Source organism: Vibrio pomeroyi, from assembly GCA_041879425.1.
Lineage (GTDB): Bacteria > Pseudomonadota > Gammaproteobacteria > Enterobacterales > Vibrionaceae > Vibrio > Vibrio pomeroyi_A.
Genome location: CP090854.1, coordinates 1,557,129 through 1,787,814, shown reverse-complemented (window position 1 = coordinate 1,787,814; position 230,686 = coordinate 1,557,129). Strand labels below are relative to the sequence as shown.

218 protein-coding genes, 2 tRNA genes and 5 pseudogenes (2 of these 225 only partly in view) are annotated in these 230,686 nt (G+C 43.6%); 80 read left to right on the top strand and 145 right to left on the bottom strand.

Features of this window, described 5'->3' with window-relative positions; all coding sequences use genetic code 11:
* From L0992_08115 to artP, 6 genes are all read right to left on the bottom strand, one after another.
* Window positions 1-492: the 5' portion of a hypothetical protein gene (locus tag L0992_08115; protein XGB68634.1), read on the bottom strand. The gene continues 30 nt to the left of window position 1, outside the view; 492 of the gene's 522 nt are visible here — the first part of the coding sequence; its start codon is at window positions 490-492; its stop codon lies off the left edge, out of view.
* A 149-nt stretch (window positions 493-641) separates the two neighbouring features.
* Complete coding sequence (locus L0992_08110; GenBank protein ID XGB68633.1) at window positions 642-1,112, bottom strand: GIY-YIG nuclease family protein; 471 nt, start codon at window positions 1,110-1,112, stop codon at window positions 642-644.
* 309 nt (window positions 1,113-1,421) lie between these two features.
* On the bottom strand, window positions 1,422-2,090 hold the full coding sequence (gene artM / locus L0992_08105; protein XGB68632.1) for an arginine ABC transporter permease ArtM: 669 nt from the start codon (window positions 2,088-2,090) through the stop codon (window positions 1,422-1,424).
* Entirely contained in the window at window positions 2,087-2,773 is a 687-nt protein-coding gene (gene artQ / locus L0992_08100) for an arginine ABC transporter permease ArtQ (protein ID XGB68631.1), read from the bottom strand. Before artQ ends, artM begins: the two co-directional genes overlap by 4 nt.
* A 1-nt stretch (window position 2,774) precedes the next feature.
* Entirely contained in the window at window positions 2,775-3,506 is a 732-nt protein-coding gene (locus L0992_08095; GenBank protein ID XGB68630.1) for an arginine ABC transporter substrate-binding protein, read from the bottom strand.
* Between the two features lie 132 nt (window positions 3,507-3,638).
* Window positions 3,639-4,367 carry an arginine ABC transporter ATP-binding protein ArtP gene (gene artP, locus L0992_08090; GenBank protein XGB68629.1) on the bottom strand — a complete coding sequence of 243 codons (729 nt, stop codon included), beginning with the start codon at window positions 4,365-4,367 and terminating at the stop codon, window positions 3,639-3,641.
* Between the two features lie 524 nt (window positions 4,368-4,891).
* Here artP and L0992_08085 point away from each other — a divergent pair.
* Both L0992_08085 and L0992_08080 read left to right on the top strand, forming a co-directional pair.
* On the top strand, window positions 4,892-6,727 hold the full coding sequence (locus tag L0992_08085) for an ABC transporter ATP-binding protein/permease (GenBank protein XGB68628.1): 1,836 nt from the start codon (window positions 4,892-4,894) through the stop codon (window positions 6,725-6,727).
* Window positions 6,728-6,889: 162 nt separating this feature from the next.
* Window positions 6,890-7,354, top strand: coding sequence for an acyl-CoA thioesterase (locus L0992_08080; protein ID XGB68627.1), 465 nt, complete (start codon window positions 6,890-6,892; stop codon window positions 7,352-7,354).
* A gap of 106 nt (window positions 7,355-7,460) precedes the next feature.
* Here the strand turns inward: L0992_08080 and L0992_08075 are convergent, their stop codons facing one another.
* Window positions 7,461-9,716 (bottom strand): U32 family peptidase, encoded by a 2,256-nt coding sequence (locus L0992_08075; protein ID XGB68626.1) that lies wholly within the window; start codon window positions 9,714-9,716, stop codon window positions 7,461-7,463.
* A 104-nt stretch (window positions 9,717-9,820) separates the two neighbouring features.
* On the opposite strand from L0992_08075, the gene L0992_08070 reads away from it, so the two are divergent.
* Window positions 9,821-10,483, top strand: a complete 663-nt coding sequence (locus tag L0992_08070; GenBank protein ID XGB68625.1) for a glutathione S-transferase — start codon at window positions 9,821-9,823, stop codon at window positions 10,481-10,483.
* A 152-nt stretch (window positions 10,484-10,635) separates the two neighbouring features.
* On the opposite strand, the gene L0992_08065 is transcribed toward L0992_08070, so the two are convergent.
* From L0992_08065 to L0992_08055, 3 genes are read right to left on the bottom strand one after another with little or no spacing between them, the layout of a single operon-like run.
* Window positions 10,636-11,085 (bottom strand): GyrI-like domain-containing protein, encoded by a 450-nt coding sequence (locus tag L0992_08065; protein XGB68624.1) that lies wholly within the window; start codon window positions 11,083-11,085, stop codon window positions 10,636-10,638.
* A gap of 47 nt (window positions 11,086-11,132) precedes the next feature.
* Window positions 11,133-11,366: a hypothetical protein gene (locus tag L0992_08060; GenBank protein ID XGB68623.1), complete on the bottom strand. Its 234-nt coding sequence runs from the start codon at window positions 11,364-11,366 to the stop codon at window positions 11,133-11,135.
* 8 nt (window positions 11,367-11,374) lie between these two features.
* Complete coding sequence (locus L0992_08055) at window positions 11,375-11,626, bottom strand: Rho-binding antiterminator (protein ID XGB68622.1); 252 nt, start codon at window positions 11,624-11,626, stop codon at window positions 11,375-11,377.
* Between the two features lie 212 nt (window positions 11,627-11,838).
* Here L0992_08055 and L0992_08050 point away from each other — a divergent pair, with 212 nt between their 5' ends.
* On the top strand, window positions 11,839-12,204 hold the full coding sequence (locus tag L0992_08050) for a cytochrome c (GenBank protein ID XGB68621.1): 366 nt from the start codon (window positions 11,839-11,841) through the stop codon (window positions 12,202-12,204).
* Window positions 12,205-12,322: 118 nt separating this feature from the next.
* Window positions 12,323-13,501: a BamA/TamA family outer membrane protein gene (locus tag L0992_08045; protein XGB68620.1), complete on the top strand. Its 1,179-nt coding sequence runs from the start codon at window positions 12,323-12,325 to the stop codon at window positions 13,499-13,501.
* 34 nt (window positions 13,502-13,535) lie between these two features.
* On the opposite strand, the gene catB is transcribed toward L0992_08045, so the two are convergent.
* The 4 genes from catB to L0992_08025 all read right to left on the bottom strand — a co-directional run bounded on the left by catB (window position 13,536) and on the right by L0992_08025 (window position 16,222).
* Window positions 13,536-14,162, bottom strand: coding sequence for a type B chloramphenicol O-acetyltransferase (gene catB / locus L0992_08040; protein XGB68619.1), 627 nt, complete (start codon window positions 14,160-14,162; stop codon window positions 13,536-13,538).
* A 93-nt stretch (window positions 14,163-14,255) separates the two neighbouring features.
* Entirely contained in the window at window positions 14,256-14,987 is a 732-nt protein-coding gene (locus L0992_08035) for an SDR family oxidoreductase (protein ID XGB68618.1), read from the bottom strand.
* Between the two features lie 98 nt (window positions 14,988-15,085).
* Window positions 15,086-15,469 (bottom strand): nuclear transport factor 2 family protein, encoded by a 384-nt coding sequence (locus tag L0992_08030; protein ID XGB68617.1) that lies wholly within the window; start codon window positions 15,467-15,469, stop codon window positions 15,086-15,088.
* A 36-nt stretch (window positions 15,470-15,505) separates the two neighbouring features.
* Window positions 15,506-16,222: a haloacid dehalogenase-like hydrolase gene (locus tag L0992_08025; protein XGB68616.1), complete on the bottom strand. Its 717-nt coding sequence runs from the start codon at window positions 16,220-16,222 to the stop codon at window positions 15,506-15,508.
* A 266-nt stretch (window positions 16,223-16,488) separates the two neighbouring features.
* Here L0992_08025 and L0992_08020 point away from each other — a divergent pair, with 266 nt between their 5' ends.
* On the top strand, window positions 16,489-16,821 hold the full coding sequence (locus L0992_08020; protein ID XGB68615.1) for an SEC-C domain-containing protein: 333 nt from the start codon (window positions 16,489-16,491) through the stop codon (window positions 16,819-16,821).
* Between the two features lie 97 nt (window positions 16,822-16,918).
* On the opposite strand, the gene L0992_08015 is transcribed toward L0992_08020, so the two are convergent.
* Both L0992_08015 and L0992_08010 read right to left on the bottom strand, forming a co-directional pair.
* Window positions 16,919-17,143, bottom strand: a complete 225-nt coding sequence (locus L0992_08015) for a hypothetical protein (protein XGB68614.1) — start codon at window positions 17,141-17,143, stop codon at window positions 16,919-16,921.
* Between the two features lie 132 nt (window positions 17,144-17,275).
* Window positions 17,276-17,791, bottom strand: a complete 516-nt coding sequence (locus tag L0992_08010) for an adenylate kinase (protein ID XGB68613.1) — start codon at window positions 17,789-17,791, stop codon at window positions 17,276-17,278.
* Between the two features lie 261 nt (window positions 17,792-18,052).
* Here L0992_08010 and L0992_08005 point away from each other — a divergent pair, with 261 nt between their 5' ends.
* The gene (locus L0992_08005; GenBank protein ID XGB68612.1) at window positions 18,053-18,226 is read left to right on the top strand and encodes a hypothetical protein; all 174 of its coding nucleotides are present in this window, start codon (window positions 18,053-18,055) and stop codon (window positions 18,224-18,226) included.
* Window positions 18,227-18,339: 113 nt separating this feature from the next.
* Here L0992_08005 and L0992_08000 read toward each other — a convergent pair whose 3' ends face one another.
* The 31 genes and pseudogenes from L0992_08000 to L0992_07850 all read right to left on the bottom strand — a co-directional run bounded on the left by L0992_08000 (window position 18,340) and on the right by L0992_07850 (window position 36,095).
* Window positions 18,340-18,837: a hypothetical protein gene (locus tag L0992_08000; protein XGB68611.1), complete on the bottom strand. Its 498-nt coding sequence runs from the start codon at window positions 18,835-18,837 to the stop codon at window positions 18,340-18,342.
* A 29-nt stretch (window positions 18,838-18,866) separates the two neighbouring features.
* Window positions 18,867-19,322 carry a DUF302 domain-containing protein gene (locus tag L0992_07995; GenBank protein ID XGB68610.1) on the bottom strand — a complete coding sequence of 152 codons (456 nt, stop codon included), beginning with the start codon at window positions 19,320-19,322 and terminating at the stop codon, window positions 18,867-18,869.
* Window positions 19,323-19,465: 143 nt separating this feature from the next.
* Window positions 19,466-19,986 (bottom strand): annotated as a pseudogene (locus L0992_07990) (GNAT family N-acetyltransferase).
* Between the two features lie 69 nt (window positions 19,987-20,055).
* Window positions 20,056-20,313: a hypothetical protein gene (locus tag L0992_07985; protein XGB68609.1), complete on the bottom strand. Its 258-nt coding sequence runs from the start codon at window positions 20,311-20,313 to the stop codon at window positions 20,056-20,058.
* Between the two features lie 230 nt (window positions 20,314-20,543).
* Window positions 20,544-20,978 carry an IS200/IS605 family transposase gene (tnpA, locus tag L0992_07980; GenBank protein ID XGB68608.1) on the bottom strand — a complete coding sequence of 145 codons (435 nt, stop codon included), beginning with the start codon at window positions 20,976-20,978 and terminating at the stop codon, window positions 20,544-20,546.
* Between the two features lie 149 nt (window positions 20,979-21,127).
* Complete coding sequence (locus L0992_07975; protein ID XGB68607.1) at window positions 21,128-21,514, bottom strand: hypothetical protein; 387 nt, start codon at window positions 21,512-21,514, stop codon at window positions 21,128-21,130.
* 122 nt (window positions 21,515-21,636) lie between these two features.
* On the bottom strand, window positions 21,637-22,218 hold the full coding sequence (locus L0992_07970) for an HD domain-containing protein (protein ID XGB68606.1): 582 nt from the start codon (window positions 22,216-22,218) through the stop codon (window positions 21,637-21,639).
* Window positions 22,219-22,303: 85 nt separating this feature from the next.
* Complete coding sequence (locus tag L0992_07965) at window positions 22,304-22,714, bottom strand: GNAT family N-acetyltransferase (protein ID XGB68605.1); 411 nt, start codon at window positions 22,712-22,714, stop codon at window positions 22,304-22,306.
* Window positions 22,715-22,812: 98 nt separating this feature from the next.
* Entirely contained in the window at window positions 22,813-23,427 is a 615-nt protein-coding gene (locus tag L0992_07960) for a LysE family translocator (GenBank protein ID XGB68604.1), read from the bottom strand.
* Window positions 23,428-23,493: 66 nt separating this feature from the next.
* Window positions 23,494-23,838 (bottom strand): hydroxylase, encoded by a 345-nt coding sequence (locus L0992_07955; protein ID XGB68603.1) that lies wholly within the window; start codon window positions 23,836-23,838, stop codon window positions 23,494-23,496.
* Window positions 23,839-23,890: 52 nt separating this feature from the next.
* Window positions 23,891-24,367 (bottom strand): GNAT family N-acetyltransferase, encoded by a 477-nt coding sequence (locus L0992_07950; GenBank protein ID XGB68602.1) that lies wholly within the window; start codon window positions 24,365-24,367, stop codon window positions 23,891-23,893.
* A 118-nt stretch (window positions 24,368-24,485) separates the two neighbouring features.
* A complete protein-coding gene (locus L0992_07945; GenBank protein XGB68601.1) occupies window positions 24,486-24,839 on the bottom strand; it encodes a hypothetical protein in 354 nt (117 codons plus the stop codon).
* Between the two features lie 181 nt (window positions 24,840-25,020).
* Window positions 25,021-25,377 (bottom strand): hypothetical protein, encoded by a 357-nt coding sequence (locus L0992_07940; protein XGB68600.1) that lies wholly within the window; start codon window positions 25,375-25,377, stop codon window positions 25,021-25,023.
* Between the two features lie 295 nt (window positions 25,378-25,672).
* Window positions 25,673-26,110: an IS200/IS605 family transposase gene (tnpA, locus tag L0992_07935; protein XGB68707.1), complete on the bottom strand. Its 438-nt coding sequence runs from the start codon at window positions 26,108-26,110 to the stop codon at window positions 25,673-25,675.
* Window positions 26,111-26,226: 116 nt separating this feature from the next.
* A pseudogene (locus tag L0992_07930) lies at window positions 26,227-26,400 on the bottom strand (5-carboxymethyl-2-hydroxymuconate isomerase).
* Between the two features lie 26 nt (window positions 26,401-26,426).
* Entirely contained in the window at window positions 26,427-26,846 is a 420-nt protein-coding gene (locus L0992_07925; protein ID XGB68599.1) for a GNAT family N-acetyltransferase, read from the bottom strand.
* A 45-nt stretch (window positions 26,847-26,891) separates the two neighbouring features.
* The gene (locus L0992_07920; protein ID XGB68598.1) at window positions 26,892-27,323 is read right to left on the bottom strand and encodes a DUF2000 domain-containing protein; all 432 of its coding nucleotides are present in this window, start codon (window positions 27,321-27,323) and stop codon (window positions 26,892-26,894) included.
* Window positions 27,324-27,397: 74 nt separating this feature from the next.
* Window positions 27,398-27,855 (bottom strand): annotated as a pseudogene (locus L0992_07915) (DUF3291 domain-containing protein).
* An 89-nt stretch (window positions 27,856-27,944) separates the two neighbouring features.
* On the bottom strand, window positions 27,945-28,298 hold the full coding sequence (locus L0992_07910) for a tRNA-binding protein (protein XGB68597.1): 354 nt from the start codon (window positions 28,296-28,298) through the stop codon (window positions 27,945-27,947).
* A gap of 166 nt (window positions 28,299-28,464) precedes the next feature.
* On the bottom strand, window positions 28,465-28,869 hold the full coding sequence (locus L0992_07905; GenBank protein ID XGB68596.1) for a DUF1801 domain-containing protein: 405 nt from the start codon (window positions 28,867-28,869) through the stop codon (window positions 28,465-28,467).
* A gap of 76 nt (window positions 28,870-28,945) precedes the next feature.
* The gene (locus tag L0992_07900; GenBank protein XGB68595.1) at window positions 28,946-29,434 is read right to left on the bottom strand and encodes an ATP-binding protein; all 489 of its coding nucleotides are present in this window, start codon (window positions 29,432-29,434) and stop codon (window positions 28,946-28,948) included.
* Window positions 29,435-29,455: 21 nt separating this feature from the next.
* Entirely contained in the window at window positions 29,456-30,034 is a 579-nt protein-coding gene (locus L0992_07895) for an HD domain-containing protein (GenBank protein XGB68594.1), read from the bottom strand.
* 73 nt (window positions 30,035-30,107) lie between these two features.
* Entirely contained in the window at window positions 30,108-30,530 is a 423-nt protein-coding gene (locus L0992_07890; GenBank protein ID XGB68593.1) for a GNAT family N-acetyltransferase, read from the bottom strand.
* A gap of 140 nt (window positions 30,531-30,670) precedes the next feature.
* Entirely contained in the window at window positions 30,671-31,009 is a 339-nt protein-coding gene (locus L0992_07885; protein XGB68592.1) for an aldehyde-activating protein, read from the bottom strand.
* Between the two features lie 17 nt (window positions 31,010-31,026).
* On the bottom strand, window positions 31,027-31,143 hold the full coding sequence (locus L0992_07880) for a DUF3265 domain-containing protein (protein ID XGB68591.1): 117 nt from the start codon (window positions 31,141-31,143) through the stop codon (window positions 31,027-31,029).
* Window positions 31,144-31,278: 135 nt separating this feature from the next.
* Window positions 31,279-33,348 (bottom strand): pentapeptide repeat-containing protein, encoded by a 2,070-nt coding sequence (locus L0992_07875; protein XGB68590.1) that lies wholly within the window; start codon window positions 33,346-33,348, stop codon window positions 31,279-31,281.
* A 186-nt stretch (window positions 33,349-33,534) separates the two neighbouring features.
* Window positions 33,535-33,879: a hypothetical protein gene (locus tag L0992_07870; protein XGB68589.1), complete on the bottom strand. Its 345-nt coding sequence runs from the start codon at window positions 33,877-33,879 to the stop codon at window positions 33,535-33,537.
* 218 nt (window positions 33,880-34,097) lie between these two features.
* On the bottom strand, window positions 34,098-34,706 hold the full coding sequence (locus L0992_07865; protein ID XGB68588.1) for a sugar O-acetyltransferase: 609 nt from the start codon (window positions 34,704-34,706) through the stop codon (window positions 34,098-34,100).
* Window positions 34,707-34,801: 95 nt separating this feature from the next.
* A complete protein-coding gene (locus L0992_07860; protein XGB68587.1) occupies window positions 34,802-35,176 on the bottom strand; it encodes a VOC family protein in 375 nt (124 codons plus the stop codon).
* 68 nt (window positions 35,177-35,244) lie between these two features.
* Window positions 35,245-35,952, bottom strand: coding sequence for a pseudouridine synthase (locus L0992_07855; GenBank protein ID XGB68586.1), 708 nt, complete (start codon window positions 35,950-35,952; stop codon window positions 35,245-35,247).
* Entirely contained in the window at window positions 35,934-36,095 is a 162-nt protein-coding gene (locus L0992_07850; GenBank protein ID XGB68585.1) for a hypothetical protein, read from the bottom strand. The genes L0992_07855 and L0992_07850 overlap by 19 nt, the downstream gene beginning before the upstream one ends.
* Window positions 36,096-36,278: 183 nt before the next feature.
* On the opposite strand from L0992_07850, the gene L0992_07845 reads away from it, so the two are divergent.
* Window positions 36,279-36,680 (top strand): YkgJ family cysteine cluster protein, encoded by a 402-nt coding sequence (locus L0992_07845; protein XGB68584.1) that lies wholly within the window; start codon window positions 36,279-36,281, stop codon window positions 36,678-36,680.
* Window positions 36,681-36,710: 30 nt separating this feature from the next.
* On the opposite strand, the gene L0992_07840 is transcribed toward L0992_07845, so the two are convergent.
* From L0992_07840 to glpT, 7 genes are all read right to left on the bottom strand, one after another.
* On the bottom strand, window positions 36,711-37,112 hold the full coding sequence (locus L0992_07840; GenBank protein ID XGB68583.1) for an NUDIX domain-containing protein: 402 nt from the start codon (window positions 37,110-37,112) through the stop codon (window positions 36,711-36,713).
* Window positions 37,113-37,303: 191 nt separating this feature from the next.
* Window positions 37,304-37,684: an STAS/SEC14 domain-containing protein gene (locus tag L0992_07835; GenBank protein XGB68582.1), complete on the bottom strand. Its 381-nt coding sequence runs from the start codon at window positions 37,682-37,684 to the stop codon at window positions 37,304-37,306.
* Window positions 37,685-37,795: 111 nt separating this feature from the next.
* Window positions 37,796-38,317 (bottom strand): HAD family hydrolase, encoded by a 522-nt coding sequence (locus L0992_07830; protein XGB68581.1) that lies wholly within the window; start codon window positions 38,315-38,317, stop codon window positions 37,796-37,798.
* The gene (locus tag L0992_07825) at window positions 38,317-39,273 is read right to left on the bottom strand and encodes a D-2-hydroxyacid dehydrogenase family protein (GenBank protein XGB68580.1); all 957 of its coding nucleotides are present in this window, start codon (window positions 39,271-39,273) and stop codon (window positions 38,317-38,319) included. The genes L0992_07830 and L0992_07825 overlap by 1 nt, the downstream gene beginning before the upstream one ends.
* A gap of 96 nt (window positions 39,274-39,369) precedes the next feature.
* On the bottom strand, window positions 39,370-39,834 hold the full coding sequence (locus L0992_07820) for an ASCH domain-containing protein (GenBank protein XGB68579.1): 465 nt from the start codon (window positions 39,832-39,834) through the stop codon (window positions 39,370-39,372).
* Between the two features lie 219 nt (window positions 39,835-40,053).
* Window positions 40,054-41,109, bottom strand: a complete 1,056-nt coding sequence (gene glpQ, locus L0992_07815) for a glycerophosphodiester phosphodiesterase (protein ID XGB68578.1) — start codon at window positions 41,107-41,109, stop codon at window positions 40,054-40,056.
* Between the two features lie 108 nt (window positions 41,110-41,217).
* Complete coding sequence (gene glpT, locus L0992_07810; protein XGB68577.1) at window positions 41,218-42,588, bottom strand: glycerol-3-phosphate transporter; 1,371 nt, start codon at window positions 42,586-42,588, stop codon at window positions 41,218-41,220.
* A gap of 598 nt (window positions 42,589-43,186) precedes the next feature.
* On the opposite strand from glpT, the gene L0992_07805 reads away from it, so the two are divergent.
* Together L0992_07805 and L0992_07800 are read left to right on the top strand one after the other, a co-directional pair.
* Window positions 43,187-43,897: a membrane lipoprotein lipid attachment site-containing protein gene (locus L0992_07805; protein ID XGB68576.1), complete on the top strand. Its 711-nt coding sequence runs from the start codon at window positions 43,187-43,189 to the stop codon at window positions 43,895-43,897.
* Window positions 43,898-44,085: 188 nt separating this feature from the next.
* Window positions 44,086-44,586, top strand: a complete 501-nt coding sequence (locus L0992_07800; protein ID XGB68575.1) for a hypothetical protein — start codon at window positions 44,086-44,088, stop codon at window positions 44,584-44,586.
* Between the two features lie 88 nt (window positions 44,587-44,674).
* Here L0992_07800 and L0992_07795 read toward each other — a convergent pair whose 3' ends face one another.
* The 11 genes from L0992_07795 to L0992_07745 form a co-directional block, all read right to left on the bottom strand.
* Window positions 44,675-44,929: a DUF3297 family protein gene (locus tag L0992_07795; protein XGB68574.1), complete on the bottom strand. Its 255-nt coding sequence runs from the start codon at window positions 44,927-44,929 to the stop codon at window positions 44,675-44,677.
* 347 nt (window positions 44,930-45,276) lie between these two features.
* Window positions 45,277-46,566, bottom strand: a complete 1,290-nt coding sequence (locus tag L0992_07790) for a lysine N(6)-hydroxylase/L-ornithine N(5)-oxygenase family protein (protein ID XGB68573.1) — start codon at window positions 46,564-46,566, stop codon at window positions 45,277-45,279.
* A gap of 74 nt (window positions 46,567-46,640) precedes the next feature.
* Entirely contained in the window at window positions 46,641-47,618 is a 978-nt protein-coding gene (locus L0992_07785; protein ID XGB68572.1) for an acetyltransferase, read from the bottom strand.
* A complete protein-coding gene (locus tag L0992_07780) occupies window positions 47,608-49,818 on the bottom strand; it encodes a TonB-dependent receptor (GenBank protein ID XGB68706.1) in 2,211 nt (736 codons plus the stop codon). The genes L0992_07785 and L0992_07780 overlap by 11 nt, the downstream gene beginning before the upstream one ends.
* Window positions 49,819-49,978: 160 nt before the next feature.
* Window positions 49,979-55,558, bottom strand: a complete 5,580-nt coding sequence (locus tag L0992_07775; protein XGB68571.1) for an amino acid adenylation domain-containing protein — start codon at window positions 55,556-55,558, stop codon at window positions 49,979-49,981.
* Complete coding sequence (locus L0992_07770; GenBank protein XGB68570.1) at window positions 55,555-66,543, bottom strand: amino acid adenylation domain-containing protein; 10,989 nt, start codon at window positions 66,541-66,543, stop codon at window positions 55,555-55,557. The genes L0992_07775 and L0992_07770 overlap by 4 nt, the downstream gene beginning before the upstream one ends.
* 92 nt (window positions 66,544-66,635) lie before the next feature.
* Entirely contained in the window at window positions 66,636-66,848 is a 213-nt protein-coding gene (locus L0992_07765; protein ID XGB68569.1) for an MbtH family NRPS accessory protein, read from the bottom strand.
* 59 nt (window positions 66,849-66,907) lie between these two features.
* Entirely contained in the window at window positions 66,908-68,563 is a 1,656-nt protein-coding gene (locus L0992_07760; protein XGB68568.1) for a multidrug ABC transporter permease/ATP-binding protein, read from the bottom strand.
* A 168-nt stretch (window positions 68,564-68,731) separates the two neighbouring features.
* Complete coding sequence (gene fhuB / locus L0992_07755; protein ID XGB68567.1) at window positions 68,732-70,708, bottom strand: Fe(3+)-hydroxamate ABC transporter permease FhuB; 1,977 nt, start codon at window positions 70,706-70,708, stop codon at window positions 68,732-68,734.
* Window positions 70,705-71,643: an ABC transporter substrate-binding protein gene (locus L0992_07750; protein XGB68566.1), complete on the bottom strand. Its 939-nt coding sequence runs from the start codon at window positions 71,641-71,643 to the stop codon at window positions 70,705-70,707. Before L0992_07750 ends, fhuB begins: the two co-directional genes overlap by 4 nt.
* Window positions 71,640-72,419 carry an ABC transporter ATP-binding protein gene (locus L0992_07745; protein ID XGB68565.1) on the bottom strand — a complete coding sequence of 260 codons (780 nt, stop codon included), beginning with the start codon at window positions 72,417-72,419 and terminating at the stop codon, window positions 71,640-71,642. Before L0992_07745 ends, L0992_07750 begins: the two co-directional genes overlap by 4 nt.
* A 239-nt stretch (window positions 72,420-72,658) precedes the next feature.
* Here L0992_07745 and L0992_07740 point away from each other — a divergent pair, with 239 nt between their 5' ends.
* Window positions 72,659-73,444 carry a 4'-phosphopantetheinyl transferase superfamily protein gene (locus tag L0992_07740; protein ID XGB68564.1) on the top strand — a complete coding sequence of 262 codons (786 nt, stop codon included), beginning with the start codon at window positions 72,659-72,661 and terminating at the stop codon, window positions 73,442-73,444.
* Between the two features lie 21 nt (window positions 73,445-73,465).
* Here the strand turns inward: L0992_07740 and L0992_07735 are convergent, their stop codons facing one another.
* The 3 genes from L0992_07735 to L0992_07725 form a co-directional block, all read right to left on the bottom strand.
* Entirely contained in the window at window positions 73,466-73,933 is a 468-nt protein-coding gene (locus L0992_07735; GenBank protein ID XGB68563.1) for a GNAT family N-acetyltransferase, read from the bottom strand.
* A 78-nt stretch (window positions 73,934-74,011) separates the two neighbouring features.
* Window positions 74,012-74,149: a hypothetical protein gene (locus L0992_07730; GenBank protein ID XGB68562.1), complete on the bottom strand. Its 138-nt coding sequence runs from the start codon at window positions 74,147-74,149 to the stop codon at window positions 74,012-74,014.
* Window positions 74,150-74,200: 51 nt separating this feature from the next.
* The gene (locus tag L0992_07725; GenBank protein ID XGB68561.1) at window positions 74,201-75,337 is read right to left on the bottom strand and encodes a PcfJ domain-containing protein; all 1,137 of its coding nucleotides are present in this window, start codon (window positions 75,335-75,337) and stop codon (window positions 74,201-74,203) included.
* 235 nt (window positions 75,338-75,572) lie between these two features.
* Here L0992_07725 and L0992_07720 point away from each other — a divergent pair, with 235 nt between their 5' ends.
* The 4 genes from L0992_07720 (at window position 75,573) to L0992_07705 (ending at window position 79,846) form a co-directional block, all read left to right on the top strand.
* Window positions 75,573-75,995 (top strand): universal stress protein, encoded by a 423-nt coding sequence (locus L0992_07720; protein XGB68560.1) that lies wholly within the window; start codon window positions 75,573-75,575, stop codon window positions 75,993-75,995.
* Between the two features lie 193 nt (window positions 75,996-76,188).
* On the top strand, window positions 76,189-77,550 hold the full coding sequence (locus L0992_07715) for a DASH family cryptochrome (GenBank protein ID XGB68559.1): 1,362 nt from the start codon (window positions 76,189-76,191) through the stop codon (window positions 77,548-77,550).
* Window positions 77,547-79,106 (top strand): cryptochrome/photolyase family protein, encoded by a 1,560-nt coding sequence (locus tag L0992_07710; GenBank protein XGB68558.1) that lies wholly within the window; start codon window positions 77,547-77,549, stop codon window positions 79,104-79,106. Before L0992_07715 ends, L0992_07710 begins: the two co-directional genes overlap by 4 nt.
* Window positions 79,106-79,846, top strand: coding sequence for an SDR family oxidoreductase (locus L0992_07705; GenBank protein XGB68557.1), 741 nt, complete (start codon window positions 79,106-79,108; stop codon window positions 79,844-79,846). Before L0992_07710 ends, L0992_07705 begins: the two co-directional genes overlap by 1 nt.
* 93 nt (window positions 79,847-79,939) lie before the next feature.
* Here the strand turns inward: L0992_07705 and L0992_07700 are convergent, their stop codons facing one another.
* The 8 genes from L0992_07700 to L0992_07665 all read right to left on the bottom strand — a co-directional run bounded on the left by L0992_07700 (window position 79,940) and on the right by L0992_07665 (window position 89,545).
* Complete coding sequence (locus tag L0992_07700; protein ID XGB68556.1) at window positions 79,940-80,842, bottom strand: serine protein kinase RIO; 903 nt, start codon at window positions 80,840-80,842, stop codon at window positions 79,940-79,942.
* Window positions 80,843-80,960: 118 nt separating this feature from the next.
* Entirely contained in the window at window positions 80,961-81,119 is a 159-nt protein-coding gene (locus L0992_07695) for a DUF2256 domain-containing protein (GenBank protein ID XGB68555.1), read from the bottom strand.
* Window positions 81,120-81,382: 263 nt separating this feature from the next.
* The gene (locus tag L0992_07690) at window positions 81,383-85,099 is read right to left on the bottom strand and encodes an AAA family ATPase (GenBank protein XGB68554.1); all 3,717 of its coding nucleotides are present in this window, start codon (window positions 85,097-85,099) and stop codon (window positions 81,383-81,385) included.
* Window positions 85,100-85,104: 5 nt separating this feature from the next.
* Window positions 85,105-86,358, bottom strand: coding sequence for an exonuclease subunit SbcD (sbcD, locus tag L0992_07685; GenBank protein ID XGB68553.1), 1,254 nt, complete (start codon window positions 86,356-86,358; stop codon window positions 85,105-85,107).
* A gap of 197 nt (window positions 86,359-86,555) precedes the next feature.
* Window positions 86,556-86,969 (bottom strand): VOC family protein, encoded by a 414-nt coding sequence (locus L0992_07680; protein ID XGB68552.1) that lies wholly within the window; start codon window positions 86,967-86,969, stop codon window positions 86,556-86,558.
* A gap of 132 nt (window positions 86,970-87,101) precedes the next feature.
* Entirely contained in the window at window positions 87,102-87,674 is a 573-nt protein-coding gene (locus L0992_07675; protein ID XGB68551.1) for a porin family protein, read from the bottom strand.
* Between the two features lie 485 nt (window positions 87,675-88,159).
* Window positions 88,160-88,816 carry a glutathione S-transferase family protein gene (locus L0992_07670; GenBank protein ID XGB68550.1) on the bottom strand — a complete coding sequence of 219 codons (657 nt, stop codon included), beginning with the start codon at window positions 88,814-88,816 and terminating at the stop codon, window positions 88,160-88,162.
* A 132-nt stretch (window positions 88,817-88,948) separates the two neighbouring features.
* Window positions 88,949-89,545, bottom strand: a complete 597-nt coding sequence (locus L0992_07665; GenBank protein ID XGB68549.1) for a LysE/ArgO family amino acid transporter — start codon at window positions 89,543-89,545, stop codon at window positions 88,949-88,951.
* 513 nt (window positions 89,546-90,058) lie between these two features.
* Here L0992_07665 and L0992_07660 point away from each other — a divergent pair.
* Window positions 90,059-91,777 carry a S8 family peptidase gene (locus tag L0992_07660; protein ID XGB68548.1) on the top strand — a complete coding sequence of 573 codons (1,719 nt, stop codon included), beginning with the start codon at window positions 90,059-90,061 and terminating at the stop codon, window positions 91,775-91,777.
* 86 nt (window positions 91,778-91,863) lie between these two features.
* Here the strand turns inward: L0992_07660 and L0992_07655 are convergent, their stop codons facing one another.
* Window positions 91,864-92,322: a GNAT family N-acetyltransferase gene (locus L0992_07655; GenBank protein ID XGB68547.1), complete on the bottom strand. Its 459-nt coding sequence runs from the start codon at window positions 92,320-92,322 to the stop codon at window positions 91,864-91,866.
* Window positions 92,323-92,556: 234 nt separating this feature from the next.
* Between L0992_07655 and L0992_07650 the strand changes: the two genes are divergently transcribed.
* On the top strand, window positions 92,557-93,882 hold the full coding sequence (locus L0992_07650; protein XGB68546.1) for a sensor domain-containing diguanylate cyclase: 1,326 nt from the start codon (window positions 92,557-92,559) through the stop codon (window positions 93,880-93,882).
* A 125-nt stretch (window positions 93,883-94,007) separates the two neighbouring features.
* Entirely contained in the window at window positions 94,008-94,751 is a 744-nt protein-coding gene (locus tag L0992_07645; GenBank protein ID XGB68545.1) for a class I SAM-dependent methyltransferase, read from the top strand.
* Window positions 94,752-94,868: 117 nt separating this feature from the next.
* Here L0992_07645 and L0992_07640 read toward each other — a convergent pair whose 3' ends face one another.
* From L0992_07640 to L0992_07625, 4 genes are all read right to left on the bottom strand, one after another.
* Window positions 94,869-96,899: a TonB-dependent receptor gene (locus L0992_07640; GenBank protein XGB68544.1), complete on the bottom strand. Its 2,031-nt coding sequence runs from the start codon at window positions 96,897-96,899 to the stop codon at window positions 94,869-94,871.
* A gap of 181 nt (window positions 96,900-97,080) precedes the next feature.
* Entirely contained in the window at window positions 97,081-98,001 is a 921-nt protein-coding gene (locus L0992_07635) for a LysR family transcriptional regulator (protein XGB68543.1), read from the bottom strand.
* A 262-nt stretch (window positions 98,002-98,263) separates the two neighbouring features.
* The gene (locus tag L0992_07630) at window positions 98,264-100,453 is read right to left on the bottom strand and encodes a glycosyl hydrolase family 18 protein (protein XGB68542.1); all 2,190 of its coding nucleotides are present in this window, start codon (window positions 100,451-100,453) and stop codon (window positions 98,264-98,266) included.
* Between the two features lie 490 nt (window positions 100,454-100,943).
* Window positions 100,944-101,939 (bottom strand): DHH family phosphoesterase, encoded by a 996-nt coding sequence (locus L0992_07625; protein XGB68541.1) that lies wholly within the window; start codon window positions 101,937-101,939, stop codon window positions 100,944-100,946.
* Window positions 101,940-102,204: 265 nt separating this feature from the next.
* On the opposite strand from L0992_07625, the gene L0992_07620 reads away from it, so the two are divergent.
* On the top strand, window positions 102,205-102,444 hold the full coding sequence (locus L0992_07620) for a PAS factor family protein (GenBank protein XGB68540.1): 240 nt from the start codon (window positions 102,205-102,207) through the stop codon (window positions 102,442-102,444).
* Window positions 102,445-102,677: 233 nt separating this feature from the next.
* Here the strand turns inward: L0992_07620 and L0992_07615 are convergent, their stop codons facing one another.
* The 5 genes from L0992_07615 to L0992_07595 form a co-directional block, all read right to left on the bottom strand.
* Window positions 102,678-104,387, bottom strand: coding sequence for a methyl-accepting chemotaxis protein (locus L0992_07615; protein ID XGB68705.1), 1,710 nt, complete (start codon window positions 104,385-104,387; stop codon window positions 102,678-102,680).
* 570 nt (window positions 104,388-104,957) lie between these two features.
* Window positions 104,958-106,367 (bottom strand): hypothetical protein, encoded by a 1,410-nt coding sequence (locus L0992_07610; GenBank protein XGB68539.1) that lies wholly within the window; start codon window positions 106,365-106,367, stop codon window positions 104,958-104,960.
* 674 nt (window positions 106,368-107,041) lie between these two features.
* The gene (locus L0992_07605; GenBank protein XGB68538.1) at window positions 107,042-107,458 is read right to left on the bottom strand and encodes a MarR family transcriptional regulator; all 417 of its coding nucleotides are present in this window, start codon (window positions 107,456-107,458) and stop codon (window positions 107,042-107,044) included.
* The gene (gene dmeF, locus L0992_07600) at window positions 107,436-108,410 is read right to left on the bottom strand and encodes a CDF family Co(II)/Ni(II) efflux transporter DmeF (protein XGB68537.1); all 975 of its coding nucleotides are present in this window, start codon (window positions 108,408-108,410) and stop codon (window positions 107,436-107,438) included. The genes L0992_07605 and dmeF overlap by 23 nt, the downstream gene beginning before the upstream one ends.
* A 221-nt stretch (window positions 108,411-108,631) precedes the next feature.
* The gene (locus tag L0992_07595; GenBank protein XGB68536.1) at window positions 108,632-109,549 is read right to left on the bottom strand and encodes a LysR family transcriptional regulator; all 918 of its coding nucleotides are present in this window, start codon (window positions 109,547-109,549) and stop codon (window positions 108,632-108,634) included.
* A 384-nt stretch (window positions 109,550-109,933) separates the two neighbouring features.
* Between L0992_07595 and L0992_07590 the strand changes: the two genes are divergently transcribed.
* Window positions 109,934-111,193, top strand: a complete 1,260-nt coding sequence (locus tag L0992_07590; protein XGB68535.1) for an adenylosuccinate synthase — start codon at window positions 109,934-109,936, stop codon at window positions 111,191-111,193.
* Window positions 111,194-111,681: 488 nt separating this feature from the next.
* On the opposite strand, the gene L0992_07585 is transcribed toward L0992_07590, so the two are convergent.
* The 3 genes from L0992_07585 to L0992_07575 are packed head-to-tail and all read right to left on the bottom strand — an operon-like array spanning window position 111,682 to window position 117,298.
* On the bottom strand, window positions 111,682-113,745 hold the full coding sequence (locus tag L0992_07585) for a hypothetical protein (GenBank protein ID XGB68534.1): 2,064 nt from the start codon (window positions 113,743-113,745) through the stop codon (window positions 111,682-111,684).
* Complete coding sequence (locus tag L0992_07580; protein XGB68533.1) at window positions 113,727-116,042, bottom strand: hypothetical protein; 2,316 nt, start codon at window positions 116,040-116,042, stop codon at window positions 113,727-113,729. Before L0992_07580 ends, L0992_07585 begins: the two co-directional genes overlap by 19 nt.
* Before the next feature lie 50 nt (window positions 116,043-116,092).
* Complete coding sequence (locus L0992_07575) at window positions 116,093-117,298, bottom strand: hypothetical protein (GenBank protein ID XGB68532.1); 1,206 nt, start codon at window positions 117,296-117,298, stop codon at window positions 116,093-116,095.
* A 117-nt stretch (window positions 117,299-117,415) separates the two neighbouring features.
* Here L0992_07575 and L0992_07570 point away from each other — a divergent pair, with 117 nt between their 5' ends.
* Window positions 117,416-118,276, top strand: a complete 861-nt coding sequence (locus tag L0992_07570) for a WYL domain-containing protein (protein XGB68531.1) — start codon at window positions 117,416-117,418, stop codon at window positions 118,274-118,276.
* Between the two features lie 29 nt (window positions 118,277-118,305).
* On the opposite strand, the pseudogene L0992_07565 reads toward L0992_07570, so the two are convergent.
* The 4 genes and pseudogenes from L0992_07565 to L0992_07550 form a co-directional block, all read right to left on the bottom strand.
* Window positions 118,306-118,451, bottom strand: a pseudogene (locus L0992_07565) (HNH endonuclease).
* A gap of 223 nt (window positions 118,452-118,674) precedes the next feature.
* Window positions 118,675-118,751, bottom strand: a tRNA-Val gene (locus L0992_07560).
* Window positions 118,752-118,821: 70 nt separating this feature from the next.
* Window positions 118,822-118,898: transfer RNA gene (locus tag L0992_07555), tRNA-Val, on the bottom strand.
* A 168-nt stretch (window positions 118,899-119,066) separates the two neighbouring features.
* The gene (locus L0992_07550; protein ID XGB68530.1) at window positions 119,067-119,729 is read right to left on the bottom strand and encodes a DUF2726 domain-containing protein; all 663 of its coding nucleotides are present in this window, start codon (window positions 119,727-119,729) and stop codon (window positions 119,067-119,069) included.
* Between the two features lie 283 nt (window positions 119,730-120,012).
* Between L0992_07550 and L0992_07545 the strand changes: the two genes are divergently transcribed.
* On the top strand, window positions 120,013-120,198 hold the full coding sequence (locus L0992_07545; GenBank protein XGB68529.1) for a hypothetical protein: 186 nt from the start codon (window positions 120,013-120,015) through the stop codon (window positions 120,196-120,198).
* A gap of 337 nt (window positions 120,199-120,535) precedes the next feature.
* Window positions 120,536-121,039: a TetR/AcrR family transcriptional regulator gene (locus L0992_07540; protein ID XGB68528.1), complete on the top strand. Its 504-nt coding sequence runs from the start codon at window positions 120,536-120,538 to the stop codon at window positions 121,037-121,039.
* Window positions 121,040-121,138: 99 nt separating this feature from the next.
* Here the strand turns inward: L0992_07540 and L0992_07535 are convergent, their stop codons facing one another.
* Complete coding sequence (locus L0992_07535; GenBank protein XGB68527.1) at window positions 121,139-123,103, bottom strand: diguanylate cyclase; 1,965 nt, start codon at window positions 123,101-123,103, stop codon at window positions 121,139-121,141.
* Window positions 123,104-123,363: 260 nt separating this feature from the next.
* On the opposite strand from L0992_07535, the gene L0992_07530 reads away from it, so the two are divergent.
* Window positions 123,364-124,470, top strand: coding sequence for a M20/M25/M40 family metallo-hydrolase (locus L0992_07530; GenBank protein XGB68526.1), 1,107 nt, complete (start codon window positions 123,364-123,366; stop codon window positions 124,468-124,470).
* Window positions 124,471-124,575: 105 nt separating this feature from the next.
* On the opposite strand, the gene L0992_07525 is transcribed toward L0992_07530, so the two are convergent.
* Window positions 124,576-124,998 (bottom strand): DUF3859 domain-containing protein, encoded by a 423-nt coding sequence (locus tag L0992_07525; protein ID XGB68525.1) that lies wholly within the window; start codon window positions 124,996-124,998, stop codon window positions 124,576-124,578.
* Between the two features lie 68 nt (window positions 124,999-125,066).
* Window positions 125,067-125,435: an ATP-binding protein gene (locus L0992_07520; protein XGB68524.1), complete on the bottom strand. Its 369-nt coding sequence runs from the start codon at window positions 125,433-125,435 to the stop codon at window positions 125,067-125,069.
* Window positions 125,436-125,708: 273 nt separating this feature from the next.
* On the opposite strand from L0992_07520, the gene metA reads away from it, so the two are divergent.
* Window positions 125,709-126,650, top strand: coding sequence for a homoserine O-succinyltransferase (gene metA / locus L0992_07515; GenBank protein ID XGB68523.1), 942 nt, complete (start codon window positions 125,709-125,711; stop codon window positions 126,648-126,650).
* 179 nt (window positions 126,651-126,829) lie between these two features.
* Window positions 126,830-127,579, top strand: a complete 750-nt coding sequence (gene pilW / locus L0992_07510; protein XGB68522.1) for a type IV pilus biogenesis/stability protein PilW — start codon at window positions 126,830-126,832, stop codon at window positions 127,577-127,579.
* An 89-nt stretch (window positions 127,580-127,668) separates the two neighbouring features.
* Here pilW and rlmF read toward each other — a convergent pair whose 3' ends face one another.
* Together rlmF and L0992_07500 are read right to left on the bottom strand one after the other, a co-directional pair.
* Window positions 127,669-128,970, bottom strand: a complete 1,302-nt coding sequence (gene rlmF / locus L0992_07505) for a 23S rRNA (adenine(1618)-N(6))-methyltransferase RlmF (GenBank protein ID XGB68521.1) — start codon at window positions 128,968-128,970, stop codon at window positions 127,669-127,671.
* A gap of 4 nt (window positions 128,971-128,974) precedes the next feature.
* Entirely contained in the window at window positions 128,975-129,472 is a 498-nt protein-coding gene (locus L0992_07500) for a M48 family metallopeptidase (protein ID XGB68520.1), read from the bottom strand.
* A gap of 137 nt (window positions 129,473-129,609) precedes the next feature.
* On the opposite strand from L0992_07500, the gene L0992_07495 reads away from it, so the two are divergent.
* Window positions 129,610-129,846, top strand: coding sequence for a glutaredoxin family protein (locus L0992_07495; GenBank protein ID XGB68519.1), 237 nt, complete (start codon window positions 129,610-129,612; stop codon window positions 129,844-129,846).
* Window positions 129,847-130,527: 681 nt separating this feature from the next.
* On the opposite strand, the gene L0992_07490 is transcribed toward L0992_07495, so the two are convergent.
* Window positions 130,528-131,400, bottom strand: a complete 873-nt coding sequence (locus L0992_07490; protein ID XGB68518.1) for a LysR substrate-binding domain-containing protein — start codon at window positions 131,398-131,400, stop codon at window positions 130,528-130,530.
* A 110-nt stretch (window positions 131,401-131,510) separates the two neighbouring features.
* Between L0992_07490 and L0992_07485 the strand changes: the two genes are divergently transcribed.
* Both L0992_07485 and L0992_07480 read left to right on the top strand, forming a co-directional pair.
* Window positions 131,511-132,710, top strand: coding sequence for an MFS transporter (locus L0992_07485; protein ID XGB68517.1), 1,200 nt, complete (start codon window positions 131,511-131,513; stop codon window positions 132,708-132,710).
* Window positions 132,711-132,795: 85 nt separating this feature from the next.
* A complete protein-coding gene (locus tag L0992_07480) occupies window positions 132,796-133,362 on the top strand; it encodes a DUF1415 domain-containing protein (GenBank protein XGB68516.1) in 567 nt (188 codons plus the stop codon).
* Between the two features lie 38 nt (window positions 133,363-133,400).
* On the opposite strand, the gene L0992_07475 is transcribed toward L0992_07480, so the two are convergent.
* Window positions 133,401-134,471, bottom strand: coding sequence for a sensor domain-containing diguanylate cyclase (locus tag L0992_07475; GenBank protein ID XGB68515.1), 1,071 nt, complete (start codon window positions 134,469-134,471; stop codon window positions 133,401-133,403).
* Between the two features lie 213 nt (window positions 134,472-134,684).
* On the opposite strand from L0992_07475, the gene L0992_07470 reads away from it, so the two are divergent.
* Entirely contained in the window at window positions 134,685-135,260 is a 576-nt protein-coding gene (locus L0992_07470) for a nucleoside triphosphate pyrophosphohydrolase family protein (protein ID XGB68514.1), read from the top strand.
* 136 nt (window positions 135,261-135,396) lie between these two features.
* Here the strand turns inward: L0992_07470 and L0992_07465 are convergent, their stop codons facing one another.
* On the bottom strand, window positions 135,397-135,885 hold the full coding sequence (locus tag L0992_07465; GenBank protein XGB68513.1) for a GNAT family N-acetyltransferase: 489 nt from the start codon (window positions 135,883-135,885) through the stop codon (window positions 135,397-135,399).
* Window positions 135,886-136,155: 270 nt separating this feature from the next.
* On the opposite strand from L0992_07465, the gene L0992_07460 reads away from it, so the two are divergent.
* Together L0992_07460 and L0992_07455 are read left to right on the top strand one after the other, a co-directional pair.
* Window positions 136,156-136,806 carry a TetR/AcrR family transcriptional regulator gene (locus tag L0992_07460; GenBank protein XGB68512.1) on the top strand — a complete coding sequence of 217 codons (651 nt, stop codon included), beginning with the start codon at window positions 136,156-136,158 and terminating at the stop codon, window positions 136,804-136,806.
* 8 nt (window positions 136,807-136,814) lie between these two features.
* Window positions 136,815-137,129: a DUF1992 domain-containing protein gene (locus L0992_07455; protein XGB68511.1), complete on the top strand. Its 315-nt coding sequence runs from the start codon at window positions 136,815-136,817 to the stop codon at window positions 137,127-137,129.
* A 59-nt stretch (window positions 137,130-137,188) separates the two neighbouring features.
* Here L0992_07455 and L0992_07450 read toward each other — a convergent pair whose 3' ends face one another.
* From L0992_07450 to L0992_07435, 4 genes are all read right to left on the bottom strand, one after another.
* Complete coding sequence (locus L0992_07450) at window positions 137,189-137,368, bottom strand: hypothetical protein (protein XGB68510.1); 180 nt, start codon at window positions 137,366-137,368, stop codon at window positions 137,189-137,191.
* A gap of 170 nt (window positions 137,369-137,538) precedes the next feature.
* The gene (locus L0992_07445; GenBank protein XGB68509.1) at window positions 137,539-138,048 is read right to left on the bottom strand and encodes a hypothetical protein; all 510 of its coding nucleotides are present in this window, start codon (window positions 138,046-138,048) and stop codon (window positions 137,539-137,541) included.
* A 178-nt stretch (window positions 138,049-138,226) separates the two neighbouring features.
* Window positions 138,227-138,742: a hypothetical protein gene (locus L0992_07440; protein XGB68508.1), complete on the bottom strand. Its 516-nt coding sequence runs from the start codon at window positions 138,740-138,742 to the stop codon at window positions 138,227-138,229.
* A 123-nt stretch (window positions 138,743-138,865) separates the two neighbouring features.
* Window positions 138,866-140,491 (bottom strand): MBL fold metallo-hydrolase, encoded by a 1,626-nt coding sequence (locus L0992_07435; protein ID XGB68507.1) that lies wholly within the window; start codon window positions 140,489-140,491, stop codon window positions 138,866-138,868.
* 193 nt (window positions 140,492-140,684) lie between these two features.
* Between L0992_07435 and L0992_07430 the strand changes: the two genes are divergently transcribed.
* The 3 genes from L0992_07430 to L0992_07420 all read left to right on the top strand — a co-directional run bounded on the left by L0992_07430 (window position 140,685) and on the right by L0992_07420 (window position 142,635).
* Entirely contained in the window at window positions 140,685-141,524 is an 840-nt protein-coding gene (locus L0992_07430; GenBank protein ID XGB68506.1) for a LysR family transcriptional regulator, read from the top strand.
* 98 nt (window positions 141,525-141,622) lie between these two features.
* On the top strand, window positions 141,623-142,342 hold the full coding sequence (locus tag L0992_07425; GenBank protein XGB68505.1) for a hypothetical protein: 720 nt from the start codon (window positions 141,623-141,625) through the stop codon (window positions 142,340-142,342).
* 59 nt (window positions 142,343-142,401) lie between these two features.
* Window positions 142,402-142,635: a hypothetical protein gene (locus tag L0992_07420; GenBank protein XGB68504.1), complete on the top strand. Its 234-nt coding sequence runs from the start codon at window positions 142,402-142,404 to the stop codon at window positions 142,633-142,635.
* A 257-nt stretch (window positions 142,636-142,892) separates the two neighbouring features.
* On the opposite strand, the gene L0992_07415 is transcribed toward L0992_07420, so the two are convergent.
* The 11 genes and pseudogenes from L0992_07415 to L0992_07365 form a co-directional block, all read right to left on the bottom strand.
* Window positions 142,893-144,347, bottom strand: a complete 1,455-nt coding sequence (locus L0992_07415; protein XGB68704.1) for a lytic polysaccharide monooxygenase — start codon at window positions 144,345-144,347, stop codon at window positions 142,893-142,895.
* Window positions 144,348-144,745: 398 nt separating this feature from the next.
* Complete coding sequence (locus L0992_07410; GenBank protein ID XGB68503.1) at window positions 144,746-145,105, bottom strand: hypothetical protein; 360 nt, start codon at window positions 145,103-145,105, stop codon at window positions 144,746-144,748.
* Window positions 145,106-145,163: 58 nt separating this feature from the next.
* Window positions 145,164-145,922 (bottom strand): vitamin B12 ABC transporter ATP-binding protein BtuD, encoded by a 759-nt coding sequence (btuD, locus tag L0992_07405; protein ID XGB68502.1) that lies wholly within the window; start codon window positions 145,920-145,922, stop codon window positions 145,164-145,166.
* Window positions 145,909-146,904 carry a vitamin B12 ABC transporter permease BtuC gene (gene btuC, locus L0992_07400; protein XGB68501.1) on the bottom strand — a complete coding sequence of 332 codons (996 nt, stop codon included), beginning with the start codon at window positions 146,902-146,904 and terminating at the stop codon, window positions 145,909-145,911. The genes btuD and btuC overlap by 14 nt, the downstream gene beginning before the upstream one ends.
* A gap of 133 nt (window positions 146,905-147,037) precedes the next feature.
* The gene (locus L0992_07395) at window positions 147,038-148,066 is read right to left on the bottom strand and encodes a succinylglutamate desuccinylase (GenBank protein XGB68500.1); all 1,029 of its coding nucleotides are present in this window, start codon (window positions 148,064-148,066) and stop codon (window positions 147,038-147,040) included.
* A 278-nt stretch (window positions 148,067-148,344) separates the two neighbouring features.
* Entirely contained in the window at window positions 148,345-150,141 is a 1,797-nt protein-coding gene (locus tag L0992_07390) for a M3 family oligoendopeptidase (protein XGB68499.1), read from the bottom strand.
* A 142-nt stretch (window positions 150,142-150,283) separates the two neighbouring features.
* Window positions 150,284-150,901: an alpha-ribazole phosphatase family protein gene (locus L0992_07385; protein ID XGB68498.1), complete on the bottom strand. Its 618-nt coding sequence runs from the start codon at window positions 150,899-150,901 to the stop codon at window positions 150,284-150,286.
* A 9-nt stretch (window positions 150,902-150,910) separates the two neighbouring features.
* Window positions 150,911-151,504, bottom strand: a complete 594-nt coding sequence (gene cobU / locus L0992_07380) for a bifunctional adenosylcobinamide kinase/adenosylcobinamide-phosphate guanylyltransferase (protein XGB68497.1) — start codon at window positions 151,502-151,504, stop codon at window positions 150,911-150,913.
* 24 nt (window positions 151,505-151,528) lie between these two features.
* The gene (locus L0992_07375; GenBank protein XGB68496.1) at window positions 151,529-152,335 is read right to left on the bottom strand and encodes an adenosylcobinamide-GDP ribazoletransferase; all 807 of its coding nucleotides are present in this window, start codon (window positions 152,333-152,335) and stop codon (window positions 151,529-151,531) included.
* Window positions 152,335-153,363 carry a nicotinate-nucleotide--dimethylbenzimidazole phosphoribosyltransferase gene (cobT, locus tag L0992_07370; protein ID XGB68495.1) on the bottom strand — a complete coding sequence of 343 codons (1,029 nt, stop codon included), beginning with the start codon at window positions 153,361-153,363 and terminating at the stop codon, window positions 152,335-152,337. The genes L0992_07375 and cobT overlap by 1 nt, the downstream gene beginning before the upstream one ends.
* Window positions 153,364-153,433: 70 nt before the next feature.
* A pseudogene (locus L0992_07365) lies at window positions 153,434-154,045 on the bottom strand (flavin reductase family protein).
* Window positions 154,046-154,850: 805 nt separating this feature from the next.
* On the opposite strand from L0992_07365, the gene L0992_07360 reads away from it, so the two are divergent.
* From L0992_07360 to L0992_07350, 3 genes are all read left to right on the top strand, one after another.
* Entirely contained in the window at window positions 154,851-155,336 is a 486-nt protein-coding gene (locus tag L0992_07360) for a type II secretion system protein (protein ID XGB68494.1), read from the top strand.
* A 225-nt stretch (window positions 155,337-155,561) separates the two neighbouring features.
* Window positions 155,562-156,257: an NAD(P)H-binding protein gene (locus L0992_07355; GenBank protein ID XGB68493.1), complete on the top strand. Its 696-nt coding sequence runs from the start codon at window positions 155,562-155,564 to the stop codon at window positions 156,255-156,257.
* A gap of 185 nt (window positions 156,258-156,442) precedes the next feature.
* Window positions 156,443-157,816: an L-cystine transporter gene (locus tag L0992_07350; GenBank protein ID XGB68492.1), complete on the top strand. Its 1,374-nt coding sequence runs from the start codon at window positions 156,443-156,445 to the stop codon at window positions 157,814-157,816.
* A gap of 98 nt (window positions 157,817-157,914) precedes the next feature.
* On the opposite strand, the gene L0992_07345 is transcribed toward L0992_07350, so the two are convergent.
* Window positions 157,915-158,307 (bottom strand): heme-binding protein, encoded by a 393-nt coding sequence (locus tag L0992_07345; GenBank protein XGB68491.1) that lies wholly within the window; start codon window positions 158,305-158,307, stop codon window positions 157,915-157,917.
* 9 nt (window positions 158,308-158,316) lie between these two features.
* Window positions 158,317-159,327: an aldo/keto reductase gene (locus L0992_07340; GenBank protein ID XGB68490.1), complete on the bottom strand. Its 1,011-nt coding sequence runs from the start codon at window positions 159,325-159,327 to the stop codon at window positions 158,317-158,319.
* 142 nt (window positions 159,328-159,469) lie between these two features.
* On the opposite strand from L0992_07340, the gene L0992_07335 reads away from it, so the two are divergent.
* From L0992_07335 to L0992_07320, 4 genes are all read left to right on the top strand, one after another.
* On the top strand, window positions 159,470-160,354 hold the full coding sequence (locus L0992_07335; GenBank protein ID XGB68489.1) for a LysR family transcriptional regulator: 885 nt from the start codon (window positions 159,470-159,472) through the stop codon (window positions 160,352-160,354).
* Between the two features lie 264 nt (window positions 160,355-160,618).
* Window positions 160,619-161,374 (top strand): YdcF family protein, encoded by a 756-nt coding sequence (locus tag L0992_07330; GenBank protein XGB68488.1) that lies wholly within the window; start codon window positions 160,619-160,621, stop codon window positions 161,372-161,374.
* 485 nt (window positions 161,375-161,859) lie between these two features.
* The gene (locus L0992_07325) at window positions 161,860-163,332 is read left to right on the top strand and encodes an aerolysin family beta-barrel pore-forming toxin (GenBank protein ID XGB68487.1); all 1,473 of its coding nucleotides are present in this window, start codon (window positions 161,860-161,862) and stop codon (window positions 163,330-163,332) included.
* Window positions 163,333-163,497: 165 nt separating this feature from the next.
* On the top strand, window positions 163,498-163,680 hold the full coding sequence (locus L0992_07320; GenBank protein XGB68486.1) for a hypothetical protein: 183 nt from the start codon (window positions 163,498-163,500) through the stop codon (window positions 163,678-163,680).
* Window positions 163,681-163,842: 162 nt separating this feature from the next.
* On the opposite strand, the gene L0992_07315 is transcribed toward L0992_07320, so the two are convergent.
* A complete protein-coding gene (locus tag L0992_07315) occupies window positions 163,843-164,364 on the bottom strand; it encodes a DUF2058 domain-containing protein (GenBank protein ID XGB68485.1) in 522 nt (173 codons plus the stop codon).
* A 401-nt stretch (window positions 164,365-164,765) separates the two neighbouring features.
* On the opposite strand from L0992_07315, the gene L0992_07310 reads away from it, so the two are divergent.
* Both L0992_07310 and L0992_07305 read left to right on the top strand, forming a co-directional pair.
* On the top strand, window positions 164,766-166,100 hold the full coding sequence (locus L0992_07310; GenBank protein ID XGB68484.1) for a sphingomyelin phosphodiesterase: 1,335 nt from the start codon (window positions 164,766-164,768) through the stop codon (window positions 166,098-166,100).
* A gap of 39 nt (window positions 166,101-166,139) precedes the next feature.
* Window positions 166,140-167,087: a chromosome partitioning protein ParA gene (locus tag L0992_07305; GenBank protein ID XGB68703.1), complete on the top strand. Its 948-nt coding sequence runs from the start codon at window positions 166,140-166,142 to the stop codon at window positions 167,085-167,087.
* Window positions 167,088-167,112: 25 nt separating this feature from the next.
* On the opposite strand, the gene L0992_07300 is transcribed toward L0992_07305, so the two are convergent.
* Entirely contained in the window at window positions 167,113-168,147 is a 1,035-nt protein-coding gene (locus L0992_07300; GenBank protein ID XGB68483.1) for an AraC family transcriptional regulator, read from the bottom strand.
* A gap of 170 nt (window positions 168,148-168,317) precedes the next feature.
* On the opposite strand from L0992_07300, the gene L0992_07295 reads away from it, so the two are divergent.
* Window positions 168,318-169,331, top strand: coding sequence for a DUF2804 domain-containing protein (locus L0992_07295; GenBank protein ID XGB68482.1), 1,014 nt, complete (start codon window positions 168,318-168,320; stop codon window positions 169,329-169,331).
* 102 nt (window positions 169,332-169,433) lie between these two features.
* A complete protein-coding gene (locus L0992_07290; GenBank protein ID XGB68481.1) occupies window positions 169,434-170,282 on the top strand; it encodes a sterol desaturase family protein in 849 nt (282 codons plus the stop codon).
* 29 nt (window positions 170,283-170,311) lie between these two features.
* On the opposite strand, the gene L0992_07285 is transcribed toward L0992_07290, so the two are convergent.
* Genes L0992_07285 through L0992_07270 form a run of 4 tightly spaced genes read right to left on the bottom strand, consistent with a single transcriptional unit; the run spans window position 170,312 to window position 174,466 of the window.
* Window positions 170,312-172,780 (bottom strand): carboxypeptidase-like regulatory domain-containing protein, encoded by a 2,469-nt coding sequence (locus tag L0992_07285; protein XGB68480.1) that lies wholly within the window; start codon window positions 172,778-172,780, stop codon window positions 170,312-170,314.
* Window positions 172,781-172,834: 54 nt separating this feature from the next.
* The gene (locus L0992_07280) at window positions 172,835-173,545 is read right to left on the bottom strand and encodes a DUF4832 domain-containing protein (GenBank protein XGB68479.1); all 711 of its coding nucleotides are present in this window, start codon (window positions 173,543-173,545) and stop codon (window positions 172,835-172,837) included.
* Window positions 173,542-173,979, bottom strand: coding sequence for a DUF4402 domain-containing protein (locus tag L0992_07275; protein XGB68478.1), 438 nt, complete (start codon window positions 173,977-173,979; stop codon window positions 173,542-173,544). Before L0992_07275 ends, L0992_07280 begins: the two co-directional genes overlap by 4 nt.
* A gap of 52 nt (window positions 173,980-174,031) precedes the next feature.
* Window positions 174,032-174,466 carry a DUF4402 domain-containing protein gene (locus L0992_07270; protein XGB68477.1) on the bottom strand — a complete coding sequence of 145 codons (435 nt, stop codon included), beginning with the start codon at window positions 174,464-174,466 and terminating at the stop codon, window positions 174,032-174,034.
* Window positions 174,467-175,366: 900 nt separating this feature from the next.
* On the opposite strand from L0992_07270, the gene sbcB reads away from it, so the two are divergent.
* The 5 genes from sbcB to purT all read left to right on the top strand — a co-directional run bounded on the left by sbcB (window position 175,367) and on the right by purT (window position 180,384).
* Entirely contained in the window at window positions 175,367-176,791 is a 1,425-nt protein-coding gene (gene sbcB, locus L0992_07265) for an exodeoxyribonuclease I (protein XGB68476.1), read from the top strand.
* 24 nt (window positions 176,792-176,815) lie between these two features.
* On the top strand, window positions 176,816-177,187 hold the full coding sequence (locus L0992_07260; protein ID XGB68475.1) for a CidA/LrgA family protein: 372 nt from the start codon (window positions 176,816-176,818) through the stop codon (window positions 177,185-177,187).
* 2 nt (window positions 177,188-177,189) lie between these two features.
* Window positions 177,190-177,867, top strand: coding sequence for an LrgB family protein (locus tag L0992_07255; GenBank protein XGB68474.1), 678 nt, complete (start codon window positions 177,190-177,192; stop codon window positions 177,865-177,867).
* Between the two features lie 286 nt (window positions 177,868-178,153).
* Window positions 178,154-179,041, top strand: a complete 888-nt coding sequence (gene cdd, locus L0992_07250; protein XGB68473.1) for a cytidine deaminase — start codon at window positions 178,154-178,156, stop codon at window positions 179,039-179,041.
* 167 nt (window positions 179,042-179,208) lie between these two features.
* A complete protein-coding gene (gene purT / locus L0992_07245; GenBank protein ID XGB68472.1) occupies window positions 179,209-180,384 on the top strand; it encodes a formate-dependent phosphoribosylglycinamide formyltransferase in 1,176 nt (391 codons plus the stop codon).
* Between the two features lie 138 nt (window positions 180,385-180,522).
* Here purT and L0992_07240 read toward each other — a convergent pair whose 3' ends face one another.
* Window positions 180,523-181,176, bottom strand: coding sequence for a thiopurine S-methyltransferase (locus L0992_07240; protein XGB68471.1), 654 nt, complete (start codon window positions 181,174-181,176; stop codon window positions 180,523-180,525).
* Between the two features lie 323 nt (window positions 181,177-181,499).
* Here L0992_07240 and L0992_07235 point away from each other — a divergent pair, with 323 nt between their 5' ends.
* Entirely contained in the window at window positions 181,500-182,279 is a 780-nt protein-coding gene (locus tag L0992_07235) for a RelA/SpoT domain-containing protein (GenBank protein XGB68470.1), read from the top strand.
* A 276-nt stretch (window positions 182,280-182,555) separates the two neighbouring features.
* Here the strand turns inward: L0992_07235 and ihfA are convergent, their stop codons facing one another.
* The gene (ihfA, locus tag L0992_07230; protein ID XGB68469.1) at window positions 182,556-182,852 is read right to left on the bottom strand and encodes an integration host factor subunit alpha; all 297 of its coding nucleotides are present in this window, start codon (window positions 182,850-182,852) and stop codon (window positions 182,556-182,558) included.
* 639 nt (window positions 182,853-183,491) lie between these two features.
* Here ihfA and L0992_07225 point away from each other — a divergent pair.
* The 4 genes from L0992_07225 (at window position 183,492) to L0992_07210 (ending at window position 186,999) form a co-directional block, all read left to right on the top strand.
* The gene (locus tag L0992_07225; GenBank protein XGB68468.1) at window positions 183,492-183,968 is read left to right on the top strand and encodes a transcriptional repressor; all 477 of its coding nucleotides are present in this window, start codon (window positions 183,492-183,494) and stop codon (window positions 183,966-183,968) included.
* Between the two features lie 65 nt (window positions 183,969-184,033).
* Window positions 184,034-185,404: a dihydroorotase gene (locus tag L0992_07220; GenBank protein XGB68467.1), complete on the top strand. Its 1,371-nt coding sequence runs from the start codon at window positions 184,034-184,036 to the stop codon at window positions 185,402-185,404.
* 37 nt (window positions 185,405-185,441) lie between these two features.
* On the top strand, window positions 185,442-186,002 hold the full coding sequence (locus L0992_07215; GenBank protein XGB68466.1) for a carbonate dehydratase: 561 nt from the start codon (window positions 185,442-185,444) through the stop codon (window positions 186,000-186,002).
* Entirely contained in the window at window positions 185,992-186,999 is a 1,008-nt protein-coding gene (locus tag L0992_07210) for a GTP-binding protein (protein ID XGB68465.1), read from the top strand. The genes L0992_07215 and L0992_07210 overlap by 11 nt, the downstream gene beginning before the upstream one ends.
* Before the next feature lie 96 nt (window positions 187,000-187,095).
* Here the strand turns inward: L0992_07210 and L0992_07205 are convergent, their stop codons facing one another.
* Together L0992_07205 and L0992_07200 are read right to left on the bottom strand one after the other, a co-directional pair.
* Window positions 187,096-187,968, bottom strand: coding sequence for an aspartoacylase (locus L0992_07205; GenBank protein XGB68464.1), 873 nt, complete (start codon window positions 187,966-187,968; stop codon window positions 187,096-187,098).
* A gap of 263 nt (window positions 187,969-188,231) precedes the next feature.
* A complete protein-coding gene (locus tag L0992_07200; GenBank protein XGB68463.1) occupies window positions 188,232-189,146 on the bottom strand; it encodes an EamA family transporter in 915 nt (304 codons plus the stop codon).
* 103 nt (window positions 189,147-189,249) lie between these two features.
* Between L0992_07200 and L0992_07195 the strand changes: the two genes are divergently transcribed.
* On the top strand, window positions 189,250-190,638 hold the full coding sequence (locus L0992_07195) for a PLP-dependent aminotransferase family protein (protein XGB68462.1): 1,389 nt from the start codon (window positions 189,250-189,252) through the stop codon (window positions 190,636-190,638).
* Window positions 190,639-190,896: 258 nt separating this feature from the next.
* Window positions 190,897-192,078: a quorum-sensing autoinducer CAI-1 synthase gene (cqsA, locus tag L0992_07190; GenBank protein XGB68461.1), complete on the top strand. Its 1,182-nt coding sequence runs from the start codon at window positions 190,897-190,899 to the stop codon at window positions 192,076-192,078.
* Between the two features lie 151 nt (window positions 192,079-192,229).
* Here cqsA and L0992_07185 read toward each other — a convergent pair whose 3' ends face one another.
* From L0992_07185 to L0992_07165, 5 genes are all read right to left on the bottom strand, one after another.
* Window positions 192,230-194,278: a response regulator gene (locus tag L0992_07185; GenBank protein XGB68460.1), complete on the bottom strand. Its 2,049-nt coding sequence runs from the start codon at window positions 194,276-194,278 to the stop codon at window positions 192,230-192,232.
* A gap of 291 nt (window positions 194,279-194,569) precedes the next feature.
* Window positions 194,570-196,336, bottom strand: a complete 1,767-nt coding sequence (locus L0992_07180) for an ATP-binding cassette domain-containing protein (protein ID XGB68459.1) — start codon at window positions 196,334-196,336, stop codon at window positions 194,570-194,572.
* A 323-nt stretch (window positions 196,337-196,659) separates the two neighbouring features.
* Window positions 196,660-197,475: a TauD/TfdA family dioxygenase gene (locus tag L0992_07175; GenBank protein XGB68458.1), complete on the bottom strand. Its 816-nt coding sequence runs from the start codon at window positions 197,473-197,475 to the stop codon at window positions 196,660-196,662.
* 411 nt (window positions 197,476-197,886) lie between these two features.
* Window positions 197,887-198,114: a transposase domain-containing protein gene (locus L0992_07170; GenBank protein ID XGB68457.1), complete on the bottom strand. Its 228-nt coding sequence runs from the start codon at window positions 198,112-198,114 to the stop codon at window positions 197,887-197,889.
* 264 nt (window positions 198,115-198,378) lie between these two features.
* Window positions 198,379-199,281, bottom strand: a complete 903-nt coding sequence (locus tag L0992_07165) for a Vmh family MBL fold metallo-hydrolase (GenBank protein ID XGB68456.1) — start codon at window positions 199,279-199,281, stop codon at window positions 198,379-198,381.
* Window positions 199,282-199,458: 177 nt separating this feature from the next.
* Here L0992_07165 and L0992_07160 point away from each other — a divergent pair, with 177 nt between their 5' ends.
* Together L0992_07160 and L0992_07155 are read left to right on the top strand one after the other, a co-directional pair.
* A complete protein-coding gene (locus L0992_07160; protein ID XGB68455.1) occupies window positions 199,459-200,352 on the top strand; it encodes a LysR family transcriptional regulator in 894 nt (297 codons plus the stop codon).
* A 128-nt stretch (window positions 200,353-200,480) separates the two neighbouring features.
* Entirely contained in the window at window positions 200,481-200,882 is a 402-nt protein-coding gene (locus L0992_07155) for an ACT domain-containing protein (GenBank protein ID XGB68454.1), read from the top strand.
* Between the two features lie 5 nt (window positions 200,883-200,887).
* Here the strand turns inward: L0992_07155 and L0992_07150 are convergent, their stop codons facing one another.
* Window positions 200,888-201,775 (bottom strand): LysR family transcriptional regulator, encoded by an 888-nt coding sequence (locus L0992_07150; protein XGB68453.1) that lies wholly within the window; start codon window positions 201,773-201,775, stop codon window positions 200,888-200,890.
* Between the two features lie 98 nt (window positions 201,776-201,873).
* On the opposite strand from L0992_07150, the gene L0992_07145 reads away from it, so the two are divergent.
* Window positions 201,874-202,722, top strand: a complete 849-nt coding sequence (locus L0992_07145; GenBank protein XGB68452.1) for an alpha/beta hydrolase — start codon at window positions 201,874-201,876, stop codon at window positions 202,720-202,722.
* A 120-nt stretch (window positions 202,723-202,842) separates the two neighbouring features.
* On the opposite strand, the gene L0992_07140 is transcribed toward L0992_07145, so the two are convergent.
* Entirely contained in the window at window positions 202,843-204,729 is a 1,887-nt protein-coding gene (locus L0992_07140) for a methyl-accepting chemotaxis protein (GenBank protein ID XGB68451.1), read from the bottom strand.
* A 304-nt stretch (window positions 204,730-205,033) separates the two neighbouring features.
* On the opposite strand from L0992_07140, the gene L0992_07135 reads away from it, so the two are divergent.
* On the top strand, window positions 205,034-205,735 hold the full coding sequence (locus L0992_07135; protein XGB68450.1) for a YafY family transcriptional regulator: 702 nt from the start codon (window positions 205,034-205,036) through the stop codon (window positions 205,733-205,735).
* A 133-nt stretch (window positions 205,736-205,868) separates the two neighbouring features.
* Window positions 205,869-206,228: a VOC family protein gene (locus tag L0992_07130; protein XGB68449.1), complete on the top strand. Its 360-nt coding sequence runs from the start codon at window positions 205,869-205,871 to the stop codon at window positions 206,226-206,228.
* Window positions 206,229-206,285: 57 nt separating this feature from the next.
* Here the strand turns inward: L0992_07130 and L0992_07125 are convergent, their stop codons facing one another.
* Window positions 206,286-207,002 (bottom strand): DUF1826 domain-containing protein, encoded by a 717-nt coding sequence (locus tag L0992_07125; GenBank protein XGB68702.1) that lies wholly within the window; start codon window positions 207,000-207,002, stop codon window positions 206,286-206,288.
* A 232-nt stretch (window positions 207,003-207,234) separates the two neighbouring features.
* On the opposite strand from L0992_07125, the gene L0992_07120 reads away from it, so the two are divergent.
* From L0992_07120 to L0992_07095, 6 genes are all read left to right on the top strand, one after another.
* Window positions 207,235-207,807 carry a YceI family protein gene (locus L0992_07120; protein XGB68448.1) on the top strand — a complete coding sequence of 191 codons (573 nt, stop codon included), beginning with the start codon at window positions 207,235-207,237 and terminating at the stop codon, window positions 207,805-207,807.
* A 207-nt stretch (window positions 207,808-208,014) separates the two neighbouring features.
* A complete protein-coding gene (locus L0992_07115; protein XGB68447.1) occupies window positions 208,015-209,259 on the top strand; it encodes an NADH:flavin oxidoreductase/NADH oxidase family protein in 1,245 nt (414 codons plus the stop codon).
* Between the two features lie 154 nt (window positions 209,260-209,413).
* On the top strand, window positions 209,414-210,109 hold the full coding sequence (locus L0992_07110) for an MFS transporter (GenBank protein ID XGB68446.1): 696 nt from the start codon (window positions 209,414-209,416) through the stop codon (window positions 210,107-210,109).
* A gap of 352 nt (window positions 210,110-210,461) precedes the next feature.
* Window positions 210,462-210,737: an HU family DNA-binding protein gene (locus L0992_07105; protein XGB68445.1), complete on the top strand. Its 276-nt coding sequence runs from the start codon at window positions 210,462-210,464 to the stop codon at window positions 210,735-210,737.
* A gap of 27 nt (window positions 210,738-210,764) precedes the next feature.
* Entirely contained in the window at window positions 210,765-210,911 is a 147-nt protein-coding gene (locus L0992_07100) for a hypothetical protein (protein ID XGB68444.1), read from the top strand.
* 322 nt (window positions 210,912-211,233) lie between these two features.
* A complete protein-coding gene (locus L0992_07095) occupies window positions 211,234-212,148 on the top strand; it encodes a VirK/YbjX family protein (GenBank protein XGB68443.1) in 915 nt (304 codons plus the stop codon).
* A 45-nt stretch (window positions 212,149-212,193) separates the two neighbouring features.
* Here L0992_07095 and L0992_07090 read toward each other — a convergent pair whose 3' ends face one another.
* The 3 genes from L0992_07090 to pnuC form a co-directional block, all read right to left on the bottom strand.
* Window positions 212,194-212,874 carry a Crp/Fnr family transcriptional regulator gene (locus tag L0992_07090; protein XGB68442.1) on the bottom strand — a complete coding sequence of 227 codons (681 nt, stop codon included), beginning with the start codon at window positions 212,872-212,874 and terminating at the stop codon, window positions 212,194-212,196.
* 127 nt (window positions 212,875-213,001) lie between these two features.
* The gene (locus tag L0992_07085) at window positions 213,002-213,730 is read right to left on the bottom strand and encodes a nucleoside phosphorylase (GenBank protein XGB68441.1); all 729 of its coding nucleotides are present in this window, start codon (window positions 213,728-213,730) and stop codon (window positions 213,002-213,004) included.
* Window positions 213,731-213,738: 8 nt separating this feature from the next.
* Window positions 213,739-214,473, bottom strand: a complete 735-nt coding sequence (gene pnuC, locus L0992_07080; protein XGB68440.1) for a nicotinamide riboside transporter PnuC — start codon at window positions 214,471-214,473, stop codon at window positions 213,739-213,741.
* 367 nt (window positions 214,474-214,840) lie between these two features.
* On the opposite strand from pnuC, the gene L0992_07075 reads away from it, so the two are divergent.
* Window positions 214,841-215,044: a hypothetical protein gene (locus L0992_07075; GenBank protein XGB68439.1), complete on the top strand. Its 204-nt coding sequence runs from the start codon at window positions 214,841-214,843 to the stop codon at window positions 215,042-215,044.
* Window positions 215,045-215,085: 41 nt separating this feature from the next.
* On the opposite strand, the gene L0992_07070 is transcribed toward L0992_07075, so the two are convergent.
* The gene (locus L0992_07070; GenBank protein ID XGB68438.1) at window positions 215,086-216,177 is read right to left on the bottom strand and encodes a transporter substrate-binding domain-containing protein; all 1,092 of its coding nucleotides are present in this window, start codon (window positions 216,175-216,177) and stop codon (window positions 215,086-215,088) included.
* Between the two features lie 185 nt (window positions 216,178-216,362).
* Window positions 216,363-216,812 carry a PaaI family thioesterase gene (locus L0992_07065; GenBank protein XGB68437.1) on the bottom strand — a complete coding sequence of 150 codons (450 nt, stop codon included), beginning with the start codon at window positions 216,810-216,812 and terminating at the stop codon, window positions 216,363-216,365.
* A 44-nt stretch (window positions 216,813-216,856) separates the two neighbouring features.
* On the opposite strand from L0992_07065, the gene L0992_07060 reads away from it, so the two are divergent.
* A complete protein-coding gene (locus tag L0992_07060) occupies window positions 216,857-217,135 on the top strand; it encodes a DUF134 domain-containing protein (GenBank protein XGB68436.1) in 279 nt (92 codons plus the stop codon).
* A 43-nt stretch (window positions 217,136-217,178) separates the two neighbouring features.
* On the opposite strand, the gene nqrM is transcribed toward L0992_07060, so the two are convergent.
* Both nqrM and L0992_07050 read right to left on the bottom strand, forming a co-directional pair.
* Window positions 217,179-217,376, bottom strand: coding sequence for a (Na+)-NQR maturation NqrM (gene nqrM / locus L0992_07055; protein ID XGB68435.1), 198 nt, complete (start codon window positions 217,374-217,376; stop codon window positions 217,179-217,181).
* The gene (locus L0992_07050) at window positions 217,373-217,819 is read right to left on the bottom strand and encodes a hypothetical protein (GenBank protein ID XGB68434.1); all 447 of its coding nucleotides are present in this window, start codon (window positions 217,817-217,819) and stop codon (window positions 217,373-217,375) included. The genes nqrM and L0992_07050 overlap by 4 nt, the downstream gene beginning before the upstream one ends.
* A gap of 239 nt (window positions 217,820-218,058) precedes the next feature.
* Between L0992_07050 and L0992_07045 the strand changes: the two genes are divergently transcribed.
* A complete protein-coding gene (locus tag L0992_07045) occupies window positions 218,059-218,883 on the top strand; it encodes a DMT family transporter (GenBank protein ID XGB68433.1) in 825 nt (274 codons plus the stop codon).
* A gap of 32 nt (window positions 218,884-218,915) precedes the next feature.
* On the opposite strand, the gene L0992_07040 is transcribed toward L0992_07045, so the two are convergent.
* Window positions 218,916-220,319 carry a HAMP domain-containing histidine kinase gene (locus tag L0992_07040; protein ID XGB68432.1) on the bottom strand — a complete coding sequence of 468 codons (1,404 nt, stop codon included), beginning with the start codon at window positions 220,317-220,319 and terminating at the stop codon, window positions 218,916-218,918.
* Window positions 220,303-220,977: a response regulator transcription factor gene (locus L0992_07035; GenBank protein XGB68431.1), complete on the bottom strand. Its 675-nt coding sequence runs from the start codon at window positions 220,975-220,977 to the stop codon at window positions 220,303-220,305. Before L0992_07035 ends, L0992_07040 begins: the two co-directional genes overlap by 17 nt.
* 178 nt (window positions 220,978-221,155) lie before the next feature.
* Here L0992_07035 and L0992_07030 point away from each other — a divergent pair, with 178 nt between their 5' ends.
* From L0992_07030 to L0992_06995, 8 genes are all read left to right on the top strand, one after another.
* The gene (locus L0992_07030) at window positions 221,156-221,653 is read left to right on the top strand and encodes a heme-binding protein (GenBank protein ID XGB68430.1); all 498 of its coding nucleotides are present in this window, start codon (window positions 221,156-221,158) and stop codon (window positions 221,651-221,653) included.
* 180 nt (window positions 221,654-221,833) lie between these two features.
* Complete coding sequence (locus L0992_07025) at window positions 221,834-222,556, top strand: DUF1007 family protein (protein ID XGB68429.1); 723 nt, start codon at window positions 221,834-221,836, stop codon at window positions 222,554-222,556.
* Between the two features lie 94 nt (window positions 222,557-222,650).
* Window positions 222,651-223,748, top strand: a complete 1,098-nt coding sequence (locus L0992_07020) for a nickel/cobalt transporter (GenBank protein ID XGB68428.1) — start codon at window positions 222,651-222,653, stop codon at window positions 223,746-223,748.
* Window positions 223,749-224,237: 489 nt separating this feature from the next.
* Window positions 224,238-225,755, top strand: a complete 1,518-nt coding sequence (locus tag L0992_07015) for an alpha/beta hydrolase (protein XGB68427.1) — start codon at window positions 224,238-224,240, stop codon at window positions 225,753-225,755.
* A gap of 12 nt (window positions 225,756-225,767) precedes the next feature.
* Entirely contained in the window at window positions 225,768-227,762 is a 1,995-nt protein-coding gene (locus L0992_07010) for a proprotein convertase P (GenBank protein ID XGB68426.1), read from the top strand.
* A 468-nt stretch (window positions 227,763-228,230) separates the two neighbouring features.
* Window positions 228,231-228,734 (top strand): YcxB family protein, encoded by a 504-nt coding sequence (locus L0992_07005; GenBank protein XGB68425.1) that lies wholly within the window; start codon window positions 228,231-228,233, stop codon window positions 228,732-228,734.
* Window positions 228,735-228,811: 77 nt separating this feature from the next.
* Complete coding sequence (locus tag L0992_07000) at window positions 228,812-229,537, top strand: metallophosphoesterase (protein XGB68424.1); 726 nt, start codon at window positions 228,812-228,814, stop codon at window positions 229,535-229,537.
* Window positions 229,538-229,662: 125 nt separating this feature from the next.
* Window positions 229,663-230,686 carry the 5' portion of an FUSC family protein gene (locus tag L0992_06995; protein ID XGB68423.1) on the top strand. Its footprint extends 1,019 nt past the window's final position, so only the first 1,024 of its 2,043 coding nucleotides appear in the window; its start codon is at window positions 229,663-229,665; the stop codon falls past the right edge of the window.

The window sequence follows — 230,686 nt, the reverse complement described above, 5'->3', positions numbered from 1 at the left end:
AGATTTCGAAACCCGCGAAAACTTCCCTAAACTTCTCTCCTTTGAACTAGCAATATCTTGACGGCTATCATTCTGAATTCGTGTGTTGTCACAGTGATCATCATACCTAAACTGGGCCTTCATAACTAAACCAGAAGCTAATAGGCTTGCTCCAAGGCCACTTCCAAAAACCGTAACAACCTGCTTAAATATTTCAAAATAACTGTTGATTGCTAAAAGCAAGGCTTGATTAATATCTTTAAGGTTGGCATTTTTAGGATCGATCATTTCTTTATTAAGCTCACCGATCACTTCACTCTGTAAAGAAAATGTAAACGCTAAAAATAAGGCAGTAGCACCGCCAATAATAAAACCAGAAATAGAAAGTCTGGAATGTAATACCGAACGGTTTTTATTTTTCGAAAATAAAACAAACTTTATAGTGATAAACAAGCAGATAAGCCAAAAAACCACATACACTACTGCTTCACTCATATAATCATTAGTAATCAATTAGTTAACCTTTACATTTATAAAATATAACGCCGCGTTAAGTAATGAGCAACACTACCACCTTACTAAACCATTACACCGTAAACACAAAACTCATTTAAATTAAAAGCGCCGAGTGTTGCGAATCTGTCTTAAACGCTTTGTTAGGGCTACGATGGTATAGTGAACCCACATTCTAAACACCGTTCACCACCGTAGTTTTCATTGTAGCTAAGCCCTAGACCACTTCCGCAATCAGGGCAAAATTCAGATATATCTAGCGATGTCCATTCCCAAGCGTCAACATACTCTGGTATACCATCTCTATCATGACCGAGCAGTTCACCAGCACTAGTTTGTTTGGCTATGTAGCTACTGTAGCTGTGCTCTTTTAGTAATTCTAAAACTATCTCGTGATTTATTTCGAACCACTCACCAATAACATTAAGATCGCTGTATTTCTCGTGAAATTCTTTTTCTAGTTTTCGATCATTATTACTGTTGATCCACCCCATTAGAGCTAATCTTCGGGAATTGCCTGTTTGAAGATTTTTAAGGCGCTGTGTTGGATTTTTACTAATGCCGATCTTAATTCTTTGGTTCATCAAGTCTTCATTTTCTATGATAAAGTAGAGTGCCATATATCTCCTTGTAGCCCTAACAGCTATTAGGCAGAAAATTCTGCATTCAAATACAGAATTATTTTATCTAGTTTCATATGGGCGAAACTCTACCATAATTAAATTCATAATTTCAGTGACTTAAAACACAGATAAGTACGCTAAATGGCAGGGTTAGTGGCATTCACATAATGCATAGTTCTGACAAAAATCGTCCTGAGCTATATAACCACTGTTCATCTATACATATCCCAAACACAAAAAAGCCTGCCATCTATGCGAACATAAATGGCAGGCTTTATACGTTGATTAAGCTTACGAGTGGCTAGATCACGCGGCTTCAAATGCGAGGGCTTTCTTCTCTACTTGGCGGAAGATCAGCGTTAAAATACCGTTTACTGCTAGGTAGAATGCGCCAGCAATACCGAACACAGTCAGTGTGTCGTAGGTTTGGCCGTTGATACGCTGAGCGTAGCCCATCAAATCCATAATGGTGATGGTGCTTGCCAGTGAAGTGCCTTTGAATACTAGAATCACTTCATTTGAATAAGCTGGAACCGCGCGGCGCAATGCGTACGGTAGTAACACTTTAAGTGTTGCGATTTTATCCATACCTAGTGCGCGACATGCTTCCCACTGCCCTGCTGGAATTGCGTTGAATGCCCCTCTGAACAGTAGCGTGCTGTATGCAGCAGTGTTCAAAGCCAATGCTAGCATTGCACAGAACCAAGGTTGGCTCAGCCACGTCCACATGAAGCTTTCACGAATCCAATCGAACTGACCCGGGCCGTAATACACCAAGAAGATTTGAACCAATAACGGTGTGCCAGTAAACAAGGTGATGATGCCGCGTGTTACCCAGTGAATCGCAGGTAATCTTAGGATCAGTGTTACCGTCATCAGCAGAGACAAGATACAACCAACAAGCAGTGAAGCGCCGGTCAGTTGAAGACTAGTGGCTAGGCCTTCAAGCATTTGAGAGAGGTATTGTTGATTCATGCCATTGCCCCTTTATTACCCAAACCTTGAATAGAGAACTTACCATCAATCACTTTTACTGCTCTTTGCGTAATCAATGTGATGATTAGATAAATAGCTGCCGCCGTTGCGTACCAAGTAAATGCTTCGTGCGTTGCGGCTGATGTTAACTGCGCTTGCTTCAATAGATCGGTTACGCCAATCAGTGAAACCAGTGCGGTGTCTTTTAATAGAACCAACCATTGGTTCGTTAAACCTGGCAGTGCGTGTCTTACTGCTTGTGGCAATACGATTCTGAAAAATGCGCGTGATTGAGGAATACCCAATGCACTCGCCGCTTCTCTCTGTCCTTTGCTTACTGCTTTCAATGCACCACGAATGGTTTGTGAAGCGTAAGAAGCGAAGATAAGTGACAACGCAACAACACCAGATAAGAACGGGCTAACTTCAATAAAATCACCAGTGATCATGAAGAGCACTTGTGTTGAACCAAAGTAGATAAACAAAACTACCAAGATTTCTGGTAGACCACGTACGATTGTCACGAACGCGGTTGTCGGCCATTTGATTGCAATGCGACGAGACATTTCACCGCCAGCAAACAATACCGCTAAAACTAATCCAACCAATAGGCTTACGAATGCAAGCTGAATAGTCATCCAGCTTGCCTCGACGAGCCCTAAAGAGTAACCCGTTAACTGCATATTACTTACCGAAGTACTTGTTGAAGATCTTGTCGTATTCGCCGTTCGCTTTCACTGCAGCAAGTGCTGTATTCAGCTGTGCAACTAGCTCTGGGTTGCTCTTGTTTACTGCGATGCCGAAACCGTTACCGAAGTATTCTTGGTTTGTTACTTGCTCGCCAACGTACGTCAGGTTGTCTTCTTTCTTAAACCATTCCGCTACTACCGCTGTGTCACCGAATACAGAATCGATACGACCGTTTTTCATGTCGATGAAAGCATCTTGGTAGCTTGAGTAAGGTACAGCTGTCACACCTGGCAGTTGCTCAAGTAGGTAGCTTTGGTGAGTAGAACCGTTTTGAACACCGATACGCTTGCCTTCAAGTGCTGCTTGGTCTGCTACTTTGCCTTCAATAGAGATGAATGCTGCAGAGTTGTCGTAGTAAGCATCAGAGAAGTTTACTTGTTGAAGACGTGCTTCAGTGATGTCCATTGCCGAGATAGCTGCATCGTAACGTTTGAATTTAAGAGCAGGGATCAGGCTATCGAACGCTTGGTTGTGGAAAGTACATGTCGCTTTCATCTCTTCACAAAGTGCGTTTGCTAGGTCTACGTCAAAACCTTGGATTTGGTTGTTCTCGTCCATGTATTCGAACGGTGCGTAAGTTGCTTCCATTGCGAATTTGATTTCTTCTTGAGCCGCTGCATTGAAAGAAGCAAGACCGATAAGTGAAGCTAGTAGAATCTTTTTCATTTTGTTACTCCGAATACATTGTGATAGTGGCCTGTGGCCATTCTTATAATTTGATTGTTTTAATCGATGTTGTGTTTAGGTAAATCTAGTCAGTGACTTAGTGAGTCAGCTTAGGTTTAATGAGCGACTTACTTAGTGAGTCAAATATTCAGCAAACTCTGGAGTCTGTGGATTAATAAATGCGTCGCTGGTGCCGTGTTCCACAATGTAACCCTTCTCAAGGTAAAGAACATGGCTTGCAATCTTCTTGGCGAAATCAACTTCGTGAGTCACCACAACCTGAGTGATCCCTGTGTCGCTTAGCTCTTTAATGATGCTAACGACTTGGTTGGTGATCTCTGGGTCGAGTGCTGCCGTTGGTTCGTCAAACAGTAATACATCTGGCTTCATCATAAGAGCACGAGCAATCGCAACACGTTGTTGCTGACCACCAGACAGTTGCAATGGCCAAGCGTCTGCTTTGTCTGCTAGCTGTAACGTCGTTAATACCGTTTGTGCTTGCTTAATCGCTTCTTCTTTATCTAAGCCAGCTACTTTGGTTGGTGCTTCAATCAAGTTTTCCATTACCGTCATGTGTGGCCACAAGTTGTATTGCTGAAAAACCATGCCGACTTTACGACGAAGTTTAAGCCCCTGCTTCTCTTGGATCTGGCTTGAAAAGTCGAATTGCTCATCCGCAATGTCTAATTCGCCGTTGTCCGCGATTTCTAGCAGATTCAAAACACGCAGTAGTGAACTCTTACCAGCGCCGCTCGGCCCAAGCAGTACCAAGGTTTCGCCACTCTCACAGTTAAAACTGATGTCGTGAAGAACTTGGATATCGCCATATGATTTGTTGATGCTCTTTACTTGAATACTCATGCCAGATTACTGCATTAATTGTCATTTGTTGGTTATTCTATTTAAACTGAACTTTTATGCAAGAAAAATGTATAAAAAATTAATTTGTTGAATTTTTGTAACAAATACTGCACAAAAAACAGTCTCAATGACTGGTCTAACATCTATAAAATACAAGTCATTGATAAAGCTAGTTTCTAGATAAAAGGCAAACGTTTCACCATTGATTTGTAAATCAATAAGTACAAAGGTAACTATGAACGCACTTCCCTATTATCGCCGATTTACTTGCATAAAAATAAGGGTTAAATAATCCAATAGTCTTTCAAATTACTAAGATCAGAATGACTAATTTTCCTTTTAGCCAACCTTGTATGATTCATTTCTCCTTAATGAAATTTTGGAAATTGAGCTTCCATAGGAGCGTCCTCCTGTAATAAATGCTTTAATGGGTTCTATTCTCAACAAGTGCTTCCCAGTGAACAACACGCACTACAAGCAACAAGCCATCTATTTTTAAAGCGACAACACATTAAGGCAGTAATATGCAAAACGATGTCTCTTCTACGCTCGACTCCACTCAGCGACAGACTCAGCGATCAACTCAACAAGCACCAGAACCTAAACCTGAGAAGAAAAGCCTCAGTATTTTGCTTGAGCTGAGTAAATTTATTCAGCCCTATAAAGGCCGTGTGATAGCAGCATTGATTGCGCTGATCTTCACCGCGAGCTTAACGCTTTCGGTTGGACACGGTATCCGCCTTCTTATCGACCAAGGCTTCAGCCAACAATCACTATCAGACTTAGGCAGCGCGATTCAATTCATCATGGTCGTGGTCGTGTTGATCTCGATTGGTACCTTCTTCCGCTTCTACTTGGTCTCTTCTGTTGGAGAACGTGTCAGCGCGGATATTCGTTTATCGGTATTCAATCACGTTGTGACACTTCACCCGAGTTACTTTGAAACCAATGGCAGTGGCGACATCATGTCGCGCATCACAACAGACACAACTCTGCTCCAAAGCATCATAGGTTCTTCGTTCTCTATGGCGATGCGCAGCGCGCTGATGTGTGCTGGTGCAATCATCATGTTGTTTGCGACCAACATTAAGCTAACGCTGATCGTGTTGGCCTCTGTTCCGTTTATCTTGATTCCGATTTTGGTATACGGAGGTCGAGTGAGAGCGCTCTCTCGTCAAAGCCAAGATTCAATGTCTGATGTCGGTTCCTATGCGGGCGAAGCGATTGAACACATCAAAACCGTACAAAGCTACAGCCGAGAAGCACAAGAGAAAGCGTCGTTCGCGATTGAAGTGGAAAAGGCTTATGAGATTGGTCGTCAACGTGTAAAACAGCGCGCGATCCTTATTTCTGGCGTGATTGTTATCGTGTTCAGTGCGATTGCAGGCATGCTTTGGGTTGGCGGGAGCGATGTGATTAACGGCACGATGTCGGCGGGCGATTTAGCAGCGTTTGTCTTCTACGCGATTATGGTCGCTTCATCGCTAGGCACGATTTCTGAAGTGATGGGTGAACTCCAACGTGCGGCAGGTGCAACCGAACGATTGATCGAGATTCTGCAAGTTGAAAGCCACATTGTCGCGCCTGTAGAAAACCCAACATCGCTAGATAACTTAACACCAGAAGTCGCTTTTGATGATGTGACCTTCTGTTACCCATCAAGACCAGACCAGCCAGCAACAAGCAACCTCTCTTTAACTGCACATGAAGGTAAAGTGTTGGCGTTGGTTGGCCCGTCTGGAGCAGGTAAAACCACTCTATTCGAACTGCTGCAACGTTTCTATGACCCTCAAGTAGGTAAAGTAACGTTAGGCGGTGTTGAGCTGAATCAGTTTGATCCGAACGAGCTCAGAAAGCAAATGGCACTTGTACCTCAGCAACCTGCGCTGTTCAGTAACGATGTGTTCCATAACATTCGCTATGGCAATCCAGATGCGACCGACGAACAAGTTATCGAAGCGGCTAAGAAAGCGCATGCACATGAATTCATTCAAAATCTACCAGACGGTTATCATAGCTTTCTTGGTGAACGTGGTGTGAGGTTGTCTGGAGGTCAACGTCAGCGCATTGCAATCGCACGTGCCATCTTAAAAGATCCAAACATTCTCTTGTTGGATGAAGCAACCAGTGCGCTAGACAGTGAAAGTGAGCATCATGTTCAACAAGCATTGGAAGAATTAATGCGCGGCAGAACGACGATCATTATCGCCCACCGTTTATCAACAATTAAACACGCCGACCAAATTGCGGTACTTGATAAAGGACAGCTGGTAGACATCGGCGACCACCAGTCGCTCATCAATAGCTGTGAATTGTACCAACGCTTGGTTGAGCTGCAATTCAAACACCTCAATTCCTAACCATTGCGTGCATGTGTAACTAAGTGTCTGACATTGTGTGATTTCGAGCTTCAAAAACTTGAATCACACGTGTTGCAGTTTTGTTAATTTGGCGGTAGGGTTTTTATTCCAATAACAACTTATTCCGATGAAGGATAAGCAAATAACAATAAGAGAGTTCGCATGGAAGCATTATTATCTGACTACCCGGTAGTAACAGAAATCCCTGTCGCTTGGGGAGAAATGGACGCACTTAATCACGTTAACAACGCGGTGTATTTTCGTTATTTCGAAACGGCTCGCTTAGACTTTTTCAAGCATGTCGAACTGATGGAAGAGATGGCTATGACCAAAGTTGGCCCTGTTCTTGGCGACACTTATTGTAAATACTTCCGACCTGTAACCTACCCTGATACTTTGATGGTGGGTTCACGCGTCACTGATATTCAAGACGATCGTTTTACTATGGAATACGCAATCGTCAGTAAAGCTCAACAGAAGCTGACAACGGTTGGCACAGCAACCATCGTGATGTTTGATTTTGCTTCAAACCAAAAAGCACTGCTTTCGCTGCGTTTAACAAACGAAATCGAAAAGATGAACACGTTGAAAAGCCCATGCTTCAAACAAGAAGCTGTGACGGAATAACGTATTCTCTGACTAGAAACTACTCAGTAAGTTTCAGACACTAAAAAGCCACTCGATTGAGTGGCTTTTTGTTTATTGGTTCACAATGTTTATCAGCGGTTAAGGCTTATAGGCCTTGAACGTACTGTGCGTTAGTACGAATCTCAACCATCTGCTCTAGGTTCTGTTGAGAACCTTCAACGCCGTTCAATAGCGCTTCGAAGTGCTTGATAAGCTCTACTTTGTCTTGTACTTCTTTCGAACCCGCACCGATGTTGGTTAGGTCGATGAAGAACTCGTCAAACAAGCCTGAGAAATCCGTTACAGCATCATGGTTCAGGAACTGCTCGTGGTTGTAAATGCTTGGGTAGCCACCCTTCTGTTTATCAACCGCGAAAGAGATGCCTTTAACGTTAGTAATCGTTGTCGCTTTCTCACACTTCAGCATACAACCCGCTTCAATGCTTGGCTTGTTACAACCTACCGTTCTTTGGAAGAAACACTGACGGCTGGTCATCATCAAGATTGGGTGGTAGATGCTGTAGAACAGTTTGAAGTTCTCTGGGCGGCGAATATGACGAATCTGACCTTTGTTGATCTCGTTCGAAATGAATGCACCGGCACAGTTAAGCTCTTCTTTGAGCGTCACTAATGCGTGAGAGTTGGTTGTGTTCATGAATGGACCTGCGACCCACTCAATACCCAGTTCGTAAGCCTTGTACGCAATACCCGTGTTGTTAGTCACGATGCGCGCAGGTTTGATCTCTTCAAGGATACGAACCGCTTCGTCGTAATCTTTGCCGATCAATACCGCTGGGAACCAAGGAATCAAACGTGGGTTTGCAGCCAAGATGTCGATGTACTTGTTGCAACGCTTCTTGAAGCTTTCAGGCAGTTTGAAGTAAACATCAGCATCAGTGACGTCACACAGGTGCAAGTCTTCCACATCAGCAATCAGCATCGACATGGTTGGCTTCTCATTTACTTTAGGGTGTTGTGGCAGTGCAGGCACTTCAACGTGCTTAATCACTTCAATAGAGCCGTTCAGAATGAAGTCGATCTCGTCTTTAAGGTCAGACACTTCCTTCAATGGAATCACAAGGCCAGCGTCAACTTCTCTGAAGTCATGGCTTTCTAGTGTATGAACCGCACTCTTCACGTTCTTGAAACGTTTCTCAAGTAGCTCTTGAGTGATCGCTTTCTCTTCAACCGCCACAAGTAGTGATTTAGATTGAAGGGTGAAGTTCTCTTTCGATGTGTTCACTGTCACCGTAAATGGCTGACCTTCTTTCGCGCTGAAAGACAGAGCAACTGGCGTTTTACGAATATCAAGGAACTCGATCTTTTCACGCATCTCGTTGCCAAGAACGTCTTTCGCTTGGTGAAGTTCGTTGGTCACTTCTTGAATCTGTACTACCGAGATTTCGTTGTTCTGCTCCGTCGCTTTCTCAACAGCGTAGTTCATGCTGTTGTCGCGCGGGTTATCAATGAACATGTCTTTCGTCAAGTTGCCCTTTAGAAAAGAGTTGGTGAAATCACGGTTGAATACTTTGTGCAGGTTCGAATCATCTTCGATCAACAAACCGCTCTCTACAAAGCTATCAATCTGTTTACGCCACGTGTCTACTACTGTGTAAACGTAGTGTGCGCCTTTAATACGACCTTCGACTTTCAATGAGTCAACTTTCGCGTCAACCAATTCAGGTAGGTCGTAGTAAGCTGAATTATCTTTTAAGTTCAGTGGGAACTTGTTGCCCGCGTTGGTGATTTCGTATTCATCACGACACGCTTGGCTACAACGGCCACGGTTACCCGAGTTACCCACACTTACAGAGCTTGAGTAACATTGACCAGAGAATGCGATACACAGAGCGCCGTGTACGAAGACTTCTGTCAGTACATCATGGTCGTGCGCCACTTCTGTCAGCATCTTAATTTCTGGAAGGTTTAGCTCACGCGACAAGTTAACGCGAGTTGCGCCGATCTTAGACAAGAACTTAATCTGGCCTTCGTTGTGCGTTGTTAACTGAGTTGATGCGTGAACATCCAGTGATGGGAAGTGCTTCTTCACTAGGTTGAACAAACCCAAATCTTGAACGATGATGCCATCGACTTTGGTGTTCACTAGTTGGTTTAGTAGCTTAGTGATGCTCTTCGTTTCGTGCTCAAGCAGTACAACGTTAAGAGTCAGGAACACTTCACAGCCGTATTCATGAGCAAGGCGAATTACACCGTTCAATTCATCTAACGATAGGTTAGAAGCTCTGTTACGAGCATTGAAGGTGTCTAAACCACAATAAACCGCATTGGCACCAGCTACGATGGCTGCTTTTATCGCTTCTACATCGCCACCTGGGGCTAATAACTCAATTTTTCTGCTCATTTTTGAAGTCGCTCACTTACTTATAATTTTTAAGCCGCGTATTCTACCCACATCACGATCTCTTTACCACCGTACAACACTTTTCAAACTAAATGACCTCAATAATGCCGAACGAATCCGACCTACCTATCCTCTACTCTCTGCGCCGCTGCCCTTATGCAATGCGCGGAAGAATGGGCATCGCACTATCAGAGCAAAAAGTGTTACTTCGAGAAATCGTCACCAAAGACAAGCCTAGCGAACTATTAGCCAGCTCGCCGAAAGGAACAGTACCGGTACTGGTGTTGCCACAAGGTAAGATTATAGAACAAAGCATAGAAGTGATGATTTGGGCGTTAGAACAAAACGATCCTCAAAATCTCATGCGCTCAAGCGAACCAGAACTAAACCAAGAGATTCTTGAGTTGATTGCTCGTAACGACAATGAGTTTATTGGCCACCTAGAAAAGTATCGTGCGTCTGTTCGCTACCGAAACGTTGATACTGAACAACGCAGAAAAGCGTGCGAAGGGTTTATCTCAGAACTGGAAAGTAAACTCGCTCAACACGAGTACCTGTTTGGCGATACACCTAGCGTAGCCGACTTTGCTGTTATGCCGTTTGTTAGCCAGTTCGTACGAGTCGAAAAGAAATGGTTTGTGCAATCTGAATATCAAAACGTAGGACGTTGGTTAAGAGCACACCTCGACAGCAAGCTCTACACCCAAGTAATGAAACAATACCCTTTGTGGAATGAAACTAAGCAAGATTGTATTTTTGGTGGATAAGGGTAATTCAAGGATAGAGACAGCGTGGCAACCAAGGTAATTACGTGACACTGTATCTTCTTTATAATTTACTGGTATTCAAAGGCTTAACTAACCCATCTCTTAGTTAGACAGCACGTTCTAAGTTAAGCCTTTTGTTCATTTTAAACCAATCACTCAATCGCTATCGAAATCTCGACTGCCGTTTCACCTTTGTAAAACTCGAAATCAGTTGTGTAAGTTCGCGTATGTGGACAATCTGGTGCGTTGAAATAAGCCCACACTTCGCCCCATAAATCGATAACCGCTTGTGGCAGTTCACCTTCAGCTGAGAATGTTAGGTACTTACCTGCTTCGATACTGGTTTCAACTAGGTTATCTAGATTGTTATCGGTAAGCGCATTGGTACACGCGATCACATCAAATTCGCCCGTAAAATCTGACTCGTAGTTGGTGTAGACGCCATACACCTTTGAATCTGGTGTCAGCTTGGGAAAAGCTTGATCGAAAAACCCTTGCCATAATTGGCCTATCTTCGCCTTTGCTGGGTCAACTTCGTTAGTGTTAGTCGTTCTTACTGAAAAGCCGTACGCCTTTACGGCTTCAATCGTTTCTACTTTCATTTGTTTCATTCCTTAACCAATGCCGCTGTCATCACGTTGGATCAATTCTAATCTTGTATCTCTTTATGGCCACACTTTTCACACACAAGGTGGCGAGAAAACTCATCCATTGACGCGATAAATGGACCAAGAAACCAGCCTTTTACTACTCCCGCCCAGAACTCACGTCGCTTTTGGTTCGGTTTGTTTGCAAACGCACTTTCCTTGCGCACCAATATAACGACGTGTTGTGTCTCTTCACGGCATTCGGTGCAGTAGCATTGCTCAGTTGTGTGGTTCATATAGGCACCTATGACTTTTTAAAGGAGATATGTTGAAAATGAGGATTATCAACACAAACTTCGAGTTCTGAAATTTCAGTTAACACGACAAGCTCTTCTCGACCTTCCACACCAACTTTAATGCACTCTTCTTTTGCGTCGTTACGTTTTGTATCTAATGCGACACACGTCAACGACTCACCAGATCTCATCGTGAGTTTGATTGGGTATCGGTGCATACACACAATCTCAATATAATCGTAATCATTGCAACTAATCATAATAACCCTCCCATTCATCCATCACGCTAATGCGAGATGCTGTACTATGCAAACTGTTTATAATCAATCGTTTACTCTAATCACATTGATGACATTTTCTTAAGGTAAACCCGCTTTTAATCATCAGCTTAAACGCGCTTTATCCATTCACGTTTCTTCTACGAGTACCTACTTATTCTTTAGCTGTTGGATAACAATAAGAGAATAGAACAATGAAAAATATGAACGATTTACACTTTTTAGCTGCCTTGGGTTTAATCGCGTCGATGATGACATTCAGCGCAAACTCAGCGTCAACTGAAGATGCAAGTCACTTCGCGAATGGCAAAGCCAAGTATCAGACCCTTTGTATGGTATGTCATGGTGATAAGGGGTTAGGTGACGGACCGACTGCGGCCTCTTTACCACACAAACCTGCCAATATTCCGAATAAACTTGGACAGCTATTCACGACTAAAAACTCGTTGGTTGATGACATCTTGGAAGGCGATGTAGAAGAAGGAATGCCTGCATGGCAAGGTATTATCACAAGGCAAGATGCACTCGACATTTTGACTTACGTAGAGTCCATTCAATAGTAAACGCTGTTCCATTCGCCTTTTGAGCAGAGATCTTACTTAATCGTATCCGTTTTATTGCGCTATCTATTTCATTGATTACACTGAATTTAATGGATAGTGAATAATATGGAATGTTATGACTCTCAAATCTTTAGCGGCAAGCGCCCTTATGCTTGTTTCTGCTACCACACACGCCGTTAGCTTTATCGATCAAATCGACGGTCACTTAGATATGGGCGAATATCTCGCTGAAAATGCCTATGGATTTTTGCCCGTTCCAATACTGATAACAGAGCCTGCAGTCGGATACGGTGGTGGCTTCACAGGTATCTTTCTTCATGAATCTGAAGACCAGAAAAACACACGTAAAGAGCTAGCCGAAAAATCAATTGACGGTGGCGCTCAACTATTGACGCCTGCGATTACCGCGGTGGGCGGCTTTGCGACAGAAAATGGCACATGGATGGCGTTTGTTGGTCATAAACGTAGTTGGAAAGAAGACTCTATCCGTTACTTGGGTGGCTTAGGTTATGGCGATATTAACATGACCTTCTATCGTCAGAGTTCTTCCAACGCCCTAGCGCCTCTCGACCCAAACGAAGGGATTGAATTAGGTTTGAAAGGTATGGGTGGAATCCAAAAGCTCCAGTTCAGAGTCCCTGATACCCATTGGTTATTGGGTTTCTCGCAACAGTTCTTTGCACCAACTCTTTCCGTGAACAATCATCCAAAAGCACAAGAGATTCTTAGTAATATCGGCAACTCGTCACCGACCTCTTCCGGCTTGGGTTTAATCGCTGAGTACGACAGCAAGAACAGCTTCCTTAACCCAACTCAAGGTTACAACTACGTTGCTGAATACCTTTGGTTTGGGGACGCTATTGGCAGTGATTACACCTATCAAACGTTTAACCTTGAAGGGCTCAACTATTGGGAATTGAACAAAGAGTGGAATCTCGCGTTACGCGGCCAATACAAATCTTTGTCGACTAACGAACGTGTGCTTTCGCCTCAGTATTATCCAGACATTGACCTCAGAGGCATCGCCCGTAATCGCTATCAAGGTGAGCATACCTTTGCAGCTGAAGTTCAGGTGACAAAACAATGGACACCGCGTTGGTCAACAGGCGTATTTACTGGCATCGGTTATGCAGGAGACAGTGATAACGACATGTTCGACCAAAGCTCACACTCTGCATACGGCGTTGGTTTCCGTTATCTCATCGCAAGGCGTTATGGTCTGATTTCAGGTATTGATCTGGCGTTCAGTGAAGAAGATACCGCTCTCTACTTCCAAGTCGGAGCCGGTATCTAGCTAAATTACGATTCAATGTACCGAGCAGAAAGTATTAGGCGAAGGTCTTCCAATACTGGTACAAGCCTTCGATATCTGAAGAGCACATCAAGGTCATAGCACCTTTGATTTGCTCTTCGCTCCACTCCCACCATTTCATTTCTAATAACTGTGTAATCTCAGCTTCGCTAAAACGGTAACGAATGTGGCGCGCAGGGTTCGAACCGACAATCGAATATGGTGCGACATCTTTGGTCACAACCGCTCGACTTGCGATAATCGCGCCATCGCCAACTTTCACACCGCTCATGATCATGGCTTCTGTGCCAATCCACACATCGTTACCAATCAGGGTATCACCAGAGCGCTCAAAGCCGTCGATTGCACCTTCAAACTTCTCGTCGTCTTGATAGAAAAACGGGAAGGTACTCACCCACTGGTTTTGATGTCCTTGATTGCCCGCCATCATGAACACGGCACCAGAGCCAATCGAGCAATAACTGCCGATGATCAACTTATCGATGTCTGTTCTATCCGGTAACAGGTAACGCGCACAATCATCAAAGCTGTGGTTGTGGTAATAACCTGAGTAATAGCTGTGTTCGCCCACTATGATGTTTGGGTTAGTCACTTGTTCTTTGAGTGACTTGCCGACAAATGGGCTTTCAAAATAGTTTTTCATGTTTGTACTCTTAGTTTCGTTCTTTTAGTTAGGTACTTTTGTTGCGTGTTTGTGGTTTTAACGGGTTTGTTTTAGTGTGAAAACTAGCTTGCGCTATCGACCGCCAGCAATATCGATAAATGAGCCAGTCACATACGACGCTTCGTCTGACAGTAACCAAGCAATCGAGTTAGCCACTTCTTCTGGTGTGCCGCCTCGTTGTAGTGGCAATTGCGACGCTAATCTATCGACTCTATCTGGCTCTCCGCCATCGGCATGCATCTCAGTGTAGATACAGCCTGGTCTAACACCGTTAACGCGAATATTACGCGCAGCCAGTTCAAGAGATAATCCTTTGGTCAATGAATCCATCGCGCCTTTAGACGCAGCATAGTCCACGTACTCAAACGGCGCACCCGTTCGTGAAGCTGCGGAAGAGACGTTAACAATCGACCCTGCACCATCGGCTTGTTTGATAAAGGCTTTACTGCATAAGAAACAGCTTGAGACATTCGATTTCATGACCTTTTCAAAGCGATCAATCTCGATGTCTTCTAGTGCTGATTGGGTAAACAAGATCCCAGCGTTATTGACCAAGTGGGTAATTGGCCCAAGCTTGTGACGGGCTATCTCGAACAGGGATTTTACATCCGACTCAACAGACACATCGGCACGCACACAGATAGCAGTACCGCCTTGCTCACGTATCTCATTCACCAGTTCATCAGCTCTAGATTCATTGTGTATGAAGTTGACACACACCGCATAGCCTTGTTTTGCTAATAGCTTAGATGTAGCGGCACCAATGCCTCGGCTTCCGCCTGTAACGATTACGACCTTGTTCATGAAATCTCCTAACTCGCTGACTTTTATTTATCTCATTGTTGTTATGCAAATACTCTATTGTGAGCTTGGTGTTCTTGCATTTGACCTTGCTACTTGAGTTATTCAGGACTCGCTATCTGAACCCACTTTGCACGCCACTCTTGTGCAGCAAAGCCATCAGGCCAAAACTCAGTTTGCTTTTGGATTAAACCATCAGCAACCGTGTGAAAGGTAATTACGCGATCGTTTAATACGCTGTCCGTCACTGATACATCGGTCACGACAGTATCACCTTCGCAAACAATCGAGTTCAGCTCAAACTTCCAAACCCCATTCGCTGGGTATTCAGAATTGATAGCTGTGAAGTTATCACGCCCTATCGTCAATTCAGACGACTGGGGCCAATAACCTTGAAAATCTTCCGCAAGCCATTCGGCCGCTTTGGCAAAGTCGTTGGTGCGCATTGCATCCCAAAAACCTAATACCACGTCTTTTGATGTCATCATTCTTCCTTAAATTATCAAGTTCGTTAAAAGCGATTAAGCATATTTACCAATGATCGTTAAAAGATCATCGACATTATTAGCAATATAGTCGGGTTTGGTTTGCCAGTTTTCGGGTTCAGAACGGCTATAACCCGCTGCTACCGCAATAACCTTCGCTTTATCGCCAAGTGCAGCTTCGATATTGCGTGCAAACTGTGTGTCCGCTTCATGATCGCCGATATACATCAAACAGAGCTCGTTAGCCTTATTGGGGCCAAATATGTTCTCGACGCATTTCACGCCACCAAATGGATGCGGTTTTTGGTTGCCGTTCGAGACGTCGTCATAACCCACTACCGATTTAAACAAACCGCCAATACCATAACTGTCGAGCACGGCGCGAATATTCAATTGAGAGTTTTGAGAGCAGATACCATGAGGAAGATGAGCAAACTGATTGACCACCGTTTCCATGCCGTCAAACAAGGCAACGGCGGTTTGGTTTTTCTCTTGATGCTCTGCCCACATTCCACCAGCGATCAACATTTCGTCATGAGATAAGCCGTAATAATCGACATATAAGGCTTGCCAGTTTTTAGCGCCATGGTTGGCTTCATGATAAAGCGCTTCACTCAACAAGTATTTGGGTAAATGATCACCTGACAAGTGTGGAGCAACCACAGAGATAATGTCTTTGGTTATCGCGATATTTTTGGGAACGGAATTGACTAAGGTTCCATCGTAATCCCACAGGATGGCATCTAACTTCATACACTATCTCTTTGTTTAAATTGACGATTTGAATTTATCACTCAAAACCCTATTGTGGGAAATCTTATTGTCTCCAAATTCAAATGTAATCCAAACTCAACAAAAAATAGACCTGTCATCGAACAACACATCAGTTACACACGAAAGCCAAACAGGCTTTGCTCACATCACTGCTTTATCAATTGGAATATATGCGTATAATCCCCGCTTCATTGCGCTATCTACGTTAAAAATAGCGCCATTCAACATTTTTAATGAGTACCCCAATGTCGAAACTATTTTTCAAAGGCCGTATCGAAACAAGACACAACCACGTTCTTGCTGGCTACAATGTAAACCGCGATGTAAAAGCGGGTACTGAAGAATCTCCAATCGCTGCGATGGTTCAAACTGAAGCTCGTAAAGCAGAAGTTGAAGCACTGGCTGCTGAACACGCTATCTTCGTTAACGTAACGGTAGATGCAGAGAAAGAAGAGAACACGATTGAGCTTGATACTGTACTAAACAAGCCAAAAACAATGACGTTTGAAAAAACGCCTAACCGTAACGATCCATGTTCTTGTGGTAGCGGTAAGAAATACAAAAAGTGCTGTGCATAAGCGCTTCTTACTCAAACTGCCAATAGCACGATGAGTTAAGCAATACCTGACGGGAAGATCATTGGGGTCTTCCCGTTTTTATTTGTATAAACCAAACTCAGTCTAGGTTGTCTGGTGTACGTAAATTGGTTCCACACTTTATACATTTATAGTCACCGTTTCCGCCACTTGAAGTTAGCGACGATAAAATCATTCCAAGCAACCCTGGTTTCTTTTCATTTTGTGGCGATTTTTCGGCTTGGTTACTGAACATAGTGTACTTGTGCAGAGTCAGTTCTTTGCAGTTACAACAGAACGCTCTTGTTTGTTCGCTTCCATACATAATATCTATCGCCTTTGCCCATCACAAAAATCCAACGCATGGCAAATATGCCACACGTTGAACTAAATCGATACATTTTATAAAGTTGTTCGCAAATCGAAATGCTCAAGTGTGATCTTGGTTTTCTACTTATTAACCAACGTGTTGGCGCACAAAGTTGTTTAGCTCAGTTACGCTTGTGATGATGTGTACTTCTTTATCTTTGGCTCGTAATTCTAAGCGTGATCTGAAGTCTTCATTCCAAAATTTAGGGCACAGTTTTAGTGTCTTGTAACTTTGTATCGTCCCTTTCACAACTGAACTGCCTTCAGGCCAACCTTCTGGTTTCACAAACAAGCCTTTCAGCATACGTTTGGTCACGAACCAATAGCTCAGCGGATAAGGAAGATCGATATAAACCAAAGTATCTGCCGCGTCTAAGCGCTTGTTAAACGAGTCTAGCGGGCCAAAGCCATCGATGATCCAACTGTCGGAACTCAGTATGCTCTCGTGTGCTTGTTCAAACTCAGCACTATCAACGAACTCGCCATTCGCTTTATAAACGATGGAGTCTAATTGGTGAAGCTCTACGCCAGTTGCGGCTGCGATTGCTTTACTGACGGTAGATTTACCACTACCAGGCTTACCAAATACCGCTATTTTCTTCATATAACTTCCTTCTTTGAGATAAAACCCATAAGGCAGATACGAAAAACCCACCTCATGGGTGGGTTCGATAAATAAAGCGCATCAAAAATCCCACCATTCCTAAGGAATGATGATAATTCGTTGGTTAAGTTGCGCTAAATTCATGTTCATAAGATCACTTTTATATATTGCGAATCGATTGTCAACATGCTCTAGGAGTGAAATTAGATCGAACCTCGGACTATCTGTTCTCATGAAATTGAACAACTAGAGGTCAAGCCTTTGGGTTCGCAGTATCAAGTGAGCCTGCATGTAAGGCTTAAAGCAGACACATACCCAGACTCACCAATGAAGGGGGAAGCCGTGGAGCTTGTGGTGAACGAAACTTGGTTAGTTTCAGTTGATGAAAACAACAGCGTGAAGATTCACGAATATGAAGTGGTCGCGTTAGCTTAGATCTTGAATCAAAGAATAATCTAGCGCTCAATGAATACAGTCGGACAGCAGCAAGTGATAGCTGTTGTCCCTATTACCATTATTTTGAGTTACGTATTGAATCACGTAGCTGGTTAATATTCCCAAGCCTTAAATTGACTGTTTGACTCTTTCATATCATCAAACAGCCACACCATTCGGTCTAAGAACCACAGCTTAAGTACCAAGATCCAGAAGTTGCCGAACGCGATAAGCCACAAGTCATTGAGGTACAGACCATAAAACAAGATTGGCAAGCCCGGTGCCATCGATGTGCTAATCACACGAACCACCTTTAAATGATGTTGTGGGATATCGAGCCGTGCTTTGTCTAAGTATATCCGTTCACCAAATACCGCTTTGGATGCCCAGTTGCTTGTGCTTTTGGGCACACCAAACGCTCTTGGGTTAAACCAAATCCAGAATAAAGCCAAGCCAATGAGGAGTATGGAGTAGAAACCAATGTATTCTCTCGACCAAATGGCTAGCGAGAGCAAAGATAAGCAAGGAACGCGAGTATATACACTGAGTGGATTCGAATGACGAGCCCAACTCTCTTCACTCATCACCATCATCTTTTCAAAAAACTTCATAACAGCACTCGCGCTTTACATTCACTTGGTTATTTTTTTGCAATCGTGGCTTCAGACAGTTTGCTTAAAACACCTGAAATTTTCTTAATCACTTCATCACAACCGTTAATCGCGTGACGGTTTAGCAAGTAATTCGGATCGTTGTAAGATAGCCACACTTTCTTGTTCGCGTCTTCACTGACCAATACCTTCTGCGGTAAATCAATAGCGACATCTTGAGCACATTGCATTAATGGCGTGCCTACTTTTGGATTACCGAAAATAATAACTTCAGTTGGTCTAAGTTCGAGGTCAACGTTACTCGCGTTTTTTTGATGGTCGATTCTCGCAAACAATGTCAGGCCTTTGCTTTTCGCTATCTCTTCAAAGCGGTCAGCTGTCTCTTTCACTGAATAATTACTTTGGTACTTTATCAAACCGTCAGAAGCGGCGACTGAAAAGGATGCCGAAAGTAAAATGGCGCATAGGGGTAGTAGTTTTTTCATTGTTACCTCTGAGATTTAACCTAATTAAACATACGTTTATCGCGCCATCTTAACGTCGTGGCGTAACCTTCCTCAGTATAGACTTGTTTCAAATCTCAGTTTGCCGAGAGGATCACCCTTCTAATGCGTCTTATTATCATGCGTTAGTACATGTACCCTAACCAATCAACATCCCCTAAAGACCATTGATTTCCGTTCAATGGCTTTACATATAGTCATCAATCTCTTCAACAGCTACGCCATGACTAAGGTGCTCATGAAGCCTTAACCAAGAGTTAGTGCTTGGAGTTTGGACATAGCCTTGTGAGGAATAGAAACCATGTAGATCCGATATCAAAATAATGAAATCGACATCCCTATCCTTCGCATACTCATCCAACTCATTCAGCATAGATGTACCAATACCTTTGCCTCGGACATTCTCAGCAACACAAAAATCAATAACACCTAATACTTTGTACGCACTGTCACCAACATTGATCATACGATAATCAAGACCAAGGTAACCGATAAGCTGTCCTTCACGGTATTGCAGAGCTCGCATATGAGGGAGTTGTTTATAATAAGATCGCTCTACCTGATGATCGGGGAAGGCGCTATTTCTGAGAACGGTAATGGCTTGATGTTGCTTTTTGGACACTTCGATTTCGGATATGATTTCCATACAGTCCCTTGTAATTTCTGACTCATGTTTATTATTGTCATGAGATTTACATCAAATGTTCATACCCAATCAATGCCACGACTTAGTCCCACACTTTTCACATTGGTATTCATAATCACTGTCGACATAAAAACCGGGAACATTATGGTCACCTTTAAACAATAACGTCATCAGGTACTCCATCAACACGCCTAGTTTCCATTGTTTCTTTTCAGATTCAGCTTCCGCTTTAGATTGAGCATCGGAAGCGTTAACAGCAAGGTGCGGGGTAAGTGCGTTGCATTGCTCACAGTGATAAGGGGGGTTAATATACTTATTATCAAGCATTTATATAAGCCAACTAACATTTATAAATGTTGATACATACTAACAACTTATCACTCGGTTCTCGAACTTATTGTTGTCCATTAGAGTTTTATTAGAAAGAAATGAGACACAAAATAATACCATGTGTCATGCATCTACTTTAATTGGTATTGCGGTGTTCAATAGCAGAGTAAATTACCACCTTCTAAAGAAGGTGGCTTTGTGTGAGCCCACTAAAAGGGGGCCTTTGTTTAGTCCAACGCTAGTTGCTGCTGCTCCACGCGCTCTTTTTTCTCTTGATGTCTTACATAGCGTCGAATGATTTCTTCATTAACCCCTACGCTATCGACAAAATAGCCCCTTTGCCAAAAGTGGTTACCCCAGAGTTTGTTTCTCCTTAGATATGGAAATTTACTAAAGAGTTTTAAAGCTATTTTGCCTTTCAATATGCCCATCAACTTGGATATCGATAACTTAGGCGGAACTTTTACTACCAAGTGCACGTGGTCAACTTGAACGTTTAATTCAACGACTTCACATCCAAGTTGATTACAGTAAACGTTTATACACCGATAAACTTCTTTACCTACATTGTTTTTCAAAATCCTAAATCGATACTTTGGTGTCCACACTATGTGATATTGACATCTCCAAAATACGTGGGAAGCTTGATTATATCTGCTCATGTTATTTGTGCTCTTTGACTTCGCTAAAAATCAAGGGAGCATTTAACATGGGTAGAACTACAGGCAAAGCCAAACTGAATGATAACCACCTACTGAAGTAGGTGGTTTAGGGCTGAAAACAAAAAGAGTAACCGTGTATCTTTTGAAATTTAGTTAAGCGCTTTAATTAGAACCGTATATTTCCACAGGTTTGCTTCATCTTCTCCAAGCTCGATACTTGCTTCTCCACCCTCTTTATCAAGAATAAAAACAGGCATCTCACTACTAGACTCACCATTTTCATAATCGCATGACATTTTGGCCTCTAATAGAATAGCGTTAGCTTCATGCTTAGAAAGAACACCCGAATAAATGCATTCTTCAGTTTGAGATGAGACTTCCTGTCCGAAAGAGTCGAACTTAAAGGTTGGGAAGTTGAGTTTTGATTCAGAATCCTCGACAGTGACCGACACTTGGTAATCGATCGCTTCAATATTGGTTGCAAATGCACTACCAGAAACACTAAGCAACAATAAAGCTAAAGCAGTGGTTTTCATGTGGTTCTTATTCCTTTAACAATGGGCTTGCTACGCTGAAGTAACACTATGAATTCTCGAGTTTAATTTAAACGTTGTTAGGTTGAAACTTCTTTGTCATTACTTGGCAAGATAGTTAATTTTTACTTTAATAGCCCTTTGTCCGCAGCCCCTTCAAGTTGCACTTCTAGCTCTTTCCATAGAGCACGACTGCCTTTAGAAATACGCTCGCCATTAAAGGTCAGTACTTTATCTTTAGATATGTTGTGCTTCTTCCAGCTGTGACCGCCTCCATGGATGTTATGAAGCAAAGGTGGCACTCTATCGATCGCCTTACCAAATCTGGCTTCCGGTGACTCACCCGCTTCGAATTCAAGCCACAGTTCTAAATACTCTGCTCTTAAATGGCTAGGCAATGATTTAAGCAAGCGCTCAACGCAGTTTCTCTCTTTGAGTTTGTTTTCTTCGGTCTCACTGGCGTAAATTATCGTGTCACCTGCGTCAATTTCCCCTAGGTCATGAATCAGAAGCATCTTCATCACTCGCGTAATATCAATTTCTTCGTTGGCATAGTCTTTCAACATAAGCGCGCTTAAACAGACGTGCCAACTGTGCTCAGCCGAATTTTCATATCGATCCAATCCAACCGGTTTTGTTTGTCGATGAACATCCTTTAGCTTTTCGATTTCAGCCATGAATTGAAGAATGCCTTTAATCTCTTCCACGATGATCTCCCTTAACTTGAGTTGAGTTGAGTTGAGTTGAGTTGATAAGTTTAAATAGGTAAACGACTAGCGCAATCAGCCAGAGTCATTGACCCCATTGAACCGCCATTTTGTAATAAGAGACGCCCGATTTTTCGAATTCACTTCCCTCAACCGCCATCCCAAACCTTTGATAAAAACCTAAAGCAGAGGTTCGAGCATCACACCAAAAATAACTCACATTGAACGCTTGCAGCTCTTTGATGGCATATGCGATCACTTTAGATCCAATACCCTGCCCTTGAAATTCGGGCAACGTAGCAAACTTGCGCAGCCTTGCTTCGTTGCTTTGAACATAAACGGATGCAACACAAACTAATTGCTCGCCGACAAACGCACCATAATGCGTGGCATGTTCACCACCTGACACCATACAAAACGACACCGGTTTATCAGGCCATAACACCTGATGCCTGACCGGAAGCACCTCTGTCGCTGAAATCTTTCTTATTTCCATATTTATCCAATACAAACGTTAAAACCGTAACTCTTAAAGCGTTCTTCACAAAGTTAATTCCCTTTCTGATTAATACCATATAACCCTAAAACAGAACTTCACGCTTTTGTTGCGAGCAAAACTCCACTGGTAGCCAAAAATCCACCCGACACCTTATTGAGTAACGCCTTAGCGGCCTTTCCTTGAAAAACGAAGCGAGCTTTCGACGCCATACAAGCATAAATGCTCAATACACCACCGACAGAAAACGTTGATACCCCTAACACCATAACGATATCTATTGTCGATAGTGATTGTAGATCTATGAATGCCGGAAAGAACCCCATGTAAAACAGCATGGCCTTGGGATTTGAGATCGTCATTAATATCCCAACAAGTATGCTTGAGGTTCTGGTTGTTGTATCGTGAGATTGGTTTGGCGACTTACTGACATCCGAAGTCCAAGTGACATAAGCCAACCAAAAGAGATAGGTAACTCCGGCATACTTTATTATCGTGGCAAACTCACCCATTACACCTGCTATTGCAGACAGGCCGGATAGAGCCAGGAAAATGAATATATAGTCGGCAAGGAGGACTCCTAAGACAACTAATAAACCTTGTTTTCGACCATTACTTAATGATCTAGATACAACGGCTAGAACACTAGGTCCCGGTATCGCGGCAGATAAGAGCATCGCGAAAAACAACGCAATACCAGATGACATAGACATGATTCCTCCTTGAATCGTTTATCGAGTGCAGCATGACCTCAATTCAGGCTTACAAGCCCCTTCCACTCACAGTTGCCAAAAACCAAGTTCAACGCCACTTTGAATGACAATTGCACACATCCCGTGACGTGGTAACTCCATTGGAGGTACTGCAACAACAGCACCGAGTTTCTCTGCTGCATTCACCGCTGATTGAATATCTTCAACTAACGTGTAATGGCGTACAACAGGCTCTTCTGTTTCACGAAGTGGCCCTCTGATACCAATAACGCCACCGTTAGATAATTTGGCAGTGCGAGCGCCTCCAAGGTTCATGTCGGCATCACTGAACTTCACGTTATAGATTTGGGAATATGTAGCACAAACGGTATCTACATCAGCGGTTACAATCTCAAGGTATTGAACTTTCATCGATTTTCCTTCTAATTCTCTTTGTTAGACCGCTGTAGTTAGACGGCTTTAGTTAGCCCGCTTTAATTGCACCACGCATTATGAATTGTGGACCAGCAGCCCCACCCAAATACTGAGCATTGGTATCTTCAAAGCCACCTTTTTTATAACAGTTAAATGCTGCGGGATTCTTGCAATTGACCGTTAAGTAAACCCAGTCATACTTTTCGTAATTTGCTTTAAGATACGGAAACAGAGCTCTTACTGTTCCAGTGCCGAGCCCCTTACCTTGTTGGTTTTTATCAAGGACAAACGCTCTCAATCCAAGGCTTCCCTCTGGACAGAATTCATAGTGAGTAGCGTAAGCGATGTCGAGTTTAAAGAAACCAACAACGTTACTATCAGACTTGATGACATGTAAATGTGTCGTGTCGCTGCCATCTAGCAAAAACTCGGCGGCTGTTCCCGCAAATTTCACTTGGTCATCCGCCAACTGAATATCGCGAACTGACGCTACGTGAGAGTCGTTAAGCCTTTCGATAGTAATCATTGTTATTCCTTTTATCTATCTTATCTGGTTGTCCATGATTAAGAAGCGGTGTTAGTGCTAATACCCCGTATTCCAATTAGGTTACCAAAAATTAATTCCAACAAATGCGATTGGTGACCTACTCTTGAGTACTCAAAGTGTACGTCACATGCCCTTCGGCGGTTATCGTGAAAGTCCATTCATTGATCCCTTCGACATAACGATACTTGTCTTCACTCTGCGTTGGTTCAACCATAGTCAGAAAGCCATCAATCGCAGCACTTTCTATAATGAATTGACCATTCGAACTGTTGTTATCTAGGTCATTGGTAACCTCGATACTCGTTGTCGACTGAGGAAGAATATCTGGCAACCAGCCTCTATCAAACAGGTTATCGCTTTTCGCTTCTGCATAAGTTGAATATTCATTCGTAACTTGATCGGAACAGCCGACCAACACCATTAAAGCTGATGCTAATAATATAGGTTTCATATTTTTCATTTTATCGTTTTTAGAATGCGGTAATTGATTTTGCGCCAGTCATAGCAACGAGCGCAGTACTCTGAACAGATAGTTCGAAGCATATGACCATGCTTCGGTAGGAAAGTGCCATGTGTTAATGGTCTATTCGAAATTTTGAATTGATTGATAACCCAACATCTAGCTGGCGAGATTAAAACTCGTCACGTGTATCGCGAGAGCTATTGTCAGGAAAATTAAACTTGAGGAAGTTATCGCCTTCCAATATAAACAGCACACGCCCATTTTCCACACCGGTTTCGTTCCTATCTGAACAACCTAGAAAAAGCTCCCAATCAAATGAATACTCAAGTCGATATTGATTCTCGCTCATATGGACCACGTTTTTGATATTAATGCCGTTAACGACATGTGCCATTTCATCGATGTACGACAAATCCGGAACAAGTTTACTTTCAAACTCACTCGCAATTTCAGTTAAGAAATCGGTCAGCTCAGAGCATAATTCAGCGCCATCAACTGAAGGCTCAGATTTTCGGTCAAACAGCATTCCCATGCTCCTAAGGCTAAATTTTAGTGTGAGTACAATGCCAATTAAGGACTGCGAATATAAGCGCTAAACAATAACCTTGCTGTAGCTGCTTCGGTCCATATCGACCACTTCTATCGTAATGGAGGCATCCACCAATGACAAAGACTCTAATTGCGTCATCACTGTGTTTGATAAAGTGGCTTTATGTGCATCGCTACGACCCGACAATATACGCAGTGTAACGTGAAAAAATATCCGCCTTCTTAGAAGGCGGTTTTGCTTTATAACCCCCTAAAAGGGGGCGTCCGCGCTATCAGTTCTTCAATAACTGTAATTGTTGTTCATACTCTATGTCCTGCTTATCTTGGTGTCGTACATATCGCCGAATGACTTCTTCATTCACACCGACCGTATCTACAAAATACCCTCTAGCCCAAAAGTGATTTCCCCATAATTTCTTACGTATATGTGGGAATCTATTGAAAAGTCGAATTGCTGTTCGGCCTTTTAAAACTCCTAACAAACTCGATACTGATAACTTGGGAGGAATAATGACAACAAGATGAACATGATCTGGTTGAACGTTTAATTCTAAAACTTCGCAGTCTTTCATATTGCACAAAATATAGATTGAACGATAAAGCTCCTTTCCTACCTTATCTTTCAAAATCTTATATCTGTACTTTGGAGTCCAAACTATATGGTATTTGCAACGCCAATAGACATGTGATGAACTTCTGTAATCGCCCATGTGGTTGTTTCCTCTTACTTGTGGTGAATAAGAGGTTACTTCTAACATGGGCACTTCTTCAGGCTATAGCCTCAAGGAACAATCACCACCGCCCTAGGCGGTGGTTTTGAGGAGCCAATAAAATCTTCTTTGGTTGTACCTGTTTGGTAGTGCTCATAAGCAACACTTCGAACTTTAATGTCTCGTCCGTCTGCTTCAAATAAGCCGGAGTTCAATGCTCCTAAGAATACTTTGTTGTTCAGCTGATCCGGATTGATCATAGAGGAATGTTCGATAATACAATGAGGCAACTTTTGCTCCTTAATTATTGTGTGATTTACAGCTTGGCCAGCGTCTTAGTAAGAAATGATAATGATGAATCTACTGGGTAATTCTCCAACACCATTTGGCATTCATAGCCATGTTTTTCATAGAAAGGCTTGGCTTGAAAGCTTAAGGTGTCGACAAGTGACGATGTACAACCTTGGGTTTGCGCGTACTCTTCAACGAGTTGTAGAAGCTTTCCTCCCACTTGTTTTCCTCTCATCGAGTCGTCTACCCAAAGAAACTTAATCAACAACCAATTCCCCCAAAGATCAGCAATAATGCCACCGACTTTATTATCACCTTCCAAGGCATAGTAACCCACTTGAGATTTGGGTATACCTTCAAGAAATGACGTGTTGTGCTTGATTAAACCGCCCCGGACTTCGTTAATGTCCCCGTCTGATGGCTCAATATCGAGTTTGTATTCCATGTTTTTACTAATCCGGGATAAACGTTTGACGGTGTGAACCAAAACTTACTTATAAAGGCTAAACTTCTTGGTAAATTCGCGGAGGGTTTCAGTGTCACCAAATAGGCATACACCTAAATATTCTAGATCCGCCTCTTTGGTTTCTTTCGTTCTCTGTTGTTGCTCGACAGAACCACCTTCGATCATCGTGCTCGTGAAATCAGTGAATTTGATACCGCGGCTAATGGCCTCTTCACGTACTTTTCGAAGCTTGTTCGAATTGTCGGCTTTCAAAACAATGAAAGGATAATGAGACAAATTAGGGTGAGTGCCATCATCCATATCTTGATAGTCAACGTAACAGGTTTCACCCTCATTCAATTGATTCGACAAGCCAACACTCAAATGCCCTAGTACATTCAGCGTTCTTCCCAAATCCATCTTCTTACTTAAAACAGCAATAAATCGTTTCTGGTTTTCATCTGGCAAAGTGCTCACTGCGTCCCCTTAATTGTTGGCGGCAATACATTAGCTTTATAACGTATTACCGAGGTGTAGACATTGCAAGTGCTTCATCTAGGAGCTTCTGACTCTGTAAAATTGGTTTTGAATGTAAACGCATAAGGCGAATCACCCGTTTGTCTTAGGTGCTCTAATCGCTCAATCGCTCAATCGCTTCATCAAGGCTTGGAATGTGATCATCTTCAACCCACCAAAGCACATAGGTGTCTTCCGCTAAGCGATGAAACCACTCACCCTTTCTTCGCATGAAGTCACGGTGATGAGTTCTAAACATAAAGTTCTTCAAAGAATCTACTGAGTCCCAAACTGACATATTGACGATCATATTCGGATCATCGAACGCTTTGATATTGGTTGCATCACCAGATTCGTCTTTGAGGCGCCAAACAAAGCCTTCACTACTTTCTGCGATACCATTCACCTTATCCAGATTATCGACAAAGTCTTTGATTTCTGGTGCATCTAAAGCGTACTTCGCTAGAGCAATATTTAATTGAGCTAATTTCACAATGCTTCTTCCTTGAATAATTATGATAAAAATAGAAAACACTGTAGTTAGCGATATACTCGCTAACTTCCAGCATCCAAGTGTCTACATTAACCCGCTCTAGCGCCGTTTGGCATCTCCGTTTCTGGGCAAGCTAGGCAGGGTTTCAGTTTGTCTTCGTAACCGATGTCGAACAACATTCCTTGAGACACTTCACCTGCCATCTTTCTTTCTGGCAAGTTCACGACAAACAACGCTTGCTTGCCTTCAATTTCCTTCGGGTTTTCTCGTTCTTGCTTTATACCCGCCAAGATTGAACGTTGATGATCGCCAAAATCTACTCTCAGCTTCATTAACTTATCGGATTTAGCGACTTCAGAAACCTCGGTGATTAAACCCACACGAATGTCGATTTTCGCAAAATCATCAAACGTGATTTCATCTTTGATTGGAGCGTGTTCCATATTTCTATCCTCATAATGACTTAAGCCGAAAATACCAAGCGTTAAGAGTCCATCATAAATTCTTTATTATCTTTTGGCACTCGCAGAGCTGAACAATTGGTCTTTAACGAGACCGCGAGCAACTTTCTCGATTGGTGAGATAAATCAGATACTTCGTGATAAAATATCACGAGCCCAGAAGCGGTAGGTGTTTTCGTTGGTGATATGTTAAAGCAAGCTCTAGACAATGTTTAATTTCAGGCTCTGGCAGCGGGTTGGATAAGCGTAATTCAACCGCCCTATTACCTTGAAACCGCAATACATCACCATGCAACTCTCGAAACGTGTCTACCAACTTTGTTTGACAGTTGAAGTACAGGTAATAGTTATTCGGTGATTTCAATTTCCAGTCGATTCGAATGGGGCTGCCCGTCTTTACGCTGTAACTGGGTTCTCCCCACTTCAACGACTCTTCCACTTCGCCCAACTCCAAATAGGATGATAGTTTGAAGATAAGTTCTCGTAACTCTTCAAGCCGAACTCGAGCATTTTCTGGATACTCTTCGAAACGATCTTTGACTGCCTTGTCCATTGAAACCTCCTATTCCAGTAACCTTAAATCAGAGCTCAATACCACACATAATAAATCTGTTTTACATGTTGAGTTATTACTTCGATTGGCCGTCACGCTCAACCCAAACAACGTCTTCGTTTGGTGTTGGTATCTCAAACCATGACCAAAACAATTCGAGCATTTCCGGTGTCATCTCGTATGACTTGCCATGCAACTCAGAATTACGTGCTACTGCTCTCTGTTTACAAGTATCAAATGAAACATCAAGGTAATGAACTTCACTTTCGACACCTAACTGTTCTGCCCAATTTGTAAAGTTGTCTCGATCTGCTTTGCGCCAAAAACCGAAGTCAAAAATAACAGGAACGCCAAGAGTAAATAATTGCTGTGCCGATTCTTTGAATAACTCTTGAAGCGTAGCTAAACGTTGATCAAATAGCTCACGCTCCATATGCTCGCCATACAAAGGGATCATCCACTCATCAATTGAAAAACGAAAAGCGCCATGCTTATCTGCAAGCTGCTTGGAATAGGTCGTTTTCCCTGAACCAATAAAGCCACACACGAAATAGATTTTAGTCATAGTTTCTCGTTACCTTGGTCTTTAAAGCGTGTTATTTGCTGATGCTAAAGATTCTGTGTCTTTGTCTATGATGGCACGAACCGAAGCTGTGAGTTCGTCGCTGTCGGTGTACTTTCTGCCGTAAGACAAATTGAAACCATAATCAAAGTCATCTGGGTTTTGCCCTTGAGTATGCTGTAGCAAGGTTTCGATTTTATCGAGAGCTTTAGCTAACTTTGCTTCTTCTGATGACGCGTTTTCGTATTCATCCCAAAGCACAAGAATATCTTGTTGCAACTTATCAGGGAGAGGAGCAATCAAAGTAATCAGATCCTGCCTTTCTTGCTCTCCTTTATTCGAACCTTCTACTTGATCAATGGCGGCAATATCACCACCAATGGCTTCACCCAAATCATGAATAATGCACATCTTTATTAATTTGAGCGAATCAATATGTGGGTACTGCTCTGAGAACATCATCACCATCAAACATAAACGCCAAGTGTGTTCAGCGGTACTTTCATGTCGACCATTTGAAGTACGAGCTGTTCGCAATGTGTTCTTAAGCTGCTCTGCACCTCTTAAAAACTCCAAGACGCCTTCTATTTCTATATTTTTCATCACATTATTTCCGGTGAACTCATGGTGCACTTGGTGTCAAGTGTGAGAACCTGCACTTAACACCAACAGTTGGCTACAAGAACTTTTTGGACATGTTGTAGAACCTATCATCAGAGCTATCAACTACAAAGCCCACTCTTTCATAAAGTCGGAATGCAGGGCTGATTTTAAAGACTCGCAACTTAAGTCGATTTACACCTGACTCAACCGCTAAGCGCTCACACTCAGCAAAGGCAAACTCACCAATCCCTTTACCTTGGTGTTGTTCGCTAACCTGTAAGTCTCGAATGTAACAACTGTTATCATCAAACACTAAACGGATAGCACCAACGATTTCACCATTGAGCAAAATATCAAAGTTGGTCAAATTGCGAATTTGCTCTTCGATTTTTGAGCAATCCCATTCGACCGAGTATTGCTCATAGTAAGAACGCATATTTAAAAAAGTCATCTTCGCCGAAGCCGGTAGATCTTTTGTTTGCTGGTACGAAATCATTGAATCCCCGAACGCTCAATTTACGTGTGTACTGTGCTGGCAGCTTACCTAAATAAGAGTGGTATAAACAACTGTACTAAAAGCCGATTCAGCCCCAAATTGCCGAACATTGAAAATCTGTTCCATTTTATTGTTTGGGCTTAATACGACGCGCCATTGATCTTACGAACAGGAATACGCGAGATAACTTCATTTTCAGCCATTCTCATATTTACTGCCAAAATATCTTCGGAGCATTTCTGCGTTGTTACATAATGTGTCAGGCAGCCACATGAATTACAGCGGTGAAACTCTACTTCTTTGTCTCCCCAACAGTAAAAGTCAGTTTGTTCAATCATATTGATTTGAACTTGCTCGGGAGAAAAGTACGCCCAAGCCGCTGCATAACGACGACAAATAGAACAGTTACACTCGCCAACTTCTTTAGGGAGCGAACTTAATACCAAACTTACATTCCCACAGTGACACTTTAATTCCATGCAATAATTCCCTGTATTCACATCAAACCAAGTAAAGGAGTCAGTAACGCAATACAAAAGACGCTACATACCACAACACATATTGAAAAATGCCACGCGTTGCGAATCACTCTTAAACAGTTTGTTAGTAGCATGATATACGATTGACAGCTTTCATTTAAATACATGTCCAACACACATGAGAAAAAATGGAAAAATCCCCAGTCAATCAGAGGTAGGTCTAATAAACGCCATCGAAAGTACAGTTACAACCATTTGTGTACTTTAAATTATTGTACCAGTTCATTTGGCTTTTCATTTTTATACTTTCTAAAAATTGCCACACCTCGTTGACTGTCAGTTATATTGGAACTGGTTAAACGAGCTTGAGTTAAATCACAACCACTCAACTCTGCGCCTTGTAAATTTGCATTCGTAAAATCACAGCCTCCAAAATCAGCTTGGGTAAGATCAGCTTTCTCAAAATTTGCATTAACAAATATAGAACTTTTAAAGTCTGCACTATCAAGACTAGCCTTACTAAAGTTTGTTCGTGAACATAGTGACGCTTGAAGCTTAGCACTTGTTAAACAAACTTTTGTTAAGTCTGCGCCTTCCAAGTTCGCTTCACTTAAGTCTGCCATTCTGAGGTCTGCATTCTTCAGAGTAGTCATATTATTCTGGGAGGATTTTAAGATGGTTAATTGTGCACCAGTTAACGTTGCACCATTCAGATTTGCATTATCAAGAATGGCACCATTAAGGAAAGCTTTATGTAAACTTGCATCTTTTAGGTTTGCGCCTTGCAAGTTAGCCCCCTGCAAACTTACCCCTTGTAAATTAGCTCCTTTTAAATTGGCCCCTTCCAAGTTGGCTCCATCCAAATTAGCCCCCTGTAGATTTGCTCCCTCCAATTTTATACCGTTAAGTACGGCTTTCCTTAAATCACTCTGTTCCAATGATGCATACGTCAGATCAAATCCAGATAATTGGCTACCTTCCAAAAGCTTAAACCCTGTCAACAAATACCCATTTTTTTCGTTAGAAAACAGTCCAACTTTATATTTGTTTACGGTTTTAATAAACTTAAGCATATTGTCGGTCTTATGGAATGGATCCCCTCTATCAACAAGAATACCGAGTTCAACTCCATACACGATTAGAAACTCTCTAATGCTTAAGTGAGAAAACCTAAACTCACCGTATGAATTGCGATTAAGTAATGAATTAGTACCAATATCAATGTGATCAATCCCTTCAATGACCCTGTCGGCTGAGTCATTTAGTAGAATGATATGAGATTCACAGTGACATAATTGCTGAATGTGCTTCAAAGCTACTGTATGTGTACCTTGTCGCTGCATCGTTTCCGCTAGCCAAATACAAGCTTTGAGCAAATCCTCCTTATTGACATTTTTACCATGATGCTTCCTTAGTTTAATGACTTCGCGATTCAACCATGTATCAACTAAACCTTTATATAACTCATACTCTGTCGCCCCTTGTCGGTGGCTTTCCAATAAAGTCTCGACGTGCGATAACAAGAACGGTCGAAATTGAAGTGAACCTATACTTCTTATTGATTGTTTAGCATCGTGTAATTTAGGGTTATAAAATTGATTAAATAAGTACTTTAAGCTTCTAGGGTAACGTTTGTCTAAATATGCATCAACCTGCTCATCAGTAAACAGAGAAAGATAAACTAACGGACAATCATAATTATTAAATGATATTTTGCCCATTGTATTAAAAGCAGACTCTGCCGTTTCAGGAAAAAATTGAGTACGGCAAGTAATCACTACACGATAAAAGCAGCTAGTAGCTTCAAGTATCTTAGTAAGCCGCTCAATTGTGCCACCTTGCTTACACTGAGTATCTTCATCGAGTGAGTCTAGTAATAGAACAGTTTGGCTTTTGTTCTCGATCTTGTCGATATCACTTAGGGTCGTAGAACCTAATTTCAATAATTTACATTCATAATTTTTCGGCCAGAAAGCCATCAAATGACTTAACTTAACCATCATCAATAAAGATGTTTTGCCCATTCCTGCATCGGCGAGAACAAACATCTGACTTGCCCCGTCCCTAGTCACAATGTCCCGATTAAAGAATTTGTTTATAGTTTCAAAAACTCCAGCTCTTATTGATGATATTGTTTCATCTTCAAGCTCGTCAGCAGGGTTAACCTGCTGACAATCTGGTTGAATGTAAAACTTAGCAAGTTCCTCACAATTACCAAATACATCATTGATTCTAACCAACTCTTTATTACGCTTATCAACACTATTTTTTAGTACTTGAGTTAAAGCCTTTAATAACTTTGTAGCTACTTTTGTTGAAATAAAGCTAGTTGTTTCCATAAACCACCGATAGTTGCTAATAATGAAAAATAGGTTTTGGCGAAGTCAATTATGCTACTAACGCCGCGTTAAGTGGTGAGCAACGCTACCAACTTACCTAAACCATTGTGTCGTAAACACTAAAGCTGAATCAAACCGCAAATGCCAAGCGTTGGGAATCCGTCTTAAACGCTTTGTTATACAAAATTATCTACTCGGCCAATAGTCCGTAATTTTCGGACATACATGATATCTAACTCCGTAAATAAGAATCCCAGCAATTGCTGACCTACATGCTAAATTGAACGCCACTTGTGTAAGATTTGGCTGTTCCTTTGTATACAAGTAAATGATAATCCAAGGAACAAATGCGATGGCTCCTGACACCCAATAATTCCCTTGTTGATACTTCATCATGAACCAAGTCTGAATAGCGGGAATCACTAAGAAGCCGCCCATCATCATCGTGATTACACTCAAAACCCCAGCTAAAAAGGCCGTTACTGATGATACCAATAAATACATAGGCAACTTAGCGATGTTAATTGTCACCTTGCTCTCCTTTTTGTATAACAGCTCTATTAGACAGAAAAATTCTGTATTTAAATGCAGATTAATTCTGTCTAGTTTCTACCGTTCACATCTCATATGCAACCTAGCAATTATATAATAACGACTTATATAACAGCTAGCGTCGGTACTCGTGAAAATGCAGAATCTTTCTGTCTAGTATGACCAAACTCCCACATTAAGAATCTGGTCAGGATAGCTTATTTAAGCTCGTCTGGAATGCGTCGATCTTTGTGGTAGTACTCTCGGTCGCGCTCGTTGATTTCTCTGACCACTTTGCAAGGGTTACCTACGGCAACCACATTGGCTGGGATGTCTTTGGTGACTATGCTGCCCGCTCCAATAACCGAGTTTTCACCTATCGTGACGCCCGGTAATACAACGGTGTGTGCGCCAAGCCATACATTGTTGCCGATACGTACAGGAACATTGAATTGCGCGGCTTTGAGCCTAAGTTCTGGGCTGATGGGATGTGTGCCTGTCGCGATGGTGACGTTAGGTGCAATCATTACGTTATCACCGATGAACACGTCGGTGTCGTCAACAAGCGTTAGGTTGAAGTTTACGTATACGTTATTGCCTAGATGAGTGTGACGACCCCAATTGGCATGAAGTGGTGGCTCGATGTAACAACCCTCGCCGACTTCTGCGAACAGTTGCTTCATGATTTGTTGGCGTTTGTCACCTTCACTCGGACGAGTGTGGTTGAAATCGTAAAGCACTTCTAAGCATTGTGTTTGCTCGGCGACCAGATCAACGTCATCACAATAATAAACGTCTTGGTTGTGCATTTTAGCCTTTATATCCATGTTGTAACCTATTTGATAATTACCGAGAGCGGTATAAATTAAGCGATATATGGATAATTTGAAGCGTTTCACTGGCCTTAAAACAAGTTTACGAGCTAACGTGGCCTGATGTTCTCGGCAACACGCCAAAGCACACCACTTGGGTCAGTGATACAAAACTCAAGCATTCCCCAAGGCTGCTCTATAACCTCAGTAACGGTTACTTCAAATTCCGTCATTACATTAGAGTTTTGCACGTGTTGATACCAACTTTTTACGTCTTCCATCAGCAAGTGCATCATGTAATTGTGACAGTGCGCAGGTTCGTAAAAATCTTGTAAAAGGAATGCATAATCGCCGTGACGAAAATAAGCAATATCATGGAACTCCGACATAATTTCAAAGCCTAGAGTTTGATAAAAACGCTTTGATAAGTCGAAGTCTTTCGCGGGTACGAACGACTTTATTTCAGTGACTTTGAGGTTTTCCATGGTAAACAATTCCTTCTGTTTTAAAGCCCAGAAGTATCGCTAGGCTTTATGCTTTAATTTGTTTTAAGTTACTGGCTGAAAGAGCTAACTTCATCTTCGGTGAGGTAGCGCCACTGGCCTTCTTCGACATCTAAACTGACATCGCCTATTTGCTCTCTGTGTAGCCCTACCACTCGGTTTCCAACGGCAGAAAACATTCGTTTAACCTGATGAAACTTACCTTCTGTGATGGTCAGTAGCACTTCTTTCGGGCTTATTACTTCTAGTTCTGCGGGGCGCGTGGGATTCTTCTCACCTTGCAGCTGAACCCCCGCTTTGAATTTATCTGCGACATCGTCTTTGATGTCACGTGACAATGTCACACGATACACCTTTTTACACGACTTAGTTGGCAGTGTGATATTGAAAGACCAACGTCCATCATCGGTGATCAGCACTAAGCCTGTAGTATCGGCGTCTAACCGCCCTGCGATGTGCAGTTCAGAGGCTTTATCCACCTCAAGATAATTGAAAAGCGATGGATACACTTCATCTATATTGGAACAGATGGTACCTGCTGGCTTGTGCATTAAGATGTATCGAAATGCGCGTAGCGTTAATACGTCGCCATTGAGCAATATGTTGTTACTTTCATGAACCTGAGTGGATTCATCAATCACCACTTCACCGTTTACACTTACCTCACCATTATGGATTCTTTCAGTCGCTTGTGGTTTAGCGAGGTCTGTGCTTTTACAAAGGTATTTATCAAGGCGCATTAATCGTCTGCACCACATTTAGCACAAGGCTTGTAAGTGCGCTCACCTTGTTCAATCACCACATAGTCACGCACGCAGTTTTCACATAACGCCAGTTTTGGATAAGCGTCTTTCTGTTTCTTTGCGTTGATGTCGCCTTCAGTGGTATAGATTGTTCTCATTTGGAGCCTTTGTATTAATAACTTACGAAGAGAAATTGTATCACTGTTTACTGTGCTTCGGCGGTTCACTTTGCTAATGATTGTTTGTTCCTTGCCCTCTTTTTGAGCTCTGAGCAACAAAATCAACGTGCCGCATCGTATCAGTGATAATATTAGAAGAGTAAGTTAACTAAGAAGCCACGAATGAAAGATTGTAATCAATGCGGAAAATGCTGTATCAAATATGGCGATGGTGATCTTGCCGCAACTCAAGAAGAGATTGATTTGTGGGAGCTGTTCAACCCAGACATCTTTGAATATGTTCGCGGTAGTGAGATTTGGTTTGATCCTGAATCTGGCGAACGCCTAACTCGTTGCCCGTTTCTAGAACTCGTCCCGAATAAAGACACGAATGCCCAAGCCAAATACACATGCAGTATTTACTTAGACCGACCGGAAGATTGCCGACACTACCCTAGCCTAATCAATGAGATGGTGAGGGATGATTGCGAAATGATTGAGGTGGTGGATCTGCAAGATACGAAAAAAGCTCAAAGAAAACTCGACCTTCTAATGAAAGATAGCCGCCCTTCAAGCTTTTCATAATAGGGATCCTTTGAGGATCGTACTCAACCGTTAAGCTAAGTACTGGTTCTCTTCTAACCAATCTAGCGCAACCAGTGCTGCTAATGAACATACCGCTCTGTCGTTGCCATCAACAAATTTGAGCTCTTCGATTTCGGCATCTGGAGACAGTTCACCTGTGTAATCTGCAGCGTAACAAGTCAATTGCACCGATACGCCTTCTGCTTTGCCATCGGCCTGACCGGTAAATGTCTCGACGTATTTGATTGAATCAGGTACCAAATCGACTGAAATCTCTTCTTTGATTTCACGAACCAGTGCTTGCTCGTCACTTTCCCCTGCTTCACGCTTTCCGCCCGGTAAGTAAAACAGTTCTTTGCCTTTTGATCTCACCATCAACAGCTTGCCATCTTTAATGAATATCCAAGCGAGCTTATCAATTACCTTATTCATGTTCTTAGACCTTGTTATTTTGCTTATTATTCTAGTTAGCGCGATCGTATCGCGGTAGGCGCATGTTACATGCAGCGATAAACATATTCTATTGGATTACTTAAGAAATGGCCTTGAGAAGAGATAGACGACAGCCTTCAAGGCGGTTCCTTCCGCTTACCACCAGCGACAACAATTGAACCGCGAATGAGTTAGTCAATCAACCACTCTATCGCAGAATCGTAATCTTCAGATGACTTGATATCGCCAGACACAAACCAACTGCCGACTTTTGATGCCAGTTCTTGCCAGCTTTTATCGCCGCAAATCGCAATCTTGTCGATCTTAGAGTTGAGCTCTAGTCCAAGTTTGAAATCGTCCCATGCGGCGCGCAGCTCCCAACCGGTTAATGTTGAGATGTCGACCAGTATCTTCAATGCGGAAGAGTCGAGCTCTTCTATTGTTGTTTTTAAGATTGGTATCATCGCTTGATAATCGTCGTGCGTCAGCTTTCCTTTCGCTTTAAACACGATGATGGTTTCGCAACTAACACGTTCAATTCCAACCGATATTCCATGACGTTCAATACTCATAACCTAGCCCTTCTATTCGAAATCTAGACTTAGCTTAGAGCATTAACCAGATAACAAATGAGAGGTTGGCTTCAAAACAGACAAGCGCTATCCGGGCTGAATATCAGAGAGTTAGTCGTTCTTCTCCGACAATTCGCTTAAAGATTGAACTTGCACGATATGGGGATGCCCTGACTTAAGTTCAGTTCCTTCCGTGTTCAGCCAAACCACTTGCAAACCAGCTTCTAACGCAGGATAAATGTCTTTTTCTAGAGTATCGCCAATCATAGTGACCTCTTGGGGTGCGATATTGAGCTTGGCAATAATGGCAGGATAAAAACCAGAATCGTATTTAGATAAGCCAATACTCGCCTTACAGAAGTAACCATCAATGTATTGGGACAATCCGACGCGTTCAAATGCACGGATGATGTCACCTTTACTGGAATCGGCCGCATTGGTGGCAATATAGATGTTGTGATGCTTCGACAATTGAGCGAGCAAGGCTTGTGCCCCACTCACTTCTTGTACGGCTTCCCAGTCACACATTTTCCCTTGTACGTCTGGGAAGTCGATCATTAAGGTGTTACCCCAATCAAATAAGACGGTTTTGGTTAGCTTGGCTGAAACCGTTGATTTTGTAGCTTTGTTCATCATGCCTCCTGCATCGATGATTCTTTCTCATAAGCTAAGATATTATCGAAAGCGATATCAAAGTAGAGTTCGTAACTATTTTGTTCAACGTAGCCTAAATGCGGTGTCGCAGTGACGTTTGGCAAAGCTAAAAGAGGTTCAGTCTCTGGTGTAGCAGGCTCAACTTCAAAAACATCAATCGCCGCTCGTTTGCTTGGTACCTTGGTAAGTTCATTAAACAAGGCTTTTGACTCGACTAATTCCGCTCGGCTGATATTCACGAACAGTGAGTCTGGCTTCATTAGGCCAAGATCTTCAGCAGTAACGCAGCCTCTAGTGGCGTCATTCAAGCGTAGGTGCAAAGAAAGTACATCAACATTACTGAAAAAAGCGTGTTTGTTTTCTGCCGCTTCAAATCCGTCGGCCAGTGCTTGGTCTCTTGAGGTTTGGCTTCCCCACACCATCACATCCATTCCGAATGCTTTGGCATATTGCGCGATGCAGCATCCTATCTTTCCATAGCCCCAAATGCCTAGCTTTAAGCCCTTTAATGTTCTACCTAAACCGAGTGAGCCTGAATTTTGCCATTGGTTCTGTTTGAGGTTTGAAGCGTAAGTAGGAATATGACGAGACGCCGCCATGATCAACGCCCAACACAGCTCAGAAGGAGCAACCGGTGAACCGCGCCCTTCCAGCACCTTCACACCGAAGCGTTCACATAATTGTGGATCGATATGGTTACTGACTTTACCTGTTTGGCTGATTAACTTGAGATTGGGTAACTTGGATAATAACGACTCGGTGATTTCAGTACGTTCTCGGATTAGCACGAGTGCTTCAAAGTCGTGTAACTTCAGCGCAAGTTCGTCTTCAAGGTAACTTTCTGTGAATACCTTAACCTCGTGATGTTCTAACTTGTTGTAGCACGCAAGGCTTTTTACTGCGTTCTGATAATCATCCAATATTGCAATTTTCACTACACACCCCTTGTTGTATTGCTTGACTGCTTTTTGAGGTTAAAATGCCACGACTTAAGATTCAATTAAACCAATGGGCACTTTTAAATCTTACTTTTATTGATGAACCACTTTGAAACGCTCAAGTACCAACATCATGTCTTCACTTGGCGTGATCTTGAGTTCTTCACATTCACGTGAGAAGAAGTTCCAATGCGCTTCCCTCCACCATGCGAGAGTTTTGTCACCCTCACCTTCGGCAGCAGCAAATTCAGCGGTCACTTCATTGTATGGACACAAGGAAACAGAGGTAATTTCAATAATACAGATAGGCTTGCCGTCCCAATCGGTCACGACTTGCAAGTGGCCGACAACGGGCATCACTTCATCTTCATGGCTGTACCAATATTCAAGGCTACAAGATGCCTGCTTTTCCCCTTTCAATATGAGTTGTGCGCACAAATTGGCGTTGTATTCGTCGCCACAGAAATAGTCAGCACTGAATGAGGTGTGCTTCTTGGCCATTTCTTCCGGCAGTGAGTTTAGGTAGCAATCGAGATAAGCTTGGCTTCTTTCTTCCATGATGGTTCCAAATTCAATATAAGGCTCAGTGAGTACAAGCCTTTAGGTAAACGACAGACCTTGATGTTGGTAACCTATCAAGGAGCGAGATCGGTGTAAACCTGAGGAATGTCAAAATGGGGATTTGAGTTGTCGCGGGGCTGAAAAGGAAGAGCTAAAAGCAGCTTTGAACTTTGCTTTTAGCTCTTCATAGCTCGTGTTTCGTAGCTGCTGAATAGCTTAACGGTTTAGGAACTCTACCGCTTTGTCTGGGAAGTCGGTAAACACGCCGTCGACTTTCACTTGGTTGTAAAACACATCCAACATGCCATCGAAATTATCGGCATAGCCCGGAATTCGACCTGGGTCAGCACGGAACGTATATGGGTGAACGTCTAAGCCAGCCTCTTTAGCAGATTTCATCAATGGTTTAATGATGATGTTGTTCTTGGTCGATGCATCGTCCACCAGCATAGGTTTCCACGGGCCAATGCCGTCAGCATAGGTAGCAATTTTTGCCATCCCGCCTTTCTCGAACATCCAATCGTAACTATAAGGTGTCGCCTTATTCCCCTTGTAAGTCATGGTTTCGTTCCAGTCGGTGTAAGCCATGAGCTGAACGAGTTTCAAGTCCATTTCCATCGCTGGCATTAATTCATCGTTGATACGTTGCAATTCGTTAGCGTCAAAACACTGCAAATAGACCTTATCGTCTTTTGTTAAGTAACCATATTGATGCAAGGTCGCAAGAACCGCTTTAGAGATGTCTTTACCTTCATGGAGATGGAACCAAGGCGCTTTGATTTCTGGGTAGATACCTACGTCGTAACCAAGAGTCTTATTCAACCCTTGGATCATTTCGATTTCTTCTGCAAACGTTGGTACTCGGAAATCAGACTGCCACATTGGGAAGCGAGTTGGATACCCTGCCACTCTGTTACCTTGCTCATCAAGGTTAAAGCCTTCAGTCACCTTTAATGATTTGATCTCAGCAAGCGTAAAATCTATCGCGTAGTAGCGGCCATCTTCACGAGCACGATCTGGAAATCGGTCTGCAACATCGGTAACGCGATCTAGATAATGGTCGTGTAATACCACCAATTGGTCGTCTTTGGTCATCACGACATCTTGTTCGATGTAATCAGGTTTCATCGCATACGCGAGCGCTTTTGCTGGCAGAGTATGCTCAGGTAAGTAACCCGATGCACCTCGGTGAGCAATAACTAAAGGATCAGCAAGTGCATTGACCGATAAGCTCAGTGCCAATAAAGTCAGGGACAGTGACGTCGTTTTCATTGTTATATTCCTTGATAACAAAGAGGCAGGATATCCCTGCCTCTATCATTTATTAGTATGGTTGTGTTTGTTAAAACTCACTTAACAAACAATCAAGTTAACGAGAGATTAAGCTATGGCTTCTTTCTCGCGCTCAAGGCTTTTCTCTTTATGATGCTTACGTTCACCAATAAACGCGTACACCAAACAGATGATTGAAGCGATACAAGCGCCAACCAAGATAGTGAAACCACCATCCCAGCCGTAATGGTCAACCATGAAGCCTAATACTGCGTTTGCTGCAACTGCACCACCTAAATAACCGAATAGACCCGTTAAGCCTGCTGCTGTACCCGCCGCTTTTTTAGGAGCAAGCTCAAGTGCGTATAGGCCGATTAGCATTACAGGTCCGTAGATTAGGAAGCCAATCGCAATTAGAGCCAACATATCAACCGTTGGGTTACCTGCTGGGTTAAACCAGTAAACCAATACTGCGATAGTCACTAGCACCATGAACAAGATACCTGCAGGCGCACGGCGTCCTTTGAATAGCTTATCTGAGATCCAACCACATAATAACGTGCCCGGAATACCTGCCCACTCGTATAAGAAGTAAGCCCAAGATGATTTATCTACAGAGAAGTCTTTCGCTTCTTTTAGATAGACAGGAGCCCAGTCAAGTACCCCGTAACGAATCAGGTAAACGAACGCGTTCGCGATAGCGATTGACCACAACAGTTTGTTATTGAAGACATACTTAAAGAAGATCTCTTTTGCTGTCATCTCTGTTTCGTGAGACTTGTCGTAATCATCTGGGTAGTCGTTTTTGTGTTCTTCAATTGGAGGTAGACCACAAGACTGAGGCGTATCTCTTACCGTAAACCAAACGAAAATAGCAACGAGAGTGGCAAAAAATGCAGGTACATAAAAAGCGGTTCGCCAATCGTCATTGAAAGCCCACAGACCCAATAGGAACATTGGACCAATCAATCCGCCACCCACGTTGTGAGCAACGTTCCATACCGACACTATCTCGCCACGCTCTTTACGTGACCACCAGTGCACCATGGTTCGTCCACACGCTGGCCAGCCCATACCTTGGAACCAACCATTCAAGAACAGAAGGATAAACATCGCGGTAATGCTGCCCGTTGCCCAAGGCATGAAACCAAAGCAGAACATCACAAGCGCCGACATTAATAAGCCGCCACTTAAGAAATAACGAGGGTTAGAGCGGTCAGAAACACTACCCATTAAGAACTTAGATAAACCGTAAGCAATAGAAACGGCTGCTAGTGCAACCCCTAGCTCTCCTCGACTGAACCCCTGTTCGATAAGGTAAGGCATGGCCAAGCTGAAGTTTTTACGAACTAAGTAATAGCCTGCGTAGCCGACAAAAATACCAAGAAACAGCTGCCATCGTAATCGTGTGTAGGTGCTATCGACTTTATCTGATGACAAGCGATCGATATGCGCCATCGGTTTGAATATTCCAAACATAGGAACCTCATATTATTGGGCAAAGGAAGAATAAAATGCTCGAACGAAAAAATTTACGCTCATTCGAAAACATGAGGGATTGTATGTGCTTCAGGATTAATTTCTGTGACAGAGATAGCCATTAACAATTAATTACTTTAAATACAGCAAATTAGTTTCATTTAGTTAGACTACGCTTCATATTTTCGACTACATGAATATTATTTAACCAACCAGTGGCCGAGTGAAAAATAGACAAAAATGAGCAATCGAACACAAAGCAATCAAAGCTCATCGCATTATTCTTGCGAATGCATATTTGGAAAGACGTTTTTTAGAACTAATCAGAGAACAAAAACTCAATTCAACCTCCCTTTCTCTTATTAATTCATCTCCGTAGTTGTTCTTTTTCGAAATAAACACATAACCATTCGTGATGTTAAACCTATTGATCAGTTTATTTATTGAACACTTTGGATTGCGTATCGTACAACCTCAAGCGATGCAGCAGTCCTAATCACATTGAATATCCGTGATAAGAAACATAAGTGGCTTACTCCCACAAGAATCATTTCTGCGCATCAAGTGTTTACGAATAAACCCAACGATAGGAAATATCATGAACAAATCACTTATCGCTCTTGTACTTACTGCCGTTCTAGCGGGTTGCTCATCAGGTGGAACCTCGGACCCAGCACAACCGCAATTCGATGGCGATTACGGTTTTGAAAATATCGATCCAGGTTTTGGACTAGATGACTCAGACAAAGATGGCGATTACGACAATCCAGATCCGAACTATGGCGTTGACGCACCAACACTGAAAGACAAAATCGCTCAAGCGGATCTCGGGTTTGTACACATCCCAGAGTTAGGTGATATTCCTTTCTTCAATCGTGACAACGGAAATGCTCATATTTCAACTACAAAGCTCAGGTCAGATGAAAATGAAACCTTATATGGTATTCATGTAAATGATCGTTTTGTCGGAGAGATCTTGGTTAAAGATGACGAAGTTACAGTCTCGGTTGGCGACAAAGAAATTCAGGGTAATAAAGAGAATTACCAAGATACTGAATACGCATTTTGGACAGTTCGAGACACCAACGGTAACGTGGTTGGCGACTTTAAACGTCTAGACGATGGTGTTTGGATTTTCCGTGAAGAAATGGACCGTGAAACATTCGTTCTTAAGTATCACGACGGCAAGTGGAACTTTATTCCGATGTCTGACATCAAGAACAAAGTAAAAGACAAACTGCCTTCTCATGCCGAAGTTACAAAAGTACGAACAAAGATGCAGGTCAATAAGCTACGCACTTTAAAATAGTGTACAACGCGATTTGAATAACTAGCCCCCTATCGAATAACACTCTCATCATCGAGAGTGCTATTCGAAACAAACACAAAGGAACACATAACAAAAAGCTCAAGGACGATCCCGACTAAGTTACTCATTTAATGGCGTTCTATCTCCATGAGAAGCGCTGATATTTGTATACATAAGCGAGCGATCCAATGACCAATAACAAACTCCCCCTTCTTATTCTTGCCGCAACCCTAATCTTCGGCACTTCACACGTTCAAGCCTATGAACAAACGCAAGAAGAAACGGCTATTACATTTGGGCTATCGGCTGAACGCGGTTGGAGAGATTGGTCTGCTTCATATATCAAATATCAAGGTCCAGGAACTATAGGTTATGGTGTCGAATTTACACGTTCTGCTTATAACGAGGACGATGATTCTTACGAATACAAACAACGTGACAACGAATATCAGTTTCACGCACCGATTGGTATCACAGAAAATTTGTACATCACACCCGGTTACGGCATCAAACGCACACATACAGACGTAACGCTAGAGAACCGTGAGTTCTCCGATAGCTCAACCAAACAAGTTGGTGGTTTGGACGCGACCTATATTATGGACAGTGGCTTTGTGGTTACCGCAGGTTTCGATAAGGCTGAAGGAGAAGATTTGGAGTTTTCAATTGGCGCCGGTATTGCGTGGTAAGTAAAAATCGCTGAACACGATAAAAACCAAAAGGGCCTAGATTTCTCTAGACCCTTCAATAAATAGGCTTTAGCTATTACGACATCAATTAGTCTTCGATGTAGTAAGCTTCTACAGTGCCTTTAAGAGTAATAAGCATTGGCTGACCACGACGATCCAGCGCTTTAGGTGAAGGGATCTTAACCCAACCTTCGCTGATGCAGTATTCTTCAACATCAGTACGCTCTTTACCATTTAGACGAATGCCGATTGGGTATTCGAAACACTCAGCCACGTGGTGTGGGCTGCGTGGGTTGCCTGCAAGATGATCTGGTAAAGCTGGTCTTGAATTAGTATCGCTCATGTTCATTACCTGTATGTACGTAAATAAAAAAAGTGCGTCATTCTAGTCAATATAGGCTTTGTGCTCAACAACTGCTGTAGTAAATCGTATTGATAGTTTTAATCAACGTCTAGTTGTTTGATTTATCGGCGATAGTTGCTCTGTTTGAACCCAAGATAAACCCCGTAATAAGAGAATCGAGTATTGAGCTGAGAATAGCGATGACTAAAGTAAAAATATTATTGGTATGAATAAGAGAAAGGTAGCGAAGGAATATAAAAATTGGGGAGCTATCTATGTATCTAGAAAATATGTATCTAGAAAATTAGCGCCAAACTCAAGGGCTCGGCGCTAAGTAGCAATTTTGATTACGCTTTTTCAGTCTCAACCGTTTGGTTAGAACTAGAAAGAAGCGCATCCACAATTTCTTTAGAACGAACAGCCAACACTGAAAGAAGCGTGTCACTTAGGCCGTGAGAAGATTCACAACAACCCTGTAAGAAGATTTTGACGTCACAGCTTGGCTTCATGTCTAATTGGTATGAACGCCCTACCGATTTACTATCAATCAAAGGTTCAATTGAGCTCAGCATTTGGTTGAACTCATCGTATCGATAACCAGTGGCAAGAATGATGGCATCGTATTCATTCCATGTCTGTGTTTTATTGATCGTGTCATTCAAGCGCATTGCGACTTTGTCATCCTTCTGCGCGACTTCTTGAATGTCATGGCAGCGTAGATGCTGATGTTTGCCTTCTCCCGTTACTTTTTGCAAATAGAGTAACTCATATATTGCATTGAGCTCTTCGGTATCGACTACCGAGTAGTTGGTTGCACTAAATCGAGAAAGAATATGATCGCGCTGCTCTTGCGTGCTTTCATACATATGGTCAGTGAAATCAGGATCGAACACCTCATTAACGAACGGGCTATCATCGGCAGGGTGTAATGCGAAGCGACGGTTGACCATATGAATCTCGCCATCGGCATAACGGTTTGTTAGATCAACGAATATTTCTGCCGCGCTCTGCCCTGCTCCGACTATCGCGATTTTAGGCTCTGAATTTCCTTTAAAGGTCTCGCGCCATGCTTTGTATTTTGAAGAATGGATAATTTGTTCATTATCATGGCCTTCAAACTGTTTCGGTAGCTTCGGCATTCCTCCCATACCAACAATAAGGTTCTTAGCGATTCGAACCGTCTGATTGCCGTGTATATCGGTAGAGGTAACTTTTACTTTTGAGCTATGACCGTTTTCTTCAATCGCTTCAATATCAATGACTCGCTGGCCGTAATTTACGCGTTCTGAGAATTGATTAGCAACCCAAGTCAGGTAGTCGTTAAACTCAACACGGGAAGGGTTCATGCTACCTAGATTGATGAAAGCATTGAGCCTGTCTTTGGTGTGCAAATAGTTTACGAACGAGTATGGGCTTGTTGGGTTTCGTAACGTCACCAGATCTTTCAAACAAGAGATCTGCATTCTTGTTCCATCAAGCAACATGCCGCCGTGCCATTCAAAATGAGGTTTTTGCTCTAAGAAGCAATAACTTAAGCCTTTGTCTTTAGCTTGTTCTTCTAACGCAATGGCTATCGATAAATTAGCAGGGCCAAAACCTACTCCGAGAACATCATATTCCTTAATTTGTTTCGTCATGTATAACCTCATGATAATTGTTGGGTACAAGGCCCCTATTCCGACTCCCTTTACCAGTACTTACCGCTTCATTATTAGAACTCGTTACTGAAAAAGCTGTCTTTCAACTGACACATTAAAGCCGCACGTTTGTGCGGAAATTCAAATTCTTTTACCTTGGCAAATCCATATTTCTGCAGATATCCGATCATCTTGTCGTTATCGGCTCTTGGCTCGCTAACAATCTTTTCTGTACGGGGATCTGATAGATAGATGAAGTGGCAAACGGAAGGCAGCCAAGCCGCTACTTTATGTGCACCACGGTGGGATTCTTCACCGACCAGCATATGAATACCCCGGTCATAATCCCCTGCCGCGTAATAAGGTGCGATTCGGTCTTCTTTGGTCCAGTACACTTCGATATAAGCGAAAGGCTGATTGTCTAAACACACAATAAGAAGCTGGTTCTTATTGTTTTTAACTGATTCCTCTAAGTACTTCCTGTGCTCTTCCAGTGAGCCAGTTTGCTCCCAGAAATTCGCAACACGCTGGCTGTTTTGCCACTTATTGAAGAAGGTTAAGTGTTTGTCGACATCTAAGCCTTCTAGAGTGAGTACGGCGTTAAGATCGGGAATATAACGGCGATACAACTCACCCAATAAGGGCTTTGGTCTGGCTGGGTGATACCCTGCAGCGTCGAGGACTTGCTTGTGCGGGTAAAGGTTATGATTCCTATTTTTGAGCCAAAGATCAGGTGTTTGCATAACGGCTTCACGCCATAACACCTTTAAACCTTCAGCAGTTTCAAAACACAAAGAATCCAACACTTCGCTTTTAAACTGTCCGAGTTCAATCGTTCGAATCTCAGGGTTAGCAGAGAATAGAATGGCAAAGGCAGAAAGTTGTTCCGTATTGAGCGCTGTCATTTGAGTTAAACGCCAGAACTGGTTTGTTTCACGTACAACTTCAATCACACCTGAGCTTACTTCCACGCAGTAACTGTCTTGTGCCTCACTTAAAGAAACACTCTGCCCATCGGGCAGAGTGTTCAAAGGCTGGTGGTTACCAGTCATAAGTTACGCTCGCAATCACATTACGGCGATCGCCGTAGAAGCAGTAGAAGTCACACGTAGCCACGTACTCTTTGTCTGCTAAGTTCTTTGCTGCAACTTGGAACTTGTAATCTTCGATTCGGTAACTCAATGTTGCGTCAAACAATGTGTACGAAGGAACAACGTTCGTCTCGGTATTATCAGCGTATGAATCACCAACGTAACGTGCACCCGCACCAACTGTTAGCCCATCAAGTGGACCACTCAAGAAACGGTAGTTTGCCCAAGCCGAAGCCAGTTGATCAGCAATTTGTGACGGAGTGTTACCCACATAACTGCTGTTTGCATCTTCAGTAATTTCAGAATCAATGAATGACACGTTACCGATTAACGTTAGCTCTTCGGTTACGTTAGCCACCGCCTCTAATTCAATACCACGGTTACGAACTTCACCAATTTGCGTTAGCTGACTATTAACAGTGCGCGCTAGGTTTTCTTTTGAGACTTCAAATGCCGCTATATTAAAGTAACCTTCGAAACTACGCGGTTGGTATTTCAAACCCACTTCATACTGTTCGCCGCGTTCTGGTTTAGCCGGGTCGCCATTTACGTCAAGTTGAATAATAGGATTGAACGACTGTGCATAACTAACGTATGGCGTAAAGCCATTATCCATTAGGTAAGCAACACCTAAGTTGGTTGTCCATTCTTCGTTATCAACCTTAGTTTTTACGCCCGTAGTCGTGTTGTGAGTCTTGTTTTGAGAATCATCGTAACGAACACCAATCTGAACAGCCCACTTGTCAGCAATCATCATCTGATCTTGTAGATACAAGCCAAGCTGATTGTTTTTGGTCTTGGTCGTTTGGCGGTCAGATTCATCAACAACGCTAAAGTTTGAATCAAGCAGAGTCACGTTATTGCTATATGATGGATTGAACACATCAAACAATGGATTAGCGATTGGAACTAAGCCCACTCCGGGTACTGGAATGCCAATTGAACTATTGCCATCTGCAACAAATGGGTCTGCTGCATAATCTTTGCTATCAATATCGATGTTTTGGTAATCAATACCAGCCAATAACGTATGCTCTACAACCCCTGTTTTAAAGGTATGTACCACTCGGTTATCAATGTTGAATGCGTCCGATGTGCCTTCTTCCGTTGATGCCCCACGTAGAATCTGACTGTCCGTAGGGTCATACACACCCAGGCCGTAGTCTTTAGCGTAACCAAGGGAGTACATTTGACGAAGATTGATGTCCATCTTGCTGTAACGCGTGTTCTGCATGAAGTAAGTGCTGTCATTGAAATGATGTTCAAATTCATAACCTACTGACAGTTGTTCACGCTCGAACGTTTCCCAATCTGTATTGCCTACTGCAGTGCTATCACTGATTTTGCCATTCGGATTCGAGGTTAACGTCCCTTCCATTGGTAAGAACTGTAGGTACGGATCAGAATCATCTTTCTGGTAGCTGGTTAGTAGTGTAATTTTTGTGTCGTCTGTGAATTTATAAGCCAGAGAAGGAGCGATAAAAATGCGTTCAGCTTCTACACCATCGACACGGCTGCCATTTTTACGACCAAGTGCTTGTAGGCGAAACGCCATTTTATCGTTAACTTCAGTGTTCACATCTAAGCTAATTTGCTTGCGATCATCGGTACCGTATTCGATAGCAAACTGACCCGAGCCACCGTCAAACTGTGGGCGCTTACTGATTACGTTAATAACACCACCAGGAGGGGTTTGGCCGTACAATGCAGAACCTGGACCACGCAAGATTTCTACTCTCTCCAACCCAAACGGGTCGATCTGCCAGCTGTAGAAGCCAGATGAGTACAAACGCGTTCCGTCTTGATATAAGCCACTGTTTGCTTGCTTAAATCCACGGATAACAAACCAATCTTGCTTGTTGTCTTCACCAAAATAATTCGCTTGGATACTCGGTGTGTATTGCAATGCATCGGCAATACTGATTGACGCTCGGTCGTCCATCTGCTCACGAGTAACAATAGAAATTGCTCGTGGCGTCTCGCCTATCGCAACGTCTGTTTTGGTTGCCGTGCGACTGCTTAATCCCACGTAACTAAAATCTGGACCGACTGAACTGTCTTCTAGCTGCTGACCAATAACAACAACCGTTTCATCTTCGTTGGCCTGAACCATTCCTGACGTTATAACTAAAGCGACCGCAAGTGCTGTTGGGGTGCGCATAAAGTGCCGATTCATATATTTCTCCTTCAATACGGCTATGAACCAATTGCAATAAAAACACAAACAATAACGATAATAGTTATCATTGCGATTAATAATTTAACGGAGTGTACCACGTAATTTTCAAAATAAAACATCTCAGCAATAGATATTTATAAAATTATTCACAATACAAATGTCTGTATAAGTCTTTGATTACTTGATTATTCTGAACGATACCTAAATGATCCGTGTCTATAACAACGGAATATTGGAGGTTGTTATGCTTATTCAACCCTTTTGATAACAGCTCTGAGCGCCCATTTGGCTGCCCTGCCCACCAACAATGCAATTGGGTTTTTACGCTCGGTAATTGATACCCGCGACACAAAGCACGCATGTGTTGTTCAACAGCCCAGCTATAGAGCATTTGTTTTGCGTTGTCCGCCATGTAGTGGTCGAAGTTATTTTCCGCCAACCATGTATTAAAGACTTCTGGCCACCTTTGAGGAGGTACTGAATCGAGCAACTCTAAACATCTCTGCCTCTGCGCTTTCGTAGTTGAACCAAGCAGCAATGAAATATGTTCCATGAGTTTAGTTTTTGAGGTTGGTGAGTCCCATTGGTCTTCAGCAATTTCAGTGCCTGGCACATAGCAATCGAGTAACCCAACAAACGCTATATCGTCGCCATTCCTCTCTAAACGTAATGAGATTTCCTGAGCAAGTGCCCCACCTAATGACCATCCGACTAATCGATAAGGGCCATGAGGCTGGATCTGTTTGATCGTTTGGTAGTACGTCTCGGCCATATCATTAAACGAGGAATCAAATACGCTCTCTGATACAAAGCTCTGTGACTTTATGCCAAATACACTTCTATCTCCTTCGAGTGCCTGTGCGAGTCTCTGGTAACCCGTCACACGCCCTGTTACAGGGTGAATACAGAAAACAGGTTCATTCTCGCACGTTGTATTATTGAGTTTGTCGACCAGTCGCAGGTTGGCTATGCACTGATTACTCTTTGCTACTTTCGATCCTTGTTTCATAGCACTGACAAGCGCCGTTAAACGCTCAACATACTGCTCTGCTATTTGCTCGATGCCCGCTAATGAATAGTGCGTTTTCGAAAACTCCCATGACAGGCTTAACTGCCCAGACACAACCTGAGAATTAACAACAAGTGGCGTCAACATCTGATTTAGTCCGGATTGAGGTAGGCTTCCGCCTTCGATAGGTGTACACCAGTGTGCGAAGCCGTCACTTGAGTACTGGCCTAGATAGTTAAACGTTGCAGTTGCGCGATAACTATCATTAGTCTCTTTGTTTAAATACCTAACGCCATAGCCAATGCCGCCATCTTTTTTAACGTTCTCTAAATAGTCATGAGTTTGGTTGAGCACACCTAGAATATCAGGTTGGAAATGCCCAATCATTGGGTACAAACTGGTCGTCCAACCCACCATTCTTGATAGATCAACGCTGGAAAAAACAGAGGCTTCTCGACCATGTCCTTCTAAGTACAGAGGAACCTCAGGTTGCACTTCACTCGTTAATGCTGACACTAATGCAGCAATCAACACGCTTTGAATATCTCCGTGCTCGGTGTTTGAAACACGCAATAACGTTTGAGTGAAGTCATTCGATAGTTCAGTTTTGTAAACCTGTTTATCTTGATAAAGCGCAGGAGGAAGCTCTTGCTTACTCTTGACTGAATTTGACGATTTCAAAACCAAATCATGCCAAGTGTATTGCATCAACTTTCCTTGTTCGGTAGCAGACCATTGTTCAACTTGACGGACGGTTTCATCGATTTCACTCGAATTCGGCATTAGCTGGATAGCTTGCCCCGCAACTTGTTGTTGATACGCCTTCCAAAGGTCATCTAACAGAATGCGCCAAGACACACCATCCACTGCTAAGTGGTGAATAGCTATCATCAAGCGATTTGGGGATTTTGAACATTGCGCGTAACCGGCCTGAATTAATCGACCAGTATCGATATCCATGCTTTGATGAATCTCTTGTGCAAATGCTGAAAATGCGTCTTCAGAGCTCACCGAGCTTATCCAAAGGTATTGGCGTTCTTGATAAGGTTGATACTGTTGTTTCCAACGACCTTGATGTTGTTTAAATGCGAGCCTCAAACTTGGGTGTTGTTTAACCAACGCCTGAATCGCCAATTTCAAATAGTCGGTATTCATGTCTTGTTTCAGCTCAACACAGATATGCTGATTCCAATGATCAGGCTCAGGAAACTCTTGAGCAAAGAAATGTGCCTGGATCGGCATTAAGCCAAACGCTTCTTCGGTCAAAACACGCTCTGTTGCGGCCTTATGGATATCCAACGCTTCGGCTAAGTCAGACAACGTTTTGCCTTCAAAGACTTGCTGTGGTGTTAAGTTGTAGCCCGCAACACGTACTTTACTCACCATTTGTAAGCAAAGTATCGAATCACCTCCCAATGCAAAAAAGTTATCCGCGCAGCTCACTTTCTCGATGCCTAGTAGCTGCTGCCATATATCTACGAGCAACGCCTCTTGTTCGGTTTTAGGTAACACAACTGTCGCGATCGATTGAACGTTCTCATCCATAGCGGGGAGCGAGGCTCTATCAACTTTACCAGCAGGTGTTAAAGGCAATTTATCCAAGAGCATTAATTGGTTTGGGACCATGTAATCAGGTAACTCTCGTGAAAGCGCTTCTAGAATCTCATCAAGATCAAAACGGTCAGGCTCGCTACTCTGCAAATAACCAAACAACTGTTTGTGTTGGCCGACCTCTTTCACTGCAACAACGCAATGCTCAACCTTAGAGATAGATTGCAGGCGACTTTCAATCTCTCCTAGCTCAACGCGAAATCCTCTTATCTTAACCTGTTGGTCTATACGGCCTATGTATTCCATCACGCCATCGTGATTCCAACGAACCAGATCACCAGTTCGATACATACGCTGACATGCTCGTTCGTTATTGCTATGTCTATTGCTCGTATCATCGAGATTAAACGGGTCAGGCATAAACCGCTCAGAAGTTAAATCTGGTTGGTCTAAATACCCACGTGCCAACCCAACCTCACCACCGATGTATAACTCCCCGACGGCGCCAAATGCGACTTTATTGAGCTGCGAATCCAATATGTACAAACGACGTTCGCCGACAGGCTGACCAATCGGAGCATACGCACTGTCCAATTTATCTTGAGGGTATGCGCGCCAAATCATCGGTGTGACAACCGTTTCTGTTGGTCCATAACCATTGATAATACGAGGAGGATTCACAACCTTTTGCAAACGTTGATAGGTTTCAGCGGTAAAGGCTTCGCCACCAAGTGTCCAGGAGCGGACATTGATAGATGGTTTTTGATATTCAATCCAATCAAGCAACGGACCCACGTAACTCGGCGGGAAACAGGCGATGGTAATCTTTTCATTGCACAGCACCTCGCAAGTTTTCTCAGCACTCCACAACTCTTGATCTCGGATCACAAGCTTGCTACCAAACGCTAACGGCACTGTCCAACGCTCAACAGCACCATCAAAACTAATCGAAGCGAAGTGAAGCTCGACGTCTTCTGGTGTCATACCATATTGCTTACCAATGGTTTGAACATGCATAGACAAACCATTGTGGTTAACTGCCACGCCTTTCGGTTTACCTGTCGAACCGGAGGTATAAATGATGTATGCCAATTGCTCAGGGAGTATCGTTGGCATTAATTCAGTTGGTAAACATTGTCCGTTATCTAAAAATTGAGTTAAGTCTTGCAGACGATAAACTAACGAAGTTACTTGCGGTGATGAAACGTCAAACTCAGATTGAATGTTTTGCCAACGGAGCTCTAGGCCTTGCTGGGTAATCACAAACCCCGCCTTAGAATCTTGAACCATATATGCAAGACGCTCAGTTGGATAATCAGGGTCTAGTGGTAGAAATGCCCCGCCCGCCTTCATGACTGCAACCATAGAGACAATCATTTCGACGCCTCTCTCGAACAACACACCGATCGCTTGATCTCGAACTACGCCTTTAGCGACAAGTTTGGACGCCAATTCTGATGACGCCGAATCCAATTGCGCGTAGCTCAACTCAAAGTCTTGATGCTTTAGTGCGATGGCATCAGGTCGTGCTTTGGCTTGAACTCCAATAAGTTCAACAATTGACTGAAACTCCCACTCACCTTCTGGTTGCGATAGTTTTTCTAAAACAGATGCATCGTGTCGTGTGAGGTGATTGATTCGGGCCAGGTTGTTATCTACATGCGACTCCAGACTGCCGATGAGATGTTCAAGTACAGAATTCAACTCAACCATCGCATCAGAATCGATTCGATCCTTTGAATACGTGAGCACGACACCTGTTTTTCGCTCTGTCTCACGGATATCCAGTGCAATATCGAATAACGCAAATTCCCCGTTTTGTTGCTCAGCCTTCAATGTAAGTTGGCTATCTAATTGAATCTCATCAGCCAACGAACTTTGATGGTTAAAAAGCACTTGAAACAAGGGAGTTTGTCCTGCTTTTCGTTCGTAATTCTTTGGCTCACCGTCGTTTTGCTCAGCCGTGAAAGCACTGACTAACTGATCGAATGGCAATAGTTGATGTTCTTGCGCCTCAAGTACTTTGTTGTGGGCTCCTTCAATCACATCAGATAAAGAGCTGTTAGGCGTGATGGATTGCTGAATAACCATAGTATTCACAAAAAAGCCTATCAGATTAGACACTTCGTGGCGGGTACGATTCGCCATCGGTACACCGACTGATATATCTGTGCGATACGTTACCTTGGCTAAAGCAGCCTGCCATATCCCTAACCATAAGCTCGAAGTCGTTACCGACAACTGACGCGCAATCTGTTTTAGTTTGTCAGATTGCGACTCATTGAGTTCGTAGCTGATCGAATCAGCAATGCGTCTTTGATTTGGTGTAACGTCACTATGCCAAGGGAACAGTGGGCTTTGATCTGTTTGTAAAAGCTCACGCTTCCAAAACTCAATATGTTGCTGCCCTTTCCCCGCATCCAATAACGCGCTTTGCCAATGAGAATAATCACGATATTGAATCGCTAACTCTGGCAATTTACCTTTTTGATAAAGCGTAACGAGTTCATTTAAAAATACGCCAATCGACCAACCATCAGAAACGATGTGATGCATGACAAGCTGTAGCTTCCACGAATGATCACCGGTTCGTAAACATTGCATACGAATTGGCAGTTCAGTCTCAAGCTCAAACGCTTTGCCAATAAACTCCTGCTCGGCGTCTTGAATTTGCTCTTGATTCCAACTTTGAGCATCAACACCAACCGGATGCATCACCGCCGCTTTGTCGACAAACTGAATAACCTGCTCTGTGGCACTGGTAATAAAGCGTGTTCTCAACACATCATGGCGTTCTAAGACTTGGTTGACGAGCTGGGTTAATCGGTCAATATCCAAATCACCATTAACTTTGAACGTCCCCGACATATGGTAGGCACTGTTGCCTTTGTCTAGACGATAAATATCCCACAAACGTTGTTGTGCCGGAGATAGCGAGACTTGCTGTTCAGAACCAACTGCAACAATAGGTAGTTTTTCGAAATCTAAACCTTTGTTACTCAGCAGTTCGATAAACTTGATTTGCTCTGGTTTTCCCAGTTGTAAAAACCGTTTTGCTAACGCGTGTTTATCGATTTGTCCTTGGTTAGTGGCCTTGGGTTGAGTCGTCGCTTTTGACTGACTCTTTGTTTGTAGATTGTTCTTGTCTATTGGGTCGTTCATAGCAGCTCCAGTTCGTCCATCAATGCTGCCATGGCATCGAATTCGTCTTGTTCATGTTCATTTTGTGTTTGATATTGAGCTTGCAAGCTATCCGTTAACGCCTGCAGGCTATTGGCCTCGAAAAAGTCTTTCAGTACCACCTCTAAACCAAGCTCTTGATGTGCTTTTGCGACCACTCGAGTTGCTAATAGTGAATGACCACCCAGAGCAAAGAAGTTATCGTCCAAACCCACTCGAGGGACTTCTAGAACCTCTTCCCAATTACTCGCAAACCATAATTCCAACTCCGTCTCCGGAGCGCGGTATTCGATTGACTGCCATTCCGGAGCCGGCAGAGCCTTTCTGTCACGCTTACCGTTTGGAGAAAGTGGCATCTCACTCAACCCAACCAATATACTTGGCACCATGTAGTCAGGGAGATGTTCAGAAAGGTGTTTGTTTACAAGATCTTGTTTGTCTTGATCCCAATTGGAGTCGATGACATAGCCAATCAATTGGTCGCCAGTTTGATGCTTAAACGCAATCACGGCTGACTCTTCTGCCCATTCGAGTTGATTGATCACATTTTCGATTTCTTCTAACTCAATGCGCAAGCCACGAATTTTGACTTGGTTATCCAAACGACCCAAATATTCCAATCGACCATCAGCAAGTTGAATAACTTGATCACCCGTTCGGTACATTCGGCTTCCTGACCCTCCAAACGGATTGGGTACGAATCGGTCTGCGGTAAGGTCCGGGCGAGCTAGATATTCACGCGCTAATCCAATACCCGCTAAATACAATTCACCAGGAACACCAATCGGCACAGGGTTCCAGTTGTCATCAAGTACATGTAGCTGAGTATTACTGATCGCATAACCTATCGGGATACGCTTAGACACGGGTAACTCACATGGCCAATACGTCACATCGATCGCCGCTTCTGTAGGCCCGTACAGGTTATGTAATTCAACTGGAGCGTTATTAAGCACTTGATCAACAAGGTCGGCAGGTAGTGCTTCACCACTACAGATAATGCGTTTTAAAGAAACACAGTCTGATATGTCTGTTTCTACCGAGAACGCGTTCAACATCGACGGCACAAAATGGAGTGTTGTCACCTGTTCTTGTTGAATGACTTCGGATAGGACACTTGATTGGCGATGAGCGTCAGGCGGCGCGATCGCTAAGCGTGCGCCAGTCATCAATGGCCAGAAGAACTCCCATACCGAAACATCAAAGCTAAATGGCGTTTTCTGCAACACACAATCGGATTCATTGAGTGCATATTCTTGTTGCATCCAATTCAAACGGTTTTGTAATGCAGCTTGAGTGTTCACCACTCCTTTTGGCAGGCCCGTTGAACCAGAAGTAAAGATCACATACAACGCCTGATCTGGATGCCAGTGAACTAATGGTGGCATTAATGACTGCGCTGACGTATCTAGCTGGCTTAAATCGAGATATTCGCAGCCCTCACTTTCTGGCCACAAGTGCATTGAGCTTGAATCCGTAAGCAGCAAGTCTATATTCGCCGACTGCAATATATACTTAAGTCGTTCTGCCGGATAACTTGGATCCAATGGCACATAAGCACCACCGGCACGAGTGATAGCATGCAAACCAACCACTAAGTCAAACGAACGTTCAAGTCCTAAACCAACACGCGTTTCATTAGTAACCCCTCTCTCACGCAGCCAGTTAGCGAGTTGGTTAACACGAGCATCAAATTGTTTGTATGTAAGGGTTTTACCTTGCATTGATAAGGCGACGGCATCTGGTGTTTCTTTAGCTTGCTGTTGAATCGCTTGTGACGGCGTCACGAAATCACCCCAATCAAGGGAGGTGTTATTGAACGCTCGACTTTGCTGTGTTGCATTCTCATCGATCAAATGAAGTTGGCTAACTAACTTATCACTGTTTGTAGCTACCCTATCTAAAAGTAATAGCCAATGCTCAAGCAACGCTTGTGCGAAATCTTGCGTGAAAATCGGAGACACATAGCTTACGAAACCAAGCCACTTACTTTCAGACATCTGTTGGATATCCATACCGATTTCGAGCTGAGCATTCACAACACCTGGATCAAATGGCTCGACATCGAGTCCTTGCCAGTCGAACAAGGATTGCTCATCAAAGCTCTGGAAGTTGAAACTGGTTTGGAACACCGGGTGGTACCGCAGATTTCCGGTAACCCCAAGTGATTCAACCAACATTTCAAAAGGGAAGTCTTGTCGCTGCAGTGCCTGTTCAGTGAATGACTTCACTTGATTAAGTAAACCAGAGAAAGACAGCTCTCCACTAAATTGAGACGGAATAACCAAACTGTTAATGAAGCAGCCGTGCATCGTCTGTGTTTCAATCTGTGTTCGACCAGCAACTGGCACACCAACACGTACTTGCTCTTGGCCGGAATACTTGTGCATCAGCAAGTGCCACAACGTCAGCATGACATTAAAAGGAGTCGTGTTATGTGATACAGCTAATGCAGTGATATTGGAAACTTGCTCACTTGTCAGTTCAAAGTGGAGTCGGTTACCTCGCGTATCCGCTTGATCTCTCGACACGTCACTGTGCAATACCAGTGGTTCAATGTCATATTTCAGCGCATTCAACCACCATGCTTTTTGTTCGGATGCTTCTTCTGATTCAAGCCACTGCTTTTGCCAATTCGCATAGTCTGCGTACTGTAAATCGTTAGTAATTTCCGGTGTTCGTAGCCCCTGTCCTTTCCTTTCCTCTTCACTTCTGATCATGGACACATAGCAATCAGCCAATTCTGAAAGCAGTTGCTGCATGGAGATTCCATCGCAAATAATATGGTGCGCGACAATAAGCAATTCGCCCTGTTTAACGTTCGCTGATGTCTCAGGTTTACCGATTATCCAATCAAATCGAATCAGCGAACCTTCAGAAAAATCAAACGGTTTAGCAATCAGATCTTGGTACGCAGACAACCTTTGTTCATCGGATGCAAAGTGATCATGGAGACCAAGAGGAATTTCTCGCTCAGCATGAATAGATTGCATCAGCTCACCTTCAACCTGGCTAAAGTTCGTCCTCAAGATTTCATGACGAGCAATCAGAATATTGATTGCTCGCTCAAGAGCAGTGACGTTCACATCCCCATTAAATTTAAGTCCTAAAGGCATGTGGTAAGCGGCACTGGTTGGTAGCAGTTGTTGAACGAACCACAATCGTTTTTGTACAGCAGAAGCCGGCATGTATGGCAGCCGAAGCACGCGCTCGATGGCAACCATTTCTCTCTGATTCTGAGCGTCTGACAATACACATTGCGCAGCAAGGTCTTTAAGCAATGGCGTATCAAACACCGCCTGTAATGGCAGCCTGATGTTATCTTGTTGGTTCAGCCTTCCTACAAGCTGGGTCGCCAATAGCGATTGACCACCTAAAGCAAAGAAATCATCCTCACGGCTTATCTTCTCTTTGCTAAATAGCACTTGCCATTGACTTACTAACGCTAGCTCCATCTCCCCAATCGGTGCTATATATTCTGAACTCACTTCCTCTTGCCAGTTTGGTATCGGTAAGCGTTTTTTATCGACTTTACTCGCTGGAGTTAAAGGAATCTTATCCATTTTGACAACTTGGCTAGGCACCATGTAATCAGGAAGATCTCTAGCAAGATCTTTCAGAGCCTGAACATTAGATAGCTCGTTATCGCTTTGTATATATGCCACCAGCTGTTTACCTGATGGGCTGTCACAAGCAACGACAGCACACTGATCCGAACCGGTGATCTTTTGTAGGCGAGATTCTATTTCACCAAGCTCAACTCTAAACCCTCGAATCTTAACCTGTTCGTCGCTACGACCGAGATACTCCATAACGCCATCTGAACGCCATTTCACCACATCCCCGGTTCGATACATTCGCTCACCATTACTTGAGAATGGATCAGGAATAAAACGTTCAGATGTTAGATCAGGACGTTCAAAGTACCCTCTTGCGAGCCCAACTTCTTCCCCTATATAGAGCTCTCCAGAAACACCTGCAGGAACACGGTTTAATGCCGAATCCAGCACGTATAAAGTTCGATTTCCGACGGCTTTCCCGATAGGTGCGTAAGCACTTTCTAATTCAGTTTCTGGATACGCCTCCCAAATCATTGGCGTGACAACGGTTTCGGTTGGCCCGTAACCATTAATGATTCGCTTAGGTTTTAGAACGCGTTGCAATTGGAAATAGGTATCACGAGTGAAGGCTTCGCCACCTAATGTCCACGAGCGCACATAGAGTTCGGGGCTACAGCCTTCAATCCACTCTAACAATGGCAACACATAACTTGGAGGGAAACACGCAATAGTGATCTGTTCACGTGTTAATACATCGCAGGTTTGTTGAGCGCTCCACAATGATTGGTCTCGAATAACTAAGCGTGAACCGAATGCCAATGGCACAGTCCAACGTTCAATCGCGCCATCAAAACTGATTGACGCAAAGTGCAGTTCCACATCGCTTGCTGTCATGCCATATCGCTGTCCGATAGTTTGGACATGCATGCTCAATCCTTGTTGCGACACACAAACCCCTTTCGGCTTGCCAGTCGAACCCGATGTGTAGATCATGTAAGCCAGTTGATCAGGTAAAATCGCAGGCTTTTGTTTGAGGGTTTCAGTTAAATCAAACGAGCTATAGCTGATAGTTTTAGCTTGGTTCTTAATACGATTCGCTAAAGATTCACTTAATAAATCATGAACCAAAACACGCGCTCCGCTGTCTTTGACCATAAAGTCTAAGCGCTCTTGGGGATATGAAGGATCTAATGGCAAGAAAGCCGCGCCTGCTTTCATGACACCCATCATTACCACCAGCATATTGCAGTCACGCTCAAAGAACACACCAACAATATCATCGCGTTCAACACCTTCAATAATGAGCCTCGAAGCTATCGCATCACTCTGTTCAACCACTTGTTGATAAGTTAAACGCTGTCTTTGTTGTCCATTATCAACCTCAACGTTCGATACTAGCGCTTCACTATCAGGACGCAGTAACATCTGCTTTGCCACTAAGTCGGTAAACGGTTCAAATGTCCAAGCTTCTGGTTCACGGTCAAATGAACTAAGCTCACTCACCTGCTCTGGAGCCAATTCAGACAATCGCCCTAAGCGTTCCGTTAAGTGTTGAACAAGTTGAGTTAAATAGTGTCGATTAGTTGTACACAGAGCTTCTATTTGTTGGGGTGTAAACTTACTCTCGTCGTAAGCAAAAACGATGCGAAGCGACTCGCTCGGCAAAATAGCCAAGGTTAACGGGTAATGGGTAAACTCATAACTTTCTGGCTCACCAATGCTAAATTCACCGTTCCCTTCACTATTTAGAAGTGCTTCATCCAATGGGTAGTTTTCAAAAACCACTAAGGTGTCGAATAGATTCTCACCAGACCACCCAGTTTGTGCTTGGATATCTGACAGAGACGAATAACTGAACTCACGCTGCTCACTGGATGATGTTTGAATTTCTAACATCCATTCAGATACTGATTTAGAAAGATCAATTCGATGAGAGATAGGCAACGTATTGATAAACAAACCCACCATCGAATCACTGTGAGCCAGCTCTGTCGGACGCCCCGCTACCGTATTACCAAAAACTGGGCTCTCTTGCCCGGTGAAGCGGTTCAATGTCAGTAGCCAAGCGGCTTGAGTTAACGTGTTAAGCGTGACACCCGCTTGTTTTAGCTTAGGTAACCATTCGCTGATAGTCTCAGATGAATAGTCGTCATTGTAACGATGGAAACTGGATACGTTAGAATCAGTGACCTCGGCATTCGGTTTTCCAAAAGATTCAACCAAACGTGTTGGTGATTCCATGTTTTGAAGGTAGCGCTGCCAATACTGATTAGACTGCTGACTATCTTGGTTCTGTATCCAAGACAAATAGTCTGAAAACTCACCTTTGACTGGTGCAACAGTATGGCCTTGATACAAGGCAAACAAATCGCTGAGTAGTACGCCCGTACTCCATCCATCCATTAGAATGTGGTGGATCGTAAATATACATTGCACTTGATCATCATGGGTTTGAACGAAATCGACGCGCCACAAAGGTTTTACTTTTGCATGGTCAACAAACTGCTCTAACTCAAAGCCTTGCTCAATCGTTTTCTGCTTGTAGGAATCAAGGTCAAATTGGCTACGCTTTCGAACATCCAATATCGTGTAATTCAGACTAAGTTCTGGCCATTCGGCAAGGTAAGCCCCACCATCAAATGAGAACAATGTAGAACGCAGCATTTGGTGTCTATTCATCACACCTTGCCAAGCATCAATCATCTTGGTTACATCAACGTTGTTTAAAGGCAACGTTATCTGATTGACGTACGTACTATTACTTTCAGAGAGCTTCGCGTGGAAATAGAGACCTTGTTGCAAGGTTGATAACGGTAAAATTGTTCGAGGTAATGAACTTGAAGCAACTGATGAACTTGCACTTGCACAAAGTTGATTTAATTGGGTTTGAGTCAACTCAACCAGTGGTACATCGTTGCTGGTTAATACCGGATTGGCTTCAATAAACAGTTCATGTAAACGTTCGATGCTGCTAACAAATGCCGCAGGTAGTGCCTCAACTTCAACTTGTTTGAAACTGTGACTATCCAACTCAACATCCCATGTTAAGTGCTCAGTGTGCACAGAAGCATTGATAACAATCGCCGCATCTGCAGCGTTTGATTCATCACGCCATAAGCCCGTATTTGTTACCTCAACCGCGTCATTCATCTGTTGAGTAAGATTGCCTAAATAGTTAAACAGCACATCCATATCACCAACATGAGGCCAAAGATTTTGCCTCACACCAGCATGGAACGTAACGCCGCCAAGCTCGTCTGCATTACAATTATCTTTGAGGGATTTAACCCACTCTTCCAACGAATCAAGAGCAGGAACGGCTTGCGGATATAATGATGTGAACCAGCCGACAGTTCGACTTAAATCAACCCCGGAGTTTTCGGTATAGCGACCGTGAGATTCACGATGAATGGTTAACGCCTTTCCTTGGTTTAACGTACTGACCGTTAAAGCACTCACAATGAATGCAATTTGTTCCGGAGTGAGGCGAGCAAATTCTTGGCCAGCTTTATTTAGAGCATTGATTTTTGATAAAGGAGTATGCCATTGCATCGCAATAGGCTTTCCACGTTTTGTAGGATAAAGCGGTGATTTCGTTTGCTCTGCCCAGTACGTTTTTTGATCTTCAGATATCGTCAATGTACTTAAGGTATGGCCCCAGTTACCTTGATGATGTGTCTTTTGACCCAATGAGAGTTCAGGTGATGCTATTTGAACCGTATCTTGAGTGTCATAAGCTTCTTGATGTGCACTATAAAGCTTAGCGAGGTCTTCAATAATCACTGGCCACGAAAGTGCGTCTACAACGAGATGGTGAATCGCAATTAAAATTTCGCTTTGCTGACCAAGTTCACCCTGTTTGTTCAGGCTGCTAGTTCCGACAGCACCAATGACACCGTGAGTTAGATCTATACTCGCCTGAACTTGTTCAAGGTTTATCTCGTCTTCAAATGAATGAATAGCAAACTCGGCATTGTCTTGATAATTTGCCGTCGCTTTTAATGAAGAGTCCGACGAATGAGCAAAGCGCAGTCTCAATGCGTCGTGGTGTTCAACAAGACCTTTGAATGAAGCAGTCAATCGTTCAACATCTACTGGGTAACGCCAGTTAAACTGAATGAATTGATTACAACGACTCAATTTAAAATGATCGATGTATCTTTGCTGAATGGGTAGCAGTGCGACTTCGCCTTGGAGCTTAACCTGTTCAGCTTTGACCAGCTTGGTTTCTGTTAGATTGTCCGCCATATCACTTAACTTCGGAAAATCGAAAACTTGTTTTGGCGATAACATGAAACCTTGTTGACGCACCTTTCCGACTAGTTGAAGAGCCGTAATTGAGTCACCACCTAGCGCAAAGAATTGGCTATTCGCTCCAACACTCTTCACCTTAAGTAGATCACACCAAATATCAGCAAGAACTTGTTGTCGCTCGTTCTCAACTTCACCTTGTTCGGTGTGTAGCTCAGACCAATCAGGAGCAAGCAATTGCTTTCTATCGACCTTACCTGCAGGTGTCAGAGGCAACTTGTTTTGCACAATAATGCAGGCAGGTACCATGTAATCAGGCAGCGTTTGTCCCAATAGTTCAATCCATCGAACTTCTTCATTTCTATGAGTACTTTGCGATAAAACATCGTTCAGTTCGGCCTTATTTGCTTGCGTCTCGCTTTGTTGCCCTTCACTTAGCTGAACATAACCGACAAGCTTTTTACCCGTAGGAGATTCGTGATCAACAACAGCACAGAACTCCGCGCCTGAAAGCGCCTGAAGTTGGGATTCGATCTCCCCTAGTTCGACACGGAACCCACGAATCTTAACCTGTTGGTCTACACGACCTAGGTACTCCATGATGCCATCATCGCGCCACTGAACGAGATCACCCGTTCGATACATCCTCTCGCCATTATTAGAAAATGGATCAGGAACAAAACGTTCAGCGGTTAAATTAGGCTGTTTCAAATAGCCTTCAGCTAAGCCCACTTCAGAACCAATGTACAACTCACCACTGCACCCAAATGGCACTTGGCTTAACTCAGAATCAAGTACATACAGCTTTCTATCACCGACTGGAGTTCCAATCGGCGCGTATGCGCTCTCCATTGAATCTTGTGCATACGCTTCCCAAATCATCGGCGTGATAACCGTTTCTGTTGGACCATAACCGTTAATGATTCTTGGTGGCGCTAACACATCTTGGATTCGTTCAAAGGTCTCTCGAGTGAACGCTTCACCGCCCAAGGTAATGGATCGCAGTGCCAATGGTGGTTTTGTCGCTTCAATCCAGTCGAGTAACGGGCCGACATAGCTTGGAGGAAAACAAGCGATGGTCACTTTTTCTTGTTGCAGTACATCGCAGGTCTTTTCCGCAGTCCATAACTCTTGATCACGAATCACCAAGCGAGAGCCAAAGGCTAATGGCACAGTCCAACGTTCAACCGCACCATCAAAACTAATCGATGCAAAGTGCAGTTCAACGTCATCTTCACTCATGCCATATCGCTGACCAATCGTTTGAACATGCATGCTCAAACCTTCATGAGATATGGTGACGCCTTTTGGCTTTCCCGTTGAACCAGAGGTATAGATGATATAGGCCAGCTCTTCGGCCAACGGACGTTTAAAAGAATTATCTGAAGGCAAACCTGAAAGCTCTACACTCTCAACACAGAACTGAGTAACACCATCACTACTGTTTAATACATCAGCGTATCTAGACCTAGATTTAGAATGAGTCAGGAGTAGCTCAGCACCACTATCTTCCAACATAAAATTCAATCGTTCGGTTGGGTAATCTGGGTCTAAGGGTAAGAAAGGCGCGCCCGCTTTCAGAACGGCGATCATTGAAACTATCATATCGACGCCACGCTCCATCATCACACCAATCGGTGATTTTGAAGTGGTCTTTTGAGACAAAATCGAATGCGCCAACTGGTTTGAACGAGTCTCCAACTCTAGATAGCTCATTGACTCATTTTGGTGTTTTAACGCAATACTATTCGGACACTTAACGGCTTGCTCCGTCACTAAATCAGTAAACGGACGATAGTGCCAAGAGTGATCACCCGAACCATATTGGTCTATTAACCTCATGTCCTTGCTTGAGATTGCATTTACCGACGCTACAGCTGCATCTGGTGATTGAACAATGGTCGTTAAGTTTACTTTAAAACTTTCGATGAATTTGGTGATAAAAGGACGAGTGAATTTCTCTTTTGCATAGACAAACCTTAACGGTGTATCGCCTTTATTAATAACGTCCAACACCAGTTCAAACGGTGTTTCTAATACTGGAAATTCTTCAAACTCGGCCGAAACCCCGTTGGCGTTAAGTGAAAATTTACCACCGTGATTCCGAAAGTTCAGTGCCGTTGTAGGAAGTGGTAAGTCGCCGACAAGCGCTTCTAATGGAGTACTTTCGTAGGCTAGCGACGCTTTCATTGAAGCATGAGTAGTGTTGACTAGCTGAGACAGCTTCATTTCTGCGTCAATGCGGTAACCCATCACTGCACTATTCACATAAAAACCGACCGTTCTGCGATTCTTGGCATTTCGGTTTAGGGCGGGAACACAAATTGAAGGATGAACATTAGAAGAGTACTGGCGCAGCGTTAGCATCATTGCCGACGCCAAAATCTCAAATTTGGTCGCGCCTAACTCACTGCTTAACTTTTTGATTGATTCATTGGTTTCGTTAGACAAGCTAACAAGCTCATGCCTCGCCCCATAAGTATCTTGTAATTGATCGTTAAGATTTGATATCGAGAGCGACTCTTGACTGATAAACTGATTCTCTACCCACGCCGCTTTCTGTTGTTTATAGAGATCAGACGTTTCTGCACTGGCCTGCTCTGCTGCGTAATCAAGATAACTTTGAACCTCTTTCCCATTGTAGGTTTTGCCTGCAACCGAATTAACCAGCATCTTAATTTTGATTTGAAATGACCAAGCATCAGTGACGATGTGGTGAGTCGAAAGCAACACAGCGAAGCGATGCTCACTGACTTGATAAATACAACAGCGAGCAAGATTACCTTCCAATAAATTGAAAGGTTGTTGCCAACGTTGTCGAGCATCTTGATTAATCGCTTTAATCGCATCCGAGCCACCCTGCATGTCAATACAGTCATAATCAACAGGCTTAAAAGGCAACACGCGCTGAGCTGCTTTGCCTTCGATTTCAGAAAATTGACTCCGTAGCGAAGGAAATACCGAGACCATTTCGTTTAATGAATGTTGAAGCTTTTCAACAGTTACACCGTTACCTTCAAACCAAAGTAAGCCACCCAAGTTATAGGCTAAGCTCATCGGTTGTAATTGTTGGAATAACCACAAACGTTGTTGAGAGTATGAGAGCGGATTCCAAGCGGTTACGGAATCCAAAATTTGTTCATCATCCACTGACATTTTATTACCTAAGCATGAAATTTGGTTGCAGAAACCCTCTCTTCGCCCACGACAGGCGAAAAGTACAGGTATTGGCTTAAAGCTAAATGGGTTTAGTTTTCTAGGGCAGCTATCGCGTCGCGTAAACTTTTCGGGCGCATATCGGTCCAAACTTTACGGATGTGCTCAAGACAATGTTCTTTGTTGCCTTTTACTCCAACCTCAGTCCAACCGTTTGGCACTAAGTGATAAGTTGGCCAAATGCTGTATTGTTCTTGCGCGTTTATAACAACGGTAAATTCTGTATTTGGGCTATCAATACTCATTCTTTCCTCAACTAACTTTGTTTTATTTTAGTTTTGAACCTAACTTGGCTCTTAAAAACTCAAGCGACAACACTTTCTAGAGCTTGGTGCGCTTGAGCTAAATTCCCTTTACTCAGCTCAATCAGATTGCCGGTATCCATTTTAAAAATTCGGTCTGCGGCATCAAAATAAGCGTCATCATGAGTAATCGCGATAACCGTCACACCACGCTGTTTAAGTAGCGGAAGTAACTGGCGGTAAAAGAGTTTTCTGAATCTTGGGTCCTGATCAGCGGCCCATTCATCAAGTAGAATACATCCACGTTTTTCGAGTACTGACATCATCAATGCCAGTCGTTTCCGCTGACCTTGCGAATATCTCACGTCGCTCAACTTACCTTGGTGATGTTCGACCTTGTGCGCCATTTCAAGTCGTATCATCCACTCATCAATATCTTGGTTTTCGATCTCTTGGCCTTCACCATCGACGATTTGATGAAACAGATGAAAGTCACTGAACACTGCTGAGAATTGATGGCGATAGTCTTGCCAATGTTCTTGAGTTACTTCGTTACCATCGACATAAACCTGACCAGAATGCGGTCGGTAAAGCCCTGTTAGAAGGCGAGCAAAGGTCGATTTCCCGCTACCATTCCCACCAATAATAAAGATGTGTTCACCACGTTCGATCTTGAAGTCAATCGGGCCTACACCAAAAGAGTCACCATCAGAATCTGAACGATATCGATAGCTGGCTCCTACGAGTTCTAGTGAATTGAATACTTTGGTTTGCGCGAGCTTCGGGTTGAGGCTAAGTTCGGTGCTCAAGTCTAACGACGACAACTTCTTCATCGATATGTTGGCGGTGATCAGTGTTGGAATTGAGCCGACTGCCGACATCAATGGCGTTCTCATGAACAGCACAACTAAGGCGAACGTAGAAGCGACTTCCAGTGACGCCCACCCCAAACCCGTCGCAAGGTAAAAATTCAAACCGATTAACGCCAATACAACGGTGTTCGCCATGTTGGCTGCAAAACCATTTAAGATGTCTGCTTGTGTCACTTCTTTTCGATACCCTTCCGCATTCGCCGAAAAAGTTTCATCAAAGTAACGTTTAGCCCTGAATGGATTTAACGAGAGCTCTTTACGACCGTCAATCAAAGACTGGTAATCGTGATACAGTTTGTCGTCATATTCACGAACCTGTTTAACGTGCTTGGTGATGCGTGTAACGAGCATATAGCCAACAACACCCGTTAAAGTGAGCATTAATAAGCTAATACCAAACAATGGCATAGACAAAAAAGCCAAGTAGGCCAAAGCCACCGCTGTTAGCACTAAGCCATAAATCAACTCAGGTAAATGTACGAATGCGATAGTGATATTTCGAATATCGGTATTCAGTGAAGCAAGCACCCCTGCACTTCCTACTTTTTCAACTTGTTCGATATCGGTATTCAAGAGTTGAGAAACCAATTCACAACGTTTGTTGTAAACGAACTTATGGCCCAATTTATGAAGTGCGACCTGTGCGAAAGTGGCTGTCACTAACAGACCAACCAACAACAAGGTGAACTGGAGCAAGGTGTTAGAAAGTGGCTCACTACTCTCAAGTAACTTGTGCTGAATAAACGCAATTACCCCAACACTAAGAAACGCGCTCGCAATACTTAACAAGATCACAAGGGACAATGACTTTTTCTGTTTTTCAGCCAGTAATAGGATTAATCCCATCTCACATACCATTTAATTAATTATTATTGTGATTATCATTATCAATAAATTGACAAGGTAATCCCGTTTAAGCCTAACCAAGTGACTTTGTTGTTTTGTTTCTGCGTTGTTTACACCACCGAGCAATTAGCAATTAGCAATCAAAACGGTGTCATCAACATCATTACACTAAAGCCTTCTCAGCCCCCACATCAGATACATGCCTCCGATAATCGAAGCCACTAAACCTGCTGGAATTTCTTGTGGGTAAAGCCATTGCCTACCAAGCCAATCTGAGAACAACATCAATGCCATACCGATTAGCGAAGAGCAAATAAGGTGTTCTTTGGCACGGCTATATCCGAAAAGCCTAGCCATGTGCGGCGCCATCAACCCAATGAAGCTCAACGGGCCAACCACCAGTGTTGCGCTTACGGTTAAGCAGGCCACCAGCACTAACAACAGAATTCGAGATTTTGGTACGTTTATCCCAAGAGATTGCGCGCTCGCCTGCCCTAGTGGCAACACATCCAGCCATCGCGCACAGAGAAAACCTAACGAGATAAATACAACCGAAGATATCAATAACGGAACAAGTGTTGCTTCGGTAACGTAATACGTTGAACCTGCCAACCAAGCCAAAACTTGATAACTTCTTGGATCGCCACCCGCTAACACAAAGCTCTGTACTGCATTCATTAACGCTGTTATTGCGACACCTGTTAGCAACACTCTTTCAGGTTGAAAGCCAGACTTCTGATTGAGCAGTACAATGATGCCCAAAGTACATACCGCACCAATGAACCCACCAACATATAAGCCAATAACGCTACTTCCAAGCCCGGCAAAGATCGCGATGATCAACCCTAACGCCGTGCCCGAACTGATACCGATAACTTCAGGGCTCGCCATTGGATTACCACTCAAGCGTTGAACGATCGTGCCAGCGACCGCCAACATGCCGCCCGCCAATGCCGCTGCCGTTAATCGAGGTAAACGCCATTCAAGCATTGCCCAGTCTTGAGTTTGAAATAACCAACGCCAACCTTCAGTTTGTATAGAGAACAAACTAAACACGACCAGCGACAGCACAATAGCTAGGCTCGCCAACACCACGGCATGTTTGTTTAAACGCGTTGCTACTTCCTTGTGGCGCGTTAGGACGGTCTGGGTTTGTGATTGGCTTTTCATTGATAACTTTGGCAATAACCACAACAACAATGGCGCGCCCAAGGCTGCGGTTGCCGCACCTGTTGGGATAAACATCGACATAATGCCCGGCAGTTGTTGTATAAAAAGGTCAGTAAGGCTCAATAACAGACCACCAAGTACCATCGAAACCAATAACTTAGGTACTAAACGGTGTACACCCATTAAACGCGCTAGCGCTGGCGCGGCTAAACCGACAAACCCGATAACACCCACAGCACTAACAACCCAAGCCGTTAGCAATACTGCTAATCCGAGGCAAGCGACTCTTAACTTAGGTAATGAAACACCTAAACTCTTAGCGCCCTGCTCTGATAATTGAAGCAAACTCAGTGGTTTTACGAACAGAAACGCCATCAGAGTCGCGATCGCTAAGCGTGGAGCCAAGTACTGAACATCTTCCCATCCGGTTTGAACCAATGAACCTGCGCCCCAAATCATTAAGCCATTCAGTTTGTCTTGGTTCATCATCAACAAGACAGTACTGACAGCACCAAAATAGAGGTTCACGACCAAGCCAGACACAATCACGACGGTTGGAGACAACGCGCGTCGCCAAGACAATACGAATACCAAACCAATCGTAGTTACGCCACCAACAAGTGCTACTAGCGAATAAGACCATTCTAAAAGCCAAGGGGCATAAAGCGTTGCCAACATAAGCGCAAAGCTTGAACCGCTCGCGACACCTAACGTAGACGGCGAAGCTAAAGGGTTTCTGAGCACCTGTTGCATCAAGACACCCACCACTGCGAGCGCTGCGCCAGATAACAACGTGGTGAATAACCTCGGCCACCAAGCCAAATGCAGTTTCACTGAGTCTGGAGAGGTAAAATCAACGCTCCACAAACTAGAAAGTCGGCTCAGTCCGAACTGAGACACAGATAAGTGTTGGCCAATTAGAGCCAATGTAGAAAGCATTAATAGTGTTAAAACACCAAACGATAGAGCTCTCATAACACGTCTCCTTGGTTCAACTCAGAAACAATGAACCTTGCAAAGCGTGTTGCAGAAGGTATCGCCCCGAAGCTCCACACCGCTGGAACCTGTAACGCGGGGTAGCCCGACTCTTTCACAATGTATTGCCAAAACTGATTTGCTTTAAGGCTCTCTTCTGTTCCCGCTGGCATTGGAGAAATAATCACGATTTGTCCTTTAACGCCAATAAGCTGATCGACACCAACCAAACTGTAACCCCAAGCGTTGGTTTGCCCTTTCCATGCGGATTCAAGGCCAATCTTGTTTACTGAAGCTTTGTATAGGCTGTTATCCCCAAAGACGCGAACGTGATTAGTGTCCATGAATTGCACCATCAACATTGCAGGCGCATTTTTGGGTAGCTGAGATCCTAAACGATCCATTTCAGCATTCGCTCCCTTAATCAAAACTTCAGCTTGAGGTTGTTTTTCAGAGACCTCAGCTAACTTTCGAGTAACCGTTTCTAACGCTGACCAATCGACATCACCGCTTCGGTACAAACCAATGGTCGTGACAGGGGCAATTTTGCTTAGTTGAGTCTCCAACGTTGAAAACATTGGCGAGAGTATTATTTTGTCGGGTTTGAGCTCATGAATACGTTCAAGGTTTGGTTGCGTTCGTAAGCCAACATCAGCAACAATTGGGGGGATTTGAGGAGACCTTACCCACGAGTTGTAATCTGGTATTTGCGCTACCGCGACAGGAACAACGCCCAATGCCAAAAGCGTTTCAGTGTGAGTCCAATCGATAGAAACCAATCGAGGTCGATCATCATCATTCATCTCAGGAGTATTTTGCTTGGCTAACGAAAGTGGAGAAAATGCCAGCAAACTCGAGATGGCGACACTTGAGATAAGAGTACGAGTAACGTGCGAGCGATAAAATATTGATTGAAAAGACTGTTTGAACATCATGCTGGCTCCAAATCACCTGGCATCGCGACTGGGTAACCCGCCGAGTGCTGAGTAATGTGCATAGGTACACCATAGATGTCTTTCAATATCGACTCTTTGAACACCTCATCAACCGCGCCTTCGACCAATAGCTCCCCGCTATGAAGGGCAATGATATGATCGCAAAAGCGTGCCGCCATGTTGATATCGTGTATCACGATGATCACACCGATCTCTAACGTTTCACTCAATTGCTTAATCAATGTCAGCATTTCAATCTGATGACCAATATCGAGCGCAGCTAGCGGCTCATCGAGTAATAGGTATTTGGTGCGCTGAGCCAACAACATCGCAAGCCACACACGCTGGCGTTCACCACCCGACAAAGTATCAACTAAACGATCCGCGTATTGTGTTGTGTCGGTGAGTTGCATCGCCTCTTGAACGTATTGCTTATCTTTACTTGAAAGTCGACCTAATAAGCCATGCCAAGGGTAACGACCAAAGCTCACAAGGTCTTTGCCTGACAGGCTATCTGTTGCGGGTAAATGTTGTGGTAAGTAGGCAATTTGCTGAGCGAAATCTTTATCTGACCACTTAGCGACAGGTTTATCTTTAAGAAAAATATCACCAGAAGTGGCGTGCTGTTGCTTTGCTAGCAACTTTAATAAGGTCGATTTCCCGGAGCCGTTGTGCCCAACTAAAGCGTAAATTTTTCCTTGCTCAAACGACACATCAAATGTCTTGAGCAATTGCTTATCTCCTACGCTAAAACCGAGTCCCTTTGCTTCGAGCATATCTTCAACCTTAAAACACATCATTCACTAAAAAATTAATGAAATACGAACATATTCATAAAATCATTAACAGACACGCTTTTATACACTTGCAAAAATTCAAATGCAAACGATTTTCATTTAGATTAAACTAGATACCATACGAGCTTTTCCACTATAATTTAAAGGGTTAGCGTTCTTACGATCAATCACATACGCTTGTTAAGGATTATTCACCTTGTTGCAAAATGGTTAAGCCAATGAAGAACAGCACCTTTCACCCATTACCACTGGATCATCCGTTTGTGGTCGATGAATTCTGTTTTAAAACAGACTTGGGCTTTAAAGATAAAGAGATTGATATCCCTATCGCGCAGTTTGATAATCGGCACTTCAAAGACAAGCTATTTGATATCACCAACGTGTACTGCCCCATCGCAATTACTCATTCGGTCGACAAAAGGAAGGCCGAATACTTTGCAGGGCGTTATTTGGTCGCGAAGGAGTTACAACAACTGGGCTTTGCACATCAGAGGCTTGAGCCAAGCATTGATCGAAGCCCAACGTTGCCTTCAGGTGTTGTGGGTTCAATTTCCCACAGTGAAGACTTGGCTTGTATTACGGTTTTACCTTCTCGTAATTCAAACAGAGAAAGCATCGGGATTGATATTCAACACCTAATAACAAATGACGTGTGTCGTGATATCGGAAACATGGTGGCAAACGTTGACGAGATAGAGCTTATGGTGAAGTTTGGGATGATTCATTCAGAAGCTGTGACATTGCTATTCTCGGCTAAGGAAGCCATCTATAAAGCATTGGCTCGGTTTGTGACTATCGGCTTAGATTTTGGCTCAGCGACACTGATCTCGATAGATAAAGACGCCGTTAAGTTTGCATTATCACAACAAGTCATTTTGCACACTCGTAGCATCATAAGTGACAGTGTAGCAGAAGCTAATTTGAGTGCAGTGACCTGTCAATACAGGTACTTAGAACAACAGCAAGCGTATTTTACCGTGTGTTACTACCAACTCAACAAATAGCAATTACGCTGCTTAACCAACTTAAATAGGAATGCTCATTACATGATGGTCGGGATCGGTTTCTATATCGACGGTTGACCAGCCAAGGGAGAGATACAGAGATGGAATGTTAGTGTAGGCGTAAAGATCACACGTTGAATCTTGTGACGCTGCAGACTGATAGAAACCTGGCATTTGCTCGACCGCACGCTTGATCAACTCACTCGCAATACCTTGACCGCGCCATTCCTCATCCACATAAACGGCATTGATCCACACCACATCCCTCACTTGATGAGGTTCTTGAAAATGGGAATACGCCAAACCGCCAATCACGATATTTTCGCGAAGCACTACGAGTACAGGTGGCAATTGAATATTGTCGGGGTTTGATTGCTCTGGATAGGCCGTTTTAAACTCAAAATCCGCCCATTCGCTTTGAAAAAGACGTTCGAGCTGTTGCCAGTGTGGTGAGTGTTGATCACATTGTCTGAAGACGACTTTCTGCATTCAAAATTCCTTTTCAAATACTGGATAAATGGGTCTGTAAATCATGACTTTTAATGTAGAGACAGAAGACGAATATCACTACTCTTCTTCCTCATAACGGTCATCGTCTGGCTCTTGATTTATCTCTTCCCCACAGCCTAAGCATTCGGCTTGTAAGTCAGTTGGCATAACAATAATCAAACCACAATGAGGACATAAATCGCCTTGCTGATGCATACTGATTTTCCTTCAACTTCACGTGATAACTTAATCACGACGATAACTTATTCACGAAAATAACTTAGGGTACTTTTGCTTACTCGTTTCTAACCAATCATGGATAACTTGCAAAGCAGATTCAGACGGCGGTGCATTCCTTTTGCCACAGATTTGGTCAATCTCAAACGGAAACACTTTGCTCGGCACACGTCGCAAGCCTATGGTCAAACGCTGAGGTTTCAACACTCTAAACACCACATAGCGATCACTCATGATTCTATTATGGTACACGCCTATACAGTGTTTTTGCTCGATGCCCTCTTTCTCGAGGTCGTAGTAATCGGTAATTGGGTGGATGTTGTCATTACCAAGTAGAGGTACAGGATAAGGGATATCCATGTCTACTGGGCGACTGCCTTCTAAACGACGCAGTTGACGCTGTTCCGTCCATCTATCATGCAGTTGCTCAAACATCGCGAACGAGTTTTGACTGGTGATAGAGCGCAGCGGATCATCGATTTCTAAATCTTGCCCTAACAAAATTGCATCTTGGAACATCGCCATCTTCGATGGAGCATTGAGTCGACCCTCTTCAACCATTGCAATACCGAGTCGGCTGCCCGTCAAAAATGGGTGCACTTGGTCCAAACGCAGTGCTGTGTAGCCAACCTTTGAATAGTGCTTAAACTTAAGAACGCGTCTTTGTAATGGCTCAAGGATTCGAACGATGTGGTCGAGCTCATCGCCAACGTTGTAGTGCAGTTCTAGCTTATCAATAAATTTTAGGGTCGCTTTGCTGCTGTCCAAACCCAACTTAGCTAAGATCTTCTTTTGTCCTAAACGGCTCAGTTCTAATGCTTTCTGATTATCGACACTGTATTTCATACAGATCAGCGCCAAGATAACGGGTCTTAATTCAAGCAGTTGCGCCGCTTCATAGGTGTTCGCAGCCAACCATAGCATTTGATACTGATACTCGGGAAAGTCATCTGTGATTTCACGATAACGAGCAGGCAAGGATTCTAACCAGCGACCATTAACATCAAACTGTTCCACAAGATTGAGACTTAACCCAATGCCACCATCGAGCGGGCGTCTACCATCTTCAAACACATGAAAGCCCACGAGCTTTTGCGACCAATCACTGATCTCAATATCGTAATCAAAGCCGAGTGTTCGAGTGGGAATGGTAAGTAATGCTGTCATTGATGCCTCTTCGTTAATGGCGCGTTGAACTGTCGAGCCTATCTCCTAGCATAAGCTAACGCTCGAACCACTATAACAACCTTTTGTAAATTTCTTATCAATCAAAGCGATATAAATACGGGGGTACTTAGAAGATCTTTGAATGATGATTTTGCGCAATATGAGACATCTTCGATATCATTTGCGCCAACAAAAACTATGCTTGATACATAACCCACAATAAAAGGCTTAAATTATGGAATACCGACATATTCTAGTCGCCGTTGAACTATCTGAAGACACCAAAGTACTTATTGATAGAGCGGCTTTCTTCGCCGATAAACTCGATGCGGGTATTTCGTTTGTTTATATCGACGGTACTCATGGTGAAATTTATCCTGAACTCGTTGATATTCAAGGAAACGACGGTGATTTACCCATCAATGAAGATGCAGTTAATCATCTGAAAGAGTTTGAGGCTTATGCCAAGCACCCTATCAAGCATATTTTCGTGGGTACGGGCGATTTGAACGATAAACTCAAGAATACCATCGAAGCAAACAACGTCGACCTATTGATGTGTGGTCACCACCATGATTTTTGGCATAAGCTTATTTCCCATTCGAAACAGATCATCGACACCTCTCCTATCGATATTCTAGTCGTTCCTATGGAATAGAGGCTTTAACGAACACCTTAGAAAAACCCTGTCTTGCCAACCTCTATCGGTATTATTGGTTGGCTCATCCTACCCTTATTAAATCATCTTCTTAAACCCAATCTAACTATCATTCACTGGCTGAAATCATTTGTGATCTTGTCAGCCCATCAACTCGTAAGCGTCTAATAATTAAAAATAACGAGTGTAAGCAATGAAAAAGATTGGCCTCTATCTGTTTACAAATGACTTAAGAATCAATGACAACCTACTACTCCATCATGCAGCACAGAGTGTCGACGAACTCATCTGCGTAATTGTAAAACCTAGCTTATCTCAATTCTCCGCAGACTTCGCCCAACACTATGAATACGGTTTTCGTCGTCGTGATTTCATTTCGCAGTCAATTGTCAATCTTGCAGCGAATTTAGAAGGCCTTGGACAAAAACTCATTCTTGTAAGTCAGAACCGACTGGAGTCCAATACAACCATTCAAACGCTCAGTCATGTCATTGCTTCACAACACGTCACACACTTTTTCGCAAGCGCACACTGTGGATACGATGAACGATCGTTAACAAACGAGTTATTAGATAAACACCCAAATTTAATATCCAGTTTGTCGCACCACTCCACCCTATTTGAACAAGATGAACTGCCGTTTGACTTATCAAAACTTCCACGCTCGTTTACCAAGTTCAGAATGCAAGTTGAACACATGGACATTGATACTTCTGAAACGGTCATTTCTCACCTTCCACCCGCTCCCGCATCTCTATCTGACCAGTCTGATATTCTAAATGAGAGCCCACACTCTTCGGTATACCTAGGTGGAGAAACAGCAGGTTTAACGCACTTAAAACACTACTTCTCACAGAGCCATGCTCGCTCTTACAAACAGACACGGAATGCGTTTGATGGCATTGAAAATTCAACCAAGTTCTCGCCTTGGTTGGCACTTGGCTGTGTTTCACCAAAAACAATCTATCGCCAATTAAAACAGTTTGAAGCGCAACACGGAGCAAACGACTCAACTTATTGGATCTACTTTGAGTTGTTATGGCGCGAGTACTTCTATTGGAAAGGCTTATCGCTAGGGTCGTCACTGTTCGGGGCAAACAATGAGCCCGATAATCAAAACACCTCAACAACATCTAACCTCTGTTTCGCTAAATGGAAAAGTGGCAACACCAACTACCCGATTGTCGATGCCTGTATGCGCCAACTTAACGCCACCGGTTATATGTCTAACCGAGGAAGACAGCTTGTCGCGAGCTGTTTGATTTATGAGTTAGGGATCGATTGGCGACATGGCGCGGCTTACTTTGAGAGTCAGCTCATAGACTATGATGTGGCATCAAACTGGGGTAACTGGGCGTATATTGCCGGGGCGCTCAACTCTCAAGCAAACAGTCAGGCCAACAAGCAAGCCAGTGCCAATCAAGCGCAACCTAAATCACGCCATTTCGATTTAGTTAAGCAGACAGAGATGTATGACCCAGAGCACATATTTATCAACAAATGGCACCGTGAAGACGAAGCTTCAGCCTCACCTAGATACCAGGACGTAATATGAAATACAAAACCGTGCGCCTTATTTTGGGTGACCAACTCAACATCGAGCACTCTTGGTTCGCTCAAGTTAACGATGACGTTATCTACATCATCGCAGAGCTCAAACAAGAGACAGACTACGTCGCGTCACACGTACAGAAAGTCGCTGCGTTCTTCTCTGCTATGGGCTACTTCGCTGAGGAACTGACACAACGCGGCCATCAAGTATTACACCTAACCTTGGATGACACGGCACAATTCAATAACCTCGATGCATTGCTACACCACTACACACATGAGTTTGACGCTGAAAAGTTCGAATACCAAAGGCCCGACGAATACCGCCTCTTGCAGCAGTTGAACCAGCTTAAGTTATCCAAAGCGATCAAAGGGTGCTGCGATACAGAGCACTTCCTTCTCCCATTTGACGAAATTGAACAGCAGTTTCCGAAAGACAAACACATCATGATGGAACACTTCTATCGTCGAATGAGAAAACGCTTTGATATTCTATTAGAAGACGGAAAGCCGGTCGGAGGTAAATGGAACTACGACGCAAACAACCGTAAGAAGCTTAAGAAGCAAGACATCGAAAACCTGCCCCAGCCTTTGATGTTTGCGAACGATATCTCCTCTATCTTAGAAAGGATCGAGCGCCATCATGTAGAAACCATAGGACAAGTGGGTAACCAGTTATTATGGCCAGTCAATCGTGCGCAAAGCTTGTCTCTGCTTGCTCACTTCTGCCAAGTCTGTCTGCCGCTATTTGGACACTTTCAAGATGCTATGACCACAGAACACGACTCTAAATGGAGCTTGTATCACAGCCGCATTTCGTTCTCGTTGAACAGCAAACTTCTTAGCCCCAAAGAAGTCATTGATGCTGCACTCTCCGCCTACCAAGCATCTTCCAAGGTAAACGCTGCAACTATCGATATTGCACAAGTCGAAGGCTTCGTGCGTCAAATTCTGGGGTGGCGTGAATACATACGTGCGGTGTATTGGGCGAACATGCCTGCGTACGCCAACAAAAACCACTATGCCGCCGACCGTCAATTGCCGCATTACTTCTGGGATGGTCAAACCAAAATGAACTGCATGAAGCACGCGATTGGTCAGTCATTAGAATTTGCTTACGCGCATCATATTCAAAGGCTCATGGTCACTGGCAACTTCTGCTTAATCACGGGCATCGCCCCCGACCAAGTCGACAGTTGGTACCTTGGCATTTACGTTGATGCCATTGAATGGGTCGAAATGCCAAATACGCGAGGTATGGCACTGTTTGCGGATGGCGGGATCGTAGGAACCAAACCATACTCTGCCAGCGGTTCGTACATTAATCGCATGAGTGACTACTGCAAAGGCTGTCACTATCAGATTAAAGAACGCAGTGGTAAAAGCTCGTGTCCATTCAATAGCTTGTATTGGCGTTTTATGAATCAACACCGTGAAGCATTAAACCGCAACCCTCGAATGGGGATGTTGTATCGCTCTTGGGACAACATGGACGAACAAGACCAGCAAGTAATACTTGATACTGCAGAACAACGACTGACTAACTTGGAGGACTTATAATGGTGGAGCAACTCAGATTACACATATTGGTTATTGGTGGTAGTGGCGGCATCGGTTTCGCCGTGGTTAATCACCTATTGTCTGAGCTGTCGCGCTTTGATTTTCTCGATGTGCATGTCGACGCCACTTATCGCTCACAACAACCTGATCTAGAAGATCACAGGCTACATTGGCATCGAGTCGATGCGACCAACGAAAACGATATAAAAGAGCTCAGCACGCAATTCGAAAGATTGGATTGGTTAATAAACTGCGTCGGTATACTGCATACGCCAGACTTAGGGCCAGAAAAGAATCTATCGTCTATCGACCCCGAGTTCTTTTTGAAAAACATCTCCGTCAATACCCTACCTAGCTTGCTATTGGCTAAGCACTTCACCCCAATCCTTAAAGCCAGCGACAATCCAAAATTTGCCGTGGTATCAGCTAAAGTAGGCAGCATTTCAGATAACAGATTAGGCGGTTGGTACAGCTATCGCTCATCTAAAGCCGCGCTGAACATGTTCATCAAAACCATGTCGATCGAATGGCAACGAACACTCAAGAAAGGCACTGTGTTAGCGCTGCACCCTGGGACAACTGACACCGCTCTATCGAAGCCGTTCCAAAACAATGTACCACAAGGAAAGCTGTTTGATTCTAGTTATGTTGCCCATCAATTGGTCGATATTGTTCGGACTGCGACACCAGAACAGAGCGGGCATTTTTACGCATACGATGGTGAACAACTGACTTGGTAAGAACGAATAAAAGAAAACCCAACAGAGCAGTTGTTCTGTTGGGTTAATTCGTTTTAAGAAGAGATGGTTCGGAACAAAGAATAGCGTAAAAGCTTAAGATTCAGCCCAATTAAACTTACTCTCGTCCACTCCGTCTTTCTCTTCCTTAGCACGTTCACGTCGATGTTGTTCTTCAATTCTGGCCGCGTCTATCTCATGCATAATTGCATCGATGTCTGCCAAAGCATCACTTTCTGTAAACTCGCCAGTTAGCTTGCTGTCTGGCTTCAGGTCGCCTTTTTCATAGAGCGCCCACATTTCCTTGGCGTACTCAGTCTTCGCCAATTCAGGTGCAAACTGCGCGTAATAGTCACGAATGTTATTGATATCACGAGTCAGCATCCACTCGGCATTGTTGTTCGCCGAAGCATCAACCGCTTGTGGTAAATCGATAATCACCGGACCGTACTCATCAACCAATACGTTGAATTCAGACAAGTCACCATGGATCAAACCGACACACAACATCTTAACCACGTAGGTCATCATCACTGCGTGATCTTCAATAGCTTGCTCGGGTGACATCACAACATCATTAAGTCTTGGAGCCACGTAACCTTCGTCGTCCGTAACCAATTCCATCAGCAACACGCCGTCAAAGCAACCATATGGGACAGGCACACGAACGCCCGCTTCGGCTAGCTTATACAGAGCATCTACTTCAGCGCTTTGCCACACCTTCTCTTGCTGTTCGCGACCAAAACCAGAGCCTTTTTCCATCGCTCTCGCTCGGCGGCTATTACGCACCTTTCGACCTTCTCGGTATGCCGTGGCTTTTTTAAAACTACGCTGGCTAATTTCCTTATATACCTTGGCACAACGGATCGTATCGCCGCAGCGTACAATGTACACCGATGCTTCTTTGCCACTCATAAGTTGGCTTGTCACCTCGTCGACTAAACCATCGTCAACTAAAGGCTGTATTCTTTTAGGTATCTTCATGCCGCCTTTATACATCACTTATCTTACAGATAGAAATATAAACTTAAGAAATGAAGGGATAAGCGATTAAAGACTTATTAAATGAAACAGAAACGAAAGTAAGACTTCAATTTGGAGTTATGAAAGTAGGGTTTTATATGGAAGGATCTTGTGAAGGCTTAGGTTTATGACGACGACACCGTTCAGAGCAATAGATGACTTCATCCCAACAACGCTGCCACTTTTTACGCCACGAGAAAGGTTTGTTGCAAACTGGACATGTCTTCGTTGGGAGGTGTGATTTCTTGTGCATGCCCGATTCCTTCTGTGTGAGATACTCTCCATCAACTTGCTAAACAGCGAGATTCCCTATTACGCTCCTCCCTCGCTTTAGGGAATGACGAAGGTAATGTGACCCACTCCAGACTCCCTATTACGCTCGTTCCGGCTTTTGGGAGTGACGACAGAGTGATTGATGACCACTCCCGACTCCGTCATCCTCGAGAAGGAGGAACGACTGAGTCGGGGATCTGCTTATTCTATCTTTGTTTCTGGGCTGAATAACATGCCTAGAATCTACGCAACAACTTTGTACTGCTTCTCCATCTCACTGACACCAAGACCAGAGTGTTTCGTCACTTTCAACTGAACAGGCACTCGCTCTTTCAGTGCTTCAACGTGACTGATGACGCCAATCATCTTGCCTGACGCATTCAGGTTATCGAGCGCATTCAGTGCGATGTCCAATGTGTCACTATCAAGCGTGCCAAACCCTTCATCCAAGAACAGAGAGTCAATACTGGTTTTGTAACTCACAAGATCAGAAAGTGCTAATGCCAACGCCAAACTCACTAAGAAGCTTTCGCCGCCTGATAGAGTTTTGGTATCACGCATCATATCGCCCTGCCAGGTATCCAATACCTGCAACTCTAAGCCATCGTCTGCTTTACGTTTTAACTCATAACGACCGTGTAAACGCTGAAGCTGCTTGTTCGCTAAATACACCAAATTTTCCAGCGTTAGTCCCTGTGCAAACTTACGGAATTTGTCGCCATTTTTTGAGCCAATTAACGAGTTCAGACGAGAGATATCATCAAACTCAACTTGTTGTTCAGAGATCTGCTTGAACAAGTCTTGTTGGTTACTGCGATTCTGTCGATCCGTTTCAAGATTGGCAGAAATCGCACCGACCTTCGTCGCATGGCTTTGTTGCGCGTTTTGACATTCCATCGTTGCCTCTTCGACTTGCTGTTGATCTTGCTCTTGCCATGTTTGCGCGTTGTCGTGGTTTTGTAGCTCCGCTTGAGCTGCTTTAGCGGTGTTTAACCTTGCTTGCGCACTAACAATCGCTTCGTCTAACGACTTCTTAAGGTGTTGCAGTTGAGTTCGAACTTCTTCGTCTAACAGTGCGACTTCAAAATCAACTTCAGATTCGAATGGGCTCGCTTGTAAAGCTTCGACCCAAGCAGTCGTTGCTTGCGTGTGGCTTGATTGCTTACTCACTAATTCATCAGAGAAACCTATATGTTTGGTTTGCTCGGTTCGATGCTCCAGTTCACAGCGGTTAACAACCACCTGAGCGGCATCAAATGCAGTGACCGCATCCGCCACTTTCTGCTTCATCGCATTGCTGGCAGTTTGAATGTCTTTATCACCAAACAACTGCGCCCTTTCCGAGCCGATGCGAGCCAATTCCGCCGCTATCGATTCGCTCTCTTTTGTCAGCGTATCCAGCTCTTTCTGCACACTGCTTAGCTTGTCATCCAGCGTTTTTTGCTCAGCACATTGAGTAATCAGTTGCTTCTCTAGTTCGGCGTGTTGTTGTTTTGTTTGCATCCATGTGTTTGATGCTTGGAGCTTTTCAGCGAACCAAGCGTCAATGTGTTCAAGTTCAGGCGCTTCGATAGAGGTTTCAACAATACTCTCTTTTAGCGAGCTCCATTGTTGATCTTTCTGTTGAGCCGTGTGGTTTATCTGCTCGTTTACACTTTGGTTTTGTTTGTTGAGATCAGCTAAGCGTTGCTCGGCCAGTTCTAGATTTGCTTGCGCTTTGTCTGCCGTCAAACTCGCTGATAAACGCTGTTTCTCGGCTTCAAAAAACAAAGTTTTAGCTTCGACGAGTGCTTTCAACTGTTGCAAGGTTTGATTAAGTTGAAGCTCACATTGCTCAGCGAACATCGTCACGGCAGCTTCGTTACCTAAATCGTTAACCGTTAACAATGCCAACTCTGGAGCCACGTTAGGGAAATCAGACAAACTCTGTTGAAGCTTACCAATTATGCCTTGCCAGTTCATTTGAGCTTGTTGAATGTCCGTTTGAGCGCGCAGAATGTCATCATTAAACGCGGTAATCATAGGAGCAAGAGAATCCAGTTGTTGACGATGCTCTTGACCGTCTTTCTTGATGATTGCTAACTCATGCTTTTCACGCTCTTGTTGAGCAACCAAGTTTGCAATATCTTGCGACTGCTCAATCGAATGATCTGTTGAACCACAGAGTGGGCACTCAGATCCAGATTCTAGAGCTGCTCGGTATTTTGCCAGTTCCCCTTCTTGCGCAATCAACAAGGTTAAGCGTTCAAGCGATGTCTCTTTCTCTTTGTATCGTTCGACTAACACTTCGCGTTCTTTCGATAGCTTATCAACTTGCTGAGTATTAATTTGATGCGCTTGAGTTTTAGCCCCAAGCTGTTGCTGGGCGTTTAAAAAGCTACGATTAATGTCCAGTAACGAGTGCGTGTTGCGATTCCAGAACTCCAACAACTCTTTTTGAGTATGTAACACCTGTTCACTGGTATTGCCTTGTAAGGCTTCCCATTGCTGCTTGGTATTGTTTTCTGTCACCACCAATTCAGCTAAGGTTTGGTCTTGTGTTTCTTTAGCTTGTTGCGCACTTTTGATAACCGCTTGTTGAGTATCAAGAGCCGACAAAGCTTGCTTAGCCGAGTTTAACTGCTCTGAATGTTGACGTTCTAAACCGCGAACTTGCTCGACCTTGGCTTGCCACTGGCCTAAGTATTTTTCTAATTGTTGGTCGGCTTGGTGTACTGTTAAGTAATCAGAGCTAAGCTTTTCTTGCTGTTTCAACTCATCGATCTGCTGCGTTAATACAAGCTGATGATTGCGCTGCTGCGAGTGTTGCTCATTGAGTGCATTCGCAGAATTAACTGCAGCAGATTGCTTGTCTTTAAGCACCGCAATTTGATTATCTAGCGGTCGAACCTGCTCAATGATCTTCTCTTGATCTTGTTGTTCGTTTTTTACCTGTTCGACAAGGGAACTGCTTTGAGTCAGCTTCGCTTGTGCGTCTTGTTTCTCCGCGTCACGAACTGCCAGTAATTTAGTGCTGTTATTTAGGTTAGCTTGAGTGGTACTTACCTCTTGCTCGCAACGCTTTAAATCTTTATGCAGCGGGCGTAGTTTTTCAGCTGGTTCGCTATTTGCCAAGCGTGCCAACGATGCTTGGTTATGTTGCAATTCATCCTGCGCAGTTTTTAAGTCGTGCTCGCTCGTCGCAATCGTGTGTTGCGCTTTGGTCACGTCTTTCCACCAGCTAAGGTGGGCTTGCCACTCTTTGAGTTGCTCGGCTAAACGCTTTTGTTCGGCTTCAAGGGTTTCTCGTTCCGTGGTGAGTTCTTGAATTTGCTCTTCAGACAATAAGCTTACACCCTCGGCTTTCGCTTTCAGGTGGTTCAGTGCTTCTTCACTCGATTTAAAGTGATCGTAAATACGCTCTGAAATTAGGCTATAAACTTCAGTCCCTGTTAGCTCTTCGAGTAGCTCGGCACGATCATTTGCATTGGCATTGAGGAATGCAGCAAATTCGCCTTGAGACAACATGATCGATTTAGTAAAGCGTGAAAAGTCCAAACCCGTTACCTGTTCAACCAGCTTGGTCTTCTTGGTTAACATGGTTTCTAAGACTTTATCGGTGTCGGCATCCGCAAATTCACAAGTCGGTGTTTGCAATGCGCCATCGTGTTTACCGCGGGCACGTTTTTGATGGAAGTTGGAACGGTAGGTTTTACCTTGAACTTCAAATTCAAGCTCAGCAAAACATTCGCCAGTACCGCGCGTCATCAGTTCGTTATTGCCTTTCGCAATACTCTTCAAACGTGGCGTTCGGTGGAATAACGCTAAACAGATCGCATCAAGAATGGTTGTTTTACCCGCCCCGGTTGGGCCTGTAATGGCAAACAGACCATTTTCTGCAAACGGCGATTGGGTAAAATCGAGCTTCCAACGCCCTTTCAAAGAGTTTAGGTTTTCAAATTCTAAGCTTAAAATCTTCATACTCGTTACTCTTCTACTTTGTTTGTTACTTGAGAGCTTTCAGACACTTCAACCATGACTTGCTTAAACTTCACCGTCATTCGTTCTAGACGTGCTTTTTCAGAGTCCGTTTCAAACTCTTCTAAGGCAATACGTTTAGTAAACACATCCATAGGGCTAAGTTCAGACAGCGTTTCTGCTGACTCTTGCTCTAAGGCTTGGTTACGACGCTCTCTTGCGCGGCGAAGTTGCAGTACTTCAACGTTCAAGCCTTCAGTCAAGGCACGCATACGTTCTTGGAGATCTGAAAGATAATCTTGCGCTTGAACTTCAATCGACAACCAAACGCTCAGTTCGCTATCTAAACCTATGTATTGGTTCAGTTGAGATTCAATTTCACTCAAGTCGCCTTTGATTTCAGCAAGCGGTTGGAATGTCGGGACTGCCAGTTGAGAAATAGTGCGCTCGCCTTCCACAAACTCGACCACACAAACCTGCTTCTGAGATTTAAGCTCATCAAAACTGAGTGGGATTGGAGAGCCGGAATAGCGGATGTATTCACGCTTTGCCACCACTTGCGGGCGGTGAATATGACCAAGTGCAATGTAATCAGCATCAGGGAAACCATCAGCAGCAAAGCCATCAAGGTTACCAACGTAAATATCGCGCACGGAATCTGACTGTTGAACACCCATTGCGGTGAGGTGGCCGGTTGCAATAATTGGCATGTTTTCGCTGTTTTCAAACGTCGCACGCTTTGCGACCGCGGCATCGTAAACACTTTGATAATGCTGCTTAATGGCATCACCCAACTGTTTTTGGCGCTCAACACCAGACACACCAGCTTGACTGGTCAGCACATCACGAGGACGAATAAATGGAATAGCACACACCAAGGCTTCTACATCACCCGTTTTACCTTTGAGCTCGACAACCTGAGTCGCGTGATCTTCATTGGTGTTCGGAATCACGTCTGCACCCATGTACTTCAGTAATTGCTGTGTCTCTTTCAACACAGACACCGAGTCATGGTTACCGCCTAATAACACCAATTGGCAGCCGATCTTGTTCGAGTCGACAACAAATTTGTTATACATCTCACGCGCGTAACTTGGCGGCGTACTGGTATCGAAAATATCGCCAGCAACAATAATCGCGTCGATGTTGTGCTCAGTAACTTGCTCAAGTAACCATTGTAAAAACCGTTCGTGTTCATTCTTACGGCTTTTATTGTAGAAGTTTTGGCCAAGGTGCCAATCGGACGTGTGAAGAATCTTCATTGCTGCTCACTGGAAGTCGGTAATACTCATAATCTACCAAAATAGTTCAGATATTTCCCTTTTATAAGCTTGTGAAAACCAACTAATTTCAGGCTTTGTAGGCTCAGTGTTCAACACGTCATTGAACGTTGTTTGTTATATAAAAAAACCGCTCAAAGTTAGAGCGGTTTGATGTGTAAATCTAGCTAAGTTGAAACTTAATGGTTTGGGCGATTTAGCTGAAGTAAGTCCCATTTGTTGCCGTAGAGATCTTGGAACACAACTACAGTCCCGTACTCTTCTACTCGTGGCTCTTCATTGAATACAACGCCATTTGTTTTCATCAGCTCATAGTCACGCCAAAAATCATTGGTCTGTAGAAACAGAAAAACACGACCACCGGTTTGGTTACCCACGGATTGCTTTTGCTCTTCGTTACTCGCTTGAGCCAGTAATAAGTTCGTTCCGTTTGAATTCGGAGGAGATACCTGTACCCAACGTTTTCCGCCACCTAGATTGGTGTCTTCGATCAGAGTGAATTGAAGTTTCTTGGTATAGAACTCGATCGCATCATCATAGTTCTCTACGACTAACGCGATATTTCCAATTTGTTGTTGGATTAGTTCAGACATCTGTATTTCTCGACTTTGGCAAAAATAGGATTCTACACATTATGACTATATTTACGAAACTATTGAGCCATAAAAAAGCCCACGTAATCACTAGACAACATGGGCCATTTCTGAGATTCAATTGCTAAGCAATTAGAAGTTGTATGAAGCACCCAGTGTTACTGTGCTGAACGCAACATCACGACTTTGTAGTCTATTACCCGTTTGCTTATCGAAGAATTCAATGTTTACTGCATCGGCTTGAGAAATCAGACGAAGTGTCAGGTTTTCTACTGGCGTGTATTCAACACCAACACCGAAATGGAAGCCTGCACCAGAGTCATCATCAAAAGCACTGGCGCTATTTGAGTTTAGATCGACATAGCTCAAGCCCGCCAACACAAACGGACGAATTGAGTTGTCGAAGGTGTAGCCTAGGTTTGCTGCCACAGAAAACGATGTTGGTGAGAATACCTTAGTGCCATATGACTCGTAATCAGCGTAATCTGTATAACCAAGCTCAATACCAACGATACGGTTAAATTGGTAACCACCGTAAAGGCTGTACCCCATGCTTTCAGCGTCTAAACTGCCTGCGCCGTCAGTATCTGAATCTTGATATACACCAAGGCCAGCACCAATGTATGGACCGCCTTCAATACCAGCAGCAAAAGTAGGAAGAGAAACCAAGCCAACTAGGCCCAATAGAAATGTTGATTTAAGCATGAAAATACCCTTTTTAGTTTGTCCTACAGTAACGCTAACCAACCGCTGATAGTTATCCGACACTATTCCACCGGTTGCGTTACTGTTTAAAATAAATTAAATAAACAACTCCGAATGAATAATAAAACATTGTTCATTTACAGAGTGAATGAGAAATTATCACAACATTTTGTGTTCATCAAATGAACAAATAGCGATGTTTAATAAAGTCTCACTTATGAGACTGACTAATTTCATTGCAATTAAATGACAGGAACAAAAAATAGACAAGCCGTTATTTGACTTATAAAACCGACTTAAATCATTAATTCTATGGGTTAATTATGATGTGAGAGAAGTAACTAAATTTAGTTGTATTGATTGTTTTCTTACTCATAAGATTAAAAAACTCACACTATATTCAAATAGAGTGAGTTTTATTTTGTTGAGGTAATTTATTTAGTACAGCCTGCTATTAAAATATATATCAAATTGTATAAATATTATTAACGAGCTTCTGCTAGGCTTGCCAAGTAATTGTTCGTTAAATAGAAGCCACTGAATTTCTCAATAAAATCCTCAGGAACGGTTTTATCGGTTAATCCAGATTCAATTAAAGCCGCTTGCCACTTCTGTACTTTTGGGAAGCCTTCCAACATATCAAAACCAGAACGCTCTTTGATCACCGATGCACGGTGTAATAACGGTAGCCAGGCAATGTCGACGTTAGAGATGTAATCGCCTTTAAAGAATACTGTTTCGCCTAGTTTCTTTTCTGCTTTTAGGAAGGCTTTTTGAAGGTTCGCCAAACGTGTTTCGAAGGTCTCTTTATCTTTACTACCCATAGTGCCGCATTGAGGCATGTAATGTTTGCTCGCCTGATAAGACCAAGCACGATCTAATGCCTTTTGCTCGGCAGTCACCTCTTCAATTGGTGCATATTTATCATCGAGGTATTCAACTATCGCATCAGACTCGAATAATACCATGTCGTTTTCAGTCACTAACACAGGTACTTGACCGTTTGGCGAAATATCCAAGAACCACTGTGGCTTGTCGCTCAGTTCAATATATTCAATTTCAAACGGTACATTCTTCATTACGAGAGAACCCATAACACGTTGAACAAATGGGCAGTTTTTAAAGCTAATCAATTTAATCATGGTGACTCCGAATTAGGTCATTAATTTCTGTTTACACCCCTAAGACGAACACCAAAACCAAAAGACGAGAAATAATTCCATTTTTATGGAAATAGTGAAATACAGAAACTTTGAATCCCTAAATCTGGTCGATTAAACGATCAAAGATATTGCAATAGATGCCATGATCACACCGACGATAAATTCTAATACCTTCCATGCTCTTGGGTTCTTAAACATTGGTGCCAAGAATCGAGCGCCATAACCTAGCGAAAAGAAGAACACAAACGAAGCCGTTACCGCCCCTGCGCCAAATAACATTTGATTAGGTTGATATTGAGTCGAAATAGAACCAAGCAGGACTACCGTATCCAAATAGACGTGCGGGTTTAGCCAAGTGAACGCCAAACACATGGCTATCGCTTTGGTTAATGAATCTTTCGTTTCTGCACTTGCTTCCAGAGCGTGGTTTTCAGTGAATGCAGAGCGGAAGCTTAAGAACGAGTAGACGCCTAAAAAGATGGCTCCGCCATAACGAGCAAATTGCTCTATTTGTGGAAACTGTTTAACAATCGCACCAAAGCCCGTTACCCCAAAACTGATCAGCAGCGCATCAGAAATCGCACACACCGCACAAATGGTCAGAACATGTTGGTTCTTGAGACCTTGTTTTAAAACAAACGCGTTTTGAGAACCAATCGCAAGAATCAGCGAAAGACCAAGAGAAAAACCAGCAAAATAAGTCGACATGAGAAAGGTCTTTAAAAGTAGTTACGAGTGTATGGGCCACAATAGTAGCCAAATTATCATATTGTTAACAAGTGCCCTGTACCTATCAGCGCTTCTTATCACATGTATTTGGCGATTGGCGTAACTTACATGCCAATACTTAGATGTACACATCCGCTTTTTCTAAGACTGACTCTCACTTTAGTTTTCACGCGCATCTCAAACAATTAACAAACTAATCAATTGATTTTAAACACCTTTATTCCTGTGCCTTCACTTTATAAATGTTGTTTTTATTAATAGAATTCAGCTCAAACTTTAAGACTTTAAAATCGATCACAGTGAGATCTTCCTACCATTTCATTGACCAAACGAATGATACAAGTCTGATTGCATATTACCTTTTGACTGCTTTTTGAGCGGGCTTTTCCCACTCGTATAACTGACTTAGTAAGTGCTTGTTAAACAACTTTCCTAAGTATCCGTTTTAGGCAAACAACTATTCAGTCTCACAATGATAAGGATGCAACACAGATGAATCACGGACACAGACTTACCACTCTCGCTTTGGCCATTATGGCTTCGGCTCACGTATCTGCCTCGGCTCTTAATGAAAATAGTCCAGAGCCTCAACCTATCAACTCGCCCTTCATCCAAGATGTAAAAGGGACGATAGTTGAAGATTATTCACGAGAAACCATCCAACCTGTATTTTTCTCTATGAGGATGATGAGTGACGCTGACGAACAACGTGGCGATTGGTTTAACCTCTCGGCAAGTTACACCAGACTCCAAGGCGTGGGTTCTGATGTGGTATACGACTACTTAATGCCCCCTCTTCAACCACAACCTGTCATCGTGGCCGTTCTTGATTCCGGCGTTGATGTGGAACACGAAGATCTTAAAAACAAACTTTGGACCAACGAAGACGAGATCCCAGACAACGGTATTGATGATGATGACAATGGCTACATCGATGATGTTCACGGTTGGAACTTTCTGGGTAACTCACTCGGCATTAACGTTGACCAAGACACATTAGAAGTCACCAGAGAATACAAAAAGTACCTCAAGCTAAAAGAGAAAGGTCATTGGATTCCACGTAAAAAACGAGCTTACTTTAAAGCGGTAGAAGCAGACTACTTGTCTTCTTTGAAAGATGACCAAGATGCATTAAATCGCGTTACTACTGCAACTGAGCAAGCCAATGAGTTCAAAGAACAGATTCTTCAATACGTCGATCAAAAAGACTTTTCTACGAACGGTTTAAAAACACTCTTAGATAATGAGAACGCTAGCGTTGTAACCGCTGCTGAAGGGCTTTTGAGTGTGTTTGATTCATGGTACTCATTTGAATATCTAGAATCGCGTCGCAGTCGATACCAAGACTCTTTAGATTTCCACCTTAACCTAGAGCTTGATACACGTGGTGATATTGTTTGGGACGACATTTCTAACCCTTGGGAAAAAGGATACGGAAACAACGATGTAAAAGGTCCTGTAGGTTCACACGGTACTCACGTGGCGGGAATTATTGCAGCAGAACGTAATAATTTTATTGGTATTGATGGTGTCGCGGATCATGCTCAGATCATGGCAGTACGTATGGTGCCAAACGGCGATGAGCGAGACAAAGACATTGCCAACGCCGTGCGTTACGCAGTCGATAACGGTGCGAAGATCATTAATATGAGTTTTGGTAAAAGTTACTCACCACGTAAGTACATTGTCGACCATGCTTTCCGCTATGCGGCTCGTAAAGGCGTGCTGATTGTTCACTCTGCGGGTAACAGCCGTAACGACAACGACATCAAACCAAGCTTTCCAAACCGCTACGCTAAGCATTACCGCTCGAAGCCTATCTCAACATGGTTAGATGTGGGTGCATCCGCAAAATACGCAGACGAAACCTTAGTCGCAAGCTTCAGTAACTTTGGTCAAAAGTCGGTTGATGTGTTCGCACCGGGCTACCGCATTTTATCAACCACACCCGGTAACACCTATGGTTCGAAAAGTGGTACCAGCATGGCAGCACCTGTTGTGTCTGGCGTCGCGGCATTAGTTTGGTCTCGCTACCCTGACCTATCCGTCAAAGAGCTCAAAGCAATGTTGATGGGCGAATCGAAAGTCTACCCGGAGTTGCTGGTTAAAAAGCCTTCTAGCCCTGACGATCTGGTTCCGTTCAGCACACTTTCAATCTCAGGAAGTGTTGTCGATGCCGAAGCCATTTTCGCGGAGCTAGAAACTCGCTAACGCTTTAATCATCTGTTATTGATTCAGAGTTAAAAGGTTGCTATCAGCAACCTTTTTGTTTTTGGACATTAGCTTCTGAGCTTGCACTAGCGCAGTTCGATAGTCATAAATTGACTGTGAGGATCGAGCTCGTAATCTGCAAAAGGTTCGCAATAACCAAAGCCAAATTTTTCATACAAGTTACGCGCAGGTTTGAAGTAATCTTCAGAGCCAGTTTCTAAACTGATTTGTCGATATTGGCGAGCGATTGCTGTATCTAAAACATGTTGTAAAAGTTGGCTAGCAACGCCAGATTTACGAGCAAATTGAGAGGTTCTCATCGACTTGAGTTCAGCATGTTGAGTGGACAGTTCTTTAATCGCGACACAGCCCAGTAATTGGCTGTCTTTCCATGCGCTGAAAAATGTTATCTCTGGTGACTTTAGTCCATCAAGATCAAGGGCATGAACACTTTCTGGAGGTGATGTCGCATACATATCAGCTAAATGCTCTTCAAGTAGCTCAATCACCTCTCCACCAGACAAGTCATCAATTTTTATTTCCATAACTCTTTAATTATCCTTAATAAATTTTTAATCCGTTTTAGGTACAGTAAAATTACGGTACTCTCGATAAATCATGAATATCATACTTCGCTTCCATAGTCTCGCGGCAATTAATGTGTCTTATTGCATTCGACTTGTTGCAATACAACAAAGGATACATTGTGTATCGCTGCGAAGCTCATAAGTTCACACCAAGCACCTGTTTCCGGTGAGAGGATAGATTACCAGGTCGATATGAGTATCCAATTAGACTTAACCACAGCCATACCTTGCCAGAACTTTGATTCCGCTCAGGGCTACATGACTCTTCAAGATCATCGTGTTATTGATGTTGATAATAACATTGCCAAGATATTTGGTTACGCCAGTAAAGAATCACTTCTTAAGAACGTCGACTTTGTCTATTCAATGGTGCCCGAGCATTTCCATGGAGCCATGCGCGAACGTTACCTGACGGCAATAAAAGGACAACTTCTAAAAGGAAAGCTCTATACCGACATCGTCATTAACGGGCGTAACTTGTCTTTGTTTAGCATTGCCCAAGGTATTCAGGTCAACAAGCGCCCTGCACTTCGCGTAATGATCATTGATATCACCTCCGTGATCGCAGCTGAGCGTCATAATAAAGAAAAAGACCAGATGTACCAATCTCTGCTCAACAGCTCTAAACAAGGCATACTTGTCCATAGAAACTTCAAACCACTGATGGTTAATCAAGCTTGGGTTGATCTACAGGGCGCAAAATCGGTTGAACAGGTGTTGGCCATGGATTCGATCATTTCAATCATTCCACCAGAAAACCGACTGAATGCCATGAAACGTTGCCAGAGCATACTCAAAGGTAGTCCGCCAAATTTCAGTTCAGTTGTTGAAAACCAATGCTTTGATGGCAGTAAAAAGCACTTCAACATCTACGACAACATCATTAATTGGCAAGGCGAAAAAGCAATTCAAGTGGTGATAGAAGACGTTTCAGATAAGGTAATATTGGAACAGGAACTTTTACATCGCGCCCTTCATGACGACCTAACACAAGTGCTCAATCGCAGCGCTATTTACGATTGGCTGAAAAAGCCGTTAAGTGATCAAACTGAGATGTCTTGTTTGTTGCTGGACATTGATGACTTCAAAAAGATTAACGATCAATTTGGCCACAGTGTGGGTGATGAAGTGATTCGCACCCTTGCACAAATCATCAAGAAGCACGTTAAAGCGTTAAACGGTGTTGTTGGACGCTGGGGCGGCGAAGAGTTTATCGTCTTCTTTCCTAAAGCCCGAACGAATCAAGCAACTGCGCTAGCCACTGCCGATTCACAAGCAAGAGTTGTAGGCGAACGTATCTGCGAAGAGTTTCGCACACGTCAGTTCTTGGGGTTCAATCGCACTAAATTTCAATCAAGCGTCAGTATTGGCATTACCGACACCTGCATCGTTCGTACCAGCAACTCCCTCAATACATTGATTCGAGTTACAGATGATGCGCTCTATCGTGCTAAATTAAACGGAAAAAATAGAGTCTCGGTAAACCATGAAGGTGCATGTGTAGCGTGTGGACAGTGAAATAATTGCTAAGTATCAATAAAGGTCATTTAAACTAGTAAACTGAGCCAAGATTTTCTTGTTATTTTTAGGTTCTAGTTTACTATGCGCCACCCCAATTTTTTCAGCAAATACTGCAGGCAAACATGTCCGCCAACGCGCTCTATACCGACCTATCTGGTTACTATGATTTAATGTGTGTTGATATTGACTACCAAGCGCAAAGTAACTGCGTTCGTAGGCTACATCAGATTTTTGGAAATGAAGGAAAAACTCACCTAGACCTTGGTTGTGGTACAGGTCCTCACGTTCGTCACTTTATTGATTACGGCTATCAAAGCAATGGACTTGACCTAAACCAACCCATGTTAGACATCGCTCAAATACGCTGCCCGGAAGCGAACTTTTCAGTGCAGAACATGAGTAATTTTGAAGTCTCTGAGCCGTTCGACCTTATTACTTGTTTCTTGTATTCCATCCACTACAACGATGGCATCGAGAAGCTAAAAGAGTGCATTGCCAGCGTTCATAAAGCGCTAAAACAAGGCGGTGTGTTCTGCTTCAATGTGGTAGACAAAGACAAGATCTGTAATGATCTTTTTGTTCGACACACAACTAACAAAGAGCAGGATGATTTTACTTTCCGTTCGGGTTGGTATTATTCAGGTGAAGGTGACAAACAGGCGTTGAAACTCCGTATAGAGAAGACAACCGCTGGTGAAACTCAAATATGGGTTGATGAACACCCAATGGTGGCCTTCTCGTTCCAAGAGTTGATTGAAATACTCAAAGCCTACTTTGAAGTTCATGTCTTTGAACACGATTACGATAAGTTGTTGCCGTGGGATACCCAATCGGGCAATGCTCTTATTACTTGTGTAAAAAGCTAACACTTTTCGACACCTAAGCTCGCTCAAGTTACGAGCGCCCAAATCAAAAGAACCCACACGACTTTAAGTCATGTGGGTTCTTTTTTTAAATGTATCTATCGAATCAACGCAGGTTGATTAGAAGTCTGCAGTCATACCTACGTAGTAAGTACGTGCCTCTTCAACATAACCAATGTACTCTAACTCTTCCGATACTGACTCATCTGTTAGATTTGAAATACCTGCGCGTAGTCGCACTGAATCATTCACATTGTAAACCGTACCGATGTTCAATGTTGTATAAGCGTCTTGCGTTAGGTCGCCGTCAATCTGACGCTCACCACGGTAACGCGCACTCACAAAGGTACTTAGATCGTAAGTTGGGTTCCAGTTAAGCTTCACAAAGCCTGAATGCTTGTAACGCTCAAGTAGCTCTTCACCTGTCGACTTGTCTTCTGTATCTAGGTAAGTGTAGTTACCAGAAACGGCCCACTCGTCAGAGATTTGGTACATACCGCCAAGCTCAACACCTTGAATGATAGCTTCAGACACGTTTTGGTACGTCTTCGCGCCTAAATCTCCCGTTGGTGTACCGTCAGGGTTTTCACATTGAAGAGCACTTTCGTTCCAATCACCACCTTGCGGGCAGTAACCCTGCGTTCTTTCGATTAGGTCATTAATCTCATTACGGAATAATGCAGCTTCTACATTCCAACGTGGTTGTGTGTATACCGTCGCAAGTTCGTAGTTAATGCTTGTCTCTGGATTTAGGTCTTCATTACCCACCAACGCACAACCGCCCTTACAGCTTGATACTGTGTAGTCAGATTGGTTTTGAGTCAAGGTTGGCGCCTTGAATGCCTTGCCTACACCACCTTTGATGATTAGGTCATTCGTTGTTTGGTGAACCAAATACACTCGTGGGCTGAACTCTTCGCCGTACAATTCGTGCTTATCCAAACGACCACCGATCGTTGCGGTTAGGCTGTCTGTCATGACCCATTGGTCTTGTACAAACAATGCACCTTGATATGCTTCAGACGTTCCGCTTGATAGGTTTTCTTTGTTAGTTAATTCACTTAACTGGTAGTCCATACCAAATGTCAGCGTGTGGCTGTCACCAAGGTAAGTAGTAGCAGATGCTTCAACAATTTGAGTTAGCTCTTCGATATCGCTGCTGAAGTTGTTGCCTAGATCAGCTGCATCATTATCTGTTACGTTCTCGCGTGAATAACGAACTTGAGTATCACCCCAGCTCCAGAAACCACTGTGTGTAATTGCTTGGCTGTGACGCACTACACGAGTGTCTGACTCAATAACCGATTTTGCACTTTCTGCCGCTGATTCACGTTCGTCGTCGCTGTAACCAAAATCAAAATCGATCGTTTGATTATCCGTCGCATGCCATGACAGGCTTGCTAATAGGCTAAGAGTGTCGCGGCCTTCTAGTGCAGTAATGTCTTCACGATCATAACCAGAACTGTGTGTACCTGAGTATGGCTGCCATGCATTACGACTAGTTTGGTTTACAGAAACACGTGCGTACAACTCATCTTCAATTAGAGCACCTGATGTCGTTAAGCCAACCGAGTATTCTTGGCCGCCGTTACCATCCATAGGTGAAGAGTTGTCCATGCTTAGTGTAGAGCTCCAATCGTTTTCTGGAGCCTTCGTGATGATGTTAATTGTGCCGCCCATACCATCTGAACCGTAAAGTGCAGACATTGGGCCACGGATGATTTCAACACGTTCGATCGAATCAGCAGGGATAGTAGAAAGATCGAAGTCATTACCACGGATGATAGCGCTCGCCGAACTTAGACGACGGCCGTTTACCATGATAAGCGTGTAATCAGAATCCATACCACGAATAGAGATCATTTGACGGCCAGCACGTGTGCTATCGAAGTCAGACTCGACACTCGTTGATTCAGCAACGATATCTGCCAAGGTAATGCCTGGGCTGTCTTCGATGTCTTGAGCGGTGATAACCGACATTGAAGCTGGTGCTTGTTTTAACGCCATCTCTGTACGAGTAGCCGTAACTACCATTTGCTCATCTGTATCCTTCACTTCCTCTTGCGCTAATAGGTTTGGCGAAAGTGAAGTACAAATAACAGCGACTGCGATCGATAAAGGCTTACGAGTAAAAAGGGATCTCTCAGACATGATATTCATTCTTATATGTGATTGGTAATGATAATGGTTTGCATTAAACAGCCTGCTACCACTCTTATCAATGAAAGTTTCATGTCAAAAATCGATTCTCGTTATTCACCTTTCAAATAAGCCAAAAGACCCATATTCATTACTATAGGTAATCAAAAATCACATTCACCATTCAAATACCTTAAGCGTATAAGTCTTTGAATAGCTCTCGCACCCAACGGCACATAGGGTCATTGTGGAAACGTTTATGCCAGTAAAGGTACACATCTTCTGACGGGCTTCTGATCGCTTTCGGTACACGTTTGCAAATTAAGTCACGTTGCTTTGCCGCTTGTGTAGCAAACGGTGTAGGAAGATGGAAGATGATGTCAGTCGTCTCTGCAATATCTGCAGCGATGTTGAAATTAGACAGCTGAATTGGGATCGATAGCTGGCGCTGTTTATCAATCAAGCCTAGGTCTTTAAATCGGTTCTCAATCGAGAGCTTCTTGTCGCCTTGCAGAGAAATCTGCCCCAACTGACTGTTGAGCAAGTCATCGACTGTGATCTCTTTGTCGGCCAACGGATGGTCTTTGCTCATCAATAAGCGATAATCACGGCTAATTACGAACATTCGGTACAAGTTCTGCTCTGAGCTTAATGGCTCATGTGTCGACAGTACAAAGTGCGCATCGCCAGACAGTAAAGGCTCGAAATGACGCTTCGGAATGGAATCGATATCGACAACCATGTTCGGTGCTTGCTTACGAATCTCAGAAACGACCTTAGGTAACAAGTGAGAAACCTGTGGAACCAAGCCGAAAAAACGAACGGTGCTGTCACTCGCTTGTGGTTCAAAAACATCCCCGTGAACTAGCTTCTCTAAACGTGTCAGTACAGAATTAAGATCTTGCTTAATGGCTTCAGCTTTTGGTGTTAGCTCATAACCGTAAGCCGCTCTAACTAACAAGTCATCGTTAAACACCGTGCGTAGCTTTTGCAGCGAACGACTCACGGTTGGCTGACTCATATCAAGCGCCAATGCAGTGTTGGATACGTGCTTTTCTTCAAGAAGGTGTTTTAAGATGACTAAGAGGTTAAGGTCGACTTGCGCTAGATTCATTATTTAAATATTCACAAAATTGAAAATTCAGTGTGCGCATAGTGCAGTTTTCAGACATGTAATACAATTGATAATCACTCTTATTTTGATCTAAAGCAAAGTCTCTTGTCGCTCTAGCCGCTATGTGTGCCGTCAGTAAAGTGGTGACATCAATAACACCGAAGTCATGAGTGGATTTGAATTAGCCAATGAAAAAAAGAGAGGCACGTTGGCCTCCCTTTTATCATTTACTTTAAGGTACTTAGTCTAGAGAGCTAGTTGATTACTGCTTTGTCCAAGCATCTTGCCAGTATTGGCTATCTCCTGGAGCGTAAGATGCGCTTGCACACCACGCTGTGTATGGCCAAGGCTTACATTCGTATAACCCATTGTCGATGCCGACTACAATATCGCCCGCTTCATAATTCGTTCCGGCTTCATACGGAGGGTAATCACCTGGAGGTGGCGTTGTGCCGCCCTCTTCTTTGATAGCGAATGAATTATCGACCATCACCATTTCGCCATCTGTTGCTTTACCTACGACTTCAAGCTTGTATTGGCCTTCGGCTACATCGTACAGATCCATTGTGGTTGCACGGCTGTCAGTTAGGTTAACTTTAGTCTGCTCAACCACGTTGCCTGCGCTGTTAATCACCATCGCTGTTACATCTAACGCTTCGTTTGATGTCAGTGTGAACTCTAAACGTACATTGCCGTTATCCAGTACATATTCCGACTTAAGGCCAGATACTTGCAGTTCTGGGTCGTCACCCGGATCAGGGTTGCCACCACATGAGCTGTCTGAAACCTTTCTCCAAACACCCCACTCACCTGTCGTTCCTGGCTCTTCGCCACGGGTATACCAGCCTGCACCCCACGTTGCGCCGTCGTGTGATACTTGGTCACCTTCAACATAAACGGTGTCGGCATCCCATTCAGCTGCACAGTTGGAGCCATCAGTCACAGACACTTTACGCTCTGCAGTGACGGTTTGATGAGCGCTGTCTGTCACACTGTATACAAGCGTGTAGTTGCCCATTTCATTCACATCGACACTGCCCGTGTGTGTAATAGAACTCGTTAGATCACCATCTTCGGCATCGTTTGCAGTCACACCAGCCATTGGATCAAATGCAGTACCAAGTATTACTGTTGTATCTGAAACACCATCGAAAACTGGTTTTTGGCTGTAAACTTCTACCGTTCTTGCCTTCGTTGTTTCATTGTTGTCGCTGTCTTTCACACGGTAAGTCAGAACATAAGTACCGATAACACTGGTTTCAACGTAACCTTCAACATCGATCGATGATGTTAAGTCGCCATCTTCTTTATCTGTTGCGGTTACACCTTCCATCGGGTCGAAAGCCGTTCCGTGTAGAACGCGCGAGTTCTCAACACCTTTCAGTACGGGTTCACCTTCAACCGGTGGCGGCGTTACTTGACCATGAACAAAAGGGCCGTAGTCTTTAATGAACTGTTCGTTGTATTGCTGGCCGTTCTTGTTGGTACCCATGTCCCAGTTGATAGACCAAGTCATTACACCACGTAGAGGCTGACCTTGCGCCGTTAGGCTATCGAATGCGTCGTACAAATCTTGTGGCTCTTGCACAAAACCCGTCGCTGCAGCATCGATACTTGAAGGGATACCAAACACAAGTTTGTCGTGTGGGATCTTGTGGAAGCCACGCGTACCGTTGATTAGAGAATCAGAGATGTAGTAGATGAACTCTTCTTTGAGCGCATCATTGTTTTGAGCGATCCAACCGACACCTTCAACCCAGATGCCATCGCCACCTTGGTTGTAAAACTGTGGGTTAATCCAGTCGTAGTAACCTTCTAGATTATCGATGTAAGGTACGTATTTTCCGCCAGTCGTTAGATACGGGAACTCAGGCGCCATAGTAATAAGGAAGTTTTTTCCTTCAGCACGATAGTGTTCTTTCACTAGCTTTAGTGCATCAGGAATTACCGTTTGGTTGTTTGCTGCTGTTACAGCCGCTTGCTCAAGGTCGATATCAAGACCGTCAAAGCCGTAGCGTTCAGTAAGACGAATGATCTCATCAGCAAAGGCTCTTTCATCACCGGTTTCAAGTTCTACGTGTGCATCGGCACCACCCAGCGCTATCAGTACAGAGCGACCTTGCTTGTTGAGTTCAGAGATTTGGTCAATAAATTGTTCTTCTGAAAGCCCAATGGTTGGGTCCAGTTTAAAAGTTGGGATTCGACCATCAGCCACGTCGTAAACCTTCATGAATGACACATTCACAATGTTGTACATCGGGTTCACTTCGTCCAGTGTCACACATGGCGCACTACCGCCTTGGTAACCACCACCATCACACCAGTTGTGCCAATAACCCACCACGACACCAGAATCTGGATTTGTCATGTCTGAACCATTCGCATAAACAGCGCCAGACATAGCCGCCATGCCGACCGATACTGCTAATTGTAGAGCTTTACGTTTCAACATTAGTCCCACTTCCTTACTCAACAGCTGTGCCAATCACAACCGAACCAATTCATTTTAGCCATGAATATTTATAGATAAGTAATGGAATTTATAGGAAAAGATGACCTTTCATTTAACTTGTGATTTTAAGTCACAGATTGAATATTAGAATCAATATGATTTTGACTTTTCATTCAAACTAGAATGCTAAAAATAGATATTTATCGCTCAAATCATTTATCAGAAAAATAAGTCAAGCCACTTAATTCACCGAGGTAATTAAGTGACTTCTAAAATAATCCAATAGGTAAAAATGTTGAGTTAAAAAATGAAAACCCACCTTCGCAGCCCCCGCCAGAACTGGCGATAGGAAGTTTTTCATTGCGAGTAACATCACTAAAATCAATGAGCACAAATAGCTTAAAACATGCTAGGGGTTTAGGTCGAAAATTGAAGTTCAAAGTAATAAAGCATACTTTTTGGCGGTTTAAATCTTAAACTTTGAGGCTATTCATTCGCCAACAGATGAATAATAAGTCTCAATTTTGGAAATAAAATTCATCTTATTATTTTCATTAAGCTGATTAATACCAGCTGCGGCTTTTCTCCCACCACCCGTATCAAAACTAGAGCAAATTTCGTCAGCACCCGTCCTATTGGATAACGGTGCTCGCAAACTCACAGTATAAGATTCGCCATCTTGGTTTTTGGTTAACACGGCTTGCGCTCGATCTGGATCTTGATTAACGATTTCGTTCCCAAAAACGCCACTAATACGCCTTGCCCAAGTTTCCCCTGGCAACTCAAACACTCGTGCGACCTCACTCTCGTAGATTGGGATTAGGTTTGATAATTGTTGGTTGTCAGTTTGATAAGCGGCACGAAGTTGATAAAACACGGAGTCTTTATCATCCAAGAGATCAAACGGGTTCGAATATTGATAAAGAGCTTGGTAAAGCTCAGTTGGCGTGAAGTGCAAATCACTCAACGACGAGCCATAGCCGTTGTAATTAATGAGCGTACCCAGTTCTTCTAAAAAGTCAGTTTGAGATTGCTCAAAGCCACTAGATGTTGCTAGTCGTGTCGCTACCGCTTTTAAGTTATCACCAAATGCCGCCGCAATTGCCCATGCAATATACTCACCCTTTAGCTTTTGGTTGATTAATAAACTGGTGCAACATTCCGGAGCTGTGTTAATCAGCGTATCAAGGTACTTAGATTGAGGAATATCTCCCGTGCGGTGATGATCGCAATAAAACACCTCTATATCGTTATCGAGTAACGACTGTAATGCAGGTAAGTTCTTCTCCATCGACACATCCAACACAGTGACAGAGTCTACGCTCGCGTGATCGTCCTGCTCTGCGATTTGGGACACGGCTTGAGAAACCAACTTAATATCACGCTTTACGCCAGTAATGAGCACGCTATCTTTTGGCTCTTTTAAGCGCAATTGCAGTAAGGCGATAATGCCGTCTGCATCTCCATTGAATACGTCGTAATGCATGTTGTTCCTCTTCCTATGAGATTCCGTCTCGGTTTACAAGTGAGCCAAAGAAGGCTCTATCGTGCTTGTGCTTGACACCATTTTAACGTTATTGCACAGATACTTAAGTCTATTTTGGAATGCCTTATTCTTATTTCGATAAACAGCACTGAGAGCAAAACCGTAAAACATAGAACTATTTGACTTATTGTATGACATATATCACAGCAACTATTATCCAAATGATCATAAAATAAGCATCCCCCACTCAAAGATAAAGATGCGAATGAACACGACTACAACTCTCATTTATGACACTTTAAAAGGCCTTGCTGCCCAGGCTCCTGAGCAACATGCCGAGATCCGCCAGCGATTATATGAGCAATTAAGCTTGCCGTTTAACAAACAACTTTCCTTATATGCCAATGTGTTAGGGCCTATCAGTTCAGGTAAGCTGTCGGGCTGCGACAATATTGATAAAGCTGTAGGTTTAGCGCTCGAAGTCTTAGAAGGCAGAAGCAAGTAAACACCTTTGATTATACAATCTACGTACTCGCTTAACTAAGCAACACTGAAACGACCCTGCTCCTCCCCCCTCGGGTCGTTTCTTCAAACTCCCTATCCATATTCTAGTCATACTAATCCGCTGACTATTCTGTGCCTGCAGTATAAGTTTACCCAACATATTAGATCTTAAATGCCAGACACAAAAAAGGCGCAGATAATCCGCGCCTTAGGTATTAGTTGCTTATGTCGAGCTTATGAAGTCTTGAACTGCGCTACGGCTTGGTCCATATCATTCGCTTGCTCTGCAACTTTATCGACTTCAATTAAACAGTGTTGAGCTGATGCGTTGTTGTCGTTCGAGATGGTGTTCAGCTCTGTGATTGAATCACTCACTTGCGCCATTACAGCACCCTGCTCTTCAATCGCTGATGCAATACGTTCAGAATTACCTTGAATGCTTTCCATGTCGCTCAAGATAAGCTGCAGGCTAGCATCTAGCTCTTCAGAATCTTTCAGAGTCAGTTGGCCTTGCTGATTACATTCGCCAATCTCGGTCATTGAAGCGTTCATTTGACTCTGTATTGCTGTCACAACGCTGGTGATTTCAGTGGTCGATTGATGCGTTCTGCTTGCAAGAGCTCGAACTTCATCCGCAACAACAGCAAAGCCTCGGCCTTGTTCGCCCGCACGCGCTGCTTCAATCGCTGCATTCAATGCCAGCAAGTTGGTTTGTTCTGCAATACCTTGGATGATGTTGACTGCATCTCCGATTTGGTCAACATGATGATTCAGTGAGCTAATTGAGTCTTGGCTACTTGATAGACGCTCAGACAACTGAGTAATGTTGTTGATGGTGTCGACAACCACTTCACGGCCTTTATCGGCATTCACTTTCGCTTGATGAACCCCTTCAGCCGCAACCGATGTACTTTCCGAGATTTCTCCAATCGTTAGTACCATCTCTTGAACAGATGTGGTCATAGTCGACGTATGGTTTGCTTGAACCTCAAATTGTTTGATTACTGACTCTAGCTCATCGTGCATGTTAGAGGTACTTTGAGTCAGTTGTAGAGACTTAGATTGAGAGGCAGAAATCAAGCCTTCAAGCTGATCAAGCAACTGATTGAAGTATTGACCTAGTGTGCTCAACTCGTCTTTACCATCAAGATGTGAACGAATCGACACATCGTTGGAATCGACAATATTACGGATCACCGAAAGCAGTGATTCAATTTTGCCAATGATAGAGCGAACGATTAACCAGCTGAACAAAATGATCGACACAAGCAATGTGACGCAAAGGATGTTGTTGATCAGCGATAGTTTGTCCATCTCCTTTTGAGTTTCTTGGTCCAGTACGGCTGAAAACTCTTTAAACTGAGTTTCAATCACGTGAGAACCTGCACGCGCTTGACCAAGCAGGCCTTCGTTGTGCTTCAAGCCAATGAGTTGTTTTTGCTCGACCACTTGCTTTGCTGTTTGTAGCAAAGCACTGGAACTTGATGACAGCATGCTCGGATCAAAGGTGCCCTTTTCAATCAGGTCGTTAAAAAGATAAAGCTCAACTTTTTGCTCTGGATTTGCGGTTGCACTCATACTGTCTAACACTTCATGAAACTGCCCTAATAAGCCTTTGTCTCTTGCCAGTCCATAAACTTCCGTCGCCTTGACCAACTCTACAAAACTCGTGTGGTAAGCCTCGATGTCTTCACGTAAGTGTGTACTGTTTACTAAACCTAAATCGTTCAGAACCACATTGAGTTGTGATTCTGAAGCCAAAAATTTGTTGTAGTTTACGTCGAACTTATCAAGGTACTTCATATCATTTCGCAACAAGAAGTCTTTCTCATTACGGCGGAGGTTAAGCAGGCGAACTTCCAGCTCTTTAGTGATTTGTTTGGCTTCGCTCATTTGAGCAGTTGTATCTGCGAATTGCGAGGTAGTAAACAGCAATGAAATCATGCCGAAAATGGAAAACATTCCCAATGAATAGAGCTTTTTCTTTATATCCATAGATGTGACTCGTCTTTACTAAATTTAGGTATCTAAGGCTGGGCGTTTGACTGTGTTATCTTGCCCATGCTATTTCGTTATTTTTATCTTTTTACCAATAATGGGCGCTTTACAGGGGCTGTTTTGCCTCTATATCTCGCTATTGCACATTCATTGAAAATGCAAATAATAGCACTCACTAAAGTTAAAATTATCAATAACACAAATTGGTACGATGTACATTAGCAAGATTATAAAATTGGGATACAAAGGTTTCTCATGTTTGATACAAACGTTAAAAACAGTCCTGACACCTTTAAAACAAAGGGGTCTGTAGATTTTCTCACCGCACCTTTTGTTTAGATGAGTTCCTGTAATAAGTCCTTAATTTTAGTAAACAAATCACTAATCAATGAGCGTCGGAACCACTCACCAAATAGTAAAAAGCCGACATCAACTGTCGGCTTTGTAACTAAGGTCAGCTGACCCTAAGTATTCTGACCCAAGGACTCATAGGCCTCTCAATGTCCATAAACGCATTTAGTTAAACGTTTGAGTCCAAAAGCTGTGTAGCGAATAGTTTGAGTTCAGTATTAAGTGATGAGCATAACCTAACCCCATCTCTGTGTGGCTTGGGTTCATCATTGCTTGGCATGATGCAGTACGACCTGCTTGTGAACTTAAACCCGCATTGTTGCTTTGACCATATGAGTTTGTGTTGACAGGATCTCCATAACCAAATAGAGGTGTTATAGCAGAGTATGAAGCCACGCTAGATACATTGGGAAGCAAAGATTGATATTTCGAACCAGAGTTTACGAACTGTATTTTCTCTGCGTCAGCCGTGAATTGCGCTGCAGCAGCAGTTGAATCATTCCAAGCAACCGGTGGTGCGGCATTTAATGCAATGTCGCTAGGATTCAATGTATTACACCAACGTTTTGTTGAGCGTGCACAATTGGTCGCAATTACCGCCTGGTATTTAAGTGTATCTGCGTTAGAGTTATCTGGTAAGTTAACGATCTTACACCAGCGTTGGTCAGCAACGCCCTGCCCTGGCATCCCCCAAATTGCACCGTTAAGTAGCTGCACTTTATCTAGGCTATCGAAATCGATTAATGCTTCATTCGTTAGACCGCTAATGTCCAAGTCGATCGTTCTTAAGCTCGATACGAATAAATGGTTACCCAATTCTTTGGCTGCGCTATTAATGTGCTCGTTTTGCATCAACGCCCAAGCGTTACCAAAATTGCTTTTTAGTCGCTGTTCATACACAAGAGCAGAGAATTGGTATGTCGGTAGAAAAACTGTATTTGAAGTCACCGAGTCTTCATAAGATACCGAGTCGATTGACTCAACAATTAAATCTTCGTTAACCACCGTATTTTTAAAAGTGTACTCATTCAATTTGTTATTAGTACATGATGCTGTGACGTTATTTCCCGCCCCATTTTTTATTAAAGCTTCATATTCTGATATCACACCATCGATATACAGTTCTCTACCTTCTTTTTTTACGGCTAGGTTATTGGTTTCATAACAGTGAAAAGCAGGAAGCTCAATTAGGGTTGGACTCGGCATATCTATATTTACTAGTGGAATATCCAATCCTGTCAAATCAAGAGTTGTCGAATTATCGATATAAGCCTTTGTATTATCGGCTATTTGATTTCCTCTTTGAAGATCTTGAACGCGTAACAACGAGTAGATAACATGAACCATATTGTTATTCATTGGAATAATATCTGCGGTTTGTCCGACTAACGCAGGAACAGCTGCCTTTGAAGCGCCATTGGCTGTCGATGTCATTACTGTTTTCGGCTTTGGTGTAACGGCAACTGTTGACGTTGAAGACCCAGCAGTACTTGGGCTAGATGATCCCCCACCACCCCCACAGGCAGTTACAGTTAAACCCATGACTAGTAATGATGTCGCTTGCATAAAATTCATATTTACTTTTCCTTAATCGTAAAAAATCGAGCCATGACGAGAGTAATGGTTATATTTCTTCTTAGAATTTATAGGTCCTTCGGACAAGTCTTCTACCGCCAGCATGCAATACCAGATCGCACACACCAACAATAAAACACCGTTCAATTGCTAACGATAATCTGACAAAGTCATATTTGTGTAAAGAATAAATTCGTACACAATTCAACCATTCTCATTTGTGAGACTGATAAATCCGAATAAGAAATATCATGTTCAAAGTAGATAACCAGTGATTAGAAAATAATATTCTTCTTTATCATCTCGCTATCTATCACTGAATAGCTATGTTGCTCAATGACTTAGAATTGGATGATTATTTAAGATTAATACAGAAAATTATGAATACTGTTCAATTGTAGGCATGAAAATCGAGAATCTATTTTACTTTGTAGTCAATGACCCTATTTAACGATCTATTACTTCTTAAATTAAGAAATATAGATAACCGAAGTGAATGTTTAATTATTTATTAACAAGGAGGGGTAATTTAACAATAAATAAACATTCGTATTTATTTGCAAAAAAAAGGACCTACTGATTAAGTAGGTCCATTTTATGTGCTAACCATTCATAGTCTGAAAGGGAAGTATTGCCCCCTCGCCCTTGGATACGAGCTGGTAACCTGCCGCGTGTTAAAAAGCTTTCACCATTTGGGTTAAGCACTTCAATAGCACCGCTTTGTCTTGTTCTTCTATGTCTTGGGTTAACTCGTTTACGAGATTTAGGTGAAGTTGGTTATGGTGAACGTGGATCTTTCGCCCTTCATCAGTCAAAGCAACCACAATTGCTCGGCGATCGGTTGGGTGTTGATGACGTTCAATCAACTCTGCCTTAACTAACTTCTCAATTTGAACAGTAAGTGTGCCTGTTGTAATACCAAGCTTTTCGGCAAGCTCTTTCATTCTCAACGCACCATGCATGCCCAACACTTCAATCGTATGGACCTGCGCGAGCGAGTAACCCGTTTCTTTAACAACCGATTGCTCCCACGAAGACATTTTATCGTAGAACTCAGTCAATATTTGGTTAAGCTGTTCTATGTTTTGCATGGCCGTTTGAGTGCACTTCAAGAGTAAGGTGATTTATCTTATCAAACTTGGCGAGCATTTGTTTATATTCAGAAACGGATTTATCACTGATCGATTCAAGAGTAACCGCTGCTGAATAATGATGACCACTCACCTTCCACATATGAAAATCTGTCACGGAAGCATAAGGCGATAACGTTTCGATCACCGAGTCACGGTATTCCTGGTGGATATTTTCATCGAGTAAGATTGGGCTAGTCTGTTTCATAAGGTTCATAGTCCACTTAGCAATAACCAGCGCGCCGACCATCCCCATCACTGCATCTAACCAGTTCCAACCATAAAACTTACCAATCAGTAGTGCCACAATTGCAAGTAACGACGTTAACGTATCCGCCAAAACGTGCATGTATGCTGCGCGTAGATTGTGATCATGATGGTCGCCAGTGTGACTATGATGATGAGTATCTTCATGACTATGTGAATGACCATGCGAATGCCCGTGAGTGTGTCCATGATCATGGTCGTGATGGTGGTCTCCCAACAAGAACATGCTTACGACATTCACTGTAAGACCGATACAAGCGACGATAATTGCTTCGTTAAATTGAATGGCTTGAGGGTTGAACAAACGATGCACCGATTCCACCAGCATCAACAGAGCCACAATTCCCAAAGCAATAGCGCTGGTGTAGCCCCCTAGCACACTCACTTTACCAGTACCAAAAGAGAAACGAGCACTATCAGCATGTTTTCTTGCATAGCGATAAGCAAACAAAGTGATGCCAAACGCTGCTGCGTGCGTCCCCATGTGCCAACCATCTGCAAGCAATGCCATCGAGCCATAAACAGTACCTGCGATGATTTCGATAAACATGGTCGTGACAGTCAGTAGCAGGACATAGAAAGTTCGCTTTTCACCTTGGCAGTTATGTGAAGAGAAGTTGTGTTGGTGGTGGGTTGTAAAGCTCAAAATGGCGTCCTTAGTCTTATGCTCAAAGTTGATGTCACTTATCAATCAAACTACTTTGATGAACAAGTAGTTTGACTGTCAAATAAATATCGCTAAATTTAGTTTGATAATCAAACATTGTCAATGCGGTATTTCCTGTGACGTATATGGCAGCGACAAAAAAGCCCACATACAGTGGGCTCAGATCCATTTATTGGTTGTTATGTGAGTTTGCTGCGACGCTAGTCAACGCTTTTCTGGAGTAATGTAATCTCATCATTCACCCAACCCAATAACTGCTTTGTGGCTTTCGACAACACTTGATTCTGCCTCACAATGTAACCGAGGCTTGTACTAGAGAAATTGAGTAGTGGTGTGACTTTCGATTTGAGGTGTGGCTTGGTTGATATAGCGAACTCAGGAATGATGGCAACGCCAAATCCCGCTTCAGCCCAGTCAATTTGTGCATCAACACTGCCAACTTCCATCACTCTGTAATTAGGTAGATTCAAACTAGGTAGTCCTTCGTCGATAAAGTCTCGAGTTCTCGTATCGTGACCTAGTAGGATCAAGGTCAGTTCTGGCTCGACTTCATCGTTCTTAGGATCATTATCCTTCGAGTTATCGGTGCTTTGAGGCTCTAAACCATCTCCCAGAGCGCACCATGATAGTTCTTGCAGTTTAGTAAAATAGAGCGACTCGTTATGCTGCTCTTTCGCAATCACAAAACCCAGGTCTGCCTTGGCATTCTTTACCAAACTGGATGCTTGAGATGAGGTGGTGTTAAGCAAGGTGAGATCGATGCCCGGGTACTGAGCTTTGAACTTCTGGAAAGGACGAATCAATAGAAATCGAGAGATAATGTCACTAACCGCAATGGTTAGCGTCCCGATTTTGAGGTCATTAATCGCATTCAGATCAGCCTGACATACCTGTAACTCAAGCAAGGTTCTTTTACTGGTTTCTAATAGCCTTTCGCCCGCTTGAGTTAGCTGAAATGGGCTTCTTTCTATTAGCTTGATACGTGTTAGCTGTTCGAGTTGCTTTAGATGCAAGCTCACATTTGGCTGCGTCATATGCAGAACACTAGCCGCCTTACCGAAATGTTTGTGTTCAGCTAACGTTACAAACGTGTTCAACAAATTAATATCAAGCATCATCTTCTCTCATGTGTTACTTCCAGCTACTAGGTATGCCCCACTTCGTTATTTCTCAAGACGACGAACAACCTTACCCTGTCATTCCCCACAATGAGAAACGAACGCGATAGGGAATCTCGCTTCTGGTTTGAGATTCCTGATACCTCGTCCCTCGGTTCTGGAATGACGCCTAAGAATCAATTCAACATTACGAGTGTCACTCTTGACTACAAGGGCCCCACTCCGTCATTCCCTACAGTGAGGGACGAACATGATAGGGAATCTCGCTTATGATTAAGACTTTAGAGTTATATGGAATCCTTATCAAGATAATAAAGATAATTAATTTCTCTTATCCACAATGCAGCACTAACATGATTTCTCAATCAGTCAGGAGATAAACTTATGCCATCTATCGTTGTTGTGGGTGCAAACTGGGGTGATGAAGGCAAAGGCCGCATCGTCGATTTTTTAGCAGCAGAAGCATCTGCAAGCATTCGTTTCCAAGGCGGAAACAATGCAGGCCATACCGTAGTTAACGACTTCGGTACATTCAAGCTGCACCAACTTCCAAGTGGTATTTTTAACCCTGACTGTACGGCTGTACTTGGCCCTGGCATGGTCATTAGCCCTGCAGCATTAAGCGAAGAAATCGCAGAAGTTCAAGCAGCAAATGTTGACGTTAAACTTGCTATTTCTGATCGTGCGACACTGTGCCTACCACTGCACGCGCTGGAAGATACGCTTGAAGAAGAGCGCTTAGGTGATGCAGCTTATGGTTCAACTCGCCAAGGTATCGCACCAGCATACGGCGATCGCGTGATGAAAAAAGGCATCCTTGTGGGTTGGCTAAATCAACCAGAGATTCTAGAGCAGCGCATTCAATTCATGCTTGATTGGAAAATGCCTCAACTAAAAGCCCTTTACCCTATATGTGACTTTACTCAGACCGCTTCAGAAATGACTGAATGGCTACTTGAAGTGACGAAAGCTTGGCGCCCATTCATTTGTAACGTGACCGAGCCCCTTAAGGCACTTCAAGCACAAGACGCAAACCTGCTGTTTGAAGCTCAACTCGGTGCAGGTCGTGACTTGGTTTACGGTGAATACCCTTGGACAACATCATCAAATGTAACGGCAGCTTATGCGGGTATTGGTAGTGGTTTACCTGCCCTTCGCCCTGAGCGCGTTATTGCAGTGGCTAAGGCATTCAGCTCATCAGTCGGTACAGGTACTCTGGTTACAGCAATGGAAGAGCAAGATAGCTTCCGTGAGAGCTCTAACGAATACGGTGCTACTACAGGTCGCCCACGTGATATGGGTTACTTCGATGCTGTAGCAACGCGCAACGGCGTTGAACTGCAAGCAGCGACAGAAATCGCTCTAACTAAGATTGATTGTTTGTCTGGTTTGGCTGAGTTAAAGATCTGTACTGCATATGCAGGCGAGCACAGCGAAAACCCAATTTGGCCACAAACGGCTGAGCTGAAGCCTGTTTATGAAGACATGGCGGGTTGGGATGAAGACATCACAGGTTGTCGCACTTTTGAAAGCCTTCCTCAAGCTGCACAGGATTATGTTACTCGCATTGAAGAATTGATGGGCGTGCCAATTGTAATGGTATCGGTAGGTCCTGAGCGCGAGCAAATGATCATTCGAGCTTAGTTTCGAAAATAGCTAAGGCATCATCTACATCAAAGCCCACATCCAGTGGGCTTTTTTACGATTGTCACGAACGTCTTTCAAGACTAAATCAAATACTGGTTCATATTGGATCGCAACTATTTTTACTATCTATTCTTCCTTAATATCAATGGTGTTAAGGTTAAGCTGAATTTAGGCTCACAGTGTTCATCTTCGATAAGGCGACATTTCTCCCAAATAGGCGCTAGATCAATTGGAACTAAGTAGTTATAACGTTTGTATAACCCATGTATTCTGGGCTTTGTTTTAGAGTGGTAGCAGTTGGTGGGCAGCAACTTCTTTAGCAATAATATGCGCTTATTGAACATATACAGGTCTTCGATCATATCCCGCCCATGCACACAGTACAACGCTGTCTTTTCGTCTAGCGTATGTTGGAACACCTGTACCAACACGCACATTACCGATTAAGTTACTTTAGTTTATAGGGCTCTTTCCTGAGCTCCTGTTCAAGATTTAAAACGCTGCATCTCAATATACTCACGTAGATGCTTAAATGGATAAGGCGTTACGGTTGGTAGACGATGCCTTAAGTGATAAACGTAAAACAAGTTTTCTACCTCTTCTGGTAGCACATCAAACGAATGTTTTATCACGTATAAATGACTAAAGTTTTCGATTTTGCTTTGTGGGCTACCTTTGCCGCCAGCAAAATACATTCCCTGTTCACGGTTATAGAAAAAACCTAAAGATGCATTAAAGAACCCTTCACTTTGTCCTCTTATTGACGTTTTGAAAAAGAATCCTTGATCGCGCAGCCAATCGTAAAATTGTTTTTCATCATTACCTTTGTAAGAGATTGACGAAAACTCATCAAACGCTAAAAGGGCCGTATCATCCCATTCCGACAGTATTGCTCTGAGCTTATTGACTACTTTACTCTCTGGGTTTTCTTCAATGAACTGAATCAATAATGCAATTGGAACATCTTGTGAACGCCCTTCTTTAAGTTCACGCAGCCGCTCTGCAACTACTTCAAATTCCGGCAGCATTTGAATACCAGTATCAATGAAAATGGCATAGTCACCCGACTCCGGCCAATAAATAGCAGGAGAGCGTTCAAATCCATGAAATACTTGCCATTTATCATTACCTAAATCGAGCTCAAGATCTTCAAGATCACCTTGAGTCGCTTGTGTATATTGCCATTCATCGCCCACTAACTTAGACGCATACACTGGCCACGGCCCGTCTCGAACCTCTAAAAATTCGCCTTTCGGTCGATGAGGCATGTAATATACGCATCCTTCAGGACCGCTTGGGTACTCAATCAAATGCTTGCTTGTATGGACTTCTAGCTTGATAAATAGTTCTTTTATCAACACTTCCACCACATGCCGATTTGGTTGCCCTCTGCGATCCCATAATCGTTCTGGATAGCATGACTGGAAAACCGTATCTTGGTACTTTTTGCGGTAAACCTGATACGGATCTTCTTCAGCTGACTTGTAGGTGTTTTTATTACCAACAATTAGGATATTCAATGCACCACGAATTGGAACTTCAGCTATTTCTGCATTTATATCTAGATGCTCGATGCCATGAAGCAAGGTTAATGCAGGGTCAGTATCTTTGTTTTCGGTTAAATCACAGATCACCAAACGATGCTCTTTCAACGCATCAAACAGCCCTACATAGTAATTTTTGACAACCGTATCTGAAACAAATCTGTGCTTTTCTCCAGGAATCCGCTGTAACTTCACGGATACTGAATCGCCATAAGCTTGCTTAAGATCTTGCATGAACTGTTCAAGAATACCGATCTTAGATAGTTGAAAACCGCTATAAGACTCTTTGGTGATATCAATCGCCTGAATTCGATTCTTCGCATTAGAGTAAAGAGGCTTCTTAATGTAATCGCCCTTTATAGATTTGCTTACCAACATCCCAAAATCATCAAGTTGATAACGTGTAGCAAACTTTGCCTTTTTTTGTATCTCTCCGTTCTCTAACGTAAACCAAGATAAAGGGGAAAACGTTTTGACACTCATTGACAGTGTTTGTTTGAATCCAAGCGCTGCACATGGCGCTAAGTCGATTTCCACGGTCGTTAATTCGTAACCAGAGTGCCCTTTGGGTAGCTTTTTGCTTTTAACGTGATAGTACAAACCTTCACTTTCAAAGCGTTTTATCTCAGGCGTAATGCCACCCAGTACTTTTGGTATCGCTTTAATCAGTAAACGAGCCAATTGCCATGTAGGTAGCTCGGCAGCGCTACTTGGTTTAATAGCCAAAGACGTGTCTTTGAGGTCTAATTTAGCGTCCTTTGGTAACATCACCCAATAACACGCTTCCTTATTGGTACCTTTCACTAAGCAGTAAACACATTCGGATTTATAGATTTCAGACGCTAATGTTACTAAACGCTTAGGTCGTTCTGAGAAGTCTATTCCTTTATAACTGATACAGTAAATCGCGAAGCTTCTATCAACCCAATCAGTATCAATCGATATTTGTTCAATTAAGTTTGATAAGGGTTCGTGTGAGGACGGCTCTAGCTGTTGTGTAACCATTTTATCAACTCCTGTACTGCTGTTAGGTTAGTGTCGGCATTGACATCATCAATTAGTGCCGGAATTTCAATGACTTTAGCTAACTGTGGTGAGGTTTCTACGAAGCATGAGTCCAAGTATCTAATCGGTTTTGAAGCATCCCCTAGCGCATTCACATAAATAAACTTCGAGGACCCAAACTCTTCTTCCACCAATGAAATTTTCGAGCTGTAGCCTTCGCTGGTCTCATTACCTTCATGCTTCCAGTATTTGCTGTCTAGCCAGATCGGTTGCTCAATCCCTGCAAACATGACTCTATTGTCAAATCGCTCGTAAGTTGAATTTGGAACTTCTTCAAACGTAAAATCGAATGCTTTTAATACTGCCTCTACCGCTTGCTCGCCCAACGCTCCCTTATAAATGTTGGTAAACATAACTGGCGTCATTACATAAACTTCTTTTTGCCACGAACAGGCAAAGCCTCTGTGCTCAAACCACGACCTCACATATTGGTTTTGTAGTAACGTAGCTAGGCTGCACGCTTCTTCTGAAACCATGTCACCAGTAGGCACTCTATCAAATAACTCGAAGGCATTCGGATTACCATCTAAGTTACCTTGGTAACGGTAATACCCTTTGGTCATAGACTGTAAGTACAATCGATTGAATCGCTCAGGTTGAGAGGCGATCGTCGGATATCGAAGTAACTGAGTTCTAATGTCTTGCCACTCTTGAATATCATTATCAGATGCAGGTTGATTATGTAGACGACGAACTAGGGCCTTAATTGACTGCATACCGTCTTTGTTGTTTCTTTGAGCAAGGTTGAATAAACGTCGGACACCCCTGTCCTCAACTACAGACTTATTAGCTGATTTCGCTTTTTCAACCAAAGCAACATACTCGTGTGAATATAAGCTTGGCTCTCTACTCTCTTCTGCCAAAATTTCTTTTAAACCAGAATCAGCAAACAAGAGAATTTTTTTTCGTTTCAGAGAGGTTCTCCCAGCTCTTCCTACCGCTTGCTCAATGTATTTCCTTACTGAACTTTGGTAGTCACTTGTTTGGTAGTATTGCTGTAAAGAGCGCTCTCTGCTCATGCCCATAAGTTGCTGGCGACACCAGCTTTCAGCGCTTTTCGGTGACAACTCCCCGTTCTCTTGCAAAGATAGAATTTGGTGGAATTGACAAAGCTGGTTAGCAGTATGCGAATAATCATCTGACATCAGTAGCTGAGTAGGTTTTTCAAGATAAATACTGTCTATATCGGTTCGCTGCTGCGTGCTATAAGTGACATCGGCAACGGATATTAGGCTTTCTCCTTCTAACGCTAAATTAACTGCGTAATCGGGGTTTTTACCCGCTCCCATTGAAGCATATGTACTAAATACAACGACTTTCCCAGGTTCTGTATTTAGGTGTTTGGAAATATCATCATAGCCAACCAACCTCATCCAATCGGCGTTTACGCCAAAAAACGTCTTGGTTTGAACATTAAATTCTTTCGCCCATTTATCGCAGCAGAACTGAATAAAGTCATTAATATCCTGACGCGTTGTATCAAGAGTGCGGTTTAACAACGACAGCATATAACGATTATCAGAAACTGAGATAAACGCTTTAATACTGGCTAATAGCTTAGACAACCAGCTCCGAACAAATGCATGCTCTGATTCCGCAATACCAACATAATGATTTAGGATAAAGTGGCTTGAACGAGCTTCCGGCTTATACTCTTCTAATAAAGTATCAAGGAATGCATCTCGACTATTAAGGTATTTGACCGTTAAGACCACACCGTTATCTCTATAGTTGCGCTTACTATGATAATAATCATTTACCCACTGCTTTTGCTCTCTCGACAAAGACAGAAGCTTTTTACCCAAACGCTCATCCAAGTATTTAAAATCAAAGTTATGTATTACGGTGTCTGCTCTCGCTGTTGCACTTATACCGAGAATGACAGCTCCGGCATCAACCATATCCGCTAAGACACCCGATGGTGAAAGATTTAGGAATGACGCTTTACAATTTACGGTATCGCGAGTCCCCTGATTATGAGCGACTTCGACAAGTTTCAGGCCGGTATGATGGTAGCTCTTGCTAGAACTTAACTTGCTCGCTTGACCGCCCGCAGATTGCCGTAGTCCCCTAGTATCGAATGACTCGTAAACGGCAGACTCAAATTCTTGCAAATTGAAGTGAGTAAGCAAGGATTGAACTGCTTCTTGAAACGTTCCTTCTAGGTTTCTATTTTCACGCCCTTCAATTTCAAGGCTACGAACGTTCTCCCAGTACTGAAACACTGCCTTACGCATTGTGCCAAGAAACCACTGATATATAACATCCGCCTCATTGACAAAGCGAGTTAAAAGGCCATTTTTTCAATGAGGGATCCTTCCACTTTCTCATCACTAAATATGAGATTCTTCTGTCTCAATAAATCTGATTTTAATGACAGCTTGTGAGTGGCACTGCTTACATGTGTGAAGCTTCTATCCGAAAACAACCGAACCGGTCGCTCATTCAAGTTAGGTCCTTCCGTATTAAATGCGAGCGCTAGATTCCACTTGGTGCCAAACTCTTCAAGCCGCTCACGGAGTGGTTCAAACAGGTCTTCAATTTTATCGTAGCGAGGCGAACTCTCTAGTTGGTGATCTCGAAAGTTTGCTCTCAAAGTTCTTATAGCCCAAATTAAGTCTTGCGTTTGTTGCTTACACAGCTCGGAGAGGATAACCTGATTCTGCTTGTCAATTTCATCTATGATAAGCAGCGCACCACTTAAATCGCGCAATGGACTGTAGCGCGAGCGAGTATTGTGGAAGCCTTTCAAAAATTTACTAGTCGTTAAGAAAATAACATGAGCGCTTCCATTGCGGATTTTTTCTCCCGGCATTAGTGCTTCTACAGAGGCCAGTAACGTGCCATTAAGCGGGGTTCTATCAGCACCTTTTTGTTTCTTTTGTAAGCGGGCAACTAGATTACGGTAGAAGTAACCAGCCTGCCTGTTCAAAGAAACTTTAACTTCTGGATTACTCGCATGACGTCTTAGACCTGATATAGCGATCCACTCAGCTTTAACATCACGCTCGGTGTTCAAGTCAAATCCGACTAACACTTCGTTCAAGACCGCATCAGAACATTGCAATAACTGATCTGACTGATTGGGTAGGTGAACTATTTGAGCTTTAAGGTACTCTTGCTGTTCAAGAGTGAAGCGAGGCTCACCCTTGACAGCTTGCTTTTCAACTAATCTAAACAAGTCCGCTTTCGCGTTCGCAACATTATCTATTGAGTCTGTAACGTAATAGAGCAAACGCTTGGTGCTACTACCGAACTCTTCTTCCTGTAATTCATTTTTCACTTGATCAAGCATCTGCTGGAGCAAAAAGTTTAATGCAGTGTATGTTTTCCCAATTCCAGTCTGAAACGGTAATGGAAGCAAAGCTCCAGATTTAGCGCCATTAACTTTAGTGTGATTTTCGAGTGATTCTGTAATGATAAGATCCAAGGGCGAAAGATCGGGAATAACACTAAAATCAAAACTCGCAAATGCTTCTATCGACACGTTCATACAATTCTACCCCAACAGCTCTTGATGTTTAGTTAACTCAACCATAATATGACGCCATTAGCGACAGGTAAATGCTGACTGCATATACACGTCGCATAACTAGACAGGAATCAAACTATGAGCAAATGGCCAATTCGGTGGGATCTACTATTCCGCTATCGCATGATAGAAGTGATTGCGTTATGGGAAGGGAGGTTAACAACCAACCATCTGATCAAAAACTTTGGCATTGGTAGGCAGCAAGCCTCTAAAGACATCAACACCTACCTGACCGATGTAGCGCCAGGTAACCTTGTCTACGATAAGCAATTGAAAGGATACAAACCCAGTGATAGCTTTATTCCAAAGCTAACGAGCGGTCATGCTGATGAATACTTACACATCCTATCTCGAAGTGAAGATATGACTGTGACTTTCAATGAACTTGATATGGGCTTTGAAAATACGACGATGATTCGCCCAGTGACACGCAACATTACACCCGAAATTTTACGACCATTGGTCCAAGCAATCAGAGAGAAGAAACGTGTCGATATAAGCTACACATCGTTGAAAAATGGTGAAGAGGTAGAACGGATCATCTCTCCACACACTCTCGTTTGTACACCACTACGCTGGCATGTTCGAGCTTATTGCGAGCACTCAGAAGGCTATCGAGATTTCGTGCTGAGCCGAATTAGAGGGACTCCAACTCTAGAGACAAAAAAAATAAAAGGGAAAGCACAAGATGAACTTTGGAACGCTAACCTCTCAGTAGAGTTGATACCGGACCCAAGACTGAAAGAAGCTCAGGCCAAAGTGATTGCACACGACTACGGTATGGAAAAAGGCACCCTGACAATACCGACGAACGCAGCATTGGTTCGCTATGTTCTAGATGCTTATAACATCGATATTAATGTGTTGAATTCGAACCCCAAAGGACAACAGATCATCTTAGGGAACTTTGAAGAGCTGAAGCCATATCTGATATATTAACTCAATGATAATAAAGAGGTAATCGATTCTCACCCCTTAAATAACTCGCCTCGATGATAACGAAGGTATAGCCTATGATCCGGCATGATGTTCAATGCCATGCCTTCCTTTAAACCGATGACAACCGGGACTCCAAGTAACTTGAAATGAGTTCCTTCCCATGATCATCGAAGGATGATAAAACCGAGATCAAACGGTTTACCTAGGTTGCAAGAAGCAGCGAACTATTAAACCTGAATTGCCTAGTCCTTAAAAGACTACTTCAGAGATTACTTTAAACGGTGGATTTTACAACACATCATCGGTTCTCTTAGGACTATGAAATAGCTAAGAGACTGATAAAACAAGGAATTACAGGCACAAAAAAGCCCACGCTAGGTGGGCTCTTTCGTATAATGTGGTGCCCGCTACTGGACTCGAACCAGTGACACCTTGCATGTCATGCAAGTACTCTAACCAACTGAGCTAAGCGGGCGATGTTCTAATTTCTTATTACTACCATTGTGACAAAATCAATAGTTATGCAATAAAAACTGAAGAAGGAATGGTGCGTCCGAGTGAACTCGAATCACCGACCCCCGCCATGTCAAGGCGGTACTCTAACCAACTGAGCTACGGACGCATTCCTTTAGAACGAGGAAGATATTAACGACTGATTTATTGTGGCGCAAGTAGAAATTACACTTGAATCAACCGTTTGCTCTTATTCGCATCAATACGTTGAATTTTTAGACGTGAAACGTAAATAAAGTTGAGTTACATCACACTTAGAGATACGCCCTACTTTGCGCTATTCGTCGTCCACATCGAATACAACGTTATAGTTTTCGGTATAAGTACAGTTAGGTTGGCGGCTACATGTAAAGAAGCGTCGACCTTTATAGTCACCCTGGCTTGCTAACTTGATGATCATCGGGCTGCCACACTTCTTACAGAATCGAACCTCTTTTGCAGGCTCGATCAGATCGATATGTGTCGCGAGCAGTCTCTTCAAACGACTTACTTGGTAACTGTGTTTTACTGACGCGCCAATGAGCGGCAAGCCCGCAGATTTACACACATGAATAAGCAGTTTTTCTCGGTCAACTTTGCCTTTGTTTAACTCTTTGCCGTTATCTAGCTCGATGATCACTCGAGGTTCTAATGTTCTTGGGTCGCAGACCACAAAATCAAAATAGCTACGCGATATCTTGTTATTGGCAATAAACCAGTTCTTCTTGGTGTTTGTCTTGGCTGGTGCGAGTACATTCGCCATATTCACTTTAGCAAACACAACACCATGATTACCTACGGCCGAGGTCAAAGCATTGTAAAAAGTGGCTTGCTGCATATTGAGCAACGCCCCTTTCTTTTGATAAGCATGGTCTTTAGTGTCGTCATGTTTGAATACGTACTTCTGGATGAAGTAAAAGAAGACAACAAGCACCACTACAACGATAAAAATATTAGTCATTTCTGAACACGGTCACGTAAATAGGGAGATAAAAAGAGTTTGTAGCGTAAGTAGAAAACGACCAAGTGGCAAGAAAAAGAGAATCAGTTGTTAACGCTAATCACGCCCTTTGAACAATACCAATTCACTAAGTGCTTGATTGTGAGTTTTGAGATATAGACGTAGCTCTCCAATTTGAACATTCTTCGATGATTCAACCACCAAATTGATTTAGATCAAATTACGCCAATTTGTAATCAATTAGCCTGAAAAACGTTAGCCAAATGTTAATAAGGAAATTGATATGGAACTCAAACAAGACCCAAGATGTTATACCGACGTATGTGTAGATGGTAAGTGGTTCCACTATGACCACTGTGGAACCCAAGCTTATATGTTAAAAGGCGGATCTTCTGCGGTGATTGAACTCGCGAAAGAGCCAGCAACAGAAGGTGAACTGGTTGAGTTGCTGCAAGGTATTGCTAAGTAATTCAACTCAACAAGTACGCAAAGACTAAGAGACATCGCAAATTAACCCCTTATTTTACTCAAACTTTGATAATTGCGATTCCAAAACACATAGAAGCCATTCTTATCTCCCCCATGATCAGAATGGCTTTTTTCTAGCTGCTGCGTAGTATTTCATTTTGTAAAACGCAACGAGTTATACTGAAATATAAACGTATGAGAGTGCTAAATATAAAATAGAGCACCACTCTTAAAATATAAAACTAAGATTTAATAGAATTCCAGCATCGATATATGGAATGGCAAACCATATAAGCGTATAGTTTTTTCTTCACTTTCTAACAAAGACTTTCCTACTCATGGCTAAGCGCAGTAAAGTCGACACCAGTCGCACTATCCAACTCATCCTCGATAACGCCAACCAACAGTTATTGACTGTCGGCTATGAAAACATGTCATACACGACTCTCAGCCTCGCAACTGAGTTATCGAGAACGGGGATAAGCCATCACTTCCCAAAGAAAACGGACTTTCTAACCGCTTTAGAGGGGCGTTTTTTAAAACATTTGATTGATCGTTTGATCATAAATGAAGGGAGCAGCCAGTTAGAACAATCGTGGCGAAAAGCACTTCTGAATAGTGAATTCCGAGCAATTCTTAAACTAGTTTTTCATCACTCTGTAATTCGCTCTGAGCACTGTTTTTTCTCTCAGCGATTGATGACCAATCTCAGTAACGTTGTCGCCCTTCATCTTGGGGAGAGTGCGCACAGGCAAGTAGAACATCTATTGGGTGTTAGCCTAGTCCACATAGCTAATCAGAACACCACGGTTAACACAGAAGGCACATCAGACAACGTCTAATACAAAACAAGTTGGCTCTCTTCTATTGAGCTAACATCGCATTCTAGAAGCTAGCTGTCTTTTTTATTCTGATTAGTTAGCTCTTATTCGCACTATTCGTTATTCCTTAAAAGACACGACTTGGTTTCGACCCGATTCTTTCGCTTCATAAAGCGCATCATCTGCGGCTTTCAAGTGCTTTTTATAGGTATCACTATTGAGTTGCTCAAGAGTGATATTAATCGAAGCCCCTATAGAGGTAGTAATACTTAGTGGTTTAGAGGACGTATCCACCGGCATTTGAGCTATCGCTGTACGAATAATTTCTAGCTGCTGCTCAGGATCTAGCGCGCCCGACAGCAGTAAAACAAATTCTTCTCCGCCCCAACGAGCAACAACATCATTGGGGAACAAATGTTGTTGAATACGCTTTGCCACCTCAACCAATACTTGGTCACCAACATCGTGCCCATAGGTATCATTAACTTGCTTAAAGTAATCCAAGTCGAGAATAGCTAGGCTAATGCCAAACGATGTATCGTTGAAAGGCATAGGTTCGGCCAGCAATTGCTCCAAGTAGCGTCTATTGTATAACCCTGTTAACTCACATGTCGTCGATTGAGCCAACAACGCCTTGTTTGCCCTCTGTATAGACCGCAGCCTAACCATCAATAACGCAGCGCTAATACCGATCATAATGATCAATGCCACTACAATACGGTTTCTGAGTTGCTGCTTTTCTAGCACTAACTTATTGAGGTCTTTTTCTGTATTGAGTAGCTCATTTTCTTGCTCAAGGGTAGCTTTTGCGAAGTCTTGCTCTAATAGGAAAATATCGCTCTGGCGCTTGTCGAAAAGCAACGCTTTATTACCATGGTAATATTGTTTGAAGTAATATAGAGCGGTTTCTAAATCACCTTGAGATTCGTAGTATTCACCGAGTGTTCTTAAGCCCAGTACTTTCCAACTCCGGCTACCAACGACTTCAAACATTGCAAACGCCCGCTCAAGATCATTGAGTAGAAGGTCACCTTGATTCAGCCTCATTTTCGCCAATGCACGGTTCAGATAACACTGACCATTTTGAAGTGTGTACTTTTCAATGCCCGTCGAATGAAGGCACTTATTCGTTATTGCTAATGCAGTATTGAAGTTCCCTTCTGAAAGTAACACATCACTATAAGCTCTGAGCAAGAGGATTTTATAGCGATTACTGACTCTTTCACTATTGAGCGCTTCTGCTTTCTCATAAGCAATACGCCCTTTTACGACATCCCCACTACTAAGGTGACTGAATGACTCATTGATATAGAGTATTCCAATCGCTTCATCTTCAAGTAAGCCACTGTCAAAATAGAGCTTTTTAGCCTTCTCGATAATACGTAAAGCCTTCGGCCAATCTTCCAAGTAAATGTAGAGTAAGGCCATATTCGACATCAGTTTGCTGTTATATATATGCTTTGGATACTGCTTACCTAGTTGTAGGCCTTTATGGAAAAAGTACTGTGCATCCTGTAGGTCGTTGCGCACATTGTTAATAGCACCAGCCGTGTTATAAGCTTTAACCAGCAGCTCATCGTAACGAATCGATTCTGCTATCCCTATCGCTGATCGAATCTGGATTTCAGCGGCGGCGAGCTCCCCTTCTTTCAGATATTCAATCGCAGATTCAACCAATGATTGTGATTTCAACCACTGCATTCCTTCCTGATCTGCCAGCGTTCTGATTTGATCTAGGTATGTCATGACAGCTTTAGCATCTTGTTGATGTTGCGCGACATTGGACAAGATCATGAGTCGGTAGGCTTGATAAATGGCTAAGTCTTCAGCAGCGCTTAACCTTGGCAGCTTGTTAAGCTCTTTTGAGGCAAAAAGAGGATCACTGCGTGACAACTCGAGGAGATGAATCAGCTTTTTCCCATATTCTGTTTGGGAAAGCTCTTTCTCAGGGGTGTAGACAGAGGTGTCATGGACTTGAGGCTTGCTCAAATCAACCTCGTTTAAAGGATACAAAAGATAAAGACCAAGCACGGCACTCATTGTAACAACGAGCAGAAACGATCCTAAAACGTTGTTTTTATTCATATATCAATGCCGTCATAGATTTCATGCTTATCTTAAGGCTCACTTATTGAAATTGGTTATGCAGTATACCCGAGCAATATACAGATTAAAATGTTGTCGATTGGTCGAACTGAGTCGTGTTTTTCTCATTAATTGGAATAATCAGGCGACTTTCTTGATTTAACTCAGACAATCATCCTACAAAAAGGCGTTATAGTGATTTTCCTGTTCCTATAGCCGTGACTTCTAAGGAAAGAGCGGAACCATAATGAGAATTAACAATGACCCAAATTAATGAACAACGTCTTGTCGACCATTTCTGCGATCTTGTGAAAATCGATAGTGAATCACGCAACGAAAAAGCTATCGCTGAAGCGCTGGCTGAGCAGCTAGGCGAACTAGGCTTTGACGTACATAAACTGGCTGTTCCAGAAGAAGTATCAAACGGTTTCAACATCTACGCGCGCTTAGATGGCACACTTCCAGGTAGCACAGTATTCAGCTGCCACATGGACACAGTAACGCCAGGTATCGGCATTGAGCCAATCATCGAAGACGGCATCATCCGCTCAAAAGGCAACACAATCCTAGGCGGTGACGATAAATCTGGTATTGCGGCTATCATGGAAGCGGTTCGCGTAATCCAAGCTGAAGGCCAAGCGCACAAAACTATCGAAATCGCATTCACCGTATTCGAAGAAGGTGGTCTATTCGGTTCTTTGAACTTCGATATGTCTTACATCCAATCTGAGCACGCAATTGTACTAGATACAGGCGGCCCGATCGGCACTATCGTAAATGCAGCACCTGGCCAACAGAAAATTGTTGCGAAGATCAAAGGTCGCCCTGCTCACGCTGGTTTAGCACCAGAAGAAGGCATCAGCGCGATTCAAGTGGCAGCAGACGCTATCACTAAGATGAACCTACTTCGTATTGATGAAGAAACAACAGCAAACGTGGGTATTGTTGAAGGCGGTCAAGCGACTAACATCGTAATGCCAGAGCTTAAAGTGGTTGCTGAAGCGCGCTCTCTCAACGGCGAAAAGCTAACTGCACAAGTTGAACACATGATCTCTACATTCGAAGAAAGCGCTAAGCAATTCGGCGCTGAAGTAGAAATCGAATCAACTCGTGCTTACGATGCATTCGTTATTGCAGACGATCACCCGCATATTCTTTCAATCAAATCGGCATTCGAGAAGCTTGGCGTAACTGCAAACACTAAACGCACTGGCGGCGGTAGTGATGCAAACAACTTCAATGCGAAAGGTCTAACAACCGTTAACCTATCGACTGGTATGGCAAAAGTTCACACCACAGAAGAGTACATCGCGGTTAAAGACATGGTCGCGATCACTGAGTTTGTTGTGGCTTACGTAACACAATAATCTTATTTATGAGCTAGATGGTGAACATCATCTAGCTGATATGAGAAAGCCGAGTCTAGTATGGACTCGGCTTTTTTGTATCTGAACTTAGCTGGAAGTTCGAGTCTAGAAACCTCTACGCTTCCAAAACTGCCCTTCATCTTTTGCTACTAGGTCAAACGTCTTGTCTGCAATGATGTTGCCTTTTAACTCGACTGTCATACGCCATTTACCGAGCTTGTTTGAGACAGGTGCCCAGATGGTATCGCCTAGGTAGAAATCCCAGTCGTTATTGCCGACGTACTCTTCGCCATCGAACGGTTCAAGTACTTCACCTTTGTCGGTGGTAATGTTCGGGTGGTAGATGCAGTAACGGATCTTTTCGCCTTTGGCTTTTTTGATATTCAAGATATAGCCAAACTCAACGTCAATTTCAGCATCAACCGTTGTGGTAAATTCTTGGATTTTTGGAAGGTCTTTAGATTTAGAATCCCATGTGGAGTAGATACCATACGAAGTCATGTCGACCACAACAGAGCGCTTTGCCATTTGAATCGTTACCTTGGAGTTGTTCTATTAATTTAATCTATGTGCCATTAAGTCATGCATGTACGAGACTATTCTTGCCAATCTTTCGCCATTCGTTTAATCACTGAAGGTTCAATGTCGTGAATAGTGCCATATTGCTCTCGGCACACTTCAATAACCAAATCCGCTTTGTATTTGAGTGCAAGTTGGCGGTAGGCTTTCATTTCCCACTGTTTGATGAAGGTATTTGAGACCACAACATCAAGACCTTGCTGCAAACCATTTTCAGCCGTGTTCTGACACCACTCATGAGCCTGCTGCAACTGCCTAGGATCGAAACGGTACTCACCTTGTTCATTCACATAATACATGTCCGCCTCGACATGCAATGCATCGTAGGTTTTCGCTTTTGTGGACTTACCCGAACCGGGCAACCCTCGAATGAGTATTAACTTCATCAATCACTTTACAGGCTAATTTGAAAACATGAGTTTATCTTAAATACTAACAGGTTGCTCTGATAACTGCTCCGAACCTTCTCACTACAACGACTCCCCTAGCATTACCTAAATCGACAAACAACGTGATGATATGCCTTAAAAATCGATGTGTTACTTCTGATAAAAAACACAAATAATTTACAACTATCCATTTTGTATATCGACAAGCGTATTAAACTACTATAGATTTAGATGTATAGACGTCTACATATCTAGCTTAGGGAGAAAGCTTTGCCTATTCGCATTCCAGACCAATTGCCAGCGTCCGATGTTCTTCGTGAAGAAAACATCTTTGTGATGCCGCTATCAAGAGCATCGACACAGGAAATTCGTCCACTTCGAGTCTTGATCCTCAACCTAATGCCGAAGAAGATTGAAACCGAAACTCAATTCTTACGCCTACTATCGAACAGCCCATTGCAAGTGGATGTTGAGCTGTTACGCATTGATGATCGACCAAGTAAAAACACACCAACTGAACACCTAGATAACTTTTACCGCCAATTTGAGATGGTAAAAAACCGTAATTTTGATGGACTGATCATCACCGGCGCACCATTAGGTTTGGTTCAATTTGAAGATGTTATCTACTGGGATCATCTGAAAACCATCATGGAGTGGGCTAACAAGCACGTAACCTCCACACTCTATGTGTGCTGGGCTGCTCAAGCGGGCTTAAAGTTGTTGTATGATTTGCCAAAGCGCACTCGCAAAGAGAAGCTGTCTGGTGTTTACAACCACGAGATTCATAACCCTTACCACCCTATTTTGCGTGGCTTTGATGATACCTTCTTGGCGCCACACTCTCGCTATGCGGATTTCTCACCAGAGTATCTAGCAGAGCACACCGACCTTGATGTACTTGCGACTTCAGACGTGGCGGGTGTGTATCTGGCGGCAACCAAAGACAAGCGAAACGTGTTTGTAACAGGTCACCCTGAATACGATGCTCATACGCTTCACAACGAATACATTCGTGATTTGGGTGAAGGCATGGAGCCTGTGATTCCAATTAATTACTATCCAAACAACAATCCAGACAACAAACCTGTTGCGAGCTGGCGAAGCCATGGACACTTGCTGTTCTCAAATTGGCTAAACTACTGCGTTTACCAACAAACGCCTTACGATTTGGATCACTTCAGCGAAGAGAACTTCACTAAAGACGATTAATAACCGAGTTTTAATCCGTCTCTTAAAGCTGCGCTCAGTAAGCTATTGATTAGTAGAACTATAACAATAGTCTATCGGATGCAGCTTTTTTATGGTGAGTGGGTCGCATTCCACCATTGATTTACCACCTTATGTTAGCCAATTTCATATGATTGTCTGGTGTTCATAAGGAGCTTCACATGCCTGCCAAGTCATTGTTTTCATATTCCCGATTATCAACAAGCGTTGCACTGCTCGCCTCTCTATCTGTGGTTGGCTGTGTTTCGGTTACCGAAGGTCCGCCCAAAATAGAAAGTGACCCAATCGCAATGTCTGAATCTCGTATTGAATTAGGCTTAGGCTACATGGGGCAAGGTAACATGGTAAGAGCGCGCGAGAACTTAGAACTTGCCATCCAACACGCACCCAGCTATTACCGCGCCCGCCTCTCTATGGCACATTATTATGAAAAAGTCGGTGAAGTAGACGAAGCAAGATCCACTTACCGAAAGGCGCTGAGTTTAGATTCCAGAAACGGAAATGTATTGAATAACTACGGTACGTTTTTGTGTAAACAAGGCGAATACGAACAAGCCGATAAATACTTCAACAGAGCCATCGACCAGCCCTACTACTACTTGGTGTCTGCAAGTTATGAAAATGCCGCGTTTTGCGCATTTAAGGCTGGCAATACCGACCAAGCGAAGTACTACTTCAGCAGAGCGATTGACCACGATCCAAACCGCGTAAAATCGATACTACAGTTATCAAAAATTGAAGTGAGTGACGCCAATTACAATGACGCTCGACTCCGTTTATTCAAATTCCACCAGCGTTATGGCTATCAAATTCCATCGCTTAAAATCTTGGTCGATCTCGAAAACAAAGCAGGTAACAGAGCTCTAGAACAGAAATATCAGAGTAAGTTAGATGAGTTACTTTCTGCTTAGCGTATATGCAAAACACAAAAAACGGGCTTGTTGCATTAACAACAAGCCCGTTCGTAATTTCAGCTTAATATCTTAACTAAGTGTAGCGGCTATTTGAGCGCAATCCACTCTTGTCTTTGCTCGTCGTCCATAAAGGTCCATGCGATAAAGCGACTTACCTTCTGGCCTTGCGACATCTCCACGACTTTTACTTGTTTAGCTCGTAGCTTACCAAGCTCTGAACGAACCATATCAACGTTATCTTTCTTAGAAATCAATGTCGTAAACCACAAGACTTGAGTAGCAAAAAGTTGACTCTCTCTTGCCATCTTCATAATGAAAGCGGCTTCGCCACCCGGGCACCAAAGCTCGGCTTTTTGACCACCAAAGTTTAAGGTTGGTTTATCTTGCTTAGTTGATCTATCTAACTTAACTGGCTTCTTGTTCGTTTCTGGCTTGAATGACTGACCTGCTTTCTTAGCACGGTTTGCCGCTAGATTATCCAGTTTACGTTGTGACCCCTTTTCCGCTTCTTCAAGAGAGCTATGGAATGGAGGGTTACAAATAGTGACATCGTAACGTTCATTATCTTTAATCACACCCTTAAAGATAGATTCAGAGTCCGCTTGTAGGCGAGCCCGGATCTTACCTTTTAGATTAGGGTTACTTTCCGCAATGAAGTTCGCTGTTTTGATAGAGACTGAGTCGACATCAGTTCCCGTGCAGCGCCACTTATACTCTGTCGCACCAATGATTGGGTAAATACAGTTTGCACCAACACCAATATCTAACGCTTTCACAGACGCGTGGTTATAAGGTTCGCCTTGGCCATCGCTATTAAGGATGTCAGCTACTCTGTGAATGTAGTCTGCACGACCAGGAATTGGCGGGCACAAGTAACCTGCAGGAATATCCCAATGTTTAACACCATAGTGATGCGCCAACAAAGCTTTGTTGAGTAGCTTAACGGCTAATGGATCAGAGAAATTAATGGTGTCTTCACCCACTGGGTTCTTGATCAGATGCTCTTTTAGCTCGGGCAAGGCTGCAACCAACAACTCAAAGTCATAACGACCAGTGTGCTGGTTTCTTGGGTGTAACCCACCTTTAGGTTTTTCAGCCGAACGTCTTTTCTGGGCTGCGTTCTTGTTAAAAGCCGTTTGATTGAAAGAACCCTTATTCGATGATCCTTTATTTGAACCCGGTTTGCCTTTGCTATCTTTTGCAAAAGGTCGCTTTGCTTTGTTATTGTCCGCACCTTTCGGTGCACTATTCTTGCGGCTTTTATCAGATGTGTTCTTTGTAGAAATACGCTTGTCGCTACCTTCTTTATTTTTATTGTCTTTTGTTTTTACTGATGAAGTGCTGTTTTTCGACAGACTTAGCGTCGTTCTATTTTGTGATTGGCTCATTGGGCTACTTCTTTAAATCTAAATACATCATGAATAAACGGGCATCCAACTCAAGTTGATGATATTCCGGCTCCATGTGACAGCATAGTTGGTAAAAGGCTTTGTCGTGCTCTTTCTCTTTGATATGCGCCAGTTCGTGTACCACCAGCATTCTCAGCAAAGGTTCTGGTGCATTTTTAAAAACACTGGCGATACGAATCTCATTCTTTGATTTGATCTTTCCACCATGATTCTTGGCAACGTAAGAATGCAGACCCAACGCATTGTTGATTAGGTGTATCTTACCGTCGTAAATCACTTTGCTGATCGGTGGTGTTTTTTTCATGTAGCGATTTTTAATCTCAATCGCATAATCAAACAGGGCCTTCTCGCTTTTTATTTCATGATTATTTGGATAACGAGCTTCAAACCAAGGCACCAATTTACCCGACTCTACAAGTTGAGTTACAGGGTCGATAATGTGCTTAGGATAGCCTTGAATATAGCGTAAAGAAGGATGCATTATGAAAGACCGTACAAGTTACACCACGACAATACGTTGTGGTCTTGAAAAATGAGCCGCATAGTGTAACTGATCACACTTTTCTAATCACCTAGGATTCGTTACACTTTAGCGAGATTCACCAAGAGAATGAAAAAATGAAACGTGTTGTATTGTACGTCGCAGACAAATGCCCACACTGTAAAGATGCCCAACGCTATTTGGACTCTAAGAAAATTGTTTACCGCCTAACGAATGCAAAAATGCAACGTGGCCGTAAAGAGTTACAGGCAATGGGTGCTCGCTCTATCCCTGTACTGAAAATCGGCGACCAAGTGATGGTCGGATGGAATCAGAAGAACTTCGATAAGATGTATAACTCTAAGAACACCTAACATGTTCTGAATCAGTCATACTTCTATACGACAAAGCCCGCAGGTCCCAATATGGACCTGCGGGCTTTGTTTTATATCGATCGAACGATCCCTTTGTCGACACTTGCCTTTAGCCTTTAACTTTTAGAAAACCGCTACATGTAGCGCACCTGTATTTCTGTTTTATACCAAGGACTTTGTCGACTGTGGTTCTGCGGACTCTAATGAGCCTTCGTTCTTTGCACTTACACTTCATGGAGCTAGAGTTACCAAATTGATTAACTTCAAGACAGTGAGTATCTCTTGCCCCCTGCTCGTTAACCATATTGTAGAGCACACGTTTTTCACAGAATAATATAATCGCCTTACTTACTTCCCAAGCAAGTTAACGTTTCAAATTATGGACAACTAGCCTTTAATTTTAAACACGGTGTTGCACTTACTGCACTTATATCGGCCTTTAATTCCCAACACTCTATCGAAAAACGTTCGACGAACTCGTATTAACATTTGTTCCTTGCATGCGCACTTCATAGTCCCTCACTACCTACTCAAAAAGTACTAGTATCATTTAACAGGCATGCATACCAAATAAATTAGAAACCGTTAATATCGGCGCAACTAACAGTGAGCCACGTCTCAAATCGCAATGAAAAAATGTGACACTAATCCCAAATATTTGGCGGGTTAATATGTGACTAGTTACACATATTGTTTGACGAAGTCGATAAAGGTTCTGTCTGCTTTCGACAGATAACCTTCCTTTCTCCAAGCTAGAGAGAGATTAAGTTTCACAGGGTCTTTGAATGGCACTCCGACCACGTCTTCTTCGTACTCTGTGACTAGGCTTAGCAGTGCTGTAATCGCGAATTCCCGTTTCACGATAGATAAAATCATCGGTAGCAAGTTAGTCTCGAATGCGATGGTCATATCTAGATTGTATTTCTTACAGGTCGCATCAATAAAGTCTCGGTGAAAGTAACCCGACTTGAACATGATCAGCTCTTGAGCGAAAAACTCTTCAAAGGTAATGGATGGTTTCGATGCTAATGGGTGCTCTTTGCCTACAACGGCTAACATCTCAGAGCTTAGTAGATGGTCGGTTTCGAGATCGTCAGGCACATTTTCATGATTGATCACCCCAATATCGAGTTCACCGTTTAATAGCATCTCGCGTATCGAAGCTGTACCCGCATCAATCAGTGTTAACTTTAAATTCGGGTATTGGCTTTTAAAGGCCATCACCACTTGCGGGAAAAAGTAACTCCCCATCATGCTTGGCGCCCCTAGCCGCACTTCTCCTTTCTCCAACCCTTTTAATTCGTTCATCGCAAGTTGTGCATCATCAAACTGTTGGGCTATTCGCTTGGCATGCTCAAACAACACCTTTCCTTCTTCAGTTAAGGTGACGGATTTATCTCCGCGACGAAACAGAATTAACTCCAACGTTTGCTCCAATTTCTTGATGGAGATACTCAATGCAGGCTGTGCAATATGCAGCGCTTTAGCCGCCTGCGTAAAGTTGCCAAATTGGGCTACGGCTAGAAAATGTCGAAGGGGTTTTGATTCAAGCATGATGATATATTAAATATATAGAGGTGATATTTTTAATATATTTCTTTAATCACCATTGTACTGATAACTTGTTCACAAATAGCTTAATTACTCGTACAGGCGCTACGTAAATGTTTGATAAAGGCAGTTCTCAATACAAACGAATCACCCAATCATTGGCCATTGGTTCGTTTATCATTTTCTGTAACCTCTACCTTTTTCAACCTATCTTGCCGCACATGGCAGAACACTTCCAAGTATCAGAAACCCAAATCAACTGGTTGTTTGCTGCTACAACACTCGGCCTTTCGATTAGCTTGGTACCTTGGGCAATTGCCTCTGAAACTTTTGGTCGTAAACCTATCATTCTGTTCAGCCTGTTCGCTATCCCATTGATAGGGTTAAGCATGGTGTTCACGACTACCTTGTTGCAACTCGTTATTGCCCGCGCATTTATGGGCATCGCTGTGGCGGCGTTTGCTGGAGTAGCGGTTGCTTATATGGTCGAAGAGTTAACACCCAAAGCCTTTGCCGTCGCGATTGGCGGTTATATCGCGGCAAACTCATTAGGCGGTATCTTTGGGCGTGTATTAGGTGGCTTAATCACAGACTATTTCGATTGGCATGCAACCGTGCTGTTTTTTGTTGTCGGTTCTTTACTTGGTGCTCTCTTCATCGCCTATCGTTTACCTGATCAACAGAACTTCAAGCCTCAAAAAGGGCTGTTCTTTCACCACAATCGTTCGGTAGTCATGCACTTAAAAAACCGTACTTTGTGGCTTGCTATGTTGATTGGCGGCGCTAACTTCGCCCTGTTTGTTAACCTGTACTCTGTAATGGGCTTTAGACTGGTATCCGAACCGCATTCCGTACCCGTTGGTTTGGCCTCACTGATATTCCTTTGCTACTTGGCTGGTACTGTCAGCTCTAAGCTATCCAACAAATGGACACTTCGCTTTGATCCTTTAAACGGAATCTTAATGGGCGTGTGTATCAGCTTAATCGGAATGTTGGTTTCTGCTGTTGATAAGGTTCCGTTCATGCTCGCAGGCTTATTACTGATTAGCGGTGGAGCCTTCTTCGCACACACCCTTGCTTACTCTTGGGTAAGTCAAAAAGCCCCGAGCGCTAAGGCTACAGCGACCGCGCTCTACTTAGTTCACTATTACATTGGCGGTAGTTTAGGTGGATTCTTGCTCTTGTACTGCTGGCAGCTGTTTGGCTGGAACGGCGTGATAGCGGGCGGTTCGATTTTCTATGTCGCCATATTTGCATGGGTCTATCAGTTGAAACAACTACAGGTATCTGCATCCAAACTCGCACAAGCATAGCTGCGACTGAGTTTGTAACTCAATTTTTGCTTTTGATTGACGTTCGTTCTGATATCCTACGCAAAATTTCATTTCGGAACCTGTTATGTCGAACACTCAAAACACAGATCTTCAAACCATCCACGACCAAGTAAAACAATGGTTAGACGATGTTGTTATTGGCCTAAACCTGTGTCCATTCGCAGCCAAGCCACAGCGTAATAAACAGATTAAGATCTTTGTGAGTGAAGCGAATACGGAAGAAGCGTTACTGGAAGACATCATGACGCATTTCGTAGAGTTAGATAACACGCCAGTAGCTGAATTAGAGACGACTTTGGTAGTTGTACCAAACATGCTGCAAGATTTCTTCGACTACAACATGTTCATTGATTGGGTTGAAGCGTTGATCAAACAGCAAGATTGGGAAGGCGTTTACCAAGTGGCGACGTTCCACCCTGACTATTGCTTTGGTGGTGCGGATCCAGAAGACGATGAAAACCTCACGAACCGCTCTCCATACCCTGTTTACCATTTGATTCGTGAAGCAAGCATGGAAAAGGTACTGAAGCACTACCCTAACCCTGAAGCGATCCCAGATACCAACATCGCGAGAGTTGAGTCTTTAACGCCTGAACAGCGTCGTAAGCTGTTCCCTTACCTATTTAGTTAAGCGATTCCGAGTCGGAAAATGCAACACGTTTTCCGTATTTACGAACTTGCACGTTCTTGATGATATGGACGAGATACAAACTGATCTCGTCCATTTTGTTTGGCGATATATAAACACTCGTCAGCCACTTTAATCAGAGAATCGAGTGCCGACATCCTTTCCCCTTTGCTATCACCCGTACTCAATTCAAAATGACACGCCCCAATTGATACCGTGACAGGTTTTCTATCGAGTGTAATTTTCTTCATATCTTCCAATAGCGATCTGAACTTATCTTCAACACCACTTGGGTTACTATTTGGGTACCAAAGAATGAATTCCTCACCGCCAAAACGTGCAACAAACTCGCCTTCTTGAGTGTTGTTATTCAGAACATTGGCCACTTTCTTCAACACAACGTCACCCATTTGGTGACCGTAAGTATCATTAACCTGTTTAAAGAAATCGATATCGACAACAGCCAAAGTGCCCTTTCCTAAAGCTCCTTTGAGCTGCTCGACTTCTGCATTGAGCGTTTTGAACAAACAACGTCTATTCGGTAGATGTGTGAGCGGGTCATATAAAGCTTGGTATTCTAGCTTCTCGTTCAGCTCTTGCAACTTGTGCTCTTGTTGCCTACGAACTAATTCCACCTCAATCCATGACGCCATCAACTTCATTACATCAATATCAAACTCTTTGAACTCGCGATAATACGGGTTACCACTCGAGAAATTTAGAGTGCCATAGAGTTCGTCGTCGACGAAAATGGGAATACCAATGTAAGATTCTAAGCCAAAGGATTGGTAAGCAGGATGTCTCGCGTAGATTTTGTGTTTACCGCAGTGTTCAATGCAGATAGGGCCACTCGATTTGCAAGTGATTTCGCAATAGGTCGAACGGTAGTCGAACATGTCACCGCATTTTAAGTCGACACCTTCTGGAGTCACGCAATGTTCTACTAGGTAAGTGTTGCCATCTACTTTCGACAGAATACCAATATCTAAATCGAAGCGTTCAAGCCCCATGATAAGCAGCTGAGCGATCTGAATATCGAAACCCTTTCGATAATCATTGGTGATTTGGTACAAGCGGCGTATAACAATTTCACTTTCACTAGCTTGGTGCATACTTGGGATCCCACTGCTGCCGAAGTTAGTGACAACATCAATATTTGGTATATTTAAAAGAGTAAAGTGTAAATAAACATAATAATCAATTAGTTTGTGTGCAAAATACCTCATTGATCCAATGAATAAAAGTCGACTTCCTCCACTTTGCGTTAGCACCCTATTCCCAGCTTTGATAAAATAATCCATTAACGAAACAGAATGGATAGGAAAATGAACCTTTCTCAACTAAACCAAGAAATCTACGATCACCTTTACCGCGACATTGAAGAGTTCCGCAGTACTTTTGATCTGCCTGTTGCTGCTCCTGAAACAATGGACGAAAAAGGCGATACGCTACATACCTCTCTAGCGATCGAAGAACTGACAGAACTTGCAGAAGCTGACTCTAAAATCGAGCAAGCGGACGCTATTGTAGACAGCGTTTATGTTTTGATGGGACGTTTGGTTCACCTTGGCCAAACTAAGGTAGAAGACAACCTAGCAATCAGCTACCTGATCGACCTACTGTTGAATGTTTCTAAAAACCGTTCAATCGACTTTCTGCCTTGCTGGGACGAAGTACACTCAAGCAACATGAGCAAAGTATGTCGTAACGAAACAGAATATGCTGAAACTGAAGCTTTCTACGCTGAGCAAAACATCAAACTGATGGCTGTTCAAAAGGGCGAATACATCATTGCTAAGTGTGCGGAAGATTTCGTATCTGAAGGCAAAACCGTTCGCCAAGGTAAGGTACTAAAATCTGTACATTACCGTCCTGCAAACCTTGAGCCTCTAACGGCTTAAGTAAGGTTACAGCTGAAGCGCTTCAAAGCATCAGTTGACTGAAACCGAAAACGCCACGTTCTTGTAACGTGGCGTTTTATTATCTATTAAAGAACTCTAGCTGTGTTAGCTATAGCCGTGTGTTAGAAACCGAGCGCTATACCAGTCGAGCCATATGATAAGCCGCCACATATTCGCCATTTCTAAAGGCAAACCCTGCTGACTCCCCTTCAATCACAAAACCAAACTTTTTATACAGACTGATCGCTCTTTCGTTATCGGTATATACCGTAAGCTCAAGTCGTTTGATGTTAATCCAGTTATCACACAAGTCGATTGCGGTCGCGAGTAGCTGACTGCCGACACCTTTGCCTAATACATCGTCTTTAACACCCATACCGAATGAAGCTACATGACGCCTTCTTGGGTTTACACACACTTCCATTCCCAAATTGCCAACAATCTCTCCATCAATTAACGCGACATAGGAGTACACGTTATCAGGGATATTGGAGATTCGTTTCTGCCAGCTTTCCAGTGATGGATTTGGGAGTTGCAGCGTACCGGTATAAGCATTAGTGCATTCGTAAACTTCTTTGATTCCCTTTGCATCTGACGGTTCAGACCGTCTCACTATAATACTCATCGCAACTCCTACTATTATTCTTCACTAATTGTGATGCACATCCTCAATGTGCACCTAAACACACTAACAAATAGTAAATATTTAACAATAGGTTAGACAGAAAATGTTCGACTTTTAACCCTTTCGAGCGAAAGCCACACTATTGATGAAATGATTAAGATCCCGTTCAACCAACAAGATCCTTTCATTCCTTGACTAGACGACTCCTTCATATTAAGTTAACACTATAAACTTAACGGTGTTAACTTAATTATCGAGTCTCATTGCCCTATGCCAATTACTAAAAGAAAAGGTCGCCCATCTCAGGTTTCAAAAGCCGACATTGTTAAGTGTGCATTGAACCTTGGTTTAACGAACCTATCGATGCATTCAATAGGCAAGCAATTGGGTGTTAGCGCAACCGCGCTCTATCGACATGTCAGTTCAAAGGAAGCACTAATCTCTTTGTGCTGCGACCATGTAATGGAGCGAGTTGCCTCTCCTAGCGATAAAGAGTGGGCTCAGTATTTATCGAGTTTCGCGGTTAACTTTAGGGAAGCATTATTATCGATTCCTGGCTCTGTTGAGTTTGTTCGAGCCAATCAACAATTCACGCCCGCAAGCAGCATAATCGCCAATGATGTACTCGGCATTTTCCGCGAAGCGCAGGTTGATGCCGAAGTTGGATTTATGGCCTTTGCCTCTGTCTTCACAAAAGTCACAGACATCGTTCAACATCAAGAACGCGCAGAGTTTCTCGAACACAGCGATGAGCCGCCGAGACTACCCAATATTAACAGCGAACAACTGCCTAACTTGGCGTGGCTATTCGAACAAACAAAGCCCGTGGATTATGGACAGTACTTTGAAGATGGAATCAAAATAACAATTGAAGGTTTGAAATGGTTTGTCGCAAAGCCTTCACAAAACCAAAGCAAGTAGAGGTAACTATGTCATTATTTGTAGACAATGCGATTGCCGGATGGATTCGAAATGCAGAAAAAACAGGTGAGCTAAAAAACAACGCTTACAACGGGAAGAAACTCGATCTCGATGAGTACTTCCAAACTCCTGCTGAACATAGAATGTCGATGAAAATATTAAAGGATGCGAACTGCCTACCACCCGCGGTTAGGTTAATGAAACAGATCGATGAAGTGAAAGAAGCACATTCAAATACGACCGATCCCGAAAAGAAAGAGTCGCTTAGAAAAGAGATAATGGCGCTTGAGCTGAAAAGAGACCTAATGCTAGAAAGCATGTGAGTTATATCTATAAATACACAAAGACCAGAGCATTACGCTCTGGTCTTCTGTTATAGCGATTAGTCACGCTCACATTGAACTTGGAGCACTTTAAGATCGGTAGCATTTAGCTTCTCGGCTAGTGCCGCGCCTTCTTCATTACATTGCTCAAGAGTCGTAAATTGGGTATTAATTTCCATTTCAGCCGTGCTGTCAGCGCCACCCATCATTAGGCTTAGAAGCAGTGTTAGTTCGTACATTAGTTAATCCTCTTTCGAGCTTTCAAAGCATCCATTCGAATTAGATAAAGTGATCAGATTAATTCCTAGCTCACTTGTTTCGTTTGAGATAATTCTAGTCATTCACTCGAATCGAGTCTTACCATTTTGTGCCAAGAGCTAACAAAGTAAGTACGCTTATTTTACTTTGCTTAGTTGATACTGAGTAAACGCCCTCGTTCGATATCTTGCTCAAGCACCTCTGGTGTCAAGTCGCCATGTCCATGGTGGTCATGATTATGGTGATGCCCATGATCGTGTCCGTGGGAATGACCTTGATGTTCATTTGCTCTTTGAGCCAACTTATCTGAGTCCAAATAGGTGTCAGTTAAATCAGCACAATAATCTTCAGTCCATAAACGTCGAGCCTCATCATCACTCATGATTTGCTCGGCTTTAGGGCCCAACTTGTCCATGTAGAACATCCCTAACTCCTCTCCTTCCACATTAGCGTGGTTGATAAGGTTCATGAAAGCAGGTTCTTGGTTTTCATCAGAGAGATAACCATTTTTGTAACATACGGTTAGACCAATAATGTCATCACCAAGTTGTTCTAGTGCAGGGTTGAAATGATTGTGACTGTGATTATGTTCAGCCGCGGCTACAAGCATTGGAGTAAGTAAAACACATGCGATAGCCAATAATTTAATAGTGTTATTCATGGATAGACCTTCTAAATTTGAGCGAACAATTTGATTAGTTGTTTGGCTTAACTTCTAGTGAGATGAGCGGATGGGAACATCAGGAATATTTCAGCCTGAGCCCCTCTTCATCTCACTACAAATAATCAATATGATTAGATAACGAGGCTCGATATAACGGGCGTTCTGAAGACAAGAATCACTTATCAACCACGATTCTTGCTGGCGCGATGGTGTAAGCCATCTGCTTCATCTCCCACTCCCCCTTGGCTTCCAATGCAAGCGCTAATGCTTGTGCCTCTTCGCATACCTTCGCTGGTTTTCCGTCAGCCCAGAATGAAGGACCCGAGGTGTATCCACACATAACAGAAAAAGCGTGTTGGCCATCCTTTATTGTGTATTCCGTCATAATGCCTCCACCTTCACCGTGCGTTATTTTTAGTGAGCCTTCATCGGCAACATGCATTGCATCGGAAGGGTTCGGTTTGACGTACGTTGTGTAGGTGCCGCCATCTGACATGTATTGGTTGTCGTACATGGTGTAGCCTTCTTTTTCTGAAGGTAAGGTCAGTTCGTAGTTAGGATCAATGTCCGCTAATCGTTCTGAGTTATTCGTCGCACCAGGTTGATAGTTGTGAGCATTTGACTGTCCGTTAGCGAAAACAGACCCTGCCACTAAAGAAAGGATAACGGCCGCTAAAATTGATTTTTTCATAATGAACTCCAGATATTCTAAGCAAAGATGTTGCTAGCAATGATTTTTATGATTGTGTAAGAGAATGAGCTGCTTCCTAAGTTTTTAGGATGTGAGGGCACATCAGCCCTCACTACAAATACCCTATGGGTTATCGGTTCCTGCTCCTTCACCAGGCTCAGTTGGACGACTTACGGACTTGCGCTCCAGGTTGTGGTGAGCACGCACTCTATCCATGTATTCTTGCTTGGTGTTCATACCTTGCTTCATTGCTTCTGGTACTTGTTCAGCTGGGATCACGATGTCACGGTCGACTGGCCACTCAGTTAATAGCTCTGGGTGGTAGCCTTCTGGGTAGTACAGTTTTGGATCCAGCTCTAAATCACGAATCTCTTGTTCTTGTATGTCTTCACGGCTGTTTTTCGGCAACGGGATTCTAAAGTCAGACCCATCTGCCAAATCAAATTGTGGCGCTCTAGCATTCGGGAAATCAGGTAAAATACCTTCACGAACCCACGCATTATCTTTAGTCATATTAACGACAATGCCATCTGGTGCACCGAAATGGTAAGGCCCTTGCCAATGGTGACGAACCTCAGCAACGGTTTCCTCATTAAGATATGGGTCGAATGTCATGTGCGTAGTCATGAACAAGCGCGGTTGTACTTCATTCGCCACATAACCCGCCGCGTACGCTGGCGTATGGTGAGTATCAACGGTGTAACGTGCTAAGAATGGCGGCACACCTTGAATAATCGAAGACACACCAAACGTTTCGGTTTGCAGTTCAGTAATGAACAAGTCTGCGCCTTTTGCGTATTTTAAATCCAACTCGGTTGGACGACCGTCTCCTGTCCAAACGAACGAAAGCACTCGGCCATCATCTTGAGTCCAATTCAAGCGGTAACCAGACGCACCATCTTTTGCGTGGCTACGTCGCCAGTGAATCACTTCCACATTGTCTTGGTCATAGATAACGCCTCCATCGTCGCGGAAATCAAACTCGTGTACCACTATGTCGTTGCCTGATGGGAACACATCAAATGCGTCGGTATGCCAGTTCAACATTTGCTGCATGCCTTCAATCATATGACGAGTGCCATATTCCGGAGTTGCACCACTCGGACCATAAACGTTAAGGGGCTTTTCCCAGCGACCATTCCAACCACCAAATTGATACAGGTAAGGTAGCGAGCCGTAATGGTCTACATGTAAGTGAGTAATGAAGATATGGTCGAGTTCATTCATCGCTACCCCCGCCGCTACGTAGTTCGCAATAGAGCCTTCACCTAAATCAAAGACAAAGTTAGAGCCGTTACCCAATTCTACGTATATCGAGGTGTTTGCTTGGCCCGGGCGAATCATTGGTGATGTCCCCATGAACGTAACACGCATTTCATCCGGTTGAACTTCTTCTGTGCGTGGGAACCAGTTTGCGCCCGACACCATGTGATCCCCATAGGGTGCAATACCCTCAAACATCAGGCCTTCTTTCCAACCTGAATTGGTTTCTTTGCGATAATCACCATTATTTACACCGCCCATTAATACAGAAAGCACTTCTTCTTCTGAAGAGTACAAGTTCCCCTTAGGTTGGGTGCTCAGATACTCTTCAAGAGTTTCACCCTCGTGATATTCAAATTTCTCGAGTTTTTGAATATCAGAGTTAGTCTGCTTGGTGTTGTATTGCATCATTGGATCAGCAGCAAAAGCGGTTGACGTGATGATCATTGCCGTAGAAATGATTGATAATTTTGCGAAAGTTCTCATAGTTTCACCTATCGGTCTGAGTATTTATTAAATGAATGAAGTTCCTTCCTCACTCCGATGCAAACAAGTTTATTAATAAACAGAACCTTGATATATAGTGTAAACTTTACTTAAAACCTCCATTTCATTTATGAGTCAGTAAAGGCTCCACAATGATTTGGATGAGTGACAATAAGAATAGAGGGAACTGAATTTGGACCTTAATCTACTGACGACATTTTTGGCCGTTTACAAACACAGCTCTATCACCGTGGCATCAGAGCAGCTCGATATTTCTCAACCCGCGGTAAGCGCAGCTATAAAGAGACTCGAAGGTGTTGTGGGGAAAACTTTATTTGTGAGAGAAGGACGAGGTATCGCGCCTACTGGTGCAGCAGTATCACTCGCTAATAAGATAGAAGATCCATTGAACATCATTGGAACGGTTGAGCAGCAAAAGAATGACCTTAAAGTCTATTGCACAGAGAGCTTGCTTCATTTCGTTAGCCAGGTTGAAGGCGTAAGCTTTACGGAAGCGCCACTCGAAGAGGAAGAACTGTTTGATGCGCTTACTGCACAAAAAGTGGATATCGTCATTGATGTACTTTCGAGTAAGAAACACTCATTGATTGAAGAAACCATCGTCGATGAGGAACCCGTGTGTCTGACTCGAATCAACCACCCTCGAATTGGTGAGACACTGAGTAAAGAAGAGTATTTCCAAGAGGAGCATATTGCGCTCAAGATCAAACGCGCCAACATGAACACGGTCGAATTTTTATCCGAGAGCGATATCGAGCCGCGAAAAGTCAGGATTGAAACTAGCTCAATTTCAAGCATGCTGATTTTGGCAAGCACGACGGATTATATCGCCGCTTCTACTCGCTCTTTTGCAGAAATGCTTGCACCAGCGCTTGGCTTACGCGTTCACCCTATCCCCATCAAATTAAGACCGATAACGTTTCGAATGCTCTATCACCGTCGCTACGCTAACGACGAACAACACATCAAAACCCGCGAAGCAATCAAATCGGCATTAATAAAACATAAATGAAACTGAGGTTTTAACTAAAGTTAACCCTATTAATATAAATTTGGTTTCATCACATACTCTCCAGCAAGTTAATTCAATAGAACAACACTGGAGAATCCATGAACAAACTTAACCTCATTGCTCTACCACTTACACTACTCAGCAGTGCAGCGTTTGCGACTTCGACTCAAGTTTACATCGAACAAAACGTTGCCTCTAATGCTGCTGATAACGGTGTCTATACCACCGAAGCTGGCGCATTAATCGACACCTCAGAAAATGGACAAGTTTATATAGGTTTTGATGACCAGGGTTGGTTGGCTGCGGGTTATGGCCACGACTTTCACATCAGCGAGTCCTTCACGTTCAACCTATACGGTGAACTCGGTAAATGGGACAACGGTGAAGAGTTATTAATCGAAGGTATTATCGATTATCAAGTGAACGATAATTTCAATGTATTCAGTGGATTGGGATATAACCAGTCAGGCCAAGTACTCGAGAATGTAAGCGACACCACGATTAATACCAATAAGTTCATCGCCGGTGCGGGGTACTCACTCGCCGGTTGGGATTTAGCTTACCAATACACTCACGAAAACAGTGATGGATCCAATGGCGGGTTTACCCATGACGGTGACAATGTCTATTTTCATCAAGGTGACTACCGTACCAATGAACACGAAGTCGTTCTCTCTAAGAGTATCGACGACTGGACACCCTACGTGAAATACACCTATTTCAACACCAACGAAGGTGACCTTTACTTGAACGGCCAATCGATGGGCCCGATCGACAACGACAGCATCATCACACTTGGTTTGTCTTACGACTTCTAAACATCTCAGATTCAATTCTCATAGGCAGATGGATTTGCCCACCTTTCGAGGGCACTACTATGAAAATGACTCCTCAACGTAACAAAGTCATTAATATCGCTGCAGCGATCAGTATCGTTTTGTTTTCCGCGATTCCCACCTACGCGAGTGCTGATCACTTAGATGTCCATTATCTAGAATCGAGTTATCTAGAAACCAGATTTCTAGACTCCTCCTTCTTCGAATTCATGACACCAGATTTTGGTCAGGGGTATCTTAACGATGAGATTAAAGAAAACCCTACTCTGGAATAAATCGCCAACACATGACAAAACGTAAAAGACCAGAAACTCACACTTCTGGTCTTCTTATATAGTTCTTATTTTCTATATAACTATCATCTTCTTATAGAGCTTTACTCAGTGATTAAGACTGCGTTTCTGAGTCACTTTTCTCTAGACCGATGACATTCAAAGCCACGAATGCAGACACTAAAAAAGACACCACACTCGCCAAAAAGTGTGGTGTCTTGGTTATTACTTTAAAACTAGTTAACTAACGTTAGTTAAGATTAGTTAGCTGGACGCCAAACGCCCCATTTGTCGTTTTCGTAGGTCGCTTCAGGGTTTGTACCACCTTGAACCCACCATTGTGCTTTCCATGACTGGTTCGAGTAAGTCACGATTTCACCACCAAGGTAAACCTTAGACGAATCCCACGTACCTAGGTCTGGGTCAGGAGTCGGGTCAGGATCCGGCGTTGGATCTGGGTCTGGTGTTACGCCACCGTCATCAGCAATTACTTCAAACGTAAAGGTTTCAACGCTCTCGCTTTCAGTAGAGCTAGCAATGAACGACAAAGTTTCGTTCGCTGTAATCGCAGTCGTATCGACAACAATTGAAGCCGTTCCGTTGTTTTGGATGCTCACTGCAGAACCTTGAGTCTGAGTTAGGTTTGCTGCTTCGCTCGTTGCAATCACAACTTTGTCGCCAGCATTAACGACATTGTCACTCTTCACTAATTCGTAGATATCGCCTTTTAATGGTTCAACACCACCGTCGCCACCTTCAATCAACGTTAACTGACCTGAAGCACGGCTATCTTTTGAGTTAAAGAAGTTACGTGACGGATCATTTTGGAAGTACATGTAGTGCTCCATTTCGGCATGCCAGTCACCGATGAAGATCGCACCGTCTTTAAACTCTTCGTGCCAACCGTTGATTTCAGAAGCTAGCAGACGAGCCCAATCGTTCACGTTGCTCGCATCGATCACAATGTCGAAGCTACGTGCGATTTCACCATACTTGTTGATGATGTCGTACTTAATGGTGTCACCAATCTCTGGTGTACCAAATTGGTCAGATACGAACAAGTCGCCACGTACTAGATCAGGTTGTGGTGTCGGCTCAGGCGGAGGTGTTGTACCACCTGTAATAGTGATGTCTGAACAGTTGTAGAAGCCTTCACCCGCTGCATCGTTACGTTGCCAACGTACATATAGGATCGCGTCGCCAGAACGGTCAGATGGAATCGTCACGTTGATACGATATTTGCCACCGCTAACCGGAACATTGCCCACTTCTTGGATAAGATCTAAGTCACCCCACGCTAGGCCTTTGCTCAAGTCTGCATTTGGTTTCGTTAGGTAGAACTCCCAAAATGAAGGGTTGTGTGGTGCAGTCGCGTTGAATACATATTCAAACGTGCCTGTACTTAGCTCGGTACGCGTCCAACCAGTATGAGGCGCACCCATACCGCGCTTTTGCGAATCATTGGCATAACATAGCGTGCCATCAGGAATCGCTGCTTTCACTGCGTTGATGTTGTTGAAATCCTGAATGTTTTTTGCGTATTCGTTACGTTGAACAAACGGGTACGAGCCAGAAATATCTTTCGCTTGAGCACATGCCGCATTTGGTGGTGTACCCGACCAAATCCCACCTTGCTCGTAACACGTGTTTTGACGCGCACTTGGAAATTCAGACCAACCATGAGCGTTTGCCACTGACGGCACACTCGATAGCATAGCCATACCTACTGCTACTTTTAGAATATTATTATTTATTGTTGTCACTTTCCCACTCTCTATTATTTTACCCTGAGTACAAGACCAACTGGTCAACAACCAATCAATATTACAATTCGAGGGTTTATAGTTTTTGTTTAAAGAACAACGAAAAATATATACGTCAATTTTATCAATAACAGCGGGTTTTATATTGATAGGAATCAGAGTCACACAACTCATAGAAATGCGTTGTCGATAGATGATGTTGCTTCGAATTATTGGATCTCAGTATTCCATCTTGATTGAGGAAACAATATCCAAAGTGAATAAAAAAGCGGCTTGATGAGTAAGCCGCTTTTTGGAGATACATTATATGTACAGTAGAAGATGTACTTAGATAAATAGTAATTAGCGAACTAATAGCGACTATTCATGCCCATGCGATGTGACATGTCGTCGTCCATGCGGCCGCCCTTCCAACCGCTGCCACCTAAAAGGTTTAGAACGTCGCGTGCGTTATAGCCTTCACCACCAAAGAAATCGTTAGATACATCATTTCTCAGCAATGGAATTGTGGGTGCCAGTTCAGCATCAAGATCTTGTGGATCAGCAAACAAAGCCAATGCAATTTGTTGTTGGCGCTTGCTCAGCTCTTTAGAACTGGTTTCGACTTGTCCAATAGAGAAGAAATCACGGCTCCCATAACTCTTTACCATCTTTGCAGACAGGAGTTTGATTACCTTTTTGATTCTTCTTCTTTGGATGTATCTAAACATATTTACTTCCTTTACTAACTCGCCTTGAACCCAATAACCGGCTTAACCAATTAGTCTTTTAACCAAACAGCAGGTAAGTTTGATTGTCGACAGAGATGCTTTTCACTTGTGTGTTAAACACAAACTCAAGTTGCTCTGGAGTCAACACTTGTGCCGCAGCTCCGGAAGCTTGTAAAACGCCTTTATCGAGTAGCAGTACTTGGTCTGCATGTCTTAGAGTTCTGTTCAAGTCATGGTTAGCCATTATCACCGCAATGCCCTTCTCTGCCACTCGTTCAATGAGCTTGTAGAGTAAGGCTTCTTGAGCAATATCCAATGGCGCCGCTGGCTCATCGAGAATCAACAACTTCGCGTATGGGTTAAGTGTCGGCCAAATTTGCAAACACATGCCCGCCAAGCGAACGCGTTGCCACTCACCGCCAGACAAAGCTTGAATAGAGCGATGAAGTTTGTCTGTGATGTCGAGCATCTGGCTAATTTCTTCCAAAGCAGCGTTGATTTCAGTATCAAGGCCTTGTGAAGAACTTGGCAGAGACAACGCAAGGTATTGGAACACTTCTAAGTTGAAAGCAGGTCTTGCGCTTTGACATAAATAGGCACGATGCAGTGACAAGTCTTGCAGCGACAGCTTTGATAAGTCTTGCTCATCAAGCTTTATATCGCCCTTGTAACCATCACCAATACCCGAAATGGCCTCAAGTAAGGTACTTTTGCCACTGCCATTGGGACCGATAACGTGAGTCACCTGCCCTTGCTTGAGCTCAAATGAAAGTGGTAATAAACGAGCGCCGACGCTCAGGCTCTTAATTTGAATCATGATTTTTAATTAACATCCAAATGAAGATAGGCGCACCAATACTTGTGGTCATCACACCCAAAGGTAACTCGGCAGAATCCAATAAAGTGCGCGCGCAAATATCAGCAAACACCAACAATGCAGCACCCGCAACTGCAGACAAAGGAAGCAGGTATTTGTTGTCAGTACCAATCGCTAAACGAAGTAAGTGTGGCACAACCAAGCCCACAAAACTGATTACGCCGCCTAATGCCACGGCACAACCAACCAAAATAGACACAGCGAAGATTAAGCGCCAACGTAACTTAGGTACATTCACGCCCAGCTGCGCAGCGTGTGTCTCACCTATCATCATTTTGTCTAGCTTACTGCCTTGCAAGCACAACCAAATAATCACGGGAATCATCACTAACGTGAGTGAGTGCTGATACCAAGTCACGCCACCCAAACTGCCCATTAGCCAGTACATCAATAGTCGAAGGCTGAGATCGTCACTGAAATAGAAGGCCCATGTCACCATCGCGCCAGAAAGAATGCCTAATGCAACACCCACCAGCAGCAGTTTGGCTGTGGTCAATCGTATTGCTTTTACCATGCTCACCAGAATCACAGTAAAGCAGAGTGAACCTAAAACTGCGGCAATCATGAAGAGTTCTGGAGTCGGAGCAAACGGCAAGAAGAACAGCACAATAACCATGGCTAAGCTTGCACCGCCAGAAATGCCAAGCACACCTGGCTCTGCCAATACGTTGCCTAATAACACTTGTAAGCTTGCGCCAGATACTGCTAGCCCTGCCCCGATAGCAATAGCTGCTAATAATCGAGGTAAGCGTAAATCAATCAGTAGTTTTTGTTCTAACGTGGACAAGGTGCCCAGAGGGGAAATGAAGAGATCGCCAACCATTAGGTAAATTGCACTCAGCGCGACAAGCAGTGCTGCCATCAGATAAATAGATCTCGTCCATTTGCGCTGTTTTTGGTGAAGAAGTTGTTGGAAATCCATATCAAGCTACTTTGAAAATGTTCGCGTAACCTTACCTGTATCCCCAAATAAACTCAAGGCTCACACCGTAATGTGAACCTTGATATTTCAACCAGCTGAGCGGTTGTTTTCGTCGTTTAAACCCGAGACGAATTTAATCGTACACAAGCTGACCATGGTCGAATCGCGTTTCAACTTCACACACCATTAAGGCCGCTCGTTGACCAATCGCAACGTTACGATTAGGGAACACTACCGCTTCGTTTTCATTCTTCGCCATTAACGGTTTATCACCGTCATGTCCGAATACTTCACCGTGCTTGAACGCGGTAAAGTTCTCGACAGAATCGGAGAACATGAAATCGAAATCATCATGTAAACGAACAATGGTTCGGCTCACACGATAAGTAATAGTTCGCTTAGGTAAATGCTCTGGTTCTACTTCAGCAATCAAGTTACGCATTGCCAAGTCAAAAGCCGTTAGCTTATCAAGTTGGTTCTCACCAATTCTCGCTACTTGCCCTAGCTCCATTGTCAGTGCTTGCGCTTCAAAGTTTTCAGCGCTGTACCAACTGAACGTGCTAGTTGGTGCGTTTGACAACAACACTGCTTCCACGTGCGCACTGTTAATGAAATCAAACAGCTCTTTGCTGCGCACTTCATGGCGAACCTTAGGGCTCACTGCGAACGAGTAATGCTTAGATAAACGGATTGCACAGTGCAGATCTAAATGCCAACGAGTGGCAGGTTCCGTTTCTTTGTAAAACTCAGTCACCAAGAACTTCAAGTTCTTCGCGATATCCACTTCTCGATTGCTCTCGTACTGCTTTTCATCAAACAGACGATTCATGTTCACATCAAGAAAACGAGTATGCGCGTTGGTGGCTTCTGGGTGAGCGATGATAAACAAGCATCTCGCGTTTACTACTTGGAAGCCTGTTTCAATATCCTCAATGAGCTTATCAATCAGCTCCATTGGTGAAGTTTCGTCGCCATGAACACCGGTTGAAAAAATGATGTTCTTGGTTTCAGAATTAAAATCCGCGGGAATCACTTCCAAGACACCGCGTTGATGAAGCTTAATTTGAACACCGTTACTCAGTACGGTCTGTCCTGCAAACACTTCTTGCTCAAGATCTAGGCTGTCAAAAAGAAATGATTGGCGAAAGAGGGTCTTCGTCATGCGCTACTCCTTAATTGCACGGCCGTATGTTAATAAATTGTACATAGAAATTGTGTTGCTAGGATCGCACTTATCAACAGAAACTCCGTTATCACTCACAAATACTACCCATATATTTTTATATTACCTGCTGACTTTACTAACCGACATCTGTTCCAAATAACTTTCTCTATTTAAAGAGACTTTTGGTTGTTTCGGCTTTTCTCAGGTTATGCCAGCAAGATAAGAGCCACGTAAGCTAACACAGCTCTTACCTGCTATGAACAGATTGAGATCAATTAATCTTCCTGATCGAGCAATCTTTCAAATTCATCGATTTGAACTTTGACCATGTCGATACTTTGTTGCCAGAAATCAGCCTGAGTCAGGTCCATTCCCAAGTGTTTTTGAACCACTTCTTCTGCCATCATGCTGCCCGTATCACGCAGTAGAGACACATAATCACCGTAGAACTGCTCGCCTTTCGCATCACGTTGCGCGTAAACACCTTTGCTGAACAGATAACCGAACAAGTATGGGTAGTTGTAAAAGCTCACTTGAGAAATGCTGAAGTGCAATTTGCTCGCCCAGAAGTAAGGATCAGCTTCTGTCATTGCATCGCCGTACCATTCTTTCCAAGTGCTTTCCATCAGGTCACACAATTGCTGAGCCGTCAGTTCACCTTTTTCACGCTGATCGTAGAATGCTTTTTCGAACTCAAAACGAACCGGGATGTTGACCATCAAAGCCAATGAGGAAGACAGCTCTTCCCACAGCATCTCAAGTTTCTCATTACGTGTTTGGGCTTGCGTTAACAAGTGATCACGAACGATGTTTTCAGCAAAAATAGAAGCTGTTTCTGCTAACGTCATTGGGTAGCGTGTCTTACACAACGGCATGTCTTTCATTACCCAGTTGTGGAACGCGTGGCCCAGCTCGTGTGCCAGTGTCATTAAGTTAGAACGGCTGCCACTCCAAGTCATGAACACAAGCGGCGTGCGTGTCGCAGCAAACTTAGTACAGTAAGCACCTAAACGTTTGTTAGCTGCTGGTGCGGCATCAATCCAACCATTCTCAACCATCAAAGCAACGAAGTCAGCCATCTCTGGATTCACTTCTGCGAAAGCGGTTTTGATTACTTCGATCGCTTCATCAAATGGATAAACCTTAGATTCGCTGTCACCTAGTGGCGGCATTGCAGCTAAGTGATTCCATGGCTTCATTTCATCTAAGCCGTGAACTCTTGCCATCAACAGACCCGCTTTCTGGCCTACTGCGCGATTGGCTTTCGCCACAGACATCATTGTGTCTAACGTTTCTGGCACAATTCGGCTGCCGTGCAAGCTTGGATCTAGGAAATGCACATCTGCGATTTTCGAGCGCTTCTTGTTTTCAGTCAAGCGCCAACCTGCAAGCGCATTTAGAATCGAAGCAAATGACTCTTGGTGTGTCTTCATTGCACCTTGAACCGCGCGCCATGCAGGCTCTTGTTTGTCGAATTCGCTGCCGTACAACAAACTCGCAGCCTGTGAGAAACCAAGCACTTCTTCTTCACCATCAAGTTTTAGCGACAGTTTCAAAGAACCCGTTAGGTTGTCGTATAAACGACCCCATGCGTCGCGGCCATCCACTTTCATTGCTGCTAGAAGCTGCTCTTCAGCAACACTGAGTCGGCTGCTTGATAACTTACGTGAACTTTCAATCGCGAAGCGTTGGCCTGCAACATCTGCACTCTCGTGTTCTAAAACCGCATCAATAAACTCTGGTTCAGCGTGAATCAGCGTGTCTTCATAAGGGCTAAACGCTTGAGACATTTCAGAGTTAAGCTTTGCAACACGGCCAAGCAACGCTTTGGCTTCTGTGTGGGTCGCGTCGACCGAAGCGTGACAGTTAGCAAAGGTGTTAATTGTGCTCAGTAGTGTGCCTGCTGCTTCTGAGGTCTGGATTGCGTTTTGCATCGCCAGAATGATGTGACGCTTTTCAACATGCAGGTACAAGAGTTCGATGCACTGTTGAATGAGTTCAATGTCTTGTTCGATTTTTGCATCATCAAGATCGCGATAAGCAATGCTTAAATCCCAACTCGGTGTTGTCATGACTAAATTCCTTTCACGTAGGTAGTAATGCCAATCTGGCACAGCGGTTATCGACACCGCTTTATACTTCTAAATACTTTTAATACTTTTTCTGCTTACAGTTCTAATTGAATGTTAATCTTATAACTGTGTTTTTGAACACTCAGAGAACAGGCAGCCCTATCGCTTTGACGCTGATAAAGCTCTGTGCAAACTGAGTGACTTGAATATGGGTTATGGATGCATTCTCTATCGATAACTTCGAGTACAAGCTCGGGCTTTTCCAATCAATATCAAGGCAGTGCGCCAATAACATTCGAATTACGCCACCATGAGTAACCAGTAATAGATTGTCACTTGGGTTATTCAAAAGTTGCGACCAAGCTTGAGTTACTCTGTCGTGGAAGCTCTGTAAACTTTCTGCACCAGTCAGTTGATGATTTGCAGGGTCTTGCCAAAAGGTGTCTAGCATCGCCCACTTATCTTCAAGCTCATCAAATGCGATGCCGTCCACTTCACCAAAGTTCATTTCTTGAAATTCAGGCGCAACTGATAAAGGTACCGACACGCGCTCTGAATATAGGGTTGCTAGGACGCTGCAGCGTCTTAATGGCGAGGTAACCACACCATCAAAAGCCACATTGTGCTCTACCAAGGCTTCACATATTTGCTGTTGAAGTTCAGGGCTCACCAACACATCAGATACACCATTCAGCGCCGCCTTCCCTTCCACCTTGCCGTGTCTTAGCAAATAGATATTTTTGGTTGTTCCATTGACCATGTATATGACCTAGCCTTGAGCATCAAACGAATGATTTGAGGGTTTTAAGTTTAGTGGTAATCCTGCGGCGACCAGCGTAACTCGTTCGACAACGCGAGCGAGCGCTTGGTTCATTCGCCCTGCATTGTCGACAAACAAGCGCGACACTTTACCCAGAGGAACAACGCCTAAACCCACTTCGTTAGACACCATGATGATCTGTGCTGAGCTTTGCTCCACGCTTCTAACCAAGGCTTCGACTACAGCTTCGACTTGCTCATTGTTTGCTTCATCACCCAGTTCAAAGATGATGTTGTTTAACCAGAGTGTGAGGCAATCGATCAGTACAACATCGTCTTGATTAAACGACTGCAGTTTCGCGGCTAATTCAACGGGCACTTCATGCTCAGTCCACTCTTTACCACGACGATCTTTATGATGAGCGATGCGTTCTCGCATTTCATCGTCTAAATAGGTGGCAGTGGCTATGTAATGCATACGCCCATTTGAACATGCTTCAAGTGCACATAATGCTTGTTGTTCTGCAAAACTCGACTTACCCGAGCGCGCGCCGCCTAAAACAAGATGGCGATGACTCTGATATGCTTGATTATTCGTTGTCATGTGTTGCCTCTAATCCTGAATGCGTTACATAAAGCCGTTGTAGAAAGCAGCGACGAACACAACGTAAATCAGTAGTTCCATCAACTGTTGAGCCGCACCCAAACAGTCACCAGTAAAGCCACCAATGCGTGCAATTAACCACTTTTTGAAGCCCATTCTAAACAGGTAAGCAATCACAGCGAGAACACACGTAAACGCTAGCCCAAACCACAAACCTGGTAACAGACCAACCAACATAAGGAAGACAAGTTCGCTCTTGGTTTGTTTATTGGCTAAAGGCTTACTCTTGCTCGTGTCTAAATCGCTGACATAAGGCATGTCATAAATAAGGGATGCCGCGATCGCTCGGCTAAAGGTGTAACTCGTCACGATGACCATAAACAATCCAGCCATGCTGACGAGCTCATTGAGCAGAACCCATTTACCTAACAAAGCCATGATCAGCGCAGAAGCACCGTATGTTCCTATGCGACTGTCCTTCATGATGGTCAAACGACGTTCCAGTGTCATGCCGCCACCGATGCCATCCGCCATATCGGTTAAGCCGTCTTCATGGAAAGCACCAGTGAGCATTAAGCTAAAACTCATCATCAAAAAGATGGCAATCGAGCTCGGCAACACAGTATCAAGCAACAGGAACAAACCACCACACAAGGCGCCAAGCAACAAACCGACTGTTGAGAAATAACGACCAGAGCGGTTCATACGCTCTTCTGAATAGGGCGTATTCTTCGGCATCGGCAAACGAGAAAAGAAGCCCATAGCCAACGAAAACAGTTGCCATTGATAAGCAGCGCGATCTTTCCAAGATCTGTCCGGAAAATCACTCATTAAACTGTGACTCCGGCGCTCTCGAAGCTCGCCATGTTGTTATAGAACTCAGCTGCCGCTCGGATGATTGGCATAGCTAAAGCTGCGCCCGTGCCCTCGCCTAATCTCAAGCCAAGGTCGAGCAACGGTTCAGCGTCGAGCAGCTCTAATAAGATTTTGTGCCCTGACTCTTCAGAGCGATGCGCGAATATCATGTAGTCACGGCAATTCGGTTCAATTAAGGTCGCGACATACGCAGCGACTGACACGATAAAACCATCGACTAATACTGGTGTGCTGTTGTGGTAAGCACCGAGGAAACCACCCACCATTTGCACGATCTCGTAACCACCGACTTGAGCTAAAATCGATTTAGGATCGAGTCCTTTGCAGCGAGCAACACCTTGTTCAACCACAGCCACTTTATGAGCTAGTTGTTCATTATTGATGCCTGTACCTAAACCAACACACTCTGCCGCAATGCGGTTTGCTAATGCACTTAAAATTGCTGATGCGCTGCTGGTGTTGCCTATGCCCATTTCACCAAACATGATGATATTCGTGCCATCCGAAATGGTTCTAGATACAAGCTCTGAGCCCAGTTCAATCCCACGTTCAACCGTTTCTAAACTCATTGCGGCTTCATTGGCAAAGTTATTGGTTCGTGTACCCAAACGCTGGGAGATCAGCATTGGGTTCTCAGATTCGATTGGTAACAATATTCCTGTGTCGACCACGGTAATATCGATGTTGCTCACTGCGCAAAAACAGTTAATCGCCGCGCCGCCGTTTAAGAAGTTCAATACCATCTGTTGTGTCACGGCACTCGGGGCAATACTCACGCCTTCATCAGCGATACCATGATCACCTGCAAAAATGATGATGCTCGGTTTGTTCAATTCGATATGTTCAACCGCAGACTCTTTACCTTGGCTTTGAATCAGAGCCAGTTGATGAGCAACCTTTTCCAGTAAACCAAGAGCGCCTAACGGCTTAGTTTTTTGGTCAATGCGATGTTGGATGTACTGTGAGTATTTTGTATCTAGCATAAAATTAGTGGCACTTTGATTGAGGAACAGGGCTTAACGATCTTAGTCGCTGGAGTTAAATAGTTAACGCTTACTTAGGACGAGCGACAGAGAACACATTGGACAGCGTGGCGTATTCGCCTCCGCCCAGTCGAGATAAAGGATCAAGTGCTCATGCGTCAATCTTCAAGCGTTCGCTCTCTTTATCGATCACACCTTCAGAGATATACACCTGTTCAACTTGAGCAAAGATAAGGCTTTGTGGCACTTCACCGACTTCTTTTACCTCATACAATGTGCAACCAAAAGCCACAGCGCACTCCTTCACTCTAGGTAAAGAAAAACCTTCAAACTCAACCAACTCAATATTATTCGCGGTTACTTCAGACTCACCATGATCGAGCGTGGCTGCTGTCGCCGTCATCACCTCGGCAGAACTTGCTGACGCGATATGAATGACCAACTTACCCGTTTCAAGGGCATTACGAGTGGTGTCTTTGATTTCGCCCGATGGCTTCTTCCCAACCGATAACATCAGTAGCGGCGGATTGCTGGAAACAGGCGTGAAATAAGAGAAAGGCGCTAGGTTGTACTCTTGGTCAGAAGATTCCGTCAATGCCCACGCTATCGGGCGAGGAACGACGGTTTGTGTCATCAGGTGATAAATCTGAGTGGGAGCAAGAGTATCAAGCTTGAGGTTCATAGCACGTCCTTGGTCTATGTGAATTACGACTCAGTTTACGTGTTAAGCAAAGCTGTATCTATGCCTAAGTGACAGAAACCGCAGAGAGTGTTCTTAATTTAAACAGTTCCTGACCATTTTTTCTCAAATTGAGAATCAAAAGGACACGAGTTCAATTCCAAATCCCTGCTAGGACGAAAGATCAACAACTTACGTTTTGGCATCGTTTATGCTTTATTAAAAGTACTTATTAATCTCTCCATTGATAAGTACTCACACAGTGAACACCCACACTGAAGCAACAAAAAGTTAGAACAAAGTTATACGTTTCATAAGTAATAAAGTGTCATAAGTAACTACGTTTCATAAATACCTGGGTTTCATAAGCAAATAGTCATTACTCTAAGCAATTGGTTAAAAAAGCTCAGAAAAGATTTAGGAGGTGCAATGATTCCAAATTCAAGCAAAAGAAAACCTAATAAATCCGGTAAGAAAGCTAGCAAAAAGGTAAGGAAAATCCCACTCTCCTTTACTTAGTAAGCAACAAAGCAAATAACAAGCCCGTCGCCCAGCGGGCTTTGTTATGTTTGCTTTGAAATAGCTTCCAAACCATTTTGAACAAAACTTCACCGAACAATACTTAAGTCCAACTAGTTGGACATTTAGCACATAAGAAAAGCGCTATACAAGTAAATCGACTCTCTATAGTACAGTTGCCAACCAATGTAAATTATCTCTTACATTTTATATACTTACACAAATACACGCCTCATTTACATATTCAACTTTATTGATAGTATTGCCCCATTAATGAATGAGGGTATTTATGAAGAACAGAGGCTTTACTTTAATTGAGTTGGTTGCGGTTATCGCTATTGTAGGCATCGTGGCTGTAACTGCAGCACCACGATTCATGAACCTGAATTCTGATGCGAAGATAGCTATCCTCGATGGGTTTATTGGCTCCTTCAATGCCACCAACGAAATAGTGATGGGTAAAGCGACTATCGAAGGTTTAGAGAAAGAAAAGCTAGCAAAACTACCAGACGAAGATATTTGGATTAGATGGGGAGCCATCGCACTTGATTCAGATAATGTAGAAAATGCTATGGATACCGATGATTATCATCTCCTAAGCTATGGCAATCCTCAAAGTCCGACTCTGATTGTTTATACAGGAACAGAACGTACTTTGAGAGAGCTAAATGACTACCGATGCTTCGTACAATTTACTCGTTCATACACAATTGTTGGTAACGATATTATAGATATGGGCAACTTAATCACAAACAGGTTCTATCAGGGATGTTAGTACAACAAACTAAAACATTACGGGATATGTAAGTCTCTCCGACAATTTTGACAACTCTTTGCCCACTCTGTGGGCTTATTTTTTTTCCGCCTACTGTACGTATTTTTTCGACTATTATTTCCTAAAAATTTGCTCTTACCTTCACATTAACGACTATGAAATTGTCTACATTCCCTAATAAGGTTTAAATTAAAACAGTAGTTTACATAAAGGTTAGAGAAATCTATGAGCATTTTTGGAGACAAAACATCGGTCGTAGTGGCTGGTGCTACTGGGCTAATTGGTCGTCATGTGATGAGCCTACTCATCGATGAACCCGCGGTTGATCATATTTATGCCTTATCCCGAAGAGCACTAGATTCGCAGTTTCATTCCGACAAACTCCACACGCTCATTCACAGTGATCTTCAAGTCACCAGTTGGGACGATACCCAAGCCACACCCAATCTCGGGGTTATCTGTTTAGGTACCACCAAGAAAAAGGCAGGTTCAAAAGAAGCATTGCGTAAAGTCGATGTAGAGTTGGTTAGCCATGTGGCTCAATCGATGAAGTTTCTAGGGGTTCAACGCGTTGCGGTTGTGTCCAGTTACGGCGCGTCCGTTGATTCCTATTCGCACTACCTCAAGTGTAAAGGGCAGATGGAGCAGAACTTAAAACGTATTGGTTTTAAGCAACTTTTCATTGCACGTCCCGGGCCACTGGTGGGTGAACGAGAAGAACCAAGAGCCGATGAAAAACTGCTTCAAAGCATCTTTCCTCTGTTGTCGCCATTTATGTTTGGCAAATTCAAAAACCTTCGTCCAATTCAGGCAAAAGACATTGCACAAGCCATGTTGTTCCGATTGTTCGAAAATAATTTCCAAAATATCGAAATTTACTCGTCAAGCGACATGCTTAATTTATTGGCAAAATATCGCTAAAAAGCTCATCTATTCACCACAATGTTGGATATCCACTCATTCTATTCAGTGGATATTACCTATCGTTCTATTTAATTACTTTTCTTTATTTTACGTTTTGTTACAGGTCGCTACTGTAGCTAACAGTATTTGCGCCCATATATCTAAGCGCCCTATCGATTTAAAGAAATTCATAAGGAAAACAAATGTCATTTTCAGCTATCGCTGCCTTAGCGGTATTCACTGGTATCCTCTTCTTTCTCTACGGACAGCAGAAAAAAGAAAACACGTTATCGCGCTTAGTTCTATTAGGTTTAGTTTTTGGTAGTGCTTTTGGCCTTGGTCTTCAGTTGCTATTTGGTGAAGGCAACCCTGTTATTAAAGAAACGCTAGACTGGGTAAACATTGTTGGTCGTGGTTACGTTGGCTTATTGAAAATGGTGATCATGCCATTAGTATTGGTTTCAATGATTGCTGCGGTAGTGAAGCTTGAGAAAGGCGGTTCACTGGGCAAAATCTCTGGCATCACAATCTCTGTATTGCTAGCAACCACAGCGATTTCTGCGATTGTCGGTATTGTTGTGACTCAAGCATTCGGCCTATCTGCTGAAGGTTTGACAGAAGGTGCTCGCGAAACAGCACGTATCGCAACACTAGAAAGCCGCATTGGTACGGTTTCTGACCTAACAATTCCACAAATGCTGGTTAGCTTCATTCCAACCAACCCATTTGCAGACCTAACGGGCGCTCGCTCAACGTCTATCATCGCGGTTGTTATCTTTGGTGTGCTAACGGGTATTGCTGCACGTAAAGTAATGGCAGAGAAAGAAGAGCTAGAATCTCCAATTCGTACCTTTGTTGAAGCGGCTCAATCTATCGTGATGCGCTTAGTTAAGATGATCATGGCACTAACGCCATACGGCATCGCAGCATTAATGGCAAAAGTAGTTGCAACATCAAGCGCTTCTGACATCTTAAGCCTACTAGGTTTCATCGTCGCGTCTTACGTTGCAATTCTACTAATGTTCGTTGTTCACGGTGTGTTGGTTTCTTTTGTTGGCGTAAACCCGAAAGAGTACTTCCAAAAAATCTGGCCAGTTCTAACGTTCGCTTTCACTTCGCGTAGTTCTGCAGCAACGATTCCACTGAACGTTGAAGCTCAAATCACGAAGCTAAACGTGCCACCAGCAATTGCTAACCTATCTGCATCTTTCGGCGCGACAATTGGTCAAAACGGTTGTGCGGGTATCTACCCTGCAATGCTAGCAGTAATGGTTGCACCTACGGTTGGTATCGACCCAATGGACATCAACTTCATTCTGTCTCTGATTGCAATTATCACTGTCAGCTCTTTCGGTATCGCAGGTGTGGGTGGCGGTGCAACGTTCGCAGCACTTATCGTACTTCCAGCGATGGGCCTTCCTGTAACGATTGCAGCACTGCTTATCTCTATCGAGCCACTTATCGATATGGCTCGTACGGCGCTTAACGTATCTGGTGCAATGACAGCCGGTACGATTACAAGTCGCCTATTAGGTAAGAAAGACAAGCAACAAGATCTGGAACAAGCAAACGCTTAATTCTGAATCGAACATCTCGACCAACAAAAAAACCGATGCATGTGCATCGGTTTTTTATTATCTGTCTTATGTCAGAGCCACTTTGTAAACAGTAGAACTTAAAGCACTAATCGAATTACTTTCTCAGCTAATGCTTCATCGTCGTCTTCACTCAACCCACTAATACCTATAGCGCCAATTACCTGCCCTTGATGTTCAATTGGAACACCGCCTTTGAAACCTGTGATCCTAGAATCGGTCCAGTAGCTCAAGTCTTTGCCTGTCTCTCTTGCCCAAGCGCCCAAATTACCACTCGGTTGCCTATCTCTAGCTGAGGTATAAGCTTTGTTTTGTGCCAACAACCCCGCTTGCACGCTGACGTTGTCCATTCGGGAGAATGCCAGCAGTTCACCATGTGTATCACATACGCTCACAGCGATGGATTGGTCGTTGTGCCCTGCTATGTCGAGTGCACTGTACACAAGTTGCTGTACTATTTTTTGATTCAACATATTCATCCCCTATGGCAATGCTTGACCACGTGAGTACACGAATAAGTTATACCACTCTTCACGAGTGAGATTAATCTGAGTCGCAACCGCAGACGCCTTGATTCGGTCTAGATTAGTGGTGCCGATGACAGGCTGAATACCGGCTGGATGACGAAGTAAAAACGCCAACACGATCGCTTCACTTTCTACGCCATATTGATTGGCTAACTGCGCGACATAATGCGCGGTCTTTTTCACGTTCTCGTGTTCTGAATACAAGCCTTGTTCTGCAAAACGACCTTGTGCCAAACAGCCCCAAGCTTGCAATTGAATGCCCTTGATTTGGCAATGTTCGAGCGTGCCTGCAGCAAAATCAGATTGATGATGATCTTGCGAGTTAATCATCACGCCATCATTAAGCCAATCAAGCTTTGCCAAGCTCATTTCAATTTGGTCCGCAACAATAGGCTGACCAAGTGCCGACTGTAAATACTGGATTTGGTGACTGTTCATATTGGAGACACCGAAGAAATCCACCTTGCCCTGAGCTTTCAGATTCTCAAGCGTTCTTGCCAGTTCATCCAACTCCATCAGCGGATCAGGGCGATGCAAAAGCAACACGTCGAGCTTTTCTGTATTTAAACGGTTCAGAATGCCTTCTACCGATTGGCTTACCCAATCTGCCGAGAAATCATAACGGCCAACGTTGCCTTCACCCTCAAAGCGAATACCACACTTGGATTGAATGAACATCTGATCACGTAATTCAGGGGCTTGTTGTAAGGCTTGGCCAAAGGCTTGCTCTGCCTTACTGAAAGTATAAATATCTGCATGATCAAACAGGTTGATTCCCGACTCCAGTGCGGTGTCGATTACGCTACGTGTTTGAGCTACATCTGCAGTCGTGACCGGGTTGTCGTTCCAACCACCTCCAAGCCCCATGCACCCATAGGCGATTTGCCCAACACCCTCTAGGTGGTTTGATAGTGGGATGTTCTTTTGATTATCATTTTTGTTCGTTGAATCAATGCTGTTCGTCATACCTGATCTCGCTTAGAAGGTTTGATGCCAATAAATATGCCTCTATCATATTGTTCTTTTTGAAAAACAGAATATGCTAGTTACGAAATGATTGTTTGGTATAGCGAACAATGAAAATAGACAGCTTTGAAGGAATACGCGAATGAACGAGCACAAAAGAATAGAACGTTTGATCCTATTTGTAGAACTTGCTCAACAACTTAACTTTACCAAGGCAGCGGAAAAGCTTGGTATATCCAAGAGCTACCTTTCAGAGCAAATCAAACGACTAGAAAGCGACTTACAGTGCCCTCTTCTTGTAAGAACCACGCGCAGTGTTCGATTAACCCAAGAAGGCGAACGCGCACTACAACAAGGCTTAGCCATTCGCTCTCAAGTATTGCAGCTTGAGCGCAGCGTTTCGGAGCAGCACGACATCGTAAAAGGCACTTTACGCCTTACTGCGCCAAAGATGTTTACAGAGGTGTTCCTGTTCGATATCTGCCAGCAGTTTAGACAGCAATACCCTGAGGTTCGCTTTGAGATTAACAGCAGTTACACCAACTTTAATCTCAACCAAGATGATATCGATATCGCCTTTCGTGCCACCAATACCCCGCCAGATAACATGATCGCGAAACGATTGATTACCTATCAACACGATTTGGTTGCAACACCCAATTATCTTGACCAATTTGGTCGCCCCACCAGCGTGAGCGACTTAAGTCATCATCAATGTTTAGCGACACTGCATCAAACTGAGTGGCCTTTAAAATCAGCGAATATCGATGTGTCAGGTTGGCTCTCAAGCAATGACAATCACTTACTCAAGCAACAAGCCATGGTAGGCAACGGTATTATTCGTATCGCGAGTTATTACGTTGACAAAGAAGTTGAACGTGGGGAGTTAGAACGAGTATTACCTGACGAATGCTTACAACAAGGGAACAGTATTTATCTGTTCTACCCTCAAGTCATCTACCCAGCTAAAAAGCATCAAATGTTTATTAAGTTTGTTCAGAATTACTTTGAACATTTAAGTGAATAACCAATTAGGGTTATAGATTAAGAATCAATTAACAGTATAGCGAAAGGTTTAAATACCCCTCATAAATTGCTGACCATTATTTAAGGAGAGCTGTCGAACAATAATAAAGCATTTTTGCGGGCCTATTCATTCGTTATAAACGTTAAGCGTGCATTCGTTCAACAATACAATGGGGTATCTGGAAAAATTTTATAAAAATGATATATGATGCATCGCTTCAAACATGGCGTTTAACCATGGCAAAAGTTCGATAACAGGATTCCAATGAGCTTTATTATACTTTTACTTCTTCTATTTTTCGCTACTCGTTTACTTCAGTGGCGAAAAACTTCTTCTTTTCTTTCGCTTGTTCTTTTATCGTCATTTGTGATGATTGGTACAGGCTTAATTCCTCGCTATTTATTAGATGATCTGCAAGCAAATTACGAAAGTAAACCAGATATCCAATGGTCGGATAACAATGCGATTGTTCTTCTCGGTGCGGGAACCCAGCTAATTAAAAGCACACAAGAGTTCGAGCCAACCTTTTTCTCTTTTGGCCGAATCAGTGAAACGGCAAGCCAATATAAAGAGTGTGCAAAAACGCAAACTACATGCAAAGTGATCATCAGTGGTGGTGATGCACAAGACAACGGCGTGACAGAAGCGGAAATTTACGAGCAACAATTGCTGAGACTTGGTGTACCAAAAGCTGACATCATCCGAGAGCCTAACAGCGTGAATACTTGGAAAAACGCACAGCTAACCAGCGACCTGATGAAGCGCCACCAATTCGACAACATTATTCTGGTTTCATCAGGCCTGCACATTCGCCGCAGTGAACTCTATTTCAACCACTTTGGATTAGAGGTAATTCCGGTTAGATCCGATTACATGGCGGCTCAGGTTTCGTGGCTTCCTTTGTGGTACAACTTTGCGGTAACAGACTTCGCACTGCACGAGCAAATCGGTTTTGCGAGGTACAATATCTACAACTTTATGGGTTGGAACAGCAAACGTGAGAAGCCAGGGGATGCTTAATCGCGTTCAATTAAGTTAACTCGATCGATACACACAAAAATGCAGCAACAATCGAAAGGTTGTTTGCTGCATTTTTTGATCCTACCTATCACAATATTCTTTCTTATTTAGGCTTACGTCCACACTCCCTATCCTGTAAGCAACAATTCTTTCTAATCAATCTTGCTGACTTATTTTTCCAAACCCATTTCCTAAATAACAAAGTTACAAAAACACAAACGTTCAACAATTAACCATCCATTAATTGGATGGTTGAAAGTAATTGAAATCAATCAAGATAAGTCTTTATCAAACGACAAGTTGATCAGTACAAGCCTCTGATATTTATAAGTATTTATTTTCAATTCATTTCAGTACTTTTGGCTTTGTTTTATATGACAGAGTACACCCCGCTAGAGACCCTCGGCTTTAAATAATACTCATAACAACACATATAAATCGCATCTAAAAACAATAGCCAAATAATGGCACCTAGGAATTTATTCATGCTCAACGTCAGTAAAACCATTCTATTTAGCACTGCCTTATCGTTAATACCTTTGACGGCCCATTCAAAAATATACTCAGACCAAATTGTCTTAGACAAACTTGGGGAAGATGTGTGTCGCTCCGACTATCGTCCACTTACTCATACCGAAGCACAAGAGCACAAAACAGCGCTTATCTCTCGTATGAACGTGTGGGATATAGCAGGCCTTCAAGATGACTGGGTAATCATGGGCTCTGGCTATCACGGCCTCATTAAACGAGACCAAGACAGCGGCGACACATGGTGTTATCCCAATCACCCAGACGCAGGTTTGCCTTACTATCAGGAACAAGCCATTGAAGAGCACAACAACGTAGAGGTTCAACGAGCCTTAGTTAGCGATAATGCGAGCTTTATTCGCCCATTAAGCTACTTAGCACACAACCTTGGTTACGCTTGGGTTGGCGGTGACAACGGTCGCTACGTCGGCCAAGATATGGGGATCAAACAGCTTAACGATGGTTGGGAGATAAAGGGCAACAGCGATGGTTCATGCTCTAGTGAACGTTGTGACGAAAAAACCACAATCACGGTCGATAACTTCTCTTACACACTTGATAGCACGGCATTTTCTCATGGTGAGGTTCGCGAACCAGAACAAGCGCTGATTAATACAGTGTCGGCTTACGCGATCAATGACGGCGACGAACCAAAGCAGATCATCGTTGACCTTTATTTTGAGCAATCTACCCAATGGCGCAAAACCAACAGCTTTGACCTCTCAGAATCCGTAGCGATCAACGAGAACTTTACTTGGCCTCAGGTTGGGAAAACAGATGTAACGGTAGTGCTTGAACAAGACCAGCGTTTCTCTGATACCAACAATGGTTCTCGCTCTGAACCCACAGAGAGACAAGCCATCATCACAGTGCCGGCCAATTCTGTTTTGCCGTTTAGAGTCGAGTTTTATCGCTCAAGTATCTCTTACCCGTACCGCATCAAAGCGAACATGAGTTACGACGTAAATTTCACCGGTTTCTTGCGCTATAGCGGCAACGCACTAAGTTCACACCCAACAAACCGTCCAACAATCTCACACACCTTCACCATAGGTGCTAACAGCGAAGAACAAGCGAACATTCGCTATCAATGGGATCACCGTTATATTCCTGGTGAGATGAAATGGTGGGACTGGAGTTGGGCGATTAACGCAAATGGCTTAAGCAGCATGCAATATGCCGCGGGAGCAAGTGTACGTCCCTTCTACACACACGTGACGGGGCAGTTCAGTGCGGAGTCTCAATATTCAGGCATGATCGATATTGGAGAACAGCACCCTGTGGATTCATTTGATGTTATAGCAACGCTTGGTGACCACACAACCTACCACGCAGGTGAGATTGAGGTCGTTACTGACTTCGACCCAGAAGCTTTAGCACAACTTGGGTACCAAGACGCTCAGCTCATGATTAATCCTGTTCAGCACTAGTTGGGTCAAGCTTTAGGTTCCTTTTCTGACTCAATAATGGCTAGCACGCGTCTAATCATCACGTTTTTGAATTGGTCAACGCTGACTTAAAAGTGCAATCACAACGAAACAAAAGTTTGAGTTAATGAAGCCGGCTAAAGACAGAGATCCCTAACAGGAGGAGCTATGAAATACTGTCCATGTTGCTCAACAGAGCTCATCTCACGAGATGATGTTCACATTTGTCCACGTAACGAAATCGGTGACTGCTATTTTGACGGGTATGAACAATCTCATATTGAATATCATCAGCTCAAAGACTACCCACAAGATTCAGCGTTAGATATTGCCGAGATTATTGCTGATTAACGCTTAATACGAGAGAAAGTTTAAAGCACATCTCAATTAAAGAGCGTAAGCACACTTACATGTCGGCTAAAATTAAAAGACCCTGATGGTAGTACCATCAGGGCCTTTTATGATCTTTCTACGCTATAAAATACAGCGGATCCAGAAGTAATTAGTTAACCATTACCACATTAGATCATCTGGGATCACGAAATCTTTGTACGGGTCATCTTCGTCTACTTCATCAGATGTTGCTGCTTGAGTATCAACGATTGACTCTTCATCGCGCATCGCAATCTTGTTCGCTACAGATGTTGGGATAACAACATAGCTCTCGCCTTGACGTGCAATACTTAAGATACCTTTACTTAGTTGCTTTTGAGTCAGCTCTTCTACGTATAGGTATTTCACCAAAGTACCATCGGTGAAGTTGTATTTGATGTCGCCATCTTTCGATTCGATTTTGTTCATCTCAATCAGCTGTTTCACTTGAGCTTTGATTTCTTTGCTTAACTGTTGGTCTTTCAGCTGTTGGTTTAACTCTTTATCTTTCGCTTGCTGCGCCAGTTTGGTTTCTTCTGCTGCCGCTTTTGCTTCACGAGCTTGAACGCGAGACTTTTTCGAGCCTTTCTTCGCCTTCTTTAATTTTTTCTCATTTACCAAGCCAGCTTTAAGCATCTGCTCTTGGAGTGTTAACTTTGCCATGACTTTCCCAGTTCAGGATTAAAAACGGTACCATCATACCTGTTTTTGAGGAATCTGTTTACTGAACAATGGCAAAATTTATGTTGATAGAGCTAGCGCGTCAGCGTTATCCCTTGCAGTGAATCGCGGTATCCACCTGTGACCAATTCCCGACCTATGATTTCAGAAAAAACACACCACTAACAACCGACCTAAAACTTGAAAGCGTTCCTCTATTGTTAGCGTGCGCGCGTATCACTTATCATTCCGACAAAGCAATATGTTAGTTTTCAATGATTAATCGAATTTATAAAACCATGGCATATATCTAATATTTGGATAATTCTGATAGAGTTATAACTCCAATGTCATAACTCTTTACTACGTTATTCTTTAAATCAATCAGTAAGGATAACGTGAAAATGAAAACTCAATGGACTTGCCTGAGTGCATTACTTGCATCAGCTTCATTCATTTCAACCTCGGCGATTGCAGATACCGATGTGTACCTGACTAATAACACTAACCAAGTGATGACGATTCAAGCCAACCATACTGGCACCGATCTACTTCAACTTGGCGATGAGTGGCAACAACATGTTGAGCAGATTGGACCGTGGGAAACAAAGAAACTGATCAGTTTCAATCGTTGGACAGGCGTAAAATCCGGTAAGACGTACGAGTTTGACACCGTAGTATCGAACTCTATTGGCGAAAGCGTCACGCTCAATCAAACTATGAAGGGGCACTGGTACAACTCAACACTGCAACACGGTTTGAGCGCGGCAGACGTGAATTTAACACTGCATGACGATCGCAATATTCATCGTAGCTCGACTAACGCTTTTGATGTGAATACTGAACTCGCGCTTAAAGCCGATTCAACCGCTCGCTACGATGATATTTATTACACCATCACCCCACAGAAAGTGGACGAACAGCCAGAGCCAGACGCCAACACGCTGAAAGTCATGACCTACAATATCTGGGCCCTCCCCGCTATCGCTTCGCACATTGGTGATCGTTACGATCTCATCCCGCAATACGTTAAGGGCTACGACGTGTTAGCGCTTCAAGAGGTATTTGCCAACGGGCGAGATGAGTTCTTACGTGAACTGGCAAAAGAGTATCCTTATCAAACCGAGATGCTCGATAAAGATGGCATCAACATCTATGACGGTGGCGTGATTATTGTGAGCCGCTACCCTATCGTCAACGAAGCGCAATACGTGTTCCCTGATTGTACAGGCACAGATTGTTTTGCCGATAAAGGCGTGAATTACGCTGAGGTCATCAAAAACGGTCAGGCTTACCATGTGTTTGGTACACACACCGCCTCATTCGATACAGACACGGCGCGTGATTATCGTCAGCGCCAATTTAGACAGATGCGTGAGCTCGCTCAATCGCTGAACATACCAACCTCAGAAACGGTGATTTACAGCGGCGATTTCAACGTCAACAAGCTCAAGTTCCCAGGTGACTACCAACAGATGTTCGCCAACCTGCAAGCCACAGAGCCTGAGTATTCAGGTTACACTGCTTCCACCTTTGATCCTCGCATCAATAACTTTGCTGGTGAACCTATGTCTGGCGGTGAGAATGTTGAATATCTCGATTACGTGGTGGTGAGTTCAGAGTACGCACAAAAAGCTCACAACAATAACCGCGTTGACGTTCCTCGTTCTACCAGCAGTGAGCTATGGAAGCACTACAACCTTTCCGATCACTTCCCTGTTAGTGCTGTCATCAAGTAACGCGGTGAACGAATAATGCATCGAGTTATATTAATCCTAATGCTCGTCGCTGTGACGAGCATTGTTGGCTATTCATGGTCATCAAGATCGATTGAAACACCGCAATCCTCTGTCCAACATACAGAAGCAAAACAGCGGGTTTCTAAAACGACTGATGAAGATAGTCCCACACCAAATACGGCAGGCTTTTCAGACAATCCCGTTTCGCAAGGTAAACAACTCCAAACTGAAAACCTGCACGGAAAAGCGTATGCAGAAAACCTAACTGAACTCGAAGGAAAGGCGCTACACAATGAGCTCGATAAGTTTTGGTCGCTTTGCCAACAAGCGGACAATTGCACGGAACAGCTCGCGCAGTTGAAATCTGAGTTACCGATAGAGTGGTTTGAACTATTAAGTGATTACCCCAAGCTCTCTGCCGATTGGCAAGTAAGGGAAAGCACAATGCCACTCGAATCCATCGACTCTTTAGAAGCGCGTGTTGAGCTATTTAAGCAATCTGCACAAGAGGTATGGGGAGAGTTAACCCACCAGCTGTTCGCCGATCAATTTGCGCATTTGGATTTTACGCTTAGCGCAAACACGCTTGAGGAAGTCGAAGCGACTGAGTTTGTCTTACACTATCAAGCTTTACTCTCGGAATGGGAAAGTAAAACGGGAACGTTCAACGCAGAAAATCCGGCTCAACAATACGAGCTTGCTGTCTCCTTGCTGCCAAACAACTACAGTTCTGCCGAGCTAGCGACCATCAAGGCTGAACTTCAACAAACATATTTGGATGCAGCACAGGCCGATAATATCGCCGCGCGTGAACAACAAGTGGCGCAACAACGGCAGACTGTGATGACGTATCACGAACAACTGGCTCAATTGAAATCGACCTTAGACTCTCAACGTTCTGCAAATCATGCTAATTGGGATACACAACAATGGAACGACCACTATCAACAACAAATAACTGAATTTCGTGAGCAGTTCTTTGAATAATATAGGGTCAGACAGTCAAGCTAAGTTAAGTTAAACCGTCACGAAACTGCGCGGGCGTTTTACTCAACCAACCTTTAAACGCCCTTCTGAAGTTAGCAGGATCGTTATAGCCAAGCCTTTCACCGATGTCATCAATACTCATGCTTGTGCCAAGCAATAGCTCTTTGGCTAATTCTACCCGGACTTCAGTAAGTAGCGCTTGATAACTGGAATTATGAGAGACCAGTTCTCGTCTGAGTGTGCGTGAACTGCAACCAAACTCTAGCGCGAGTTGCTCTATAGTTGGGAAGCTACCTGCGGTTTGATAAAAGATCGTTTTGATCTGATTCGTTAATAGATGTTCAGAATCCAACGTCTCCACTATCGACTGACAAGAAGTGAGGTAACGTTTAAGCGTTGCGGCATCATGGGTGGCTAATGTTTGTGATAAAACCGAGGCGTCAAAATGCAGCTCACAGGTGATATGCCCGAACGTCACCGGACACTGAAAGCGTTCATCATAAAGCTTGGCATAACTTGGCTGAACATAAGGGAAAGACAATGTTTGAATGGCTAATTCATCTCCCGTTAACTCCTTGAACAAAGAAACAATCGAACTGAGGAAATACTCGTTACAGAATGGAAGTAGCTCTCCTACCTCCAAGGTGTTTTCAATTTGAATTACCGCGTGCTCAGCATCAACAATCAGCTTAACCGAGAAGATAGGCCCGTTTAAACGCAAGTATTTAAAGCCAGATTTAATCGCCTCGCCCACATTTTGACTGGTCGATAAGGCATACCCCAACACACCGAAGTGGCTCAAGCTAGCATGTTCTCCCAACCATAAGCCCAAACCATCGTGTGGAAAGCTGTGGTTAGCCGCACTGAAGATGGACAGTTTATCCGCATAAGTCAGCTTCCCATTAGGATTTTGCCAATCTAGGCTTTCTAACCCGGCACCAACAAGCAGCATTTCAATACCCACACCTCTTTGCGCCAATGTATTCAGCAATAACGCGACATCCAATGTGCCCAATTGGTGGCGATGCTCCGTTGGCATATACTCCGCGATAATTTCCAATTTAGTCTCCTTATACTGAGCCTATTGCCACACTCATCACTACTCAGCTTCTAGAACCCAAGCTAACAAAATCGTGATTGATAACCTGCTCTTGTCCGATTATGACCTCCCAATTTTACGTCACTCGTCGCACAATGCTGTTAATTGTTAAATTTATGTGAACCATCGCAATGATAAAAACCACCCCTGCTCCACATAGCTTGATTGATTCTAATGGTCAGCCGACGATTGGGCATTTCGATGGCATCCCAAAACATCTCAACATAGACAAGTTCGACTACCGAAACGCCATGGACGCCAAAGCAAACCTGTGGCAGAAGCACTTCCATTACAAGCAGTTTCAGTTTGTCAGCATTGTTACCGAGACTCACATAATCGGCATAGCCATTGCTGACATTCGTTATTTGAGTTCTGCGTTTTGCTACGTCTACGACATCGAAAATAACGAGTTAGAAGAGAGCTCATGGTTACGACCTCTGGGGTTTGATAAACAGGTAACAAACTCCCCGTTTGAAGGTATTACACACATCGCAGGACGAAGCATCGTGTTTGATATTGAGGGCGGACAATGGAAAGTGTCGCTCAACACGAAACTCATTAATGCCAAGGTTTACCTAGAGCCAGAAAGCGACAGCTTACCCATGGCAATGTGCAGCCCAACAGGTTACTCAGGTTGGACCTACACCCAAAAGCATAACGCGTTAAAAATAACGGGCAGCATTGAGATTAACCAACAGCCTATTTCCTTAGCGCAAGCTCGTGCTGGGTATGATTTCTCAGCGGGATACATGAGACGTGAAACCAGTTGGCGCTGGGCGAGCATCAACACGCAATCCAATGATACAAACATTGGCCTCAACCTCGCGGCAGGTGTCAATGAAACCGGAGGGTGTGAAAACGTATTGTGGGTGAATGGCACAAGACACTTGCTCAATGCGGTGCAGTTTACGTTTAGTCGTCAAGACACGAATCTACCTTGGAAGATTACTTCGCAAGATGGTCGTATTAACCTGACTTTCACCCCTCTCAACAAGCGCAGTGAAAAGCTCAATTTATGGCTACTGAAGAGTAACTTCCGACAGTTTGTCGGTCACTTTTCAGGTTCGATTCAAGACAACGATAGCATAACCCACCAACTCGATAATGTTCTCGGCCTGACCGAAGATCATTTCGCTCGTTGGTAATACATTCCAATGCCAGTTCGCAAATATCGCTAGTTCTCAAATACAGCTGGCGCTCAAATACGGCTTGCTCTTAAATACAGATAGTGGAGATAGGAACAAAAAATGAACATCGACGCATTAATCAATCACCCTGAATGGCTGCTGTTGGTATTGGCTCCGTTGTTCATGATCTGTATGTTGGCCGAGTATTTCATTGGTCAGAAGCAAGGTCGATTGCCAGACAATTCAAGTTACAAGCTATCGGAAGTCATGTGTAACTTCACGCTAGCATGCATGCACCAACTCTCCGATTTATTAACCGGATTATTGATCGTTCAGCTCTATCTGTGGCTGTTTGGTTGGCGTTTAATGGACATTGAAATGGGGGTGTTGAGTTTCATTGTGTTGATGGTTCTACAGGATTTTTTCTACTACTGGTTCCATAGAGCAAGCCACCGAGTCCGTTGGATGTGGGCAGCGCACGTCGCGCACCACAGTTCTGAACGTATGAACTTCAGTACCGCATTTCGTCAAAGCCTGATGTACCCACTTGCGGGGATGTGGCTATTTTGGGTGCCACTCGTCATCATAGGTTTCGACCCTAAGTGGGTGATCTTTGTGGTGCTTCTCAACCTGGGTTTACAATTCTTTGTGCATACTCAATGGGTACGGAGCCTAGGGCCTCTGGAGTACCTTTTCAACACACCCTCGCATCATCGCGTACATCACGGCAGAAACCCGCAATACATCGATAAAAACTACGCTGGCGTTCTTATTATCTGGGACAAGTTATTTGGTACGTTTGAACCAGAAGTGGAAACAGTGCGTTACGGCGTCACTAAACCTGTAGAGAGTTTCAACCCGATAACGGTGACCTTTCAAGAGTGGAAAACCATATTCAAAGACCTGCGAAACCAAAAGCTAACCATGAAGCAGAAAGTGAAATTAATGCTCTCACCACCTTCTGACTAATTAGCCTAAATAAAATAGACCGTTCAAACCTAGTACACTTTATGGAAGTCGATAAAATTAAAGGTGAGATCGCTGACCCAAAAGTCCCCGTCCAAGTCGGCGCCTTGAACGTATCTTTTGTCGCCCATCTCTAGGGTGATAATGTACTTTCCCGCGATAAGCCCTTCTACCATGTAAAAACCGTCACTCTCGATTTCGCTCGAATACTCCGTTCCTTTCTGGATATGTTTGAAGTGTAGATACGCATTGCTCTCGATAGCACCCTCCACTGTGCCATCGACACCAAATGACACCACCATTTCGATGTTCGCATGAGTTAATCCAACCTGCTTGGTATTCACAAACACAGGGTTTTGAATCGGCGTGAGATTCAGGTCTAGTGCCCCTTCATCAATATAGATAGGCAGATTGCTTCGAGCGGGAACACTCGAAAATTCAAAGCGCCCTTTTGCATCACTTACTGCGCGTTGGTCAAGTATCTGCAGGCTCACTCCGGATATCGGTTGTTTATGGTGATCATAGACAATCCCGGTCAACTTAGAATGGTTGTATCGGTTCCACTCAACAAACTCACCGATGCCCTCATCGAAGTAGGTTTTAGCCCCAAATTCCGTTGTCATTTCCACACCGTATTGGTCTTCTGTCCCTTCCAACTTAAACAGCAGATAAGGATTTACACGCACCTCTAAAGAGGCAGTAAACGAGACATCTTGTTTCTGGTAGCGAGCAGATACGTTGGTGGTAAGTTCTTGGAATACATTAAGAGGATCAAGTACACACTCTTTACATGCGTTTCTTAAAGAAAGCTCTGTGCGTTCATGATGCCCTGAGCCATTAACCGTTCCAGAGATGTTCCACGAGGTATCAGAAAAACCACTTTTGGCGAGTTCTACTGTGTGTAAGTAAGTATCTTCATGGGTGTCCTTTGCGTATTGATAATCGCCCGCATAAGAGAGAAACAGATTACGCGACACCTTGGCGTTCACTTTTGGTTCGATACTAAGCTCATCTTCGTCGTCTCTCACCGTTAAAAAAGCCGTGAGATTTGCAAGCGACAAGTTGTATTTGAATACGTCATACTCCATCGACTCTGAATCCAGTTCATCGGTTTTATTGAGCTCGATTGACGCAGATTGATCGCTACCTAGTAAGACATCAAACTCCATTGGAAACCGATTAAACTCGGGTAACCAACCGATATGACCTGCAAACCAATGTGTCGGTAAGTATCGCCCCTGAAAGCCCACCAAGTCTTTGCCATGTTGCCTCCTAAAAGCACTACCCACAGTAAAATAATCAGCAAGCCCATACTCCAAAGACACAGCACCCGCTCTGTCTGCACCTTCATTCCCGACCACCTGAACGCCCCACTCGTTGCGTGGCAAAAAAGCATCTTCTAAACCAGCGACGGTGATCTCTTCTTCCTGCCAGACACCTTTCGATAGGTAGTAGCGAAACTTAATGGTATCACCGGGTGAGATGTTGTCTTCTTCAACAACAAAGCGCCCAAACTCATCAGAACGATACGTAGTTTGATAGATGCCATTAACCAACACATCGATGCTGATATTGGGTTGAGTAGTGCGTTCCAGTTGTAAGTTGCCAAACTCTGGCTGACGCTTTCGATTGGTGTAATACAGCCCATCTTCGAGTGTTTGATTGACGGTAAATACGCTGCCATCTAGCAGCACGTGCCCAATTTCAAGTGAACCTTCTCCGTCATGTGCCTCAACCGCAATGTTGTAATAGACGATAGGCTGATCTTCTCGCGAATCAATAGACAAGCGAGACAAGGAATGTTCGGTACTTAAGATGGTGTCGGAAATGGCATAAACATCACCGCCCGTTTCACTGTCGTGGTAAACAGAAGCCGCAACTCTTGTTGCCAAACCCACGGTCGCAAGTGGCTCTATGGCCGGAGTATTACTGGCTCGCTTCAACTCTTCTGCTTTTTTACGGGATTCATTTTTGATCTTAGAGATCACCGCTTCCAACTCGGTTAACGAGCTGAATTCAGGAGAAACGGTTAACCGATAGTCATCAATGTCCCATCGAATTTTGGCGGGGATACAGGCTTGTAAGCTGTACCAATGGATGTAGGTTTCCGAGTCAATCACTTCAAATTTGATTGACTGGATGTTGTTGTCATCGCGATTATTGTTTTCATCGCGATAACAGGCGGCTTGCTCAGTATCAACGATATAAGGAGGAGACTCTCGCCCAACATCTTGCGGCAAGTAGACCTCACAATAGCCGTTGTCATCGCATTGCCCATTCATCTCTAACAGAGAAAACGCAGCATTTGATATCGAAATAAACGGCTCTTCGTAATCATCCATCATAACACGATAAAAGCTATCGCCAACTTGCCCTACTCGAACTTCGATATGAGCAGGATAAAGTTCAGTCGCCTCGCTTTCCCCTTCTGACTGCGAATGAGCGACAAATGGAAACAGGGAACAAAGCAAGGCAACTCGACAAACCAAATGTTGAAACATGAATCTTTTCGTCACTCAATCGAGCTCGCAATCACTGGCAACACACAGTTCAAGCTACAGAACACATTCGTACAAAGGCTGGTCGTTTTGTACCAATGAAATCTTTGAGCCCTTTGGTAGCGGTTTGGTTAACTCTGCATTGCGAAGTAACACCACCTTTTCGCTGTGTTCGTCGACATTCAATTTAGCGCTGAATTGGAAATTACCGTCATTCGTGATCTTGAGGTTCTGCTCATCACATTGAAACTTCACATCTTGTACCTGCTCACCTTTTTGTACGTAAACCGGTACATAGCTGTTGATATGAAAGTTGAGTTGAAACGCTGAACCGTTGTTAGAACGAACCTTTCTCGATAAATCTGGCGGGGAAGGTTCAGGTGCCTTCGCGATAGGCGAAAACCATAGATAAGCTCGATATTCGCCATCTGGCATGTCGTCTGGCAATGCGTTCATGCGCAAGCGAACCGTGCGTCTTTGGTTGGGTTTCAATTCACGAATGATCGGCGGTGACACTTTAATCCAGTCGGCGATATTTTCAGACTCAGCAATATTTTCGTCAGTACGAACTAAGCCACTGGCCTTGACTGGTCGATAGATTGGTTTGATCTCCAATCGAATCGGTTCATCCGAATTGTTCTCCACCACAATTTTTTCCGTCACAGAGGTATCAGCATCTAAAACAAAACGAGTTGGAGCGATTAGGAGTTGAGCAGAGGCTTGTGCAGTGAAAAGTAAGCCGAAGAAACATGAGATAAACAACTTCATTTATAATTAACCTCAAAAGGAATTGTACTGGTATAAACGCCAGCGGGATGATTAGCGCCGATTTTCACTCTCGCACCAATGCACAGTAATTTGCTTCTTCCATTGCCTTTGATTTTTGCTCTGCCTCGCTTTGATAAGCCGCAACCAAAATAGAACTTTTTAATACGAAGACGTTTGGATTTACGAGAATGGTTGAGATACTGCTTAGAAGGGAGCGAAACCACGATCTTTTTACCCGGTTCGCCTTCAACATAAAAGCGAACTACGTAAATCTGACTATTAGCCGGATTAGCATCAGCATTTTGACCCGAGCCAGATATATACATACCCGGAAATTTCACCTCCATATTTTCAGGGATGATTTCGAGTGCGTGAAACGGACTTGAATAAAAAGCAAGACCGATATAAATCGCGTATTTGAATAGAAACTTCATCGTAAAAATGGCTGCTCTATAACAGCCATAATATTATACTGGTTTCATTTAATTACTGGTAAGTAACATCTACTGCAACGTTTGCAGTATAAGTACCAGCAACTAATGTTGCACTTGAAGTACGTGCAGTGCCGCCAATATTAAGGTTCGCATTACCACCCGTTAGGGTTATAGCGCTATTAAAGTCGAATTCCGCAGCAATCGTATTTGCACCGTTAACTAAGTTAGTGTCAGAAATACTTACTGTTACTGCATCACCAGACTCTCCAGAAAGCGTAAACGCCGCAGCTCCCGCATCACCTTGAGCGATAACAACATCAGTTGTGTTATCTGAAGTGATGATCCCGAAGTCTAGATCACTGGTTTTTGTCATTGTAATTGCTTGTTTTACTTCTAGTGTTGCATCAAAAGTGTCACTCACAGCGAAAACGTTCGCTGAAGAGATAGAAAGTGCAGATACAGCAACAACCTTAAAGACTTTGTTCATTTCTTTAATCCTTTATATAAATTCGGCTTTATTATTAGGGTTACCTAATAGTCAATCAGAGTTAACAATTAAGTAACAACAATCCTATTTAGAAAATATATACATTGACACTTATTTATAAAGAAATGAGGCGCAGTGAGAATAAGATCACGCAAATTGATATAAATAACACTAACAAAAATAGTGGTATTTAGGTGTTTTTATTAATTAGATATAAAACTGGTTTTACACTTAATCCCTTTAATTTTATACGTCATTATTTTTATAAAACACGCTTTATTTAAAATATCCGCATAATAGACAAAAGTAATAACCAAGCATTTTATTTAAATGAATCACTATATAGATCACCGTGTTGCAATATAGTCTCAAAAATGAAACAAACCAGTATTAAGATTAAATTGTAATAAAAGTGAAATAATAGATTTTCGTATTAAGAAGTTTTAAACATAGATTTAAAACATTGCTCTTAAAGAGTATTAAAAATGAGACACGTAGATCTATCCAACTTAATTCCCTCCTGCAATCATAAATACCCAATGACTCGTCAAAACTAAGTGAATTATATTGCAGAAAGACTACGAACTTGGGGAGAGCATTAGACATGAAGATCTAACGGTTTAAACGGTCGTCTGATAGCTTAAACATCTGTACCTTGATAGTGACCCTGACTCTCCACCACCGCCGCTCATGTAAACCGTAAACAGGCAGAACCGTTACGAAGAAATCGCCACAATTCGATTCAAAAGCTTCCCTGTCGACTCGATTGAATAGTAAAGCACCGTTTTCCGGCAATTTATTTGTGATCTGGGTTGCACGCGTACCGCATACTATCAGATACTGAACAAAACTAACCTTCAGCCACAGTAAACGTAATCCGCTTACTGTTCAGGAAATTCAATGAGTTCAGATAATCAGCCAACCTACTTCTTTTTCGATTACGAAACATGGGGCGTGAGCCCAGCGAAAGATCGTCCGAGTCAATTCGCAGGTGTTCGTACCGACCAAGATTTCAATGTTATCGGAGAGCCTTTGGTTATCTACTGCCAACCTCCTGCTGATTATCTTCCTGCACCTGAAGCTGCGCTAATCACTCGCATCACACCACAAAAAGCCATGTCGCAAGGCCTGCCTGAGCCTGAGTTTATCGCCAAGATTCACGCAGAGCTAGCAAAGCCAAACACCACAAGCCTTGGCTACAACAGCATTCGATTCGATGACGAAGTAACGCGATACACTTGTTATCGCAACTTCATTGACCCGTACGCATGGAGTTGGCAAAACGGTAACTCACGCTGGGATCTACTCGACGTGATGCGCGCCGTACACGCACTTCGCCCTGAAGGTATTGTTTGGCCAGAGAATGAAGAAGGTTACCCAAGCTTCAAACTGGAACACCTATCTGTGGCAAATGGCATTGAACACGAAAACGCGCACGATGCGATGGCCGATGTTATCGCGACTATCGAATTAGCGAAAAAGCTGAAAGCTGCACAACCTAAGATGTTTGATTACCTCTACAACATGCGCCACAAACGCAAGTTGAACGAATTAATCGACATCGTAAACATGACACCTCTAATGCACGTGTCAGGCATGTTTGGTCGTGATTGCAATTACACAAGCTGGATTGTTCCTATGGCTTGGCACCCAACCAACCAAAACGCCGTTATCGTGGTGGACTTAGCGAAAGATCCTAGCCCACTGCTTGAGCTAGATACCGACGAGCTAAGGGACAGGCTCTACACCAAACGAAGCGAGCTAAATGAAGATGAGTTGCCAGTGCCAATTAAGCTGGTACAACTCAACAAGTGCCCTATTCTCGCACCAGCAAAAACACTCACGGCTGAAAACGCGGAAACGATCGGTATCGACCGTCAGCAGTGCTTAAAGAACCTTGCACTATTACGTGAACACCCAGAGATTCGTGAAAAGCTGATTGGCTTGTACTCGCAAGAGCGTGAATACGAAAAAAGTGATGATGTAGATACACACCTTTACGACGGTTTCTTCTCTCCGGCAGATAAGACCGCGATGAACATCATTCGTGAAACTGACCCGAACAACTTGGCCGCTTTGGACATCACTTTCAGTGACGAGCGTATTAAGCCGCTGTTGTTCCGTTACCGCGCTCGTCATTTCCCATGGACACTTGATGAAGCTGAGCAACTGAAATGGGCGAACCATTGTCGTGAGTTTTACGAGAGTCGCTTAGAAGAGTACATGCTGAATCTAGAAAACCTCGCACATGAAAACGAAAGTGACGAGAAGAAAATGGCGATCTTGAAAGCGGTTTATCAATACGTAGAAAAGCTAGCTAGTTAATTCATTATCAAGAGATGTGACACTTTGAAAGAAAGATTGATCAAACTCGTTTACTGCTTAATCTCCTTCACCTTAATCATAGGTGCTCTCACTGCAGGTAACGCGTTACAACAATATCTAGAGACCTCAATTCCAGGCAGTATTTTTGGCATGTTGATTCTGTTTACTGCCATGGTGATAGGTATTGTTCCATCACACTGGGTACAACCCGGTGCCAGTCTGATTATTCGTTTGATGATCTTATTGTTCGTCCCAATCAGTGTTGGGTTAATGGACCACTTCGACATGCTTATTGCCAATGCACTGCCAATCATGGCGAGTGCCGTTGGTGGCACACTCATCGTATTGGTGTCTCTATCATGGTTCTTAGACCGCTTGCTTTCGAGAGGTAAATAATCATGTGGATTCTACTGACCATCGTGGTGTTCCTGTTTGCTCGCTGGGTAAGCCAGAAAGTGAACTCACCACTGTGTAACCCGTTATTGATCAGCATTGGCATCATTATTCCAATTCTGTTGTTCTTCAAAGTGCCTTTCGAGACTTACTACGCAGACAACACTTGGATCACTTACATGCTTCAGCCTGCGGTTGTGGCTCTTGCTTACCCTCTTTACGAGCAATTGCCTCAAATTCGAGCTAACTGGCGCATTATTACCTTTGCCTGCACCTTAGGCAGTGTGATGTCGATGACCACAACAGCAATCATTGCGGTTGCTTTTAAAGCCGACCTTAGCTTGATTGCGAGCCTGTTAGGCAAATCAGTGACGACGCCGATCGCGATGGAAGTATCGAGTCATTTAGGTGGTGAAGCAGCCATTGCGGCAATATTGGTTTTGATCGTAGGTTTGTTCGGGGCGATCTTTGCTTACCCTATCTATAATCTGATTGGTATTAAGAGCCCAATTGCCAGAGGTTTAACCATGGGTACGGTTTCTCACGCTCTGGGCACCGCGACTTGTGCGGAAAAGAACCAAGAAGATGCCGCATTCAGTTCATTGGCTTTAGTGCTCTGTGGCGTTATCACCTCAATCATTGCACCTAGCGTGTTTTCAGTTGTGATTTGGTTCTATTCTTAACTTAAACGATCACTACGCGATTCAGCCCAACCAGAATGCTGTTGATTACAGTGTCTGCTTGGGCTTTTTATTCGCATTTATTTAGCAATAGCAGTCAAGTCACGGTCTTTTACGAGCAATAAGTGCGATATCAACCGTATAAATGGCTCTTGCAATCGATTTCAAGTGTGACCTCACTCTAATTATGCAAACCAATGTAACAACAGAGATTCAATAGTGACCCCCATCACGGAAAATTCCTGAGCATTGCATAAAATTAAAGCCTAAGGTCAATTAAGGATTCAACATGAACAGTCGTATTACCCTGGCGCTGGAAAGTGCTCCATCATCAATGAAAGCGCTTTTGAGTGACATCGTATTAGCAGACAACTTTGACGCGACATTGTCTCCAGAACAATTTGCCAACCTACTACAAGCAAGTGGTTTAGCGGATGACGAACTACGTATTGCGCTACTTCCTTTTGCCGCAGCGTATTCTTACGCTCCATTATCTGACTTTTATGTTGGTGCAATCGTGCGTGGTTTGTCTGGTACTTTGTATTTTGGTGCAAACCTTGAAATCGCTGGTGCTCAACTTGGCCAAACAGTACACGCTGAGCAATCTGCAATCAGCCATGCATGGATGAAAGGCGAGCAAGGCATCTCAGATATCACCATCAACTTCAGTCCTTGTGGTCACTGTCGTCAGTTTATGAACGAACTGACCACAGCGAAAGAGCTTAAAGTTCAGCTTCCACAACGCGATGAGATGTCACTACAAGAATACCTGCCAGACTCTTTCGGCCCTGCTGATTTAGGTGTGACGACTGGGCTAATGACTAAGCTTGATCATAAGTACACGACTGAAGAAACAACCCCTATTGTTGTAGAAGCGCTAGCAGCACTAAACCGCAGTCACGCTCCTTACACCAAAAACCTAAGTGGTGTGTCACTACAGCTGACGTCGGGTGAGGTTTTCACCGGTGCTTACGCTGAAAACGCAGCGTTCAACCCTAGCCTACCGCCTCTACAAGTGGCATTGATTCAACTCAAACTGGCGGGCTTCGACTTTGAACAAATTGAAAGTGCAGCTTTGGTTGAAATTTCTGAAGGTAGCATCAGTCACCTGGCGGATACGCAATCTACATTAGAAGCGATTAATCCCGACATTCCAGTGACTTACTTAGCAATCTAAGTACATCTAGTTAACAAAGATTTAAATAAGCAGCCCTATTTAACGGGGCTGCTTTTTTTATGCTTGTAATTAACGCCGCAAGTTGCGCAAACGTTTGCTTTTGTCATTTAAATAAGTATGATCACCCCGTTTTCAATCAATCGTTCAAAAGATCGGAAGGAATTTCTATGTTTGGTACTGCTACTCGTGAAAATGCTACTCGTGTACTTCTATTAGGTTCAGGTGAACTCGGAAAAGAAGTTGCTATCGAGTGCCAACGTTTAGGTTTAGAAGTTATTGCTTGTGACCGTTATGCAGACGCACCAGCAATGCAAGTTGCGCACCGTAGCCATGTATTAGACATGTTAGATGGTGATGCTCTTCAAGCTATCATTGAGCTAGAAAAACCAGATTATGTGGTTCCTGAAATTGAAGCTATTGCCACCAGCAAGTTAGTTGAGCTTGAAGCACAAGGCTTGAATGTCGTTCCAACGGCGAATGCAACCAAACTAACGATGAACCGCGAAGGCATTCGTCGTTTAGCTGCTGAAGAGTTGAAACTAAGCACTTCACCTTACCGCTTTGCAGACACCTTCGAAGACTTCGCCGCTGCTGTTGAGTTCGTGGGTATGCCTTGCGTTGTTAAACCAGTAATGAGTTCTTCAGGCAAAGGCCAAAGCGTTATCAAAACCGAAGAAGACATCCAGAAATCTTGGGACTACGCACAAGAAGGCGGTCGTACTGGAGCGGGTCGTGTGATCGTTGAAGGCTTCATCGACTTTGATTACGAAATCACACTGCTTACCGTTCGTGCAGTCGACGGTGTTCACTTCTGCGCACCTATCGGTCACCGCCAAGAAGACGGTGATTACCGTGAATCATGGCAGCCACAGATCATGTCAGACAACGCACTGAAAGCGGCGCAATACACGGCAGAGCAAGTGGTTAACGCATTAGGCGGTCACGGCATCTTTGGTGTTGAACTGTTCGTTAAAGGCGACCACGTGATCTTCAATGAAGTCTCCCCTCGCCCACACGATACTGGCTTGGTGACTCTAATGTCTCAAGACTCATCTGAATTTGCGCTACACGTACGCGCATTTACAGGTATGCCGATCAAATCAATTACTCAGTATGGCCCTTGTGCCTCTGCGGTAATCCTTGGTCAAGGCACATCAACAAATATCCGCTTTGAAGGCCTTGCAGAAGCGCTAGACGCACCGCAAACACAAGTCCGTCTGTTTGGTAAGCCTGACATTGATGGTCGCCGTCGTCTTGGTTTAGCGTTAACTCGTCGTAATAGCACAGAAACAGCAATCGAAGATGCCATTGAAAGCGCTTCGAAAGTAAAAGTGATTTACTAACCAGTTGTTCAATACTGAACAATCACGAGTTCAAATCTGAACAATCACGAGTTCAAATCTGAACAATAAAAAAGACGGGCTATCGAGCCCGTCTTTTTGTTGGTGTTATTTATGTTGGCTTAACTAAGTAGACTGAACTTAAGCGTCTGACTCAATCAAATACACTTCCTCACAGAAGCGAGACAAACCTTTCTTCGCAATCTTAGGATGTTCATCGTCTGCGATATCCTGATTCAACAATGTGATCTTATAACCTGAAAATAACTGAGCAATTTCTAGCTTAGGCACGCTAAACGGAGGCCCTGCCATTTCGTTTTGATCGTAATCCAGCGTCACCAGAAGAATCTTGCCACCCGGTTTCAGTAGTTGTTTCAAACGCTCGACATACTGCACTCGCATCTCTTCAGGCAATGCCACTAAAGAAGCGCGGTCATAAATAATATCGACAGGCTGAATTGGCGCAGTGAAGTAATCCCCCGTGTAAACACTCAGTTCATCGAATTGGTAAAGCTCATGCTGACCATTAATTTGAGTCACAGTCGGCGTGTAAAAATGCTCTGAGAAAAATGCGCGTACCGCGATTTGGCTAAGCTCAACCCCTTGAACCTCTTCATGCTTAGACGCTAACCAAATCAGATCTTCGCTTTTGCCACAAAGTGGTACAAACACACTCTTCTCGTAGCTAGGGTCGGTTTTTTTCCAAAATTCAATCAGAAGTGGGTTTACATCTTCAAGGTGGAAACCAATTTGGTTGGCTGCCCATTTATTGTGCCAAAATTCAGGATTATTCATCTTTCGTTCATGTTAAACAGTCATAATGCAAGGGTACAGTATAGAGAGGTAAGAGCAACCTTAGCTTGGTTTAAAGTTCCAAATTGGTTTCAATAAAATCAGAAACTGGCCGAGTTCAAAGTTCTTAAAATTGCGGAACAAACGCTTGAATTATTTGTCTATATGTTCACATTTTAAAGCAATATTAAACGTTAGAGTTGGTTTCTGCCTTAGCTAGCCCCATTTAATATGTAGTGAGTTTAGTTAAGCTGTTTTTACTCTTATGCGTTACTGGTTACCCCTTTTGACTACCCGTTTTTGTAACCTTGTATTTTGGAGTTTGAATGAGTGTATTTCTCCGTACGACGGCCCTAATGCTTCTAGTATTGAGCCGAGCGCCTGCATTCGCAGCAGCACCTGTTTCAACAAGTTCAACTGATCAATCGCGCACAGCGTCATCGCAAAACCAAGTTTCATCAAATGTATTCCGCCATAGCCTAAGCGGCTTGTATGGCATAAAAGCATTCGACTCACGTCCGACTCAGCCTTATACCGATTTCGACATCCTTTACAGCAAAGCTCACCAAGCACAAGCTGAGCTAGAAACTATCTGTAAAAGTACTGCCCTACTTACCAACTCAGAAGCCCTGTTCGCAGGTGTTAAATCTCAAGCTCGTGCAGAAGAGAAAATTGACCTTGAGCTTGATGGCGATGTAACAAGAATTACCGACTTAGCTCGTGCAACGATTATCGCAAACGACGTAGAAAGCTTGGTTGAAGTGTATGAATCACTAAGCCGTGAAGCGGACGTTGTGAAATTGAAAAACAAGTTTAAGTCACCTGCTGATTCTGGCTACCGTGACCTTAACCTGTTAGTTCGTTTGCCTAAAACCAACATCATTGCTGAAGTTCAGCTTCACTTGAAAGCGATTGCTGATGTGAAAAGTGGCCCAGAGCACGAACTATACGAAATCATCCAAGGCATTGAGCGTCACGCCATTGCTGAAAAACGCCCAATCAACGACATCGAAGCAGCGCAAATCAATAGCCTAAGACGTCAATCTTTAGAGCTATACCAACAAGCATGGCAGCCGTATATCACGACTCATATTAAAGCCGCGTAAACCGTTTAGAACACCACAGAATATCAACTCAAAGGGCTGCCATTAATTTGCAGCCCTTTCTTTTTGGCTATATTACATTCTGGAGATCAGTTAGGCAGCGTGGCTAGCCGAAATGCTCAAAGTGAATCCATCGGCTTATCGCTCTAGAAAGCTAGACGAGATAGAGATAGAGATAGAGATAGAGATAGAGATAAGAATAAAGGGAATAGTTTTAACGCAGTTTAAAATTAGACGTCACATACAAAAAGACCACGCTAGGCGTGGTCTATTGCTTGGCTACTTCTCGATTTTAATATTTTCGACACGGGCCTTTAATTTTTGTCCCGGTCTAAAAGTAACAACACGTCGAGCAGAAATTGGAATGTCTTCACCAGTTTTCGGGTTACGACCAGGTCGCTCGTTTTTCTCGCGAAGATCAAAATTACCAAAACCAGACAGTTTTACCTGTTCGCCATTTTCGAGCGCTTTACGAACTTCTTCGAAAAACACTTCCACCGTTTCCTTGGCATCCCGCTTGCTGTATCCGAGTGTCTCAAACAGGTTCTCAGCCAAATCGGCCTTCGTGAGTGCCATAAAACTTTCCTCAAAGCTATGTTAAACATTGCTACCATCGCCAGTAGCGCCAAAGCATTTACCCTATTCAATCAATGAGATAAGGTCATTTACAAGGAAAGTGTATGCCAAGCTTCTGATTTTCGCCAACTTTTTTATCTGAACTATTGAATTATTCTTTCAAATCAGAAAGATAACTCGCTTCTAAATTCACACATATAGCTAAAAAACCTCTACTTCACAGCCACCAAGCCGAGTTATATTCCAATAAAGCCAAATAAATCAATATTTAAAACTTTAGTTTTCTAAATATTAATTTCTGAGACTTTTCTCCGATACCCAATAAAATCAGCCACTTGATTTGATATCGAACTCAACAGAGGTTACTAAATAAGCGTTATTAAATATGAGATTCGTATCATTTCAGCATTTAATTCGATTGGGTCAATATCGGAATGCAGATATGTGTCGCGCTCGTCGACATTTTAAAACGGTACGGCCTAACGGAACCCCGTATCCAACCTGAAAAACGTCGCATTTCCTTATCTAATTCAAAACTAATAATAGTCACACTTAGTACTAACAAAACCAAAAGTACGTTTCACCACTCAAATCGTTATGTTATAACATCTCCATGTTATTTTTAATTTAGTGGATTGAATGAGAGACGTCGAAGCGATCATTAAGCATGTAAAACAAGGCTGCAAAACCAATGGCAAACAGTTTACGGCAAAGAGGCTGTTGATATTGCGTGCGTTGGTACACGCCGACAAAGCGCTGTCTGCCTATGAAATTGTCGATTACTGTAAAGAGCACTTTGATCAGAATGTTCAGGCGATGTCGGTTTATCGAGTGTTGGAGTTCCTAGAAGAACATCACTTGGCGCATAAACTGAAAGTCTCCAATAAGTTCATACTTTGCGACCATATTCTTTGCGAACATGAGCATGGCATCCCCCAATTTTTGATCTGCTCCAAGTGCGACAAGATCAGCGAGCAAACCATCCACCCTGCCATTATTCGTGACCTTCAATCTCATGCTAAACAAGAAGGCTTCACCGTTGTTAGCCCTCAGTTAGAGATAAGCTGTGTGTGCGACGAATGTGCGAACCAAAATGAGCCCGCTTCCACTCAATGATGCACCTACTCTCTTAAACACTCTCAACAGTATTAGCCCTATCAACAAGGAGAAAGTGAAACGCTATGTCTGCAACGCTCATAAAGAATGCCCGCGTGGTTAACGAAGGCATCGTCACCGAAACAGATGTATTGGTCGTCGACCAGCGAATCGAAAAGATCGCGAACCACATTACACCAAGCCCAAACGATGAGGTCATTGACGCGCAAGGCTGTTACCTAATTCCTGGAATGATTGACGACCAAGTTCACTTTCGTGAGCCGGGTTTAACACACAAAGGCTCAATCGCCACTGAGTCACGAGCTGCGGTTGCAGGCGGTATTACCTGCTATATGGAAATGCCAAACGTAAACCCTGCAACAACGACGATTGAAGCCTTAGAAAAAAAGTTCGATATTGCAGCACAAAGCTCTCTAGCAAATTACTCGTTTTATCTAGGAGCGACCGAAGACAACCTCGAGCAAATTAAACGTCTCGACCCAACTAAACACTGTGGTGTAAAGGTGTTTATGGGCGCTTCAACGGGCAACTTGTTGGTAGAAGATCCTCAAGCACTCGATGCTATATTCCGTGATTCTCCCGTCCTAATTGTCACCCACTGTGAAAGCGGGCCTGTTATCGCCAAAAACCAAGAACAATTAAGAAAAGAGAAAGCGGTTTTCACGATTGAAGATCACCCCATTCTAAGAGATGACAAAGCTTGTTATGCCTCTTCTTCCTATGCGATTGAGCTAGCCAAAAAACACAACAGTCAACTTCATGTGCTGCACATCACGACAGAAAAAGAACTCGCTCAGTTTGAAGCCGGCCCCATTCAGGGAAAGCGCATTACCGCAGAAGCTTGTGTCCATCACCTATGGTTTAGCAATAAAGATTACGCAACGCTCGGTAACCAAATTAAGTGCAATCCAGCCGTCAAATACCCAAGTGATAGAGACGCTCTATTAGCAGCGTTGAGCACGGGGAAAATCGACATCATCGCGACAGATCACGCGCCACATACATGGGAAGAGAAACAAGTTCCTTACGAACAAGCACCTGCAGGGTTACCTCTGGTCCAGCACGCCCTGTTGAGCCTATTTGACCATGTAAGTGCGGGAAACATGACTGTGGCTCAGGTTGTCGAGAAAACCGCACATAACCCAGCGATCCGTTATGCGATACAGGAACGCGGCTATATCCGTGAGGGCTACTTCGCCGATTTAGTATTAGTCGATCCACAGACACCAACTCTAGTCAGTAATGACAACAGCTTGTATCAATGTGGATGGTCACCGTTCGCAGGGCATGAATTCTCAGCTCAGATCAAGCACACCTGGGTCAATGGATCCAAGGTGTATAGCAATCCAGAATCCCCAGAGAACCAAAATACGCCTACCGCTGATACATCAAGTGACATGGTCACTCCTGCAATGAGGCTGTCATTCGAGCGCTAGGTTCAGCAGTTATTACCATCAATAAAAAGAAATCAATATGTTAAGAAGAAATCCAAGCGGTCACATGCCAGAAGTATCGGAGACCGCTTTCATTGACCCGACTGCCATCATTTGTGGCAAGGTCATCATTGAAGACAACGTGTTTATTGGCCCTTACGCTGTGATTCGAGCTGACGAGGTCAATGAAAAAGGAGACATGGAAGCCATTGTGATTAAGCGCGACACCAACATTCAAGATGGTGTGGTTATTCACTCTAAAGCTGGCGCTGCCGTCACTATTGGTGAACGCTCATCCATAGCTCACCGATCGATCATTCATGGTCCTTGTCAGGTCTGTGATGACGTGTTTATTGGCTTCAATTCCGTCGTCTTTAATGCGGTGATTGGCAAAGGTTGTGTGATTCGCCATAACTGCGTGGTAGACGGACACGACTTACCTGAGAACTTCCATGTACCACCAATGACCAACATCGGTTCAGGGTTTGATTTGAACAATATCTCAAAGGTACCACCTGAGTATTCTGCGTTTTCAGAGTCCGTTGTTTCGGCAAACCATACCCTTGTTCAAGGTTATAGGAGAATTGCCAATGAGCTCTGATAAAAAGCCTCTCTTGGGTATTCCAACCAATATCATTACTGGCTTTCTCGGCGTTGGTAAAACTACCGCAATTCTCAATCTAATGAAGAACAAACCCGCAGATGAAAACTGGGCTATTTTGGTGAACGAATTTGGAGAAATTGGCGTTGATGGCAGTTTGCTCCAAGGAAACGACAGCAAACAACAAGTGTTTATCCGAGAAGTGCCTGGCGGCTGTATGTGTTGCGCGGCTGGTTTGCCGATGCAAATAGCGCTGAATCAACTGTTGTCTGAGGCAAAACCTGATCGCTTGTTGATAGAACCTACTGGACTTGGTCACCCTAAAAAAGTGTTAGAAGTCTTGTCTTCTGAGCACTACCGTAAGGTGTTGTCGCTACAGAAAAACGTTACTTTGGTCGACGCCCGTAAGCTTTCTGAAGCACGTTACTTTGAACACGATACCTTCAATCAGCAAATCACCATTGCCGATACTATCGTGGGTAATAAAGTCGATCTCTACAAAAGTGGCGATGAAGAAAAACTGGCGGAGTACGTTGCGCAGGTTTGTCACCCAGACACCAAACTCATATTTGCCCACCACGGTAAGATCCCTTTCGGTGAGTTTGATGGAGACACAAACTTTTACCATCATCAAGCTCATGGGCACCATCATCACCATCATCATGAACAAGACAAGCCACTCGCTTCAGAATTACCGATGCCAGAGAGCGGCATGATAAAAGCGAGCAACCAAGGTGAAGGGTTTGAAAGTATTGGTTGGCGATTCGCGGCTGACAAACTGTTCGACCGTCAGCAATTGCTTAAGGTATTAGTTGGACTCAAAGCCGAACGAATGAAAGCGGTGTTCATCACTCAAAGCGGCATCTTTGGTTACAACCTAACGGAAGATGGCCTAACAGAGTGTGAGTTAGATGAGTGCAATGAAACCAGAATAGAAGTCATTGGTTACAGCATCGACAGTGACCTAGAAAACCAATTGTTGGCGTGTCAGATCTAACCAGAACTGGTTAATTCTCCCACTCCCTAAAATCAAAGCCCTATGAATTGATACATTCATAGGGCTTTTTAACTAATCCGTTATAGGTTCAAAACGCTAGTTCACCGAAACCAAACGCTTCTCGGCCAGTGCCATCGCAATGTTGGCTTTAGCGTAAGCACTTTCATTAATGAAATGTGGATAGATGTCTTGTTCACGCTCCCAGTAAATATCATAGCCAAAGAAAGTCGCCAGTATCGGCTCACCTTGCTTCACTACCTCGAAATCTCGACCACAGATCGCTGGGTGCACGGTAGCAACGCGCATACCGTCTGGGCCAAGCGGAACATTGACCTCTTCAACATAAAAGAAAGCATCGTAGTCTTCCAACGCTTGTACTTGGTTGAGGTTGTGCTTCTCAACGTAATCAAGAACCATGGTCAGCATCTGCTTCATCAGTTTAAGAGTATCGAACTTCAGTGAACCATGTGCCTGAGCACCAACTTCAATCATCACTCCACACTTACCGGCAGTACAAAGGTATGGCTGCTCATCCCAAGGCTTTCTATCTTCGAACAGAATATTAGCTTCTGGCATTCGTTGTTTCACATACGCGCCCATTTTCTGATAGAAAGCATCATTGGAAAGCAAGATTAATGTCGCCCCCATATTGCTGGTCGTGTTGTGTAAATCCACAATCAGTTGTTGCTCTGTGCTTGCGTGTCTATCTTTAAACTGTCGCGCCACTGTGTACTCAGCTAAACCAGCAGTGTCGTCGTGGTTAGCATTAGAAAACTGACGGTTTAGGTCCGTATCAAGGTATCGTACGTTCTGCTCTACCGCTTTAGGGTTTGCGATAACTGAATTCGTAGAAAATGTCGAACGATCGGCAGCATACATACGCTCTTTGATCAGCTTGTGTAGGTAAATACCTGAGAGCTCATTGCCGTGTGTTCCGGCAACCAGCAAGACTTGATTGATGTTATCCATGTAATTGATTTCCAAGTATCGAAAGTGCAAGTCACCCTTGCATCACCGTTACGATATAACATAACGAAAATATACCTATTTCTCCAGAAGACTTAACGAGCAAGCATCAGATAATTCAAAGGAGCTATGAGAACGCTAAACCGCAACGATATTTCGCCTCTAAACCTACACATAAAAAGGCCCCGCGATTGCGAGGCCTTAGTCTTATTCAACCTGTGGTTTCAATAATTAGTTTACACCGAGCTTCTTTACTGCAAACGACATCATGATTGCTTGGCGAGTTTTCCTGCTGCTTCTTCATTATCTACTGTTTTAGAGGTCGCTGCCTTCGCAGGTTTCACGATTAAGCCAATCCCGACCAAGAACAGCGCCGATGCAACCACTTGGGCGACTGACAATACTTCGTCATACATAAAGTAACCGCTGAGCAATGCGAAGATTGGTACTAGTAAAGTTAATGGTGCAGTAGTGCTTAACGGATATTGGATTAACAACTTATTCCACACCCAGTAACCAAACAAGGTGGTTGGGTAAGCCTGAAACAGAACAGCAATCGTAGTGTTCCAATCCCACTGCTCAACCCCCTGCCAGATGATTTGTTCACCGTGTAACATCACAGCAAACAGCACCAACGGCACTGGCGCAAACAGCATTCCCCACACATTGAATGCAAAAGCCTGTTTAGTTTTAGACGCCTTAACAATCACGCCCATTAGCGTCCAACTGCACGCTGCAATCATAATCAAGATAACGCCATTAACGGTGACATTGCCCTCTGCAGCCGAGACTAAGACCGCGAGTGCACACATGGCTAGCATCGCACCCATTAACTTACGAACCGACGCACTTTCTTTGAATACCCATACCCCAACGGCCATACCGATTAATACGTTGGTAGAGAGCAATACCGACGACAACCCTGATGAAAGCCCTGCTGTGATTGACCACGAAGCCATGCCCCAAATGCCCACACCAAACACGAAGCCATAACTCACTAAATAGCGCCACGCGACATTCGGTCTTGCCACAAAAAATATCACTGGTATTACCGCTAGCGAAAAACGCGCAGCCGTTGCCAACAACGGATGCACATTGGTCACACCCATTTTGATCATCGAGAAATTAAACCCCCAAATTGCCATCACGAACACCGCTAACAACAAATCATTTCTTTTCATACTGACCCCTCCTTTGTTTTGAAAGAGTATCCCTTGAACAATAAAACCGGTACAGATACAATTTTTACAATAAAAACCAGTACAGTTAACAGCGATCGTGACCATGAGTATCTACAGAAAACTTGCGAATCAGTTCATTGATGAGATTGAAACCGGGAAAAGACCCGAAGGTGGGCGTATGCCTTCGCTGCGTCAATTAGCTAAGCAGCAAGCCATCAGCATGTCGACCGTAGTAAGCTGTTACCAAGAGTTAGAATCACAGGGTTGGATTCATTCTCGCCCGCAAGCGGGGTATTTTGTCTCGCCTCACAAGCCTGTTCATTCAACGCCTGAGTGGGCACAATTTGAGAGTAAAGTTTCCAAAGTTAGACAAACTTCATCTACTCACAACTCGATCAATGGGCCTTTAGGAGTCTCTAGCACCACTAATGATGACCAATCGATTGTTGAGCTAGAACGCAGTTTCCGCCGTTCTATAAAACGCATGGGCGACAGGCTTAATCACTACCCTGATACGCAGGGCGAGCCGATGTTAAGGCAGGCTTTGTCCACCCACTTTGCCAAGCTTGATGTCCACTTTTCACCTGAAGAGATGGTGATCACTGCAGGCTGTATGTCGGCGATTAAAGCCGCTCTTGAATCCTGCACCAAGGAAGGCGATACCATTGCCATCAGCTCACCTTGTTTCAACGGTATTCTGGAGTTGCTCGGCAAGATGTCACGCCAGATCATAGAGATCCCGTCTTTGGATGACGGTGTCGACCTACAACAACTGGAAACGCACCTTAAAAATAAATGTGCGGATGCCGCTATCTTTTGTACCTCACATATGAATCCTCAAGGTATCAATATGTCTGCCAGTCAAAAGCAAAAACTGGCTGAATTAGCGAATCACTACCGAGTACCTATCATTGAAGACGATGTGTATTTGGAACTCTCATACTCATCACACACGCCACTGCCAGCGAAATACTACGACAAAGGCGGATACGTGTTGTGGTGTGGGTCGGTATCGAAAAGCCTTTCACCAAGTTACCGTTTAGGCTGGTGTTTACCAGGAAGATACATTGACGAATACAAAGCTCAGTTTTCTGCTGCGAGTTATGGTGTTGCCCTGCCGACTCAGCTTGCAGTTGCTGACTTTATCGAGTCTGGCCAATACGCCAAACACGTTAGAAGAAGGTGTTCTCAAATCCTTTCTTTACGTCAGCAATACCTCAGCTATTTAGCCCAACACCTTCCTCAAGATGTGAAGATCAGTAACCCACAAGGTGGCATGGTGCTTTGGTTACAAATACCCAATCTAAACCAACAAGCATTTACTCAAGCGGTCGCCGCACAAAACCTTGATATCAGGCTTGGCCATCTGTTCAGCACTCTTGATCTTTACAGCAACTGTCTGCGCATCAATTTTGGTTATTCACTTGAAGGAGAAGCCAAACAGCAGTTGGATGACTTGATTAAAATTATCCATCAATGTGTCAATGGTTAGACTGTTTTCAGAGCTTTTTCTCACAGCTTTGATTCTTAGTCCCTTCATCGCTATTTGTTATAAAAGAGGCGGTTATTATTCTGATTGGAATTGGGGTAAAGCTCGTTACCGTAAGGAAATCCCTTCGCCTCAAAACCCTTAAATGCTGAGTTTGCAAGCACCCACAAAATTATGCAACTTGGCTAGTGACACATCACTTTTTATCTTCAATATACAGCCGTCAGCGCTGGCGTTATCCTGTATTTGAAGAGAACTATTATGAGTGATAAAACCAAAAACAAACCATTACCTTCCTTTATTGAAGAACGCTTGAGCTTCTATATTCAAGACCTAATTGCCCAAAACCAAAGCCAAAAACACTTAGTGTTGGGTAAACGTCCATCGCCCGACTCCGTTGTCATGCAAAGCAATGATTATTTGTCTTTGTCACACAACAAAGCAATCCAACAAGCCCACCAAGCGGCGATCAGCGACCACGACGACAATGTCGTGATGTCTGCGATTTTCTTACAAGATACGGAATCTAAACCAGCGTTTGAAACCGAACTCGCGAACTATGTTGGAATGGAAAGCTGCTTACTTTCCCAGTCTGGTTGGGCGGCAAATATTGGGTTGCTTCAAACGATCTGCCCGCCAAATACCCCTGTGTATATCGACTTCTTTGCGCACATGTCGCTATGGGAAGGCATTCGCGCGGCCGGTGCGTCAGCTCATCCATTTATGCACAACAATATGAGTCACTTACGTAAGCAACTGGAACGTCATGGTTCTGGTGTGATTGTTGTCGACTCGGTTTACAGCACCATAGGTACCATTGCCCCGCTCCGCGACATCTACGAAATGGCGCAAGAGTTTGATTGTGCTGTTATCGTCGATGAATCGCATTCATTAGGAACACACGGTGAAAAAGGTGCAGGCTTGGTGCAAGCACTCGGGCTCACTGATCAAGTCGATTTTATCACCGTCAGCTTAGCCAAAACCTTCGCTTATCGTGCAGGCGCGATTCTTGGACCTAAACAGCTATCCGATACTTTGCCGTTTGTTGCTTATCCTGCCATTTTTAGCTCAACCGTATTGCCGCAAGAAGTGATTCGTTTAGAGAAAACACTGGAGGTGATTAAAGGTGCAGATGACAAACGAGAAGCCCTGTTTAAGCGAGCACAGTCGCTTATTACGGGTCTAAAACGTATCGGCTTTAACATCCGTAGTGAATCTCAAATCGTCTCGCTAGATTGCGGTAATGAAAGAAATACAGAGCGAGTGCGCGATTTCCTTGAAGAGCGAGATGTGTTCGGCGCAGTGTTCTGCCGTCCTGCTACGGGTAGGAATAAGAACATCATCCGATTTTCAGTGAATGCCGACATGACTCCACGAGACATTGACCATGTGCTCACGGTTTGTCACGAGGCGTACCATCACCCAGAGTTAGAGTTCGTATAACTCTGAACACACTAGTTCTTTAACTAAAAAACGGCAGGACAGAATGGACGCTACCATGTCGCTAAACAAAAAGAGCCCAGCAATTCGCTGAGCTCTTTCTTGTATTTGAGTCGCCTACACGATGGTCGTGTAGCTCAACCTAGTACATTCACTAGATCCAGTGAGCAATCTTATCGAACAGTCGGTTTTTATCAGCGGGTTTGACGATGAAATCAGACATGCCTGATGATTCCATTTTCTCCAAAGTGACGGGCGAACTGTCACCGGTATGGGCAATAATCGGCACTGAAGAGTAAGCCTTGTTGGCACTTCGAATTCGACGGGACGCTTCCACACCATCCATGATTGGCATTTCGATATCCATGAGAATCAAGTCAATATCGTCGCTATCCAACGCGTCTAACGCTTGCTGACCATCTTCTTTCTGCACAACCTCAAAACCCTGCTTTTCCAGTAACATCGCAGTAAAACGACGCAGAGATTCATTGTCATCCACCACCATAATCGTACGCTTATTCTCGGCCTCTAGCAGTTTTACTGACACAGAAGGCATCACGTAATTGGAATCGAAAAGTAAACGGTCGATGGTCGCTTTGGTATTGAGTAGCCAAACCTGCGTTTCCACCCAAATAGGCTCGAAAGAGACGTTACGTACACGCCTAGTCGGATGATGCTCATAGAGGTAAATGATTCGAGCTTCGGTAAACGAAAGCAATGATTCAATCCTCTCCAAGCAGCTAGCTCGTAGATCTAGGCTCTCCATATCAACGAAAACCAAATCAAATTCGAACTGATATTCCTTGTTTTTAAGCGCAGAGGCGACATCCATAATAGTGAGGTCAAAGCCCATAAAACGCGATATCTCGGTCATTTTACTGGTCAGAACCTTCTGGTCACTGATCATCACCACGTTCTTTAACTTAGTCAGTTCGCTCTTAATCTCTTTCACTGAGTTGGATGTTAAAGATGGGAACGTCATCGTGAACTGCGTCCATTGTTCCACTTCCGACTGACATTTAATTTCGCCACCAAATGAGCGCATCACCTTCTGACAAAATGGCAAGCCTAAACCGTAGTTACCCGATTGACCTGTGGTGTAGAAGTCTTGGAAGATACGTCGGATAACATTGCCTGATATACCAGAACCGTTATCCGTCACCATGATTTGATTGGTGACTTCATCGCTGCACATCGTGACATGAATATGGAAATCTTCAGGGCTACGGTGGTGGAATGCGTTCTTGAACAGGTTGTACATCACGTACTTCAACAAGGTATCGCTGCCTAAGAAGTCAAAGTCGCTTTGTACGTCTAAAGAGATTGCCGATTTATCGGCTGCGCGTTTGTAGTTAAAGCTGGCAATCGAATCCTCTACGACCGTTTGCGCCGAATGTTTTTTAAAGGTCGATCGGGATACACGGTTTTCATCAATTGAAGTCAATAACAGATCAATCGTTTCGTTACCTGAGTGGATGATCTCCATCGCTTCATCACCCACTTCTCGTAACTGGATAACGTCTTCATTGCTCAGCGCATATTGCCCCTTGTGGTCACCACTTTTAGGGTTCGGCAGTATGGATTGCATGACATCAATAGACGTTAATAAACCACTTAAAGGGTTTCGCATCTCGTGGGCAATACCGGCGCCAAAAGACTTCGCCAGTGACACCTTATTTTCATGTTCCACCTGATTACGGAAGTAGAACAAGTTACCGAATAGGTAGATAAACAAGAAGATAGGCACATGTGTCCAGTCCATTGTAATTTCTAGGTAAAAGCTTTGTGCCACCCAAGCACATAACGTCGCAATGCCGATTCCGGCAAAAGTTTGAGCGAACATGACCTTAGTGACGTGCACCAACAAAATATGCAGGAATATGGCCGACATGAACGACATGACCCAAACGTTGGACCAATTGTTCATCAGCAGCATGTAAAAGAAGAAACACGGCAAGCAGAGGGTTACCGCAACTTGGTAATAAGCCGGAAGGTATTTGCGCCATTCAAATGGCACGCGATTACGGAAAATAATGCCTAAGAACAGTACCGAACACGCTAGACGCAGCGGTAGGTTTTCATAAGGTTGAGGGAATAAAAACTCCCACACAATGTAGTAAATGGGAAAGCCGACAAAGCCCATCCAACCCACAAGGGTAAGATTAGGTTCTGCGTATTGATAAACTTTGCGAATAGCGTTCATGCGAAATACTTTGTTCTCTAAGCCCTAACGTTTACTGGTTCTATGGTTTGATTTTTATTCTTATATTTTAGGCGCCGATTATATTACACATCCCCTGTCAGCAGTGAGGTTTCAATCAAATATATATGAAGGTATTTGCTTTTAATCTTAAATTTTGGGGCTTCTGTTTATGCTTATAAAAACAACAAGGCTCTTTAGCCGATACAGAACTAAAGAGCCTTACTTTCCATAGTTAGCGGTCACAACCTAACTGTACTGCTAGCCAATGTGCTTAGAGAATAGAATCAAAAGCTAACTGAGCTCGAGTTTCGCGTTTATGCTGACTATCTCTTTCTGCCATTTCTGTTGCAGATCTGGCTTCTGGTGTTTCGCTTTTCGTGACTGGTCTTGTGTTAGTAACTCTTCCAACTCTAATAGCCTTTCCAACAGTAACTCTTCGTCATTTTGAGCTTGCTCATGGTGTTGATTTTCAATGGCAGAATAGCGTGGTAGCACAGTGCTTGCAGTTTCCCCTCCCACCTCTAAGCTATCAACTTGATTGCCGACAGACATGGCGTCATAAACCGCGTCTAGGTAAGTCATTTCCACCAGCTGACCATCATTGATATACCAGAATCGATTACATGAACTCTCGATGAGTTCTCGATCATGGCTAACCAACAACAGGCCGCCTTCGAAACGAGTTAAACATTCAGCCAGCTCTTCCTTACCTTCAATATCCAGGTGGTTCGTTGGTTCATCAAGCAACAGGAAGTGATACTTAGCCAAAGATAGCCCGACAAACAGTAGCCGAGAACGCTCGCCTCCACTCAGTTCAGCAATCTTTTGATCGTGTCTCTCATAAGAAAAACCCGCGCTGATCAAAGCCATTTTTCTGGCTTCCTGAGAAACCGGATAAAACGAGTACAACGAATCTATCAAAGAATGTTCATCGCACAGTTGGTTCAAGCTTTGGTCGTAATAACCCACTTCAGCTTGAGGATGGAAGTAACCATTGTCTTCAAGTTGAGAGACTTGATAGCTTGCCCATAGCACTTTCAACAATGAAGATTTACCTGCGCCGTTCTTACCTAAGATAGCGACTCGATCACCACTCTTAATCTGCTGGAACAGAACTTCAAACAAAGGTGCTTGATCTTGCGCGGCAGCGATTGGCACCTCGGCTAATTCAAGTAAGCGGTTCGCTTTCATCGACTCACCCGACAGGCTTAGTGTCCATAGTTCAATCGTATCCAAACGCGTCATAGTCGTCCGTAAACCAGCAGCACGTTTCTCCATACTTTTGGCTTTGCGTGCTAGGCATTCGTTATCGAAATCCCTACCCCAGATAGCTAATCGCTGCGCACTCTTTTCAATCCGGTTAATCTCCTTTTGTTCCGCCTCTAGCCGTTCAGCGTTAGCTCGATCTTTCTCCTCTAAAGCCTTCCTTGCTTGTGTACAAGTTTGACTAAAGGTTTGCAGTTTTTTATCACGCAGTACCCAAGTACAGTTGGTTACATGATCGAGTAACCTTTGGTCATGTGACACCATCACAAAAGTGCCCTTCCAATCCATCAGAAACTGCTCTAACCAAAGCAAGGTTGGCAAATCTAAGTGGTTGCTCGGTTCATCCAGTAGCAGAACGTCAGGTTCGACAATTAGGGCTCTTGCCACCAGCACTCGTGCGTATTGACCGCCACTTAAGGTGCCAATCGGCTGATCCCAATAGCTTTCGTCAAAGCCTAAGTTAGACAAGATGATTTGCGCACGCCATTGCTCAGAGAGTTGTATCTCTGTCGGAAGGTTATCGACAACGGAATCGAGCATCGACATAGTCAGCAGTCGTTTAGGGAGATGTTGCTCAATAAGCGCGACTTCGGCATAAGAGGCGAATGAGACACTACCAACATAGTCTGATAAATCTTTGTTTAATAGACGTAGTAAGGTGCTTTTTCCACAACCATTGCTGCCAATTAGGCCAATGCGGTCACCCTTTTTAATGGTGAAAGAAAGCCCATCAAATAAGCGGCATGATGTTAGATCGTAAGAAATAGATGATGTAGATATTAATGTAGTCATTTGTTTACTCTAGTTTCAAGCGCAAGAAAGCGCCGTCGTCATTCGCTGACAACAACCAAGTAAACTAGAGTGAAGAAACTCTATTGAGGGTTATGTTTAATGCTTCGCTCAAGTTTTGGTTATCGCAGCACGATAGTGTTAAAACTTGAGTTTTGGTCGTACCAAAAAATATGCGCAAAGTTAAATTCACACACTTTCATAAAAATCCTCCTTATATTTGTATTGAGTTGAACATTAGCGCTAAAAATAAATCACATTAATCGATGAGTCAAAATATTTAGCCGCATTCGGCTTAGTCTGAATTTACCCTAAACTTACGTAAGCTAGGTCACTGTCACTCTGTGCATTTTTCTTGGCGTATCGCCGTAATCTATCACCGCGTAATGCTGCGTTACCCTGTTGTCCCAAATAGCCATTGCTCCCTTGTCCCATTTGAAACGAACTTGAAATTCAGGGCGGCGCGCTATTTCAAATAGCTGACAGAGTAAAGCGTCGCTCTCTTGACGGTCGAGCTCATTGATATAACGCGTAAACTGTTCGTTGATATAGAGTGTTTCTTTACCTGTTTCTGGATGGATTTGAACAACAGAGTGAACCACTGGCGGATTTTCTTGAGCCGTTTTGATTAACGACTTATGCCAATCAAGCTCAATCTGATCCGACTCTATGCCTTCAAACGCCACCAGCGAATGCGTCGCCGATAAGCCTCTCAGCTTTGCTTTCATATCTTCATCTAACGATTCAAATACAGCCGTCATCGAACACCAAATCGTGTCCCCTCCCACATTAGGCAGATGCTGAGCATGCAACAGTGAAGCTTTCGATGGTAATTCGCGCCAAGTAAGGTCCGTATGCCAGTAGCTTTCCATTGGGGCATTGCCACGCGTTGTTTCTATCACACTGACCTGAGGCACATGTTCGACGCGAGGAAAAAACGGATGTGCTGGTTCGAGCTGTCCAAATCGTTGTGCAATCATCAAATGCTGTTCTGGCGAAAGGGTTTGATCATCCAGAAAAATCACTTGATGAGTTAGAAGCGCCTGATAAACCTCATCAAGTTCAGTCACGCTGCATGTAGCGAGTTCGACGCCATGGATACGAGCACCGATGTGAGGGGTAATGGGTTCTATTTTCAACATAAACTCGCTTCTTGATGATGTGAATTTTCAGAGTCAATTTAGATACTGACTATTAAACCGGATAATCGCGAGTTTTCTTTCGACACGCTGCTAATACATCAAAAAAAAGAGCTCCTAAATAGTAATGCCAGTCAGTTAAGCTGACTGGCATTTTTTCTGTTCGTTGCATATTTTTTGGGTTTCAGTTTCACCCAACGAGGGTAACTTCTATCTTCTCTTCGAGGTGGCAGGGTAAACATGGATATTTGCTTGAGTAAGACTTCATAATGTTTAGGAAGTTTTCCAGGACTCGTTAAAGGTAAAGCCGCGAAGTATTGAGTCACAGCCATAGCACTACTCGTAAAGCTTAATTGATTTGGCCAGACGCTATCTAACTTAATCGCAGCCTTTGTCATAACTTGTCTTATAAGGTTATAGGCGAGCAAAATCCCAAACAGATTGTTGACGAAAGAGACTCATTCCAACAACGGACCAAAGTACGGCCTCCAAAGGTAACCGTCTTCTTCTAACGGTTGCGACGCCAGCTTGCTCAAAACCTTGCTGGATAAGCTCTGGACTAAGAATTTCAGAGTATTTTTCAAAGTGGTGGAAGGTATTACACGACTGAAAAGTATTGGCAAGTTGGCTTTCTAAAGACATAAAAAAATCCGATATTAGTTTCCTAATATCGGATTCTGAAGCCTTTTGAGGATCGGTCAAATGATCTCACAAATTTCTTAACTGATCGGCATTACTCCTAAATAGGCGCTCTTTTTGTTTTTTGATACTTCCTGTATCCGTAGACAAGTCCAATCTGTAGTACTTTCACCGAAAGCCAGATCATCGATATCTCCAGTTGTGTATCACCAATAAATCTAGCACACAATCTTCATGCTTTTCTGAGACACAACCGAGATATTCAACTTAGTGCCATTCCATCTCACCACTTAGCACTTTGGCACCTAGTTCAAGGTCGCCTTCTGTTGCCTTGAATTGTAGGTATGCTTTCTTCATGTAATCACTGATATCAACAGACGTTGGATTGCTTGTGCTTACCAGTACTTTTTCAATGTCTGCCACGTAATCCATCGTAAATTGAACGCCGTTAGTACCCGTTGGCATTTCACCTAAGTAGTGGCCTGGAATCACCACCTCAGGCTTAAGTGCTTTCATGCGCTCTAATGATTGTGACCACTGGCTACGAATCTCTTTCGATGCGGTATCTGCCATCCATACATGCACGCCGCTATACACCGACACACCACCAAACACAGTTTTCTCAGACGGAACCCACAGGTAAGCTTGGTGTGTATTGATTTCTCTTACTTCGATGGTTTCGCCTTCGAGGTTCAGCGTAGTGTCGTTAAGCACGGTTGGGACAATGACTTTAGACGGTGCGTTATCTTCCAAGATTGGGCCCCAGTACTCGAGCTTGGCATCTTTAGTACGCTTGATGTGGGCAACGATCGCTTCACTGGCTACGACCTCAACGTTTGGAAATGCTGCAACAATCGGTTCTAATCCAAAGTAGAAATCTGGGTCACCGCTGCTGATGTAAATCATCGATAGCTCTTTGCCTGTGGCTTTGATTTGATCCACCAGCTTTTGCCCATCTACGACGCTAAATTGCGCATCAAACAGAATCACTTCTTTCTCTCCAGATACCAGCACAGAGGTTGCGGGGAATATCGCGCTTTCACCCGGATTGTAATGAGTGATGTTTAGCTCGGCAGCAGAGACAACACTCGATGCAGCTAGCATGGCTCCTAAACTCATTGATCCTAAAAGCGCGGTTCTTGATAAAAGGATTTTAGATAACTTTTTCATAGCTTTGTTCCGTTATTAAGAGCTGAACGCCTGCCAACTCATTGAGTGTGCAAATATCTTATTTGATTGGAATTAGGTGAAATAGACATCAAATTAACTTTCACTGTTGCGATTTTCGGACATATACTAATTTTCTCGTAGCGATTAGATTCAAAAATCATTTGGGTAATAAGAACAATGGATAAACTTGAGGCAATGAACGTCTTTGTCACCATCGTTGAGCGTGGCAGTTTGAGTGCAGCAGCCGAACACCTTGATCTCTCTCGAACCAAAGTCACGCGCTATTTGGGGGAACTCGAAAGCTGGATGGACACACGCCTGCTTCATAGAACCACTCGAAGCTTGAGCTTAACCAGCGCGGGAAAAGAGACGCTTGAAGTCGCAAGGGAGTTACTTGCCCTTGAGGCATCATTAGCAGGTATCAGAAACCAAAGCCGCGAGCACTTGAAAGGCCAACTGCGTATTACCGCGAGTTATTCGATTGTCGATAGCTTCTTGATGGACGTGATCGGTCGCTTCATCGATAAATGGCCAGAGGTCTCAATTGATATCGTTTCTACTGATCAAACGGTCAATCTTGTTGAGTCACGCATCGATTTAGCCATTCGTATAACCAACGAACTGACGCCCAATATTGTCGCGAAGCAGCTCGGTGAATGCCGCTCAGTGATTTGCGCGTCGCCTCAATATCTAAAAGAGAAAGGTACACCCAAAAACGCGCAAGATTTAACGCACCACAACTGCCTATCATTCAGTTATTTTGGCAAAACCGCGTGGACGTTTAATGGCCCGAATGGGCTGGAATCAGTGCCGATTAAAGGGAACATCAGTGCGAATACTTCTGAAGTTCTACTTTCTGCCACACTCAAAGGCAACGGTATCTGCTTACTGCCCTTTCCTTCAGTCGAAGGTTTAATTGAAAACGGGCTATTGGTTCCTCTTCTCTCTGAATGGAAACCGAAAACGCTGGGTGTGCACGCAGTTTATGGAACGCGTAAACAAGTCACACCGTTGTTAAGGGCCTTTATTGATCATCTATCAAGTGAGATGGAACACTCGACAAGCTGGTAGGTAAGCCTTGTCATTAATAATACTGATGTGGAATAAATATTATTAATTTTACTTATGAAGAGCTAAATTCTATCTTGGCTGCATTATCCAACACCATAAACAAACGCGATTACGCAGGGAAAAAGACGATGACCGCCATTACCGATTTAGACATTTTGTTAAAGTCCATGTCACCAGAACTCATTGAAAGCAACTATGTTTTCTGTACTGTCGATGGAGCGTTGAGAGACTATATTCAACTCGACCCAATCGCGACCTTTCGTGAAAAAGAAGGCTTAACCTTGGTGCTCGCTGAGGATGCCGCACGCCAAGCTCAACTCGATTTCGATGGTGTGTTTAGCTTGATTACTTTGTCGGTACACTCAAGCCTTGAAGCGGTTGGACTAACCGCAGCCTTTGCCACAAAGCTTGGCTCATACGGCATTAGTGCCAACGTGATTGCTGGCTTTTATCACGACCACATCTTCGTTCAAAAAGACAAAGCGGAAGCCGCAATGAGTGCACTTAGAGAGTTTTCAGAAACCAAATAACTCGATCAGCTTGCTCGTTCACGTATGAAGCTGACTAACAGCTTAGTTAGATGTGTGTGATAACTCATCGAACGGTAATGAATATATATCGTCAAGGGCGCTAATTGGTGATCCAAGTGCTGTTCAACCAATGTGCCCTGCTCTATTTCCTCAAGACAAAACTCTTTCGGTAACGCAACAAAACCAAGCCCGCGAATCGCAGCGGCTTTCGCAATAAATCCACCATCAACATTAATGTTTGACTTGATATTCAGCCCCTTCGAGTCGTCTTTTGCCCCACTAAATACCCAAGGATTGCCACCAAAAGCTTTATAACTAGAGATACATGGCAACGAGATTAAGTCTTCGACTTTACTTGGTGTTCCATGTTCCTCTAAACAAGTTGGAGAAGCCAAAACTACGCTCTCCCATTGGCATAAAGGACGAGAAACCCAATCCCTATCATCAAGCGCTCCTCGCTCAAAGCTGATCACGATATCAGGGTCACTATTGAGAGCACTTTCTAAAGACGTACTGTGTTCGCAGAACAGAGAGATATTGGGATAGTCGACCACAAAGTCAGCAAGAATATCGCCAATGAACGGAACGTCTGGCGTGCTTAAGCGAATACTTCCTTTTACTGATTCAGTGGAAGTAGTGAGGCTTTGCAACGTCTGACTCAGGCAGCGAAGCGGCTCTCTTATCTCGTTATACAAAGTCTCGCCAGCCGAGGTTGGCGTAACTTTACGTGTAGTCCGATAAAACAGTTTATTGCCAATCTCATTTTCAAGTTGTTGAACATGACGACTGACCGTAGAGCTCGGAATTAACAAGCGCTCCGAAGCCTTGATGAAGCTGTTCTGCTCATACACACAAAGGAATGAGTTTAACCAAGCGTTATCGATTCTTTCCAATCCAATTATCCCAAAATCATCAATAGTGAATCTTATATTATCTTATTTATCAGGATTATCTATCACGATAAAATTCGAAAAAATGATGGGAGTGAATAATGATGAAAAGTAAGAACCAGACAATTTTCGAGCGCGATGGGTATCAGCTTAAAGTCGAACAACACGGCGAAGGACCAAACTTATTAATTATTGGTAGTGTTGATTACTACAAGCGAGTGATACCGAAGGCGCTACACGACCACTTTACTTGCCTATATCTAGATCATCGTGGGTTTGCTTTAACGGGAAAAGATAACCAGACAATTAATTTGGATATTATCTCTGACGATATTGAAGCTATCTGCGAGAGTTTTAATATACAGAAAGCCAGTATTCTTGGTCATTCAGGACATGCTTACATGGCTCTTAACTTCGCCAGTTCTACCAATATTCGTATTGAGAAGGTTATGGTTGTTGGAGCACCACCAAGCTTATCTGAAGAGATGAAAGCCAATCAGTTTTCACATTGGGAAAGCCATGCGTCAGATGAACGAAAGTGCCTATTAGAGCAAAGTATTGAAAAGCTCGAACACGACATAAACAAAGAACCACATAAAAAGTTTGTCCATCTATGTAATCGATTAAGCCCTATGCGCTGGGCAGACCCTAGCTTTAATGAGCTTCCCCTTTGGGACCAAGTACACACCAATACAGCACTACTTGATACACTTTGGGGAGATATTTTTAGCAGTATAGATTTAACGACTCTATCTAAGGCTAATCAACTGGAGGTTATTGTTGCTATTGGTGCACTCGACTTCAGTATCGCACCTTTGAGCACTTGGTTAGAGTTAGAGGTAGCGTTCAAATCATTGGAGCTTATTGAACTTGAAGGCGTGTCGCATACCCCAATGCTTGAATCTCCAACCCGTTTTGTTGAACTGATGTGCCACCATCTACTCGATTAAGTCAGCGACTTATCTTGTTCTACCATCTAACAATCGCCACAAAAAAAGCGACGTAATCTACGTCGCTTTGGCTTATTGCTTACTGTTCATTCACCGATCAGGCATCAGAAAATAAGACCGTTAAGCAAGCTTAAAAGTCGCCACTTTGTCACTTAAACCAGCGGCTTGGCTCTTAAGTTCGTTCGACTCAGTTAAGCTGTCCTGTGCGCCCACAACTAAGTGGTCAGTAACATCTTTAATGGTCGTCACGTTCTGGGTGATTTCACCCGTCACGTGCGTTTGCTCTTCAGCGGCCGTCGCGATTTGAGTCGCCATATCGCTAATCAAAGCAACGGCAGTATTGATCTCTTCAAGTGCGTGCGAAGCTCTGTCGGCATCTTCTACTGAATGTATTGCCAGTTTAGAGCTGCTCTCCATCAACTCAACGGCTTGGGTCGTTGTGCGCTGCAGGATATCGATCGTCGATTTGATCTCTTCTGTTGAAGAGTGAGTTCGCTGTGAAAGCACACGTACTTCGTCAGCGACCACGGCAAACCCACGACCTTGTTCACCCGCACGAGCAGCTTCAATCGCCGCATTCAAAGCAAGTAAATTGGTTTGCTCAGCAATGCCTTGGATTGTCGCTAACACTGTTGAGATCTCTTGAGCGTGCTTGTTAAGTTCGCTAATCACATTACCCGCTTCGTTGACTTCATTGGCCAAGTTATTAATTGAACCTTTAGTGTCAACTACCAGAGCGTGACCACTATTGGTACTTGCCGCTGAGTCTTGTGCAGCTTTCGCGGTTTGCTCGGCATGTGATGCAATTTCTTGAGTTGCACAAGCCATTTCCGTTACCGCTGTCGCCACCATAGTGATTTCTTGCTGCTGGTGGTTAAGTTCATCAACAGAACGATTCGCACGCTGAGCACTTTGCTCCGACTGGCTGTTTAGCTGTTCTGATTGTCCACGAATATGACCAATCAACTGCTGTAAACTGCCAACAAAGGTATTGAAGTTCTGAGCAAGCTCACCCACTTCATCTTGATTATCAACATGAATGCGTTGAGTTAAATCACCACTACCGTTTGCGATTTGCGCCAATGCTTGAGATACATGATTAAGCGGACGGAATAGAATCGTACACAGCAGGTTGAACAACACAGTACATACGATGACAACCAGCAATGTCACCAACACTTGGCCAATCACAGCATCAAACAACGGTGCCACCAAAGAGTCATGGTTAACCACACTGATGGTGATCAGGTTAGTTCCATCAATCGCACGTGCATACAGTACATAATCGCTGCCGTTTAAGTCGATAGACGTGTCTTTACCGCTCACCAACGCCTTTTGGACATCTGCGAAATCTAGCCCAAGTGAGCTGATATTCTTGTTCAATAGCTTGGTGTCAGCGTGCGTGTAAACCGTGCCCTTATTGGTCGCGATGAACATGTAACCTTCACCTGGAAGAATCACTTTTTCAAGGCTATTGAGGATGTCGGTGATTTCTACATCCGCACCCAATACGACCTGCTGACCATGCAATTGCATTGCGGTACCCAGCGACACAACGTTAGCGCCCGTTGCCGCCGCAACCGTTGGGTTATCCATAAATACTTTACTTGGGTTTGCTACCGCATTGGTGTACCAACCCCATAGACGTGGATCATCGTTACCCGGCGGCAACACAACACCGTTCGCGTTCTTTTGCGAACCATCAGGAAATGCCAAGAAGACATTATCAAAAGAGGCAGAATCACGAACCTGTTTTAGATGAGTCACCAAGCTTTCTTGTTTAGACTCTTTCGACAGAGAAGTGAGCGCACGCTCTTTGGATAAGATCCAATCTGATACGTATTGGTTGTAAGAAGCCGATGCCCCTTCTAGGCGCTGTTCAACCTCAGTATCCAATCGTTGCAACGATGCACGAAATGAAAGTGCCTCGACCAAAATCCCCCCCAGGATGATGGCCATACTGGCAGAGATCGCCAGCTTATTTTTAAGCGAGAGTTTCTTTAACATAGGAAACCTATAGTTTTTATATAAATAACCGTGGGTAACAGAACCGTTCCCATCCGGTAGCAAGCGAATATATTTTACACATTAAAATAAATAATAAAACGGACTAACTCATTGTATTATCGTTATATGTGAACCAATAGCAGATCCAGATCAATTCATAATCGAAAGAATGATATACGTTAAGTTACGCCGTCAAAGCCCTACCCAAAATGCCAAACCTTTTGTTTCTTTTATATCAATGTAAATAGCGTTCGTATTCTCAATGGATTAATCTTATAAGCTGTTAAGTACACAGAGTTTTCCTATGTCCCGAAGTCAACGTCTCTTCGATCTGCTCCAATTATTGCGCTGTCATAAATACCCCGTGTCTGCCGATCATCTCGCTCGAGAGCTAAACGTGAGTACTCGCACCATTTATCGAGACATCGTGACACTGCAAGCACAAGGCGCTGAAATTGATGGTGAAGCCGGAGTTGGCTATCAATTGAAACCGACCTTCACGCTACCGCCAATGATGTTTTCAATGGAAGAGTTGGAAGCATTAAGGCTCGGTGCTGAATGGGTCGCTAAGCAAGCCAATGGGGAGTTCCGTGAATCGGCTAGAAATGCGATTGCCAAGATTTCGGCCGTATTACCTGCTGATCATCAAGCCAAACGCAGTGAAGACATTATTCGTGTTGCTTCTATCATTGAAGTCGCAGAATTAACCATAGAGCTTTCAGACATCAAGTTGGCAATTAAGCAACAGAACAAAGCCGAAATCCATTACACAGACGCAAAAGATCAGGTCAGCTCAAGAGTTGTTTGGCCGATGTTGATTGGCTTATTCGAACAGCACTATGTTTTGGTCGCTTGGTGTGAAACGCGAGGTGCGTATCGTAATTTCAGGCTCGATAGAATTGCCGAATGGAAAATGCTTGAAGAAAAATATCAACGCCCGCGTCATGACTTGATCAAAGATTGGCAGAACATGGAAAGTATTGCAGATAAAGTGATTCGCTACTGACAAAAACTGTCACTGACTCGCGCTATATTTCTCTCATCCCAAGCGAACTCGATACAATTTGAGTTAACTTAAATCGCAACGGGGTTATTGAGAAACAACATCGCCAATCAAATTGACCAGCCTAGGAGCTACTATGTTTACCATTGATTCATTTGTTCTTTATGTCACAGACATTCATCGCAGTATGGACTTTTACGCCAAGGCATTTGATTGCGAGCCAAAGCTTCTATCACCAACCTTCGCTGCCTTAGACTTTGCAGACAACGTAAAAATCACACTTAAACAAGCGGATGTTCTAACCCCAGCAAGCAGCATCAAGGGTGGTGGCACTGAGCTCTCTATGCCTGTTGCAGACAAAGAGACATTAGAAAGTCTTTACAAAGCATGGAAAGAGAAAGGCATTCAGTTTGAACAAGAGCCAGAAGAATCTGTTTACGGCATCAACTTCCTTGCTGTTGATCCAGACGGACACCGTATCCGCGTCTTCGCTTAAACGAATAAGAGCAAGCTGCACTTAGCTGCTTGCTCATCTCATCTAATAAGAAGCTTACTAACCGAAATCTAGTGTCAGCAACAATCGAGTCTCTTCAGATGAGGTGACAGGCGAACGGTGAACAAGACCCGCATTTTCATTGCCACTCCAACGCTCACCTTTCAAAAGCGCTACGTCACCACTCGCCATTTGTTGAATATCAGATTCATGGTTGTACAAGCCTGATGCAGAATCTGGTTGTCCGTTGCTTCCACGACCTAACTTTGAACGGTCGACCGAGTGATTCTGTAGCCATTGAGTCGCGACACCGTGATAAGTGGTCACCAAGCGACAAGGAACTTGGTCGAAATGAAAACGAGGACACATTGCCTTATTTAAAACCGCGAGACGCAGCCCTACTTCTTCAAGCTCAAACAAACAACAGAACATATCCACCAGCTGCGCCATGTTTTCTAATAGCGCTTTAGAAGCCGTTCCGTCGGTCGAGAATTCTAATTTCTCGTAGGCATTCTCAGGGGACACGCTAACAGACTTACTAAAATTTGGATTCGACGCGATAAATTCATCAATGTCGCCGGTTAAATCAGCATCAAACTTACGTTGCCAAATCGCGATGTTGATATCACTTTGATAGATGTCAGCTAATACCGTGGGCTGCTCCGAAGCACTAACGCATGGCTTATGACTCGCCTGATCTTTGATACTCACAGCCGAACTAATATTAAGTGGCTGGTTACTATTGGTTGCTAAAGGCTTCGTTAACACGGCATTCATTACGTCTTCTCCTTGATACATGCTTATCGCTTAACTCTTACTGCTACAATCGTTATTCGCAGCAAGAACGAATTTAGTTATGTTATAACATAACTAAAAATACACAAGTCAGTTAACCGATCATGCTTTCAATTATGTGGAGCTGCCTTTCTAGCTTTGGGTAATTCTTAAAATACTGACCTAAGCTTCTATCTACACTTACCAAAGAAACTCATCTATATGGTGACCACTTATGAAGAAGCTAATACCTGCACTCGGTCTATTTTGTACCCTCATTTCTGCGCCGTCTTTTTCAGAAACGGGCTACACGTTAGATCCAAAGTTATCGAACGTGACGTTCGCAACCATTAAGAAGCAGTTTGTTGTAGAATCCGCATCCATAAAGCCTTTATCCGGTGGGCTGACAGAAGATGGCCAGTTTTCTATTTTGTTAGATTTGAAAAGCCTGAGTACCGGAGTATCGATTCGCGACCAACGACTCAATGAACTCTACTTCGAATCAATGACCTTCCCTGAAGTGAAGATCTCGGGAAAGGTCGATCCTTCAATGCTATCTGGTGATCCAAAAAATACGACAATAGCTGCCGAAGTGACTCTTCACGGTGTAACTAAAACCATCGACTTCCCGGTTATGGTTGTTCCATCTGAAAGTTTTGTGATGATCACTTCGACATCAACTATCATCGTCAATGGCGCTGATTTTGGGATTTCGACAGAAAACCTCAACAAACTTTCTGCAACCGTTGGCGGGCTAGCGATTTCCGACAAGGTTCCGTTAAGTTTCAATCTGATGTTCGACCAATAATCCACCTCTCCCCACTCTTCTCTCAGACACTGAACCATTTAACATAGTGTCTGAGAAAAGAGTGTTTGATTGAGCATTGCGTTTAAGAGGGTATCCACTTGTTATACGAAATCAGCTCGACCACACAATCAAATTCAAATGATTCGGAACGTTCGACAAAATAAGACATACTAGAGCCATCTATAATGCACATCCGAACTCTTATCTATGCAACCTATTAGCCTCAGCGAACCGTTTACTCTTTCTAATGGTCAAGTCATCAAAAACCGCCTGTTTAAATCAGCAATGAGCGAACAACTTGGCGACAAACAACATAACCCTAAAGCTGGACTAGCGACCTTGTACCAACGTTGGGCAAAAGGTGGGATTGGTTTGTCTATGACGGGAAACGTGATGGTTGATAGGAACGCACTGGGTGAACCAAAGAACGTAGTTTTGGATGAACGCAGTGACCTCACTCAGTTTCAAGCTTGGGCAAGTGCTGGTAAGCAAAATGGCTCACAGATTTGGATGCAGTTAAACCACCCAGGAAAACAGATCCCCAAATTCCTATGCGATAAACCCGTCGCTCCTTCTGCTATCTCATTAGAACGCGGACTAGAGAAAGGCTTCAATACCCCGCGAGCACTGACTGATTCAGAAATCCATGAAGTGATTGGCAAGTTTGCCTTAAGCGCTAAACTGGCAAAACAAGCCGGCTTTACTGGCGTACAAATTCACGGTGCTCATGGCTACCTTGTCAGCCAATTTTTATCTTCAAGACACAACCAGAGAAATGATAAATGGGGCGGTTCGTTAGATAACCGACTTCGCTTCGTGCTCGAACTGTATCGCTCCATTCGTGCAGAAGTTGGTGAAGGTTTTCCTGTCGGGATAAAACTCAACAGCGCAGACTTCATGAAAGGTGGCTTTACCGAAGCAGAGTCAATGCACGTCGTTCAAGCGCTTAGCCGTGAAGGCGTCGACCTGATTGAAATCTCAGGTGGCACTTATGAGAGCCCGTCGATGATGGGTTCTAAGAACAAAAACGAACCCGTTAAAGCCAGCACAGCGAAACGTGAAGCGTATTTCTTGGATTACATGGTCAAAGTAAGAAAACTGGTTAGCACTCCTTTGGTGGTGACTGGTGGCTTTAGAACCGCCCCAGCAATGAACGAAGCGTTGCAAACATCCGCTACCGACTTTATTGGTATTGCCCGTACCATGGCGGTAGATCCTGACTTTCCAAACAAACTCATTGAAAATCCAAGCCATGGAATGCCATTAGATGTGCCAACCACAGGCAAACCGGCACTGGATAAAGTAGCCATGGTTGGATTAGTTTGGTACGAGCATCAAATGTGGCGAATTGCCGCAGGTAAAAACGCAGATCCGAAACTGAGTGCTCTTGGCGTAGTGATTAAAACGATTTTGAGTGCAGGTTGGCACGCCTTCAAAAAACGTAGGGCATAACACTTTATTCAGGCAAATAGGGAACCTGACATTCAAAAATATGCCGTTGGTGTCACATGTCGTTACATAGCATGGACCCTTAAGGCTTTACATCTTGGGCGAGGTAAACAACAATCCCTGAGAATAAATCCATAACATAATGTATTTAGAAATTATGAGTAATACAGAAAACAAAAAATCGAGCCCTCTTTTCGAAGTCGTTTTTAACGTCTTTCTTCCTTCATTCATCCTAATGAAGTTCAGTGGAGAAGAGCATCTCGGAACTGGCTTAGCTCTGCTTGTCGCACTCGCCTTCCCTATCGCTTACGGCGGTATGGAGCTTATCCGCAACAAGAAATTTAACTTCATCGCCGCGCTTGGCTTTGTCAGCGTACTTTTAACCGGCGGCATTGGTTTCTTCGAATTGGACACGCGTTGGTTAGCACTAAAAGAAGCACTAATCCCGGGCTTAATCGGCTTGGCGGTACTTGGTTCTACCTTTACTCGCTACCCATTTATCCAAAAAGTGATCTTCACGCCTGCACTGTTAAACATCTCTCTGATTGAAGAGCGTTTAAGACAGTTTGGTAATCAAGCTAAGTTTGACCGTTGCCTAATGACATCAAACTACATGTTCGCTAGCACATTCGCTTTCTCATCTGCGATGAACTACTTCCTTGCGACTTGGATTGTAACCAGCCCTGCTGGCACTGCAGCTTTCAATGAAGAGCTTGGTAAACTGACACTTTACAGCTACCCAGCGATCGCTATCCCAAGCCTGCTTATGATGCTCGGCATCTTCTACTACATCTGGCGTCAGGTTCGTGACATGACATCGCTAGAAACAGAGCAGATATTTATCACTAAGTAACTGTTACTGATTTCGTACAAAAACGCATACTAAAAGCCCAGCACACAAGCTGGGCTTTTTTGTTTTCGCACTCGCACCAAGGCGCCTGTTAGGCATTACCTTTGATTGATTAAATGAATTACATCTAAAATTTGAGGCCATTTTTCTTAAGTTTGCGTGAGTAACTGACTTTAAATCCATAATAATCAATGAATTCCATTGATTGAACCGGCAGATGCTTTTATAGTCGATTTTGTTGGTTACTTTACAAAGCCCTACCCAATCACTGACATTATTTCAGTTGCGATTGATAAGATCACATCAGCTAGGTGCTAAAGGTAGACGCCAGCCGTACTCATAAGGAATATAGATTATGAACAAATCTCAATTAGTTGAACACATCGCGACTTCTGCAGACATCTCAAAAGACCAAGCAGGCTCAGCGCTAAATGCTCTCGTTGAAGGTATTTCAACAACGCTTGCAAACGGTGATGATGTGTCCATCCTTGGATTTGGCAGTTTTAAAGTAAACACTCGTGCTGCACGCACAGGTCGTAACCCACGAACTGGAGAAGAGATTCAAATTTCAGCATCAAAGACGCCAGCATTTAAAGCAGGTAAAGCTTTAAAAGAGGCATGCAACCTTTAACACAGCAAAACAACAAGGAAAGTTACGATGACTACGCCAAAGGAAAAAGCGAAAACCAGTCGCAGTAAGAAAGCAGGCAAGTCAACGAAAGCACAAGCCGAAGGGCCGAAGGCTCGTCAACGCATTGAAGAGCTTCTCGAAGAACGCGAATTGGCGAAACTGTTAGAACTATAGTTTATATAAGAACTAAAGTTTAGGCTTGAGCAAAGTAATAGATTGTTAGCGTTCAAATGCCACTGCAACCCTGCAGTGGCATTGTTTATTTAGAATTAACCGACTCCTCCCCCCATTATTCCTATCAATCCGATGTGATTATTAATAGAAGATTGAATAAGTTCTGAGCACTAAGTAACTGACTCAATTACATTGCTATACATACCCATACATACCCAAAAGACACTTTTCATTATCATCATCTCCCTTGTTATTTGTGAGAAGAAAGGAAGCTGTTCGCGGCACTGATGTGTTTGTGTTGTGCTTCTTCGTTGAGGTGATTATGAATGTAGTTCGCATGGGGATTGACGCTAATGTCCATAAGAATAAGGGAAAGTACAAAGCGATAATTAAGTTCGCTGCTCGTGCACTGTTTTATTATTCAGATACTAAAAAAATGAATGAGAATTTCAGCTCTGCCGAGAGAAAGCTCTTATTCAAAAAGCAGCCAAATTTCCTATCTAAGTTTGTCACCCCTTACTTGTGCACTGACTTCAGTAAAAAAGAAAAAATCGAAATACTATCAAAGCATTATGATTGGTTCGAAGAAAAGTTCACAACAGAAGCTCGCCATCAAATATATAACGAAAGGCTTAACCTTCTAGAGCTAGAAATCGGCGAGCAAACCTACTTGCTAAACCTGAGCTTTGAAAGAAATTCGAGAAAAGAAGGCGAGCTTACTCTCTCCCTTACTGATTCCATGTTGAACAAGATGTACACCATATCATTCTCTGTTTTTAACAATGATATCTACATTGGTGGCGTTCAAGGCGGAGCAAATGACAATGGGTTCAGCCGTGCATTCACAAAGGCATTTTATGGTTTAAGACCAAAGTCCTTTATGGTCGAAACCCTTCGATTAATGGCGACCAGTTTAGGTGTGAATCACATCTATGCAGTCAACGAAACCGGACATGTATACAACGCTTCGCGCTATGGGAAAAAAGGAAAAGAGATAAGTCTTAAATACAATAGCTTATGGGAAGAGCACGAAGGTCAGCAACATAACAAATGTTTTTATGCTCTACCCATCCAGTCAACAAGGAAAGATCTTGAGGTACTTAAACGTCAGAAACGAAAACTATATCGTGAGCGCTATGCTTGGCTAGATCTATATGAACAAGACCTACATAACGTATTCAGTCAGCACACTAACGGTTCTTATGTGCCACCAATGCAACTAGCAAAAGCGAGCTGATTTAATAGAACAGAACCGAGGCCTCGCAATCGCGGGGCCTTTTATTCACTCATAAGAATCAATAAAGGCTTTCAGTTCTTGCTGGTCGATAATCTCCAACCCTTGTTGCCCTTTCTTGATAAAGCCTTTATCGAATAAGTCTTTGACTGCTCTGCGGTACACCCTGCTCGATGTGCCAAAACGTTCCGCTTCTTGATTCACTTTATCGAACCCGCCTAACACGGTATTGGTCTGGCTTTGCACCAGCAAATCGTAGGCAATGTTGTAGGTAATCGAATGTAAAAGACGATTGGTGTAAATGCCCATCGAGTCTTGATAATCTTCGGCCAACGCTGAGGCGAAAAAGAACATCATCTCCGGCTTATCATGTAATGCTTCTGATAGTTTCTGGATACAAATAACATCAACCTGCATGTGTTCATCTGCCACTACATTCCATTGGCAAGGTGTTTGAGTGAAGAACTCCATCTCACCAAAGATATGATAGTCGCAGCTCACCTCTCCTAACTGAAAGCGTCGCCCGTTAGCTGCAGAGATACTCATGGATACCCTCCCAGCTGGCACAACATAGAGGTGTTGAAGCTGTTCACCTTGGCGCAGAATTTCATCATTCTTGTCAAAATAGCGCGAACTGACTTGGTGTTGGTAAATGAGAGCTTTGAATTCAGAGCTTTTCTGTTCTAGGTAATTTTTAAAACGTCCGCTTGAGTATGGTGCGACCTTCATACTGACTGTCTCTCATTGCATAAACTGCTGTTGATGTTATTAGCGATTGTAGCGGCTTAAACCAATACAGAGAACAATAAAAAAAGCGACGGTCTCCCATCGCTTTTATCAGTAGTTTGTTCAAGCTTTATTGAGCAATCAAGGCTTCTAATGCCGCTAGTGACGCAAGTCGTTCGCCTTGCATCATCACTTGGGCTTCATCGACATACTGTCCAACACCGTCTTTTACATCTTGTTCGTACAAAACAACATTGTTCAGGATGGAAGCTACGTTAACGCCTCTCAAGCGACCGACAGTAAACAATGCCGATGTTTCCATGTCTGCACCTAATATACCTTTGCCGTTCCAGTACTGACAAAGCGACTGTTCGTCATCCGTATAAAAGCTGTCGTGTGAGCGAACCGTTCCTAAATAGTAAGGTGTCGATTGCTGCTGCAAGAACCCATCTAACTCTTTCAGCAGAGAGAAGCTCGCATAAGCCGGATACGACGGTTTTACGTAAGCTGCAGAACCACCCTCATCACGAACTGCACCCTCTGCAACAATCAATTCGCCAAGCCCGATGTGTGATTGCATCGCACCCGCAGAGCCGACTCTTACGATATGAGTCGCGCCACAAAACTTAAGCTCTTCAACCGCAATAATCATAGAAGGTGCGCCAATGCCCGTACTACAAACCGATATTGCTTTGCCTTGATAAGTACCAGTAAAAATTCGATATTCACGGTTTTCAGAGACCAACTCAGCATGCTCAAGTAAATTCGCAATGCGATTCGCTCTATCTGGCTCACCACAAACAATGACTAACGGGGCAATTTGCGTTTCATCAACGCCAATATGAGGTTGCTTTGCCATTTTAACTCCTAAGAAACCGTTGCTTGAGTCACTGGTTTATCACTGTTACGTTTAGCTGTACGAGCCCACTCACGAGTACCGTTCGCCGCAATAAACATCAAAATAGCGTATTGGACAGACATTGCGTAAACGCCCTGCGTCGCGTAAATACCAACACTGATAATGTTAATCACAATCCAAAGTATCCAGTTTTCAACATACTTTCGTGTCATAAGAACTTGAGCAACGATCGATAGAATGGTCATTGTCGCATCCCAGAATGGGAACGCATCCGGCTCAAGTACTGGCTCAGCTAAATCCGCACCAAATAGATTCAGGCTATCAACTGCAATGTTTGCTAGCGCAAAGAAGAATGGGTCGATGTACATAGTTAGCAAAGCAATCGAAATCGCACACGCTGCAGCCGTTGCTACGAGCTTATTTTGGCTCAACCAACGAACTTCTAGTGTTTCACCTTGCTCATTAGGTCGTGTCCATGCGTACCAACCGTAAATGTTGGCACAGAAGAAAAAGAGTTGAAGAAGTAAAAGTCCATATAACTGAATTTGAAAAAAGATAACCGCAAATAAGGTGACATTCAGCAATCCGAACAAGTAGTTAATGGTTTTCTCTTGGCTTGCAAACCAAATACACAACAGGCCAAATACAGTGCCGAATGCTTCGATCCAGCTCATTGCATAGCCATCTCCTATTGGGATGTTAACTAGGGTATTGTTGATATCAAGTAGGGCTAATAGGTCCATAGGGATGTCCTTTATTATTTGTTTTTTTAGTAGCACCTATCTTATTGCGCCGACAGAAACAAAAAGGAGGACATTTGTCCCCCTAAGATTGCATGCGATCATAAATCAGAATAATAATCAGGAAAATAAAATTCCCCATAGAGACTGTGGCTCCCCCTAACTGGTTCAAAAATCAAGTTACCACTACAGAACAATCCACTTCCAAAAACGAAATTTTAGCTTACTGGCTTTAGACCGATATCGCGTTGACGGTTAGGCTTGAGAAGCGCATGCTTTTATTTCCAAGCAGAACCGTTCTTGGTCGCGTTAATAGCGTAACCCGCCAATAACTGTTCTGTATAACGCATCTCATTGAAAGGCTGGTCACATGAATAAAGTTATTATGTTAGTTATGGGACTGCTGTTCACCAGCCGATTGTTCGCCAGTATTGTGCCGCACGTTAGCCAACTTGAGCATGACGCGCCCATCCTCCTTCGCTCTGCGCTTATCGTTGGTGTTGCGGCTTATGCCGTTTGGACAGGGTTCAAATACTTCAAGAAAAACAAAGCTTCAAGTTCTGACCAGCTGTAACGGTAAATACCCACAAAGCTCAAGCTTGTCACTAGTGTCGGTTACTTATCCGCAAAGTATTCGACTAAGATTTTACGCCACTTCCTAGATTCTCGAATTTGCAGCAGTGCGCGGTTTATCTCTTCTTCATACGGGTTATTTTCCGTGATGATGAAACCGTAGTTTTGTTTCTCTAGCTGATACGGCAGCACCTCTAAATCTTCAAATTGGCCGCTCATTCTACCGTTACCGATCATATATTTGAGCACCACATCATCGGCTACAATGGCATCTACCTCCCCTTCCTCTAGCGCAACCAAAAGCCTTGGCATATCGATGTAGTTTTCGTGTCTGATACCAAAGCTAGTCAGTAACAGCGAGGACGTAGTCGCGACCTTGGCACCTACTTTTACATTCGCTAGATCATTGATTCCTTTGATCTGTGAAGATCCTTGGCTAAGCGTGAGTTTACTCGCCAACACAGCGGTAATACTTGCAATAAAAAGCATGCTGAACACACCAATGAACACCGTCGCAATTCGCCCTGTTAAGCTCTTAAATTCAAAGTAATTAAAGGGACCTCGGGTAATAAAAAGCAAACCGAGAATAAAACTCTCTAGCCAACGCCCCGTGCGGCTTTTCATGGAGTAGAGCTTTTCGTTTTCTCCATGTTCCAAGGCATAGAAGAATGCGCCAATAGCCCCGGCGACAAAGACGACCACTCCAATAATGAGCCACAACGCAGGGTTCAAGAATATCGAATGTAACGCCTCTAGGTAGCCTTTCTTCTTCACTGCGATAGCAAGGTGAGTTTCGTAGAATGAATGTGAGAAATCAGCGAACAGTTCACGTTCTGGCGTGATTGAGATGCAAGAGACACCAATGTCGATTTGCCCCGTTTCTATCGAGCTGAGTAAATCATCGAGAGGGTGATTTTCTACCGCGAACTCAACGCCCATGTCTTGGGCGATCTTCTTCCAAAGCTCAATGCTGAGTCCATCCCACTCATTATCCATAGAGCCAATAACAAAAGGAGGACAAGGGTAAACGCCAACTTTAAGCGGAGCAGACGAAGCAAAAGTGCTGAAAAATGGAAAAAGTAAAACGATTGAAAGAGCACAGTATCGAAATGTCGATTTGAAGAATTTTTGCATCAGCAGCCCTCCAGAAAAAGGCAGCGATGAATTGAATCGAGTGCAAAGGCTCGCCTAGCGAACACACCTTAGCGTCCTCAGAAGTGAAAAGAGTTTATGATAAATTCAATGCTACCCTAGCTTTAATAGTTGTTACTTTAACTATAGAGAACCCTAATTATTCTGCAAAATATTGGGCTGTAAACCTAAGACATAAACTGGCTTTGTGCCGATGAACAAAGCTTCCCATTCTGAATAATTTTGCTCTCTAAGAAGTGAATATTGCGTCTGCTTTTGACCCATTGAGCGCGAACTTCCAACTCTTGACCAATGGCGATTGGATGATGAAAACGAGACGTTAAACTCACCGTCATCGCACTGATACTGTTTTGGAACAAACAATGCAGCATCGCGCTGTCGTGCAATGTAGTGACAATACCGCCCTGCATGATGCCATCGTAGCCCTCGACTTTATCTGTTGGTACAATCTTTGCGAAAGCTTCATACTTAATTAAAGTTTCATACTTAGGTTTAGCTTCATATTTAGTTAAAGCTTCATGCACGCCAATGGCTTCAAAACAAATGGGGCTGTCTGCGAAAAAACCTTGGCTGCACACTTGGCAACGGCGATGATTGTGAGGAATAAAAACCTTCATACTTTCCCTTATTCCTTTTTACCCTTAGATTCTTAGAGGTTGATATGGCTCGACCAAAAAAACATCGCCAGTTATGTACCCGTGCGGCTTACTCTTGCTTCAAGCCCAATGGTGTTCCTATGGATGAGCTTCAGAAAGAAGATCTGCTATTGGAAGAGTTGGAAGCACTTCGGCTGGCCGATCAAGAAGGTCTGAACCAACTTGAAGCCGCCGAGCAAATGCAGGTGTCTCGCCAAACGTTCGGCAACATCATTAAACGAGCACGGACCAAAGTCGCTAAGTGCATCGTCAACGGCCATGCATTAGTGATTCAAGGCTCATAGTCCGAAGCTTTAACTTTGCTTGTCGAAAGGCTCTCAAAGAACACTAATGTGATGGCTCAGTAATCTGATACAGCTTTCGGCTTTGTCCTTCGCACACATCCTTGCAATTGCATTCGCGCTCGATGTCTAACTGCGCGAGCCCTCCACAACTGCCTTTAATCGGCTTACGTGAAAAAATCACGCCTATTGCCATTAACGCAACCACTCCAACAAAAGCCACTAGTGTGAGTAAGAAGGTCATTTTCGGGCACCTCGAATAACACTAAACCGGTTCAACTGGGGCGTGAGAATCGACGTTTCTTTCTTGTGCCCTCTCTCGCCGCACGTTTTCTTGTTGCACCCGCTATTTCGTGACTCTCGACCATAATCAAGATCAATCACTTCTTGCAGGTTGTTGAAGTCCAAAGTCGCCACTTCCGCCTTTCCTTTAGACGCAAATACACGAATATCGTTGTTGAACAAGTGCGCCAACATCTTCTTGCCAATGTGTCTAACTACCACAGCCTGCACATCGTAAGATTTAACGACAGACAACCATTGCTTCTTCTTATTGCACGGGCTATCGGACTCAACCAATGGGATAAGATGCTTGATTTGTTGTCGCTCATCGACAATAGCTATCTCCGGAGAACGAGCAAAGTGGTTGCCGACATGAAGGTCGCGGCAAGGTACTGCGTATAACATGGTAACTTCCTGTTATTGATGATCAGGAGTTCAGAATACGCCTCATTATTGGCATATGCCAATAACTATCGTGTGAAAAATTAGATTTACCGTTTGTAGAGATCTTGATAGCAAGTATGCGAAACCTGATTAAACAATAGGTTTCAATTGAATGCAGCGGTTAAACTCTGCACAATCACTCAGTATGGAAACCTGATACGCACGATAAGGAAATCACTATCTCATCAACGATTCTTTGGATGATAGGCACACTGATGTCATTCAGTTTGATGGCCATCGGAGCACGAGAGCTCAGCGGTAATATCAGTACTTATCAAGTGTTGTTAGTACGAAGCATCATTGGATTGTGTGTCGTGTCATTACTGATCAATGTGTCTAAGCAAAAGGAACTATTTTCGACAAAGCGACTCCGCTTGCATAGCCTGCGTAATGTCTTTCACTTTGGAGGGCAGTTTGGTTGGTTTGTTGGAATTGGATTACTTCCCCTTTCGGAAGTGTTTGCGCTTGAATTTACCGTCCCACTTTGGACAGCTCTATTAGCGAGCCTCTTTCTGGGTGAAAGCCTCACACTAAAGAAAATGATGGCTATCGCATTAGGGTTACTCGGCGTTGTCATCATTGTTCAACCGACTCAAGATGTCATGAATGCCGGAGCTATTGTCGTGTTGTGCGCGGCATTTTGTTACGCGGTCGCGCATACGTCCACCAAATCATTAGCCAGCACCGAGGCTCCGCTGACTATCCTGTTTTACATGTGTTTAATCCAACTGCCGATCGGCTTGATTCTGTCTTGGCAAGTATGGAAAACACCTTCAACACTAGAGTCGGCTTGGTTGTTATTCGTCGCCCTATCTGCACTCTCCGCTCATTATTGTTTGACCAAAGCCATGAAGAACGCAGAAGTTACTCTGGTGATGATACTCGACTTTTTCAGGCTACCTGTTATCGCAGTAGTCGGAATTGTGCTTTATGACGAACCACTGACCTTCGCGCTAATCATTGGTGGTGTGGTGATGCTGATCGGTAACCTACTCGTTACTTACAAAGGTCGTCGTCCTTCGTAGTCAATAAAAACGACAACCTTCAATCCCGCTTATCAAAGCGTAAGCGTGAAGGTGCTCCCCACACCTAGCTCAGATGTCACGTTCAAATTGCCTTCAAGATTGTCGACCATAGCAAGCGCCAAAGATAACCCAAGACCATATCCCTCAACGTTACTTCGGCTGCTGTCGACTCGGTAAAGCCGCTCAAAAATCAGATCCTGATATTTTGGCTCTATGCCAACACCAGTATCTTGAACGCTTATCGCGACCTTGCCCTCTGTAGTTTGCTCAACTTTGACCGTCACTTTTCCTTCGGGCTCTGTGTACTTAATCGCGTTATCAACAAGATTAACCAAAACCTGAGTCAATTTATCGGGATCGGACTGAACAATAAGGTCACGCTCACCTTCAAACACCAGCTCGATTTGTTTATCCTCTGCCACATCTTCATACCAGCTCACCACATTACCAATTACATCTGATAACTGAGTCGATACTTTCTGGCGTATTCGCTTGCCAGTCAGTTCATCGTTCAGCTTCATCAAAGCGGTTAGCATATTACTTGCCTGCATTGCGTGTTCAGAACAGTCTGCCAATGCATCTTTCATCGCTTGCTCATCGGCGTTGTTCAGCAATGCGGTTTGAGACGCCAAAGTAATACGAGATAAAGGGGTTCGAATATCATGAGCAATCGCATCGACGGTCGTATTCAAGGTTATCGTCACATGTTGCAATTTCGCAACCGCCGTGTGAACACTGGAACTGATGACGTTAAGACCTTGCTGCGCTTCAGATTCGGTTTCTTTTTGAGTGCTAGTGCTGGGAAGTTCTAACTGCCCTTTTTTCAACTTATCGAGAAGATCGCCAAAAGTAATCAGTGGCGACATCGCACTGTGAATGATTTTACGAGTAAACACCGCAGTAACCGCCACAAGTGCAAGCAAGGCATACAAAGTCATTAGCCATTGATTGTAAGCAATATAGTCCCTCGATCGGTTATCCAAAACGAGCCAGAAATCAAACTGCTCTCCTTCAATAGATAACGACATATAAGGACTTAAGATGAAGCTCTCTAGCCACGAACGGTTATCATCAATTTGATAGCTGGAAAAAGGCTCTGTTGCTGATAGGTGTTGAGTTCCCGCAATGAATGTTCCCTCAGATGAAACGCCCTTCTCAACCTTATAAGCGGCAATGTTGTTTTCAAGTAAACGATGAGGGTTGGCTTCCAACACATGGATCAAACGTTCGCTCGAATCATAAGTCAGAATACGTTGATACTCAGTAGACATCGACGTAAGGATCTTCTTCTCGGTTTGATAGAGATCGAAAAAGAAGATAGCCCCGACAATCAACTCCACCAGCAGTAAGCAGAACAGCAAAGTCGACATAAAACGAACCAACAAATGTCTCTGCGTTTTGGCTAGCGCCTGTTCAATATTACGACTTGAGGACATAACCAACACCTCGAAGTGTGTGAATCAGTGGCTTAGAAAAACCTTTATCGACTTTGCTGCGAAGTCGGCACACGAGCACATCCACCACGTTGGTTTGCGGATCAAACTGATGTCCCCAAACATGCTCAAGAATCGCCGTTTTCGACATCACTGACTCTGGGTTTTCCAGCAGTAGCTTCATCAACATAAACTCACGTTGATTGATGGTGATCGTTTGTTGATCTCTTTGTAGCGTGTGCTTTAGAAGGTCTAGACTTAGGGGACCATAATGCAGTTCTAATGGTTGAGATGTCGGCTGCTTACCTCGACGCACCAAGGTTTGGCAACGAGCGAGTAACTCAGGAAATGCAAAAGGCTTCACCAAATAATCATCAACCCCGGACTGCAGCCCTTGCACACGCTCTTCCACCGAGTGCTTGGCACTTAATATGATGACGGGCGTCGCGTAGCCCTGCCCTCGCAGCTCGGCAAGCACTTCAAATCCATCTTTCTTCGGTAACATGATATCGAGAATGATCACGTCGCATTCTCCAGTTACGGCCTCGTGTAATCCATCAACACCATCCGCTGAGTGGGTCACCGTTATCCCTTCTTGCTGAAAACCGTTCACCAAAAATTTTGCGATATGAATGTCATCCTCAATCAATAGTATTTTCATTAACGTCCGTTTATCTGTTAGCCGTGGTCTAAACACACTCTATCAATATCCTTTCTCGAATATAACCAACATTGCAACTTTGTAATGTTCGAGAAAGCTCCTCGTAATCCTGTGTTCGTTAGTATGAACCTGTTGAATAAAAACACCCTTTCAAAACAGATGCTTTAACGGAGTAAACATGAAAACGACAAAACTAACAGTACTAGCAGCAACCCTTGGTTTCCTTAACCTTTCTCACAATGTAATGGCAGCAGAAACGCAAACAGTCTCTTTCACTCAAGTCTCATCAGAAGCCGCATTCAAACTTGCCCATGAAGCAGTCAATCAATGTAAAGCTGATGGCTACAAGGTTTCTGCGACTGTTGTTGATTTGTCGGGTAACGTGATTGCTCAGCTGCGTTCTGATGGTGCTGGCATCCATACACTTGATAGCTCACGCAAAAAAGCGTTCACAGTGGCAAGCATGAAGCAGCCTTCAGGTAACTTGATGAAGCTCATCGCCGATAAGCCGATCATGCAACCTTTGCAGAATATGGACGACAACCTGTTGTTCCTAGCGGGTGGCGTTCCTGTTCAATTGAACAATGCGATGATTGGTGCGATTGGTGTGGGCGGCGCACCAGGTGGTCACTTAGATGTCGCATGTGCTGAAAAAGCAATCAAGAAGTTCTTTTAGAATGTGAATCCCTTGCCCAATGTGAAATGCCTCGCACTTGCGGGGCGTTTTTATAAGTTCGATAACTGACAATTTAAACACTTTTTCAAAGAACATAGCCTAAAACATGACACAAATTTGATGTGAATAGCACTATCAATTGTTATGGTATAACATCACATCGATTAACTATTATGTCTCATGAAACAGCTATTTATTCTAACCAACGTATTCAATCACCTATCTTCGCGCTATGTAAGCCGTTTTTCAGCGGGCTTACGTTCTATTAAGCGCTTGCCTCTTTGGTTGGCATTATTCTCTTTTGCGCCGAGCCTATCTGCTCACCCGCATTCTTGGATTGAAATGAAAACCCACATAGAAGGCGAAAACGGCATGATCACTGGCCTTTCAATGGAATGGTCTTTCGACGCAATGACATCTATGTACATGTTAGACGGGGAAGATGTCTCGCCAGAGAAAGAGGTCGAGACATACAAAAACCTCGCAGCATCTGTCATCGAAAATATGATGTATGAGCACTACTTCACCTACTTCTATGACGGTGAAGAGCCAATCAAATATCAAGTGGCTAAACATGCCAAGTTTGAGCGTGACAAAGCCAAGATGGTGCTCACTTTTGACCTACCACTTTCAAAACCAAAACACGTAACCCGAGACTCGCTTCGTGTGCTGATTTTTGATCCGAGTTACTTCGTCGATATGTCGTGGCTCTCAAATAACGATGTGACTTTATCGTCTTCACTCGCAAGACAATGTCAGTTGGAGATCATTGAACCGAACCCGACACCTGAACAAATGAGCTATGCGATGTCTTTACCTGCCGACGCCGATCCAGACAACACGTTAGGTCAACTGTTTACTCAATCGGTTGAGCTTCACTGTGCTGCGGTTCCAGCTTCTTAATCATAATGAGTCGTTTCGGTCATAAAACGTCTTAACTCAAACTCATTAAGCCTCTCACTCAATGAGAAAGGTCTCTGATACAGGTTCTTGTTAAATGCAGAAAAATCAAATCAAAACAAATTATTACCTCATTGGTATTGGCGCTTTATTGCTGGTTGCTGTCGGCGCATACCAATTGTGGTCTATGTGGCCCTCATTGGTTATCTCTAGTATCCAATGGCAAAGAGAAGTTAACTCTGAACTTGCAGACCTACTCTATGAAGCCAAGTCTAACCCTTGGGGCGCAGGCAGCTACCTCATCGGATTCAGCTTCGTCTACGGCATGCTTCACTCTTTAGGCCCAGGCCACGGTAAGGTTATCGTGTCCACTTACTTAGCAACCCACCCTACTAAGGCGAAAGCAAGTCTCGTGCTCACGGTTGTCTCTGCGTTTTTACAAGCGCTGGTGGCTATCTTACTGGTGAGTGTATTGCTATGGGGCTTTAGCGCGTCAATGCGAGTGGTGAATGACAAGGCTAATATGTTTGTCTCGTTGAGCTTTGCGTTAGTCGCGGTAGTGGGTGCTTTGATCTGTTGGAAAGCTCTGAAAAACATCTACACCACAATGCGTAAACCAAAGTTGAAAGTGAAAGCCATCACCACATTAGCGGCTGATACGTCTTCGCCCGTTTCAGTCCAATCTCCATTGGCGCTTCGCTCATCAGTATCTGCTGGTTCAATGATGTTGAACCCATCTAACGCATTGCAACCTACAGAACACTCTCACGCAGATCATTCTCATGCCGACTGTGGATGCGGCCACCAGCATGTTGCCGATGCAGACGCAATAAACCAAGCTTCAACGCTCCGTGAGTACGCCGGAATCATCGTTACTATTGGAGTAAGGCCATGTACAGGTGCCATTATGGTTCTGCTTTTCGCGAATATGGTCGGCCTATATTGGATGGGCGTGTTGAGTGCCTTCGCCATGGCAGTAGGTACCGCGTTCACGACCTCGACGATTGCAATAATGACACTAACAGGCAAGAACTTGGTAAAACGCTATTTGGCAGCAGGTAACAAGAATAACAGTGCGTCACTAAAAGCCGCAGGTCATTATTTACAGCTACTTGGTGGTGTTTTACTTGTCTTAATTGGCTTGTTGTTAATGAGTGGACAAGACCGCGGTATGTCGCCAGTGTTTACTGTGTAATCGTACGATATAATAACAAACCTCAGTTTGTTACAACCTTTGCTATTTATGCTAATGGACACTAGTCCTTATCTCTCAACCTGAATTAACAACTACATAATTTCTACTAACCTAACTTTAGACAGTCCGTTAGGTTAGTCATCAACAATTCAGAACACCATACGAAGTGATAATCTGTAACGAAGCCACATCACACTGTGACTTTCCTATTCTTAGCTACGTTTCCATAAACTAACTGAGATTATTCTAACAATCCCAAAAAACTATCCCCACCTTTTAAAAATATGGGCACAGCTTCCCGCAATCCAGAAACTGCGATCGTGCTCTTCCTATTTTGCAAAAAAATAGAGCAGCGGTTTTATCAATTGAATAACCAGCCGAAATTAAATACAGCAAGTTTCACATAACAATTCAAACCTCTACCTTACTTCTGCAAATAAAGTTTTCTTCACCCAAATTCTTGGATAACCCATACTCAAAGGTAAACAAATGAAACTATACATTCCGAGCGCCACGCTCAGTGTTTTGTTACTTTCTCCGAGTTTCGCGAGTGCCGAAGATATACCTGATTCACACGAATTGCGTAATTTTTCGATGCGTTCACAAAGCTCTGGGATAGCCCCACCGCAAGAAGAACTCGGCGTTTATGTTGTCAATTCTGGTCCTGGTCTGGATACCGGTTGTACCTATGCTTCTGGCGGACCTCTACTTATCTCTTTACCTGTTCCTATGGTCGTCAGCCCCAACGTTTTACAAAGTGACGGGAGAATAGCCCCAAGTAAACTGGGCGATATGCAGCAAAAAGGCGTTATCGGTTCTAACGCAAGGATCAGCATGCCGGTCTTCGACATAGACTCCAATGCCAACGTCAGTAATATTGCTCCAGAAATAGATGTCGTATCTTTTAACGGAAAATCTTTAGGTACGCTGCAAGGCGCTGATAACCGTTGGACGGATACTAACCTTCAAGTCGATATCAGTGATATCAAGTTCGGCCAAAACAATGAGATTCGCGTCGATATTGATACTGGCAATACGGGAGACAACTGGTGTATGTCTGTCGATTGGGTCTCAATCGAGTTTGATGTTGCCATTCCTGTAGTTCTTGCCCATGGCATTGCTGCACAGTCAGACACTTGGGATGATGATACGGCTCCAGGCGTGCTTTCTACACTTGATGACTATGGCATTCGTTATACTCGTTTCTCTGCTGACAAAAATGGGACCACAGCGACTAACGCTAATGTCTTGAACAACAAAATTCAGGGTTTTCTCGATGAGTTGAAATCCGATAAAGTTCACGTCATTGCGCACAGTAAAGGCGGGCTAGATACCCAAAACCTCAAAGCACTTAGCCCTTCCTTTGAGATAACCTCCCTTTCTACTTTCTCGACACCTCACCTTGGTAGCGTCGCAGCAGATTTGTCGGTGATAAAAATGGACCACTACGCCGATATCTACAGTAACGTCAGTACCGACCCCTATAATTACGCTGGCAAATACATGCAGCTCCCAAATATACCGTTTGCGGGCCCTAAAATGCCTGGTATCCGTGATCTAACAACAGATACCGCATCGAACGCCCTCCAAATGCGTACTCGCGGCAATATTGCAAATACATTTTCTATTGGGGCAAATGCCGATCTCAACCAAGACGGTGTTATTGAGAAAGATCCTGACATCGTTGGTCTATTCCCATGGGGTTCGCGTTGGGCGGGCGTTACCGCTTGGCAGGCACTAAGAAGCTTTAGTTCTGCGGCCTACCTCGATACTCAAACTCAGTCGGTCACAACGCAAAGCGTGTATGGACCACAAGCTCATCCAATCACCATAGTCAGTTACCAAGCCATTCAAACAGTACCGCAAGAAAATGATGTTGTTGTGACCTTGGCAAGCGCTAACCCAAGTTATGCCAATGCATTGGGTAACGTATTGGCTAACCACTCAACAATGAAAACGGGACAAAACGTTGAACGTTTTCTACAACAAATTATTTCAATGCGCTAAGGAGTGGCCACAATGAAATTCATCAAGCAATTAGTGATGGTGTTCAGTCTTTTCTGTACCTTCATCACACCGGCTATCGCCAGTAATGCAATACCCGTTGGGATGAGTACAAGTACGACACTATCTCAGCCAGTGACTAGTAGCGATAACGAAGTCACAATGTTATTTACCATCGACAAAGCGGAAGCCCTAAAAGCAGAAATCGTCGTGCCGTTGGATGATGCAACCGTATATTTAGTCAAGCCTAACGGGCAAGTCGCAACATCATCCAATGATGTGCAAGCGAACATCCTTTCAGGTGACACACAAAGTCCGCCGCTACCGGGAAGCTATGTATTTTTACCTGAAATCACTAACCCTGAATCTGGCGAATGGAAGATCGTCATTGATTTTCCAAACCCAAGTTACAACACCGTAATCATTGCTCAGGTTGCGATCCAGTCCCCTATTGCGTTTGGCATGGCGATAGCCGCTAACCAATTTGTGGTCGGTGAACCAGTTCCTGTTTCTGCATTACTGACAAACAAAGGGTTACCGATTACAGGAGCCCAAACCAACGCAGTGATCACTGATGAAACTGGAGTACAAACACGCCTAAAGCTTAAAGACGAAGGTGTCAATTTCGATGCTGTTGCTGAAGATGGTGTCTATAGCAATATTTTTGTTCCACCCACTGAAGGCGAGTACCTAATTGAAGGCACAACGTCTTTTAAAGAATATGGAACAACTATCAATCGCCAGACAAGTAAAAAAATCCACGTACTACCCGCTGACATTGAATTTGCCAGCCACTCACTCGCTCCACTGTTTTCCTCTGAAGGCTGTGTTATTGCCTTAGAGCAGCGCTTGGAACTTGATGTTAAATCCGCGGGTGACTTTGCCATTCATGGTTACCTCACCGATGGAATTGACGAGCTGAACACAAGCAAACGTCTGCAACTAAAACCTGCCAAGCAAATCGTCACTCTACAGTACTCAACTGAAGATATTTTTGGCGCGTTTGATTCAACGTCTACTTTGATCTCCAATCCGACGATCATCTACGCAATCACTCAAGATGACATACGAATTTCAGCCCCTCGAATTCAGTTTGAAGAATTGATTGATTTAGCATCTTTTGAGCGTTGCCGCGAACCGATTGAAGTCACGGGGGATTTAGTCACCACACCGACTATGTCGCAAGATGGAACCTACATTGATTCGCTGAATTTTGAGTTTCCTGTCTATGTTACGCGCAGTGGAACTTACACAGGTTCGGTAAATATCGTGGGTGAAGCCGGAGAGTATTTAGAGCTAGTGAGTTTCCAAGAGCCGCTTGAGGCTGGCGAAAACACTATCAAATTTACCGTTCCTAGTGACACGTTTAAGCAAGCCGATGGTCCTTATGAGCTGAACGCACTGCTAATCTATAGTGGCGCTGACTCCTATCGACAAGGAGTCCTCGGTCAAACTCCACCATACCAAGCCTCTGATTTCAGTCCGCCAGTCAACATGACCCTCCCCTCTAACCTATTCGGGTTAGAAAGAGAAAACTGGCAAGCAACCCCGGCAACACAAGTCACGCAATATCGTGTCGGCGGTTACTTAAGGGCGGGGGCTTCAATCCCATACGACTACGAAACACTAGCGAGTTTTGACTTAAGCGAGGTTCGAGGGAAAATTAAACAGGCAACGCTTATTGTTGATTTCGGAGATTCAACTCTTCAATTCCCATTCAACAATGTGGGAGTATATGTAGTTGATAAAGCGTGGTCTCCGAGTACATTGGATTACGATACATTCTGTCAATCTTTTGCTGTGTGCCCTGCGTGGAGCAATCCGCTAAATACATTCAACAACGTAGAAACAGGTCAAACGCTTAAGTTTACCAACTCTAAACTATTAGAAGCGTTAAATGAGAAGAGAGTATCTGGGCTGAACAAACTAGATATAGCTCTTACCTCAGCTCCTTATGAAAGAAGTTATTTCATTAACGTTAAGCAGGTGTCATTATTCATCGAATACTGACCCCTTGACTGAAATAGAACAAGGTCATGCCCGATGTCTCGCTTCGGGCATGACCTCTCAGAGTGAACGGTGATGAACTTAATAAGCTTTGTATTTTTATTCTCTTAGAGCTTGACTACGCCAGCATCTTCAACAGTAGTGGTAAAGCAACGCTACCCACTTTAGGCCCATCAATCACCAACATAAGATCGAATTTTTATCCAAAAAGGGCAATGGCCCAAACAACAAAGCGACGCCACCGGTCTATCCGTTCCATCACCAATTTTTTAGTTGATCTTAGAGATGCCCCCTAAGATAGCCATGTGACGATGGTTAGAATGGACCCGATAAGTATCATCGATTTACAAAAGAGGGTCAAAACCGCTAAAGAAAAGCATCGAGAAGCGATACAATGCTCAAGTTGCAAGAGCGCAGCATGGATACCATCCATAGAAAGCCCATTTATAGAGAACCTTAAAGTAGTCACACATGTCTAAAGAACCCGGTTTCACCACAGAATACACCCTCGACAAGACGTTTTTTGCAGAGTGTTATGATCAAACTAGCCTTCCGACTCAGTTTCCAAAAGCCTATTTAAAGGGAATATTGTTTCTTATTTTTGGTGTGGTTCTATTAGAGTTTGAACTATTACCTAACGGTTACGTGGGTTGGTTCTTTATCGTTTTGAGTGTGATTGAAGCGTTCAGTGTGTACTGCAAAAGAACCTGGTGGTTGTGGAGACAAAAAATCAGCTCAGGCGCTGGCAGTAAAATAGTCTTTCAAGGTGATGTTAACGGAGTGAGTTACAAAAACCACAAAGCGACCAACACTATCGCGTGGACTGACATCGACCAACTTGAGCAGACCGATCTCGGCTTTATCCTTCATATCGGTAAACAGCGCCAATATGTGAGTAAATCTTGTTTGAGCGACGAAGCCATTGCCTTCATGATTGAACAACACGAAGCTTCCAACGCTCCTAAAACGCCCTAAGCAAACAAATGCCTGCCAATTTGGCAGGCATTTTTCTATTACCTATGAAAAGTGAATGGGATAATCGGATAACACTAATGACAACCGTATACCAAATCAGTGATTGCCACCTTTCAGATGAATCCAGCTATGAAAACCTGCGTAAGGCACTGGAATACGTCAGCAAAGATACGAAATGTGAGACCATTTTTCTGACCGGTGATATTTGTTGTAATCCCAAACCGGGTGACTACATTCGATTGGAAGCCTTCATTAGGCAACACATTAACGCCAAGTCTATTTACGCGATTGCGGGCAACCATGACGACTCTTCCTTAATGCGTACTGAGCTAAAAGGCTCGACGATTGTCGTCACCGATAAAGCCAAAATCAATAAACGAGAGTTTGTATTTCTGGACTCTAGCGACAAACCGCTTGATAACCGACATCCATTAGGTTCAGGTCGTATTAATAACCGTGGAATAGCTCTTCTAAAACAGCAACTAAGAAAGGCTGATGATCCCATTGTTATTGTCCACCACCCTATCATTCCTGTCGGTTCTGAATGGATGAAAGCGATCCGTTTGGAAAACGATGCCGAGGTAATGACGGTGCTTCGCAAGTATCGCGTTCGTGAGGTTATTTGTGGTCACGGCCATGATGGAATAACTGTCAGAAAACAAGGAATAACCCAATATATGGCGCCTTCAACCGCCTATGGGTTTGACCACTCTATCAATGAATACAATCGCAGCGAAAAGGTAGGATTGAGTCGAATTCGTTTTTCGGCTAATTCAATCGATTATCAGGCTGTCTATTTTTGAGCCCTCTATCTTTAATCTTGCTGTCTTAACCCTTGTAGCTTCAATTTATCAATCTGTGATTGAAACCAGCACAATGTAGAAGTTTAGCGTTACACTGAATGAGACATAGCAAGTAAAGAGGGTCTATGACGTTTTCTCCTGCCATTCTGCGTAAAATCTGGTACTCCCCTTCGATTAACCTAGGGCTTCGCGCCACCAGTGCTATTGTGCTATTTTTCGGCTTAGGGCTGCTGTCGAATCACATCAATATTGCTATGACCGCGCTCATGACCATGCCCGCCGCTTTGATTAGTGGGCTTGATGCTGCAGGCCCTAGGTGGTGGACACGTTTTGCGATTACCGCAACCGCTTGGGCAATCACTTTGGCCGTCAGTTACATCCTGCTGATCAGCGGACTGCCCTTATGGTTAACCTATGGCGCACTGGGCGCCTTACTTGCCAGTGCGGCGGTCAATGGTCCATTCTGGGCACGACTTGGTATGTCTAGCCTCCTGATTGCTGTCGTTACCCTATCACTTCATAATTCCAACACAGCGCTTAGCTTGTACCCAATGTTGGTACTTGGCCCTCTTACTTTTGCACTGTTTAGCTGGCTTTGGTTTGCCCTGTGGAAACACTATGCGTTGCGTGTCTGTTTGTCTGCGATTTACGAGACGTTGGCAGACTACATCCAATATCGCCAAGCTTTCTTGTTAGGCGGCGAAAATGAAGCGCCAAAAAGACGCATCAAATACCAGCTCATCGAGTTGTTCCAACAAGCGCTTCAGTCCGAATCTTTTCGCTCTAAACACGAAGATGCAAACTCGCTCCGACAAGCCTTGTTCCTTGCTCTTGATACCTTCGAAGTAATACTCAGCAGCCACACCACGAATCCAGATCTATTAAGCCAATTTCAATCCAGTAAACAAAAGCGAGATTTGTTATTGGTTTGGAGCCAACATTGCCAGCAACGATTAAGACACAAAGCCAAACAGCTATTGCACAATACGAACGAAGAGATGAAGCATTTAAGCTCATTAGAGCAAGAAGCCAATGACTTGATTGAAGCAGTGAAGCTTGAAGACCAACCCCGTTTTCGCTATTGGGCCTACGCTGTGAAGCACATTTCTCGCCGTATCGAGCTTAATGAACCTGCATATGAGCGTTCTT

What these genes read in the sequence shown, in the direction of transcription:
- L0992_07725 (XGB68561.1), bottom strand. Translation starts at nt 75,337, where the DNA reads ATGACAGCATTACTTACCATTCCCACTCGAACACTCGGCTTTGATTAC.
- L0992_07715 (XGB68559.1), top strand. Translation starts at nt 76,189, where the DNA reads ATGAAAAAGATTGGCCTCTATCTGTTTACAAATGACTTAAGAATCAAT.
- L0992_07665 (XGB68549.1), bottom strand. Translation starts at nt 89,545, where the DNA reads ATGTCGACTTATTTTGCTGGTTTTTCTCTTGGTCTTTCGCTGATTCTT.
- tnpA (XGB68608.1), bottom strand. Translation starts at nt 20,978, where the DNA reads ATGAGCAGATATAATCAAGCTTCCCACGTATTTTGGAGATGTCAATAT.
- L0992_08055 (XGB68622.1), bottom strand. Translation starts at nt 11,626, where the DNA reads ATGATTAGTTGCAATGATTACGATTATATTGAGATTGTGTGTATGCAC.
- cobT (XGB68495.1), bottom strand. Translation starts at nt 153,363, where the DNA reads ATGCTAGATACAAAATACTCACAGTACATCCAACATCGCATTGACCAA.
- L0992_07085 (XGB68441.1), bottom strand. Translation starts at nt 213,730, where the DNA reads ATGGCAAAGCAACCTCATATTGGCGTTGATGAAACGCAAATTGCCCCG.
- L0992_07200 (XGB68463.1), bottom strand. Translation starts at nt 189,146, where the DNA reads ATGAAAAGAAATGATTTGTTGTTAGCGGTGTTCGTGATGGCAATTTGG.
- L0992_07110 (XGB68446.1), top strand. Translation starts at nt 209,414, where the DNA reads ATGAGTAATACAGAAAACAAAAAATCGAGCCCTCTTTTCGAAGTCGTT.
- L0992_08020 (XGB68615.1), top strand. Translation starts at nt 16,489, where the DNA reads ATGTCGAAACTATTTTTCAAAGGCCGTATCGAAACAAGACACAACCAC.
- L0992_07550 (XGB68530.1), bottom strand. Translation starts at nt 119,729, where the DNA reads ATGACTAATATTTTTATCGTTGTAGTGGTGCTTGTTGTCTTCTTTTAC.
- L0992_07045 (XGB68433.1), top strand. Translation starts at nt 218,059, where the DNA reads ATGATAGGCACACTGATGTCATTCAGTTTGATGGCCATCGGAGCACGA.
- L0992_07620 (XGB68540.1), top strand. Translation starts at nt 102,205, where the DNA reads ATGAACACGACTACAACTCTCATTTATGACACTTTAAAAGGCCTTGCT.
- L0992_07025 (XGB68429.1), top strand. Translation starts at nt 221,834, where the DNA reads ATGAAACAGCTATTTATTCTAACCAACGTATTCAATCACCTATCTTCG.
- L0992_07065 (XGB68437.1), bottom strand. Translation starts at nt 216,812, where the DNA reads ATGAAGGTTTTTATTCCTCACAATCATCGCCGTTGCCAAGTGTGCAGC.
- L0992_08110 (XGB68633.1), bottom strand. Translation starts at nt 1,112, where the DNA reads ATGGCACTCTACTTTATCATAGAAAATGAAGACTTGATGAACCAAAGA.
- L0992_07745 (XGB68565.1), bottom strand. Translation starts at nt 72,419, where the DNA reads ATGCTCGAAGCAAAGGGACTCGGTTTTAGCGTAGGAGATAAGCAATTG.
- L0992_07805 (XGB68576.1), top strand. Translation starts at nt 43,187, where the DNA reads ATGAACAAATCACTTATCGCTCTTGTACTTACTGCCGTTCTAGCGGGT.
- L0992_07520 (XGB68524.1), bottom strand. Translation starts at nt 125,435, where the DNA reads ATGAAGTTAATACTCATTCGAGGGTTGCCCGGTTCGGGTAAGTCCACA.
- L0992_07115 (XGB68447.1), top strand. Translation starts at nt 208,015, where the DNA reads ATGCAACCTATTAGCCTCAGCGAACCGTTTACTCTTTCTAATGGTCAA.
- L0992_07375 (XGB68496.1), bottom strand. Translation starts at nt 152,335, where the DNA reads ATGAGTGATTTTCCGGACAGATCTTGGAAAGATCGCGCTGCTTATCAA.
- L0992_07570 (XGB68531.1), top strand. Translation starts at nt 117,416, where the DNA reads ATGAGCAAATGGCCAATTCGGTGGGATCTACTATTCCGCTATCGCATG.
- L0992_08095 (XGB68630.1), bottom strand. Translation starts at nt 3,506, where the DNA reads ATGAAAAAGATTCTACTAGCTTCACTTATCGGTCTTGCTTCTTTCAAT.
- L0992_07070 (XGB68438.1), bottom strand. Translation starts at nt 216,177, where the DNA reads ATGCAAAAATTCTTCAAATCGACATTTCGATACTGTGCTCTTTCAATC.
- L0992_07795 (XGB68574.1), bottom strand. Translation starts at nt 44,929, where the DNA reads ATGAGCGATACTAATTCAAGACCAGCTTTACCAGATCATCTTGCAGGC.
- L0992_08080 (XGB68627.1), top strand. Translation starts at nt 6,890, where the DNA reads ATGGAAGCATTATTATCTGACTACCCGGTAGTAACAGAAATCCCTGTC.
- L0992_07790 (XGB68573.1), bottom strand. Translation starts at nt 46,566, where the DNA reads ATGACGAAACAAATTAAGGAATATGATGTTCTCGGAGTAGGTTTTGGC.
- L0992_07290 (XGB68481.1), top strand. Translation starts at nt 169,434, where the DNA reads ATGAACATCGACGCATTAATCAATCACCCTGAATGGCTGCTGTTGGTA.
- L0992_07615 (XGB68705.1), bottom strand. Translation starts at nt 104,387, where the DNA reads ATGATTTCATTGCTGTTTACTACCTCGCAATTCGCAGATACAACTGCT.
- L0992_08085 (XGB68628.1), top strand. Translation starts at nt 4,892, where the DNA reads ATGCAAAACGATGTCTCTTCTACGCTCGACTCCACTCAGCGACAGACT.
- L0992_07875 (XGB68590.1), bottom strand. Translation starts at nt 33,348, where the DNA reads ATGGAAACAACTAGCTTTATTTCAACAAAAGTAGCTACAAAGTTATTA.
- L0992_07170 (XGB68457.1), bottom strand. Translation starts at nt 198,114, where the DNA reads ATGTCTTTAGAAAGCCAACTTGCCAATACTTTTCAGTCGTGTAATACC.
- L0992_07100 (XGB68444.1), top strand. Translation starts at nt 210,765, where the DNA reads ATGACTACGCCAAAGGAAAAAGCGAAAACCAGTCGCAGTAAGAAAGCA.
- L0992_07280 (XGB68479.1), bottom strand. Translation starts at nt 173,545, where the DNA reads ATGAAGTTGTTTATCTCATGTTTCTTCGGCTTACTTTTCACTGCACAA.
- L0992_07855 (XGB68586.1), bottom strand. Translation starts at nt 35,952, where the DNA reads ATGTGGTGCAGACGATTAATGCGCCTTGATAAATACCTTTGTAAAAGC.
- L0992_07015 (XGB68427.1), top strand. Translation starts at nt 224,238, where the DNA reads ATGAAACTATACATTCCGAGCGCCACGCTCAGTGTTTTGTTACTTTCT.
- L0992_08070 (XGB68625.1), top strand. Translation starts at nt 9,821, where the DNA reads ATGCCGAACGAATCCGACCTACCTATCCTCTACTCTCTGCGCCGCTGC.
- L0992_07060 (XGB68436.1), top strand. Translation starts at nt 216,857, where the DNA reads ATGGCTCGACCAAAAAAACATCGCCAGTTATGTACCCGTGCGGCTTAC.
- L0992_07345 (XGB68491.1), bottom strand. Translation starts at nt 158,307, where the DNA reads ATGTTGAATCAAAAAATAGTACAGCAACTTGTGTACAGTGCACTCGAC.
- L0992_07155 (XGB68454.1), top strand. Translation starts at nt 200,481, where the DNA reads ATGACCGCCATTACCGATTTAGACATTTTGTTAAAGTCCATGTCACCA.
- L0992_07595 (XGB68536.1), bottom strand. Translation starts at nt 109,549, where the DNA reads ATGATGCTTGATATTAATTTGTTGAACACGTTTGTAACGTTAGCTGAA.
- purT (XGB68472.1), top strand. Translation starts at nt 179,209, where the DNA reads ATGTTTGGTACTGCTACTCGTGAAAATGCTACTCGTGTACTTCTATTA.
- cqsA (XGB68461.1), top strand. Translation starts at nt 190,897, where the DNA reads ATGAGTGATAAAACCAAAAACAAACCATTACCTTCCTTTATTGAAGAA.
- L0992_07900 (XGB68595.1), bottom strand. Translation starts at nt 29,434, where the DNA reads ATGACTAAAATCTATTTCGTGTGTGGCTTTATTGGTTCAGGGAAAACG.
- btuC (XGB68501.1), bottom strand. Translation starts at nt 146,904, where the DNA reads ATGGATTTCCAACAACTTCTTCACCAAAAACAGCGCAAATGGACGAGA.
- L0992_07175 (XGB68458.1), bottom strand. Translation starts at nt 197,475, where the DNA reads ATGTTGAAAATAGAACCCATTACCCCTCACATCGGTGCTCGTATCCAT.
- L0992_07760 (XGB68568.1), bottom strand. Translation starts at nt 68,563, where the DNA reads ATGGGATTAATCCTATTACTGGCTGAAAAACAGAAAAAGTCATTGTCC.
- L0992_07535 (XGB68527.1), bottom strand. Translation starts at nt 123,103, where the DNA reads ATGAATAAAAACAACGTTTTAGGATCGTTTCTGCTCGTTGTTACAATG.
- L0992_08075 (XGB68626.1), bottom strand. Translation starts at nt 9,716, where the DNA reads ATGAGCAGAAAAATTGAGTTATTAGCCCCAGGTGGCGATGTAGAAGCG.
- L0992_07330 (XGB68488.1), top strand. Translation starts at nt 160,619, where the DNA reads ATGAGCTTTATTATACTTTTACTTCTTCTATTTTTCGCTACTCGTTTA.
- L0992_07955 (XGB68603.1), bottom strand. Translation starts at nt 23,838, where the DNA reads ATGAAAGTTCAATACCTTGAGATTGTAACCGCTGATGTAGATACCGTT.
- L0992_08065 (XGB68624.1), bottom strand. Translation starts at nt 11,085, where the DNA reads ATGAAAGTAGAAACGATTGAAGCCGTAAAGGCGTACGGCTTTTCAGTA.
- L0992_08015 (XGB68614.1), bottom strand. Translation starts at nt 17,143, where the DNA reads ATGTATGGAAGCGAACAAACAAGAGCGTTCTGTTGTAACTGCAAAGAA.
- L0992_07660 (XGB68548.1), top strand. Translation starts at nt 90,059, where the DNA reads ATGAATCACGGACACAGACTTACCACTCTCGCTTTGGCCATTATGGCT.
- L0992_07740 (XGB68564.1), top strand. Translation starts at nt 72,659, where the DNA reads ATGAAGAACAGCACCTTTCACCCATTACCACTGGATCATCCGTTTGTG.
- L0992_07500 (XGB68520.1), bottom strand. Translation starts at nt 129,472, where the DNA reads ATGCATCCTTCTTTACGCTATATTCAAGGCTATCCTAAGCACATTATC.
- L0992_07130 (XGB68449.1), top strand. Translation starts at nt 205,869, where the DNA reads ATGTTTACCATTGATTCATTTGTTCTTTATGTCACAGACATTCATCGC.
- L0992_07050 (XGB68434.1), bottom strand. Translation starts at nt 217,819, where the DNA reads ATGTTATACGCAGTACCTTGCCGCGACCTTCATGTCGGCAACCACTTT.
- L0992_07610 (XGB68539.1), bottom strand. Translation starts at nt 106,367, where the DNA reads ATGAATTTTATGCAAGCGACATCATTACTAGTCATGGGTTTAACTGTA.
- L0992_07125 (XGB68702.1), bottom strand. Translation starts at nt 207,002, where the DNA reads ATGAATGCCGTGTTAACGAAGCCTTTAGCAACCAATAGTAACCAGCCA.
- L0992_07185 (XGB68460.1), bottom strand. Translation starts at nt 194,278, where the DNA reads ATGAACGCTATTCGCAAAGTTTATCAATACGCAGAACCTAATCTTACC.
- L0992_07695 (XGB68555.1), bottom strand. Translation starts at nt 81,119, where the DNA reads ATGCACAAGAAATCACACCTCCCAACGAAGACATGTCCAGTTTGCAAC.
- L0992_07315 (XGB68485.1), bottom strand. Translation starts at nt 164,364, where the DNA reads ATGGCAAAGTTAACACTCCAAGAGCAGATGCTTAAAGCTGGCTTGGTA.
- L0992_08010 (XGB68613.1), bottom strand. Translation starts at nt 17,791, where the DNA reads ATGAAGAAAATAGCGGTATTTGGTAAGCCTGGTAGTGGTAAATCTACC.
- L0992_07630 (XGB68542.1), bottom strand. Translation starts at nt 100,453, where the DNA reads ATGTTGAAACGTAAAGCTCTACAATTAGCAGTATCGGTCGGCATGGCG.
- L0992_07395 (XGB68500.1), bottom strand. Translation starts at nt 148,066, where the DNA reads ATGACGAAGACCCTCTTTCGCCAATCATTTCTTTTTGACAGCCTAGAT.
- L0992_07425 (XGB68505.1), top strand. Translation starts at nt 141,623, where the DNA reads ATGAACAAACTTAACCTCATTGCTCTACCACTTACACTACTCAGCAGT.
- L0992_07020 (XGB68428.1), top strand. Translation starts at nt 222,651, where the DNA reads ATGCAGAAAAATCAAATCAAAACAAATTATTACCTCATTGGTATTGGC.
- L0992_07010 (XGB68426.1), top strand. Translation starts at nt 225,768, where the DNA reads ATGAAATTCATCAAGCAATTAGTGATGGTGTTCAGTCTTTTCTGTACC.
- L0992_07780 (XGB68706.1), bottom strand. Translation starts at nt 49,818, where the DNA reads ATGCGCACCCCAACAGCACTTGCGGTCGCTTTAGTTATAACGTCAGGA.
- L0992_07705 (XGB68557.1), top strand. Translation starts at nt 79,106, where the DNA reads ATGGTGGAGCAACTCAGATTACACATATTGGTTATTGGTGGTAGTGGC.
- L0992_07335 (XGB68489.1), top strand. Translation starts at nt 159,470, where the DNA reads ATGAACGAGCACAAAAGAATAGAACGTTTGATCCTATTTGTAGAACTT.
- btuD (XGB68502.1), bottom strand. Translation starts at nt 145,922, where the DNA reads ATGATTCAAATTAAGAGCCTGAGCGTCGGCGCTCGTTTATTACCACTT.
- L0992_07360 (XGB68494.1), top strand. Translation starts at nt 154,851, where the DNA reads ATGAAGAACAGAGGCTTTACTTTAATTGAGTTGGTTGCGGTTATCGCT.
- L0992_07895 (XGB68594.1), bottom strand. Translation starts at nt 30,034, where the DNA reads ATGAAAAATATAGAAATAGAAGGCGTCTTGGAGTTTTTAAGAGGTGCA.
- L0992_07160 (XGB68455.1), top strand. Translation starts at nt 199,459, where the DNA reads ATGGATAAACTTGAGGCAATGAACGTCTTTGTCACCATCGTTGAGCGT.
- L0992_07525 (XGB68525.1), bottom strand. Translation starts at nt 124,998, where the DNA reads ATGGCAAAGCGCTCTGTTGTGGTCGACATGACTTCGTATGGTATCTAC.
- artP (XGB68629.1), bottom strand. Translation starts at nt 4,367, where the DNA reads ATGAGTATTCAAGTAAAGAGCATCAACAAATCATATGGCGATATCCAA.
- L0992_07475 (XGB68515.1), bottom strand. Translation starts at nt 134,471, where the DNA reads ATGCACCAAGCTAGTGAAAGTGAAATTGTTATACGCCGCTTGTACCAA.
- L0992_07995 (XGB68610.1), bottom strand. Translation starts at nt 19,322, where the DNA reads ATGAAAAAACTACTACCCCTATGCGCCATTTTACTTTCGGCATCCTTT.
- L0992_07800 (XGB68575.1), top strand. Translation starts at nt 44,086, where the DNA reads ATGACCAATAACAAACTCCCCCTTCTTATTCTTGCCGCAACCCTAATC.
- glpT (XGB68577.1), bottom strand. Translation starts at nt 42,588, where the DNA reads ATGTTTGGAATATTCAAACCGATGGCGCATATCGATCGCTTGTCATCA.
- L0992_07310 (XGB68484.1), top strand. Translation starts at nt 164,766, where the DNA reads ATGAAAACTCAATGGACTTGCCTGAGTGCATTACTTGCATCAGCTTCA.
- L0992_07730 (XGB68562.1), bottom strand. Translation starts at nt 74,149, where the DNA reads ATGCATCAGCAAGGCGATTTATGTCCTCATTGTGGTTTGATTATTGTT.
- L0992_07440 (XGB68508.1), bottom strand. Translation starts at nt 138,742, where the DNA reads ATGAAAAAATCAATTTTAGCGGCCGTTATCCTTTCTTTAGTGGCAGGG.
- L0992_07830 (XGB68581.1), bottom strand. Translation starts at nt 38,317, where the DNA reads ATGAACAAAGCTACAAAATCAACGGTTTCAGCCAAGCTAACCAAAACC.
- ihfA (XGB68469.1), bottom strand. Translation starts at nt 182,852, where the DNA reads ATGGCACTCACGAAGGCCGATTTGGCTGAGAACCTGTTTGAGACACTC.
- L0992_07195 (XGB68462.1), top strand. Translation starts at nt 189,250, where the DNA reads ATGAGTATCTACAGAAAACTTGCGAATCAGTTCATTGATGAGATTGAA.
- cobU (XGB68497.1), bottom strand. Translation starts at nt 151,504, where the DNA reads ATGACAACGAATAATCAAGCATATCAGAGTCATCGCCATCTTGTTTTA.
- L0992_07925 (XGB68599.1), bottom strand. Translation starts at nt 26,846, where the DNA reads ATGGAATACAAACTCGATATTGAGCCATCAGACGGGGACATTAACGAA.
- L0992_07465 (XGB68513.1), bottom strand. Translation starts at nt 135,885, where the DNA reads ATGAGTATTATAGTGAGACGGTCTGAACCGTCAGATGCAAAGGGAATC.
- L0992_08060 (XGB68623.1), bottom strand. Translation starts at nt 11,366, where the DNA reads ATGAACCACACAACTGAGCAATGCTACTGCACCGAATGCCGTGAAGAG.
- L0992_07450 (XGB68510.1), bottom strand. Translation starts at nt 137,368, where the DNA reads ATGTACGAACTAACACTGCTTCTAAGCCTAATGATGGGTGGCGCTGAC.
- L0992_08035 (XGB68618.1), bottom strand. Translation starts at nt 14,987, where the DNA reads ATGAACAAGGTCGTAATCGTTACAGGCGGAAGCCGAGGCATTGGTGCC.
- L0992_07460 (XGB68512.1), top strand. Translation starts at nt 136,156, where the DNA reads ATGCCAATTACTAAAAGAAAAGGTCGCCCATCTCAGGTTTCAAAAGCC.
- fhuB (XGB68567.1), bottom strand. Translation starts at nt 70,708, where the DNA reads ATGAGAGCTCTATCGTTTGGTGTTTTAACACTATTAATGCTTTCTACA.
- L0992_07655 (XGB68547.1), bottom strand. Translation starts at nt 92,322, where the DNA reads ATGGAAATAAAAATTGATGACTTGTCTGGTGGAGAGGTGATTGAGCTA.
- L0992_07005 (XGB68425.1), top strand. Translation starts at nt 228,231, where the DNA reads ATGTCTAAAGAACCCGGTTTCACCACAGAATACACCCTCGACAAGACG.
- L0992_07710 (XGB68558.1), top strand. Translation starts at nt 77,547, where the DNA reads ATGAAATACAAAACCGTGCGCCTTATTTTGGGTGACCAACTCAACATC.
- L0992_07485 (XGB68517.1), top strand. Translation starts at nt 131,511, where the DNA reads ATGTTTGATAAAGGCAGTTCTCAATACAAACGAATCACCCAATCATTG.
- L0992_07605 (XGB68538.1), bottom strand. Translation starts at nt 107,458, where the DNA reads ATGCAAAACATAGAACAGCTTAACCAAATATTGACTGAGTTCTACGAT.
- L0992_07165 (XGB68456.1), bottom strand. Translation starts at nt 199,281, where the DNA reads ATGAAAAAGTTATCTAAAATCCTTTTATCAAGAACCGCGCTTTTAGGA.
- L0992_07035 (XGB68431.1), bottom strand. Translation starts at nt 220,977, where the DNA reads ATGAAAATACTATTGATTGAGGATGACATTCATATCGCAAAATTTTTG.
- L0992_07975 (XGB68607.1), bottom strand. Translation starts at nt 21,514, where the DNA reads ATGAAAACCACTGCTTTAGCTTTATTGTTGCTTAGTGTTTCTGGTAGT.
- L0992_07775 (XGB68571.1), bottom strand. Translation starts at nt 55,558, where the DNA reads ATGAACGACCCAATAGACAAGAACAATCTACAAACAAAGAGTCAGTCA.
- L0992_07295 (XGB68482.1), top strand. Translation starts at nt 168,318, where the DNA reads ATGATAAAAACCACCCCTGCTCCACATAGCTTGATTGATTCTAATGGT.
- L0992_07905 (XGB68596.1), bottom strand. Translation starts at nt 28,869, where the DNA reads ATGGACAAGGCAGTCAAAGATCGTTTCGAAGAGTATCCAGAAAATGCT.
- L0992_07885 (XGB68592.1), bottom strand. Translation starts at nt 31,009, where the DNA reads ATGGAATTAAAGTGTCACTGTGGGAATGTAAGTTTGGTATTAAGTTCG.
- L0992_07255 (XGB68474.1), top strand. Translation starts at nt 177,190, where the DNA reads ATGTGGATTCTACTGACCATCGTGGTGTTCCTGTTTGCTCGCTGGGTA.
- L0992_07215 (XGB68466.1), top strand. Translation starts at nt 185,442, where the DNA reads ATGTTAAGAAGAAATCCAAGCGGTCACATGCCAGAAGTATCGGAGACC.
- L0992_07350 (XGB68492.1), top strand. Translation starts at nt 156,443, where the DNA reads ATGTCATTTTCAGCTATCGCTGCCTTAGCGGTATTCACTGGTATCCTC.
- L0992_07205 (XGB68464.1), bottom strand. Translation starts at nt 187,968, where the DNA reads ATGGATAACATCAATCAAGTCTTGCTGGTTGCCGGAACACACGGCAAT.
- L0992_07640 (XGB68544.1), bottom strand. Translation starts at nt 96,899, where the DNA reads ATGTCTGAGAGATCCCTTTTTACTCGTAAGCCTTTATCGATCGCAGTC.
- L0992_07210 (XGB68465.1), top strand. Translation starts at nt 185,992, where the DNA reads ATGAGCTCTGATAAAAAGCCTCTCTTGGGTATTCCAACCAATATCATT.
- L0992_07985 (XGB68609.1), bottom strand. Translation starts at nt 20,313, where the DNA reads ATGCTTGATAATAAGTATATTAACCCCCCTTATCACTGTGAGCAATGC.
- L0992_07325 (XGB68487.1), top strand. Translation starts at nt 161,860, where the DNA reads ATGCTCAACGTCAGTAAAACCATTCTATTTAGCACTGCCTTATCGTTA.
- rlmF (XGB68521.1), bottom strand. Translation starts at nt 128,970, where the DNA reads ATGAGCCAATCACAAAATAGAACGACGCTAAGTCTGTCGAAAAACAGC.
- L0992_07545 (XGB68529.1), top strand. Translation starts at nt 120,013, where the DNA reads ATGGAACTCAAACAAGACCCAAGATGTTATACCGACGTATGTGTAGAT.
- L0992_07580 (XGB68533.1), bottom strand. Translation starts at nt 116,042, where the DNA reads ATGCGTAAGGCAGTGTTTCAGTACTGGGAGAACGTTCGTAGCCTTGAA.
- L0992_07275 (XGB68478.1), bottom strand. Translation starts at nt 173,979, where the DNA reads ATGAAGTTTCTATTCAAATACGCGATTTATATCGGTCTTGCTTTTTAT.
- L0992_07480 (XGB68516.1), top strand. Translation starts at nt 132,796, where the DNA reads ATGTCGAACACTCAAAACACAGATCTTCAAACCATCCACGACCAAGTA.
- L0992_07305 (XGB68703.1), top strand. Translation starts at nt 166,140, where the DNA reads ATGCTCGTCGCTGTGACGAGCATTGTTGGCTATTCATGGTCATCAAGA.
- L0992_07575 (XGB68532.1), bottom strand. Translation starts at nt 117,298, where the DNA reads ATGAACGTGTCGATAGAAGCATTTGCGAGTTTTGATTTTAGTGTTATT.
- L0992_07095 (XGB68443.1), top strand. Translation starts at nt 211,234, where the DNA reads ATGAATGTAGTTCGCATGGGGATTGACGCTAATGTCCATAAGAATAAG.
- tnpA (XGB68707.1), bottom strand. Translation starts at nt 26,110, where the DNA reads ATGGGCGATTACAGAAGTTCATCACATGTCTATTGGCGTTGCAAATAC.
- L0992_07680 (XGB68552.1), bottom strand. Translation starts at nt 86,969, where the DNA reads ATGTCTGAACTAATCCAACAACAAATTGGAAATATCGCGTTAGTCGTA.
- L0992_08025 (XGB68616.1), bottom strand. Translation starts at nt 16,222, where the DNA reads ATGAAGTTAGATGCCATCCTGTGGGATTACGATGGAACCTTAGTCAAT.
- L0992_07650 (XGB68546.1), top strand. Translation starts at nt 92,557, where the DNA reads ATGAGTATCCAATTAGACTTAACCACAGCCATACCTTGCCAGAACTTT.
- L0992_07270 (XGB68477.1), bottom strand. Translation starts at nt 174,466, where the DNA reads ATGAACAAAGTCTTTAAGGTTGTTGCTGTATCTGCACTTTCTATCTCT.
- L0992_07355 (XGB68493.1), top strand. Translation starts at nt 155,562, where the DNA reads ATGAGCATTTTTGGAGACAAAACATCGGTCGTAGTGGCTGGTGCTACT.
- L0992_08000 (XGB68611.1), bottom strand. Translation starts at nt 18,837, where the DNA reads ATGAAGTTTTTTGAAAAGATGATGGTGATGAGTGAAGAGAGTTGGGCT.
- L0992_07670 (XGB68550.1), bottom strand. Translation starts at nt 88,816, where the DNA reads ATGATTAAATTGATTAGCTTTAAAAACTGCCCATTTGTTCAACGTGTT.
- L0992_07770 (XGB68570.1), bottom strand. Translation starts at nt 66,543, where the DNA reads ATGTCAGTGGATGATGAACAAATTTTGGATTCCGTAACCGCTTGGAAT.
- L0992_07700 (XGB68556.1), bottom strand. Translation starts at nt 80,842, where the DNA reads ATGTATAAAGGCGGCATGAAGATACCTAAAAGAATACAGCCTTTAGTT.
- L0992_07735 (XGB68563.1), bottom strand. Translation starts at nt 73,933, where the DNA reads ATGCAGAAAGTCGTCTTCAGACAATGTGATCAACACTCACCACACTGG.
- L0992_07880 (XGB68591.1), bottom strand. Translation starts at nt 31,143, where the DNA reads ATGCTACTAACAAACTGTTTAAGAGTGATTCGCAACGCGTGGCATTTT.
- L0992_07340 (XGB68490.1), bottom strand. Translation starts at nt 159,327, where the DNA reads ATGACGAACAGCATTGATTCAACGAACAAAAATGATAATCAAAAGAAC.
- L0992_07960 (XGB68604.1), bottom strand. Translation starts at nt 23,427, where the DNA reads ATGTCTATGTCATCTGGTATTGCGTTGTTTTTCGCGATGCTCTTATCT.
- L0992_07445 (XGB68509.1), bottom strand. Translation starts at nt 138,048, where the DNA reads ATGAATAACACTATTAAATTATTGGCTATCGCATGTGTTTTACTTACT.
- sbcD (XGB68553.1), bottom strand. Translation starts at nt 86,358, where the DNA reads ATGAAGATTCTTCACACGTCCGATTGGCACCTTGGCCAAAACTTCTAC.
- L0992_07645 (XGB68545.1), top strand. Translation starts at nt 94,008, where the DNA reads ATGTCCGCCAACGCGCTCTATACCGACCTATCTGGTTACTATGATTTA.
- L0992_07390 (XGB68499.1), bottom strand. Translation starts at nt 150,141, where the DNA reads ATGACAACACCGAGTTGGGATTTAAGCATTGCTTATCGCGATCTTGAT.
- L0992_07860 (XGB68587.1), bottom strand. Translation starts at nt 35,176, where the DNA reads ATGGAAAACCTCAAAGTCACTGAAATAAAGTCGTTCGTACCCGCGAAA.
- L0992_07835 (XGB68582.1), bottom strand. Translation starts at nt 37,684, where the DNA reads ATGAGTATTGAACGTCATGGAATATCGGTTGGAATTGAACGTGTTAGT.
- L0992_07120 (XGB68448.1), top strand. Translation starts at nt 207,235, where the DNA reads ATGAAGAAGCTAATACCTGCACTCGGTCTATTTTGTACCCTCATTTCT.
- L0992_07240 (XGB68471.1), bottom strand. Translation starts at nt 181,176, where the DNA reads ATGAATAATCCTGAATTTTGGCACAATAAATGGGCAGCCAACCAAATT.
- L0992_07225 (XGB68468.1), top strand. Translation starts at nt 183,492, where the DNA reads ATGAGAGACGTCGAAGCGATCATTAAGCATGTAAAACAAGGCTGCAAA.
- pilW (XGB68522.1), top strand. Translation starts at nt 126,830, where the DNA reads ATGCCTGCCAAGTCATTGTTTTCATATTCCCGATTATCAACAAGCGTT.
- L0992_07690 (XGB68554.1), bottom strand. Translation starts at nt 85,099, where the DNA reads ATGAAGATTTTAAGCTTAGAATTTGAAAACCTAAACTCTTTGAAAGGG.
- cdd (XGB68473.1), top strand. Translation starts at nt 178,154, where the DNA reads ATGAACAGTCGTATTACCCTGGCGCTGGAAAGTGCTCCATCATCAATG.
- L0992_08045 (XGB68620.1), top strand. Translation starts at nt 12,323, where the DNA reads ATGACTCTCAAATCTTTAGCGGCAAGCGCCCTTATGCTTGTTTCTGCT.
- L0992_07105 (XGB68445.1), top strand. Translation starts at nt 210,462, where the DNA reads ATGAACAAATCTCAATTAGTTGAACACATCGCGACTTCTGCAGACATC.
- L0992_07945 (XGB68601.1), bottom strand. Translation starts at nt 24,839, where the DNA reads ATGAAACCTATATTATTAGCATCAGCTTTAATGGTGTTGGTCGGCTGT.
- L0992_07965 (XGB68605.1), bottom strand. Translation starts at nt 22,714, where the DNA reads ATGGAAATAAGAAAGATTTCAGCGACAGAGGTGCTTCCGGTCAGGCAT.
- L0992_07320 (XGB68486.1), top strand. Translation starts at nt 163,498, where the DNA reads ATGAAATACTGTCCATGTTGCTCAACAGAGCTCATCTCACGAGATGAT.
- artM (XGB68632.1), bottom strand. Translation starts at nt 2,090, where the DNA reads ATGAATCAACAATACCTCTCTCAAATGCTTGAAGGCCTAGCCACTAGT.
- L0992_07820 (XGB68579.1), bottom strand. Translation starts at nt 39,834, where the DNA reads ATGGAAGAAAGAAGCCAAGCTTATCTCGATTGCTACCTAAACTCACTG.
- L0992_07180 (XGB68459.1), bottom strand. Translation starts at nt 196,336, where the DNA reads ATGACTACATTAATATCTACATCATCTATTTCTTACGATCTAACATCA.
- L0992_07890 (XGB68593.1), bottom strand. Translation starts at nt 30,530, where the DNA reads ATGATTTCGTACCAGCAAACAAAAGATCTACCGGCTTCGGCGAAGATG.
- L0992_07040 (XGB68432.1), bottom strand. Translation starts at nt 220,319, where the DNA reads ATGTCCTCAAGTCGTAATATTGAACAGGCGCTAGCCAAAACGCAGAGA.
- L0992_07910 (XGB68597.1), bottom strand. Translation starts at nt 28,298, where the DNA reads ATGGAACACGCTCCAATCAAAGATGAAATCACGTTTGATGATTTTGCG.
- L0992_07750 (XGB68566.1), bottom strand. Translation starts at nt 71,643, where the DNA reads ATGATGTTCAAACAGTCTTTTCAATCAATATTTTATCGCTCGCACGTT.
- L0992_07865 (XGB68588.1), bottom strand. Translation starts at nt 34,706, where the DNA reads ATGGATATAAAGGCTAAAATGCACAACCAAGACGTTTATTATTGTGAT.
- L0992_07490 (XGB68518.1), bottom strand. Translation starts at nt 131,400, where the DNA reads ATGCTTGAATCAAAACCCCTTCGACATTTTCTAGCCGTAGCCCAATTT.
- L0992_07765 (XGB68569.1), bottom strand. Translation starts at nt 66,848, where the DNA reads ATGAGTATTGATAGCCCAAATACAGAATTTACCGTTGTTATAAACGCG.
- L0992_07635 (XGB68543.1), bottom strand. Translation starts at nt 98,001, where the DNA reads ATGAATCTAGCGCAAGTCGACCTTAACCTCTTAGTCATCTTAAAACAC.
- L0992_08050 (XGB68621.1), top strand. Translation starts at nt 11,839, where the DNA reads ATGAAAAATATGAACGATTTACACTTTTTAGCTGCCTTGGGTTTAATC.
- L0992_07235 (XGB68470.1), top strand. Translation starts at nt 181,500, where the DNA reads ATGAGTGTATTTCTCCGTACGACGGCCCTAATGCTTCTAGTATTGAGC.
- L0992_07220 (XGB68467.1), top strand. Translation starts at nt 184,034, where the DNA reads ATGTCTGCAACGCTCATAAAGAATGCCCGCGTGGTTAACGAAGGCATC.
- L0992_07495 (XGB68519.1), top strand. Translation starts at nt 129,610, where the DNA reads ATGAAACGTGTTGTATTGTACGTCGCAGACAAATGCCCACACTGTAAA.
- L0992_07950 (XGB68602.1), bottom strand. Translation starts at nt 24,367, where the DNA reads ATGATTACTATCGAAAGGCTTAACGACTCTCACGTAGCGTCAGTTCGC.
- L0992_07720 (XGB68560.1), top strand. Translation starts at nt 75,573, where the DNA reads ATGGAATACCGACATATTCTAGTCGCCGTTGAACTATCTGAAGACACC.
- sbcB (XGB68476.1), top strand. Translation starts at nt 175,367, where the DNA reads ATGAGTTCAGATAATCAGCCAACCTACTTCTTTTTCGATTACGAAACA.
- L0992_07785 (XGB68572.1), bottom strand. Translation starts at nt 47,618, where the DNA reads ATGACTGGTAACCACCAGCCTTTGAACACTCTGCCCGATGGGCAGAGT.
- L0992_07385 (XGB68498.1), bottom strand. Translation starts at nt 150,901, where the DNA reads ATGGTCAATGGAACAACCAAAAATATCTATTTGCTAAGACACGGCAAG.
- L0992_07590 (XGB68535.1), top strand. Translation starts at nt 109,934, where the DNA reads ATGCCATCTATCGTTGTTGTGGGTGCAAACTGGGGTGATGAAGGCAAA.
- L0992_07435 (XGB68507.1), bottom strand. Translation starts at nt 140,491, where the DNA reads ATGAGAACTTTCGCAAAATTATCAATCATTTCTACGGCAATGATCATC.
- L0992_07285 (XGB68480.1), bottom strand. Translation starts at nt 172,780, where the DNA reads ATGTTTCAACATTTGGTTTGTCGAGTTGCCTTGCTTTGTTCCCTGTTT.
- glpQ (XGB68578.1), bottom strand. Translation starts at nt 41,109, where the DNA reads ATGAAAACGACGTCACTGTCCCTGACTTTATTGGCACTGAGCTTATCG.
- L0992_07075 (XGB68439.1), top strand. Translation starts at nt 214,841, where the DNA reads ATGAATAAAGTTATTATGTTAGTTATGGGACTGCTGTTCACCAGCCGA.
- nqrM (XGB68435.1), bottom strand. Translation starts at nt 217,376, where the DNA reads ATGACCTTCTTACTCACACTAGTGGCTTTTGTTGGAGTGGTTGCGTTA.
- L0992_07455 (XGB68511.1), top strand. Translation starts at nt 136,815, where the DNA reads ATGTCATTATTTGTAGACAATGCGATTGCCGGATGGATTCGAAATGCA.
- L0992_07415 (XGB68704.1), bottom strand. Translation starts at nt 144,347, where the DNA reads ATGCTATCGAGTGTGCCGTCAGTGGCAAACGCTCATGGTTGGTCTGAA.
- L0992_07090 (XGB68442.1), bottom strand. Translation starts at nt 212,874, where the DNA reads ATGAAGGTCGCACCATACTCAAGCGGACGTTTTAAAAATTACCTAGAA.
- L0992_07585 (XGB68534.1), bottom strand. Translation starts at nt 113,745, where the DNA reads ATGGTTACACAACAGCTAGAGCCGTCCTCACACGAACCCTTATCAAAC.
- L0992_07625 (XGB68541.1), bottom strand. Translation starts at nt 101,939, where the DNA reads ATGCATTACGACGTATTCAATGGAGATGCAGACGGCATTATCGCCTTA.
- L0992_07940 (XGB68600.1), bottom strand. Translation starts at nt 25,377, where the DNA reads ATGCTGTTTGACCGAAAATCTGAGCCTTCAGTTGATGGCGCTGAATTA.
- L0992_07470 (XGB68514.1), top strand. Translation starts at nt 134,685, where the DNA reads ATGAACCTTTCTCAACTAAACCAAGAAATCTACGATCACCTTTACCGC.
- L0992_07850 (XGB68585.1), bottom strand. Translation starts at nt 36,095, where the DNA reads ATGAGAACAATCTATACCACTGAAGGCGACATCAACGCAAAGAAACAG.
- L0992_07030 (XGB68430.1), top strand. Translation starts at nt 221,156, where the DNA reads ATGAAAACGACAAAACTAACAGTACTAGCAGCAACCCTTGGTTTCCTT.
- L0992_07145 (XGB68452.1), top strand. Translation starts at nt 201,874, where the DNA reads ATGATGAAAAGTAAGAACCAGACAATTTTCGAGCGCGATGGGTATCAG.
- L0992_07140 (XGB68451.1), bottom strand. Translation starts at nt 204,729, where the DNA reads ATGTTAAAGAAACTCTCGCTTAAAAATAAGCTGGCGATCTCTGCCAGT.
- L0992_07540 (XGB68528.1), top strand. Translation starts at nt 120,536, where the DNA reads ATGGCTAAGCGCAGTAAAGTCGACACCAGTCGCACTATCCAACTCATC.
- L0992_07530 (XGB68526.1), top strand. Translation starts at nt 123,364, where the DNA reads ATGACCCAAATTAATGAACAACGTCTTGTCGACCATTTCTGCGATCTT.
- L0992_07000 (XGB68424.1), top strand. Translation starts at nt 228,812, where the DNA reads ATGACAACCGTATACCAAATCAGTGATTGCCACCTTTCAGATGAATCC.
- pnuC (XGB68440.1), bottom strand. Translation starts at nt 214,473, where the DNA reads ATGGACCTATTAGCCCTACTTGATATCAACAATACCCTAGTTAACATC.
- catB (XGB68619.1), bottom strand. Translation starts at nt 14,162, where the DNA reads ATGAAAAACTATTTTGAAAGCCCATTTGTCGGCAAGTCACTCAAAGAA.
- L0992_07675 (XGB68551.1), bottom strand. Translation starts at nt 87,674, where the DNA reads ATGCTTAAATCAACATTTCTATTGGGCCTAGTTGGCTTGGTTTCTCTT.
- L0992_07840 (XGB68583.1), bottom strand. Translation starts at nt 37,112, where the DNA reads ATGAATAAGGTAATTGATAAGCTCGCTTGGATATTCATTAAAGATGGC.
- L0992_07410 (XGB68503.1), bottom strand. Translation starts at nt 145,105, where the DNA reads ATGTTTAGATACATCCAAAGAAGAAGAATCAAAAAGGTAATCAAACTC.
- L0992_07420 (XGB68504.1), top strand. Translation starts at nt 142,402, where the DNA reads ATGAAAATGACTCCTCAACGTAACAAAGTCATTAATATCGCTGCAGCG.
- L0992_07135 (XGB68450.1), top strand. Translation starts at nt 205,034, where the DNA reads ATGTCCCGAAGTCAACGTCTCTTCGATCTGCTCCAATTATTGCGCTGT.
- L0992_07845 (XGB68584.1), top strand. Translation starts at nt 36,279, where the DNA reads ATGAAAGATTGTAATCAATGCGGAAAATGCTGTATCAAATATGGCGAT.
- artQ (XGB68631.1), bottom strand. Translation starts at nt 2,773, where the DNA reads ATGCAGTTAACGGGTTACTCTTTAGGGCTCGTCGAGGCAAGCTGGATG.
- L0992_08030 (XGB68617.1), bottom strand. Translation starts at nt 15,469, where the DNA reads ATGACATCAAAAGACGTGGTATTAGGTTTTTGGGATGCAATGCGCACC.